Raw genomic sequence first — 196,243 nt, forward strand, 5'->3', positions numbered from 1 at the left:
CGTTTTGCACATCGGCTTGGGCACGCAGGTACTGGTCGGCCAAATCGGCGTTTTGCGCTTTCAAGTTGACCAATTCGGCTTGGGCATCGGCCAAAGGATCGGTGGCTTGGGAGGACGCGGCCATGGCGGCTACGGCGGCCAATTCTTCGTCGCTCAAGGCTTGGGTTTGGGAGTTTTGTGTGGCTTCTGACATGAACAATGTCCGCAAAAAATGAATACCCCTCTTATGTAGGGGCGTATTGGAGGGCTTCAAGGGGGGAATTTGACTGAAAAGTGGGCAGGGGTGCCGCGCAAGAAAAAACCCGCCAACTGGCGGGTTTTGCCCCAATGCAGCCGATGTGCGCTCAGTTCAGGGCCAGCAATTCCACATCAAACTTCAGCGTGGCATTGGGTGGAATCACGCCACCTGCGCCGCGTGCACCATAGCCCAGCTCAGAAGGGATGATCAGTGTGCGCTGACCGCCCACCTTCATGCCAGCCACACCCTCGTCCCAGCCTTTGATGACCATGCCGGCACCCAGACCAAACACAAAGGGGTCACGGCGGTCGCGGCTCGAATCAAACTTGGCACCTTGCTGGCCATCTTTGTAAAGCCAGCCGGTGTAGTGCACGGTCACATCCTGGCCAGGTGTGGCCACTGCGCCATCGCCGACAACGGTGTCTTCGTACTGCAAGCCAGAGGGAGTGGTGTTCATGGAAAGCTTTCTGTCAAAAAGAAACACGGCCAGTGATCCACAGCGCCGTGTGTGTAAAACCCAAAATTATGCCAGCCTGCGCCAGGCTCAGCGTTCTGCCCCAGTGCATTCCCAATGAATCACTTTTGGAAAGCAGGTCATCGCAAAACCAACAGTCAGCGCTTGTCGGATCGATGAGCCAGGGGTCTGGAGGCCAAATCACGCATCAGGGCCTGCACGCCGTAGGTCCACGGTGGGGCCAGGTCAGAGGTGGTGACCGTGTTGACCAAGGTGCCCAACTTGGGTGTGGACACACTCACCACATCGCCCACCACATGGGTGAAGCCTTGGCCTGGGCCGTGACGGTCTTGGGTGGGTGCGAACATGGTGCCCAGAAACAGCACCATGCCATCGGGGTATTGGTGGTAGGGGCCCATGGCCTGATGCACCAAATCGAGTGGATCCCGGCTGATTTGGCTCAATGAACTGCTGCCTTGCATGACAAAGCCCTCGGGCCCTTGGACTTCAAGGCGCAACTCACACTGCCGCACATCTTCAATGCCGAATTGCGCATCAAAAAGCCGAATGAACGGACCGATGGCGCAGCTCGCATTGTTGTCTTTGGCCTTGCCCAAAAGCAGGGCGCTGCGGCCCTCAAAATCTCGCAAATTCACATCGTTGCCCAAGGTGGCCCCCACGACCTGCCCGCGTGAGTTGGCCGCCAACACAATTTCGGGCTCGGGGTTGTTCCATTGGCTTGCCGGGTGAATGCCCACCCAGGCACCGCTGCCGACGGCGCTCATGGGTTGAGATTTGGTGAAAATTTCGGCATCGGGGCCAATGCCGACCTCTAAATACTGCGACCACATGCCTTGTGACAGCAGCACCTGCTTGAGTTGCGCGGCCTGTTCAGAGCCGGGCACCACGCTGCGCAAATTGTCGCCAATGACCGCCACCACCGCTTGCCGGACGGCTTCGGCGCGACTGGCATCGCCACGGGCTTGCTCTTCAATCACCCGCTCCAACATGCTCGCCACAAAGGTCACACCCGCCGCTTTGACCGCCTGTAAATCGCAAGGGGCCATGAACCATGGCGCATCAGGCTTGTGCTGCGCCTGCAGGCTGTTGTCAAGGGCTTGATCGGTACTGCACAAAACAGGTGCGAGACCTGAATTGACAAAATCTTGTACCCGTGTGGCCACATCGGGCAACTCCAGCAAAGCACTGCTGGTGGAGGCCAACTCTGACAAATCGAACACATCTTGCGGCGTCACAGCCACCACATGAGCTCCGGCCTCAGGAACCCACAAACGCCCGATCAACATAGCTGTATGGGCGTCTTGTGGCAAATGCGAGTTCAACATGTTCAAGCCTCGTTCCATCAAAAAGCGCGATGTTGTCAGACGCTTGATCGAAACCCTGTCACCTTGGCACAACAACAGGCTTGGGATGCGTGGGGTGTTGCCATTTTGAGGCGTGATGGCGCGCCATCAGACCCGCAAAAGGGTCTGATTGAGCCAGCAAGGCACCCTCTTAATGGATATAAAAGTTCAGGCCGATGGCGGCGTTGTTGTTGGTGCGTTTGACGCCGTCTTTGTTGATGACGTCATAAGTGAGGATGCCGCTCAGTGTCATGTCGCGGGTCAGGCGTTGTTCCAATCCCAGGCCCACTTGGGGGCGGTAGCTGGGCATGTCGCCTTTGACGCCAGCGCGTGCATAGACCAAGGTGTGGTTGATGATTTTGCCGGCTTTGAAGGTCACACCGGCCACGATACCGGTCGATGATTTCTTGTGGTAATCGGCAAAACCTTCAACGCCCACCAGCATGTTGTTGTGCATGATGTTGTAGCCCAGCACGATGGAGGGGTAGATGGACTTGGTGGTGGTGTCCAAGGACGGACCCGACACGGTGGCACTGTTACTGCCCAATTGCACGCCTTCGTAATAGCCCAAAAAGTCCTTGGGGTTGCTTTGTGCAAATGCGGTGCCTGTGGACAAGGCCACCAAGGCCAGAAGTGCAGTGATTTTCATGGGGGCGCCTGGGTTGGTTGTGCGATTGAAACGGTATAAAAATCATGATCAATCTGATCTTGATTCATAATTTCCCAAATTTATCATAAAAAAATTGAAATCAACGATTTTGAAGATTTGCTTTCGAGCCTTCGGTGTCGTGCGCTTTCCCTACCGTTCTTTGTCCAGGAGATGCCCATGAACAAGCTCAAAGAATCCCAGTCCCGGCGTCGTCGCCGCAGTGGCGCTGGGCGCAAGGGCGGGAAAATGGACGCGGCTTCACTGGTCTATTTTTTTCGCAAACACAGCACCCTGACCTTGTTGGTGGGCATCGCTTTTGTGAGTTTGGTCACCGCCTACGTGGCCATTGAGTTGGGCGCTTAGGTCTGTTGCAAGGGGTGGTTTCAGGGTTTGTGGGGCGGGCTGACACGATTGCTTGCAATTTTTGTGTGCCAAGTCACAGGTCATCCATTTGTGGCGGGTTAAATTCAGCTGCGTTCAATGACTGAAAGGACTTTTTTATGTTCACCCCAAAATCTGCTTTGACCCACATGGGCGTTTTGGCCAGCGCCGTGGCTGTTTTGTTGACCGGTTGCGCGACGGCAACACAAGAGCAAAAGGGGGCGGGTACCGGTGCCGTGATCGGTGCGGTGGCGGGTCAAATTTTGGGGCGTGACAGCAAGTCCACCGCCATTGGCGCGGGTTTGGGGGCTTTGGGCGGTTACATCTGGTCCAAAAACATGGAAGACAAAAAACGCGCCATGGAGCAAGCCACGGCTGGCACGGGAACGGTGGTCACACAAACGGCAGACAACCAGCTCAAGCTGAGCATTCCCAACGACATTTCATTTGACACAGGCCGTGCCGACATCAAGGCCAATTTGCGCCCGATTCTGGACCAGTTTGCCCAAGGTCTGAGCCAGCAGCCGAGCATGGAAGTGCGCATTGTGGGTCACACCGACAACACCGGCAGCGATGCCATCAACAACCCTTTGTCAGTCAACCGTGCGCAAAGTGCTCGCGACTACTTGGTGGCCCGTGGTGTGAGCAGTGCACGCATCGCCATTGATGGCCGGGGTTCGCGTGAACCGATTGCCGACAACGGCAGCGCCGATGGCCGGGCCCGCAACCGCCGCATCGACATCTTTTTGGCCGAGCGCGGTCAGAAGTAAATTTTTTGCAGCAGCGCCACGAGCGTCTTGCGCTCGGCGGGCGTGAGCTTGGCGGTTTTTTCGGTTTCGAGCTCGGTGGCCGTTTGTTCGGCTTGCACCATCAAGGCCTGGCCCTTGGGTGTGGCGTGCAGGCCGACGGCGCGACCGTCGTGCGGGTGGGGCTTGCGCTCGATCAGGCCCCGAGCTTCGAGTGACTGGATCAGCCCCACCAAGTTGGGGGGCAACAAATTCAAGGCCGCGCACAGCTGGCGCGAGGTCACACCGGGGTTGTGGCCAATGGTGGACATGACCGAAAAGTCCACGGGCTTGAGGCCATAGGGCGCGAGCCGCTCCAAAAACAACTCAATGATGCTCAGGGCTGCACGCCGTGCGTTGTAGCCCATCAGGCTTTGCAGGTAGCGGGTGTCCACTTGCTCTGCGCTGGTCGCCGCAGACTTGGCCACCTTGGCACTGGGGCGCAGCGCTTTGGCCGAGGGGGTGCGCGGGGTTTTGGGGGCCAATACCATGGTGGCCGGATGGGCCCCTTTTTCTGCCACTTTGCCAGCTTGCGGGGTGATGGGCACGTCGTAGCTCATGCGGCGGCCATGCATTGCTGCACGATGATGAAGGTGCGCATTTGAAATTCGGGCAGAACCCAGCTGCGCAGGGCCTTGGCCGGTGTCAGCCAACGGGTTTGGGCATGGGGTGTGTCGGCGTCCACACCCGACTCGATGCGCAGCCAGGCCCAGTCCATGAGCACCAGCGCCACAGCACGCAAATAATCGTCGGCCACGCGGTAGGGCAGGGCGGTGTCTTGCGCTGCGGCCTTGACGATTTGCGCGGTCACGGCACGCAGGGTCTGGAGACGGGCTGCTGCTGGCGTGCTGGCTTTGTGGTGGGGTGGCAAGTCGGCAGCCAGGGTGTCCAGCAAGGCGTTCATGCCGGTGCCGCCATCGGCCAGCACTTTGCGCACCAGCAGGTCAATCGCCTGGATTTCGTTGGTGCCTTCGTAAATCATGGCCACACGGGCGTCTCGCACGATCTGCTCGATGCCCCATTCGCGCACGTAGCCATGCCCGCCAAACACCTGCAGGCAGTCGCTGCCGCCATGAAAGGCTTGGTGGGTGAAGACCGATTTCATGACCGGCGTGACCAGAGCGCACCAGCGCTGGGCGGCGGCTTGGGCCGCAGCGTCGGGGCTGTGCTTGATCAGGTCGAGTTCGAGCGCGGTGCGGTAGGCCAGCACCCGACCGGCGTCAACCCAGGCGCGTTGTGTGTCCAAAATGCGGCGCATGGCGGGGTGCTCGCCAATCAAATCCGCTTCGCCCGCCGACCTGCCTTTGCCCGGCGCTCGCATTTGGCGGCGCTCTTGTGCATAGGCGTCGGCCTTTTGCCAGGCGGCATCCAGCAGGCCAATGCCTTGCAGGGCCACATGCAATCGGGCGGCGTTCATCATCACAAACATGGCGCCCAAGCCTTTGCCGGGCTCGCCCACGATGGAAGAGACCGCTTCGTCAAAGCGCATCACGCAGGTGGGGCTGCCGTGCAGGCCCATTTTTTCTTCGATGCGGTCGCAGTGCACGCGGCTGCGCGAGCCGTCGGGGTAGCACTTGGGCACGAGGAACAGCGACAGGCCTTTGGGCCCGGGCGGTGCATCGGGCAGGCGGGCCAGCACCAGGTGCACGATGTTGTCGGTCAGGTCGTGTTCGCCGCCCGAGATGAAAATTTTGGTGCCGCTGACGGCGTACTGGCCATCAGGCAGGGGCACGGCTTTGGTTCGGGCCAGTCCCAGGTCTGAGCCCGCATGGGGCTCGGTCAAGCACATGGTGGCCAGCCATTCGCCGGTCGCCACTTTCTCCAGGTACAGCGCTTTGAGTTCGTCACTCGCGTGGTGCTTGATGCATTCATAAGCGCCGTGCAACAGTCCAGGGGCCATGGTCCAGCCGTGGTTGGCGGCGCTCAGCATTTCGTAGAGCATGGCTTCGAGCACGGTGGGCAAGCCTTGCCCGCCGTCTTCGGCGCTGGCAGCCAGGGCAGGCCAGCCCGCTTGCCAAAACGCCTGGTAAGCGTCTTTGAAGCCCGGCGGCATGGTGACGGTGCCGTCTTTCCATTGCGCACCGATTTCATCCCCGTCGCGGTTGAGCGGGGCAATCACCTCGCCCACGAACTTGCCTGCTTCTTCGAGCACTTGCTGCATGAGGGGAGGGTCGACCTCGGCAAAGGCGGGCAGGGCTTGCAGCTGGGCGGGCGCATTCAAAACACGGGACAGCACAAACTGCATGTCGTCGGTGCGGGGTTGGTAGGCGTTCATGGGTTTTGGGGGCTCAATGGAAAAAATCCGGCGCTGCCATCAAGCAGCGCCGGACTACACGATATCAGTCTTCTGAATCAGGAATCGATGCTGAAGCCGATGCGCTTGATCAGGGGACCCCAGCGCTCGAGTTCCACTTGCGAGCTCTTGAGTTGGTCTGCCACCGTGCCGCCAAACGGAATCAGGCCGACCACGGTCAAGGCGTCCAACACGCCTTTGTCTTTGAGGGCGGCATTGATGGCTGCATTGGCCGCTTGCACCACGTTGGCCGGGGTTTTGGCGGGAGCGTAAAAGCCAAACCACTCTTCCACGGTCAATTCAGGAAAGCCTTGCTCGGCAAAGGTGGCGACATCGGGCACAAAGGGTGAACGGGTTTTGCCCGAGGTGGCCAAAATGCGCATCTTGCCGGCTTTGTGGTTGGCAATGAAGTCGCCGTGTGGGGTGAACATGCAAGCGATCTGGCCGCCGACCACATCGGTCACGCCGGGCACCGAGCCACGGTAAGGCACATGCTTGAACTCGAAGTTCTGGTTCAGGCCGAGCAAGGCGCCAATGAAGTGCGGTGTGGAGCCTGCAGCGGGCGAGCCGTAGCTGGCTTGTGCGGGGTTGGCTTTGGCCCAGACGATGAAGTCTTTCACGTTTTTGACGCTGGCCGGCACCATGGGGCCCACGGCAAAACCGTGGTGAATCATCGACGCGGTGCCCACGGGCGTGAAGTCTTCAAAGGGCTTGTACTGCAGGTTTTTGAAGATGTGTGGGTAAAGCGAGATGGCCGAGAACGGGGTCATGGCCAGCACCGAGCCGTCGGCTGGGGCGCTTTTGAGCAGGTTCAGGGCAATCTGGCCGCCTGCACCTGGCTTGCTGTCGATGATGCCGGCGTTTTTGCTGTAAGGCGTGCCGCCAAATTTTTCGGCCACGCGGCGGGCGCAGATGTCACCCGAGCTGCCGGGCGGGAAGCCGTAGAGCACTTTGACTTGCTCAATGGGCAGGCCACTTTGCGCCCAGGCTTGCTGGAATGCGGTGCTGCCCAAAATGGCGGCACCAAGGGTGGATTGGATGAATTCGCGACGGTTGCTCATGCTTGTCTCCTGGAGGCGTGGTTGTATAAGGTTGAACGAACGGGGGTGAAAAAAGAGGGCGTTGGAGTGTTCAGATCAGGACTTGGCCGCTTTGTCCGCCGAGCCCTCCAGCCCCGCCAGCAGGGCTTGGCTGTTGCCGGGGATGACCATTTGAAATTGCTGGTCGACAAAGGTGTAGTCGTAGTAGCCCATGCGAGCGAGTGGCTGGATTTTGAGCACGTCGATCAGGCCTTGGCCATTGATGATCTCGTCGTCGATGTGGATGGCCACCACACGGCCAAACACCACGTCGGCGCTGCCCATGGGCGGCTTGCCGGGAAAGCGCAGGCTGTTGAGGTACACGCATTCAAACTGAATGGGCGAGCCTTGGACCCGCATGGGCTTGACCCGGTGGCTGGGCAGTTTGGTGAGGCCTGCACGCTCGAATTCGTCCACGCCGTGGGGCACTTCTTCGGCCGAGATGTTGACCGCATCGCGCAGGGCGTAGGTGGCCATGTTCCAGACAAACTCACCGGTTTGTTCGGCGTTGCGCACCGAGTCTTTGCGCTCACCTTGGGTGGTTTGGTTGGCGCTGAACATGACGATGGGCGGGTCAAACGTCACGTTTTGAAATTGGCTGTACGGGGCCAAGTTGTGGCGGCCTTGGGCATCCACCGTGGAGATCCAGCCGATGGGGCGCGGGATCACACACGACTTGAAGGGGTCGTGCGGCAGGCCGTGCGGGGTGACGCCGGGTTCGTAGTACATGGCTCAAGTCGGTGTATCAAGTGCACAAAGCGCGGATGTCTTCGGGCACCGGGATGGCTTTGATGCGGTCAGGGTCTTCGGGGTGCTTGATGCAAAAGGCTCGCACTTCGGTGCCTTCGCACAGCACGGTTTCGCCGCGCATGACCACGTGTTTGTGCACAAACACTTTGTCGCGCCACTCTTGAACACTGGTGTGCACCTGCAGGGTTTCGCCGTAGGTGGCGGGGCGGATGAATTTGGTGTTGATTTCCAAGAGCGGCGTGCCAATGATGCCGCGCGTCTTGACCAATTCACGCCAAGGCAGCACGCCGCACTTCACAAAGAAGTTCAGCGACGAGGCGTCCATCCATTTGGAAAAATTGGGGAAAAAAACGATGCCTGCGGGGTCGCAGTCACCGAACATCACTTGCACTTCGTAGACAACAGTTTTCATGGCTTGTTTCTTCGTTGGACGATGAGCCCCACCTCAGCGAGGCGCCATGCGCAAGGCACCGTCCAAACGGATGACTTCGCCGTTCAGGTGGTCGTTGCTGACGATGTGGCAGGCCAGTTCGGCAAATTCGCTGGGCTTGCCCAGGCGTGCCGGGAAGGGGATGCTGGCGGCCAGGGACTGCTGCACCGGCTCGGGCAAGCTGGCCAGCAGCGGTGTTTTGAACAGGCCAGGGGCGATGGTGCACACGCGGATGCCGTGTTGTGCCAAGTCACGCGCCATGGGCAGTGTCATGCCCACCACGCCCGCCTTGGAGGCGCTGTAGGCTTGCTGGCCCACTTGGCCGTCAAAAGCCGCCACCGATGCGGTGAAGACCATCACACCACGAGCGCCATCTTCCATGGGGTCCAGCTTGGTGCAGGCTTCGGCAAACAAACGCGCCGCGTTGTAAGTGCCAATCAAGTTGACGTTGATCACCTTGGCAAACTCTTCCAAAGGCGCGGCTTTGCCGTCTTTGCCGACCACGCGCTTGGCGGTGCCAATGCCCGCGATTTGCATCAGGATGCGGGCCGGGCCGTGCGCAGCGGCAGCGGTCTCGATGGCTTTGGCCATGCTGTCTGGGTCACTCACATTGCAGTGCACTGCCACGGCGCAGCCGTTGCCATATTGCGCGCCAATGTCGGCTGCCACGCGCTCGGCGTTGGCCATGTTCAGATCGAGCACGGCGACTTTTGCGCCCAGACGGGCCAATTCGCGGGCCGTGGCTTCGCCCAAACCGGAGCCACCGCCGGTGACCAGTGCTGCTTGTCCTTGGATGTTCATGTCGAGACCTTTCTGTTGTAGGTCGGACCTTCTGGTCCGACGTTTCGGATACATGTCGGGGCTAAAGCCGCCGACCTACGGGTTCTTGCACTTTGTATTTTTGTAGGTCGGTGGCTTTAGCCCCGACAAATGCTTGCAGACCACAAACATGTCGGACCTGAAGGTGCCGACCTACGGGTTTTTGCACTTTGTATTTTTGTAGGTCGGTGGCTTCAGCCCCGACAAATGCCCGCAGACAGCGAACATGTCGGGGCTTAAGCCGCCGACCTACGCGTTCATTTCATGCGCCTTCAGGGTTTTCGATCAACAGCGCAATGCCTTGCCCGCCGCCCACGCATGCGCTGGAGATGCCGTAGCGCAAACCAGAGCGCTGGAGTTCACGCGCCAGCGTGATGGTCAAGCGCACGCCGGTGGCGGCCAGGGGGTGGCCCAGTGCAATGGCGCCGCCGTTCACATTGAGCTTGGACACATCCAGGCCCAGCTCTTTCGCCACGGCCAGGGTTTGTGCACCCTGCGCTTCGTTGATTTCAAAGCGGCCGATGTCGGACAGCTTCAGGCCAGTGCGTTCCAGCAGCAGGCGAATGGCTGGCGCTGGGCCAATGCCCATGATTTCGGGTGGCACGCCCACAGCGGCTGCCGCCACCACGCGGGCCAGCGGTTTTTTGCCGTTCGCCTTGGCATACGCGCCAGAAGTCACCACACAAGCGGCGGCGGCATCGACCAAAGCCGCGCTGTTGCCGCCGGTTTGCACGCCGCCTTCATAGACGGACTTGAGCTTGGCCAGCACTTCGGGCGGCGAGATGCGGGGGTGCGTGTCGGTGGCCACTTCGGTGACCTTGCCTTGCAGCTTGATGCCACGGGCTTTGTAGCCTTCGAGTTCAAACTTTTCAGTGACCACAGGCACGATCTCGCCCGCATGAAAACCGGCTGCTTGGGCGGCCACGGCCTTGGCAAACGAGTCGGACGCGAACTGATCCACCTCTTCGCGGGTGATGTTGTATTTTTTGGCCAGGTTCTCGGCCGTCTGGATCATGTTGATGCCTGCGGCCGGGTCTTTCAGCGCTTCCCACATATAGTCTTTGAAGCCCACGGGAGCACCCAGTTTGAAACCGGTGCGGTGGTCAAAGGCGGCAATCGGGTTGCGCGTCATGCTCTCAGTGCCGACCACCAAGGCGGCCTCGCACACGCCCGCTTCGATCTGTTCGCCCGCTTGGCGAAACAGCTCAAAGCCGGTGCCGCAAATGCGCTGGGTCATGATGGCGGGCACTTCTTGCGGCACGCCGGTATACAAACCAATGTGGCGCGGCAAGAAGAATTGGTCAAAGTCGCCAGGGGCCATGTTGCCGGTGATGACCGAGCCGATCTCGGTCGGCGCAATGCCTGCGCGCTTCAATGCTTCGCGGGCGGCTTTGATGCCCAAGTCTGTGGGCGAGATGTGGCCCAGTGTGCCGCAGTAATCGACCATGGGGGTGCGCACACCTTCGTGCATCCACACATCGGCAAACGCGTTGAAAAATCCTTTGGAAGCCATGTTTTTTCCTTGTGATTCGAATCTTTAAATCCGATTTGGGGGCTGTTCCGTAGGTCGGCACCTTCAGGTCCGACATGGCTGGTTTTGGACAGCTTCATGTCGGGGCTGAAGCCGCCGACCTACAGGTCAAATTTGGGGTTTGACGATGTAATGCAGCGTGTCAGCGTGCAGCGCCGCCACGGTGTCGGCGCGGTGGGTGAGCACCGAGCGCTGGTTGATCGAGCCCTTGTCGGTGATCTCGCCCTTGTCGATGGTGGGCGGCTCGCTCAGCAGGCACAGGCGGGCAATGCGGTTGGCGCTGCCAGTTGCCGATTGGGCCAGCGTGTTGACGATGTCCTGGAACTTGGCCAGCACCGGGGCCGAGGCCAAAACTTCAGACAAAGGCACGTCGGCAGGCAAACCGCTCAAAGCGCGCACCGCCGGTGTCGGGAAAATCATGGCACCGACTTCTTTCAGGTTGATGCCAGTCAGCACCGCGTCCTGAATGTAGGGGGCTCCCGCTGCGATGATTTTGGCCCGCAGCGGCCCCACGCTCACAAAGGTGCCGGTGGCCAGCTTGAAGTCTTCGGCAATGCGACCGTCAAATTTCAGGCCCAGGTGCACATCGGTCTCGTCGATCCACTTGACCGCGTCGCCGGTCTTGAAAAAGCCTTCTTCGTCAAACGCACCGGCGGTTTCTTCGGGGTTGCGCCAGTAGCCGGGTGTGATGTTGGGGCCTCGGTAGCGCACCTCGGTTTTGCCATCGGTGTCGACCAGCTTCAGCTCCAGCCCGGGTGTGGGCACACCCAAGTCGCCCGCTTGCACAAAGGGGTTGGTCACAAAGATGCCAAAGGGGCCGGACTCGGTCATGCCCAGACCTGTGCCCATGACGATGCGCTCGCCCACTTCACGCTCTTGGCTGGCATACAGGCTGTCCCAAATGGGCTGGGCCAAAGCAGCGCCGGCGTAAAAGAACATCTGCACGCGTGACAGCAGCGTTTTGCGCAGCTGGTCGTCGGTTTGCATGGCGTGGGCAATGGCTTCAAAGCCGGTGGGCACGTTGAAGTACACGGTGGGCGCGATGTCGCGCAGGTTGCGCAAGGTCTCGTGCATCAAGGCCGGGGTGGGCTTGCCGTCGTCGATGTAGAGCGTGCCGCCGTGGAACACGGTCATGCCAAAGTTGTGGTTGCCACCAAAGGTGTGGTTCCAGGGCAGCCAATCGACCAGCACCAGTTCGCTTTCGGCAAGCACCGGCATCGACTGGGCCATTTGTTGCTGGTTGGCGCACCACAGGCGGTTGGTGTTGATGACGGCCTTGGGCAGCTTGGTGGAGCCGCTGGTGAACAAAAATTTGGCAATGGTGTCGGGGCCGGTGGCGGCCATGGCGGCGTCCACGGCCGGTGTGGGAGCGGTGGCGCACAGGCTGTCAAAAGCCGTGACCGTGCGGCCAGGCACCTCGCCTTTGACCATCACGACCTCCATGTCTTCACCCACGGTGGCGGCAATGGCTTTGGCATAGCGGGCGTCCGAGGCAAACACCAGGCCGGGTGTGACGGTGCGCAGCACATGCTTGAGCTTGTCGTAGTCCACACTGACCAGCGAGTAGGGCGGTGAGGTGGGGACATAAGGCACGCCCGCCACCAGGCAACCCAAGGCCAGCAAAGCGTGCTCGAGGCTGTTTTCGCTCAGGATGACGACGGGGCGTTCGGCGTTCAGGCCACGTTCGATCAGGCCCTGCGCAATGCAGCGTGCCGAGTGCCAGGCCTGCGCGTAGCTGATGTGCTTCCAGTCGCCCAAAGTGCCATCGGCTTGCGGGATGCGGCGGGCCATGAAGCTGTGCTCGGGCTTGACCTGCGCCCAGTGCTGCAGGCGGTCGGTCAGGCGATCCGGAAAAGCCTGCAGGTCTTGGTCAGCCTTGAGGTAATGCGTGCCGGGCACGCCATCGCGCAAACTGACACGCGTCACGCCGAATTTGAGTGGACGAAATTGGGGGGCGTTCATGGGGTCTCCGGTGATGGCCTTGGGCGATGGGCGTTGTGCCTTGGGCGTGTTGGGTTTTGCGTTCGGGGTTTGGCGTTGAGCGTGGGTTCAAGGTGTTTGAGCAACGCTCAACACAAAACGCCCAACGGTCAACGCCCAACGGTCAACCCGCCTTCTGTACTTTGGCAGCCTTGCCTTCCAGGAAGGCACGCACGCGGGCTTTGGCTTCAGGGGCGGATTGGGCAATCGAGGCCATCAGCGCTTCGGTGAACAAGCCGTGGTCGGCCGGCTGCTCGGCAATGCGGGGCAGGGCGTGTGTCAAAGCAAAGTTGGTCAGGGGGGCGTTGGTGGCGATGCGGGTGGCCAGCTCGATGGCCTTGGTCAAGGCCGTGCCGGTGGGCACCAGGTACTGCGCCAGGCCCACGCGCTCGCCGTCTTGTGCGTTGTACACGCGGCCCGTGAGCATCATGTCGGTCATGCGGGCTGCGCCAATCAGCTTGGGCACACGCACCGAGCCACCGCCGCCCACAAAAATGCCGCGTGTGCCTTCGGGCAGCGCGTAAAAAGTGCTTTCATCGGCCACGCGAATGTGGCTGGCGCTGGCCAGCTCCAGGCCTCCGCCCACCACCGCGCCATGCAAAGCGGCCACCACGGGCACACGGCCTTGCTCGACCGCGTTCAAGGCCACATGCCAGCTGCGCGAGTGGTGAATGCCTTCACCGGCATCGCGCTCTTTCAATTCAGACAAATCGAGTCCTGCACAAAAGTGGTCGCCCTCGCCATGGATCACGGCGGCACCCGCTTCAGGCGGCAGGTTCTGAAACACATCGCGCAGCGCTTCAATCAGGGCGTCATTCAGTGCATTGCGCTTGGCCGGACGGCAAAGGCGCACCACCGCGACGGCCCCTTGCATGTCCAAAGCCACGCCGTTGGCGGCTGCGCGTTCGAGGATGGGGTGATGGATGTCGGTCATGGCAAGGCCTTTCTTCAGACTTGGCCAAGACGCCAAGAAAGTTATTATTGATAACCATATTGTGACCAGTGACCAGCATTTTTGTGCTTGGTGTTTTCCCTAGGTTTACAGGGCCTGTTCCAGGGGGAACCTTTCTTTTTTGTGGGAGCCCCGCCCTCGGGGGATGGTGTTTTTGTAGGAGCCCCGCCCTCGGGGCGATGGGGGGTGGTCTGCGAGGGTTATCGCGACGAGGGCGTCGCTCCTACAAGGACATTGCCGCGCATCACAGGGATATTGCCTTGCACTTTGTAGGAGCCCCGCCCTCGGGGCGATGGAGGGGGTGGTCTTGCTTGTGACCTTGGCCTTGCGCGTGATCGGCTATTGTTCACCCCTATTTGCTGCGAAGGAGCCCCATGAACCACCAAGACCTGATTGCCATCGACATCCACACCCATGCCGAGGTGAGCTGCTGGAATCCGTTTGACAACTACGGCGAAGAGTACGACCGCGCGGCCGACAAGTTCTTTGGCAGCAACCGCCGCCCGACCATCGAAGAGACCGTGGCTTATTACCGCGAGCGCAAGATCGGCTTGGTCATGTTCACCGTGGACAGCGAATCGCAGCTGGGCCGCCGCCGCATTCCCAATGAAGAGATCGCCAAGGCAGCACGCGACAACAGCGACATGATGATTGCCTTTGCCAGCATCGACCCACACAAGGGCAAGATGGGCGCACGCGAGGCCGAGCGCTTGATCAAGGAAGAGGGCATCAAGGGTTTCAAATTTCACCCCACGGTGCAGGGCTACCACCCCTACGACAAGATGGCTTGGCCCATTTACGATGTGATCAACGAATACAAATTGCCCGCGATTTTCCATACCGGACACAGTGGCATTGGCTCGGGCATGCGTTGCGGTGGCGGTCTGCGCCTGGCCTACAGCAACCCCATGCACCTGGACGATGTGGCCATTGACTGGCCCGACATGCAGATCGTCATGGCGCACCCGAGTTTTCCTTGGCAAGACGAGGCCCTGAGCGTGGCCACCCACAAGCCCAATGTGTGGATTGACCTGTCGGGCTGGAGCCCCAAGTACTTTCCCAAGCAATTGGTGCAATACGCCAACACCTTGCTCAAAGACCGCATTTTGTTTGGCAGCGACTACCCTCTGATCACGCCCGAACGCTGGATGAAAGACTTTGAGGTGGCAGGTTTCAAACCCGAGGTGATGCCCGGCATTTTGAAGGGCAATGCGATCCGTTTGTTGGGCCTGGACAAAGCGGTGTGACCGCCGTCAACGGGGTGAATGGCATGGCCGTTGTAGGAGCCCCGCCCTCGGGGCGATGGGGGTTGGTCTGCAAGGCCCATCGCAAAGAGGATGTCCACTTTACAGCAGAAAAGGCGCTTTATTTTGTAAGCGGCCTGACCCGATGTGGACCGGCTTTCTTCAGCGTCCAGCCCACGGGGTGACTTTGACGGCCACCGCAGTGACCACGCCATAAAGCACCATGGTCACGGCCACCAAGGCATAAAAGCTGTTCGCGGTGCCTTGGTGTTGCGTCAACCCATAACCGGCCCCGGCCACCAGCACCAAGCGCACGGTTCCGGCCAGCACGGGCCCGATCACTTGGCCTGCGCCTTGGGATGCAAAGTACAAAGTCAGTCCCAGGCCAAAGAAGGGAAAGGCCGGTCCTGCCGTCACCAGGTATTGGCGGGCGAAATGCAGCACGGTTTCATCTTGCGTGAACAAACGCGCCCACAGATCGGGTGCCAGGGTGACCACCGCGCCGATCAGGGCCAGGTTGAAGGCCGATACGCCACCGGCGACCCAGGCCACGCGCCGCGCTCTGGCCACTTGGCCTGCCCCCATTGCCAAGCCGACCATGGGCACCGAAGCCACGCCGATGCCAAAGGCGATCGGGATCAACAAAAACTCAAGCCTTTGACCAATGCCATACCCAGCCAGCGCGGGTGTGCCCAGTTGGGCCAACATGCCCGTGAAAATCAAGATGGCCAGCACCGATTGCACGGGTGACAAGCAGGCCACGGCCCCCACTTTCAAGATGTCGGCAAACAGGCTTTTGTGCAGGGTGAAGCTTTGCAAAGGCAATCGCAATCGGCCTTGTCCGCTGAGCAAATACCACAGAAACACCACCACCCCCGCCAGGGTGGCCACGATGTGTCCCAGAGCGACGCCCACCATGCCCATGGCAGGTATGGGGCCGGCCCCCAGTGACAGTACTCCGCCCAGCGCGATTTGCAAAACCGCCGTGGCCACCAGCGTCATGGACGGTGCCCGCATATTGCCCGTGCCCCGCAAAATCGAGGCCAGGGTGTTGAGCAGCCAGACCCACACGGCCCCTGAAAACAGCACTTGGCCGTAGAGCACCGCTTCCTCCAGCACAGCGCCTTGTCCGCCCAGCAGGGCGTAAAAATCGGGGCCCCAGAGCAAAAAAATACCGCTGTAAATCAGGCCTGCTGCCAAGCCAATCACCAAGGCATGTTGCAGCAGGGTTTGGGCTCGGTCCACATCAGAGGCACCCAGGGCGCGGCTGATGGCGGCAGATACCCCGCCGCCCATGGCTCCAGCCGACATCATTTGCGTGAGCATGGCAAACGGAAACACCAGCGCCATGGCCGCCAAAGGCGCAGTGCCCAAGCGCCCCACATAGTAGGTTTCGGCAATGCCCACCAGCACGGTCATGACCATCGCCAGCACATTGGGCGCGGCCAGCTTGAGCAAGGTGGGCAAGATTGGAGCGCTGAGCAGGCGCTGCAAGTCGTTGTGGGGAGCGTTCATGGACGCATCTTCCCAGTTTGCCCGTCAGATGCGGTGACTCAGGTGACAGGTGCGTTGGGCAAGGGGGCTTGCAACAGTTGGTGCATCGGCCAATTGAGCAGCTCGGCCAAGCGGCACACCACCCAACGGGCTTCGGCGGGCGAGACCACGGCAGGCTCGGCCAGCAGGCCCAGCTCGCATTGCGTCAGCACCAGTTCTTCGGTAATGCCCAGCGTGAACTGCATGTTGGCCGCCTTTTCGGTCAGCAAGTTGGCGAGGTCTTCGCACAGCTCGTAGCGCTCGGCCATCTCACGGTGGCCGATGCTGGGTTTGATTTTGCCGGGTGGCACATACAGCGCCGTGAAGCTCTCGGGCAGGTAAAGCTGGTTGTCGTTGCTCATGCCGGCTCAGGCTTTTTTGACGAATTCGGTTTTCAGCTGCATGGGGCCAAAACCTTCGATTTTGCAGTCAATGTCGTGGTCGCCTTCGATGAGGCGGATGTTCTTGACCTTGGTGCCGACTTTGACCACCGAAGACGAGCCTTTGATCTTGAGGTCCTTGACCAGGGTGACGCTGTCGCCGTCTTGCAGCACGTTGCCGTGGGCGTCTTTCCAGACTTTGGCCACCTCAGTGGCAGCCGCTTCGGCGGGGCTCCATTCGTGCCCGCAGCTGGGGCAGATCAACAAATTGCCATCTTCGTAGGTGTATTCATCGTGGCATTGGGGGCAGGCGGGCAGGGTGGTCATGTTCAAGAAATCAGCAAATCAAGCATTGTCGTCTGCAAATGTGGGCCATCGCGACGGGGGCGTCGCTCCTGGGGGGGAGATGCCCCGGATTTTGTGGGATCCCCGCCCTCGGGGTGATGCTTGGTGGTCTGCGAGGCTTGATCGCGATGGGGGCGTCGCTCCTACAAGGGGAGGCCCTGCATTTTGTGGGAGCCCCGCCCTCGGGGCGATTCTTGGGGTCTGCGAGGCTTGATCGCGATGGGGGCGTCGCTCCTACAAGGGGAGGCCCTGGATTTTGTGGGATCCCCGCCCTCGGGGCGATGGGTGGTGGTTTGCGAGGCTTTTCGCGACGGGGGCGTCGCTCCTACAAGGGGAGGCCCTGCATTTTGTAGGAGCCCCGCCCTCGGGGCGATGGGTGGTGGTTTGCGAGGCTTTTCGCGACGGGGGCGTCGCTCCTACAAAAAAAATCATGGGGCTGGGTCCATGAGTTCATGGCTGTGTCTCTTTGTCCAATGATTCGCGGTTTTGCGCTTCTTGTTGTGCTTTTTCCTGTGCCCTTTGCTGCCGGGTCTTTTCCTGTGCCTTGCGCACGTCGTGCATTTGCCAAAAGGCAAACACGAACACCAGTCCAAAAATGCCCAGCTCCAACCAAATGCCCATGACCCTGCTCCCCATGTGTGACTGACATCCTAGCCGGGAATGACCGTGTCATCGGCCGCACCCGCACTGGACTGCAGCACGAAGGCTGGATGGGCTTGTTTTTCACTCGCCCAAGCGCTCGTTGGGTGTCAACACGGGTTGACATACTCAAAAATCAAGATATATTGACACTCAAGTCTGTCAGCTTGAGTTGACAGGTCTTCCCTCCGGAGGTCCCATGAGTCTGTTGACACGCGCCGAGCAAGCCCTGAGCACACATTTTGAGCAAGCCGCCGGTGTGGGCGCACCGCCTCGTTTGGTCGCCGCCATGCGGCATGCCGTGTTTTCGGGCGGGGCCCGCATACGCCCGCAGTTGTGCATGGCCGTGGCCACCGCCTGTGGTGATGACACGCCCGAGTTGACCAATGCCGCTGCTGTGGCCTTGGAGTTGATGCATTGCGCTTCGCTGGTGCACGACGACATGCCCGCTTTTGACAATGCCGACACCCGACGCGGCCTGCCCACGGTGCACAAGGCTTTCAGCGAACCGCTGGCGCTGTTGGCCGGTGACGGCCTGATCGTCATGGCTTACCGCGTGTTGTTGCAAGCCGGTGCACAGCGCCCCGAGCGTTTGATCGCGCTCATGGACAACATGACATCTGGCGTGGGCCTGCCCCACGGTATCGTGGCCGGGCAAGCCTGGGAGTGCGAGAGCAGCGCTGACCTGGGCCAATACCAGCGTGCCAAGACCGGGGCTTTGTTTGTGTCGGCCACCTGCGCTGGGGCCCTCAGCTGTGGTGTGGCCCCTGAGCCTTGGGCTCACTTGGGCCACTATTTGGGCGAGGCCTACCAAGTGGCCGACGACATCCGCGACGTGATCGCCGACGCCGCCACCTTGGGCAAACCTGCTGGGCAAGACGCATTGCATGCCCGTCCCAGCTCAGCCCAAGCGCTGGGCTTGACTGGGGCGATTGCCCATTTTGACCACCTGATCGACCAAGCTGCGGGGTCGATTCCGGCGTGTTCTTGCCGCGACATGTTGCGCCAGTTGGTGCAGGTGGAGGCCGAGCGCTTGGTGCCCAAAGCCCTGTGCGACGGCTATTTCAAGACCCACCCCGAAGTGGCCGCTGCCCGCATCAGCGCTCCCCATTGAGCGCCCGGACGGCCTCACACCAAGGAAAAATCATGTCCCAACCTCTGGATTTGGCGGCCGTGCAGGCCCACACCGCTGGCACCTCGATCAAAGATGCCTGGCAAGCCCGTCTGGAGCGCTGGTACGCCCACCCCGGTTTGTACCGCTGGTCGCTCAGCAATCCGCTCACACGCTGGTTGACCCGCAGGCGCACCCGCAAGCTGTTCGATTTGATGGCCGGGTTTGTGCACAGCCAGGTCTTGCTCGCTTGCGTGCGGCTGGACTTGTTTCGGGCCTTGCATCAGGCCCCCGCTCATTTGAACGATTTGGCCCATCGAACCGGTCTGGCCCCCGCTGTGCTGCAGCGCTTGGTGCTGTCGGCGGTGGCGCTGGGACTGCTGGAGCACCGCAGCCAGGGCCGTTTTGGTCTGGGTCCTTTGGGTGTGCCGCTGGCGCAGCACGAGGGCATTGCCCAAATGATCGAGCACAACCACTTGCTCTACCAAGACATGCAGGACCCGGTGCAGTTTTTGAACAATGCGTGGAGCGGTGGCATGGCCGAGTACTGGCCCTATGCCCATCAGCAAGCCGCACCCGTGGCATCGCCCCAAGCCGAGGTGGACAAGTTCACCCGCTACTCGCAGCTCATGGCGGCTTCGCAGGGCTTTGTGGTGCAAGAGATTTTGTCGTCCTACTTTTTTGATGAACACCGTTGTGTGCTGGACGTGGGGGCGGGCAAGGGCCGGTTTGTCAGCGAGTTGGCCGCACACGCACCGCACCTCAAATTCAAAATGTTCGACCTGCCGCCCGTGCTGGCGCTGGCCCGTGAAGGCTTGCAAGCCAAAGGTTTGACGGAGCGTGTGGCCCTGCACCCGGGCAGTTTTCTGGACGATCCCTTGCCCGAGGGGGCTGACCTGATCACTTTGGTGCGTGTGGCGCACGACCACCCCGATGTGGTGGTGCGGCAGATCTTGCACAAAGCCTTTGCGGCCTTGCCGGTGGGTGGGGTGTTGTTGTTGGCCGAGCCCATGGCGCAGCCCGAAGACGAAGCTGGACAGCCCAGTGCTTCGGCCGATGCCTACTTTCACTTTTATTTGTTGGCCATGGGAGCAGGGCGCTTGCGCACCCCACAAGAGCTGCAAACCATGATGCAAGAGGCCGGATTCACACATGTCGAGCAAGTGCCCAACGCCATGCCCATCCATGCCCGCATTCTTTTGGGACGTAAATCTCAGTGTTTACCCTCTGTTTCTCAAAAAAGTGTCAATTAACTTTGACATATCTTGATGTAAAGCAAAGAATACAACCATGAGATCCCAAGCCGTCGTCTTCAACAGCCCCAGACACCTGTCCCTGCAGGCCCTGGACTTGCCCGAATTGCAAACCGGCCAGATTGAAGTGGCGGTCGAGTTCAGTGGCATCAGCACCGGCACCGAGCGCATGCTCTGGGACGGCAGCATGCCCCCCTTCCCGGGCATGGGTTACCCCTTGGTGCCAGGTTATGAGACGGTGGGCCGCGTGGTCCGCAGCGCCTCAGACTCGGGACTTCAAGCCGGACAGCGCGTGTTTGTGCCAGGTGCCAATTGCTTCACGGGTGTCAAGAGCCTGTTTGGCGGCGCGGCTTCGCGCTTGGTGGTGACCGAGCAAAAAGTGGTGCCTGTGGCCGATCACCTGGGGGCGCAATCGGTGCTGCTGGCCTTGGCTGCCACGGCGTACCACTCAGTGTCGGGCGGTGGTCAGCAAGACCCGTTTGAAGCCCCCGAACTCATCGTCGGCCACGGTGTCATGGGTCGCCTGTTGGCCCGACTGACTGTTGCTGCCGGCCTGCCTGCCCCCACCGTGTGGGAAACCCAAGCCCAGCGTTCTTCAGGGGCCGAGGGCTACACGGTGGTTCAGCCGCAAGACGACCCACGCCGCGACTACCGCACCATTTACGACGTGAGCGGCGATGGCAGCCTGCTCAACAGCCTGATTCAGCGCCTGCGCCCCGGTGGCGAGCTGGTCTTGGCTGGCTTTTACAAACAAGACCTCACCTTTGCCTACGCCCCGGCCTTCATGCGTGAAGCCCGCATGCGCATCGCCGCCGAGTGGAAGCGCCCCGATTTGCTGGCCGTCAACGAACTGGTCAACACCGGTCGCTTGTCACTGGACGGCCTGATTACCCATACCCAGCCATCGACGCAAGCTGGTTCTGCCTACGAGACCGCCTTCGGAGATGCGAGCTGTCTCAAGATGATCCTTGATTGGAGTGCCACTGCATGAACACCCCCACCACCACAGACGCCACCACCCAGCCCATCAAATTTGTTGAAGTGCTGCGCCGCGAGGCCGACGTCGAACCCGACGCCGTCAGCACCACCGAAGTGACCAAAGAGACACAAATCATTGCCATTTATGGCAAAGGCGGCATCGGCAAAAGCTTCACGCTCGCCAACCTGTCTTACATGATGGCGCAGCAGGGCAAAAAGGTGCTGCTGATCGGCTGCGACCCCAAGAGCGATACCACCAGTTTGTTGTTCGGCGGCAAAGCCTGCCCCACCATTATCGAAACGTCATCGCGCCTCAAACTCTCCGGCCAGGCCGTGAGCATTGGCGACGTGTGCTTCAAGCGCGATGGCGTGTTTGCCATGGAATTGGGTGGCCCCGAAGTCGGTCGCGGCTGCGGCGGTCGCGGCATCATCCACGGTTTTGAAACACTCGAAAAACTCGGTTTCCACGACTGGGGTTTTGACTACGTCTTGCTCGACTTTTTGGGCGATGTGGTCTGCGGTGGCTTTGGTCTGCCCATTGCCCGCGACATGTGCCAAAAAGTGATCGTGGTGGCCAGCAACGACTTGCAGTCGCTGTATGTGGCCAACAACGTGTGCTCGGCGGTGGAGTATTTCCGCAAGCTCGGCGGCAACGTGGGCGTGGCCGGCATGGTCATCAACAAAGACGACGGCACGGGCGAAGCCCAGAGCTTTGCAGCCAATGCGGGCATCCCGGTGCTGGCGGCCATTCCGGCCAACGAAGACATTCGCCGCAAGAGCGCCAGCTACGAAATCATCGGCCGCCCCGACGGCGAGTGGGGCCCACTGTTTGCCGAGTTGGCCAAGAACGTGGCCGAAGCCCCGCCCATGCGTCCGAAGCCCCAAACACAAGACCAATTGCTGGGTTTGTTCAGTGCTGACGTGGTGGGCCGCAATGTGGTGCTCGAGCCCGCCACCGTGTTCGACATGGTCGGCAAGCACGAAGACATCAAGCCTTCGCTGGAAGTCGTCTACGACGCGGCCTGAGTTGCCAAGTCACACCCACAGGACACGGCCATGACACGCACCATTCCGATTCACCCCAGCACCGACGCTCCCAACCCCGCAGGGTTGCAAGGCGACGGCATGGGTTGCCACGCCGGCACCGAAGCCATGGTGGCCGCCGCCAAAGAGGCGGGCAAGTCCGAGGTGCTGGACCAGTACGCCCGCGACTATCCGCGCCAACCCGATGCCGGCCCACACGATCAACCGCAAAGCATGTGCCCGGCCTTTGGTTCGCTGCGTGTGGGTTTGCGCATGAAGCGCACCGCCACCATCTTGTCAGGCTCGGCCTGCTGCGTGTACGGCCTGACGTTCACCTCACATTTTTACGGCGCACGCCGCAGCGTGGGCTACGTGCCCTTCAACTCCGAGTCGCTGGTCACCGGCAAGCTGTTTGAAGACATCCGCGAAGCGGTGCACGCCGAAGCCGACCCGAACCAGGTCGACACCATCATCATCATCAACCTGTGTGTGCCCACCGCCAGCGGTGTGCCGCTGCAGCTGCTGCCCAAAGAGATCAATGGTGTGCGCATCATCGGCATCGACGTGCCCGGTTTTGGTGTGCCCACCCATGCCGAGGCCAAAGACGTGCTGGCCGGGGCGATGCTGAAATACGCTCGCGAAGAAATCATCAGTGGCCCCGTGGCCGCGCCCCGTGCCGGTCGTGGCGATCTGCCCACAGTGGCTTTGCTGGGCGAGATGTTCCCGGCCGACCCGGTCATCATTGGCCAGATGCTGGCGCCCATGGGCCTGGCCGCTGGCCCGGTGGTGCCCACACGCGAGTGGCGCGAGTTGTACGCCGCACTCGACTGCTCGGTGGCTGCCGCCATCCACCCGTTCTACACCGCCAGCGTGCGCGAATTCAAAGCCGCCGGTCGCCCTGTCGTGGGCTCGGCCCCGGTGGGCCTCGAAGGCACACAAGACTGGCTGCAAAACATCGGTCAGGCTGCAGGGATCGCTCAGGCGCAGATCGACGTGGCTCGCAACCAGTCTCTGGCGCAAATGCGTGGCCTCTTGATGCAAAAACCGATTTCGGGCCGCATCACCTTGAGTGGCTACGAAGGCTCCGAGTTGTTGGTGGGTCGTTTGCTGGTGGAGTGCGGAGCCGATCTGCGCTACGTGGGCTCGGCTTGCCCGGCCACGGAGTGGAATGCACAAGACATCGCCTGGCTGCAAGCCAAGGGCGTGCAGGTGCAAATGCGCGCCTCACTCGAGCAAGACCTCAACGCCATGTACGAATACCGGCCACAGCTGGCCATTGGCACCACCCCGGTGGTGCAGATCGCCAAGCAAAACAGCGTGCCTTCCTTGTATTTCACCAACCTGATTTCGGCCCGTCCCTTGATGGGTGTGGCCGGTGCGGGTTCGCTGGTGCAGGTGGTGCAGGCCGCCATGGGCAATCAGGCCCGCTTTGACGCCATGAAGTCCTTCTTTGGTGATGTGGGCGCAGGCCACGCCGCAGGCGTGTGGGAGTCGGTGCCCAAAGACCGGCCAGAGTTCAAAGCCGAAACCCGCCGACAGATTGAAAAGCTCTTGAAAAAGCGCAAAGCCGAGGAGATGGGTTCATGAACCAAGTCACACCCCCTCCCAGCACTGTGGCCAAACCCAAGTCGCCACTCATCCTCGACCACGACCGCGCAGGCGGTTACTGGGGTGCGGTGTATGTGTTCACCGCCATCAAAGGCTTGCAAGTGGTCATCGACGGCCCGGTGGGCTGCGAAAACCTGCCCGTGACTTCGGTACTGCATTACACCGATGCATTGCCTCCGCACGAATTGCCGATTGTGGTGACGGGCCTGGCTGAAGAGCAGCTGGGCCGCGAAGGCACCGAAGGCGCCATGAAACGCGCCCACGCCACGCTCGACCCCGAGCTGCCCGCTGTGGTGGTGACCGGCTCGATCGCCGAGATGATCGGCGGCGGTGTCACGCCCGAAGGCACCAACATCGCGCGCTTTTTGCCACGCACCATCGACGAAGACCAATGGCAATGCGCGAACCGCGCCATGTACTGGTTGTGGAGTGAGTACGGTCTGCGCAAAGTGCCTGCCCGCAAACCTTTTGAAGACCGCCCTGTGGGCGAAAAGCCCCGCGTCAACATCATTGGCCCCTGCTACGGCACCTTCAACAGTGCGAGTGACCTGGCCGAAATTCGCCGCTTGGTGCAGGGCATTGGTGCCGACGTCAACATGGTCTTCCCGCTGGGCAGTCACCTGGCCGATGTGTCGCGTCTGGTCGAAGCCGATGTGAACATCTGCATGTACCGCGAGTTCGGGCGCATGCTGTGCGAGGCGCTGGAGCGCCCCTATTTGCAAGCGCCCATCGGGCTGCACAGCACCACCAATTTCCTGCGCAAGCTGGGTCAGTTGCTGCACCTGGACCCCGAGCCTTTCATTGAGCGAGAAAAGCACACCACCTTGAAGCCCATGTGGGACCTGTGGCGCTCGGTGACCCAAGACTTTTTTGCCACGGCCAGTTTTGCGGTGGTGGCCGGTGAAACGTATTCACGGGGTTTGAAAAACTTCCTCGAAAACGAGATGGGTTTGCCTTGCCGCTTCAGCATCTCGCGCACAGCAGGCACCAAGACCGACAACGTGGCTGTGCGCGAATTGGTCAAAACGCAAACGCCTTTGATCATGTTCGGCAGCTACAACGAGCGCATGTACCTGAGCGAAATCTCAGGCGGCAGCCCCATGCGTGCGGCCTTCATTCCCGCCTCTTTTCCTGGGGCCATCATTCGCCGCCACACCGGCACGCCTTTCATGGGCTACAGCGGTGCAAGCTATGTGATCCAGGAAGTGTGCAACGCGCTGTTTGATGCACTGTTCCACATCTTGCCCCTGGGCACCGACATGGACAAGGCCCCCGCCACCCATGCGCGTGGGGTGGTTGCCCCGAACGCCAGCTGGCAAGACCAGGCCCAGCAGCGCCTGCGCGATGTGGTGCAAAGCCAGCCGGTGCTGGTGCAAATTTCAGCGGCCAAGCGATTGCGTGACCAAGCCGAACAACTCTCGCAGGCCCAGGGTCACAGCGAGGTGACAGAAGCCCATGTGGTCGCGGCCAGCCGCGAACTGGGTCTGGGGGTGGCGGCATGAAGCACACCCCTCTCAACACAACAGCAGGTGCCGCCACATGCGGCACGGCTTATCCGATGTCGTGGCCTTTGGCTGCGGATGCCCATCTGCGCGGGCTGTGCGCAACCCGGGTCGCAAGGCCTCTTTAAAAGGAGCAAAACATGTCCACCAAGACATCAATTTCCGGACTCACCGATGAGGAAGCCCAGGAGTTCCACCATTACTGGATGCAAGGCACCGTAGGCTTTACAGCAGTTGCTGTTCTGGCCCACATCCTGGTCTGGGCGTGGCGTCCCTGGTTCTGATTCAGAGCCTGTTTTTTCAACCATAGATTGACGGAGTCACTGTCATGCAAAACACAAGCCCATTCAAAGAGGAGCATTCGCGTGCGGATGAATCCCCTGCGTATTGGTCCATCTTCCTCATCGGATTCGGATGTCTGTTTGTGGTCGTCGTACTGGCCAAACTGGTCGGCGTTCACTGGAGAGATCTGCTGCCCGGCGCAGAAGATGCCAAGAGCATGAGCCAAGGTGTGAAAGCTGCGGTGTACACCTTCATGTCCCACATCATTTAGGAGATTCACCATGTGGAGAATTTGGCGACTTTACGACCCTTTGCGTGCCATGGTACTGCAGGGCATTTTCTTGTTTGGCCTGGCCGCGATGATTCACCTCATCTTGCTCAGCACCAACAAATTCAACTGGCTCGACGGCGCGAAAAAACCCGTAGCAGCATCGGCGCAAAACTCGCCGCTGCCCACGGCTGTGGCTTCGCTGGCCGCGCCCAAGTCCTGATCCAGGACTTGCCGTTCAGGTGCCGCCATTGAACCCGTGTCAATGCGGCATCTGTTTATCCACTGAAGGCAGGAGGACCCAACCATGGCCATGCTGAGTTTTGAGAAAAAGTACCGCGTTCGCGGTGGTACCCTGCTGGGTGGTGACTTGTTTGACTTTTGGGTCGGACCCTTTTACGTCGGCTTCTTCGGCGTCACAACCCTGTTCTTTTCGTTCCTGGGCACGGCGCTCATTTTGTGGGGAGCCTCACAAGGCCCGACCTGGAACATTTGGCAAATCAGCATCGCACCGCCTGATTTGTCTTACGGCCTGCGCTTTGCACCCTTGATGGAAGGCGGCCTGTGGCAGCTCATCACGGTGTGTGCATTGGGCGCTTTTGGCTCGTGGATGATGCGCGAGGTCGAAATCTGCCGCAAGCTGGGCATGGGCTTTCATGTGCCCGTGGCCTTTGGGGTGGCCATCTCGGCGTATTTCACCTTGGTGGTGATTCGCCCTGTGCTCATGGGCGCTTGGGGCCACGGCTTTCCTTATGGCATCTACAGCCACCTCGACTGGGTGTCCAACGTGGGCTACCAGTACCTGCACTTTCACTACAACCCGGCGCACATGATCGCTGTGAGTTTCTTCTTTGCCAGTGTGTTTGCCTTGTCGCTGCACGGCGGTCTGATCTTGTCTTCCACCAACCCCACACCGGGCACCGTGGTCAAGACCCCCGAGCACGAAGACACGTTCTTCCGCGACATCATCGGCTACTCGATCGGCACATTGGGCATCCACCGCCTGGGTTTGTTCATGGCCCTGGCGGCTGTGTTGTTCAGCGCTCTGTGCATCGTGCTCAGCGGCCCCTTCTGGAGCCGTGGCTGGCCCGAGTGGTGGAGCTGGTGGCTGAACATGCCCATCTGGTCCCAGTGGCCCGTCTGATTCGGACTGCACGCAGCACGAACCCCAAGAATTGAGGAGTACCGCAAATGGCCGACTATCAAAACCTGTTCACCACGGTGCAAGCCGTGGGTCCAGTCCACCACGGGGTGGAACTTGGACACGGCAACAGCCCACGCACCGGGCAACCCCTGATCAACTACTGGATCGGCAAACTGGGCAATGCCCAGCTCGGTCCCATCTACCTCGGTGGCCTGGGCCTGGCCTCACTCGTGTTCGGCATGATCGCCTTCACCCTGATCGGCATGAACATGCTGGCCTCGGTCAACTACGACCCGATCCAGTTCGTGCGGCAGTTGTTTTGGCTGTCGCTGGAGCCGCCACCACCGAGCTACGGCCTGAGTTTGCCCCCGCTCAACCAAGGCGGCTGGTTCCTCATTGTGGGTTTGTTCCTCACCGCATCGGTCATGTTCTGGTGGGCTCGCACTTACCGCCGCGCAGTGGAGCTGGGCATGGGCACACACATCGCTTGGGCTTTTGCAGCCGCCATTTGGTTGTTCCTGGTGCTGGGTCTGTTCCGCCCCATCCTGATGGGATCTTGGGGTGAGGCTGTGCCTTACGGCATCTTCTCTCACCTGGACTGGACGGCGGCCTTCTCGCTGCGCTATGGCAACCTGTTCTACAACCCCTTCCACGCGCTGTCCATCGTGTTCCTCTATGGCTCGGCCCTGTTGTTTGCCATGCACGGTGCGACCATTTTGGCGGTCACCCGCTTCGGTGGCGAACGCGAAATCGAGCAGATCACCGACCGGGGCACGGCCTCTGAGCGTGCCGCCTTGTTCTGGCGCTGGACCATGGGTTTCAACGCCACCATGGAATCGATTCACCGTTGGGCCTGGTGGTTCGCCGTCCTGTGCCCCATCACTGGCGGTATCGGCATCTTGCTGACCGGCACCGTGGTCGACAACTGGTACCTCTGGGCCATCAAGCATGGCGTGGCGCCACCGTACCCCGAAATTTTTCCAGCGATGGCTGACCCCGCGCTGAGCACAGGAGTCAAGCCATGAACCCGAACACCACACACTCTCCCCGTTGGATGAGCCGCATGGCCAAAGGTCTGGGCCTGGCACTGGTCGGCCTCGTGCTGGCCGGCTGCGAACGCCCGATTCCTGAGACGGTGCAAAGCGGTTACCGTGGCACCGGCATGGTCCAGGTTTACAACGCCCGTTTGCTCGAAGTCAAAACCGAAAAGAACCAGCCTCCTGTGGCGATCCCTTCGGCCGGATCTGACGGGCCCAAAGCTTCACAGGTGTACAAAAACGTCAAAGTTTTGGGTGACCTCAGTGTGGGTGACTTCAACCGCCTGATGGTCTCGATGACCAGCTGGGTCGCTCCCAATGAAGGTTGTGCCTATTGCCACGCCTTGCCCAACTTTCAAGACGACACCAAGTACACCAAGGTGGTGGCGCGGCGCATGGTCGAGATGACCCAACACATCAACGCCGACTGGCAGCCGCATGTGGCCAAAACCGGGGTGACTTGCTACACATGCCATCGCGGTGAACCCGTGCCCAACGCCATTTGGTTCAAAGCCGATCCACAGCCTTATGGTTCGAATTTCATCGGCGACAAGACCGGACAAAACAGCCCCTCACCAGTGGTCAATTTGTCTTCCTTGCCCAACGACCCCTTCACCCCGTTCTTGTTGGGCGACCAGAAGATCCGTGTCAACGGCTCCACGGCTTTGCCATCGGGCAACCGCCAGTCGATCAAACAAGCCGAATGGACTTATGGGCTGATGACACACATGTCGACCTCGTTGGGTGTGAACTGCACTTATTGCCACAACACGCAGTCTTTCCAGAATTGGGAAAACAGCCCACCTCAGCGTGTGACGGCCTGGCACGGCATCCGCATGGCGCGTGATCTGAACCTGACCTACATGGAGCCCTTGACCGAAGTCTTCCCGGCGCACCGCAAGGGCCCCATGGGTGACGTGGCCAAGCTCAATTGCGCCACTTGCCACCAAGGTGCTTACAAGCCTTTGAACGGTGCGCCCATGGCCAAAGACTTCCCCGAGTTGCTCAAACCTGCTTTGGCCGCGTCCAAAGTGGCGGCCAAGTAGTCGAACGCATCACCGTCTCCACACTGGACAGCTGTCATGGACCCCACCACCTCTCTTCATGACCCGCTGTCAGGCGTGGTGGTGGTGTTGCTGGCCGACTTTTGTCGCAAGCACCAGGGCTGGGGCTGGTTGCGTCTGGTGGCTGGGGCCACGCCTTACAAAGATGTGCCCGGCCTGACCATGATCAAAGTCATGGGCAGCGGCCATGGCGGCGGTTTCAGCTTGCGGCCCAGTGCCACACACCAAGGCCTGATTTGCACTTTCAGCCATCTGGATTTGGCCTTGCGTTTTCTGGACAGCCCCTTTGTCCAGGCCTACCAAAGCCGTGCCCGTGAGTGCTGGTCGGGTGTGTTGACGGTGCAGTCGGCACGCGGGCAATGGGACAAGCAAGCTTGGCAAGCCAGCAGCGCAGAAGCTTTGGGTGAGCAGTGGGATCAACAAGCCCAGGCCAAAGGCCCCTTTGCGGTGCTCACGCGTGCCAGCATTGTGCCCACCAAGGCCATGGCCTTTTGGCGTTACGCCCCAGCGGCGCAGGCCGACCTGAGTCATGCACCAGGATGTTTGTTGGCCATGGGTTTGGGCGAGGCCCCTTTGGTCAGGCAGTGCACATTCAGCTTGTGGCGGGACACGGCCGCCATGCTGGACTACGCGCACCAAGGGGCGCATCAGGTGGCCAGTGCTGCGGCCTACAAGCACCAGTTTTTTTCAGAGTCGCTGTTTGTTCGCATGCAGGTCTTGCAAATGGCCGGGGTTTGGCAGGGCCAAGCGTACGACTTAAAAACCCCTGTGTTCAGCACGAACCCTGTTGTTCCAGTGGCCCAGCCGGCCTTGGATGTCCACACCTTGGAGCCCAGCCATGTCTGAGCACAAAGTGGTCATCATTGGCGCGGGCATGGGCGGTTTGTGCAGTGCCATTGCACTGGCCCACCGCGGGCTGGACGTCACCGTGGTCGAGTCAGCCCACGCACCCGGTGGCAAGGTCCACAGCCGCGAGGTCAACGGCGCACATATCGACAGCGGCCCCACGGTGTTCACCATGCGCTGGGTGTTTGATGCCTTGCTGCGCAGCGTGGGCACCAGTGTTGAGGCCGAGATGCGCATCACACCGCTGCAGGTGCTGGCCAGACATTTTTGGCCCGATGGCAGCCAGCTCGATTTGTCGGCCAACCCCCAAGAAAGCGAAGCAGCCATTGCCGCTTGGTCAGGCGGTGACGAAGCCCGGCGTTTTGCTGATTTTTGCAAAACCACCCGTCAGCTGTATGCCACGCTCGAAGGCCCCATGATCCGGGCCCAGCGTCCGAGCATGGGCGGTTTCATGGGGGACTTGGGTTTAAAAGGTTTGGGCGTGTTGGCCCAACTCGGTCCCATGCGCAGCCTGTGGCAGCAACTGGGACACCAATTCACGGACCCGCGTTTGCGTCAACTCTTTGCCCGCTATGCCACCTATTGCGGCTCATCGCCATGGCAGTCACCGGCCACTCTGATGCTGATCGCACAAGTCGAGATGGACGGGGTCTGGTCGGTCGAAGGCGGCATGGTGGGCATGGCCCAATCGCTGGCCCGGGTGGCCCGTCGACAAGGGGCGGTGTTCCGCTACCAAAGCACCTGCCAGCGCATCGAAAAGCGCCAGGGCCGCGTGTGTGGTGTGCACCTGCAGTCGGGCGAGTTTTTACCGGCCGACCGCATCATCTTCAATGGCGACGCGTCCGCTTTGCGCCAGGGTTTGCTGGGCGATGAGGTGCGCAGTGCCGTGCCCAAGGCGGCACCTCCGCGATCTTTGTCGGCCTTGACCTGGTCGATGCATGCCCCCGCCGATGGTGTGGCTCTGGACCGGCACAACGTGTTTTTCCAAAGCACCTACGCCAGCGAGTTTGAAGACATCTTTGAACGCCAGCGCCTGCCGCAGCAACCGACGGTTTATGTCTGTGCACAAGACCGACCTGAGGACCTTTTGCCTGGCCAGTCAGAACGCATTTTTTGTTTGGTCAACGCACCCGCCAGCGGTGATGGCAACGCAATCACCGAGGAGGCTTTAGAACAATGCCAAACGAAAACCTTTCAGCACCTGTCTCGCTTGGGTCTGCAGCTGCACCCCACAGCGGCCAACAGCTTGCGCACGACACCGCAGGACTTTCATCGGCGTTTTCCGGCCAGCGCGGGAGCCCTGTACGGGCAGGCCACACACGGCTGGACCAGCATCTTCAGCAGACCTGGCTCCACCACACCCCTGCAGGGCCTGTATCTGGCGGGGGGCAGCGTGCATCCTGGGCCGGGGGTTCCGATGGCGGCGCTGTCCGGGCAGCGGGCGGCCGAAGCCGTGATGGCGAGCCTCGCTTCGACCAGCACGTCCCCGATGGAGGCTACCTTTGGTGGTATGTCGACGCCATGAGTGATTGCGGCCAACACGGTATCACCCTCATTGCCTTTGTAGGCAGTGTGTTCTCGCCTTATTACGCTTGGGCGCGGCGCAGTGGCCGCGCCAGTCCAGAAAATCATTGCGCTCTGAACGTGGCCATTTACAGCAAAGGCCAAGGCCGCTGGGCCATGACCGAGCGGGGCCAGCGCCACTGCCACCGCAGCGAACGCCAATTCACCATTGGACCGAGTCAACTGAGCTGGGACGGTGACTGCCTGAGCATCGACATCAACGAAGTGTGTGTGCCTTTTCCGCACCGCATTCGGGGTCGCATCAAACTGTGGCCACAGCAACTGTTTGGCTACTCCACACCCTTGGATGTGGCAGGCCAACACCGCTGGGGACCTTTGGCTCCGGCCTCGCGCATCGAGGTGGACCTGAGCGCCCCTGAGCTGAAATGGCAAGGCCACGCTTACCTCGATTCCAACGAAGGTGACGAGCCGGTAGACCAGGGTTTTCACACCTGGGACTGGTCACGCGCCCGCACCCGCGATGGCTCTACCGTGGTGTTTTACGACATGCAAGCACCCGGCACCGAAGACCGTGTGCTGTCGCTGCGCTTCACACCCAAGGGTGCGGTCGAGCCCATCGCCACGCCCCCGGCGCAGCGCCTGTCCAAAACGGCTTGGCGCATTGCCCGGCGCATGCGCAGCGCACACCCTGTGCGGGTGCACGAACAACTCGAAGACACGCCGTTTTACCAGCGTGCCTTGCTTCAATTTGATTACGCAGGCGAGCCCTTGCTCGCCTTCCACGAAACCCTGTCGGTGCCACGCTTGGTGTCACCGGTGGTTCAAGCCATGCTGCCCTGGCGCATGCCAAGGCGGGCTTGAGATGAACAACCTTGAACTTGTCCAGCCCGGCCCAGTGTGCCGACGTGCGAGCGCGTTCAAGGCAACCCCATTTGTGGCCATGGTGGCCATGAATAGCCCTCGTGCGGGCCTTGCACGTTTTCTTCAAGGAGAAAAACTATGTCGAACTCAGACAAAGTCTGGCCAACGGGACTGACCGAGGCCGAATCGGAAGAGATTCACCGCAATCTCATCCAGGGTACGCAAATCTTCGGCATGATTGCCGCATTTGCCCACCTGTTGGCCTTCATCTATTCACCTTGGCTCAAATAAGAGAGGTACTGCCATGATCTATTCGAAAATGTGGTGTGTGGTGAAACCTTCGGTCGGTATTCCAGTGTTCATCGCTGCTGTGGCCGTTGCGTCCTTCAGCGTGCACCTGGCCCTGACCCTGAACACTTCTTGGGTGAAAAACTTCCTCAACGGTGGCACCAAAGTGGTGGCTGTAGCACCTGCGGCCGATGCTGCGGTGAAGAAGTAACGGGTGAACCCCGCCGAACGGCCAAGCGCGAAAGCGCTTGGTCTTTCCTCCATGACCAAAACCAAAAAACCATCTTCTTTGGCGTACACGCTGGCCAGCTTGGGCCCCCGTTTTTTGCCATTCGCCGACGCTGCCAGCGAGGATCTGCCGCTGTCCCGTCTGCTGCGCTTGTCGCTGTTTCAAATTTCTGTCGGCATGGCCATGGTCATGCTGGTGGGCACCCTGAATCGCGTGATGATTGTGGAGCTGCAAGTTCCCGCCACGCTGGTGTCTTTGATGGTGGCCCTGCCTTTGCTGGTGGCCCCTTTTCGTGCCCTGATCGGTTTTCGCTCGGACAACCACCGCTCGCAACTGGGCTGGCGGCGCGTGCCCTACATCTGGATGGGCAGCTTGCTGCAATTTGGCGGTTTTTCCATCATGCCTTTTGCGCTCTTGGTGCTGGCCGGAGCAGGGCAGTCGAGCCAAGCCCCGGCGTGGGTGGGTTTGGTGGGTGCGGCAGGCGCCTTTGTGTTGGTGGGCATTGGCATGCACACCGTGCAAACGGCAGGTTTGGCCCTGGCCACCGACCTGGCCCCGCCCGAGAGCCAACCCAAAGTGGTGGGCCTCATGTACGTGATGCAACTGCTGGGCATGATCGGCAGCGCCTTGATGCTCGGCCATTTGCTGCGCGACTACAGCCCGGGTCAGCTCATTCGTGTGGTGCAAGCCGTGGCCGTGATGACCCTGGTGCTCAACGTGGTGGCCCTGTGGAAACAAGAGCCGCGCAGCCGTCTGCGCAAACCTGGCACCCCGGTTGACCACACATTCGCACAAGCTTGGCAGCTGTTTTGCCAAGGGCCCAACACCTTGCGTCGTTTGCTCGCGGTGGGGCTGGGCACCATGGCCTTCACCATGGAAGATGTCTTGTTGGAACCTTTTGGTGGCGAGATTTTGAATCTGAGTGTCTCTACCACCACCATGCTCACCGCCACATTGGCATTGGGCGGTTTGATTGGCTTTGCCTGGGCCTCCAAGGTGTTGGGGCGGGGCGGGGACGCCTACCGAATGGCCAGTTGGGGCGCATGGGTCGGTCTGCCCGCTTTTGCAGCAGTGATCGCCTCCGCCCCCTTGATGTCACCGGTTTTGTTTGCGGTGGGTATTTTCTTCATTGGCTTGGGTGCAGGTTTGTTTGCCCACGGCACCCTGACTGCCACCATGCAAATGGCCCCCCCCGAGCAAATTGGTTTGGCCATGGGCGCTTGGGGAGCGGTGCAAGCCACGGCGGCCGGCGTGGGCATGGCCGTTGGGGGTTTGGTACGCGACGGCGTAGCGCTGGGCAGCAGTTCGGTGCTGGGTTACTCGTCCGTCTACGGGCTCGAAATGGTGCTGCTCCTGCTGACCCTTTGGGCTATGGGACCTTTGATCCGCCCTGTGCGGCATTCAGCCAAGTTTGCATAATCTGTTTGTTTTAATCAACTTCACGCATTCACAAGGAATCACCATGCAAACCCATCACGTCCTCATCATCATGTTTGTTGTCTTTGGCTTGTTCATGCTGGCCAACTGGTTCAACCGTCCAAAAGGCCCACGCAAGTGATGTTCAAGGGGTCATGTCCAACCTGGATCTGACCCCCTTTTTCCAGAGACCATGCCTTGCATTTTTGGGGGCCACCATTTTGGGGGCCTTTGCATTTTGTAGGAGCCCCGCCCCCGGGGCGATGGGTTGTGGTCTGCGAGGCTTTTCGCGTCGAGGGCGTCGCTCCTACAGAGACCATGTCTTGTATTTTTGGCGGCCACCTTTTTGGGAAGCTTTGCATTTTGTAGGAGCCCCGCCCCCGGGGCGATGGGTGGTGGTCTGCATGGCAGATCGCGACGAGGGCGTCGCTCCTACAGAGACCATGCCTTGCATTTTTGGGGGCCACCATTTTGGGGGGCTTTGCAGTTTGTAGGAGCCTCGCCCTCGGGGCGATGGGTGGTGGTCTGCGAGGCTTTTTCGCGACGAGGGCGTCGCTCCTACAGGGGAAACAGCATCTAAGCCCCCCCAATGTGAAATGTCTGCATTGTGTGGGACGAGGGGCATCCGCAGGGCCGCCGCCCTTATCGGGTCAACCAACACCACGCCGCTGCTGCAGCAGGGTTTACAGGCCAGCCCAGACATGACGCACCAGCAAGGCTGACAGCACCCACATGGTCACACCGATCAGCGCATCCAGCACCTGCCAGGCGCGGGGCTTGGCAAACCAGGGCGCTAACCAGCGTGCCCCAAAGCCCAAGGCGCTGAACCACAGCAAACTGGCTGTGCTGGCCCCAGCCGCAAACCAGCCCTGCAAGGAGGTCGGCTGCTGTGCGCCAATGCTGCCCACCAAGAGCACCGTGTCCAGATACACATGCGGGTTGAGCAAGGTGAATGCCGCCGCTTGGGCCAGCGCCGCCCCCAGACTCAGGCCCTGGCCCGTGCTGGTCACGTCCAGCGTGCTGGCCTGACGCGCTCGCTGCAGTGCTCGCCAGCCATACACGGCCAAAAACGCCGCCCCGCCCAAAGCCAGTGCTCTTGCAAACGCTGGCCGCTCACCCAGCGCTTGCGCCATGCCCAGCACGCCTGCTGTGATCAGCAGCGCATCGGCCACCGCACAAAACGCCACCACGCTGCCCACATGTTCGCGGCGCAGACCTTGGCGCAACACAAAAGCGTTTTGCGCCCCAATGGCCACGATCAGGCCCAGCCCCAAAACCATGCCCTGCACAAAAACAGGCCATCCCCAATTCAGTGTGTGATTCCAATTCATAGGGCATGAGCTTGTCAGGATTGATTGATTAAGACAAACTGTCTTTCATTAACTGGCTTTAGAAAAACTCATTTCATGCTCGACTATTTTTCTCTGGCTGCACTGGTCTCTGTGGTTCGTGAAGGCAGTTTTGAGCGTGCGGCTCGCGCATTGCACGTCACGCCGTCGGCCGTGTCGCAACGCATTCGGCTGCTGGAAGAGCGGGTGGGTTGTGCCTTGGTGGTGCGCAGTCAGCCCTGCCAGGCCACCGAGACCGGCCGACGCTTGTGCCAGCACATGGACCGTGTGCGTCTGCTGGAGCAGGAATTGCAAGGCGCATTGCCCGGTCTGGCCCCCGAGGGCGTGGCGCGTGTCACGCTGCCCATTGCGGTGAATGCCGACAGCTTGGCCACCTGGTTTGCCCCGGCCCTGACCGCCTTTGCGGCCGATGCACCGGTGTTGATGGCCGTGTCGGTGGACAACGAGGATCACACCACCGAGTGGTTGCGCAGTGGCGCTGTGCTGGCTGCCGTCACAGCCACAGCCCGCCCGGCCACCGGTTGTAACAGCCGCGCCCTGGGCGCCATGCGTTATGTGGCAGCGGCCAGTCCCGATTTTGTGCAGCGCCATTTGGCGCAGGGCGTGACGGCCGGAAGCCTGGCCCATGCACCCAGTTTGGTCTTTAATACCCAAGACGAATTGCAGGCCCGCTGGGTGCGGCGTTTGTGCCACCGGCATGTGGAATTGCCCAGGCACACCTTGCCCTCCACGCAGGCTTTTGTGCAGGCCTCACTGGCCAGCATGGGCTGGGGCCTGCATCCTTTGACCTTGATTGCGCCGCACCTGCAAAGCGGCGCGTTGCTGGAGCTGGTGCCGGGCACACCCCTGGATGTGACCTTGTACTGGCAGGAAACCCGCGCCGCATCTGCCTTGCTCGATGGCTTGAGCCGTGCGGTGCTCAAGGCCGCTCAGGGCAGTTTGATGCCTTGAAGGACGGGCCGTGTTCAGCCGCGTGTGGGGACGCCCATGAAATCTGGCGGCAAGCCCACCCAGGGCGCATAAAAACCATCGTGCTTGGACGGTGCAGCAGGCGCCTGTTGTTGCAGCAAGACTTCCCAGCCGGCCTGGGCACTGTCGATCAGGGGCAGGTCGCAGTGGGCTTGCAGCAACCGGGCGTAACCGGCCAGGCCGGCACCGCCCAAAATGATGCTGGCCACGCCGCTTTGGGCGGCGTTTTGGCAAGCTTGACTCAGGCATTCAATCGCCATCTTGGGGTCGGCCTGCAGCGCCGCACCCGTGGGGGCCACGGTCTCGATGTGGCGCAGTTGTGCGCCGTAACCCAAGCTGGTGGCCAGGCGCTGCAGCATGGGTTTCCAGCGCTCGCCACCCGTGACGATGGCAAATGGCCCGTGTGCTGCGGCCTTAATGAACGAGGCTTCGGCCAGTCCCGTCACAGGGCAGCCGCTGGCTTCGCGCAAGGCCAACAAACCCGGGTCGCCAAAGCAGCCAATCAACACCCCGTGCAGGGCTTGTTCCGGCGTGCCTCGGTGCGAGGTCCACACGTCCAGGCAGGCGTGAGCGGCCACGGCATGGCTGGCTTCGCAGGCGATGTAAGGCGCTCCAAATCGGGCGGTCTGCACATCGAGTTGCACGCCCGGCGGCAACTGGGGCAGCAACACGTCACGCAAGCGTTGTGTGGTCAAGGCGTTGGTGTTGGGGTTGATCAACAAATAACGGCGCATTGCGGGGGTGTTCATGCGATGGGTTCCTTTTTTTCAGTGGGGCAAGGGCCGACTTTCTTCCCCGGTTGCAGGCATGCATCGTGCCGGAATGTCGGTGTCAATGTCCGAGGTGACAAGTTGTTTATTGCATACAAAAAAATCGCCAAATTGGGGCGTGATGCGCCATGTGATGACCAGAATGGTGCCAGAAAACATCATTTTTGTGCCTGATTCTGCAGAGTAAATGGACCTTTTTCAAGATTCGCTTCGGCGTGCTGACGACGCAGGCCCTGTCTCCAAGCGGGCACGGTGATTGCATACAAAAAAACTTGCCAGACTCATTTGACGTATGTTAATTTACAGACCTGATCTGTCAGTACTCAAGGTCTGTTGCTCATTTTTCAATCCACTTTTAATGGAGTTTTGATGAAGCGGTCTATCCTTTCCCCACGTTCTTTGCCCGCATCTTGGGCGTTCACCATGGCTGTCGGGATGGGGCTCAGCGCCATCTCCATGGCGGTACAGGCGCAAGAAAAAGTCTTGCGCATTGCCATGACGGCGGCTGACATTCCCCGCACCTTGGGTCAGCCTGACCAAGGCTTTGAGGGCAACCGGTTCACCGGCATCCCGATGTACGACGCCTTGACCCACTGGGACTTGTCCAAAGCCGATGCACCCAGTGTGGTGGGACCCGGCTTGGCCACTTCATGGACGGTGGGGGCGAGCGACAAAACCAAATGGACTTTCAAGCTGCGCCCCGGCATCAAGTTCCATGACGGATCGGCTGTCAACGCTGATGCCATTGTCTGGAACGTGCGCAAGGTGCTCGACAAAGACGCAGTGCACTTCGATGCCAGCCAGGTGGGCGTGACCGCTTCGCGCATGCCCACACTGCGCAGCGCCCGCAAAATTGACGACCTGACCGTGGAGCTGACCACCAGCGAGCCCGATGCGTTTTTGCCCATCAACCTGACCAATTTGTTCATTGCCTCGCCCGTGCATTGGCAAAAGAAATTTGATGCCGCTGCAGGCGCCACACCCGCAGACAAATCCAAAGCGGCATGGACCGCCTTTGCTGCAGACGCCTCCGGCTCTGGCCCCTTCAAAATGGCCCGTTTTGTCCCGCGTGAGCGCCTGGAAATGGTGGCCAACAAAACCTATTGGGACCCCAAGCGAATGCCCAAGGTCGACCGCGTGGTGCTGGTCCCCATGCCTGAGGCCAATGCCCGCACTGCTGCTTTGCTCGGTGGCCAGGTCGACTGGATCGAGGCCCCCGCCCCCGACGCCATGCCGCAAATTCGCCAGCGCGGCTTCAAGATCGAAAGCAATGCCCAGCCCCATGTCTGGCCTTGGCAGTTGTCGTTTGCCGAAGGCTCGCCCTGGCTGGACAAGCGGGTGCGCCATGCGGCCAACTTGTGCGTCGACCGTGAGGGCCTGAAAACCCTTTTGGGCGGCATGATGGCCGCCCCCAAAGGCACGGTGCCTCCAGGTCACCCCTGGTGGGGCAACCCCAAATTCGACATCAAGTACGATGTGAATGCGGCCAAGGCCTTGATGACCCAAGCGGGCCACAGCGCCGCCAAACCCCTCAAGGTCAAGGTGCAGATTTCGGCATCGGGCTCAGGCCAGATGCAGCCCTTGCCCATGAACGAGTTTGTTCAGCAGTCGCTCAAGCAGTGCTTCTTTGATGTGCAGTTTGACGTGATCGAGTGGAACACCTTGTTCACCAACTGGCGTCGTGGGGCCAAAGACCCCTCGGCCAACGGTGCGCACGCCATCAACGTGAGCTACTCCGCCATGGATCCCTTCTTTGGCATGGTGCGCTTCACCAGCATGGGCACCTTCCCACCGGTGTCCAACAACTGGGGTTTATTTGGCAACCCCGAGTTTGAAAAGCTCAATGCCGAAGCCCGCACGCAGTTTGATGACAAAAAACGCGACGAAGCGCTGGCCAAGTTGCACGCCCGCATTGTCGAAGAAGCACCTTTCGTCTGGATTGCCCACGACGTGGGACCGCGTGCCATGAGCGCGAAGGTCAAGGGCTTTGTGCAGCCGCGCAGCTGGTTTGTCGATTTGGCTCCGGTGTCGATGGACTGATGGTTCAGGTGTGGGCCTTGGGGCCCACACCCCTGGGTGTGCAGTCAAGTTGTTCATGACCTGACAGCACACTTTTTAAATTGCAGTTTTGGAGTGATGGCATGCTCGGCTTTTTGTTGCGGCGTCTGATTTATTCCCTGCCCATCATGCTGGGGGTGGCGCTGGTTTGTTTTGGCTTGGTGCACCTGGCACCGGGCGATCCTCTCGTGTCGATTTTGCCGCCCGATGCCTCGGCCGACTTGCAAGCGCAGTTGATCGAGTTGTACGGCTTTAACCGCTCGTATCCCGAGCAATTTGTGACCTGGGTCTGGCGTGCCTTGCAGGGTGATTTGGGCACCTCCATTGCCAGCAACCGTCCCGTGGCGGCCGAGGTCATGACTGCCGTGGGCAACACCTTGCGATTGGCCATGCTGGCCACCCTGATCGGCTTTGTGCTGGGCAGTTTGTTTGGTTTTGTAGCCGGGTATTTCCAAAACTCCTGGTTGGACAAGTTCGCTTCTTTGCTGTCTGTGCTGGGCGTCAGCGTCCCGCACTATTGGCTGGGCATGGTCTTGGTGATTGTGTTTTCGTCCATCCTCATGTGGCTGCCACCCGGTGGCGCAGGGCCTGGGGGGTCCAGCCAGTGGGTTTGGGATTGGGAACACGTCAAACACATGCTCTTGCCGGCCATCACCATGAGTGTGATTCCGATGGGCATCATCTCGCGCACGGTGCGGGCCTTGGTGGCCGACATCCTGGCGCAAGAGTTCATCGTCGGTTTGCGTGCCAAGGGACTCACCAATTTGGGTATTTTTTGGCATGTCGTCAAAAATGCCGCCCCCACGGCCTTGGCGGTGATGGGCTTGCAACTGGGTTATCTGCTCGGCGGATCGATCCTGATCGAGACGGTTTTTTCATGGCCTGGCACCGGCTTCTTGCTCAACTCGGCCATCTTCCAGCGCGACTTGCCTTTGCTGCAAGGCACGATCTTGGTGCTGGCCATGTTTTTTGTGGTGCTCAACCTCATCGTGGATGTGATCCAGACCTTGCTGGACCCTCGCATTGCACGCGCTTGATCTCGACCTCAAGGAATTGACATGACTTCATTGAATGCGGCCGCCAGCCCGGTGCTACCGCTGGTGTATGAGCGCTCTGCCGGTTATTGGGAAACCGTGGGGCGTCGTTTTTTGCGCGACAAAGTGGCCGTGGGTGCTGCTTTGGTGGTGCTGTTTTTGATGGTGCTGGCTGTCTTAGGGCCTTGGCTGGCCCCCATGGACCCCTACCAGTCGTCCATGCTCAAACGCCTCAAGCCCATTGGCTTTGAAGGGCACCCCTTGGGCACCGACGAGTTGGGCCGCGACATGCTCACCCGATTGATGGTGGGGGCCAAGCTGTCCTTGTTCATGGGCATCACCCCGGTGATTTGCGCCTTTGTCATCGGCTCGCTGATCGGCATCACCGCCGGTTACACCGGGGGCTGGGTCAACAGCGTGATGATGCGCACCATCGACGTTTTTTACGCCTTTCCCTCGGTGTTGCTGGCCATCGCTTTGTCGGGCGCTTTGGGGGCGGGCATCACCAACTCCCTGATTTCCTTGACGATTGTGTTCATCCCGCCGCTGGCGCGGGTGGCCGAGAGCGTGACCACACAAATTCGGGGGCGTGATTTTGTCGAGGCAGCCCGGGCTTCGGGTGCGTCGGCTTTCACCATCGTGCGGGTGCATGTGCTGGGCAATGTGCTGGGGCCGATTTTTGTGTACGCCACGAGTCTGATCGCGGTGTCCATGATCCTGGCCTCGGGTCTGAGCTTTTTGGGTCTGGGCGTCAAACCCCCCGAGCCGGAATGGGGCCTGATGCTCAACACCTTGCGCACCGCCATTTACACGCAACCCTGGATTGCCGCTTTGCCCGGGGCGATGATTTTCATGACATCGATTGCTTTTAACCTTCTGGCCGACGGCTTGCGTTCGGCCATGGAAATCAAACAGTGAGGTCCGAATGACATTGGCCAATGATGAGGCGGGCGCAAACGGCCAGCCGATGCTCTCGGTGCGTGGCTTGGTCAAGCACTTCCCACTCAAGAAAGACCTGTTGGGGCGTGGCGCAGGTGTGGTTCGCGCCGTCGATGGGGTGAGCTTTGACGTGTTCAAGGGCGAGACCTTGGGCGTGGTGGGCGAGTCCGGTTGCGGCAAATCCACCACCGCACGTTTGCTCATGCAGCTGATCACGCCCGACCAAGGCGAGCTGGTGTTTGACGGCCAGACGGTGGGCAGCAAGTCGCTGCCCCTGAAAGACTATCGCCGTCAGGCCCAAATGGTGTTTCAAGACAGCTACGCGTCTTTGAACCCACGCTTGACCATGGAAGACTCGATCGCGTTTGCCCCCATGGTGCACGGACTGCCCGAGCGCGAGGCCATCGACCGGGCGCGTGACTTGCTCGACCGGGTGGGGCTGGCGCCGCAGCGCTTTGCCGAGCGTTACCCGCATGAGTTGTCGGGCGGGCAAAGGCAGCGTGTCAACATTGCCCGGGCTTTGGCCTTGCAGTCGCGTTTGATCATTTTGGACGAGGCGGTCTCTGCCCTGGACAAGTCGGTGGAAGCGCAGGTGCTCAACCTCTTGCTGGACTTGAAAGAGTCGTTTGGCCTGACCTACATCTTCATCAGCCACGACCTGAATGTGGTGCGCTACATGAGCGACCGGGTCATGGTGATGTACCTGGGCCAAGTGGTGGAAGTGGGCGACAGTGAAACGCTGTTCAAGCATGCCGCCCACCCCTACACCCAAGCCTTGCTCTCGTCCATTCCGACCCTGGACCCGGATCGGCGCACCGAAACTCCCCCCTTGGCGGGCGACCCGCCCAACCCCATCAACCCGCCCAGCGGCTGCCGTTTTCACACCCGTTGTGTGCACGCCCAAGCCATTTGCAGCGAAAAGATGCCGGTGCTGGCCCAAGCCCAGCACGGGCAGCAAGTGGCCTGCTGGATGCACGTCGCTGGCGCAGCGCACACCGGGGCACCCGCAGTGCAAAGCACGGTCAAACCTTCGGAGGTTGCGGCATGAAACCGGATACTTCAACACCCGCCTATGTGGACATCCGCCAGCTGCATGTCACCTTCACCGGTGGCAAAAAACCCGTTCAGGCCGTCTCGGGCGTGGACTTGCGCGTGCAGCGCGGCGAAGTGGTCGCCCTGATTGGCGAGTCAGGCTCTGGCAAGAGCGTCACCTTGCGCACCATCCTGCGTCTGCATGCTGAAAAGAAAACCCAAATCACGGGGCAAATCCGGGTAGGTGATCAGGATGTGCTCACGCTGTCGCAAGACCAGCTCAGCCGCTTCCGTGGGCGCGTGGCGTCCATGATTTTTCAAGAGCCCTTGCTGGCGCTGGACCCGGTTTACAGCGTGGGTCAGCAAATCATCGAAACCATCCGCCGTCACGAAAACGTGAGCGAGGACCAAGCCAGGCAACGGGCCTTGGCTTTGTTTGAGCGGGTGCGCATTCCCAGCCCCGAGCGTCGTTTGCAGGCCTATCCCCATGAAATGTCGGGCGGCATGCGCCAACGCGCCATGATTGCCTTGTCTCTGGCTTGCCGCCCGCAGCTGTTGTTGGCCGATGAGCCCACCACCGCGCTCGATGCGACGGTGCAAATCCAGATCTTGCTGCTCTTGCGCGAGCTGCAAAAAGAGATGGGTTTGTCGGTGATTTTTGTCACCCACGACATCGGTGCTGCGGTCGAGGTGGCCGACCGGATTGCCGTGATGTATGCCGGCCGCATTGTGGAGGAGGGGCCTGCCCGCACCCTGATGCGCGAGCCCCGTCACCCCTATACCCGCGCTTTGCTGCAAAGCCGCGCCGACGGCGCTTTGGCCAAAGGCCAGCGCCTGGAAACCATTGCCGGCTCACCACCAGACTTGACCGACTTGCCCAAGGGCTGCGCTTTTGCCAGCCGGTGCAAGATGGCCGTGCCCGAATGCTCGGTCACACGCCCAGATGTCACCTGGCTGGCCGACGGCCACAGTGTGCGTTGCCTGCTGGTCCAGTCGCAGCCCCAGCCCAATTCTCAAAAAGTGGCCTGAACACAGGGTCTGAACATTTATTCATTGTGAGGTGAACATGAGTCAACACACCGATGCCCTGTGGGACAAAGCCCACGCCTTCATGCCTTACCCCGCCAGCCCCGTGGCCCACGCGGCCACAGGCCCTTTGTCGGGCCTGAGCTTTGCGGCCAAAGACATTTATCACGTCAAGGGCTACCCCACCAGCGGCGGCCAACCCATGCTCATGGCCTTGTGGGGCGTGCAGGACCGATCAGCCCCGGTGGTGCAAAGCTTGCTCGACGCGGGTGCCCGCTTTGTGGGCAAAACCGTCACCGACGAATTGGCGTTCTCCATGAACGGTCAAAACGCCCATTACGGTGCGCCCATCAACGGTGCGGTGGCCGAGCGCATCAGCGGCGGGTCGTCGTCGGGCTCGGCGTCTGCCGTGTCCAACCGCCTGTGCGATTTTGCTTTGGGCTCAGACACGGGTGGCTCGGTGCGGGCCCCCGCCAACCATTGCGGTTTGGTCGGCATGCGGCCCAGCCAGGGGCGCATCAGCTTGCAAGACACCATGGCCTTGTCGCCCAGCCTCGATACCTGCGGCTGGTTTGCCCGCGATGTGCCCACCTTTGCCCGCGTGGCGAATGTCTTGTTGGGCCAGGATGCGCAGCCCTTGCCCGATCACATCCGCTTGCTGGCCCCGTCTGACATGTGGGCACTGGCCACACCCGGGGCCCTCAAAGCCCTCAAGCCGGTGCGTCAAAAAATAGAGCAGTGTTTGGGCAAGGCCAAAACGGTTCGTGTCATGAACACAGACCTGGACACCATGTACTGGCATTTCCGCGCCATTCAGGGGCGCGAAGCCTGGGATGTGCATGGGGGTTTTCTTCAGCGGTTTCAGCCAGTGCTGGGGGCTGCGGTGGCCCAGCGTTTTGACTGGTCGTCCAAAGTCACCGACGAGCAAGTGGCCAAGGCGCGGGCTTTTCGCGACGTCTGGCGCACGCACATGCAGCAGATCCTGGGCACCGACGGCGTGCTCTTGATGCCCACCATGCCCGATGTGGCCCCTTTGATTCGCCAGACCGATGCCGAGCTGGAAACCTACCGCAACCGGGCCACCAGCTTGCTGTGTGTGGCGGGCATGGCGGGTTTGCCGCAGGTGAGCTTGCCTCTGGCCAGCCACCAGGGCGCACCCTTGGGCATCTCTTTGGTCGGGCCAGAAGGCTCAGACCGCAGTCTGGTCCAACTGGCCGAACAGATCCACCGCGCCTGGTCCTGAAACCCGCACGGTCATCCCGTGCGAGCGGCTTCAAAGGGGACTCAGGCGCACGCTCAAAGGCAGTGAATGAATCTCGCAATCTTCGGTCGGGCCTTGGCGCTCCAGCACCAAAAAGGCTCCCTTGTCCAAGGCCATCAGGGGGTGGTGCCAAGTGCCTTTGTGCAGCGTGAAGCCCTGTTGACCCGAGACCTCAAAGCACTTGAGTGTGTTCAGGTCGGGCAGGTTGTGGCCCAAGGCCACCAGCAAGCGACAGCGTGCCCCCGTCAAAGGCACAAAAGTCTGGCTGCCCCGTTGGTGCCGCTCCAGCATGTGGCAAGGCCCCTCGGGGTTTTGCGCCTGCGCATGAAAGACCGCCAACACCGCTTGGCCTTGATCGCCCGCCAAGTCCAGCCCGCCGGGCAAATTGAGCCGCCCGCTGGTGCCTTGGTTGATGGTGTGCTGGGCCGGTGCAAACAAATTCAACACCTCGCCATAGGGCGAGAAAGCGTCTGCGCTCAAGGGCTGACAAGCCAGAATGCCCGAAGGCTGATCGGTGTGCATGGAATGACGGAGTTGCATGGGGGTCCATCATGATAGATGAAGGTTGGCACGGTCCCCAAGACGCCGCAGGCGTGCAAATCACAGGCGCAGACCGCGTCTACGAAGCCATTTATCAGGCTGTTCTGGAGCGCCGACTGTCCCCGGGTGAACGCCTGCGCGAGCAAGAGCTGGCCGAGCAGTTCAATGTCTCCCGCACCTTGGTGCGCCAAGCGCTGCAACGCCTGGCCCAAGAGCAGGTCATCGAGTTGCTGCACAACCGGGGCGCACGCGTGCCCATTCCCAGTCTGGAAGATGCGGGCAGTGTTTTTGATGCCCGCAGGGTGGTGGAGTGCGAAGTGGCCCGGCAACTGGCCGGGCGGCTGAGCGAGGAACAACTGCAGACCTTGCAGGAGTTGGCCAGCTCTGAAGCCGAGGCCGATCGCCAGGGCGAGCATGCGCTGGCGATTCGACTCTCGGGTGAGTTTCACCAAGCCATGGCCCGCATGCATGGCAACCCGGTCTTGGCCCGCTGGCTCAATGGCCTGCTGCCCACTACCTCCTTGCTCATGTCGCACTTCAAACGCCAAGGCGGGCAAGTGTGTGTGGCGCACCGCCATGTGGACCTGATTGCAGCCTTGCAAAAAAGTCCCGCATCGGCAGGCGCAGAAATGCGCAAACACCTCAACGAACTCGAACAGTCCCTCACGGCCACCGCAGCACCTCGCCGACAATTGCGCGATGTCTTTCAAGCCTACCGAGACAGCCCTGAATGAACACCCCTGGAGATCCCCCCATGAAGCTGAGTCCCGACACCTTGCCCGCCCTGCGCATCGACGCCAACCGTTTGTGGCAATCGCTCATGACGCTGGCCCAAATCGGTGGCACCGACAAAGGCGGCGTCTGCCGCCTGGCCTTGACCGAGCTGGACCGCCAAGGCCGTGACCTGGTCACGTCCTGGGCACGCGAAGCGGGCATGACGGTCACGGTCGATCAAATCGGCAACGTGTTCATGCGCAGGGCAGGGCGACAGCCCGATTTGCCGCCCATCATGACTGGCAGCCACATCGACACCCAGCCCACCGGGGGCAAGTTCGACGGCAACTACGGCGTGCTGGCCGGACTGGAAGTGGTGCGCTGCCTGAACGAGCACGGCATCGAAACCGAGGCCCCCATCGAGGTGGCTTTTTGGACCAATGAAGAAGGCTCGCGTTTTGTGCCGGTGATGATGGGCTCGGGCGTTTTTGCGGGTGCGTTTTCTCTGGAGCACGCCTACAAAGCCCAAGACCAAGAGGGCAAAACTGTGCTGGAAGAACTGCAAAAAATCGGCTATGTCGGCACCGAGGTGCCGGGGCAGCACCCCATCGGGGCGTACTTTGAAACCCACATCGAACAAGGCCCGGTGCTCGAAGACGCCGACGTGACCATCGGTGTGGTCAGCGGTTCTTTGGGTATTCGATGGTTTGACTGCATCGTGACAGGCATGGAAGCCCACGCCGGTCCCACCCCCATGCCCCTGCGCCAAGATGCCCTGCAAGTGGCCACGCACCTGATGCAAGCCGTGGTGCGCATCGCCCACCAGCACGCCCCACATGCCCGTGGCACGGTGGGCATGGTGCATGTGCACCCCAACAGCCGCAACGTGATTCCGGGGCGGGTCAAGTTCAGCATCGACCTGCGCAACAACACCGACGCCGGGGTAGAGGCCATGGCCGATGAAATCAAAGCCCTGGCGCAAAGTTTGCAGAGCAGCACAGGCCTGCGCATTGAGTTGACCCTCGTGTCGAGTTTCCCGGCGCAACCTTTCCATCCGGCGTGTGTGGAGGCGGTGTCTGCCGCTGCGGCGCAGCTGGGTTACAGCCAAATGCCGGTGGTCTCGGGTGCCGGGCACGACGCCATCTACACCGCGCGACTGGCCCCGAGCGGCATGATTTTTATTCCCTGCAAAGACGGCATCAGCCACAACGAAATCGAAGACGCCAAGCCCGAGCACATCGAAGCGGGCTGCAATGTGTTGCTGCACGCCATGCTGGGCCAAGCCAAGGTCGTGTTCTCTTAACAGCCCCCTGCTTGCACCATGGGCGTGCATGGGGCATCCCGTCCAAAAAGGTGCGCCCTGCGCACCAAAACCAGCTTGCCCCCCTGTAGGAGCGACGCCCTCGTCGCGAAATCCCCCGCAAACCACCACCACCACCACCTCCAACGGAGAAACACCTGCCTGACCCGGCAGGGTTAAAAAACGGGCACATCTCCTGCTAGTGAGACTCGGAACAAAAAAGGCACCCCGTGCCCTTTGTTTGTTTTTGAACCCCTCCACTCAAGGAATTCCCATGAAACGTCGTGAATTATTGGCAGCGGGTGCCGCCACATTGGCTGCCCCGTGGGTCCACGCCCAATCTTCTGCCTGGCCCAGCAAAGGCCCCATCCGCTTGATCTGCCAATACCCGCCCGGTGGCCTGGTGGACACCGTGGCCCGCATGATGGCGCCGCACCTCTCGAGTGCCTTGTCGCAAACCGTGGTGGTCGACAACCGCGCAGGGGCCGGTGGTTTGATCGGCACCGAATTCGCGTCGCGCCAAGCTGCCGACGGCTATACCTTGTTGGTCAGCCACGCCTCGGTGCACATCTACGCCACCGCCACACGCCGCACCATGCCCTTTGACCCCGTCAACGACTTCACCCACATGGGCATGCTGGTCGAAGCGCCCATGCTGCTGCTGGTGCGGGCCCAGTCGCCTTACCAAACCCTGGCGCAGTATGTGAACGCCGCCAAAACCAAACCCACACGCTTTGGCACCTCGGGCATCGGTTCGGCCAACCACCTGTATGGCGAGCTGCTCAAAATCGAAGGCCAGGCCAACGAGCACGACCATGTGCCCTACCAAGGCAGCGCCCCGGCCATGCAAGACCTGCTGGGTGGCCAGATCGACAGCGTGTTTGACCCCGTCACCACCAACGTCAACCAGCTCAAAGCCGGCTCGCTGCGTGCCCTGGCCGTGTCCACACCCACACGCATGGCGGCCTTTCCGAACATCCCGACCTTTGCCGAGTTGGGCTATGGCTCGCTCACCGGCTCTCAGTGGCTGGGCCTGTCTGCGCCCAAGAACTTGCCCTCCCCGATTGCGCAGCGCCTGACCGCGCTCATCCCAGAAATTTTGGCCAAACCCGATGTTGTGGCGCGGCTCGAAGAGGTGCAAACCTTGGCCCGCAAGACCCCCGTGGTGGGCGACGATTTCGTCAAGCTCATCCAGTCACAAATCACCACCTGGAGCGCGGTGGCCAAACGTGCCAAGGTCGAAGTGATCGCCTGAGCGCCAGCCAAGGCTTTCCTGTCACCACTCGGCGGCAGCATCCAGCGAGGGCTAGACTGGGTGCTGCCGTTTTTTTCTTGCCCCATCCTCAACCCGCACCTAGTGAAATCCGCCATGACCGAAGTCGACTTTGACCAGATCAGCAGCTACCAGCGCTACAAACTCATGGCCAGCCTGATCGTGCCCCGGCCCATTGCCCTGGTGACCACCCTCGGGGCCAACGGGGTGATCAATGCCGCGCCGTTTTCGATGTTCAACATGATTGGCGAAGACCCGCCCATACTGATGATCAGCATCAACCGCCTGCAAGACGGCCGTCTCAAAGACACGGCCGCCAACATCCTGCACAACGGCCAGTTTGTGGTGCACATGTCCGACGAGCCCATGGCGCAAAAAATGCACAACTGTGGCGAGTCCATGCCTTCGGACGTGAGCGAGCTGACCGCCGTGGGCCTGACGCCCGTGCCCTCGCACACCGTGGCCCCCCCGCGCATCCAGGAAGCGCCCATTGCGTTTGAGTGCGTGCTGCACGAAAAACTCGAAACCCCCAGCCGCTACGTCTTCATCGGCCGCATCCAGTGGCTGGCTGCGCGTGAGGGCCTGATCGACACCGAAGCCTGGCGCGTCAACCTGCGCGACTACAAACCCGTGGCCCGCTTTGGCGCAAGTTTTTACACCCGCACCGAAGACCGGTTTTCGTTGTCGGACAAACCGGGCGAAGCACCAGTGGTCAACACGGCGATTGACCAAATGTGAGGACCTCGGCCAGCTATTGCTCTGCACGGCGTTCTGGAGAGTGCTGGCCCAGACGGATTGATCGCGTCGAGGGCACCGCTCCTACGGGGAGAGGCTCCGGCATTGTGTGGAAGGCCCCGAATTGCTTGGGAGTACAGCATTTTGTAGGAGCCCCGCCCTCGGGGCGATGGGTTGTGGTCTGCAAGGCTTGATCGCGGCGAGGGCACCGCTCCTACGGGGAGACGCCCCGGCATTGCGAGGGAGGCCCCGATTTGCTTGGGAGTGCAGCATTTTGTAGGAGCCCCGCCCTCGGGGCGATGGGCTGTGGTCTGCAAGGCTTGATCGCGGCGAGGGCACCGCTCCTACGGGGAGACGCCCCGGCATTGCGAGGGAGGCCCCGAATTGCTTGGGACTACAGCATTTTGTAGGAGCCCCGCCCTCGGGGCGATGGGTTGTGGTCTGCAAGGCTTGATCGCGGCGAGGGCACCGCTCCTACGGGGAGACGCCCCGGCATTGCGAGGGAGGCCCCGAATTGCTAGGGAGTGCAGCATTTTGTAGGAGCCCCGCCCTCGGGGCGATGGGCTGTGGTCTGCAAGGCTTGATCGCGGGGGTGCCGCTCCTACGGGGAGACGCCCCGACATTGCGAGGGAGGCCCCGAATTGCTAGGGAGTGCAGCATTTTGTAGGAGCCCCGCCCTCGGGGCGATGGGTTGTGGTCTTCAAGGCTTGATCGCGGCGAGGGCGCCGCTCCTACGGGGAGATGCTCCGGCATTGCGAGGGAGGCCCCGAATTGCTTGGGAGTACATCATTTTGTAGGAGCCCCGCCCTCGGGGCGATGGGTTGTGGTCTGCAAGGCTTGATCGCGGCGAGGGCGCCGCTTCTACGGGGAGACGCCCCGGCATTGCGAGGGAGGCTCCGAATTGCTTGGGAGTACAGCATTTTGTAGGAGCCCCGCCCTCGGGGCGATGGGCTGTGGTCTGCAAGGCTTGATCGCGGCGAGGGCGCCGCTCCTGCGGGGAGAAGCCCCGGCATTGTGTGGAAGGCCCCGAATTGCTTGGGACTACAGCATGCCGATCATTCGGACAGCACTTTCCCATGTATTTTTGTAAACAAAAATCACAAATAAAGAGCATCTTAGGACTCTAATAAGTCCTTAAAACATTACGATATGAACCTTTTGTTTCATATCCACGGCCAGTGGCCACACCGTCTTGCTGCTCACCCCCCACCAAGCCAAATGCATCGCACGCGACCTGACCCTGCAGCACGCAGGCGGCGGGCTTGAGCGTTTGAGCCTGGCGCTTTTTAACGCCAGCGTGGACCTGAACCCGCACCCGATCGAAGCGGCGGTGTTTGCGCTGCGCTTCCCGCTGAGCAAGAGCGTTTTGCTGGCCGACGAGGTGGGTCTAGGCAAAACCATCGAGCCCGGCATCGTGCTGTGCAAGTACTGGGCCGAGCGCAAGCGGCAGTTGCTGGTGGTGTGCCCCGCGTCGCTGCGCAAGCAATGGGCGCTGGAGCTGCAAGACAAATGCAACCTGCCCGCTGTGGTGCTTGACGCCAAATCCTGGCGAAAAACCCAGCCCCTGCTGCCCCCGTATAATCTCACGCAACAACACCCCCCACGCCTCTCCACGATGCGCACCAGGGGGGTTACTTTTTGTGGGGTGGCAAAAGCATGAAGGCTTTTGACAAACCCGCTCTGAGCACGGCCGAGCAAGTGGATTTGCTACTGAGCCGAGGCATGCAAGTTGTGCAGCCGCAACGTGCTGCAAAAGTGCTTCAGCACATCAACTACTACCGACTTCGCGCTTACTGGCTGTCGTTCGAAGTCCATTCTCAAACAGAGCGCAATCACCTTTTTGCAAATGGCACCGATTTCGACCTTGTCGTCGCCATCTACAACTTCGATCGTGAGCTGCGTTTGCTGGTCCTTGATGCGGTGGAGCGCTTTGAAATTTCGCTGCGCACACGACTTGCCAATGAACTGACCCTGCGTTATGGCCCCTTTGCTCACGAAGATGGCAGCTGCTTTACGCGGCAGGCGGTCTGGCAAACAGGTTTGGATGAACTGCGCCGCGAATACAACCGAAGCCGCGAAACCTTTGCAGAGCATTACCGCACCGAATACCCCCACCACATGGGCTTTCCTGAACATTGGCAAACGCTTTCGGTCTGGCAAGAAAACGAAGCAACATGACCACCCCCCACCTCAGCAAATCCCTGCTCAACAACTACCGCCAATGCCCCCGCAGGCTGTGGCTGGAGATGCAAGACCGGGCTGCCCGCAAAAAGGGTCTTGAGCCCGTGGCGCAAGCGGTTTACAGCGCTGACACGACCAAGCGATTTCTGGACGGGCATGTGATTGGGCGCATTGCCCAAGCCTGCTGGTCTGAAGGCGTGGACATCGAAAAAGCCAGCTGGATCACCGACGAAGACACCGGCCAACGCCATCGCGACCTGAACTACGCCACGCACCTCACATACCAATGGATGCAAGACCAGCGCCGCACCCTGTTTGAAGCCACCTTCCAGCACCAAAACCTGCTGGTCATGGCCGACGTCATGGTGCCCCGGCGGCACGGCCACCGCGTCTACTGGCAAATGATCGAAGTCAAGTCGAGCACCACCCCCAAGGACTACCACATCACCGACCTGGCCACCCAAGCCTGGGTGGCCGAACAAAGCGGCGTGGACCTGGACAGCGTGGCGCTGCTGCTGGTGAACAAAGGCTTTGAACTGCACACCGCTGGCGACTACACCGGCCTGCTGGGCCTACACGACGACCCCGACCTGCAAGCCCAAGTGCGCCAGGCACAGCAAGAAATGCCCGCCACCCTGCGCGGCGCAGCCCAAACCCTGGCGCTGCGCCAAGAACCCCGCAAACACCAACCCGGCGACCAATGCACCAGCCCCTTTGAATGCCCCTACATCGGCCACTGCACCGAAAAAACCACCGGACAAACCATCGGACAAACTGCGAAACAAACCACCCCGCAGCCCGTGCCCATCCGCTTTTACAACGACCGGGGCGGTGCCAAAGCACAAACACTCATCGACGCCGGCCACACCGACCTGCGCCAAGTGCCGCCCGCCACCATCGCCCGCTTGTGGAACGGCAGCACCGACACCCACGGCGTGAACCAACGCCTGGCCCAAGCCGTGCGCACAGGAAGCGTCGTGATGGACCGGGCCGGTGCCCAAGCCGAACTGCAAACCCTGACTTGGCCGGTGCAGCACCTCGACTTTGAAACCATCAGCTTTGTGGCGCCCGTGTGGCCCGGCACGCAAAGCGGGCAACACATTCCGTTTCAATACAGCCTGCACCGGCAAGCCCAAAGCGGCCAAGTGCTCGGGCACGCCGAATTTTTGGACACCACCGGCCAAGACCCACGCCGCGCACTGGCGGAGCAACTCGTCAAAGACATCGACCCCCGCTGCACCGTGCTGGCGTGGAACGACTCATTTGAACGCACCGTCATCCGTGACTTGGCCGAGCAATTTGCCGACCTGCGCCAAGCGCTTATGCGCATCCACGACCAAGTGCAAGACCTGCTGCCCATCGTGCGGCGGCACTACTTTCACCCCGACATGGCCCAAGCCGAAGGCAGCACCTTCAGCATCAAAACCGTGCTGCCGTGCATGGTGCCGCACCTGCAATACAGCCAGCTTGGCACCGTGCAAAACGGCGGCGAAGCCCAACTGGCCTACCTGCTGGCCGCCGCGCCCCTCGGCGCAGAAAAAGAACCCGGCCAAACCATCACCCCAGCCGAACGCCAACAAGCCCGAAAGGATTTGCTGGCGTATTGCGGGTTGGATACGGAGGCGATGGTGGAAATTGTCAAGTCTTTGAAATGAATTCTGATCAACAACAGGCTTTACTGGCCCCAAATGGCTACCCCGACTTCCTGAAGGAAGTCAAAACCCAGATACGCCAGCGGCAGTTCCAGGCCCTGCGAGCTGTCAACAACGAACTGTTGGCGCTTTACTGGTGGCTGGGCGAAAACATCAGCCAAAGACAAGAGGCACTCGGCTGGGGCAAGGCCGTGGTCGAAAACCTGGCGAGAGACCTGCAAACAGAGTTTCCGGGGCGCAACGGGTTTTCAGCCCAAAACCTCTGGGGTATGCGCCAGTTTTACAACGAATACCGCGACAAGCCAAATCTCCAATCGCTGATAGGAGAAATCAGCTGGGCAAAAAACCTGCTCATCATGGCCCGTTGAAAAGACGACCTGCCCAGCCCTGGATAAATTGCAGTACGCCTGCAAGACTGGCTTTATTTGTAGGAGCCCACCCCTGTGGGCGATGGGCGTGGAACACGCCCTGCAAACCATCGCCCACAGGGGGGGCTCCTACGAAAGGTGGCTCTGGTCTTTTTTAAAGGGCAATGCGGTTGCGGTCGCTTTCAAACCTTCTGCCTGACGAAAAGCTGACGGCTCACGCATAACAAAAAAATACATTTTTGAAAACTAAAATGTAAATAAAGACATTACTATCAGTCGTTTTTTGAATCCCTTTAGGCGCACAGCCGATTCATGCTTCTGACGCCCCACCAAGCCAAATACATCGCACACGACCTGACCCTGCAGCACGCAGGCGGCGGGCTTGAGCGTTTGAGCCAGGCGCTGTTCAACGCCAGCGTGGACCTGAACCCGCACCAGATCGAGGCGGCGGTGTTTGCGCTGCGCTCGCCGCTCTCCAAAGGCGTGCTGCTGGCCGACGAGGTGGGCTTGGGCAAAACCATCGAGGCGGGCATCGTGCTGTGCCAATACTGGGCCGAGCGCAAGCGGCAGCTGCTGGTGGTGTGCCCCGCGTCACTGCGCAAGCAATGGGCGCTGGAGCTGCAAGACAAGTTCAACCTGCCCGCAGTGGTGCTGGACTCCAAAACCTGGCGCGAAGCGCAGCGCCAAGGCTTGGCCCCCCTGCGCCAAAAAGCCGTGGTGGTCATGTCGTATGCCTACGCCACCCGCATCAAGGAAGAAGTGCGGTCCATGGCCTGGGACTTGGTCGTCATCGACGAAGCCCACAAACTGCGCAACGCCTACCGCGAGAGCAACAAAATTGGCCAGGCCATCCGCTGGGCTACGGGCGACAGCCGCAAGCTGCTGCTCACGGCCACGCCGCTGCAAAACTCGATTCTTGAGCTGTACGGCCTGTCCACCCTGATTGACGACAGCATCTTTGGCGACCTGAACGCCTTCAAAAGCCAGTTCACCGGCTCGGGCGGCGACTTGGGCGGCCTGCGCCAACGGCTGGACAGCTTTTGCAAACGCACCCTGCGCAAAGACGTGACGGAATACATCAAGTACACCGAGCGCAAAGCCATCACGCAAAAGTTCCGGTCTACCGACGACGAACACCGTTTTTATGAAGCCGTCAGCGACTACCTGACCCGCGAAGACAGCTACGCCATTCCCCGCCGCCAACGCCACCTGACCGAGCTGGTGCTGCGCAAGCTGCTGGCGTCCAGCTCGCTGGCCATTGCGGGCACTTTGGGCGTGATGAAAGAGCGCCTGCAAAAACTGCGCGACCAAAAAATCCAGAACACTGCCGACTGGGAGCAAAACGACTGGATCGAAACCCTGGTCAGCCAGGAAGAAATGGAAGAAGACCTGCTGGACGAAATCCTCAACGCCAGCGATGAAACACCAGAAACAGGGACGACCGCTGCTCCCACAGACCCCGCCCAGCTCGACCGCCAACGCCTGAACGCCGAAATTGCCGAGCTGGACCGCCTGCACGCCTGGGCGCAAGGCATCGGCACCGATACCAAAACCACCGCCTTGCTGCAAGCGCTGGATGTGGGCTTCAACGCGTTTGCCCAAATGCAAACGGGCGGTACCGCCCAACGCAAAGCGCTCATCTTCACCGAGTCGCGCCGCACGCAGGAATACCTCAAACGCTTTCTGGAACAAAACGGCCACGAGGGCAAAGTGGTGCTGTTCAGCGGCACCAACTCAGGCCCCGAGGCCAGCAACATCTATGAACGCTGGCTCACGGCCAACCAAGGCACGGGCCGCATCAGCGGCTCGCGCGACATCGACATCCGCACCGCGCTGATCGAGCACTTTCGGGACGAAGCCGACATCCTCATTGCCACCGAAGCCGCCGCCGAGGGCGTGAACATGCAGTTTTGTTCACTCGTCATCAACTACGACCTGCCCTGGAACCCCCAGCGCGTGGAGCAGCGCATTGGCCGCTGCCACCGCTACGGCCAAAAGCACGACGTGGTGGTCATCAACTTCTTCAACGAACGCAACCACGCCGACGCCCGCGTGCTGGAGCTGCTGGCCGTCAAGTTCAAACTGTTTGACGGCGTGTTTGGCGCGTCTGACGAAGTGCTGGGCAGCATCGAATCCGGGGTGGACATCGAGCGGCGCATTCTGGACATCTACCGCACCTGCCGCACGCCCGCGCAAATTGACGCCGCCTTTGCTGCGCTGAGCCAGGCCATGAAACCCGCCATTGACGAACGCATGGCGCACACCCGCAGCCAGCTGCTGGAAGTGTTTGACGCCGAAGTGCACGAACGCCTGCGCCTGCAGCGGCAGGACACCCTGAGCCACCTCAATCAATTCAGCCGCCGATTTTGGGACCTGACCCGCCATGTGCTGGCCGATCAAGCCTGATTTGACGAAGAACACCTCAGCTTTGATCTGGCCGCACCCACCGCTGCGGGCATGGACGCGGGCATCTCGGCAGGCCGCTACCACCTCATCTCGCGTGAAAAACCCAGCGACGTGAATTCACTCGCCGTGAACGAGCCAGTGCAAGACGCCCACACCTACCGCCTGTCTCACCCTCTGGGCGAATGGGTGGTGCACGCCGCCTGCCAAGCCAGCACCCCGATGCAGCGCCTAGTGTTTGACCCGGCGCAAAACCCCGCCCGCGTTTCGGTGGTCGAAGCGCTGCGCGGCCAGTCGGGCGTGCTCAGCTTGCAAAAGCTCACGGTGGACAGCTTTGAAAAACAGGAATACCTGCTGTTCTCGGCCCTGACCGATGCCGGGCAATCGCTGGACCAAGAGACCTGCGAAAAACTCATGGCCACACCCGCCACGCTGCAAGGCAGTGGCGACCTGACTCAAGCCACCCGCCTGCAACAAGAAGCCCAGCGCCACGCCGACGCCACAGTGGCCCACGCGCTGGAAACCAACAACGCGCACTTCACCGAAGCGCGCGACAAGCTCGACCGCTGGGCGGCCGACATGGAACTGGCCGTTGAGCAAGCCCTTAAAAACACCAAAGAACAAATCAAAGTGGCCCAGCGCGAAGCCCGCCAAGCCCCCTCGCTGGCCGAGCAGCAAGCCATTCAAGAGCGCATCGCCAAGCTCGAACGCCTGCAGCGCAAGCAGCGGCAAGAAATTTTCGATGTCACCGACGACATCCAAGCCAAGCGCGAGCAGCTCATTGACCAGCTCACCCAGCGCATGACGCAGCAAGTGCAAACCGAACACCTGTTCACCCTGCAATGGACGGTGACATGAGCGCCCGCGAACTGGAAAGCCTGATCCTCAAGCGCAACAGCGCCGCCCTGCGCTGGGACAACGAGCCCTGCACCACGCCACTGGCCGAGTTGAGCGAAGACAAAATCCGCCGCTTTGTGGAACGGGCCGGCCTGCCATGGGACAACCCGACCAACGCCCTCACCAAGCTCGACCTGCTGCCCGGTGGGCAACTGCTCAACGCCGCCCGCCTGTTCTTTGCGCACCAGCCCATCCAGCTGCGCTGCGCCGTGTTTGCCAGCACCACCAGCGCCACCATCCTCGACCGTCACGACTTCGATGGCGACGTGCTCGAACTGATTGAAGAGGCCGAAAAATACATCCTCAAAAACATCCACATTGGCATGCGTCTGGAAGGCATGCGCCGGGTGGATGTGCCCGAAATCTCGCGTGCGGCCCTGCGCGAAGCCATCATCAACGCCTTTTGCCACCGCGACTGGCGCGACCCGGATTACATCCAGATCGCCGTTTACAAAAACCGGGTCGAAATCCGCAACCCCGGTGGCCTCTTTGATGGCCTGACCTTTGAACAAATGCGTCGGGGCAACGTCTCGCACCGCCGCAACCCGCTGATAGCAGACCTGTTCAGGCGCATTGACATGGTCGAAGCCTGGGGGCGCGGCATGCCCCTGATTCGGGAAAACGCCCCCGATGTGGAGTTCCGCGAGATCGCCCGGCTGTTTGTGGCCAGCTTTGAACGGCCCAGTGCGGCCGCAGTGACTGGCCCAGAAACTGGTCTAGAAACTAGCCCAAAAACTAGCCTAGAAACTGGTCTAGAAAACACCAAGAAAACGCCCAAGAAACACCAAGAAACCATCCTCCAGCATTTGCGGCAGTACCCGCAAGCCAATGTGCCCGAGTTGATGGACGCCACAGGACTGAGCACCAACGGCGTCAAGTACCACCTCAATCAGCTGAAGCAGGCGGGCAAGCTCCGCCGCCTTGGCCCAACCAAGGGCGGGCGCTGGGAAGTGACAGAACCAGACTCCAAAGGGAAGACATGAAAAACAAAACAACCGACACCACAGCGGCCAACGCAGCCGCCAAAGAAACCACCCTGGACGACCTGGGCCACAGCCCCGACGCCCTGGCCCAACGCAAAGCCGAGTTGCTGGCGCTGCTGGCGCAAACCGCGCCTGAACTCATCAGTGACAACCAGCTCAATGTGGCCAAGCTGCAAGAGCTGCTGGGCGAAGACCGCGTGGGATCGGAGGAGCATTACGAACTGTCATGGGCGGGCAAAACCGCCGCCCGCCGCGAGATTCAGAAAACCAGCAGCCACACCCTGCGGCCCGACGCCAACAACCCGGCGCAGGCTCATCACATGCTGATCGAGGGTGAAAACCTGGAAGTGCTGCGCGTGCTGCAAAAAAGCTATTACGGCAAGGTCAAGATGATCTACATCGACCCGCCGTACAACACGGGCAACGACAGCTTTGTGTACCCCGACAACTACTCAGAAACGCTGGACGAATACCAGCGCCGCACGGGCGAGAAAAACGAAGCCGGTTTTCTGAACAAACAAAACCTCTGGAAAAAGAACAGCAAGGAAAGCGGGCAGTACCACAGCGCTTGGCTGTCCATGATGTACCCGCGTTTGTATTTGGCGAGGAACTTGTTGCGCGATGACGGGGTGATATTCATCAGCATCGATGACAACGAGGCGACGAATTTGAAGTTGCTTTGCGATGAGGTTTTTGGTGCAGAGAATTTCGTCAGTCAAGTTGTTTGGCAGCGCTCAAAAAAAGGGGATTCAAAACTAATCGCCAATGTTCACGAGTACATCCTGTGCATTGTAAAAAACAGGCACTTTGCGTTGAATAACGGAAATTGGCGGTTACCTAAACAAGGAGCTGATCAGGTCTTGGAGAAGTACGCTGAACTGCGCTCACGTTTTGGAGCAGAGCACGACACCATTCGTGTTGAGATGCAAGCTTGGTTCAAACAGCTTGCGCAGGATGATCCGCGCAAGGCACACAAACATTACAACTGGTCGGATGAGCGAGGTCTATATTTCGCAGCCGATTTTGCAGGCCCTGACGATGGGCGGGCCTCCAGGCCAAGGCATGAAATTTTTCATCCAGTCACCAGTAAGCCATGCAAAAAACCATCGACAGGATGGCGCTGGGATGAAGAAAAAACCAAGTGGGCCATGGCGCAAAATCCACCGCGCATTCACTTTGGTCCTGATGAAACAACGATTCCGACGCGGAAGAGTTATTTGTTTGAAATCGACAGCGAGCCCTATTCGTCCGTTTTTTACCAGGATGGCAGATCGGCAACCTTAGAGGTCGAGGAGTTGGTAGGGAAAGGCTGCTTCCCCTTTCCGAAAAACACCAGCGTGATCGGTGATTTAGTCAAGTTGGTGACGCAGCCTGGCGACATCACTCTGGATTTTTTTGCGGGGTCAGGAAGCACTGCGCAAACGATCATGGATTTGAATATCGAACAAGGCGGTAATCGCCAATCCATTTCTGTCCAAATGCCCGAAGTCCTCGACGAAGACAGCGAGGCCTACAAAGCCGGTTACCGCACCATCGCAGACATCACCCGCGCCCGCATCGACAAGGTGATCGCCAAGCTCAAAGCCGAGCACCCTGACAAAACTGCCAAGCTGGCCTGCGCCCACTTCACCCTGGCCCCGTCCAACTTCAAGGTCTGGCGCGGCGATGCCAACAGCGCCGAGGCGCTGCGCGAACAACTGCAACTGTTCCAAAGCGCCGAAAAGCAGGCCACAGGCACAGAGGACCAGCCCGCCCAAACCGCCATGCTGGCCGAGCTGTTGCTCAAACACGGCCTGGGCGCATTGGGCGTGCACGCCATCAGCAAGCCCACGGACATGGCCGGTGCCACGGTGTACCGCGTCCTCATGCCCGACAACACGCTCATGTTGTTGTGCTTTGACCCTTACACCGAGGCGCTGAAAGACGAACTCGTTCAAGCCAAGCCCGCTCAGGTGGTCATGCTCAATTCATGCTTTGTGGGACCCAAAGCCGACGAACTGCTGTCCAACCTGCAGCTGGAACTGGCCGGGCTGGAAATTGGCTTGACGGTGATTTGAGAGGCAAGCCATGGCCAAACTTCACCCATCTTCCCAAGCGAAGCAGGATGTCACGGCACAAGTGATGGCCATTGCGCAAAGCACCGAGGCTTTGCTGGTGGAATTGCGTCAGCTTATTGACCAAGCCCGTTCCCATGTGGCAGCCGTTGCCGACAGCGCCGCCACGATGTTGTATTGGCATGTCGGCAACAAAGTGCGCCGGGAGACTTTGCATCAAGTGCGAGCAAGCTATGGCGGCAAGATTGTCGCCACAGTGTCGCGACAATTGGTTGTGACCCATGGTGCTGGCTATGCGGAAAAAAACCTGCGCCGCATGATCCAGTTCGCCGAGCTTTTTCCGGATGCTGAAATTGTCGCCACACTGTCGCGAGAATTGAACTGGAGCAAGTTTCGCGAACTTCTACCCCTCAAGCAGCCCCTTGAACGCGAGTTTTATACAGAGATGTGCCGCATAGAGCGCTGGAGTGTCCGCACCTTGCGCGAACGCATCGCCAGCCAGTTGTACCTGCGCTCGGCCATTGCCAAACAGCCCGAATCGGTGATTGCCAGTGAGCTGAGCCAGCTGCGTGAGGGCGGCCAAGTCACGCCCGACCTGGTGTTTCGCGACCCTTACATGCTGGACTTTTTGGGCCTGCCCGACGGCTACAGCGAGCGCGATCTGGAAAGCGCCATCTTGCGCGACATGGAGCGCTTTTTGTTGGAGCTGGGTGCGGGCTTCACCTTTGTGGCCCGGCAAAAGCGCATCAGCGTGGGCGCAGACGACTTTTACCTGGACCTCCTTTTCTACCACCGCCACTTGCGCCGCTTGGTGGCCGTGGAGCTGAAGCTGGAAAAGTTTTCGCCGTCGCACAAGGGGCAGATGGAGCTGTACCTGCGCTGGCTCGATCAAAACGACCGTGCCGAGGGCGAGGCTTCGCCCATTGGCCTGATTTTGTGCGCCAGCGCCGATGCCGAGCAGGTGGAGCTGATGGACTTGGACAGCGCCAACATCCGCGTGGCGCAGTACCTGCATGCCTTGCCCGAGCTGCAAGTGCTGCAGACGCAATTGCACCGCGTGGTGCAGCTGGCCCGTGAACGGCAGGCCACTTTGGACCAGCCAGACAACAAGGACGAGACATGACGATGCAACTGCAATTCAGCCACCAGGACTACCAAAAGAAGGCGGTCGATGCGGTGGTGAAGGTGTTTGACGGCCAGCCACTGGCCAAAAGTGAGTTTTCGCTGGCCGGGCAAAACGCCAGCGTGCGCTATGCGGCCGACGGCACCATTGGCAACGCGCTCAAGCTGTCCGATGCGCAGTTGTTGGTCAATGTGCAGGCGGTACAAAAGGCCAACTTTCCTGGCCCGGACGGTGACATCAAGCCCGGTTTTTTGTCAACCGAGTTGCAGGGCGATACCTTGGAAACGCTGGTGGACGGCGTGGCCGAGACGCGCATTTGCCCTCATTTGTCCATTGAAATGGAAACCGGCACGGGCAAGACTTACACCTTCATCAAAACGATGTACGAGCTGAACGAAAAGTACGGTTTCAAAAAGTTTGTGGTGGTGGTGCCCAGCGTGGCGATCCGCGAGGGCACCATGAAAAATCTGGAGGTCACGCGCCCCCACTTTGCCAACGACTACGCGCATGTGCCCTGCGTGCCTATTCTTTACGACAGCAGCAAGTTGTCGGCCTTGCGCGATTTCGCGCTGAGCGACGCTTTGAGCGTGCTGGTCATCAACATCGACAGCTTTGCCAAAGACGGCACCCGCATCAAGCAAAAGGGTGAACGGGCGTTTGCGCCCATCGAGTACATCCAGGCGGTCAACCCGGTGGTGATCGTGGACGAGCCGCAAAACTTTGAAACCGATCTGCGCCGCACCGCCTTGCTGGACTTGAACCCGCTGTGCACCCTGCGCTATTCGGCCACGCACCGCAACCCTTACAACCTGTTGTATTCACTCAACCCGGTGCAGGCGTATGACTTGGGTTTGGTCAAGCAGATCGAGGTGGACGGCGTGCTGGCCGATGCCGACCACAACCAAGCGTTCATCGAGTTGCTGAGCATCGAGGCCAAGGCCAAGAGCATCAGTGCCAGGGTGACCATTGATGTGAATGGCAAGACGGGTGTGAAGCGCTCGGAAGTTTCACTGAAGCTGGAAGACGATTTGTATGCCAAGTCCAAACAGCGCGAGGCTTACCAAGACGGCTACATCCTGAACGAGATCCGTGCCGATGTGGGTGAGATTGAGTTTTCGGGCGGGCGGGTGCTGAAGCTGCACGAAAAGCAAGGCGGCCTGACGGACGACGTGATGCGATACCAGATCGAGCGCACGGTGGCCGCGCACTTTGCCAAGCTCAAAAATTTGCAGCCCATGGGCATCAAGGTGCTCAGCCTGTTTTTCATCGACAAGGTGGCCAATTACCGCGCCTTCGATGCGGAGGGCCAGCCCACCACGGGCAAGTTTGGGCTGTGGTTTGAAGAGGCGTTCAACAAATACGCCCGCTTACCGCAATACAGGGGGTTGATTCCGCACGAAGCCAGCCAGGTGCACGACGGCTATTTTTCGGGTGAGAAAAAGGGCAAGGGCGTGAAGGCCAAAACCGTGTGGGTGGACACCACCGGGCTGGTGGCCAAAGACGACAGCACGTATCACTTGATCATGCAGCACAAGGAAAGGCTGCTGTCCACCACCGAACCGCTGCAGTTTTTGTTCAGCCACAGCGCACTGCGCGAGGGCTGGGACAACCCCAACGTGTTCCAGATTTGTACGCTCAACGAGAGCATTAACGCCATGAAAAAGCGCCAAGAGATTGGTCGCGGGCTGCGCCTCTGTGTGAATCAGTCAGGCGAACGGGTCATGGACAAGCGGGTAAATGTGCTGACCGTGATCCCCAACGAAAGCTATGAAGCCTTTGCCAGGTCATTACAGCAAGAGATTGAGGACGAAACCGGTGTGAAGTTCACCGGGCGCGTGAAGAACGCCCGCGCCAAGGTAAAGGTCAAGCCGAAGAGTCTGGACGCCGAAGAGGCCGCGCTGTTCGAGGCGATCTGGAAAAAGATCAATTATCAGACGCGCTACAGCGTGAAGCTGGACACGCCCGAGTTGATTGAGACATGCAAAGCGGCGCTGGCCGACAAGAACCAATACCCCAAGGTGCAGGCCCCCAAAATCCGCTCGGCCAAGGCCAAAATTGTGATGACACATGAAGGTGTGCATGGCGTGCAATCTGGGGCGGCCAACACCGATGTGCGCAACTTCAATGTGACGGTGCCCGACGTCTATGCCTACATCCAGAACCGTGTGCACCTGTCACGGGCCACGCTGTTCGCCATCCTGGACGGCTCCGGCCGCTTGGAAGAGTTGCTCATCAACCCGCAGGCGTTTCTGGACACCGCCATCGCAGCGATCAAGAACAGCTTGCAGGTATTGCTGGTGAAAGGCATCGAATACCACGAGATCAATGGGCAGCGCTATGAGATGACGCTCAGCGAAGAATTGGCAGAGCTGTGGGGCGAAGTGGAAACTTACCAAAGCAGTGTGTACCCGCCCGTTGCTGACGACATGACACCACCCGTCAGCAAAACCCTTTTGCAGGCGTGTCCACTGGATGACCAAAAAGCCGAAATGGGTGAGCCGTTTTCATGCGTTCTGACCGACAGCACGCCCGAAAACAAGTTTGCGCAGAACTGCAGCGACGACGAGCGCGTGCGGTTTTTCTTCAAGCTGCCCAGCCGCTTCAAGATACCGACCCCACTGGGCAACTACAACCCCGATTGGGCCGTGGTGTTCGAGGGCGACGCCCGCGTTTACTTCGTGGCTGAGACCAAATCCAGCACCGTCGAACAAGACCGCCGCCAAGCCGAAAACCTGAAGATCGCCTGCGGCCGCAAACACTTTGAACTGTCTAAGGACGTGGTGTTCAAGGATGTGGTGGAGCTGGATGGGTTGGTGGCTTGAGAGGGAGAAAATTTAATGCGCGAAGTAATCGTAAATGGCCTAGATGAATATGTCCGACGTTCTATTGAGTTGGGCTGCGGGCATTGGGTTTTCAGGGGAGTGACCGACGCCACAGAGCATAAGCTAATCCCTTCAGTGGGGCGATTGGATTCATTGGTCTATGAAGGTGCTGAGCAAGACTTGATAGCTGAATTTCGAGTGCGCACACTGCCATTGCTTCCTCATAGGCCAGCCACGGACTGGGAGTTGCTTGCAATTGCTCAACACCATGGGTTACCAACACGCCTGCTTGATTGGTCAACGAGCCCTTTGGTCGCGCTTTTTTTCGCTACTTACCCAATGGTTGATGCAAGGGGTAACATATAGTCGGCAACAAGCGATTGCGCTGTTTATGCATTTCACGAATGTGGATTCATCAATACAGATTTAAACCCAGATCCGTTTTCCGTTGAACGTGTGGCTTTGTATTCACCTCCACACTTATCGCCTCGTATTCCTAGTCAAGGCGGTGTTTTCACCATACAACCAAATCCGAAAGTTCCACTTGATGACCAGTTGCCTAAGGTGGCAGTTGATGACACAACTATGGAGCTCAAGAAATTTGTTATTCCACAGTCATTGATTGCAGAGATTCAATCGGGTTTGTATTTGTTAGGCCTGCGCCATGGGCGTTTGTTTCCAGATTTAGATGGAAACGCTTACGAGTTGAAATATCGGAACAACCTTTCAGGCTGCCATACGCATGATTTCTGATTCCCTGAGAGGTAAGGAGCACTTTTGATGCGTAATAAAACTATGAGCGAGGGCGGCTCAATTCGTTTTTGATCTGAAAGAGAAATTCGGATTGACAGATGCGAAAAAAAAGTAGGTCCTGAGCTCGAGGCTCCCACCCGTTCGGGTTGTTGCCTTGTTTGGCAACCTCTACAAATCTCACGCTGACCTACAAATGCAAATTTTAAGTCAATCATTTCCGCCTTTTTCAATGAGGCGGCCACATCTCTAAAGGACAGCTTTATGCAAACAACGCCCAATTCCCTGGCCACTCTGCTCCAAGCCGTGGCCTTTGCCGCCGACAAGCACCGCAACCAAAGGCGCAAAGACGCCGAGGCTTCGCCCTACATCAACCACCCGATTGCGCTGGCGAATGTGCTGGCCAACGAGGGCGGCGTGCAGGATGTGACGGTGTTGTGCGCCGCCGTGCTGCACGACACCATCGAAGACACCGAGACCACGGCCGAGGAGCTGCGGGCCTTGTTTGGCGATCAGGTGGCGTCTGTGGTGCTGGAGGTGACCGACGACAAGTCGCTTGGCAAAGCTGAACGCAAGCAGCTGCAGATCGAGCACGCGTCGCACATCTCGCCACAGGCTAAGTTGGTCAAGCTGGCCGACAAGATCAGCAATCTGCGCGACATCCTGGCCTCGCCATCCGCCGATTGGTCGCCCGAGCGCAAACAGGCCTACTTTGACTGGGCCGCCGCCGTGGTCGCAGGTTTGCGCGGCGTGCACCCGGAGCTGGAGGCGGTGTTTGATGACTTGTATGCGCGGAGGTTGGGTTTGGGGTGATGCGGTGAATTCGTCACGAGGTTCGTGATGAATTGGGCTTTTTGGCCTGGATGGCGGATCAATGGCCTGCAGCATTCAGGTGGTGGTGTGGCTGGCCGTGCGCACCGAGTGGTATGTGCTGCTGGCCTTGCAGGCCACCGATGTGGTGGCGTCGCTGGTGGTGTCTTTGCAGGCCAATGGCCAAGATGTGTATGTGAATCGGTGAGGCGATTGTCGCGACACTGTGGCAACAATTGAAGAAGCAATCAAGGGGATGGAGATTGCGAACAGCGGCTTAACTGTTGTTTAGATTAAGACTTGACGACAGGTGTGAAGTCTGACCATTGTTCAATTCTGAAGGCACGAATATCACGCACAGACTTCGGGAACCAAGGACGGGCACGCAAAGATTGAATTGCAAGAAACAGATTAGCCATGTCTTCGGTGTCGTTGACATACAAACTGCCTTGCACCCTTCGGAACCCGTGCTCTGCGAGAATGGCGCCGATTTCTGTGTAAGCCTGAGTAACCCCCTTGGGGTGATGAGTTTCGGTGTCAGCAACCACCAGATCGAAAACTACTGCGTACATCAGTGCGCCTCGGGATCATCGGACAGGTGTGTCAGACGGTATTCGGCCTTTTCGCCTGTTTCCACCATGGTGACTTCAATCATCCAGTCGCCATCATCCAAAGGATGTAGCGCTTGGCCAACCTCATACTTGGGCCCGAAAGGCCCGAAGCTCTTGATCTTGCCAACCGGAATGGATGGTGGCGCGGCAGCTACTTGCATAACAGTTCTCCCTCAAATAAACCCAATTGAATGATAGTCTAACCATGATCAACACCCCCACCCCCTGGCCACTCTGATCCAAGCCGTGGCCTTTGCCGCCGACAAGCACCGCAACCAAAGGCGCAAAGACGCCGAGGCTTCGCCCTACATCAACCACCCGATTGCGCTGGCCAATGTGTTGGCCAACGAGGGCGGCGTGCAGGATGTGACAGTGCTGTGCGCCGCCGTGCTGCACGACACCATCGAGGACACCGAGACCACGGCTGACGAGCTGCGGGCTTTGTTTGGAGATCAGGTGGCGTCTGTGGTGCTGGAGGTGACCGACGACAAGTTGCTCGACAAGGCGTTACGCAAGCAGCTGCAGATCGAGCACGCGCCACACATCTCGCTCCAGGCCAAGTTGGTCAAGCTGGCCGACAAGATCAGCAATCTGCGCGACATCCTGGCCTCGCCACCCGCCGACTGGTCGCCCGAGCGCAAACAGGCCTACTTTGACTGGGCCGCCGCAGTTGTCGCAGGTTTGCGCGGCGTGCACCCGGGGCTGGAGGCGGTGTTTGATGGCTTGTATGCGCGGAGGTTGGGCTTGGGGTGAAGCGACGGATTCGTCACGAGGTTCGTGACGAATACATATCGGTCCCTACCCCATCAACCTTGATCACTGCACAGGAAAAATCTCAAAAATACCCATTAAGTATCCATAAAATCACGGGCAAACACCAAGGAAAGCCAATGTTAGACCCCGACGACATGAACGAACTGAAAGCCCTGGTCGCGCAACTGGCCGACATCCAAGCCCAAGTCAAGGCCCAAGGCGGCTTTGTGGCAGACCGCGATCTGCACCAATGCCCCGCCTGTGGCCTGATGGAGGATGTGCTCTATGGCGGCAAGTTGGTGACTTATTGGCGTCAATCGGCCCAGCCCGTGGACACGGGTTTGCGTTTCAAAGAAGTCGGGGCCGATCAACTGGCTTGCCCGTGTTGTGGGTGTGTGTCGTATGCCGAGGGTGTTTGATGCACAAGCCCGGTGCTCTCTACAGTTTGTGTCGATGGCGTCGACACCATTTGATTGAAAGCCGCTGCATGACCAACAAACCCCTCACACCTGCCTTGCCTGTCTCGGTGGTGATTCGCGCCGATGAGGATGTGGTCATCCCGATTGATGTGGCCGAGCATGCCTTTGAGGGCGTTTGGCGGCCAGAGGCTGGGCAGTACGTGACGGGCTCGCTTGGGTTGCAGGCGTATGCCTTGGGCTTGGAGAAGTCGCCCACATGAGCCGTGCTGTCCCTGGTGTCTTTGATGCCCCCCATGACCGCCATTTTTTGATAACTCTTCCATTGGAAACCCCATGAAATCCATCCCTCTTTTGATCATCCCTTTTGCGATCTACAACTTTTTCGTGTTTGCGGGCATTGACTTTATTGACGTGAAGTTTTTTGACTTGTCCAGCACCGCTGCTTTGACGGGCGGCGGTGTGCTGCTGTTGGTGGGCGTGTTGCTGCTGTGCATCGACATCATCAAAACCGCTTTGTTCGCACGCGGCTCGGTGACCGAACAATTGCTGTCCATCGTGTTGCTGCTGGCGTGCAGCATTCAGGTGGTCATTTGGCCCGAGGTGCGGACCCAGTGGTATGTGCTGCTGCTGGCCTTGCAAGCCGCCGATGTGGTGGCCTCGCTGGTGGTGTCTTTGCAGGCCAATGGCAAAGATGTGTATGTGAGTCGGTGAGGCGGTTCGGTTCAATGCGATGGGTGGTGGTCTGCGGGGCTGATCGCAACGAGGGCGTCGCTCCTGCAAATACCCCGTAACGGATGGTTTTTTGCCTTTGTAGGAGCCCCGCCCTCGGGGCGATGGGTGGTGGTCTGCGAGGCTCATCGCGACGAGGGCGTTGCTCCACAACGACCCACCTTTGATGATGGCTTGGTGGCTCAGTTCAAAGCGTACGACCGGCGTGTGGTGCTGGAGGCTTTGCACAACTGCATTGCGCACCAAGACTACAGCCGCTGTGGCCGCATTGTGGTGACTGAAACCCCTGCCACCTTGGTGTTTGAGAACGAGGGGCAGTTTTTTGAAGGCCATCCCGATGATTACATTGCGGGCAACAAAACACCCCGCCGTTACCGCAACCCGTTTTTAGCCCAGGCCATGGCCGAGCTGAACATGATCGACACCATGGGCTACGGCATTCACTGGATGCACCGGGAGCAAGCCCGCCGCTATTTCCCCATGCCCGACTACGACCTGAGCGAAGCAGGGGTGGTGCGCATGACGGTGTATGGCAGCGTGGTGGATTTGTCGTACAGCCGTCTTTTGATCCAAAAGACGGATTTGCCTTTGGCCGATGTGTTGGCCTTGGATCGGGTGCAGAAAAAGCTGCCCATTCCCACGGAAGCGGCCGACCGCCTGCGCAAATCCGGCTTGATTGAGGGGCGCAAGCCCAATTTTCATGTGGCCGCGCACATTGCCAAGGCCACGGGCAGCGTGGCAGCCTACCTGCGCACTCGTGGGCAAGACGACGCTTTCTACCTCAAACAGATCACCGACTACTTGGCGGTGAACGGCGAAGCCAGTCGTGCCGACATCAACCAATTGCTGCTGAACAAACTCAGCGACGCTCTTAGCGATGGGCAGAAGTACACCAAGGTGAGCAATTTGCTGGGCAAGTTGCGCCGCCGGGGGGCAATTGTGAATGTGGGGTCGGACGCTGCACCACGCTGGCAATTGATCCAGATGAATTAGAGATTTGCAGAGAAAAATGAGAGATTTGCCGAGAGATTTTCAATTATTCCCAATGAAATCAATAACTTATTTCGTTCGGCATACATCTCAAAACCATGTAACTGAAGAGAGGTTGCAGAGAAAAAAAGTAACACTTGTGGAGCCTGAAACCGTTTTGAGGCTCCACAAAACAGTTTGTGGCGTTTACAGACTCCACAAACGCTGGCAAAAAGTAATCGCTCAATGAAGATCAAGTTCAAAACCCAGGCCTCCCAATAGGCCCCCGTGAAGGCGGTTGTGGATTGCTTTGCGGCTCCGGCTTCATCTGTGCGCGAAGATCAGAAAATTTCTGAGCCATGGGTCTTGCCTTCCTTTCGAAGTTGCTCCAAGTGTTCGTCATCAAGACGTTTTAGATTCTGAGGAAAAGGCCTGGTTCATGCGGCTTTGAGAACCATGTCGATGTGCATGGACGAGTAAGGACAGACCACCCCGCCAGACTCAGTGCGCTCCAGCAGCCCCAAATCAGCCAGCGCCACCACGTCTCCTGCACGCGCTTGACGTCGCGGTCCACCAAGCAGGCCAATTTCGACTGGGCCGCCGCCGTGGTTGCTGGTCAGCGCGGCGTGCATCCGGGGTTGGAGGCGGTGTTTGATGGCTTGTATGCGCGGAGGTTGACTGTGTAAGCGAAGAGTCAAATCGGGTCCTTTAACCCTGCTGCGCAAGGCCATAGGTTTTGACGTAATTTGTTGGCTTGGGGCTTGCTTTCTCAACAATAGTATTCTTCGGGCTTGCCAAAACCTACCCGCCCAAAATGAGCCAAGACATTCACGCCAAGTTGCAAACCAGTCGCAAAGAGTTGCTTGACATTGGTTTGCGCAACAACCTGATCAGTTTCAAGAAGAACGCCAAAAATTTAGCCATTGTTCAGCGGTTGGGCACCGAGGTTTTTGAGGCGTTGTATGTGGCCGAAAAAGCCTTGGGTTTTGTGGGCATGGCCAAGACGGCGCAAGCCAAAATCGCCGATGCGGGCGACTCCCTCGAAGAGGGTCAGGCGCAAGACCAAGAGTTGCTGGAAGAGCTGAGTCTGGCCGAGGACCCGGTAGCTGCACCCGATGTGGCCACTGAGGGTGCGGGCAGCACGCGTCGTGCGCCCGCGCAGATGTTGCAAACCGCGCTGGAGTCTGAGCGCCTGTTTTTGCAGCTGCTCAAGATGCAGGCTGAGGCCAAGACTTTTGTGGAGGAGCAAGGCGTCAACATCTTGTTTCTGGCGGTAGGTTTTTTGCATTGGTACGAAAGCGAAAGCGCCTCCGAGGCACGGCGTGCGCCCTTGGTGCTGGTGCCGGTCAGGCTGGAGCGGGCGTCTGCACAAGACCGTTACAGGGCCGCTTACACCGGGGACGACTTGGTGTTCAATTTGTCGCTGGCCGCCAAGATGCGCAGCGATTTCGGGATTCAACTGCCCGAGGTAGACCCCGAGGCCGAGATGGATGTGGCGGCATTGCAGCGCTACATGGCGGATGTGCAAAGTGCCTTGGGCCCCCAGCCGCGCTGGTCTGTGCAGCCCGACGACATGGTGTTGGGGTTTTTCTCATTCGGCAAGTTCTTGATGTTCAAGGATTTGGACCCGCAAAGCTGGCCCGCTGACAGTGCGCCCGCCAGTCACCCGCTGATCGGGCGCTTGATGGGGCAGGGCTTTGGCGATGCACAAGCGGCGTTTGACGAGGATGTACGCATTGACACGGTGATTGCGCCGGGCGAGGTGCATTTCGTCAAGGATGCAGACAGCAGCCAGACGCAGGCGATTTTGGAGGTGCGGGCGGGCTCCAACCTAGTGATTCAGGGGCCGCCGGGCACGGGCAAGTCGCAGACCATCACCAACTTGATCGCCGAGCTGACCAGCCAGGGCAAGTCGGTTTTGTTTGTGTCAGAAAAAATGGCGGCGTTGGAGGTGGTCAAGCGTCGCTTGGACGAGTGCCATTTGGGCGATGCGGTTTTGGAGCTGCACAGCCAACGCGCCACCAAGACGTCGGTGCTGGCTGAGCTGCGGCGCTCGTTGGAGCAGGGCAAGCCCTTGAACGACAGTGGCCAGCGTGACATCGAGAGCCTGCGCGTGGTGCAGGAGCAGCTCAACCGGTATTGCGATGCGGTCAGCGCCAATGTGGGCGCGAGTGGCTTGCCTTTTTTGGTGGTGCTGGGGCATTACCTGCGCTGCAAGCGTGAGTGGCCGATGTTGTCACCTTTGGCGTTTGCACCCATGGCGGCGTGGACGCAAGACCATTTCCATACACAGCGTGAAAAGTTGCAGGCGCTGGCGCTGCAGGTCAAGGCCATGGGCCGGCCGGATGGCAATCCTTTTTGGGGATCGGAGCGCACTTACCTCACGCCCATTGAAGAAAATGAAGCCGCCGTGGCCTTGGCGCAGGCGCTTTCGCATGTTCAAGCGCTGCAGGCCCATGCGACGGCTTTGTCGCAGCGCCTGATGCTGGGCCAACCGGCCACGCTCCAGGACATGGCCGTGGTGTGCCGTGCAGCTCGCCGGGCGCAAGAGGCGCCGAAGCTGACAGGGGTGCATTTGTCGACGCAAGACTGGCAGTTGCGCCGCGATGCTTTGCGCGCCCTGTTGGCGGCTGGGCAGGCGATGAGCCAATTGCATTCGGCGTTTGCGCCGCGCTTGATCGATCTGGCCTGGGAAAAGGATTTGTTGTCTGTGCGGCAGGCCTTGCTCAGCCACGGCAGCAAATGGTGGCGCTTTTTGTCGAGCGAGTTCAGGGCGGCCAAAGGGCAGCTTCAAGCGTTGGCCAAAACAGAGTTGCCCAAGGCCGTGCCCGAGATGTTGGCCATGGTGGATGCGGTGCTGGCGTACCAGCAGCATCAAAAGGTGTTCGACCAGCACCAGGGTTTGGGCCAGGCTTTGCTGGGTGCGCAGTGGCAGGGGGTGCAGTCCGATTGGCCGGTGCTGCAGCGCATCACCGAATGGGTGATGGTGTTGCACGACGATTTGGGGCGAGGCACTTTGCCAGCGGGCATTGTGGACTTTTTGGCGGGTCATGCCGATGCGGCGGGTTTGGGGGCGATGGCCGAGGAGGTGCAAGCGGGCACAGCGCAGTTGCAGGGGGTGTTGGGCCAGGTGCGCGTCACCTTGGGGCTGGCGTCTGAAGGGGTGGCCGCAGGGGTGGGTGCAGATTTGCAGACCACGCCTTTGCCGGACTTGGCGGCGCAATTGCAGAAGTGGCAAGCCTCGCTGGCCGATCTGTACCAGGTGGCCCGATTCAATGCTTTGGCAGGGCAGGTGCGCGAGGCCACGCTGGGCGCATTTGCAGATTGGGCGGTCCGCTGCGAGCAGGCGGAGCAGATCACGGCCTTGTTGGATCTGACTTGGTATTCGGGCTTGATTCAGGGGGTGTATGCGAGCGAGCCTTTACTGCAGCGCTTTGACCGCATTCAGCACGAACACCAAATTGAGCGTTTCAGGGCCTTGGACTTGGCGTCCATGCAGCATGCGCAAACGCAGTTGGCTGCACAGGTTTGGGCCCGAAAGCCAAGCTTGGGGCAGCCCGGAGAGATGGCCGTTTTGCGCACCGAGCTCAACAAAAAGCGCAAACATTTGCCCATTCGGCAGTTGATGGCGCAAGCGGGCCGGGCCATTCAGCAGATCAAACCCGTGTTCATGATGAGCCCGATGTCGATTGCCAATTTTTTGCCGCCGGGCAAGATGTCATTTGATGTGGTGATCTTTGACGAAGCCTCGCAGGTCAAGGCGGTGGACGCGTTCGGGGCCATCATGCGGGGCAAGCAGTTGGTGGTGGTGGGGGACGACCGTCAAATGCCGCCGACTGATTTTTTTGGGCGCGAGATGGATCTGGACGACGAAGAGAGCAGCACCGCCGACATTGAGAGCATTTTGAGTCTGTGCAAGGTGGCCGGTTGCCCAGAGCGTTACTTGCGCTGGCATTACCGCAGCCGACACGAGTCTTTGATCGCGGTGTCCAATGCCGAGTTTTACGAGAGCAAGCTGGTGATTTTCCCGAGTGCGGGCACCAACGCATTGGCCAGTGGCATTCACCTGACGCATTTGCCTGAAACGGTGTACGACCGGGGCCGCACCCGCACCAACAAGGAAGAGGCCAAGGCCGTGGCGCAAGCCGTGATGGCGCATGCACTGAGCCAGCCACACATGACGCTGGGCGTGGCCGCTTTCAGCGTGGCGCAGCGCGACTTGATCAGTGTCGAGGTGGAGTTGCTGCGTCGCAAAACACCCGAGGCCGAGGCCTTTTTCTCTCGCCATCCGAACGAGCCGTTCTTTGTCAAAAACCTGGAGAACATCCAAGGCGATGAGCGCGATTCGATTTTTATCAGCGTGGGCTACGGGCGCAACGAGTCGGGCCGGGTGGCCAAAGAGTTTGGGCCGCTGAACAAGGACGGCGGGCACCGCCGTCTGAATGTGTTGATCACCCGGGCCAAGATGGTGATGCGGGTCTTCAGCAACTTCAAGGCCGATGAACTGGAGCTGGATGCAACGGCCAAGCACGGTGTGCGTGCCCTGAAAAACTTTTTGAAATTTGCGGAAACGCGTGAGCTGGAAGTGGCTCAGGAAACAGGGCGGGGTGTGGATTCGCCCTTCGAGTCCGAGGTGCTGTCCGCCCTGCGTTCCTTGGGCTACAACGTCGAGCCGCAGGTCGGGACAGCGGGTTATTTCATTGACATGGCGGTCCGTCATCCGGATTTGCCGGGCCGTTATCTGTTGGCCATTGAGTGCGATGGTGCGGCCTATCACAGCTCCCATTCCGCCCGCGACCGTGACCGTTTGCGCCAGGCTGTGCTCGAAGGTTTGGGTTGGACGTTCCACCGTATCTGGAGCACAGACTGGTTCCGCAACCGTCAGCAAGAAATTGAGCGGGTTGTGGCCGCGATTGAGGCGGCCCAATTGGCGGCCGACCAAGAACAGCCCCTGCAAACCAGCATGCCCGCCGCGGTGCCGCATGTGATTGCACGGGACAGCACGGAAGCGCCCGCCGCTTCGAGTTTTGCCGTGCCGTATCTGAAGGCTCAGCTGCCATCTGTGCTGGATGTGCAGATGCACCAGGTGGGCGCTGCAGCGCTGGGCCAAATGATGGCCAAGGTGGTGAGCGTTGAGGGGCCTGTGCACTTGGCCGAGGTCACGCGCCGCTTGATGGAGGCGTTTGGCATTGTGCGGGCCGGGGCTCGAATCGCTTCGTCGGTGCAGGATGCCGTCAACGAAGGTCAGCGCCGTCAGTGGGTGGAATTGCGGGGCGAATTTTTGTATGAGCCGGGCAAGTTTGATTTTGTGGTGCGCGACCGCTCTGCTTGGCCCAGCGCCGAGCGCAAAATCGAATGGGTGGCCCCTGAGGAGATAGACGCCGCTTTGCTCGAGTCTTTGCGCTTGGGTTTTTCACTCAGCAGGCAAGACGCTGCAGGTGCCGCCATCGAGATGCTGGGTTTTGGACGCTCCACGCAAAGAATAGCCGCCGCAGTGGACGAACGTTTGGACCACTTGATCACGACGCAACGGGCCACCTTGAAAGCGGGCATGGTGTTTTTGGTGTAGCACGCGCCATGGGCACCCCTTTGCAGCCTCGAAAGCAGGTCAAATCTGCGACCTGATTGCAGCCTCCAAATTCACGTTTGATGGTGGGTTCGGTGGCTTTTTTCTGTCGCACATTTGGGAATACTGCCTCGTCAATTTGGGAATTTGGGTGCCCCTTAAAGGTGATGGTCTTTGCAAAGTGCAGATAAGCGTTTTTACAAACGGAGGCCTTTGCTGACCACTGAATCAACAATTTGCGTGACATCTTGACCGTGTCAGACACCGACGGATCCCCCGAGCACAAGTAGGCCGACTTTGACTGGGCAGCCACCGTGGTGGCTGACCTGTGCGGCGTGCACTTGGGGCTGGGGGCGGTGTTTGATGGGCTGTCAGTGCGGAAGTTGGGTTGGGTTGATGCGGCGAATTCGCCAAGAGGGGGGTGGCGAATGGGCTTGGATCGGCGTTCAAACCTTGCCCAAGCACTGTGTTCAAATTTGTCTCGCAGGCTGCGGGGAAAATTCAATGGACACCAGAAGGTGACCCTAAGAATTTTTGGATTGATCCGGCCCATTGAAGTCTTGAACGGTATTCGAGGCATTGATTTTTTTGTGGGGTCTGCCCCTTTGGTTGATGGGCTTGGAACACGCCCTTGGCGTTGACCGAGAAATGCACGGCTGAAAAATTTTGAAAAATCGGACAGACATGAACCCATCGCCTCGGGGGCGTGGCCCCACAAAATCCGGGTTCTGGTATTGGGCGGGGTCTTACAAAATGCGGGGTCTACCCAAGTAGGAGCGACGCCCTCGTCGCGATAACCTTCGCAGACCACCATCCATCGCCCCGAGGGCGGGGCTCCTACAACATGCAGGGCATTTCCCTTGTAGGAGCGACGCCCTCGTCGCGATAACCTTCGCAGACCACCACCCATCGCCCCGGGGGCGGGGCTCCTACAAAATGCGTGTTCTTCCCTTGTAGGAGCGACGCCCTGGTCGCGAAAAGCCTCGCAGACCACCATCCATCGCCCCGGGGGCGGGGCTCCTACAACATGCAGGGCATTTACCCTTGTAGGAGCGACGCCCTCGTCGCGAAAAGCCTCGCAGACCACTACCCATCGCCCGGAGGGCGGGGCACTTACATCAAGCTTTGCTGGCAGGCAAGCGGATGGGGTGTCCGGTTTCGAGCAAGTCGAGCATTTGTTGCATCACCTGTGGGCCTGGGGCCGAGTAGGGGTCGAAGTCTGGGTGTTGCAGTCTGACCATGGGGTCGTCGACCGACAGGTGCACAAGTGCCATGGACCATTCGCCAAAGCGCCGTTCGTTGATCTCTTCGTAGTGGCGCAGTTCCACGTCTTGGTGTCGTGTGTCGGCACAGATGCGGCGGTACAGGGCGTTGACACGGCCGCGTTCGCCTTCGAGCACTTGAAAGAAAAAACCTTGTCCTTGGCACAGCACACCCGTGATGCCCATGTCCGGGTTGTTTTGGTGGGCTTGTTGCAAGATGGTGGTGGTCATCGTGGTGGTTTGAGGCCCCGCTGCCCGGCTGACGTACAGAAGTCGCACATTGATGCGGTGGCTGCGAACTCTCATGGGTTCTTTCTCATCAGTTTTGTTTCATGGCGTTGCGGTCCAGGCGCTCGTTTTCGCGTCGCTCAAACAAGTCCAGCATCCAGGCCACGCGCTGGGGCATGGCGCGGTTTGGAAAATACGCTTTGTTGCCGGTTTGTTGGGTCGCATCGCGGCAACCCTGCACCAGGCCCACAATGGCGGCCAGTGGCTCGGGGCTGTGCTCGCTCACACGGATCCAGTGCACCTGAGTCCAGGCGCTGGCCAACAGCATGAGTTTGCGTGTGGTGCTGACCACGGTGCGCTTGTTCACCGAGTCCAGGCCTTCGCGGCGCAGCTGGTGGCCAATTTCGGCATAGATCATGCTGGCCGCACAAATGGCGGCGCGGCAGTCGGGCGGCAGGGCGGCGATGCCCGAGTGGGCCTGCTTGTAGAGGCGGTCCGCCTCGTCCAGCAAACGCGCCACCACAACGGCGATGGCGGGTGTGAACGTAGGCTGGGCCATCCAGGCCTCGGGCTGAACACCGGCCTCGATCAGCCAGCGACGCGGCAGGTACAGGCGGCCAATGCTGGCGTCGTGCCCCACGTCGCGGGCAATGTTGGTGAGCTGCATGGCCACCCCCAACTCGCAGGCGCGGGCCAGGGTGTCCATGCTTTGCGGGCCCATGATCCAGCTCATCATCGCGCCCACGCTGCCCGCTACACGGGCGCCATAGGCGTGCAGGTCTTCAATGCTGTCATAGGTGCGGCCACCGGCATCCCAGGCAAAGCCTTCAATGAGGGCGTCCAGCAAATGGCGTGGCAGTTTGTATTGCTGCACCACCAAGCTCAGGGCGTGGTCTTCGACGTGGTCGCTGGGGGTGCCGGCATAAATCGCGTCCAGCCGTGTCTGCAACACATCGAGCGGGGTATCGCCTGCTGCCGCTTCGTCCACCAAATCGTCGGCCACACGGCAAAACGCATACAAGGCGATGGCCGCGATGCGGACGCGAGGCGGCAACAAACGGCTGGCGGCAAAAAAGGTTTTGGAGCCGCCTTGCATCATGGCCACGCAGGCTTGCAGGTCGTTCGAGTCGAAGTTCAGCTCCGAGTTGGCCACGGGGGCATCGCGTTCATACCTTGACATGGGGGACCACCGTTTCTAAAGCTTTGGCTGACATGAGCACACCGGGAACGCCCGCGCCCGGGTGCGTGCTGGCACCCACCACAAACAGGCCGGGCACATCCTCGCTGCGGTTGTGGGGGCGGAACCAGGCGCTTTGCAGCAACAGCGGCTCCAGGCCAAAGCCTGCGCCTTTGTAGGACCACAAGTTGTCCTGAAAATCCTGCGGTGTGCTGACCTTGCTGGTCACGATGCAGTCGCGCAGACCGGGCAACACGCTGGCTTCCAGGCTCTCGGCAATGGCGGCGCGGTAGGTTTCGGCAAAGGCGGGCCAGTCGGTGCCGCTGTCCAGATGCGGCACGGGCGAGAGCACATAAAAGGTGTCGCAGCCTTCCGGTGCCAACGAAGGGTCGGTGGCGGTGGGGCGGTGCAGATACAGGCTAAAGTCCTCGGCCAATTTGTGCTTGTTGAAGATGTCTTGCAGCAGGCCTTTGTAGCGCGGGCCCAGCACCATCATGTGGTGCGGCACGTCTTTGTATTGGCGCGAGGTGCCGAAGTACCAGACAAACAAACCCATGGAGTATTTGCCGTTGGCGATCTTGCGGTCGGTCCACACGCGGCGGTGCTCAGGCGCGACCAGGTTTTTGTAGGTCCAGGCGGTGTCGCCGTTGCTCACCACGATATCGGCGGGCACGAACTCACCGTTTTGCAATTCGACGCCGCAGGCGCGGCCGTTTTCAATACGGATTTGTGTGACGGGTGCGTTGCAACGCAGCGGCACGCCGCGTTCTTGCAGCAGGCCGACCAGACCTTTCACAATCGCCCCGGTGCCGCCCATGGCCGAGTGCACGCCCCAAGTGCGTTCCAACGAGTTGATGAGGGCGTAGGCGCAGGTCACGGCAAAGGGGTTGCCACCGATCAACAGCGGGTGAAAGCTCATCACGATGCGCAGCTTGTCATTGCGCATGTGTTTGGCCACCAGGCTGTACAGGCTGCGCCAAGCGCCCATGCGCAAGAAGTCGGGGATGGCGGCCATCAGGTCGCTGACCTTGTCAAAGGCCATGTCGCCCATGCCTTCAAAACCCAGGGTTTTGCAGCGCTCGGCTTCTTCCAAAAAGCGCTCGTACCCCGCCAAGTCTGAGGGCTCAAAGCGCGCCACTTCGGCCCGCATGTGCTCGGGGTCGCCGTTGTAGTCGAACCAAGTTCCGTCTGAAAAACGCACGCGGTAAAACGGGTCCATGGCGACCAGCTTCACGTCGTCCGCAAAGCTTTTGCCGCACAGCGCCCACAGCTCTTCGAGCAAAAAGGGCGCGGTGATGATGGTGGGGCCCGCATCAAAGGTGAAGCCGTCCTGGTGGTGCACATAAGCGCGGCCACCGGGGGCGTCGAGTTTTTCAAAGACTTTGACCTCATAGCCTTTGACGCTCAGGCGGATCGCTGCGGCCAGCCCGCCAAAGCCGCTGCCAATGACCACCGCCACCGGACGCTGGCGCAGCTTGGACGGGTTGCCCAGCTCTGGGCCTTGCGGCGAGACGGGGATGCCGAAACCTTCGGTGCGGTAAGCATGGGTGGTGGTGTTCATGGTGGCCTTCAAGGGGGTGTGGTCAAAGCCGGTTTGCGGGTCTGGCCCATGGCCCAACCCCACAGCCGCTCCAGTGGCCAAGGAAAAATCATGATGACGTGTTCAACGATCGCGAGGCCCAGCAAAGTGGCCAGCATGACCCAGCCGGTGGTGATGGCCACGGCGCCCTGCTGGGCGAGCCAGACCAGCCAGAACCAGGTGCCCATGGCCACGCCCATCGACAGCACAAACCACAGCGACATGCCGCTGGTGGTTCGGAAATAACTGGCGAGGTACTTGAGGTGATCAGGCAGGTATTGCGCGCCGTTTTGTGGCACGCCAAAAAACAAATTCATTTTGGCCGACAGGCGCATGCACCACAGCAGCGCAAAGGTGCAAATGGCCACATGGCTGGGCTGACGCTCTTGCATCCACCAGAGCACGGCAAAGTTGGCCAGCAAGCCCAGCTCGTGGTAGAGCATGACCTGCACCGATTGCACAAAACGAGGCCAACCCGTGGTGCCGGGATCTAATGGGATTTTGCGTGGGCCGGTGATCCAGCCGGTCAAAAAAGCCAGCTCGTGCCAGCCCCACATCACAATCACGCTGCCAAAGGCGAGGTAAGCGTTGAACACGCTGACCTCTTTCATGCTGTGGGCCACGCCCCAAAAACTCAAAGCCAACAGCACCGTCCAGCCCGCCAGGCTGAAACGGAAGCTGCGTGCAGGCAAGCGGTCAAGCCACAAGATCACGCCCGTGCCGAGCCACCAGCTCAGGGCCGTGAACACGCAGGCCCAAACGACTTCAGTCACCATGCCGGTTCCATGCGGACCTGAGGCGACAGGTCTTGTTGAATCACGGGCATGAAGTACAGGCGGGCAAAGGTGGCGGCGGCTTTGACGGCGCACACGCCTTGCTGCAGTTTGCCGACGACTCCGCCCCGGGCCTTGGCTTTGGCCATGGCTTGTGACAGGGCAAACAGGCGCTCCAGGCCCCGGCGGAAGTCAGGGTTGTCGGTGTCCAAGGCCAGAGGGAAGACCTGCTTGGTGATCTCGGTGGTGATGCGGAACACCTGGTAGTCGTATTCACTCGAATCCAGGCCCATGGCTTCGTGCAGCATGGGGCGGGTGTGGTCGCGCACGTACATGGTGGCGTACACGGCCAGCAAGAAAAAGCGAATCCAGAGCTTGTTGCCGCCGCTAAGCAACTTGGGGTTGGCCCGCATGATCAGCGCAAACGATTCGCCATGGCGGAACTCGTCGTTGCACCACAGCTCGAACCAGCGAAAGATGGGGTGAAAGCGTTTTTCGGGGTGCTTTTCGAGCTGGCGGAAGATGGTGATGTAGCGTGCGTAGCCGATTTTTTCGGACAGGTAGGTGGCGTAGTAAATGTATTTGGGCTTGAAGAAGGTGTACTTCTTGGTGCGCTTCAAGTTGCCCAGGTCGATGCCCAGATTGAAGTCGCGCAGCGACAGGTTGATGAAGCCTGCATGGCGCGATTCGTCACGGGCCAAGTAGGTCATCAGCTGCTTGATGTCGGGGTTGGTGACGTTCTTGCGGATCTCGTTGTAGAGCACACATCCGGAAAACTCCGATGTGAGGGAGCTGACCAAAAAGTCCATGAACTCCTGGCGCATCTCGGGCGAGAGGCTGGCCATGCCCGCGGCCACTTCGCCTGCAAACGCCTCGTCGCGTTGAAAGTGGTCGTGGTTGTTGTCGCCCTCGTATTCGGCCATCATCTTGTCCCACTCGGCACGCACCGGCTCGATGTTGATGCGGTCCATCACAGCAAAGTCGGTGGTGTAAAAACGCGGGCTGATCATGTCGTCGTGCACGGCCTTTTTGTTGGCGTCTGCTGCGGTTTCGATGGTGTGGACAGCGGTGGCGGTCATGGTGTTCTCCGGTGTGGGTTCAATCAGGTTCAGCGGGGCGTGTTGGCCGACGAGGTTTTGATGGGCGTGGGGTTTTGCCCTGCCAGTCTGAGACTGGCGAACACCGCAGCGTTGCTGGGGCCAAAGGACTCCAAGTCAATGCGCTGGCCGGTGCTGGGGTCTTGCAGGGTCATGCGGCCATCGGTGCGGCCGATCAACAAAAAGGGGGCGTCGCCACTGAGGCTTTCGCGGTGGCGTTCACGGGCCAGTGCCCGCAAGGTGCTGCGCAAAAAGCCTTGCTCACCACTGAAACGTGCCACTTGCTGGCCGGTTCGGTGGTCCAGCACGGCGATGTCGCCACCGGCCACGTCGCGAAACTGCAGGTCGCGCTGCCACTGCACCGCAGCGTCAGGGGTGCGTGGGTCCAAGCCTGACCAGCGGGCCAGGCCCACGGCCACCAGCATGGCCAGCAGCATCACGCCGATCCAGGCCATGGGCCGGTTCAGGCCCTGGGTCTGTGGGGCTTGGTGGTTGCGCTGCCAGTCGTGTTGGGGCAGGGTGCTCATGCCAGCATGCCGTGGTTGGGTGTGTGGGGCTGATTGACCGAGGCCGTTGCAGGCGAATCGCCCAAGTGCAGGCTTTGACCCGCACGTTCGGCACGCCACAGGTTCAGCAGTTGCTCGCCGACTTGTTGGCTGTCAGGCACGCAGCGCAACGTGGGTTGGGGCTGTGTCACATGCCAAGCGCGTTGGTGCGGCCACAGGTGAACCCAGCCGATGCGGTCTTCGGGGTGCAAAGCCAGCGCGATGTCGCCCGTGCCCGCGCCTTGGGTCTTGAGTGATGCCCCCGCGATGCGTTTGAAGGGCAGGTTGAAGGTCAGCGTGAGCACGATGCCAATGCGCATGACCACACGCTTGTTGGTGAGGGTGTAGAGCGTGCTGCGTGCCGACATCCAGGCCGTGCCCAAGAGCAGGGCCAAGGCCAGGGCGTAGAGGCTCGCGGCCACGACCAGAGGTTTCCAATCCACCCGTCCCTCGGGTGCCGTCAGGTTGATGGCCTGCACCGCGAGCATGAGCGCGAAGTACAGCGCGATCTTGCGCACATGGAAGGCATGGATGGCCAAGCGTTTCCAATCGGGTGCGCCCTGCCAGACCACGCGCTCGCCCGGGGGCAGGGCGCTGGGCAGGCCGGGGGCGGCTTCCCACTCGTGTTCGTGGGTGGCTTTCATATGATGGGTTCCTGACGCTCAGGGGTGGCGTACAAGGTGCCCGCGCCGTAATAGGCGGTGATTTTTTCTTCTTCGAGCAAGGTGATCTGCTCGTTCGATTTGGTTTGCGGCACGTTCACAAACTGGTGGCCCAAAATCGCCTGCACATGGGTGCCGTCTTTCTTGATGCGTGCAAAGGTCATGGGCAGCAGCACGCGTTTGTCGGAGCCTGCCAGCTGCACTTCGGCGTAACGGAACATCATCTCCATGCGGTCGACCCACAGGTCCACCACGGTGCCGGCCACAACCTTGTCCGCGCCCCAGACGGGCAAACCACGCGGGTCCACGTCTTTTTTGGCCACAGAGTGGTCAGCCGCCACGCGCAGGGGCACGATTTTGGGGTGACCGTGCGGGTCTGCGTCGGGGATGTCGGCACGCATGGCCCAAGCACCGGGGCCAACGCCCGCCAACAGCGGGTCGCCCACGGGCTCCAGCGGCGCGCCATTCCAGCCGTGTATGGGCTGAGCGCTGTACTCACCATCTGGGCGTGCCAAATCGGGCGACAAATAGGTGTGACCGTCTTGTGTCTTGAAGGTCTTGGGCTCGGGCACGGGTGGCCAGCCTTCGATCTTGGGGCCGTTGTCGCGGCCCGAATCCATGGGGTAACCCTCGCGGTGGTTCTCACGCAAGAGGTAATAAATCAGCCCCGCAAAGAATGCCCAGAACATGTACAAAACGATTTGGGCCACATCGATGTACTGTGTGATTGCGCCTGTTTCCATGGCTGTCTCCTTCAAAAAATCGGTGCATCAGCCCGGCAGTTGCGCCAGGCCAAAGGGTTGGGGGGTGCCGGTTTGGTGGGGCTCTGCCCGTGCGGCCAAGCGGCTCGCACGCAGCATGGGCCCCAGGGCCACTAGCACAACAAACAACAAATACATTTCCAGGTGATAGACGAAGCTGTAAGCGGTGATGGGCGTGACCAACACCTCGCCCAAAGCCCCTGACATGGCCAGCACCGACACGCCGTCGCGCAAAGCCCCGCCCAGCGCCATGGCCGCGCCCGCGCTGGTGGCTTGCACCGCGCCCCAGGTGCCGATGACCAGACCGCCCAAGTGGCCAAGGGGGCTGCCGTCTGCCGCCATGCCCATGGCCGTGACCAGCATGCCCACCGAAAACAAACCGCCGCTGAAACCGATCAGGCCCACGCCGATGCGGAACATCCAAGCCGCTTCGAGAGGCCCTGAAAAAATCACCATCGCAAACGCGGGCAAGCCCAGCAGCACACCCAGGCTGGCCAGGCGGCAGGCGTGCATGCCGCCGGACAACCAGCGGGCTGACACGAGGAAGGCCAGCAAAGCACCACCGGCACTCAAAGCCGTGAGGGCGCTGGTGGCGCCCACGTCGAGCTTCAAAATCTCGGCCGCATACGGCTCCAGCACGATGTCTTGCATGTTGAAGGCGAAGGTGCCCAAGCCCAAGGTCCACAAGAAGCGGCGCATCTGCGGCTGGGCCATGAGGTCACGCCAGCTGCTCGCAAAGCCACCGGCTTCGCGGCGGCCACGCTTGGCACTTCGGGCCTCTTGTTTCCACAGTGAGGCGAGATTCATCACCGCCACCATGACAGCGCAGCCTTGCACCAGCTGAATGAGTTTTTGCGGGCTGAAGTCGCTGAGCACCAGGCCGAACACCGCGCTGCTGGCGATCATGCCCACCAGCAGCATGCTGTAGAGCAAGGCCACCACGCGGGGGCGCTTGTCGTCGCTGGCCAAATCGTGCGCCAGCGCCATGCCAGCGGTTTGTGTGACCTGGATGCCCGCGCCCACCAAAACAAAAGCCAGGCATGCGCCCAACTGGCCGACCCACAGATTGGCGGCTTCGGGTTCGGACAGCAGCAACAAGGCAAACGGCATGATGGACAGGCCGCCAAACAGCAGCAAGGTGCCGGTCCACAAATACGGAATGCGGCGCAGACCCAACGCTGAGGGGTGCGTGTCGCTGCGGTAACCGATCAGGGTGCGCAGCGGCGCAAACACCATGGGAATAGCGACTGCCAGTGCCACCCACCAAGCGGGCACTTGCAGTTCCACAATCATGACCCGGTTGAGTGTGCCCACCAGCAGTGCCGTCACCATGCCGATCACCACCTGGAACAGCGACAGGCGCAGCAAGCGCGCCATCGGCAGCTCAGGCGAAGCCGCATCGGCAAACGGCATGAAGCGCGTGCCGTAAGCCGTGAACCAGCGGGGCATGGGGACGCGCAGTTTCATGAGCGGGTCCACTCCCAGGCTTGAGAGGTGTAAAAGCCGCTGGCCACGCGCTGCATGCGTGCGCCTTGCCAGCCCTGCAAATCCATGTGGTTTTGCATGCGTTGCAGCAAGTCGGCATGCGCCACGGGCGACAACGACGGCGAGCGGTCGCTGCGCGGAAACAGGCGGCCCGCGCTGTGCATCAGGGCCAAGAGCGGTGTGCGCGGCGCAAACGTGAAGGCCATGGAGCCACGCGTGCGCTGGGCCAAACCGGCCAGCGCTTCGGCGATTTGGTCGCTGTCGTAGTGGATCAGCGAGTCCATGCAGACCACATGGTCAAAGTGACCCAAGTCGGGGCTGAGCATGTCGCCTGACATGAATTCCACCGAGCCGGGCAGGGTGGGGTGTTCTGCGGCCATGCGCTCGGCGGCGAGCTTGACCAGGGTGGGTGACAAATCAATCGCCACCACTTCGGCCCCGCGCAGTGCCGCTTGCAGGGCCAGTGCACCGGTGCCACAACCGGCGTCCAGCACGCGCAGGCCGCGCAGGTCTTGTGGCAACCAAGACAGCAGGGTTTCGCGCATGGTGTCGCGCCCGGCGCGCACGGTGGCGCGGATGCGGCCCACCGGCTCGTTCGAGGTCAGTCGGGCCCAGGCATCGGCCGCGGTGCGGTCAAAGTAGTGCTCGATCTGGCTGCGGCGTTGTTCGTAGGCGGTGGTGCTGTTCATGACGTTCTTTCGGTGCGTGTTTTGGTGTGCGGTTCAGTCAAAACCCAGCAGGTCAAAAATGTCGCGGTCTTTCATGGGGATGGACGGCAGCGGGTCGGCCCCCAGCCACAGCGCGGCGGCCAGGCGCATGTACTCGTCTTGCACGGCTTTGACGGCGGGTGTGGGCTCCAGCTCAAACAAGGTGCACTTTTGCAAACGGCTCTTGCGGATCTCGTCGAGCATGGGGAAGTGCGCCATGGTTTTGAGACCGGTGACCGCGTTGTACTTGTCGATTTGGTCGGTCGCATCGCTGCGGTTGGCGATCACACCGCCCAAACGGACGTTGTAGTTCTTGGCTTTGGCCCCGATGGCTTGGACGATGCGGTTCATCGCGAAGATGGAGTCAAAGTCGTTGGCGGTCACGATCAAGGCGCGGTCGGCGTGTTGCAGCGGTGCGGCAAAACCGCCACACACCACATCGCCCAGCACGTCAAAAATCACCACGTCGGTGTCTTCGAGCAGGTGATGTTCTTTCAGCAGTTTCACGGTCTGGCCGACCACATAACCGCCGCAGCCGGTGCCCGCAGGCGGGCCACCGGCTTCCACGCACATCACGCCGTTGTAGCCTTTGAAGACGAAGTCATCGAGGCGCAGCTCTTCGGCGTGGAAGTCCACCGTTTCGAGCGCGTCGATCACGGTGGGCATGAGTTTTTTGGTCAGGGTGAAGGTGGAATCGTGCTTGGGGTCGCAGCCGATTTGCAGCACGCGCTTGCCCAGCTTGCTGAAGGCCACCGACAGGTTGGAAGACGTGGTGCTCTTGCCAATGCCGCCCTTGCCGTAGACCGCAAACACCTTGGCGGTGCCGATCTTGACGGTGGGGTCCATCTGGAACTGCACGCTGCCTTCGCCGTCTGCGCCGCGTACCCTCTGGATGCTGTTCACGGGGATGCTGGTGGTTTCGATCATGCTGGGAGTCCTTCTTGTATGCCTTCAAGGCGGTCTTCAAGTTCTTCACCGGCACGCAGCAGGGCTGTCATGGTCTCGGCGTCGGGTTGCCAGTACTGGCGGCGGGTGGCCTCCAGCAGGCGGTTGGCCACTTTGGCCGATGCGGTGGGGTTGAGCTGGGCCATGCGCTCGCGCATGGCGGGGTCCAGCACAAAGGTCTGGGCCAGCTGTTGGTAGACCCAAGGCTGCACTTGCCCTGTGGTGGCCGACCAGCCCATGGTGTTGGTCAGGTGCGCTTCGATCTGGCGCACACCTTCGTAGCCGTGCTGCAACATGCTTTCGTGCCACTTGGGGTTGAGCATGCGGCTGCGGGTTTCCAGGGCCACTTGCTCGGTCAGGCTGCGCACCACGCCTTCGCCTTGGGTTTGGTCGCCGATGAACACAGGCGGGGCTTCGGCGGCGTTGCCGTCGCGCTGGTGCTTGGCCTGCAGCACGGCGCGGCTGATGCCACCCAGAGTGTCGAAGTAGGTGTCGATGCTGGTCACGCCCAGCTCGACCGAATCCAGGTTTTGGTAGGTCAGCGAGACACTGGCCAGCGCGCTTTGCAGCACCGAGGTGTTGCGCACCGGGCGGCCTTCGCGTCCGTAGGCAAAACCTTTGCGCTGGGTGAAGGCGTCGCCCAGCTCGTTTTCGTTTTCCCAGCAGCTGCTGTCGATCAGTTGGTTCACGTTGGCGCCGTAAGCGCCTTCGGTGTTGCCAAACACGCGCAGCGCGGCGCATTCCATGTTGCTGCCTTCGTGCTCGGCCAGGTAGGCCAGGGCATGCTGGCGCACAAAGTTTTGATCAAGTGGTTCATCGGCGCTGGCGGCCAAAAACGCGGCTTCGGCCAGCAAGCGGATTTGCATGGGCAGCAGGTCGCGGAAGATGCCGGACAAGGTGATGACCACGTCGATGCGCGGGCGACCCAACTCGGCCAAAGGAATCAGCTGCGCGCCAGCCAAGCGGCCGTAGCTGTCAAAGCGGGGGGCGGCGCCCATCAAGGCCAGGGCTTGCGCCATGGGGCTGCCTTCGGTCTTGAGGTTGTCCGTGCCCCACAGCACCATGGCCACGGTCTCGGGCAGGGCTTGGTGGTCTTGCTGGTAACGGGCCAGCAGTTTGTCGGCTTGGCGCATGCCATCGCGCACCGCAAAGGCCGAGGGCATGCGGAAGGGGTCGAGGCCGTGCAGGTTGCGCCCGGTGGGCAAGACGTTGGCGTTGCGGATCAGGTCGCCGCCGGGGGCGGGTTGCAAGTAGCGGCCGTCGAGTGCGCGCATCAGGCCTTGCATTTCGTGGTCTTCGCCCAGCAGGCGGTTGCTGCGCACCAGCTGGCGCAGGGTCTCGGCTTGGGCTTTGTCGCCAGCGGGCAGCTCGGTGCTGAACTGCTTGTTCAATTGCACTTCGCTCGCACCGTCGACCAAGGCTTCCATCAAGCTGGCATTTTGAGCGCCGGTCAGGCCCATGGCGTCGGCCATGACTTTGAGGGTGCCCAAGCGCTGCTCGCGGGTGGGGGCCTGGCCCATGACGTGCAGCCCTTCGGGGATCAGGGCGTATTCGAGTTCCAGCAGCTGGTTTTGCAGTTGCTCGATCCAGGCGGTGGGGTCTGCCGCCTGATTTGCTGGAACGGCCAAGTCGATGCTCTGCGCTTGTTCGCGGATCAGTGTGGTCAGGCTGTCGCGGTCTTGCGCTTGGTCAGGGCCCATTTGTTGCCAACGCTCGATGGACTGCTGCAGGCTCACCAGTTCTTTGTACAGGCCCGAGTGCGTGAGCGAGGGGGTAAGGTAGCTCACCAGCGTGGCCGCGCCTCGGCGCTTGGCCAATGCGCCTTCCGACGGGTTGTTGGCCGCATACAGGTAGACGTTGGGCAGTGCGCCGATCAGGCGGTCGGGCCAGCACTGGGCCGACAGACCGGTTTGTTTGCCGGGCATGAATTCGAGCGCGCCGTGCGTGCCAAAGTGCAGCACCGCGTCGGCGGCGTAGTCGTCGCGCATGTAGCGGTAAAAGGCGCTGAAGGCGTGGGTGGGGGCGCAGCCGGTTTCAAACAGCAGGCGCATCGGGTCGCCTTCGTAGCCAAAGCCCGGTTGCACCGTGACCACCACCTGGCCAAAGTCTGCACCCAGCACAAAGATGGACTGGCCGTTGGTCAGGTGTTTGCCGGGGGCAGGGCCCCACTGCGCTTCGATCTCGTTCAACCAGCGCTCGTGTTTGACGTGGTGGCCGGTGTCGATGGTGTGCAGCACATTGGCCTGCGTGCCGTACTGGCTGGCGTTGCCGTGCAGCAGGCGGTTGCGCAAATCGTCCACGCTGTCTGGCAAGGTGACTTGGTAGCCTTCGAGTGACAAGCGCTGCAAGGTGTTGAACAGCGACTGGAAGACGGAGAGGTAAGCGGCCGTGCCCACGCTGCCCGCGTTGGGTGGGAAGTTGAACAGCACGATGGCCAGCTTGCGGTCGGCACGCGGCTTGTCGCGCAGCCGCACCAAGCGTTCGACGCGGGCCGTCAGCATCTCGGTGCGCTCGCTGCAGGTGAACATGTCTTGGCTGCGCGGGCCGCTGGGGAAGGTGCAGCGCTTGTCGCAGCCGTGGCAGGTTTCACCAGCAGGGCCGGGGCGGCCGCCGTAGACCATGGGCAAGATCGAGCCGTCGAGTTCGGGGATGGCCACCATGATGGTGTTTTCCACGGGCAGCAGGCCACGGGTCGAGTCGCCCCATTGTTCGATGGATTGAAATTCGAGCGGGTGCGCGGCGATGTAGGGTACATCGAGTTCGCTCAGGGCCACTTCGGCGGCGCTGGCGTCGTTGTAGGCCGGGCCACCGACCAGCGAGAAACCGGTGAGGGACACCAAGGATTGGATCTTCGCGCCTGTGCCTTGTTTGAAGAAACGGTCCATGGCCGGGCGAGCGTCCAGCCCGCTGGCAAAGGCGGGGATGACGCGCAGGCCGCGTGCTTGCAGTGAATGAATGACCGCGTCGTAATGCGCCGTATTGCCGGCCAGCAAATACGAGCGCAACAACAACAGGCCCACGGCGGGCTGGTCTTTGCGGCCGTGGCCGGGCAGGTCGCTCAGCTGTTCGCTGATGCGGCTTTTCATCTGCGGGTGGTACAGGCCCACCTCGGGGTATTCGATCGGGTCTTCGGGCTGGGCCAAGGCGCGCAGCGGCTCGCGCGGGCCTTGGGCATAGCGGTGCACCAGGGTTTTGACCAAGTGCTCGATGTTGTGCTCAGAGCCCGCCAGCCAGTAGCGCATGGTCAAGAAAAACAGGCGCAGGTCTTGAGCGGTGCCGGGGATGAAGCGCAGCAGCTTGGGCAGGCGGCGCAGCATGGCCATTTGTTTGGCTCCGGCGCTGGACGGTGCGCCCGTGTCAGAACCGGTGTCTTTGTTCTTGGCGCTGGGGCGCAGCTTTTTGAGCAAGGCCATCAGGCCACTCGATTCACGGCCCATGACCAGCTTGCCCATGCGGGTGAGCTGCGTGACTTGCGGGGCCGACATGATGCAGACCATGGCGTCGCAGTGATCGCGGCGTGCCTGCAGGGCGTCGAGCACCGGCAGGAAATGGTCTTCCATGAAGAGCATGGTGACGATGACCAGATCGGCCTGCGACACGGCGGCCAGGCACGCGGCCAAGGCCTTGTCGCTGTCGCGCCAGGCCGAGGCGCTGTGGGTTTGCAGGTGCAGGCCGGGCAGGTCGCGCGCCAGGCGCTCGGCCGCGCTCTCGGCGGCGCTGGCCAAGTGGCTGTCCATGGTCAACAGCACCACGCTCATGCGGGGTGTGTTGGATGAGGCCTGTTTACCGGCTGAAGTGGGCTTTGGCATCGTAGAGCGTCTCCACGGTGATGGTCGCCACGCCCTGGTCTTGGGCAAATCGCTCGGTGTTGCGGCGCGCTTTGCCCCGCACAAAGAACGGGATCTTGCCCAGCTCCTTTTCGGCTTCGGGGCTCCAGGTGGCCTGGTTCGAAGCGGCTTGGGCGGGGGCGGCGACCTTTTGAACGCTGTCGGTGGTCAGGGTGTTGGTGGGTGCGGGTGCCGTTGGTGAAGCAACGGCTGTAACAGGTGTTGCGACGGGTGCACTGATCGGCGCAGCGACAACCGGAGCCACGTTCTCTGCCGCAGGCCGTGTGCTGCCCAAGTGCGAGGGCGCAGCACCGGCATGGAACTCGAAGTCTTCGCGGAACATGCCGATCAGGTGTTCTTCCAGGCCCATCATCAACGGGTGCACCCAGGTGTCGAACAGCACGTTCGCGCCTTCAAAACCCATTTGCGGCGCGTAGCGGGCGGGGAAGTCCTGCACATGCACCGGGGCCGAAATCACCGCGCAAGGAATGCCTTGGCGCTTGGCGATGTGGCGTTCCATTTGGGTGCCCAAAATCAGCTCGGGTTGCAGCGCGTTGATCTGGGTTTCGACTTCGAGGTAGTCGTCGGTGATCAGGGCTTCGACGCCGTAGCGTTTGGCGCAGTCGCGCACTTCGCGGGCAAATTCGCGGCTGTATGTGCCCAGACCCACCACCTCAAAACCCATCTCTTGGCTGGCGATGCGGGCTGCGGCCACCACATGCGTGGCGTCGCCAAAAATGTAGACGCGCTTGCCGGTCAGGTAGGTCGAGTCGACCGACTTGGCGTACCAGTGGGCGTGCGCGTTGCTGGGGTCTTGTGCGGGCTGGGGCAGGCCGGTCAGTGTGCAGACTTCGACGATGAAGTCGCGTGTGGCGTGGCTACCGAGTGGCACGGTCTTGGTGTAAGGCTGGTCAAACTGCCGCTGCAACCACTGCGCGGCAGCCAGGCCAATTTCGGGGTAAAGCACCACGTTGAAGTCGGCCTCGGCCAGCTTTTGCACGTCGGCGACGCTCGCGCTCAAAGGCGCGACCACGGCGACATCGACGCCGAGTTGGTTCAGCAGTTGGGTGATTTCTTTGACGTCGTCGCGGTGGCGAAAACCCAGGGCGCTGGGGCCGAGGATGTTGCAAGTGGGGCGTGCCTTGGCGGGTTTGTCAGCGGCAGGCTTGTGCACCAAGTGGCGGCACAGTTGGTAAAAGGTTTCGCTCGCGCCCCAGTTTTCCTTGCGCTGGTAAGAGGGCAACTCCAAGGCCACCACGGGAATGGTCAGCTTCAGGGCTTGGGCCAGGCCACCCGGGTCGTCCTGGATCAGCTCGGCGGTGCACGACGAGCCCACCAGCATGGCCGCAGGATTGAAGCGTGCCATGGCTTGGCGTGCTGCATCCTTGAACAGTTCGGCCGTGTCGCCGCCCAGATCACGCGCCTGGAAGGTGGTGTAGGTCACCGGCGGGCGGCGCGGCAGGCGCTCGATCATGGTGAACAGCAGGTCGGCGTAGGTGTCGCCTTGTGGGGCGTGCAGCACGTAATGCACATCGGTCATGGCGGTGGCCACGCGCATCGCGCCCACATGGGGCGGTCCTTCGTAAGTCCAGAGCGTCAGTTGCATGGGGTGTTCCTGCGCTTATGCCGCCAGCTTCAGGCGGCGTTTGAGGGGGCGGCTGAACAGGCCGGCCAAATCGGCCGCTTGTTCGTAGCCCTGAATGGGGGTGAAGACCAACTCGATGGCCCACTTGGTGGTGATGCCTTGCGCTTCGAGCGGGTTGGCTAAGCCGAGGCCACAGACCACCAGATCGGGCGCGTCGGCGATGCAGCGGTCGAGCTGCAGGTCCACGTCCTGGCCTTCGCTGATGCGGGTGCCTGCGGGCATGAGGGCGAGTTCGGCGGCCATGTGCTGGCGGTGCAAATAGGGCGTGCCCACTTCCACCAGGTCCATGCCCAGTTCGCGGTGCACAAAGCGCGCCAGCGGAATTTCGAGCTGCGAGTCGGGGAAGAAAAAGATGCGCTGGCCTTGCAGCATCTGGCGTTGCACGGCCAGGGCTTTTTCGGCGCGCTGGCGGGGAGCGGCGGTGGCTTGTTCAAACACCTCGGGGGCCACACCCAACTCGGTCGCTGCCGCTTGCAGCCAGGCGGTGGTGCCCTCCACACCCAGCGGAAACGGCGCAGGCAAATGCTGCGCGCCCCGTGATTGCAGAGCGCGGGCGGTGTCGGCCAAAAAGGGCTGAGCCAACAAATAACGGGTGTTCGGGCCGACCACCGGCATGGCCTGGCTGTTGCGCGGTGGGAAGAAGTTGACTTGCAAACCCATGCGATCAAACAGGCTGCGCATCTGGTCTTCGACCACATCGGCCAAGGTGCCCACCACCATCAGGGCGGGGGCGGTGTCGGTGCTGGCGGGCAAACCAGGAACCATTGCAGCCAAGCAAGCGTCTTCGCCTTGGGTGAAGGTGGTTTCGATGCCGCTGCCCGAGTAGTTGAGCACGCGCACCTTGGGGTGGTGAATCTGGTTTTGGCGCTCGGCGGCGCGCGACAAATCGAGCTTGATGACTTCAGATGGGCAAGAACCCACCAAAAACAACAAACGGATGTCGGGGCGGCGGGCCAGCAACTGGCCGACCACGCGGTCGAGTTCTTCGTGCACATCGGCCAGGCCCGCCAGGTCGCGTTCGTCGATGATGGCGGTGCCAAAGCGGGGTTCGGCAAAGATCATCACACCGGCGGCCGACTGGATCAGGTGGGCGCAAGTGCGTGAGCCCACCACCAAAAAGAAAGCGTCTTGGATCTTGCGGTGCAACCAGATGATGCCGGTCAGGCCACAAAACACCTCGCGTTGGCCGCGTTCGACCAAGGGCACAACGTCGGTGCAGCCGGAGGTTTGCGCGGAAGTTTCTGCGCGAATCGGGATGACAGTGCTCATGTGCTGGCCTGTGCGCCCGTGTCGGGCAAAGAGGTGGATGAGGGTTGTTTTTGCAGCCGCGCCATGCGCAGCTTGCGGATGTATTGCGCGGCGTTGATGGCGTAGCTGCCATACGCGGCCAAGGCCAACCACAGCAAGTCGTTGGCGCTCCAAGCGCCTTGCCACCAAGCCCAAACATAGGCGGTGTGCAGCACCATGACCCCCATGCTGACCACGTCTTCCCAATAGAAGGCAGGCGCAAACAGGTATTGGCCGAAGACCACTTTTTCCCAGATGGCGCCCGTGACCATGATGGCGTAGAGCACCACGGTCTTGAGCACCACCGAGGCCAGGGCCCAGTCGGTGTGTTCGCCTGTCTTCAGGCTGTTGATCACCAAATACAAACTGATGCCAAAAATCAGGAACTGCACCGGGGCCAGAATGCCTTGCACCAAGGTCCAGGCGGTCGCGTCACGCCGGGCGCGTTGCGCTGGCGTGTACAAAACCTGGGGGCTGGAATGGGGCATGAGGAACCTTGTGGCGGGATGTCTTGGGTTGAATGTAAGTCTGGACATACAGTGTGTCAACATAAATTGACATATATTTCGAATCCTAGGGTTTACACTCAATACAGAGATGGCAATTGAATTCACACTTGAACCTGTGTTGGTGACATGGGCCTGATGGGCTACATTCCCTTCATTTCTTGCGTCGAGCACTCCAAAGTGTTGGAGCCTGCCGCTGATGTCTTCCTCTGCTGATCGGTGCTTGTCATGGCGCAATTCAATTTCGAAAACTCTCCGTCGCCGCCATCGCCACAGGCCAGTGCACAGCTTTTGCCTGAAGCCATCCGGCAGGGTTCGCCGGTGGGGCCGCGCTTGGTGGGCGGCACGTCCTTCACAGGCAAGTCGGCACTCGACCTGGCCCAGATCCAGATCCTGGCGCAAGCTTGTTTGCAAGGCCTGGACGCGGCGCGTCAAGTGGTTTTTGGCTGGCAACGTCAAGGGCAGTCCCTGGAGGACATCTATTTACAAGGCATCACGCCTTGTGCGCGTTTGCTGGGGGATTGGTGGTGTTCTGACCGGCTCGATTTCGCCATGACCACCATTGCTTCGACTCACTTGCAGCAGCTGCTGCATGATTTCAGTGCCGAGTTTTTGCATGAAACGCCCGCCCAAAGCAATGGACTGAGTCTGTTGCTCATGACCGAGCCTGGCGCTCAACACAGCATGGGTTTGCTCATGTTGAGTGAGTTTTTCAAACGGGCGGGTTGGCTGGTCACGCTGGGTGTCCCCCAGGATATGGCGGAGTTCAAGCGCTTGTTTCAATCCGAATGGTTTGACGCGGTGGGCATCTCGGTCAGCACCGATCGACATTTGGACGCCATGAACAGTGTGCTGCCACAACTGCTGGCAGGCGCGGACAACCTCGCTGTGCGACTGTTTGTCGGCGGCCCGATGGCCCATGTTGCACCGCATCGTTTGGTGGGTATGCCCGGACAAGTTGTGGCGCAAGATGCGCCGGGCACGGTGGCATGGCTCAAACTTCAGATGGCTTTGCCACTGGCAAAAGGGGTTTAAATTGTCAGTTAGATCATTTTTATTACCTTTAAATTTCGCTGTTATGGCCGAGGTATACCCTCAGGGGTCTATACTTGTATGACAAATTCAAGTGTCAACTTCCTGATGCTCAAACCCGTTTGGTTTACAACATGAAGCTTCCCTCTTTAGATGCCGCCACCTTCACCCAGTTGCTGGGTGTGGTGTCGGACGTCACTTTGGTCATGGACCCCATGGGGCTGATTGAGGATGTGTCCACGGGGCGCGACACCTTGGCGGCTTTGGGTTGCCAGTCTTGGGTCGGTCGCCGCTGGATCGATACCGTCACCAGCGAAAGTCGCAGCAAAATTCAGGAAATGCTGCACTCGCAGGGGGTGCCCGATGTGCTGCGCTGGCGGCATGTGAACCACCTCTCGCCCGTCGGCAACGAGGTGGCCATTCAATACGTGGTGTTGCCCTTGGGTGCAGGCAAGTTGTTGGCCATGGGCCGCGATCTCGAAAGCCTGGCCGAATTGCAACGTCGCTTGGTTGAAACCCAGCAATCGATGGAGCGCGATTATTTGCGTCTGCGCCACATTGAGGCCCGTTACCGTGTCTTGTTTGACACCTCTTCCGAGGCTGTGTTGATGGTGGACGCCGCCACGCAGCGTGTGCTCGAGGCCAATGTGGGTGCACAAGCCTTGCTCAAAGACGCGGGCAAACGCCTGGTCGGACGTGATGTTCGGGAGTGTTTTGAAGGCGACAGCCAAGGCGAAGTGCAGTCTTTGCTGCGCATGGCGCTGGCCACTGGCCGCATCGAGATGTGTTCGGCCCGCGTGGCGGGTTTGCCCTCGGCGTGGACGGTGTCGGCCACGGTGTTTCGCCAAGAGGGCGGGGCGCAGTTTTTGGTGCGCTTGGTGACCCGGGAAAGCACGGTGGTCGCGCGTCAGGACAGTGGCTCATCGGCGGCACTGAGCGAAGCCATGGAGCGTTTCCCCGACGGTTGGTTGTTGACCGACACCTCGGGTGTGATCAAAAGCGTCAACGAAGAAGGCATGGCCTTGCTGGGCTTGACCGCTTCTTCCCAAGTGGTGGGGCAAAGTCTGGAGCGCTGGTTGTTGCGCGGATCGGTCGATTGGGGCGTGCTCAACACCAGTTTGCGCCAGCAACTGCCCGTGCGCAATTTCGCCACCGAAGTGCGTACTTTGTCGGGCATGACCTTGCCGGTCGAGGTTTCGGCGGTGTGCCTTGCGCGTCCCGAGCCCATGTACGCCTTTTTTGTGCGCGACATGGACCGTCGCCTGCAAGGCGGGGCCTCGGTGGCACAAAGCCAAATCAACCCCTTTGCCGAATTGTCACAGTTGGTGGGCCGCAGGCCCATCAAAGACATTGTGGGTGAGACGGTGGACACCATTGAGCGCATGTGCATCGAAGCCGCATTGGAATTGACCCACAACAACCGCGCTTCGGCTGCGGAAATGTTGGGTTTGTCACGCCAAAGTCTGTACGTCAAACTGCGTCGCTTTGGCATGGTGGCCGAGGCTGAGGCAGACAATCCTTGAAGAATGTCAATTTAAATTGACGGTAAGTGTCAATCCTAGTTGACATTTTAAAAGCGATCTTCACAATGGGGGCATGGACACCCCGCCTCTGGCCCCTTCGCCCCCACTTCAGGCTTCGCACCTTGCATCGGCCGTGCTCACCCGGCCCGCTTTGCGCACGGTGGCCGAATTCCTCAAACCCATCACCTGGTTCCCGCCCATGTGGGCCTTTGCCTGCGGGGTGGTGGCCTCGGGTCAGGCCCTGAGCGCGCATTGGGGTTTGCTGCTCTTGGGCCTCGTGCTGACTGGCCCGCTGGTGTGTGCCAGCAGCCAAGCCGTCAATGATTGGTTTGATCGGCATGTGGACGCCATCAACGAACCCAACCGCCCCATCCCCTCGGGCCGAATGCCCGGGCGCTGGGGGCTGGGCATTGCCATTGCCTGGACCGCGCTGTCGCTGATCTGGGCCACGCTCATGGGGCCTTGGGGCTTTGCCGCCTGCGCCTTGGCCATTGCGCTGTCGTGGGCCTACAGCGCACCACCAGTGCGCCTGAAAAACAACGGCTGGTGGGGCAACGCGGCTTGCGCCTTGAGTTATGAGGGGCTGGCTTGGCTCACGGGCACGGCCGTCATGCTGGGCGGAGCCTGGCCCGGCCCGCATTCGGTGGCGCTGGCGCTGCTCTACAGCGTGGGGGCGCACGGCATCATGACGCTCAACGATTTCAAGGCCATTGAAGGTGACCGCCGCATGGGCGTGGCGTCGCTGCCGGTGCAGCTGGGTGCGCACGGCGCAGCCCGCACCGCCTGTGTGTTCATGCTGGTGCCGCAGGTGGTGGTGTCGGCATTGCTTTTGAGCTGGCAACTGCCATGGCACGCCGCGGCTGTCTTGGTTTTGGCGGTTTTGCAAGGGCCCTCGATGGCCAAATTTTTGCGCCACCCGGTGGAGCGGGCTTTGCATGTGTCGGCCTTTGGCGTGCCGCTGTTTGTCAGCGGCATGATGGTCAGCGCCTGGGGCCTGCGCCAGTTGAATCAGTTGCAACACACCGTGGGGGCTTTATGAGCACAGCGTTGAACATGCCAGTGTTTGGTTGGTTTCAGATCATCCGCTTGGGCCTGATTCAGGCCTGTTTGGGGGCGGTGGTGGTGGTGACCACCTCCACGCTCAACCGCATCATGGTCGTAGAGCTCGCGCTGCCGGCCTTGCTGCCCGGCTTTTTGGTGGCTTGGCATTACGCGGTGCAGATGGTGCGCCCGCGCATGGGTTTTGGGGCTGACAAAGGCCGCCGCAGCACCCCCTGGATGATGGGCGGCATGCTCGTGCTGGGTGCGGGCGGCTTCACGGCCGCGTGGGCCACGGTGTGGATGGCCACCGAGCCGTTTTATGGCGCGTTGTTGGCTTGGTTGTCGTTCAGCCTGATTGGCTTGGGTGTGAGCGCTTGCGGCACATCGCTGCTGGCGCTGATGGCCAAACGTGTGCCTGACGAGCGCCGCGCCCCTGCGGCCACCACGGTGTGGTTGATGATGATTGTGGGCTTTGCCGTCACTGCCGGTGTGGTGGGCAAGCTGATTGACCCCTACAGCCCGCAGGTGCTGCTCCAGGTCTCGGCGGGTTTGAGTGTGCTGACCGCCTTGATCACGGCCCTGTGTTTGTGGGGCCTGGAAAAAGACGCTGATCCGCAGACGGTGCCTGTGCGAAGCGAGGCCGCCGAGCGCCAACAAAAGCAAGATTTCAAAGAAGCCTTCAAAGAGGTGTGGGCCGATCCGGCAGCGCGCACCTTCACCGTGTTTGTTTTCATGTCCATGTTGGCCTACAGCGCGCAGGATTTGATTTTGGAGCCCTTTGCGGGCGCGGTGCACGGCTTCACACCGGGGCAAACCACGCAGCTGTCGGGCTGGCACCACATGGGCGTGCTGATCGGCATGCTGGCGGTGGCCGGTGCCGGTTCGCGTTGGGTGGCGGGACGGCTGGGGTCTGTACAGGCCTGGATGGTGGGCGGCTGCCTGTTTTCGGCGCTGGCCACGGTGGGTTTGGTCAGCTCGGCCCTGTCCGCGGCTTGGCCGCTGCAGGCCAATGTGGTGTTTTTGGGGGTGGCCAACGGCGCGTTTTCGATCGCGGCGATTGCCACCATGATGCGTTTGGCTGGTGAAGGCGGTGCAGGCCGCGAAGGCACGCGCATGGGTTTGTGGGGCGCGGCGCAAGCGGCGGCCTTTGGTTTGGGCGGTTTGCTGGGCACGGCCGCCAGCGACCTGGCCCACGCCCTTTTGGGTGAACAGCGCACAGCCTATGCGGCCGTGTTTGCCTTGCAAGGGCTCATGTTTGCGGTGTCGGCGGCGGTGGCTTTGCGCCTGCGCACGGGCCCGGCAGTACAGCGCACGCCTTTGCGTTTTGATGGTCCCGTATTGTTGAAAGGTGGGTCAAGCTCATGAACCAGACCGATTTTGATTTCGTGGTGGTGGGGGGTGGGCCTTCGGGAGCCACGGCCGCTCATGACCTGGTGCGCCAAGGCTGGCGTGTATTGCTGTTGGACCGCCAGGGCCGCACCAAGCCTTGTGGTGGCGCGATCCCGCCGCGCCTGATCCAGGACTTTGACATCCCCGACCACCTGCTGGTGGCCAAGGTCCGTTGTGCCCGCATGATCTCACCCACCGACAACAAGGTCGACATCCCCATCGACAACGGCTTTGTCGGCATGGTGGACCGTGACGAGTTCGACGAGTATTTGCGCGATCGCGCTGCCCAGTCGGGTGCGGTGCGTCGTCAGGCCATTTTTGACAAACTCGAGCACGACGACAGCGGCCAGTTGTGGGTGCACTTCACCCCGGTCACGCCCAAAGAGCATGCCGCGCTGGAACACGCCCAGCCGATCAAGGTGTCCACCCGCATGGTGGTGGGGGCGGACGGTGCACGCTCGGAAGTGGCACGACAAGCCATTCCCAACGCGCACAAAACCAAATACGTGTTTGCTTATCACGAGATCATCGAGTCGCCTGTGGGCCAGCCCGGCTACGACGCGGCGCGCTGCGACGTGTACTACCAAGGCGAGGTCTCGCCCGACTTTTATGGCTGGGTGTTTCCGCACGGCAAGACCATGAGTGTGGGCATGGGCAGCGCCGACAAGGGGTATTCGCTGCGCAGCGCCACAGCGCGCTTGCGCGCCATCGCAGGCCTGACAGATGCGCCCACTTTGCGCCGCGAAGGCGCACCCATTCCGCTCAAGCCCTTGCCCCAGTGGGACAACGGCCGCGACGTGGTGGTCATTGGCGACGCCGCAGGTGTGGTGGCCCCGTCCTCGGGCGAAGGCATTTATTACGCCATGGACTGCGCCCGGCGCGTGGCCAAGGCCGCCCATGAGGCCCTGAAAACCGGCAACAGCGCCTGCCTGAAACAAGGCCGCAAGAGCTTCATGAAGCAGCACGGCCGGGTGTTCTGGATCTTGGGTGTGATGCAGTACTTCTGGTACCAAAACGACAAACGCCGCGAAAAGTTCGTCAAGATCTGCGAAGACCGCGATGTGCAGCGCCTGACCTTTGAGTCGTACATGAACAAGGAATTGGCCCGCAAGGACCCCATGGCCCATGTGCGCATCTTCGTCAAGGACATGGCCCACCTGCTGGGCCTGGCGCGAACCTGATGCCCTGCAGCGTGCGCTGAGCGTTCATTGTTGAGAGCTCAGCATGAAAAATCAAAGCGCCGCCCAACGCTCAACACCTAAGCTATGGATCCAGCCCGATGAAGATGGCATGTACGCTTTTATGTTGCAGCGGCGTCATTGTCGTGATGGAGCCTTGTAGAACACTGCCCATCGCTCCAAGGGCGGGGCTCCCACACCGATTGTTGTGCCCAACAAAACCGTTCACCTTAAATTTGACAGCGCTGTATCAATAAAACGCCCAACACCGAACGCTGAACTAAAACGCTCAACCTCAAACACCCAACGCCTATGCCCCTGACTTTGATGGCCACGATTTTTGTGTTGATGACCGCGATGTGTGGCGCGGCTTACTGGTGGCTGGACCGCAAGATGCAGCGCCTGTCGGACACTTTGCGCGATACCTACAAACTGGGCCTGATGATCATTTACGGCTTTCAGATGGTCTTGCTGCTGATGTTCTCTTTGTAGCCATGGCCTGTTTCGCACACGCGAGCTGCGCCGCATGATCAGGCCTTGGCACATGCTGGCCCTGACTTTCCTGACTTGGCTGTCGCTTTGGCTGTGGACACCTGATCTGCCGCGAGCCACTTTGGAAGCGCGTTACTTGGCGGCCCCGTCTGACCTGCGCCGTGTGGGGCCGTGGCAGCTGCATGTCCGAGACAGTGGTCAACCGCCTGCCGTTCACGATGGCGCGCCTGCCCGGCCAGCCGTGGTCTTGTTGCACGGCTTTGGTTCGAGTTTGCAAACTTGGGACGCCTGGGCCCAAGGCCTGGCCGCCACGCACCGCGTGGTGCGCATTGACCTGCCCGGCAGCGGCCTGAGCCCGCCCGACCCGGCGCACGACTACCGCGACGAGCGCAGCTTGCAGCTGCTGATCGCCTTGCTGGACGACTTGGGCTTGCCCCGTGCCAGTCTGGTGGGCCACTCCATGGGTGGGCGCATCGCCTGGACTTTTGCGGCCAAGTTTCCCGAGCGCACCGACAAACTGGTGCTGGTGGCCCCGGATGGTTTTGCCAGTTTTGGCTTTGAATACGGCAAGGCCATGGAGGTGCCCGCCACGCTGGGCCTGATGCGCCATGTGCTGCCCAAGCCTTTGCTGCGCATGAACCTGCAAGCGGCCTATGCCCAGCCCGAGTCGCTCAGTGATGCCGTGACCACGCGCTACCACGATTTGATTTTGGCCCCCGGGGCGCGCCAGGCCATGCTCGACCGTTTGGCGCAAACCGTGCTGCAAGAGCCCGGGCCACTGCTGCGCCAAATCCGAGCCCCCACCTTGCTGGTCTGGGGCGAGGCCGATGCCATGATCCCGGTGAGCAATGCCAGCGATTACCTGCAAGCCATCACCGGCAGCCGTTTGGTGTCTTGGCCCAACGTCGGTCATTTGCCGCAAGAAGAAGCGGTGCAGCTGTCGTTGAAGGCTGTGGCGGATTTTCTGCGCTGAACGGGCAGATCAGGTCTTTTTGAAACCGCCTCAGTTGATGCGGATGCCCACCTGCGTGATGCGGTTGCCTTGGGTGGCGCGCACGCTGATCTCGGCTTGGCCCAGGTGCGCCGTGTCGCCGTGCACGGGCGGTCGATGCAAACTGTCGGCCAGCCATTGGCCCACGGTTTTGTCGGCATCGCAGGGCAGTTCCAAACCGTAAAACGCGCACAACTCGCCCATGGAGGTGGTGGCCGCCAAGACAAAGTCGCCAAACACCAAACGGGCATGTTCGGTGTCGTCCAGATCGGGCACCACCACGTTCAGGCGGCGCGCGCTCCAGGCGATGGTGGATCCCTGCAGCACCAGCGAGGTCAGCACCACGGTGAAGGCCACATTGAAGTAAATGCTGCCCCCTTCCACCCCGGCCATCACCGGAAACACCGCCAGCACAATCGGCACCGCGCCGCGCAGGCCCACCCAGGAGATGAAGGTGATTTCGCGCCCCGAAAAGTGCAGGGGCTTGAGGCACAGCCAGACCGAGATCGGGCGGGCCACCACCATCAGCACCAACGAGACCCCCAGCGCTGGCCACAGCGTGCGCAGCAACTCGGAGGGCGTGACCAGCAAACCCAGCAACAAGAACATGCCCGCCTGCGACAGCCACGCATAGCCGTCCATGGCCGACAAAGACGCGCGCACTTGGCGACGCGCCCGGTTGCCGACCACCACGCCCATCAGGTAAACCGCCAAAAAGCCCGAGCCGCCCAACCAAGTGGTGAAGGCAAACACCGTGAGGCCGCCCGACACAATCAGCAGGGCTCGGATGCCGCCGCCGCCGTCTTCGCCCCGGCCCAGGCGTTTGAGCAATTCGGCCAGCGCCCAGCCGCAACCCAAGCCCAGCACGCTGCCCCAGCCCAGTTGCTGCAGCAGCGACAGCAGCACCTCGGACACGCCGAGCGATGCGCTGCCGGGTCCACCCATGGCCAGCGCCATGGCAATGAAGGTGATGGTGAGGTAGACCGCCATCGGGTCGTTCATGCCCGACTCGATCTCCAGCGTGGCGGCCACACGTTCGTTGAGTTGCACGCCGGAGGACTTGAGCAGCGAAAACACCGCCGCCGCATCGGTCGAGCCGACAATGGCCCCCACCAGCAAGGCCAGCGGCCAGGGCAAATCGAGCAGCCAATACGCAGCCGCGCCCGTGATGGCGGTGCACAGCACCACACCCAGCGTGGCCAGCAAAAGCGCGGGCCGCAAGCCCGTTCGGAAAGTGTCCATCTGGGTGCGCAAGCCGCCGTCCAGCAAAATCACGGCCAGCGCCACGTTGCCGACCCAAAAGCTCAAGCGAAAATCGTCAAAGGCCAGACCTCCCGGGCCATCGACCCCGGCCAAAATGCCCACCACCAAAAAAATCAGCAGGAAAGAAAAGCCGATGCGGGCCGAAAACACCCCGGCCAGCACGCTGATGAACACCAGCGCCGCAGCCGCCAACAAAGGCAAAGACAAAAAATCGAGCGACAACACCATGCATTGAAACTACCACAGGCTCAGCGCCGCAAAGCGCGTGTGGATTTGCGTCAAATGCCGCAGCTGCGCAGGATGAATGACGCCGTGCCCGCCGGGTCTTGTTCGTGGGCCAGATGGCCGAGGCCCGCTTGAACGTGCAGGTGCGCTTGCGGCAAGCGCTGGCTGGCCTCCTTGGCCAAAGCCGGGGGCACGGTTTGGTCTTGTGCCCCGATGTGCATGAACACCGGGTTGCGGATCTCGTGCAGGCGAGCGGCCAGGGGCTTGAGCCGCCAGGCCGCCATCATCGACAACACGCCGTGCACATGGCCCGAGTCGCACAGCACGCGGGTGTACAGATCCAGCCCTTGCGCGTCGAGCGTGGAGCCGGTGCGTGCGATCCACTCGGCCACCGCACCGGGTTTGGCCGCCAGCTTGGCGGTGGCCCAGGCGGACAGCGGGTTGAGTGCCGCTAATTTTGCGGCAGGGCCGAACAGCCACGACGCCACGCCGGGCAGCGGCAACCAGGCGGGGTTCAAGCCGATCAGGGTGCTGCGCGAGGCACTGTCAAAGTTCAGCGCCATGTGCGCGGCTATGGCCGCGCCCGCCGAGTGGCCGACGATGACCTGCGGCGTGAGCTTGAGCTGCAGCATCAAGGCCCGCAGGCCTTCTGCCATGCCGGGCAGCGACAGCGCGCCCTCGGGGCCCCGGCTGGTGAAGGCGTGGCCGGGCAGGTCGGGGGCGACCACGGTGAAGTGCTCAGCCAGTGCGGGCATGAGGCCACGCCAGCTGAAGTTGCCCGAGCCGGTGCCGTGCAGCAGCAGCATGCACGGGCCTTGGCCCATTTGCTGCACATGCCACTGGATGCCACCCGCTTGCACAAAGCGGCTGTGCTGTGCATGTGGCCAGTGCGTCCGGTGATCGGACCAAGACATGCCGGGATAAAAGCTTTCAAACATGGCGAGTGTGGCGAATGTAGCGGTGTGTCGGGTCGTTGCAGGCCGATCAGGCGTTTCACGCGCCGGGGTTGCGCACCCGCTCGATGGCGAGGGCCATGCGCTGCGACTGCACCTGCGGCATGGGCAGGTAGCTTGCGCCCATGGTGGCCGCCAGTTGCTGCGCTTGCGCGTCGGGGTGCATCGAGGTGTCGATCCACAAGGCGCGGTGGCCGCTGGCGCGCCACTGCTGGCCCCAGTTTTGTGCATCGGTTTGCGCTTGGGCGCGGCCGCCCAAGCCTTGCAGCGTCACGTTGGCGCGGCCGTCGCTCAGCACCACCAAAATCGGCGTGACGCCTTGGCGCTGCAACTGTGCCGCTTGTTCGTGCGCCATTTTCAGGGCCAGCGCCAAGGGCGTGCCGCCGCCGCCGGGCAGGCCGGTCATGGCGCGTTTGGCACGCACCAGCGAGCGTGTCATGGGCAGCAGCAGCTGGGCCTGCGCGCCACGAAAGGACACGATGCACACGCTGTCGCGGCGGGCATAGGATTGCTGCAGCAGCAGCTCGACCGCACCCTTGGCCTCGGCCAAGCGCTGCAAAGCGGCTGAGCCGGATGCGTCGAGTGCCAGGATCAGGCAGCTGGAGGCGCGTTGCTGGTAGCGCTGGATGTGGAAGTCTTCGGCTCGGATGGCGACTCGACCGGTGCTGTGTGCTTGTCGCAGCCGCTGCTTGGGCGCGGCGGCGCGCAAGGTGGCCAGCACATGCAGGCGGGCCTGACCGCCGGGGCGGCCTGGGCGTGGGGGCAGGGGGCGGCCGCGCTGCGAACCCGCGCGGGTTTGGCCGCTGCGGCCCGAGGTGTTGTGGCTGGCCGCACCTTGGCGCGTCATCAGTGCGTCGAGCATGTGCGGCGGCAAGCTGGCCAAGGCGGCGGCGACCATCATCTCTTGCAGGTCTTCGGCACTCGGTTCAGTGTTCTGTTCGGCGTTCTGTTCAGGTGGTGGGGCTGTGTCCGGGTCCTTGTCTTTTTCAGTGTCGTTTTCCGGCGCTTGATCGGCGTTGTCTGGGGGCTCAGGCGGCTCTGGTGGCGGTGTGGCGTCCTCCGGTGGCGCTGGTTCTGATTCTTGCGCAGACGGCTCGGCTGGCCATTGCGTGGCGCGAGGCGCGAGCACGCAGCGCGCGGCAAAACCCAGATCGTCGGCGTCCAGCGTGCTGCGCCCGTTCAGCGCCGCATGGCCGCAAGCCACGCGCAGCGCCAGGCTGGGCACACGCAATGAGCCAATGCCCAAACCCAAAGCCGCCGCACAAAGCGCTTGCATGTGCTCGTCACTTGCTTGCACTTGCGGCAGTTGCTCGCGAGCGCGGGCCAAAGCACCGGGGCTGAGGCGAATCTGCAGGCCATCCGATTCGTTGTCTTCTTGCAACGCCGCGTGGATGTCGCTGGGCGAGAGTTCGTTCAGGTCCAGCCACACGCCCAGGCGCTCGGCCAGGGCCGCGCCCACGCCGGGCTCGTCGGACAAGGATTCGTCGAGCGCCACCACGCCAAAGCGGGTGGGTGTGGGGGCTGCGCTGTGGCGGGTGGGTGGGACTCGGCCTTGCTCCAGCGCTTGCACCAAAGGCGCGAGCAGGGCGGGCGACAGGCGTTCGGCCATGGGCAGGCAGACCAGGCCTTGGTCGGCTTGTTGCAACAAACCTGCTTGCATGTGCAGCTGACCAGTTTGCAGGGTGTGGGCCAGGTCGATGCCGCCCAGCAGCCGCTCGCTGTCCACCGAGCCGGGTACTTTGACCAAGCCGATGCCCAGCCCCGCCAGCGCTTGCAGCCAGCGCTCGCGCACCGGGCCGTGTGGCGCGCTGAGGCACACGCCGCCGAAACCATGGGGGCTCAGTTGAAGCAACTGAAGCGTGGTGAGCGCGTCGTTCCAACGCTCCATGGGATCAGTGGGCGCAGACAGGGAGGGTGCTTGACGGGGCATGTCAGGGTTGAAGAGCGGATTTGCAGGAGCTTCGTCTTCGAAGCGATGGGTGCGGGTGGCAAGGACTTATCGCGGCGAGGGCGCCGCTCCTACAAGGGAATATCTTTGTGGGAGCCCCGCCCTCGGGGCGATGGTGGGAGGTTTGCCAGGGGCCAATCGCGGCGAGGGCGTCGCGCCTGCAGGAGAGGGTCGGTGCAAACATGGTGGGTCTGATCAAGGACTCAGGCGGCCAGCACTTCTTGCAAGCTGCGCTGCACGCGCGCGCCCGAGTCGGTGTCGTCCAACGGGTTGCGGCGCAAGCGGTGGCGAAGTGCCAGCGGGGCCATGCTTTGCAGGTGCTCAGGCTTGACCGCTTTGTGGCCTTGCAGCGCGGCATAAGCGCGGGTGGCCCGCAGCAGCGTGAGCTCGGCGCGCAGGCCGTCGGTGCCCAGCTGCTGGCACAGACGGGCGCAAAGCATCAGCATGTCGTCGCTGACCTCGACCTCGTCCAGCAGGTCACGCGCTTTGAGGATGCGTTTTTGCAGCTTTTGGTTGTCCTTGTGCCACAGCGCTTTGAAGGCGGTGGGGTCTTTGTCGAAAGCGTCACGGCGTTTGATGATGCTCACGCGCAGCGCCAGGTCTTGGGGGGTGCGCACCTGCACCGACAGGCCAAAGCGGTCCAGCAGTTGTGGGCGCAGCTCGCCTTCTTCGGGGTTGCCGCTGCCCACCAGCACAAAGCGAGCCGGGTGGCGCACGCTCAGGCCTTCGCGTTCGACCAGGTTTTCGCCCGAGGCGGCCACGTCGATCAGCAGGTCCACCAGGTGGTCATCGAGCAGGTTGACCTCGTCGATGTACAAAAAGCCCCGGTGCGCCTGGGCCAGCAGGCCGGGGGCGAAGGACTTGACGCCTTGTGACAGGGCTTTTTCAAGATCGAGTGCGCCGACCACACGGTCTTCGGTCGCGCCCAGAGGCAGGTCGACCACAGCCACGCTCTGGCGCTCGGTGGCGACTTTGGCTTTGGGGTCGCGCGCCTGACAAACCGGGCAGGCACCCGCCGGTTTGGTCGGGTCACAGCGGTAAGGGCAGCCTTTCACGACCGAAATCGGGGGCAACAGGTCGGCCAAAGCGCGCACGGCGGTGGATTTGCCGGTGCCCCGGTCGCCCAAGACCAGCACGCCGCCAATCGACGGGTCCACCGCCACCACTTGGATGGCGAGGGTCATTTCATCTTGACCAACAATGGCCGCAAAAGGGAAGGTCAAAGCCATAGGGGGCATTCCGCAAAACTGTTCTCTCCCCATCATCCAAAAGACACAGCGAAGTGTCAAGTTAAATTTACACTTTTAATTGGCTCTTGCATTCAGGTTTTGTGGGGGGTGTTGTCCACTTTGTCGGATTCAGGTCGGGTTTGCGGCTTCAAACCATAAGGTGCCGCCAAATCCCAAACATGTTGCGGCAGCATGTTTTTGATGCGTGCAGGCGCCTCGCGGCGCAGGTGCAAGATGGACTCGATGGCCTTCATCTCGACCCGAGCGCGCGCAAACTCCAGGCCGCGTGGCCCCACCCGAGGCATGAGCCAGTTGACCAGCGGCTTGATCCAGGCGGGCATGCGCCGAAGAGGCAGGCCCCCGGCGGCGCGTTCGGTGTTGGCCATGAAGCCGCGCACCGGGCCATCCCGTTTGCCCCGGCTGATGGGGGCGCTGGTGACCAATTGCGCCTGAATGCCGTCCAGCACCGCTTGGCCGCGTGCGTTGCGCACCAGCAACCACTGCTGGCCGTGCCCGCCCATGTAGCCCACGGTGATGTCGGCCAGCACATTGGTGTAGTCCACGCAGGTGCGGCAGGTCAGCGGAAAAAAGTCCGGCGGCAAGGTGGACAGCGGCAGATTCAAAAACGGGATCAGGCGCTTGTCACCCTGGTCGGTGCGCACCTCCACCTTGTAATCGGCGCGGAACTCCACGTAGCTGATGTCTTGTGGTCGGTCCGAAATCAGGCCCAGAAACTGGTGGAAATTCTCAGTGGTGGTGTTGTCCGAGCAAGGTGTGCCGATGACGTAGAGCTGCTCCAGGCCTTGCTCGCGTTCGAGCTGCGGCTGGATGGCGCGCAGGGCGTAAATCTGGCAGGGGATGCCGATCACGGCCAGGCGTTTGTGGCCTTGCGCGAGCGCAGGCTCCACCAGGCTCAGCAACGGCGCGTAACCCATGCGCATGCCCCGGCACTGCGCCATGTCCTCGGCGCGGGTGACCAGCACTGGGCGCGGCCGCCAGCGGTCGTTCGGATCAGCAGCCATGGCGATCACGGCGTCCACCAGGCCTTTTTCAAGCAGCACCTCGGCCAAGCGGGTGGTGATGCCGGTCCACTGCGCGCCTTGGGTGGGCGGGTCCAGGCGGGCGCTCAGGATCTGCTGGTAGGGACCGAAAAACAGTTCGTCGGGTTGGGCGCTTTGGACGGGGGTGTTGGTTTGGCGCACACGGCCATGCACACGCTGCTCCAAACCCGGGTAATCGGGCTGGATGAACTGGCAGGCCTGGCCGCAGCGTTTGGGCTCATCGGTGCGCGAGAGGCCGCAGTCGGTGCACAACTTGCGAGCGGGGACCCCAGCTGGCGCAGCAACGTTCGGAGCAGAAGGCGAACCAGTGGCTTGCACGTCAGTCGGCCATCAAACAGCGCGGGTGAAAGGCATCACGCCCACCAGCCAGAGGTGCAAGCCGCCCATCAAAAATGCGGCCCATACGCCAGTGCCCACCACCACGGCCAGCAAAGTGCTCAGCAGCTTGCCTTCGGGCGCAGAGTGAAGGCTTTGGCGATCGCGCTTTCGGGCCGCACGAAACACCAGCACTGACCAGACAAGGAAACCTCCAAACAAGAGCACATCGGCCAAGTTGCCATTCGACAGCAAATGCCCCAGCGCCCAGACCTTGACCGACAAGGTCATGGGGTGGCGCATTTTGGCTTTGATCTGGTTGCCGGGCACATAACTGGCCACGAGCAAGACCATGGCCACCCACATCAGCAAGATGGTCGCGTGCTGCATGCCACGCGGGGGTGTCCACAGCACCACCGGGCCCAGCCGTGCCTGGCCGTAACCTTGCACCAGCAGATAAAGCCCAAGGACAGCCACTGCGGCATAAACGGCCTTAAAACCCAGAGGCCCCCAGCGGGCGATGCTGTTTTGGCGCACCTGCGGGGCCAGACTTTGCAGTGAGTGAATTCCCAAAAAGAGCGCCAATCCGATGAGCAGTTGCAGCATGTCAAAACCCTTGTGTCTGGTGCGTATGAAAACAAAGCTGCATTCTGACACGCCACTGTCCATGGCGGTTGACATTTAAAAGCAGGGTCTTTCCTGTGTGTTTTGCTCAAGTATCTTGGGCTGAATGACAAAGTGACTGATGTGGCGCACAATGAACTGTTCAGTATTTTCTGACTGTTTCTTCCAAGGAATCTTCTATGTCCCGTTTTTCTTCCCTCTCATCGACCCGCCGCGTGTTCATGATGCAAGTGGCCACTGCTGCCACCGCCGTTTTGGCTGTGAGCGAGGCTTCTGCCCAAGCCATGGTGGACGAGAAAGACCCCCAAGCGGCAGGTCTGGCCTACAAAGCTGATGCCACCAAAGTGGACAAAGCCAAGAACCCCAAGTTCGCAGCCGGCTCCAACTGCGCCAACTGCGCACTGTTCCAAGGCAAGGCCGGTGCTGCCGCCGGCGGTTGCCCCTTGTTTGCAGGCAAGCAAGTGGCTGCCAAGGGCTGGTGCTCGGCTTGGGCCAAAAAGGCTTGATGCCTCCTGGTTAAAGCGGTCTACTTCCCGTAGATACCTCCAAAACCGCCTTCGGGCGGTTTTTTTGTATCCATTTCCAACCCCCAACTCAGGGCATACCCTGATTTACCAGCCTGAAACAAGGCTTTGGGCACACAAAGTGTCAATCCATCGTTACACTTTGCTTCGTCTACAACCGACCGGAAAGTCCTTTAATGGCGTCTTGGGTGCTCACAGCGATGGACCTGGCCTGCCAAAAGGCCCAGCGGACCTTGTTCGAGGGCGTGAGCTTTTCCGTGCCCGCAGGCAGCTGGTTGCACATCGAAGGAGGCAACGGCTGCGGCAAGACCAGTTTGCTGCGCATCCTGTGCGGCCTGTCCCCGGCGGCATGCGGCCAGGTGCAGTGGCCTTCTTCCTCCTCCCCGCAGTCTCCGTTTTCGCGCCCCGACCGTTCGGTGCTGCATTACATCGGCCACGCGCTGGGCCTCAAGCCCGATCTGACCGCTTGTGAAAATCTGTGCGCCGATGCCCAGGTCAGCGGCTTGGCGCTCAGCCGCCAGCAGGCGCTGCAAGCGCTGGCCGCGCAGGGCCTGCAAAGTCGTGCGCATTTGCCTGTGCGGGTCTTGTCGCAAGGCCAGCGGCAGGGTGTGGCCTTGGCGCGTTTGCGCACCAGCCCGGCGCGGCTGTGGATTTTGGACGAGCCCTTGGTGGGCCTGGACGTGCAGGCCACCGCCACGGCCCGCGCCTTGCTGCAGTCGCACGTGGACGCGGGCGGCGCTGTGGTCATGACCAGCCACCACGACGTGGGCCTGCAAGGCCCGGGTGCGCGCTTGCACTTGGGACGCGAGGTGGGCCGCGCATGAACACCCCCGCCATGACCGTCCCTGTGTCAGCGCTTGCGGCTCAGCCCATGCTGCCCAGCCCTTGGCAAGCCATGGGCGGCGTGCTGCGGCGCGACCTGCGCCTGGCCCTGCGGCGCAAGGCCGAGTGGTTGGGCGCGGTGTTTTTCTTTGTGTTGGTGGCGGCTTTGTTTCCGCTGGCCATCGGCCCCGAGCCGGACACGCTGCGCCTGATCGGGCCGGGGGTGTTGTGGGTGGCGGCTTTGCTGGCGAGCATGCTGAGCCTGGGCCGTTTGTTCGATGCCGACCACCAGGACGGCAGCCTGGAGCAGCTGGCGCTGTCGGCCGCGCCCCTGCCTTGGCTGGTCAGCGCCAAGCTGCTGGCGCATTGGCTGATCTCGGGCCTGCCCTTGGTGCTGCTGTCACCGCTCTTGGGGCTGCAGTTGGGTTTGGGGCCAGAGGCCTTGGTCATGCTGGCGCTCACGCTCTTGATCGGCACGCCCGTGCTGTCACTGCTGGGCGCGATCGGTGCGGCCCTCACTTTGGGCGTGCGCGGCGGCGGGGTGCTGCAGTCGCTTTTGCTCTTGCCTTTGTATGTGCCGGTGCTGGTGTTCGGTACGGGCGCGGTCGACGCGCAAATGCGTGGCCTCGGGGCCGAGGCGCATGTGTCCATTTTGTTGGCGCTCTTGTTGGCTTCGGCGGCGCTCAGCCCCTGGGCCTGTGCGGCGGCTTTGCGCTTGGCGCTGGAATAAACAGGAACGGACCATGAAGCTCTTTCACTACGCCGCGCCGCAACACTTTTACCCCTTGGCCGGGCGCATCTGGCCCTGGCTGGCGCTGCTGGCCACGGTGCTTGGCTTGGCGGGTTTGTGGGTGGGCTTCATGGTCGCGCCGTCTGATGCGCAGCAGGGCCAAGCCTACCGCATCATTTACATCCATGTGCCCGTGTCGTGGATGGCCATGATCATCTACCTGGCCATGGCGTTTTGGAGTGTGTTGGGTCTGGTGTTCAATACGCGCTTGTCGGGCTTGATGACCCGGGCACTGGCCCCCACCGGGGCCTTGCTGGCCTTTTTGTCGCTGTGGACCGGGGCCTTGTGGGGCAAGCCGATGTGGGGCACCTATTGGGTGTGGGACGCGCGGCTGACTTCAATGCTGATCCTGTTGTTTTTGTATTTGGGCTACATCGCCCTGACCTCGGCCATCGAAGACCCACGCCGCTCGGACCGGGCCGGTGCCTTGGTGGCGGTAGTGGGCGCGGTGAACGTGCCCATCATTTATTTCTCGGTCAAGTGGTGGAACACCTTGCACCAGGGCGCCTCGGTGTCGCTGACGCAGTCACCGCGCATGGCCAGCATCATGCTGACCGGCATGCTGCTGATGAGCTTGGCGATTTGGTTGTATGCGGCGGCCATCGCTTTGTGGCGCGTGCGCAGTTTGATTTTGGAGCGCGACAGCCACGCCGCTTGGGTGCATCAATTGCCCGAAGTGTTGGCGCACCGCGCGTACCGGGCTTTGCGAGGTGCCGCATGATTTGGCAAAGCGCAGCCGAGTTTTGGGCCATGGGCGGCTATGGCGTGTACGTGTGGGGCAGCATGGGCGTGAGTGCGGCCTTGCTGGCGCTGGAGGTCTGGCTGGCGCGCATGGGTCGCAGACAAGCGCTGGACGCGGTGTGCGAGGCCATGGAGGCTGCGGCGGAAGATGAAACAGATCACAGGTCTGTGCATGCTGTTGTGCCCCAGTCCCTCAATCTCCACAGGGGCCAAAACGGTACAGGCCCCAGTCCTTCGCACCCCGCAGCGCAGCAGACTTCTTTCACCCCCGGAGCCGCATCATGAAAAGCCGCCACCAGCGACTGTTTGGCATCGCACTGGGCTTGCTGCTCGTGTGCGGAGCGCTGTTTTTTGTGCTCAACGCCTTCCAGAGCAACCTGGTGTTTTTCTTCACGCCCACACAAGTGGTGGCGGGCGAAGCGCCCAAAGAGGGGCACTTTCGCGTCGGTGGTTTGGTCAAAGAAGGCAGCATCCAGCGCGACGGCATGGCGGTGGCTTTTGTGGTGACCGACACGCAGCGCGAGGTGCCGGTGCGCTATGTGGGCCTGCTGCCCGATTTGTTCAAAGAAGGCAAGGGCGTGGTGGCGCAAGGCCGCCTGGACGCGGGCCGCCTGTTTGTGGCCAGCGAGGTGCTGGCCAAGCACGACGAAAACTACATGCCGCCCGAAGCCCAGCACGCGCTGGACGAGGCGGCCAAAGCCCGCATGGGCGCGGCGGTGGTGCGATGACTCGCCCTGATCTGATCGGAGCTGTCTATGTGGCCTGAAGCCGGCCATTTGGCCTTGATCATGGCGGCCTGGGTCGCCTTGGCGCAGGCGGTGCTGCCGTTGTGGGGCAGCTTGTCTGCGCGGCGCGCGGGCTGGCAAGCGCTGGCAAGGCCTTTGGCGGTTTTGCAACTGGCTTTGATCGTGTTGGCTTTTGGCGCTTTGTGGCATGCGTTTTATGTGCACGATTTCAGCGTCAAGTACGTGGCCCACCACTCCAACACCTTGCTGCCCACGCCTTACCGTTTGTCCGCTATCTGGGCCGGGCATGAAGGCTCGCTGCTCTTGTGGGTCTTGATGCTGGCGCTGTGGTCGGTGGCGGTGGCGACGTTTTCAAAACGTTTGCCGCAGTCCCTGGTGGCCCAAGTGTTGGGCGTCATGGGTGCGGTGTCGGTGGGTTTTTTGGTCTTCATCCTCACCTTGTCCAACCCCTTTGCACGGCAGTTCCCGGCGCCGTCCGAGGGGCGCGACCTGACACCTTTGCTGCAAGACCCGGGTTTGGTGATCCACCCGCCCATGCTGTACATGGGCTATGTGGGTCTGTCGGTGGCCTTTGCTTTTGCCATGGCGGCACTGCTGTCAGGGCGGCTGGATGCCGCGTGGGCGCGTTGGGCGCGGCCCTGGACGGTGGCGGCCTGGGGCTTTTTGACGCTGGGCATCGCGTTAGGCTCATGGTGGGCCTATTACGAATTGGGCTGGGGCGGCTGGTGGTTTTGGGACCCGGTGGAAAACGCCTCGCTCATGCCCTGGCTGGTGGCGACGGCGCTGATCCATTCGCTGATGGTGACCGACAAGCGCGGACAGTTCAAGGCCTGGACCGTGCTCTTGGCCATTGGCGCTTTTTCGCTCAGCCTGTTGGGCACCTTCCTCGTGCGCTCGGGCGTGTTGACCTCGGTGCACGCCTTTGCCACCGACCCGGGGCGGGGCGTGTTCATCTTGCTGTTTTTGCTCGTGGTGGTGGGCGTGTCGCTGGCCTTGTTTGCCTGGCGTGCGCCGCAGTGGGCCAACGCTTCGCAGCCGGTGGCCGGTTCGCGCGAATCGTTTTTGCTGCTCAACAGCGTGCTCTTGGTGGTGGCCATGGCCGCAGTGTTGCTGGGCACTTTGTACCCGCTGATCATTGATGCGCTGAACCTGGGCAAGTTGTCGGTCGGGCCGCCGTACTTCGACCGCGTGTTTGTGCCCCTGATGGTGCCGCTGCTCCTGGCCATGGTGCCGGGCACGATGGTGCCTTGGCATGTGGCGCGCTGGGCAGCGGTGCGCTCGGTGCTGGTGCCAGGAGCCTTGGCGCTTTTGCTGGCTAGTGCTTGGGCCACTTGGGGCGGGGCACCGATGGGGGAGGGCAGCACGACCACTGCTGGCGGCTGGCTCACTGTGATGGGCGGTACGCTGGGCGGCTGGATCGTGCTGTCGGGCGCTTGGCAAATCGTGCAGCGCTTGCGCTTGTCCGGCTCGCCGGGCCTGGCCTGGTGGGGCATGCAGGTGGCGCACTTGGGCGTGGCGGTGCTGGTGCTGGGCATCACGGGCGTGAAGTCCTTTCAGGTCGAGCGCGATGTGCGCCTGGGCTTGGGCGACTCGGTCACGGTGGCCGGTGTGCGTTACCAATTGCTCAGCGTGGACCAGCACTTGGGGCCCAACTACCTCGCCTTGCGCGCCCAGATGAAGATGTTTGAAGGCGAGCCTGGCCGTGAGCGTGAAGTGGGCACCCTGCAGCCTGAAAAGCGCCGCTATGTGTCGAGCGCCATGCCCATGACCGAGGCGGCGATTGACCGCAACCTGTGGCGCGACCGCTATGTGTCTTTGGGCGAGCCCTTGGCGGGCGAGCCGCCGCAGTGGAGTTTCCGGGTCTACCACAAGCCTTTTGTGTCGTGGATCTGGTTGGGGGCGGTGTTCATGGTGCTGGGCGGTGGCTTGGCGGCGTTTGATCGGCGCTACCGGCAGGTGCCATCGGCAGCGCGTGCGCCTGGTGCTCAGGCTGTGGGTGCGTCTGGTGTGCGAGTTGCAGCGCCTGTGCCTGTGGCCAAAGGTGCTGTTTCATGAGCGCGCTGTCTGCCAAGGCCCCAAGTCGGCGCATGCCACGCTGGGTGTTTGTGCCGCTGGCGCTGTTTTTGGGCATGGTGGTGTTTTTGGCGGTGGGCCTCACGCGCAACCCGCAAGAGATTCCCTCGCCACTCATTGGCCGCCCCGCACCGGCTTTTGAATTGCCGGTGGTGGGCGGGCCGGGCGTGTTCAACGCGGCGCAGTTCAAGGGGCAGCTCACCCTGGTCAACCTGTGGGCCACCTGGTGCGCGGGCTGCAAGGAAGAGCACCCGATTTTGATGGCGCTGGCCCGCCAGCCCGGCCTGAAGATGGTAGGCATCAACTACAAAGAGCTGCAGGCCTCGGAGCTGTCGGGGCAGGACCCGCAAAGCGCCGAATCGGTGCAAAAAGCCACGGCCCGCAGCCAGGCCTGGCTGCAAAAACACGGCCAGGCTTTTGGTGTGAACCTGCTGGACATGGACGGCCGGGTGGGCATGGATTTTGGTGTGTACGGTTTGCCCGAAACCTATTTGATCGACCGCGAGGGCGTGGTGCGTTTCAAGCACGCCGGGGCTTTGACGCCCGATGTGGTGCAGCAAAAACTCTTGCCCTTGCTGCGAGGGGTGAACTGATGCGCGCGGTGCTGCAGTGCGTGCTGGCCTGCGTTGGGCTGTGGTGCGCCTGTGCGGCGGCCCAAGCGCCGGTTGGTTCGGCAATGGGTGTGGCCAATGTTGCGACAGATGCTGCGAACAGCGGTGCTTCAGTCACATCGATTGTGCAGGCGACTTTGCCAGGTGTGGGCGCGCCTGTGGCAGCGCACACCGATGCCCCCATGTCGCCCGCTGTGCAGGCGCGCTGGGATCACATCGCGGCCGAGTTGCGTTGCCTGGTGTGCCAAAACGAATCCCTGGCTTCGTCGAATGCCGAGCTGGCGCTGGACTTGCGCCGCGAGCTGCGCGTCCTGATCGAGCGGGGCCAAAGCGATGCCGACATCCGCAGCTTTCTGGTCAGCCGCTATGGTGACTTTGTGCTCTACAAGCCCGAGGTCAAGCCCGTGACCTGGCTCTTGTGGTTTGGCCCCTTTGTGTTGTTGTTGGGCGCGTTGGCCCTGGCGCTGCGCTTGATGCGCCGCACACCTGCCGCGCCCGTGCCTTTGACCGAACGCGAGCGCGAACGTGCCCGCCAACTGCTGGAGTCCTGATGTCCTTTTTGCCGCCTTGGCTGGGTTTGTTGTGGGTGCTGCTGGCCTTGGGGGCGCTGGCGGCGGGGGTCTTGCTGCGTGGTTTGAGGTCACAGGGACAAGCCGTGGCCATCGCAGAGCAGTCGCGTACCAACCGCGACATCCATCAGCAGCACCTGGCCGATCTGGACCGTTCTTTGGCCGAAGGTCGTTTGACGGCCCTTCAGCATCAGGCAGCTCGAGATGAGTTGCTGCGCCATCTGTTGGACGATGCATCGCGGGCCGATGAGCATCCTGTGGCTGCCGTTCCTGCACGGTGGCTTTGGTTGGTCGGGGCTTTGGTCTTGCTCAGTGGCCTGAGCTATTGGCAGCTGGGTGCACCGCAAAGCTGGTGGCCTGTGCCCTTGAGCCAGCAGGTCAAGATCAGCGCCACCACACCCGAGCAATTGGCCGAGCAAACCCGCGTGTGGCAACAAGCCACGCAAGAGCGGCCCAAAGATGCCCAAGCTTGGTTGACGCTGGCGCGGCTGCACGCTGCCCAAAACGCGCATGCCCCAGCCGAACAGGCCCTGGCGCGTGTGTTGGCCTTGTCGCCCGAGCCCGATCTGTGGATCGAGCGGGCGCAAATGAAAGCCTTAAGTGCAGGTGGCGTCTACACCGGAGAGCCTTGGCAGTGGATTGAAGACGTGCTGCGCACACAGCCGCAGCACCTGAACGCGCTGGTGCTTGCGGGCAGCGCGGCGCTGTCTGAAAAACGGCACGCCGCAGCGCAAGACTACTGGCAGCGTGCCTTGGCTTTGGTGCCTGCTGACAGCGAGGCGGGCCAAGGCTTGCAGCAGGCGCTGGCGAAAGCGGCCGAGATGATGGCGGAGATGGCGGCAGCACCTGGAGCAACCGCAGCAGCGGGGGCAGGGATGGTGTCCGCAGTGACTCCGGCAGGTGACACCAAGCCCCTCATTCAGGGCGAGGTCCGTGTCTCGCCCGAGGTGCAAAGCCAAATCGCTGCAGGTTCCACCTTGTTTGTTTACGCCATGGCCGAAGAGGGCTCGCGCCGCCCCGTGGCCATTTGGCGCGGCACGCCTGACGCTTGGCCTGTTCCTTTTGCTTTGAACGACAGCATGGGCATGGGGGCACCACCCTTGTTGTCATCGCTGACACAAGTGCGTTTGGTCGCTCGCATTTCCAAAACCGGATCAGCGCAAAAGCAAGCTGGCGATTTTCAGGTGGAGATGCCGGGCGTCAAGACCGGCGTGCGTGGCCTTGTGTTGAACATGGTCGTTGCCTCCCCGTAGATCGGGTTTTGAGGGCGTGAGCGTCATTTTGTCGTGGAGCGACTTTTCAGTGCCAGTGTTCAAGCACTGACCTTGCCGATCGCGCAGCTCACCATCGACTTGGCCTGCGCCAAACCCGACTGAAAGCCGGCCACCGTGCCTTGTTCGGGGTAGCCCATGCTGCGCAGTTTCTCGGCGATGGCGCTGCGTTCGGATTCATCGGCCAAGAGCGTGATGCGCTGCTGTTCACGGTCGATGTGTACCTCGCTCACGCCCGCGATGCTGCACAAGCCTTTGCGGATGGAGTTTTCGCAGCCGCCGCATTTGATGTTTTCGACGTCAAAGGTCAGTGGGGTGTTCATGGGAAGGTCCTTTCAAAGACAGCCGTTGTGTTGTTTCCAAATGGTTTCGTGGCCCATGGCCTTGGCAAAATCGGGCACCTTGCAGCGCTCTACTTCGCTGGCCTTGGGGTGGGTGGAGGGCACTTGCACCGCAGGGTGGTGCATGCCGCGCAGCTCGGGGCCCTGTGACACCCAACCCGCCACAACCACCATCACCGCTGCAAACCCCAAGAGCAGCAAGCCCTGACCCCAATGCCCTCCCGCACCGACCGGTGCTGTGTAGCGACAGGTGCCGCCGGGGCACAGTTGGGCTTGAGCTGGGCGCAACCAGTCGTGCAATTTGCAGCCGATGCAAATGCCGAATGCGGTTTCAAAAAACATCAACAACAAACAGGTGCCGCACACCAACATGTTCAGAGGCCCGATGCTGCGCTCAATCACCAGCAAATACAGCATCCACAGGCCCAGAGCCCATCCGATACCCCAGGCAAACCGCTTTTGGGGCGCGCCCACGTATTCGGGCTCTTGGCCGCGCACGACCCATTGGCCCATGATCATGGCCGGTGCCCAGCGCGGGTTGACGAACAGGCGAATACTGAACTCGATCACAAAGGCCACCACAAAAACCTGTGTGGCTTTGAATTGCCCCAAAAGCAAGGCTTGCGCAAAGGCGGCGAAGGCCAACAAAAACAAAATGCCGGCACTTGCACGCACCGCGCGTTCGTTGAACACAGGCACCTTGTAGTCCGGCAGGGTTTGGCCAAATGCAAAGAAGGGCGTTGTCATACTACCAGTATGGGGTGCGGCGGTGATTTCTCATATGATTTGAATCACATGAACAACTCAGCCACCGATATGCCTGCCGACCCGCGTCTGCTGGCCCTTTTGCCGCCTGCCATCGTGGACGATTGCGAGCTGCGACGGATGCGCAAAGGCGAGCGTTTGTTTGCCAAAGGCCAGCGTCCGCGCCATTTGTTTTGGGTGCACACGGGCCAAGTGGTGCTCGAGCGCGCTGCGGCCAACGGCACCAGCGTGGTTTTGCAGCGCACCCACCAAGGCTTTGTCAGCGAGGCCAGCTTGCAGTCCCCTCATTACCATTGCGACGCGGTGGTGGTGGTGAATGCGCGCATCACCTGTGTCCCCATGCCCGCGCTCTTGCAAGCACTGACCGACGACGCAGCCTTTGCTTTGCGCTGGATCGCCATGCTCAACCAAGAGGTGCGCCGCTTGCGCCTGCAGTGCGAACGCCTGAACCTCAAGGGCGTCCAAGCGCGTCTCTTGCACTGGCTGGAGACCGAAGGCACGGGTGGTTGCTGCTCCGTTACGGCGGGCTACAAATCGTTGGCTGCTGAATTGGGTGTGAGCCACGAAGCGCTCTACCGCGCCTTGGCCGACATGGCGGCAGCGGGCCTGGTGCTGCGCGAGCCAGATCGATTGTGTTTGAAGACCAAGAGTCCGTTTCCTTGAACGGCATGCTCTGTGCTTGCGCGTTGAGCAGGCGTTTTGACAAGGAGAAATGGGCCGACCTCAGCGTGGGTTTTGAGGGCTCGGCGATTTTCATCATCGCACAGGCACTTTGGCCGCCCCCCTGAAAAGCCGTAACTCAGCCTTGCCGCAATTTCCGCGAATGGCTGTGCACCGCCTCCACCAGCGCCGTCACATGCTCGGGCGGGGTGTACTGGCTGATGCCGTGGCCCAGGTTGAAGATGTGGGTGGGGCCGGTTTGGGTGGTGTCGGTGTGTGGCGTGCCAAAGCTGTCCAGCACGCGGTGCACCTCGGAGGCGATCTGCGCGGGGGGTGCAAACAAGATGTTGGGGTCGATGTTGCCTTGCAGCGCTTTGCCGGGGCCACCGACTTCGCCGCCCACGAGAGCCCGTGCACGGCCCAGGTTCATGGTCCAGTCCAGACCCAGCACGTCGCAGTTCAGGCCCGCCATCTCGGGCAACCACAAGCCGCCGCCTTTGGTGAAGACGATGCTGGGGATGCGCTGGCCGTTGTGCTCGGTCTTCAATTGGCTCAGCACGCGGGCCGTGTAGGCCAGGCTGAATTGCTGGAAAGCGCCATCGGCCAACACGCCGCCCCAGCTGTCAAAAATCATGGCCGCTTGCGCACCCGCTTCGATCTGGGTGTTCAGGTACAAGGCCACCGCATCGGCGTTGATTTCCAGAATGCGGTGCATCAAATCCGGGCGGCTGTACATCAGGGTCTTCACATGCCGGTAGTCGTCAGAGCCTGCGCCCTCGACCATGTAGCAAGCCAGCGTCCAGGGGCTGCCGGAAAAGCCGATCAGCGGTACGCGGCCGTTCAGCGCCTTGCGGATGCTGGTGACCGCGTCGAACACATAGCGCAGCTTGTTCATGTCGGGCACGGCCAACTCGGCCACGGCCGCTTCGTCGCGCACGTTCTTGGCAAAACGCGGGCCTTCGCCTTGGGCAAAGGACAGGCCCAAGCCCATGGCGTCGGGCACGGTGAGGATGTCGCTGAACAAGATGGAGGCATCGAGCGGGTAACGATCGAGTGGCTGGAGCGTGACTTCGGTGGCGTAGTCGACGTTGGTGGCCAGGCCCATGAAGCTGCCGGCCTTGGCGCGGGTGGCGCAGTACTCGGGCAAATAGCGGCCGGCTTGGCGCATGAGCCAGACGGGGGTGTGGTCGGTGGCCTGGCGCAGGCAAGCGCGAAGGAAGGTGTCGTTTTGCAGGGGGGCAAATGACGAAGATGTGGATGTGGTGTTGGATGCCATGAAATAACCCGAAGTCAAGGTGCACATTGTCTCAGGCTGTCAAGCCAGGGTCCAGCACTTCAAGCGCCATGCGTGACTTGTTGTGCCGCATCACAACAGGGCGTGCCGCAGCAAGCCCAGCACCACACAGAGGCTGAGCACGCGCACCACGCCTGTTCCCTTCCAGACCAAGGCCCAGATGGCGATGACCGTCAGCGCCATGGCACTCAGGTCGGGCCAGGTTTGCCATCCGCCGGGCCACCACGTGTGATGCGCGAACACCCCCGCCAGGTGCAAGATGACGCCGATCACGGCGGCCGTGATGGCTTGCAAAGGGCCAGTCAGTGAGGGCATGTGCCGCGTCGATTCAACCAGTGGGCCACCTGCCAAAATGAACACAAAGGAGGGCAGAAAAGTGAACCAGGTCACCACGCAGGCCGCCACAACGCCACCCAGCACGGGATGGCCGAGCAAGGCCTGGCTGTGCCCACCCAAAAAACCAACAAAGGCCACCACCATGATCAGTGGCCCGGGTGTGGTCTCACCCAGCGCCAGACCATCCATCATTTGCGCGGCTGTGAGCCAGCCGTACTGCACCACCGCCGCTTGTGTGACAAAGGGCAAGACCGCATAAGCCCCACCAAAAGTCAGCAGAGCCGATTGTGTGAAAAAGCCACCCATTTGCGTCAAGGTGTGGCCCATGCCGAACAACCAGGCGATCAGCCCCCAACTGAGTGCCCACAAGCCCAGACCCATGCCCAGAGCACGCCACAAGCGTTTCGGGCTGTGGTGCGTGTGTTGGCCTTGTTCTGAATGGTCATCAAGCCAAGCCGCTGAGTGGGTGGACGCCGTGTCGGCGCTTGGGGGTGGGGTGAGGGGTGGCTGGTCATGCCGATGGCGAGCCCTGTAAAACCCCATGGCCGCCGCGCCAACAATGATCACCGGAAAGGGCGCGCCCCAGAGGGTGCCCAACAAAGACAAAGCGGCCAGCAGCCACAGCCAGCGGTCTTTCAGCGTGCGCTTGGCCATGCGGTGGGCGGCCTGCAGCACCAGTGCTGTCACTGCAGGCTTGAGGCCCCACAGCAGCGCCTGCCCCCAGGGGTGTTGACCCCAGACGGTGTAGGCCCAACTGAGCACGATCAACAGCACCAGACTGGGCAGCACAAACAAAGCCCCCGCGGCGATGCCGCCGCGCGTACCGTGCATCAGCCAGCCGGTGTAGGTGGCCAGTTGTTGGGCTTCTGGGCCGGGCAGCAGCATGCAGTAGTGCAGGGCGTGCAGGTAGCGCTTTTCAGATATCCAGCGGCGGCGCACCACCAGTTCTTCGTGCATCAGCGCGATTTGCCCTGCAGGACCACCAAAGCTGACACAGCCCAGCCACAGCCAGAATTTGAGGGCCTGCACAAAGCTGACCGGCGCAGGACGTGAGGCGGTGTCAGGGGCCTTGGTCATGGGGCGTTCCAGCCCTCGCGAAAGGCTTGGGCAAATGCCGGGGTGCCGCTGATGCTCAGGCTCAGGGTGATGACGTCATCGGTCGACGGTGTGGGTGACAGGTCCAGCTTTTCTTGTGTGCTGTCCCAATGGGCGGACACGGGCGCGTGGGCCCTGCGGATGTGCAGATCAAAGTCCCAATCCGCCCCGTCTTCCAGTGGACCGGGGGCTTGTGGGCCAAAGCGATGTGCCCAAGCCAGCAGCCGCGTCACTTCGTGCAGCAGGGCCGGGGTGTGACGGGCCGCGGGTTGGGCCAGGGCATCCCAGCAGACCACGCCTTCGGTGTCTTCGCAGCAGTCAAATTCCAGAAATTCCAAGTTCATGACGTGTTTTTCTTTCAATGCGGAGATTGTCGCAGCGGGGTTGGGTTTGTCTCATTGGATACAGGACATCCAGAAATTGCCTAAAACTTGAGCAAATATCGGTGTTTTCAGGGTTTTCTGTATACAAGACAAGGGGTGTCAGTGGTTTAATTCGTTTTTTAATGCATCTGCCCATGTCGCCATCTTCTGTTCGCCTGCTGGATTCTGACGCCGAAGGCGGCTCCCAAGCCGTCAAGGCGCAGCAGCGCCTGCGTGAATGGATTTTGGCGGGCGATTTGCCTTCGGGTGCCCGCATTGCCGAGTTGGCTTTGGTGGACCGCCTGGGCATGTCGCGCACGCCCATTCGCGCCGCGCTGATGCACCTCAAGCAAGAGGGTTTGCTGGAGCCGCTGCCCGGTGGTGGCTATGCCGTGCGCACTTTTTCTGAACGCGAAGTGGCCGATGCCATTGAGCTGCGCGGTACGTTGGAAGGCTTGGCTGCCCGCCTGGCCGCCGAGCGGGGTGTGCGCCCTGCCTTGATCCAGCAAGCGCGGGTTTGCTTGGACCAGATTGACGCGGTGCTGCGTGCATCGGCCTTGGACGACGAGACGTTTTCAACTTACGTCGAGCTCAACGGCCAGTTCCACAAGCAGTTGTCCGAGATGGCCGACAGTGCGGTGCTGGCCCGAGAAATTGAACGGGCCTCGAGCTTGCCTTTTGCCTCGGCCTCTGGTTTTGTGGGTGTGCATGTGCATGACGCCCATGCACGCGACACCTTGGTGGTGGCGCAGCACCAGCACCGCCAGGTGCTCGACGCCATCGAGCGGCGTGAAGCCGGTCGGGCCGAGGCCCTCATGCGCGAGCACTCGCGCATTGCGCGGCAAAACATGCAGCTGGCTGTGCGCGACCCTGCGGCATCGGGCACACCCGGTGTGCAACTGATCCGACCTTCCTGAACAACGGTTTTTTAACGAGGAGACTGAACATGCAAAAACGTCAATTCCTGAACGCCATCGCTGGCGCCACGCTGGCTCTGACGGCCACCGTCACCGCCTCCACGGCGATGGCGCAAGACAAATTCAAGATCGGCCTGATCTTGCCCATGACCGGTCCGTTTGCCTCCACCGGCAAGCAGATCGAAGCCGCAGCGCGCCTGTACATCGCGCAAAACGGCGACACCGTGGCGGGCAAAAAAGTCGAGCTGATTGTCAAAGACGACACCAGCGCCGCCGACGTGACCAAGCGCTTGGCCCAGGAGATGGTGGTCAATGAAAAAGTCAGCGTGCTGGCGGGCTTTGGTTTGACGCCTTTGGCCTTTGCCACCGCCCCGATTGCCACCCAGTCCAAAACCCCCATGGTGGTGATGGCCGCGGCCACATCCAGCATCACACAAGCCTCGCCCTTCATCGTGCGCACCAGCTTCACGCTGCCGCAAGCGGCCGTGGCCATTGCCGATTGGGCGCCCAACAACGGCATCAAAAAAGTCGTGACTTTGGTGTCTGACTACGGCCCGGGCATCGATGCCGAGAAGTTCTTCAAAGACCGTTTGCTGTTCAACGGTGGCCAGGTGCTCGACAGCCTGCGCGTGCCCATGCGCAATCCGGACTTCGCGCCTTTCCTGCAAAAAGTACGTGACCTGAAGCCTGACGCGGTTTATGTGTTTGTGCCCTCGGGCGCAGGTGCGGCCTTGATGAAGCAGTTTGCCGAGCGCGGCATGGACAAGGCAGGCATCAAGCTGATCGGCACTGGCGACATCACCGACGACGACATCTTGAACAGCATGGGTGATGTGGCCAACGGCGTGGTGACTTCGCACCACTACTCGGCCTCGCACAACTCGGCACTCAACAAGAAGTTCGTCACAGCCTTTGAAAAAGCCAACAATGGCCTGCGCCCCAACTTCATGGCCGTGGGCGGTTATGACGGCATGCGCGTGATTTACGAAGCGGCCAAGGCGACCAAGGGCGCAGGCGGTCAGGCTTTGCTCGACGCGATGAAAGGCCAAGTGTTTGAGAGCCCCCGTGGCCCCATGTTCATCGACGCACAAACCCGCGACGTGGTGCACAACATCTACATTCGCAAGGTGGAGAAGGTGAACGGCCAGCTTTACAACCAGGAATTCGCGACCCTCAAGGACGTGAAAGATCCGGGCAAGACCAAGTAAGGCCTTGCCCTTGCAGGAGCGCACGCTGTGCGCTTTTGCAAAACCCATCTGTAACCACCACATGCTGACCATCCTTTTCGACGGCATCGCCTACGGCATGCTGCTCTTCATCTTGGCCGTGGGCCTGTCCGTGACCATGGGCTTGATGAACTTCATCAACCTAGCGCATGGCGCTTTTGCCATGGCGGGCGGCTACCTCACGGTGGTGCTGATGCAGCGCTTTGAGCTGCCTTTTTTGTGGTGCCTGCCGCTGGCCTTTGTGGCCACGGCTTTGCTGGGGGCGGTGCTGGAGCGCACGCTGTACCGGCACATGTACAAGAAGCCCCATCTCGATCAGGTGTTGTTTTCGATCGGTCTGGCTTTCATGTCGGTGGCCAGTGTGGACTATTTGATGGGCTCGCAGCAGCAGATCATGCAGTTGCCCGATTGGCTGCGCGGTCGCACCGAGTTGTGGGACGGCGCCTTGGGCATGGGCCACTACCGCCTGTTCATCATCGCGGTGTGCGCAGCGCTCACCGTGGGATTGCAATTCATTTTGGCCAAAACCCGCTTTGGCAGCCGCTTGCGCGCCAGTGTGGACGATGCCCGCGTGGCCGCAGGGCTGGGCATCCGCGTGAATTTGATCTTTGCCGCCACCTTTGCCGTGGGATCAGGCCTGGCCGGCCTGGGCGGGGCGCTGGGCGCCGAAGTGCTGGGCTTGGACCCGACCTTTCCGCTCAAGTTCATGGTGTACTTTTTGATCGTGGTGGCCGTGGGCGGCACCTCTTCCATCACCGGGCCGCTGTGGGCGGCGCTGCTTTTGGGCATTGCCGATGTGGCGGGCAAGTACTACATGCCCAAGCTCGGTTCCTTCATCGTGTATTCGCTGATGATCGCGATTTTGATCTGGCGTCCGCAAGGGCTGTTTGTGCGCAAGGGAGGTCGCTGACATGAACAAACCCATGGATGCGCGTCAACAACTTTTATCCGCCGCCCGCATGCGCGGCTGGGAGCCTTTGGTCTGGCTGGTGGCGTTTGCCTTGCCCCTGCTGGTGCCGGGCCATGCGCTGATCGTCAACGAGGTCGCCATCGTCGCCTTGTTTGCCGTGTCGCTCGATCTGGTGCTGGGCTACACCGGCATCGTGTCGCTGGGTCATGCGGCGTTTTTGGGCTTGGGCGCTTACGCCTCGGCCTTGTTTGCCAAACATGTGATGCCCGACCCCGTGGTCGGCCTGCTGTTTGGCACCTTTTGCGCCACGCTGCTGGGCGCGGCGTGTTCGCTCACCATCTTGCGCGGGACCGACCTGACGCGGCTCATGGTCACGCTGGGCATGGCGTTGATTTTGATGGAGCTTGCCAACAAGCTGGACTGGCTGACGGGTGGCTCGGACGGTTTGCAGGGCGTGATGATGGGCCCGGTGCTGGGGCGTTTTGAATTCGATTTGTACGGTCAGACGGCGGCCTGGTATTCGCTGACGGTGCTGCTGATTTTGTTTGTGCTGGCGCGGCGCTGGGTCCATTCGCCCTGGGGCGCCACGCTCATGGCTGTGCGGGACAACCCGCTGCGTGCCATGGCCATTGGCATACCGGTTCACAACCGTCTGGCCGTGGTCTACACCGTGGCGGCTGCTTTGGCTGGCGCTGCGGGCGCTTTGATGGCCCAAACCACCGGCTTTGCCTCGCTCGATGTGTTTGCGCTGGAGCGTTCGGCCGACGTGATGCTGATGTTGGTCATCGGTGGCGTGGGATGGCTCTATGGCGGCATGGTCGGTGCGGTGGTGTTCAAGCTCATGCACGACGTGATCGCGGGCATCACGCCACAGTACTGGACGTTTTGGATCGGTCTGTTTTTGGTGGTGCTGGTCATGGTCGGGCGTGAGCGTTTGATTCGCCCTTGGCTGTGGTTTGGCCGCGCTGCTGATCGGAAAGGTGGTGCGCAATGAATCAGCCCATCGTCTTGAAGGCCCAGGGTTTGGTCAAGCAATTCGGCGGCATCACCGCCACTGACAACGTCAACCTTGAATTGCGCTTGGGCGCACGCCATGCGCTGATCGGCCCCAACGGCGCAGGCAAGACCACGCTCATCAATTTGTTCACCGGCGTCTTGCCGCCCACTTCGGGCAGCATTGAACTTCTGGGCGAAGACATCAGCCAACTCGCACCGCATCAGCGTGTGCGCCGGGGCATGGTGCGCACTTTTCAGATCAACCAGCTGTTTGCCAGCATGACGCCTTTGCAAACGCTGGCCATGGTGGTTTCGCAGCAGCGAGGCTTGGGCGGGCGTTGGTGGCAAAAGCTGGGGCAAGACACCGCTGTGGTGGAGCGCTGCGAAGCTTTGCTTGAATTGTTTCGCCTGACTGAAGTCATGCACCAGCGCACCGAACATTTGGCCTACGGCAAACGCCGCTTGCTGGAGATGGCGATTGCGCTGGCTTGCGAACCCAAGGTGCTGCTGCTCGACGAGCCGGTGGCCGGTGTGCCTGCGGGCGAACGCGAAGAGCTCTTGCAAACTGTGGCGGCGCTGCCCGCCGAAGTGTCGATCTTGCTGATCGAGCACGACATGGACCTGGTGTTTGAATTTGCCGACCGCATCACCGTGCTGGTCAACGGTGCGGTGCTGACCGAAGGCACGCCCGAAGCGATCGCGGTCGACCCGCAGGTCAAGGCGGTGTATTTGGGGCATGGCGAGGAGGTGGCCCATGGCTGATTTATTGCGTGTTGAAAATCTGCGCGCAGGTTACGGCGAAGCCGTGGTGCTGAATGGCATCAGCTTCTCGCTGGGCGAGGGCGAAACCTTGGCGCTGCTGGGCCGCAATGGCACTGGCAAAACCACGCTGATGGACACGCTGGCTGGGGCCACACGGCAACATGGCGGGCAGATCTTTCTGGGTGGTCAGCCGCTGCACACTTTGCCTTCGCACGAGCGTGCAGCCGCAGGCATTGGCTGGGTGCCGCAAGAGCGCAATATTTTCAAATCGCTCACGGTGCAGGAAAACCTGACCGCAGTGGCGCGGCCCGCACGACAAAGTCGCGCCTGGACGCCCGAGCGCGTGTACGCGTTGTTCCCGCGTTTGGCCGAGCGCAAAACCAATTTGGGCACGCAGCTGTCGGGCGGTGAGCAGCAGATGTTGGCCGTGGGCCGAGCGCTGGTGCTCAACCCGCGCTTGCTCTTGCTGGACGAGCCGCTCGAAGGCTTGGCCCCCATCATCGTGGAAGAGCTGCTGCGTGCGATTGCCCGCATCACCCGCGAAGAGGGCCTGTCGGCCATCATCGTGGAGCAGCACCCTCAAGCGATTTTGAAGATCAGTCACCACGCGGTCGTGTTGGACCAGGGCAAGGTGGTGCACGCCAGCGATGCAAACACCTTGCGCGAAAACCCTGAATTGCTGGACAGCCTGCTGGGCGTGGCCCGCAAGCTTTGAACACCCGCTTTGATCAAAAGCTCTGAATTGGAGAGGAAGGACAACATGTTCATCAAAAACACCTGGTATGTGGCTTGCACCTTGAGCGAACTCGAAGCTCTGGGCGACAAGCCGCTGGGCCGCACCATTTGCAACGAAAAAATGGCCTTCTTCAAAGGCCCGGATGGCCGTGTGGCGGCGGTGGAAGATTTTTGCCCGCACCGGGGCGCGCCCTTGTCGCTGGGCAAGGTGTGCAAAGGCCATTTGCAGTGTGGCTACCACGGCCTGGAAATGGGCACCGACGGCAAAACGGTGCAGATGCCTGGCCAGCGCGTGCGCGGCTTTCCGGCCATCAAAGCGTTTGCCGTGGTCGAGCGTTATGGTTTTGTTTGGGTTTGGCCGGGTGACCCCGCCCAAGCCGACGAGGCCAAGATGCCGGTCTTTGAGTTTTTTGAAAACCCCGCCTGGGCCTATGGCGGCGGGCTCTACCACGTTAAGGCCGACTACCGATTGATGATCGACAACCTGATGGACTTGACGCACGAGACCTATGTGCACGCCAACAGCATCGGCCAGCCCGAGATCGACGAGACGCCTTGCACCACCACGGTGGCGGGTGATCAGGTCATTTTGCAGCGCCACATGACGGGTATTCAGGCACCACCGTTTTGGCAAATGGCCATGAGCGCCAATGGTCTGGATCCCCAGGCCAAGGTGGACCGCTGGCAAATCTGCCGCTTCACGCCGCCCAGCCACATCATGATCGACGTGGGCGTGGCGCTGACAGGACACGGCGGTTTTGATGCGCCACCCGAAGTCAAAGCCTACAGCGTGGTGGTGGACTTCATCACCCCCGAGACCGAGACCTCGCACTGGTACCACTGGGGCATGGCACGCCAGTTCAAGCCGCACGATGCTGAGCTGACCGACAAAATTCGAGCGGGCCAAGGCGGCATCTTCAATGAAGACATGGAGATGCTGCAACTGCAACAAGCCAACATCAGCCAATGGCCAGACCGCAAGCTCTTGATGCTCAACATCGACTCCGGTGGGGTGCAATCGCGCCGTATCATCGAGCGTTTACTGGCCCAAGAAAACACCTCCGAGATCACCGCATGAGCACTTCAGAACCCACCCAAACCCCCATCGACGCCGACGGCAGCTTCGAGGTCCATCTGCAAAAAAGCGGCCAGACCCTGAAAGTCTCCAAGGATCAGTCGATTCTGTCTGTGTTGCAGGACGCGGGCCATGATGTGCCGTTTTCTTGCTCACAAGGTGTTTGCGGCACCTGCCTGACCTCGGTGATCGCGGGCACGCCTGACCACTGGGACATGTTCCTCACCCCTGAAGAGCAGCAGGCCAATGACCAGATGCTGATCTGCTGCTCACGCAGCCAGACAGCGCGCTTGGTGCTGGATCTGTAAAGCCCTCACTGCCTCGCCTGCCGCTCAGCAGGTCGGCGCTTTGAATCCCGACACCAAGCCTGCGCAGGGGCCTGCCCGGCCTTTGTGCAAGCTGCGATCCGTCAAGAGGGTGTGCATCTCATTCGGGGTGACAATACCCGCTCTTGTTGTCACCTTGCCATGTCTGCCCCTGCTTACCCTCCCATTGCCCATGTATTGCTGGTCATCACCAAAGGTGAAGCCGGTGGGGCGCAGACCCATGTGCTGGAGTTGTGCCGCGCCCTGCAGGGCCGGGTGCGCTTCACGGTGGTGATGGGTGGCAACGACGCACACAGCGTGCTCGCGCAAAGCCTGAAGGACTTGGGCATCGCGGTGCTGGCGCTGCCGAGTTTGCAAAACTCACTCAACCCCCTCAAGGTGCTGGCCTCGGTGCGGGCCTTGCTGGCGCATCTGCGCGTGCTGCAGCCCGATGTCATCCATGCCCACAGCGCCGTGGCCGGGGTGATCGCACGCCTGGCGGGCAAGCTGCGGCAAATTCCAGTGGTCTACACGGTGCACGGCTTTGGCTTCAAGCCACAAGCGCCTTGGCTGATCCGCACCAACGCCTGGCTGGCCGAGGCGGTGCTGGCCGCCTGGACCACGCGCATGGTTTGCGTGTCGGCCTATGAAAAACAGTTGGCCGCGCGTTTGCCCATGCCGCCCGAGCGGGTGAGTGTGGTGCACAACGCGCTGGCCGATGTGCCCTGGCGCAGCGACATGGCCTCCCAGCTGCCAAGCCTGGTCATGGTGGCCCGCATGGCCGCGCCCAAGCGGCCCGATGTTTTGATCGAGGCCCTGGCCCTGCTGGCACCACTTGGCCTGCAGCCCCCAACCCGGATTTTGGGGGGCGGACCGGACCTGGTCCGCCACCAACAGGCCGCTGCCCCGATGCCGCACATCCAGCTGGAGGGCGACGTGAGCGACGTGGCCGAGCGCCTGGCGCAGCACCAGATTTTTGTGCTCTTGTCCGACCACGAGGGCCTGCCGATTTCCATTCTGGAAGCCATGCGTGCGGGCATGGCGATCGTGGCCACGCGTTTGCCGGGCATCGAAGAAATGCTCACGCACAAGGAAAGCGCCTGGCTGGTGCCCAACAGCCCACAGGCCGTGGCCGATGCGCTGCAAACCTTGCTGGCCGATGCGCCCTTGCGACAGCGTTTGGGCCAAGCGGCACGCGCGCGCTACGAGGCTCAGTTTCAGCCCGAGGCCATGGCCGAGCCGGTGCTGGCCATTTACCAGCAAGCGCCCTTGATAGCCACCGCCCGCTGGCCCATGACGCGACCGCGCCGCCACACCCAGCAACTGGCCTCGCAGCAAGCGCACTGTCAAAGCGCCCACCTGGTCTGGAGCCTGCTGGGCTTGGTGATGATTGGACTGGCCTACGCCATCAGCCAGGCCCTGATGGCCAGTGGCCTGGCCACGGTGGACTTTGGCCGCACCGTGCTGGCCAGCCTGGTGCCTTATGCGCTGGCGGCGCACCTGTTGTACCGGGGCGCGCACATGCCTGCGGCCGAGCGCGGCCCCTTGTTGCTGGTCACCACCGGCTTGCCGTTTTGGCTCACGCCCCTGGCTTTTGCCTTGCTGCAGCAACCCTATTCACGCGGCGCTTTGCTCTTGACCTATGTGCTGTGCACCTTCTGGTTTTGGCTGGCCGACCAGTGGTTTTTGCGCCACCGACCCTGGCGTCTGGTGTACCAGGACCCGCGAGTGCCCGGCCTGTTGGCCCCTTGCTTGCCCGACCCCAACGGCCAGGGCCTGCCGCGCATCCGCTTGCTGCCCTGGCCCGAGCAGGGCATGCCGCCTGGCGCAGCGCTGGCGTGTGACGGCGCGGTCGTGCCTTCAGCCCCACCGAGTCCCGAACGCCACCGCTTTTTGACCGCGCTCAAGCTGCAGCACATCCGCCTGTACAGCCCCGAATCGTTGCAGCAAAGCCTGACCGGGCGCATGGCGGCCGAGACCCTGCAAAACGAGCTGTGGCAAACCGATGGCAACCCGGCTTACGACTTGGCCAAGCGGCTGATCGATGTGAGCGTGGTGCTGGCCTTGTTGCCCCTATGGCTGCCGCTGGCGCTGTGGGTGGCGTTGGGTGTCAAGATCGACTCGCCCGGCCCGGCCTTGTTCAGCCAGCGGCGCACCGGCATGCACGGCCAAAGTTTCCGAATCTGGAAGTTCCGCAGCATGCGCCACGAAACGCAACTCGCCCCGCAGTTCGCCCAGGCCAACGACCCGCGCATCACGCGCTTTGGGCATTGGATTCGCCGCACCCGGCTCGATGAAATTCCGCAGCTGTTCAACGTGCTGATGGGGCACATGAGCCTGATCGGCCCGCGCCCCGAGCAAGACGGTTTTGTGCAGCAGTTTGCCGAGCAAATGCCCAGCTATCCCTACCGCCACCTGGTGCGCCCTGGCCTGACCGGCTGGGCGCAGGTGCAACAAGGCTATGCGGCCAGCGCCGACGAAACCGCCATCAAGCTCAGCTACGACCTGTACTACATCACGCACTACAGTCTGGCCATGGACTTGCTGATCGTGTTCAAAACCATCCAGACCGTGCTGACCGGGCGCGGTGCGCGCTGAGCCTGCCCATGCCCATGTCAAGCCCTCGCCAAGTTTTGTTGTTGACCGAAGAGTCCGGTGTGGGCGGCGTGCAGACCACGCTGCATTGGCTTGAATCGGGCTTGACCGCGCGCGGCTGGCAAGTCACGCGGCTGCCGGTGCGGCGCGGCCGTCCCTCGCTGTGGGCCTGCTGGCAGGCGGCGCGGCGGGCGCAGGTGCTGGTGGCTTCCAATAATTTTCGACCGGCGTATGCGGCGGTGGCCCTGGCTTGGCTGGCCCGCAGGCCCAGCGTGGTCTGGGTGCACGGCCCTTTGCATGAGGTGCTGCAGCAAGCCGAGGCTTCGCGCCTCAAAACCGCCTGGCTGCGCACGGTGTACCGAAGGGCCAGCCAGCTGGTGTGCGCCTCACAAACCTCGTGCGACAGCCTGCTGCGCGTGATGGCGGATGCCCGGTGTGCAACCCTTCAACACCTGCGCGTGATCCGCAACCCGGCGGTCTTGCCCGGTGCGGGCCAAGATGACGCCGCCATGCCCACCACCACGTCCGCCAGCGAGGTGATCGCTTTGGGTTTTGTCGGCCGTTTGTCCCCCGAAAAACAGCCTTTGCAGTTGCTGCCCATGCTGCTCCTTTTGCCTGCCGCATGCCAGTTGCATGTGGTGGGCGATGGCGAGTTGATGGGCGCCATGCGCAGCGCCGGGCAAGACCTGCTGACCCATGGCCGCCTGCACCTGCACGGCCAGCAAACCGTGAGCGCGCAGACCTACCAGGCCTGGCGGGCCACGGTGCTGTGCTCGCGCTACGAGGGTTACCCCATGACGGCGCTGGAGTCGCTGGCCTGCGGCGTGCCCTGCGTGAGCACGCCCATCCCCGCGATGCAGGAAATGCTGGGCACGCAGGCCCCGCTCTGGCTGGCGCACGATGACAGCCCCGCCGCGCTGGCTCAAGCGGTGCAGCGCTGCCTGGCGCAAGCGCCCGCCGATCGGCAAGTGGCCATCGACCTGTTGCAACAACAGCACCGCCTGGAGACCTTTGTGCAGGCCTGGGACCAAGTGCTCACGGGCTTGCTGCAGCGGCGAGGGCAAGGGCAAGGACCAAAGCAAGGGCCAAGGCAGGGCCATGGTGCGGTGCCCACGGACGCATCGCGCGAAGACACCCCCTCAGGAGGGCGGCCGTGATCACCGTCCACTTTGTGCACGGCGCACGTTCGTATTTGCCCGAGCTGGCCGCCTACCAGGCGCACATCGAGCACCTGGGCCATGTCGTGCAAATGCACACCCAAGCCCGCACCGTGCCGGGTGACGCCCGGGCCGTGTGGTGGATTTGCGGGCGCGTGCCCACAGACCAAGCCCGACGCTTGAAGGGCGCGGTGCAGGTGCACGAATACGCCTCGGCCAGTGTGGCCCCCTTGGCCTGGCTCAAGGACCGCATCAAACAGTGGCAGCACCCGGTGCCCCACTTTCGGGTGTTCCAAAGCGAATGGGTGCGCCAGCGCATGGGCTTTGGCGACAATGCGCCTAGCGCTGTGCCCTACGCCCTGCGCGACATGGGCGTGCCCGACGCTTTTTTGACGGCGCAAGCCCAGCAGCCGCCCGAGTTTGACCTGGTCTATCTGGGTGAGATGCGCCGCTTGCTGTACTTTGTGCCTCTGCTCCACACCTTGGGGCAAGCGGGATTGAGTTTGCTGTTGGTGGGTGATGTGCCCCCGTCTTTGCAAGAGCGCCTGGTCACGCTGGATCACATCCAAAGCACTGGGCGTGTGCCCCAAGACCAGGTGCCTGCGCAACTGCTGCGGGCCCGCGCGGGCCTGAACCTGATGCCCGACGTGCTGCCGCTGTCTGAGCAAACCTCCACCAAGATGCTGGAGTACCTGGCGCTGGGCTTGCCCGTCATCAGCAACCCCTATGCCTGGGCGCAACGCACCGCATTGGCCCATGCCGGGCGGGTGCAACTGCTGGACGTGCACGCCACCGCCGCGCAATGGTGGGCAGCGGTGCAGGGCCTGCCCTCGCGCCAGACCGATCGCCAACACCTGCAGTCCTTGTGCTGGTCGCAGCAGCTGCAAGGGCTGTCGGTCTGGGCCACCTTGTTCGGGGCTGGCAGATGAAGCGCTGGACCTTGTTGCAGTCCTTGCCCCGTGCCACTGCCCCTGCAGCTCTGGGCAGCCTGGTGTCGCTGGCGGCCCAGGGTTTTTTGGCGTTGGTGTTGTTTCGGTTGTTCAGCCCCGAAGAGGTGGGGGTGTTTTCTGCCACCAGCCAACTGGCCTTTTTCTGGGCCAGCTTGGCACTGGCGCAAAGCCCTTTGAGCCTGCTGGCCGAGCGCCACCAAGAGCCCCGCGCCGCCGCCCGCCGCGCCTGGCGGCAAAGCGCGTGGCGTCTGCTGTGGCTGGCCCCGTTGGCGGCACTCGGGGCGGTCTGGTCGGGTTTGGGCGACGCGGCGCAGGTCTGGGCCTGGGCCGCTGCCTTGGGCCTTGCGCAATTGAGCTGGTTGCTGGCGCAAAGCCTGACGTTGCGGGTGGGCAGCCGCTGGTCGATAGGCTTGGTGCGCATGGTGCCACCCGTGCTGGCCGCTGCTGCGGCGGTGCTGGGGGCCGTGCTTTTTCCCGAACGTGGTGAGGGCCTCGAGTTGCCCGTGCTTTTGATGTCGGCCTGCTTGGGTTATCTGGCCGGGGCGGTGTGGATGCGGCTGGCTTTTCAACCGGCATCACCTGCGGACCTGGCTTTGGTGGCCCGCGCAGGCGGCGACTTGCAGCCCGACAAGCCCGCTGCGCCGACTTCTTCCGACCCGCGCAGCGCCCGGCTCAAAATGCTGCACACCCTCAGCGATGCCTTGGCCGCCACGGCCTTGGCGCTGAGCTGGCCAGCGCACTACGGCGCACAAGAGGCTGGTTGGCTGCTGGCGCTGCTGCGCATCCTGAGCTTCATCCCGGCGTTGGTGCACACGGCTTGGGCGCAGGTGGTGCTCAGCAGCTCCACCAAGGTGCAGCTGCGCCCGGTGCAGGTGGCCTGGGCCGCATCGGCGTTGGTGCTGGGCGTAGGGGCCTTGGCCCAGCTGGCGCTGACCTGGGGATGGCTCGACGCGCGTTGGCAAGGCCTGTCGGCCTATGTGTGGCCCCTGGTGCTGTGGCAAACGGCCGCCTGCTTTGTGGCCGCACACGCGCACCTGCCCTTCCAAAAAGGCCTGGCTGTCCAACACGCGTGGCTGTGTGTGGCCATGAACGCGGGCTTCATCGCCCTGTGCGTGGTCCTGCCCTGGGCCAGCCCCTTGAGCGCCAGCACCCACATGGCTTGGCTGTCGACCTACATGGTGCTGAGCCTTGCCGGTTTGACGCTGTGGGTGGCCAAGCGCTGAGGGCAACTTTCAAACATTTTTTACAAGACCGACCCATGAACACCATGCTCGATATTCTGGGCATCACCGTCCCCATTTACCTGACCATTGCCTTGGGCTATGTGTGCACCCGCATGGGCTTGTTTGCCAAGTCCGACATGCAGGTCTTCGGTCGTTTTACCCTCCAACTGGCTTTGCCTGCGTTGCTGTTCAACGCACTGTCGCAGCGCAGCGTGGCGGAGATCCTGAACCTGAACTATTTGCTGGCCTATGCCATGGGGTCGCTGATGGTCATTGGCTTGGGGCTGTTTTGGGCGCGAAAGGTACAAGGCCAGAGCCTGAGCTACAGCAGCATGATGGCCATGGGCATGTCTTGCCCGAACAGCGGCTTTGTGGGTTACCCCATCATTTTGTTGTCGTTTGGGCCGGTGGCCGGGGTGGCGTTGGCGCTGAACATGGTGGTCGAAAATTTCTTGTTGTTGCCTTTGCTGTTGGCGGTGGCCGACGCGCAAGGCAGGCCTGGGCAGTGGAAAAGCGTGCTGCTGCAGACCGTGAAAAACGTGCTCAAAAACCCCATGATCTGGGGCGTGGTGGCGGGTTTCTTGTTTTCTCTGTCAGGCCTGCAGATGCCTGCCCCCCTGGGGCGCACCATCAATTTGTTTGCGCAGTCCAGTGCCGTGTTGGCTTTGTTTGTGATTGGTGGTTCCTTGGTGGGCCTGCAGGCGCGTGGGCTGCAGGGCACGGTGCTGCCCATTGCGCTGGGCAAACTGGTGCTGCACCCGCTGGCCATGTGGGCGGTGCTGGTGTGGCTGGTGCCGATTGCAGACCCGGCTTTGCGGGCGGCCGCTTTGCTCACCGGGGCCATGCCCATGCTGGGCATTTACACCATCTTGAACCAGCGCCACGGCCACGGCACCGTGAGCGCTGCGGCCTTGTTGGTGACCACGGTGCTGTCGTTCTTCACGCTCAGTGCCTTGTTGTGGCTGTTGAAGCTGCAGCCTGTGTGATCGCGACTGGCCTCAAGGCGGGCTGAGCCACTGCACGGCCATCTCGGTCAGCAGGGCCAGGGTGGCTTGCTGGGTGAGGGTGCTGGGGCGTTGTGCGCTGATGGCGGTGGTCAGCTGGATGTGCAGGGCCGGTTGCTGAAGGGGCCGCACCGAAAACGCCGAAGGCCGCACCGAGCGCATGACGGCGTTGCGCGGCAAGATGGCGTAGCCCGCGCCGTCGGCCACCAGGTCGAGGATGGCGCTCACGCCGTCGATCTCCAGCGCAATGAGGGGGCGGCAGCCAATGGCGGCCATTTCAGACTCCACATGCATGCGGATCGCGTTCGGGCGGGTGGGAATCACCAAGGGCAGGGCGGCGAGTTCTTGCAGGCGGATGGCGGGCGGGGGCGGGTCTTCTTGCAAGCCGGGCGGGCGCGGCTGCACCAGCAGCAATTCCTCTTGCACCAGCGGGGTGTGCTCGATGCCTGGCATGGGGCTGGGGTTGTAGAGAACGGCAATGTCCAGGCGGCCGTTTTGCAGGTTTTCCTGCATGGCGCTGGACAGGCCTTCGCTGATGGACAGCTGGGCCTCGGGCATCTTGGCGCGAAAGGCCCGGGTGAGCGGCACCGTCAGCACCCGCGCCACGCTGGGCGGCAGACCCAAAGCCACGCGGCCCGCAAGGCCCGAGCGCACCCGGCCCAGTTCTTCCCGTGCCCGCTCGACCTGGTGCAAGATGCCCCGGCCGTGCTCCAGCAGCAGCAGCCCGGCTTGGGTGGGGGTGGCGCCGCGACCGTTGCGCACCAGCAGGTTTTGCCGCAGCTCGACTTCGAGCAGGCGCACCTGTCGGCTGAGCGCCGGTTGAGCGATGTTCAGGGCCTGAGCCGCCCGGGTGAAGCTGCCCAGTTCGGCCACGCGCACAAAGTATTCGAGCTGTTTGAGGTCCATGGTAGGGTGTTGGGTTAGGCAGATTTTGTCATACCCAAGGCTTGGTTATATGAATTTGTTCTAGCTGGTAGATGGTGACGGGCCTTTGTCGGCGCAGGGTGTGCCTGCACAATCTAGGCTTCAAAACTGAAGCATCTCTTTTGTAGGTCGGTGGCTTTAGCCCCGACACAGTGCACCGGTGAAGCCTGTCGGGGCTAAAGCCACCGACCTGCAAATTGCACCATGGCATGCCAAGTGCACTGGTGATTCATGTCGGGGCTAAAGCCACCGACCTACCAAAGACATGTTGGGTGTGCGCGGTGTACCCGTTTAATCCAGCGATCCATGCCATCCGCGAGGAGAAAAAATGAGCCAAACGAACCCCTTGATCATCGACGTGCACGGCCACTACACCACCGCCCCCAAGGCGTTGGAAGAGTGGCGCAACAAGCAAATTGCCGGCATCAAAGACCCTGCCGCCATGCCCAAAGTGTCCGAGCTGAAAATCAGCGACGACGAGTTGCGCGAGAGCATCGAGACCAACCAGCTGGCCAAGATGAAAGAGCGCGGCTCGGACATCACCATTTTCAGCCCCCGCGCCAGCTTCATGGCGCACCACATTGGCGACTTCAATGTGTCGTCCACCTGGGCGGCGATTTGCAACGAGTTGTGCTACCGCGTGAGCCAACTCTTCCCCGACCACTTTGTGCCTGCGGCCATGCTGCCCCAGTCGCCCGGCGTGGACCCGGCCACTTGTATCCCCGAGCTGGTCAAGTGCGTGGAGCAATACGGCAACGTGGGCATCAACCTGAACCCCGATCCCTCGGGCGGTCATTGGACATCGCCTCCGCTGTCCGACAAGGCCTGGTACCCGATTTACGAAAAGATGGTCGAGTACGACATCCCCGCGATGATCCATGTGAGCACCAGCTGCAACAGCTGCTTTCACACCACGGGCGCGCATTACCTGAACGCCGACACCACCGCCTTCATGCAGTGCCTGACCTCAGACCTGTTCAAGGATTTCCCGACGCTGAAGTTTTTGATTCCGCACGGCGGCGGCGCGGTGCCTTACCACTGGGGCCGTTTCCGGGGCTTGGCGCAAGAACTCAAAAAGCCGTTGTTGACCGAGCACTTGCTGAACAACATCTTCTTTGACACCTGCGTCTACCACCAGCCGGGCATCGATCTGCTGACCAAGGTCATTCCGGTCAAGAACATCTTGTTTGCGTCCGAGATGATCGGCGCGGTGCGCGGCATCGACCCCGAAACCGGCCACTACTTTGACGACACCAAGCGCTACGTGCAAGCCACGGCCAACCTGAACGACGAAGAGCGTTACATGGTCTACGAAGGCAACGCCCGTCGTGTGTTCAAGCGGCTGGGCGACCAGCTGACGGCCAAAGGCCTGTGATTTTTTTCTAGGAGCGACGCCCCCGTCGCGATGGACTGCCATTGCATGACCCATCGCCGCGATTGCGCGGCTCCTACAGTGCACCCCTAACTGGAGAAAACCATGTACGAACTCGGCGTTGTTTACCGCAACATCACCCGCGCAGACCGCGCAGCCACCGATGCTTTGGCCGCATTGGGCTCAGCCACCGTGCACGAAGCCATGGGCCGCGTCGGCCTCATGAAACCCTACATGCGTCCCATCTACGCAGGCGCGCAGGTATCAGGCACGGCCGTCACGGTGCTGCTGCACCCGGGCGACAACTGGATGATGCATGTGGTGGCCGAGCAGATTCAGCCTGGCGACATCGTGGTGGCGGCCATCACGGCCGAATGCACCGACGGTTATTTTGGTGACCTGTTGGCCACGTCTTTCATGGCCCGTGGGGCGCGGGCCTTGATCATTGACGCCGGTGTGCGTGACGTGAAAGAGTTGACCCGGATGGGCTTTCCCGCTTGGAGCAAAGCCATCAGCAGCAAAGGCACCATCAAGGCCACCGTGGGCTCTGTGAACATTCCCGTGGTGTGCGCCGGCATGATCGTTCACCCCGGCGACGCCATCGTGGCCGATGACGACGGCGTGGTGTGTGTGCCCCAAGCCTTGGTGGCCAAGACACTGGAAGCGGCGCAAGCCCGTGAAGCCAACGAAGGTGCCAAGCGAGAAAAACTGGCGCAAGGTGTGTTGGGCCTGGACATGTACAAGATGCGTGAGCCGCTGGCGGCCGCGGGCCTCAAATACATCGATTGATTTTCAATGTAGGTCGGCGGCTTCAGCCCTGACAAGGACCTTGGGTACGCAGTGTCGGACCTGAAGGTACCGACCTACAAAAGACCGATATCTGTAGGTCGGCGGCTTCAGCCCCGACAAGGACCTTGGGTAAGCAGCGTCGGACCTGAAGATGCCGACCTGCAAAAGACCGATATCTGTAGGTCGGCGGCTTCAGTCCCGACAAGGACCTTGGGTATGCAGCGTTGGACCTGAAGATGCCGACCTGCAAAAGACCGATATCTGTAGGTCGGCGGCTTCAGTCCCGACAAGGACCGTGGGTACGCTGTGTCGGACCTGAAGGTACCGACCTACAAAAGACCGATTCCTGTAGGTCGGCGGCTTCAGTCCCGACAAGGACCTTGGGTGCGCAGTGTCGGACCTGAAGGCACCGACCTACAAAAGACCGATTCTTGTAGGTCGGCGGCTTCAGCCCGACAAGGACCTTGGGTACGCAGTGTCGGACCTGAAGGCACCGACCTACAAAGACCGATTCCTGTAGGTCGGCGGCTTCAGCCCCGACAAGGACCTTGGGTACGCAGTGTCGGACCTGAAGGTACCGACCTACAAAAGACATTTGAAAGGCGTTCGAGATGAGCAAAACCATGGATAAACCCACGTCGGGTGATTTCACCAAAACCGCAGGCTGGATGGACTGGTACACCGGACCGTCCAAACCCCGATTCCAACTGCCCGCAGGTGCGGTGGATGCGCACTGCCATGTGTTTGGCCCGGGTGCAGAGTTTCCGTATGCACCCGAGCGCAAATACACGCCTTGTGACGCGTCCAAGCACCAGCTGTATGCGTTGCGTGACCACCTGGGCTTTGCCCGCAACGTGGTGGTGCAGGCCACCTGCCACGGCGCAGACAACCGGGCCATGGTCGATGCGCTGGTCAACTCAGGCGGCATGGCGCGTGGTGTGGCCACGGTCAAACGCAGCGTGACCGACGAAGAAATTCAGGCCATGCACGACGCGGGTGTGCGCGGCGTGCGTTTTAACTTCGTCAAGCGGCTGGTGGATTTCACGCCCAAAGACGAACTGATGGAAATCGCCAGCCGCATCCAGAAATGGGGCTGGCATGTGGTGATCTACTTTGAAGCGGTCGACCTGCCTGAGCTGTGGGACTTTTTCACCGCGCTGCCGACCACCGTGGTGGTGGACCACATGGGCCGCCCCGATGTGTCGCTGCCCGTGGACGGCCCGCAGTTTGCGCTGTTCCAGAAGTTCATGCGCGAGCACAGCAATGTGTGGAGCAAGGTGTCGTGCCCCGAGCGTTTGTCGGTCACCGGCCCCAAGGCTTTGAACGGCGAGCAAAACGCGTATCAAGACGTGATCCCCTTTGCCCAACGCATCGTGGAGGAGTTTCCGGACCGCGTGCTCTGGGGCACCGACTGGCCGCACCCCAACCTGAAAGACCACATGCCCGACGACGGCTTGTTGGTGGATTTCATCCCCCACATCGCGCCTACCGCCGAGCTGCAGCGCAAGCTGCTGGTCGACAACCCGATGCGCCTTTACTGGCCTGAAGAGCAGGCATAAACGTCCTTGTAGGAGCTCACCCCGTGGGCGATAGGGCCCTGGAGGGTCCACAAGCCATCGCTCACAGGGGTGGGCTCCTGCAGCAATCACCATTAAACCCAAAGGTTCAATATGGCTCTAGACAAACCCTACAAAGACGTGCCCGGCACGATTATTTTTGATGCCGAGCAATCGCGCAAAGGCTATTGGCTCAACCAGTTTTGCATGTCGCTCATGAAGGCCGAAAACCGTGAGCGCTTCAAGGCCGACGAGCGTGCTTATCTGGACGAGTGGCAGATGACCGAAGAGCAAAAGCAGGCTGTGCTGGCGCGAGACCTGAACTGGTGCATGCGCACGGGCGGCAACATTTATTTCCTCGCCAAAATCGGTGCGACCGACGGCAAGAGCTTCCAGCAAATGGCGGGCTCGATGACCGGCATGACCGAAGAGGAATACCGCAACATGATGATCGCAGGCGGGCGCAGCATCGAGGGCAACCGCTACATCGGCGAAAACGGCAGCGCCCAAGCCCAAAACCAGCCCCAAGGCGCAGCCGGGCAACAGTCCAGCGCAGCGGGCCAAAAGCCTTAATGGGGTCTGACCCCAATTAATCAAATTGGGGTCAGATCCCAATTCTTTTGAGAGAACAAGACATGGCCAAAATCACCGCATCCGTCTACACCTCGCATGTGCCCGCCATTGGCGCGGCCATGGACTTGGGCAAGACGCAAGAAGACTACTGGAAGCCCGTGTTCGCGGGCTACGACTTCTCCAAGCAATGGATGAAGGACAACAAACCGGACGTGATTTTTCTGGTGTTCAACGACCACGCCACGGCCTTCAGCTCCGACCTGATTCCGACATTCGCCATTGGCACCGCCGCCGAGTACCAACCTGCCGACGAAGGCTGGGGACCGCGCCCCGTGCCTGTGGTGAAGGGCCATCCTGAATTGGCCTCGCACATCGCGCAGTCGGTCATTCAGCAAGACTTTGACCTGACCATCGTCAACAAGATGGACGTGGACCACGGCCTGACGGTGCCGCTGTCGTTGATGTGTGGCCCGTTGGACCCGGTCAAAGACGCCTGGCCTTGCCCGGTGATCCCGTTCGCTGTGAACGTGGTGCAGTACCCCGTGCCCAGTGGCCAGCGCTGCTTCAATTTGGGGCAAGCGATTCGCAAAGCGGTAGAGAGCTTCGACGAAGACATCAACGTGCACATCTGGGGCACGGGCGGCATGAGCCACCAGCTCCAAGGCGCGCGTGCGGGCCTGATCAACCGCGAGTGGGACAACGCCTGGCTGGACCAACTCATCAACGACCCGGCGGCTGCCGCGGCCACACCGCACATCAACTACGTGCGCGAAGCGGGCAGCGAAGGCATCGAGCTGGTCATGTGGCTGATCGCCCGTGGTGCGATGAGCGACATCGAGGGCGGCAAAGCCACAGGTCCCGCGCCCAAGTTGCGTCACCGCTTCTACCATGTGCCTGCCAGCAACACGGCGGTGGGGCATGTGATTTTGGAAAACAGCTGATGCGCTGGGTGGTCATCGCACCGCAGTGCCTGAGCCAATGGCCGGGCGTGCAGGGCATCGCCCACAGGGGTGGGCTCCTGCAAAGCCGGAGCCGCTCCCTGTAGGAGCCCACCCTGTGGGCGATGGCTTATGAACTGCTGACGCTTGCCCAACGCCCAACGCCCAACGCCCAACGCCCAACGCACAACTTCCAAATTCGACATCACAACCCATTCAATCTTTTGGAGAAACACACATGAGCAAAACCATCAAAGTTGCCTTGGCGGGCGCAGGTGCCTTTGGCATCAAACACCTGGACGGCATCAAGAATATCGACGGCGTGGAAGTCGTGTCCTTGATCGGCCGCGAGTTCGCCAAAACCAAAGAGGTGGCGGACAAATACGGCATTGGCCATGTCACCACCGACCTGAATGAATCGCTGGCCCTGAAAGAGGTCGACGCCGTCATCCTGTGCACCCCCACCCAAATGCACGCCAGCCAGACCCTGGCTTGCCTGAAGGCCGGCAAGCATGTGCAGGTGGAAATTCCGCTGTGTGATGTGTACGCCGAAGGCCAAGAAGTGCTGCGCGTGCAAAAGGAAACCGGCCTGGTGGCCATGGTGGGCCACACCCGCCGTTTCAACCCCAGCCATCAGTGGGTGAACCACAAGATCAAGGCGGGTGAGTTCAACATCCAGCAGATGGACGTGCAGACCTATTTCTTTCGCCGCACCAACATGAACGCGCTCGGCCAAGCCCGCAGCTGGACGGACCACCTGCTGTGGCACCACGCAGCCCACACGGTGGACTTGTTCGCCTACCAATGCGGCAGCCCCATCGTCAAAGCCAACGCGGTGCAAGGTCCGATCCACCCCACTTTGGGCATCGCCATGGACATGAGCATCCAGTTGAAAGCCGCCAATGGCGCGATCTGCACTTTGTCACTCAGCTTCAACAACGACGGCCCGCTGGGCACTTACTTTCGCTACATCGGCGACACGGGCACTTATTTGGCGCGTTACGACGACCTTTTCACCGGCAAGGAAGAAAAGATCGATGTGTCGCAAGTGGCGGTGTCGATGAACGGCATCGAACTGCAAGACCGTGAATTCTTTTCCGCGATCCGCGAAGGCCGCGAGCCCAACAGTTCCATTGCCCAAGTGCTGCCTTGCTACCAGGTCCTGCACGACCTGGAGCAGCAACTGGCCTGAACATGACCACATTCACGCCCGCAGACGAACGCCAGCACCTGACGCTCTTGGGCCTGGCCGGTTTTGCCAGCATGGCCTCAATGCGCATTTGCGACCCGATGCTGGTGGTGCTGGGCCAGGAGTTTCAGGTCAGCACGGGCGATGCTTCGGCGGTGGTGTCGGTGTTTGCCGTGGTCTACGGCGTTTTGCAGTTGTTTTACGGGCCGCTGGGTGAGCGCTTTGGCAAACTGCGGGTGGTGTCGCTCGCTGTGTCGGCTTGTGCTGTGTTCAGTGCCATCACGGCGCTGTCTGTCAACCTGCCCATGCTGATCATCATGCGCGGCTTCATGGGCGCGGCGGCGGCGGGCATCATCCCACTTTCGATGGCTTGGGTGGGCGACCAAGTGCCTTATGAGCGCCGACAGGAAATTCTGGCCAAGCTCATGAGCGCCACTGTGCTGGGCATGATGAGTGGGTTGTGGTTTGGTGGCTTTGCGGCCGATACAGTGGGTTGGCGCAGCGCTTTTGTGTTGCTGGCGGTCATGTTTGGTGTGGCCGCTGTGCTGCTGCTGCGCCGTTTGCGCCAGCAAGCGAAGCGACAGGCGCAATCGGGGCCGGGGGGGCCGGTGACGGCCCCGGGCTTGTGGGCCGCGTTTCGCCTGACGGGCCAGCTCTTGGGCACACCGCGCGTGCGCTGGATCTTGACCGTCACGGCGGCCGAGGGCGCATTGGTGTTTGGTGCCATGGCCTTCATGCCCACACATCTGCACCAGCAGTTTGGTTTGAGCGTGGTGGCCGCAGGCTCGGTGATGATGCTGTATGGCGTGGGTGGTTTGCTCTACAGCCAGATGGCTCGGCGCTGGCTGGCCTGGCTGGGCGAGCGCGGTCTGGTGCGCACGGGGGCCGCTTTGGTGGCATTGGGTTTGCTGGTGCTGGCCTGGGGCAGCGGGGTGTGGCTGGGCATGCTGGCTTGCCTGATGACCGGGCTGGGCTTTTACATGTTGCACAACACGCTGCAGGTGCAGGCCACCCAAATGGCCCCGGCCGCTCGCGGTTCGGCCGTGACCTTGTTCGCCTGCTCGCTGTTTTTTGGCCAGTCCACCGGCGTGCTGCTCATGGCGCAAAGTGTGGACTTGGGTTGGCTGGCTTATGCCTTCACGGCAGCGGCCGTGGGCGTGTCGTGTCTGGGGGTGTTGGTGTACCGCTTGGTGGGGCGGCACTGAGAAAACCTTGCGCGTTGACCAGCATTCATGTCGGACCTGAAGGTACCGACCTACGGGGAGGTATTTGTAGGTCGGTGGCTTCAGCTCCGACATGGAGCCTGAGGACCTGCTGCAGTGTTGTTCTTGAAGGTGCTGACCGGATCAAAGCGCCATGCGTCCATCACCCTCTGTTCAGGCGATTTGAGCCAGGCTGCGCAGCGAAAACTCGGCGTGCATGGCCACGCCCCGGTGCAGGGCGCTTTCGTCGATGTTGAACTGCGGGTGGTGGTGCGCATGGCACGCGCCCAGGGCTTCGTTGCGCACGCCGACCAGGGCCATCAGGCCGGGGTACTTTTCCAGAAAATCGCCAAAGTTTTCCGACACCATGAGTGACGGGAAATCGATCACCGCCTCGGCCCCAAACAGCTCGCTGGCGCATTGTGCGGCCAAGGCGCTGCTGCGTACTTCGTTGATCAGCATCGAGCCGCCCTTGCGGATGTTGAGTTGGGCCTGCGCCCTGAAGCTGGCGGCGGTGCTCTCCACCACGCGCCGGATGGCTTGGTGCAGGTGTTGCTGGTCGGCCAAATGGGTGGTGCGCAATGTACCGGCGAGCAAGGCCTGGTTTGGAATCACGTTGCCCGCAAAACCACTTTGGAATTTGCCAAAGGTCAGGCTGGCCGCGTGCGCCGGGTTGATTTCGCGGGTCATCATCATGGCCAGGTTGTTCACCAAAGCCGCGCCTGCCGCAATCGGGTCCACACCTTTGTGGGGTGAAGCGCCGTGGCAGCCCACGCCGCTCAGCTCAATCTCCACCAAATCACAGGCGGCCATGCGTGGCCCGGCCTGCACGCTGATTTGTCCGGCTTCGATTTCGGACCACAAATGAATGGCAAAGGCCCGCTGCACCGGAAACGCGGCCAGGTGGGCCAGCAATTCGGCCGTGCCGCCGCCTTGCTCTTCGGCTTGCTGAAAGCACAGTTTCACGCTGCCTTGCAGCGAGCCCGAGAACTGCTGCAACACCCGCGCCGCGCCCAGCAGCATGGCCACATGTCCGTCGTGGCCACAGGCGTGCATCACGCCTGGCACTTGCGAGCGGTAGGGCAAATGCTCGTTTTGTTCCTGAATGGGCAGGGCGTCCATGTCGGCCCGCAGCGCCACCATGGCGCGGCTGTGCTGGCCTGTGACCGTGGCCACCACCCCGTGTTCGCCGACCGCTTCCCAGGGCACGCCCATGGCGCTCAGTTCGGTCTTGACGCGCTCGGCCGTGGCCTGCTCGCGGTAAGACAGCTCGGGCAATTGATGCAGCTGCTGGCGCAGGCCCACCAGCCAGTCCTGGCAAGAAAGAGCGGCTGCGACAACGGGGTGGCTGGGGGTCATGGCGTGCGCTCCAAATCAGGCGACAACAAAGGCCGCAAGGCCCACAGGCCCAGCACCGGGCCGGGGGCCAACAGCCACAGGGCCATGCTGCCCCACTGCTGCACGGCCCAGCCCAGCAGCAAGATGCTGAGCACGGTGATCAAAAAACCGATGCCGTTTTGCAGCACCAGGGCGCTGCCCAGCCACTGCGGTGGTGCGTGCTGCGACGACATGGCCGAAAACTGCGGCGAATCGGCCACCACACAAACGCCCCAAAACAGCAAAGCCCCCAGCTGCACCAGGGGCCAGGTGTCGAGAATCAAGGGGTAGCCCAGGCACATCAGGCCCGATGCGGTCAAGGCCGTGGCCGCCACCCGCGCACTGCCCACACGGCGGCTCCACATGCCGCCCAGCACGCAGCCAAAAAACCCCATGCCGATGGCCGCAAAACTCATCAGCGCCACCGACGGTGCCCAGCCGTAGCCACCGGCCACCAGCGAGCGGTGGATGGGCAGGCTGAGCCAGGGCAGCACGCTCCAAAAAGCATACAGCTCCCACATGTGACCAAAGTAGCCCAGTGCCGAAGCGCGAAAGCCGCGCACGGCAATGACCTCGCGCAAGGCCTGGGTGTTCAGGCGAAGGGGGGCGGGGGCTGTGGGTTGACTCGCAGATGCGGCCTGCTTGGGCGGCTGGCCCATCCAGGCCACCAGCACCGCGCCCACCACAGCCAGCACCGACGAGCCCAACAAAACCTCGGGCCAGGGCCAGCTTTGGCCCAAGGCGCGCAAGCCGTGCGGCATGGCCGTGCCCAAGGTCAGCATGCCCACCAGCCAACCCAGAGCGGCGGCCGGTTTGCTGCCCACACGCTGCACCAGCATCTTCATGCCCAGCGGGTAGATGCCCGCTAGGCACATGCCCACCACAAAGCGCAGGCTCCAGAAGACACCGTAATCGGTCACGCCCCAGGTGACGGCGGCGTTCGCCAGCGCCCCGATCGCGCTGCACACCACAAAAATGCGCGTGGGCTGAAACCGGTCGGCCGCGCCGCTGAAGGCAAAGGCCAGCGTGCCCGCAATGAAACCCAGTTGGGTGGCGGCCAGCAGCCAGCCAAAAGCGGCGGCGCTCAGTTGCCACGCCTGCATCAGGCTGTCGGCCACCCCGCTGGGGCTGAACCACAGCGAGGTGCTCAGGCACTGGGCCAGAACAATGACGGCCACCGCCAGCGAGGGGCGAGGTCCGACATGGGGGCGCTCAGGCGCTGGCGCGTTCAAGGGCTTGCGCCAGGTCGTCGATCAGGTCATCGGCATGCTCCAGGCCCACCGAGACACGCAGCAAGCCCTGCGGGGTCTTGCTCTCTGGCCCTTCAATCGAGGCGCGGTGCTCGATCAGGCTTTCCACCCCGCCCAGGCTGGTGGCACGGGTGAAGATTTCCACATGAGCGGCCAGGGCCATGGCCGCGTCTTTGCCGCCTTTGACCTCGAAAGACAGCATGCCGCCAAAGCCCGACATCTGCTTTTTGGCGATGGCGTGGAAGGCGTTGTTCTCCAGGCCCGGGTAGTGCACGGCGCTGACTTGCGGGTGCTCGCTCAGGAAGCGGGCCACCTTGCCTGCATTGGCGCAGTGCGCCTGCATGCGGTAGGGCAGGGTGGGCAAGCTGCGCATGACCAGCCAGCAGTCAAACGGCGAGGGCACCGCGCCGCCAAACAGCTGCGCGGTGCGCAAGGCGGCAAAGTGCGCATCGTCCTGGCGCGTGATGACCGCGCCGCCCAGCACATCGCTGCGGCCGCCCAGGTACTTGGTCGTGGCGTGCATGACCATGTCGCAACCCAAATCGAGCGGGCGCTGCAACACGGGCGAGGCAAAGGTGTTGTCGGCAATGGCGCGTGCGCCGCCCGCGTGGGCGATCTCGACCACGGCGGCAATGTCCACGCACTGCATCAGGGGGTTGGAGGGGGTTTCGATCCAGACGATGCGGGTGTTGGGCTGCATGGCTGCACGCACCACATCCAGACGGGTCATGTCCACAAAGCTGGCGCTGATCTGCCACTTGGCAAACAGGTGTTTGAGCACATTGGCCGTGCCGTGGTAAATGTCGGCGGGAGCCAGCACATGGTCGCCCGGCTGCAGGCCCTGAAAAATGGCCGTGACACTGGCCAGGCCCGAGCCAAAAGCGGCAGCGCCCGCGCCGCCTTCGAGCGCCGAGAGTGCGGCTTCGAGGCCATTGCGGTTGGGGTTGTGGTTGCGCGAATACAAATAGCCGTGCGGGTAGCTGCCGTCGGGGTCCCGTTCAAAGGTGGTGGACAGGTGGATCGGATCGACCACCGCCCCGGTGGAAGGGTCAATGCCGTGTCCTGCATGCACAGCCAAAGTTTCAAAACGCAGGGGTTTGTTTGTTTTCATCTTCAAAAGTATAGCCATCGGACTTTGGGGGCGGGTCCGCGAGGCGACAGCAACGGTGACAGCAGGTATGGCACCAATTCAGGCCAAGGCGCGCAAGATTTCAGGCCATTGCTGCGCGACTTTGATCAAGGTTTGCGCTGCGCCCGAGGGTTGGCTGCGGCCTTGCTCCCAGTTTTGCAAAGTGCGCACCGACACGCCCATCAACTGCGCAAAGGCTGTTTGCGTGAGGCCCACTTTGGCCCGAGCCTCGGCAGCGGCCGACAGCGGGACCTGATGCACCCGGCCTTCGCCGCGCTGTGCTTGCTGGATCGAGGTCAGCACATCCTGAGCAAAGTATGGCATTTCTGCGTCTATTTTCTTTTCAGGCACCGAATAGCTCCTTCCATGTTTTCAGAGTTGACAGCGGCATGTTATCGAACTTGGCCTTGAAGCCAGCTCACAAGCGCTTGCTTTTGCAGCGCGGCAGTGACGGCGCTGCTGAGCTTGGTTGTGAACCGGTTGGTGTGGCGTCACGGAGGGCGCTGTGGGTTTCAGCGCGGCAATCTGGGAGCGGACTGCAGCAATGCGCCCACTTCTGTTTTCCAGAATCGCGAATTGCCGGTGGTGCCGTGTCCGAAGGTGTCGGGGCTGCCCGGAATGATCAAGGCTTTGGCATTTTTGATGCGGGGCAATGCTTTTTCCAGAATGCCCAGCTCGGGTGGGTTGCGTTCGTCATCGGCCGAATTGATGACCAGCACAGTGGCTTTGATGCGCTCCAGACCCGCAGAGACGTCGTAGTCTTTGGAGGACTCCCACTGGTACAGGTGGTCGTTGGCGTCACCCGCCAACGGAGGTGTCAGGCGGCGCTTGAGCAAGGCGTCACCCATATCGCTGGTGGCTGCAATTTTTTGCAAGCCCTGGTTGCCGCCGTTGGTGGCCGTTGCAAAAAAAACGGAAGCGAACTGCCAGCTCGGCGGCTGCTCTTTGTAGTTGCCGCCCATCCACAAGGGGTCTTTGCGGATGGATTCGGTCAGCATGCGCCGCAGCATCCAGTTGCGACCCGACATGGCCGAGGGCAGTGAAGCCATGGGCACAGCGATGTCCATCATGTCCGGGTATTTGACGGCCCACATCCAGGTTTGCATGCCCCCCATGGAGTTGCCCAAGACCAAACGCAAATGTCGGATGCCCAGGTGCTCGGTGACCAAACGGTGCTGGGCCGAGACCATGTCGTCGTAGTTGTAGGCCGGAAACTTGGCCCGCAGCCCGTCAGAAGGCTTGCTGGATTTGCCAGTGCCAATGGCGTCGGGCAGGATCACAAAGTAGCGCTTGGCGTCCAGGATTTGCCCTGGCCCAAAAAGCTCTCCACCAAAATTCGCCCCCAACATGCCCACACCCGAACCGGTGGTGCCATGCAAAATCAGCACGGCTTCATTTTTGGGGTCTCCCAAGGTGGTGTAGTTCAGCCGCAGTTCGGGCAGGACTTCGCCGGTGTGGAACTTGAAGTCTTTGACGATCCAGCTGCCGTTTTGCGGGGTTTCTTGGGCCTGCAAGGCGCCGCACAAACCGAGCCAGAACAAGCAGAGACTGGCCCAGAGGGGTAGACGGTTTTTCATGGTTTGTCTCCTGAGTGAAGAAGGCAATTTAGGCCATCTCATGCACCCAAGCTGACACCAGCGTGTCAGTGATCCGGTGAATCGGGCCTTTAGAACGACCCCAGACTGCCCAAGATGGCCAGCAGTTGGGTGGCATTGATCAGGATGGCAGATTGGTGCATTTTTCTGAAAGCGGGAATCGCCACCAGCTCATCGGCCCGAATTTGCGCCCCGAAATGGTCCATGCGGGTGATCAAATGTTGGCGCATCAGCCAAGTCAGCAAGGCAATGCCGCCCGCGCCCACGGACAAAGCGGGTTTGCCAGCAAAGGCGAAACTGATGGCCGCGGCCAAAGCAGCAATCAGGGCGAGGCGAAAGTAAGTGATGTAGAAGGAGCGGATGAAGCGGGAATCCATCGGGTTGTCGTGCTTGAGAATCAACAGAGGAATGGAGCCCAACAAAAAGTAGGTGGTGACCGCCAACAAGATCACGGTGAAGAGCAAGGCGAACATTTGGGGTTGCAGTGTCATGTCGTGTCTCCGTCTTGGGTCCATTTGAGCGGGTGACATGATAGAGCGGATTGAACTCAGCTTCAGAACCGACGGGTCAGAGGGATGGGGCCTTCAGCGATAAGATCAAAGGATTGTTGTTCGAGATGACCCCATGACAGACCGTTACGCCGTGATTGGCAACCCCATTGCACAAAGTAAATCGCCCTTGATCCACAGCGCTTTTGCGCAGGTGACTGGGCAAGACATCGACTACGGCAAGTTGCTCGGCCCCTTGGGCGAGTTTGCGGCCACGGTGGACGCATTTCGGGCCAGTGGCGGGCGCGGCATGAACGTGACCGCGCCTTTCAAGCTCGACGCTTTTGCCTATGCCACCGACCTGGCCCCCAGTGCGCAGATGGCGGGGGCGGTGAACGCGATGAAGTTCGAGGGCGACAAGGTCTATGCCGAAAACTTTGACGGCGTGGGCTTGGTGCGCGACTTGGTGCACAACCTGGCTTGTCCGATCAAGGGACGGCGCGTATTGATTTTGGGTGCGGGTGGTGCCACCCGAGGCGCTTTGCTGCCCTTGCTGGCCGAGCAGCCTGACGAGCTGGTGATCGTCAACCGCACGGTGGCCAAGGCGCACGAGTTGGCGGCGCTCGCTCAGCAGCACCAGACCGGCCAAGTGCCCGTGCAGGGGCTGGGCTATGCCGACTTGCAGGGACAGGCGTTTGATGTGGTGCTCAACGCCAGCTCGTCCAGCCTGAGCGCCGAGCTGCCGCCCTTGCCCGCCAGTGTGTTTGCACCCGGGTGCCTGGCCTATGACCTGACCTACGGCAAAGGCCTCACGCCGTTTTTGCAGCTGGCCCAACAAGCGGGCGTCACGCAACTGGCCGATGGCGTGGGCATGCTGGCCGAGCAAGCGGCCGAGGCCTTTGCCTGGTGGCGCGGGGTCAGGCCGGATACGGCGGCGGTGATTGCGCAGTTGACGGTGCCGCTGGTTTAAGGGCTTGGCGCGCAAAATCATAGACACGATGCCAAATACCACCACGGAGGCGACATGAAAAACCGAACCATCACCGTCAAGACATCATCCATCACTGTCGTCTCACGCCACGAACAAGACTACATATCGCTCACGGACATGGTGAGAAGCTTTGAAGGTGGAAGCGCACTCATTGAGCAATGGCTTAAAAACAAGGACACCGTGTTGTTCTTAGGCGTTTGGGAGCAATTGAACAACGCCAGTTTTAATTCCCCCGAATTCGATGGAATTAAAAACGAGGCCGGCCGTAACAGCTTTTATCTGTCGGCCAAAAAGTGGATCGAGGCGACAGGCGCTATTGGCTTGCTGGCCAAAGCGGGACGATACGGGGGCACCTTTGCCCACAAAGACATTGCGTTTGAGTTCGGCTCTTGGCTGAGTCCGGAGTTCAAGCTTTATCTGATCAAAGAATTCCAGCGCCTGAAAGAGGAAGAGGCTAAGAGCACTTCTCTGGCTTGGAGTTTTCAGCGCACTTTGACCAAGGTGAACTACAAAATTCACACAGATGCGATCAAGGCTCACCTCATTCCTGCCCGGTTGACCAGGGCGCAGACTGCAACCGTTTACGCCAATGAGGCCGATCTTCTGAACGTAGCTCTGTTTGGTCAGACTGCAGGGCAGTGGAGGCTAAGCAATCCAACTATTAAAGGCAATATGCGTGATGCGGCCACGTTGGAGCAACTGGTGGTGTTGTCCAACTTGGAAAGCATCAACTCGGTGTTGATTCATCAAGGGCTGGATGCTTCGATGCGTTTGTTGCAGCTCAATGGGATTGCCATCACGCAGATGCGTTCTTTGGTAGGTATGGTTGGGCTCCACAAAATGAGGGGCATTTCAAGGGCGTCTATCGAAGAACAAAAATAATGATGGAGACCGTTATTCAGCTTGGAAGTATTGGCAGGTGCCGCATGACTGAGTTCGTGAAGACAATCGATCGATGGATTATTTTCCGTCCCAGTAAGCTTGATACGGGCAGTCCTTATTTTGTCGTTTGAATCACATGAAGCTTCCCCACATCCACACCCCCCGTTGCACCGGTTGCGGCTGGTGTGTGGCGGCTTGTCCGCCGGGGGTGCTGAGTTTGCAGGTGGTGGCCTGGCGCAAGCATGCGGTGTTGCACGATCAACAGGGTTGCACCGGGTGTAGCCTGTGCGAGCGGCGCTGCCCGTTTGGGGTGATCACGATGGTGAAAACACCCCAGCCCGTCAAACCACAGGCTTGAGCATTCAGGTCGTTTGGCGTTTGGCCAGCAGCGCCACCAACTCGGGCACCAGCGCGTTCGGGTCGCCTTCTTGGCAGGCGGCTTCCAGCGTGTTTTTGACGGCTTCTGCCACCGTGTGGTCGGCATGCGTGTCGATCGCCATCTGGTTGTAGTAGCTCAGGTCCTTGAGTGCGTTGCTCATGGAAAAGCGCAGGCCCGAGGTGTCGCCCGAGAGGAGTGTGGGCTTGAGGCGGTCGAGCGCCGCGCCCCAGCCCCCGCCTTTGGACAGGACTTCCACAAAGGTGCTCGCGTCCACACCCGCACGTTGGGCGCATGCGGCTGCTTCGGCCAGCAAGGTCACGGTGCCCAGCGACACGTAGTTGTGCAAGAGCTTCATGCGGTGGCCGGAGCCAATCGGTCCGGTGTGCACGATGTTTTCTGCAAAGCAGGCCAGGATGGGTTTGCAGGTTTCAAACAAGGCCGCGTCGCCACCCACCAGCAAGTTCAGCCGACCTTCGGCGGCTTCTTTGGGGGTGCGTGTCATGGGCGAGTCGAGAAACTGCCCGCCTTGGGCGATCACCATGGCCGCGACTTTTTCAGTCGAGGCGGGCACGGCAGTCGAGCAGTCGATGACGATGGTGCCGGGGCGCATGCCCTTTAAAACTCCGTTTTCACCCAGCAGCACGGCCTCAACCTGAGGCGTGCCCGTCACGCACAAAATGATCACATCCGACTGCGAAGCCAGGGCCTGGGGCGTGGTGCAGGTGCGTGCGCCTGCGGCCAGCAGGCCGTCCAGCGGCTGGTTGCCAGGGTGTTCGAGCACCGTGAGGCTATGCCCGTGTTTGAGCAAATTGCTCGCAATGCCGTGGCCCATCATGCCGATGCCGATCATGCCGATTGTTTTCATGCGTGTACCTTTGAGTGAACAGTTTGGCGGCAACTGTAGCCGGGACTTGTGCAGCAGGGCGTCACTTGTTTGCCAATCTGGCGAGCACGGCGGCTTTGAAGCCAGTGCAGGCCCCTCTATACTGCCCGCATGAACCAACCGGTACATTCCTCAGAGACACCAGCGCCCACGACCACGGGCACCAGCCGGACCAACGACCCGGCCCGCACCATGGCCGAGATCCTTCAGGTGGCCACGCACGAATTTGCTGACAAAGGCCTCACCGGGGCCCGCATCGACGCCATTGCAGCGGCTACGCGCACCAGCAAGCGCATGATCTATTACTACTTCGGCAGCAAGGATGGGCTGTATTTGGCGGTGCTGGAAGAAGCTTACCGGCGCATGCGGGCCATTGAATCTGATCTGCACCTGGACGATTTGCCACCTGTGCAGGCCTTGCAGCGGCTGGTGGAATTCACTTATGACCACCACCGTAACAACGAGGACTTCATCCGCTTGGTGATGAACGAGAACATTCAGCGCGGCGACTATTTGCGCCAGAGCCAGAGCATCCAGCAGCTCAACACCAAGGCCATTGAGTCGGTGCGCGAGGTGTATGACCGGGGCGTGGCCGAGGGCCTGTTCAGGTCAGGACTGGACCCGGTGGACATCCACTCGGCGATTTCAGCCTTCACGTTTTTCAATGTGTCCAACCGTCACACCTTTGGCTTGATTTTTCAGGACCGCGCCAGCCAGGACAAGGCCAACACCCTCAAGCGGGTGCATGTGGTCGAGTTGATCCTGCGCTTTGTCAGTCATTCCATTTCGGCATAACTGCTAGGGTACTTTCACAATGCACGTCAGGGTTATCCCTGTTTTTAAAAAACTAACCAGTTCGTACATTAGTGCTTGTCCTTGTCAGGAGACTTGTTTTGCTTGAAAAATTCATGGATGGCTTTTGCAAGGCCTTGAGCATGGTCATGGCCGCTTGTCTGGCCGTGATGGTGGTGCTGGTGTTTGGCAATGTGGTCATGCGTTATGCCTTCAACTCGGGCATCACCTTGTCCGAGGAATTGTCACGGTGGTTGTTTGTGTGGATGACCTTCATGGGCGCGATCGTGGCCTTGAAGGAGCGTGGCCACTTGGGCACGGACATGCTGGTGGGCAAATTGGGGCCTGGCGGGAAAAAGTTTTGCTTGGCGCTGTCTTATGGCTTGATGCTGTACATCTGCTGGTTGTTGTTCCGCGGCGCTTACCAGCAGACCGTGATCAACCTGGGCAGCACCAGCGCGGTGATGGAAGTGTCCATGGCCTGGATCTATGCACCTGGTGTGGTGTTTGCGGTGCTGGGTGGCTTGATATTGATCACCGAGTTGTGGCGTTTGCTCACGGGACAAACGCGTGATGAAGACTTGGTCATGGTCCAAGAATCCGAAGAGTCGCCGCACGGCGCGGACAAAAACTGAGCGCACAAGAGACACCGACATGACGATCGCTATTTTTGTTTTTTCTCTGCTGGGCGCGATGGCCATTGGCATCCCGATCGCGTTTTCATTGCTGCTTTGTGGTGTCGCCTTGATGTGGCACCTGGACATGTTCGATGCCCAGATCCTCGCGCAAAACCTGCTCGAAGGCTCCAACAGTTTTCCTTTGTTGGCGGTGCCGTTTTTCATGTTGGCCGGTGAGGTCATGAACGCGGGGGGCTTGTCGCGCCGCATCGTGAACTTTGCCATGGCTTGTGTGGGCCACATCAAAGGCGGCCTGGGTTACGTGACCATCATGGCCGCCGTGATCATGGCGGCGCTGTCGGGCTCTGCGGTGGCCGATGCGGCGGCCTTGTCGGCTTTGCTCTTGCCCATGATGGTGGCGGCAGGCCACGATCGGGCCCGCTCGGCGGGCTTGATCGCCTCGGCCGGCATCATCGCCCCGGTCATTCCACCCAGCATTGGCTTTGTGATCTTTGGTGTGGCGGGCAACGTGTCCATTTCCAAACTCTTCATGGCCGGCATCGTGCCGGGCATCATGCTGGGCGCTTCGCTCTGGGTCACCTGGTGGTGGCTGGCGCGGCGTGAGGTGGTGCAGGTGCCGCCACGCAAAACCCTGCGAGAAATTGGCGTGGCCATGCGTGAAGCCACCTGGGCTTTGGTGATGCCGCTCATTGTGGTGTTTGGTCTGAAGTTTGGGGTCTTCACTCCGACCGAAGCGGCTGTGGTGGCGGCGGTTTACGCCTTGCTCATCTCCACCTTGGTGTACCGCGAGCTGGGTCTGAAAGACCTGTACCCCTTGTTTGTGAGCTCCGCCAAAACCAGTGCGGTCGTGATGTTTTTGGTGGCCGCCGCCATGGTCTCGGCTTGGCTCATCACGGTGGCCAATCTGCCTGCCCAGCTGATCGAGATTTTGCAGCCCATGCTCGACAGCCCCCGTTTGCTCATGTTCACCATCATGGTGATCATCATTGTGATTGGCACAGCGCTCGACATGACGCCCACCATTTTGCTGTTGACCCCGGTGCTCATGCCCGTGGTGAAGGCGGCAGGCATCGACCCAATTTACTTCGGTGTGTTGTTCATCATCAATTGCGCCATTGGCTTGATCACACCGCCTGTGGGCACGGTGCTCAACGCGGTGGCAGGTGTCGGAAAAATCAGCATGGACGAGGTGACCCGGGGCGTGATGCCTTTCATGATCGCCCAGTTCACCATCATGTTTGCCATGGTGGCTTTCCCGGCTTTGGTGATGGTGCCCGCGCGTTGGTTTTATTGATTCCCGGGTGTGGATGTCTGATCGGGTACGCCTGACAACCCGCCCTTTGATGCACAGCGTACGTCCTTCTTTTTTCTGGAGACCCTTCATGAAACGTGTATTCATCAAGTCCTTGATCGCCACCGTGGCGCTGGCCGCCATGGGCGTGGCTTCGGCGCAAGACAGGACCATCAAGTTCGCCAACCAGAACGCGGCGGGCCACCCCATCGTCCAGGGCATGGAGAAGTTCAAAGAGATCGTCGAGAAGCAGTCCGGCGGCAAACTCAAGGTCAACCTGTTCCCCGGTGGCGCATTGGGCAGCGACCAGGCCAACGTTTCGGCCATTCAGGGCGGCACCTTGGAGATGGCCTCGATGAACTCGGGCATCTTTGCATCGCAGGTCAAAGACTTTGCTGTGTTTGACTTCCCCTTCTTGTTCGCCAGCGGCCAGGAAGCCGATGTGGTGGTCGACGGTGCCTTTGGCAAAAAGATGCACGCCAAGCTGGAAGAAAAAGGCATGGTCGGTCTGGGCTACTACGAGCTGGGCTTTCGCAACCTGACCAATGGCCGCCGCGCCATCAACAAGGTCTCGGACATCGAAGGCCTGAAACTGCGCGTGATTCCCAACCCGATCAACGTGGACTGGGTCAAGGCGCTGGGTGCCAACCCCACACCTCTGCCATTCCCTGAGTTGTACGCAGCCCTGGAGCAAAAGGCGGTGGACGGCCAGGAAAACCCAGTGGCCACCATCAACGGCGCCAAGTTGTACGAAGTGCAAAAGCACCTGACCTTGACCGGTCACCAGTACAACCCCCAGTCGATCGTGATCAGCAAAAAGTTCTGGGACACCCTCTCGGCCGCTGACAAGAAAATCCTGAGCGATGCCGCTGCCGAGTCGTCCAAGTTCCAGCGTGCCCAGGCCCGTGCCCAGGAAGCGAGCTTGCTCGAGAACCTGAAAAAAGGCGGCATGCAAGTGACCACCTTGCCCGCAGCCGAAGTGGCCATCTTGCGCGAGAAGATGAAGCCCGTGATTGCCAAGCACGGCGAGCCGATTGCGGCCACCGTGGCCGAGCTGCAAGCCGAGCTGGCCAAGCTGCGCAAGTAAGCCCCAAGGCCACGGCACGCGCCTTGGCCTGGCTTTTGATATGACCGCTGCAGCCTTGCGCTGCAGCGGCACCAGCCCCTGCATTGAAGGGGGCATTTCCTGATTTCTTCAGTTCGCATGCCACCGCGCTGCGGACTTCTTTCCCACAGTCCATGATCAACGGCCACACCGAACTCATCGCGCACATCGGCTACCCCACACACACCTTCAAGTCACCGATGATCTACAACCCGTACTTCAATGAGGCGGGCATCAACGCGGTGGTGGTGCCCATGGGTTGCAAAGCCGAGAACTACCCGGCCTTCCTCCAGTCGGTGTTCACGCTGGAAAACATCCGGGGCGCACTGATCACCATGCCGCACAAGGTCAGCACTGTGGGCCTGCTTGATGACGTCACCGCCACCGTGCGTGTGGCCGGGGCTTGCAACGCGGTCAAGCGCCTGGCCGATGGCCGTTTGGTGGGCGACATGTTTGACGGTGCCGGTTTTGTGCGCGGCGTGCAGCGCAAGGGTCTGGACCTGACAGGCCTGCGTGTGCTGGTGGTGGGCACAGGCGGCGTGGGCAGCGCCATTGCCGCTTCGCTGGCGGGCGCGGGCATCGCCGCCATCAGCCTGTTTGATGTCCATGCCGACTGCTGCGAGGCGCTGGCCCAGCGGCTCCAAGCCCATTACCCGCACATCGAGGTGCACACCGGGTCGAATGACCCGGTGGGTCATGACCTGGTCGTCAACGCCACGCCCTTGGGCATGAACGAGGGCGACCCGTTGCCCCTCGATGTATCGCGCCTGTCGCCCAACACATTTGTGGGCGAGGTCGTGATGCGTGCCGAGACCACCGCATTTTTGGCCGCAGCCCAGGCACGCGGCTGCCGCACGCAGGTGGGCACCGACATGCTGTACGAACAGATTCCGGCCTACCTGGAATTTTTTGGCCTCCCCACCACCACGGCCGATGTGCTGCGCCGTGTGGCGCGGCTGAGTTATTGAAGCTGTTTGACCCATCACCACGGCCAATGAACTGAACCTCTTTTTGTTGGAGCTCACCCCGTGGGTGGCGGGTGTGCGACACACCCAAAACACCATCGCCCACGGGGGTGGGCACCTGCAAATTGCAACTGGAGCGAAGAGATGACCTTGAACAAAGTTGACCGCGAATCCGTGCCCGACATGCCCAACCGTTTGGGCATTGCGGGCATTGAATTCATCGAATACGCCACCAGCCGACCACAGGCACTGGGTCAGGTGCTCGAAAACATGGGCTTTCGCCCAGTGGCCAGGCACCGCTCGCGTGAGGTGACGCTCTACCGCCAGGGCACGATGAACCTGGTGGTGAATGCCAGCCCCGACGATGCCCGTGTGAGCAGCACGGTGGACGGTCAGCCCGTGATTTCGGCCGTCGCCTTTCGGGTCCAGGACGCCTTGAAAGCGCACACTCGGTGTCTGGATTTGGGGGCTTGGAGCGTGGGCAGCCATGCGCAGGCCATGGAGTTGCACATTCCGGCCATCCATGGCCCGGGTGGCAGCCGCTTTTACTTTGTGGACCGTTGGCAAGAGTTCTCGATTTACGACATCGACTTCAAGCCCATTCCCACAGTGGACCCGAACCCGCCTGCTTTGTCGGGCATGCGTTACTTTGGGGTGGTGCAGTACATCGGGGCGGCCCGCAGCGCCGACTGGCAGACTTATTACGAACACATGTTTGACTTCAGCGGCATTCCCGATGAAGAGCGCTTTGGCATCCTGCCCAAGGGCAAGCTCATGAAAAGCCCCTGCGGCACTTTCTTGTGGCAACTCATTGAGCCTGAGCCCTGGATGGATGCCGACGACAGCCCTGAGCGTTTGCAGCGCATTGGTTTGGGTGTCCCCGATGTGGGTCAAGCCGTGGCTGCGCTCAAGGCCCGTGGTGTGGAGTTTGTCGAGTCCAACCGATTGCACCCGGAAGACCGGGGCGCTCTGACCCGTGTCACCCTGGGCTCGTTGGCGTTTGAACTTGTTGGCCAGTGAGGCATCACATGAACTTGCTCGACGGCTACGGCATGGACACCATCACCATGGCAGGCACACTGGAGGCCAAGCTGGCGGCCATGAAAGGTGCAGGCTTTTCTCAGGTGATGCTCATGGCCCGCGATCTGGTCACGCACCCTGGCGGTGTGCAGGCTGCCGTGGCAGCCGTGCGCGACAGCGGCATGCGGCCCACCGGTTTTCAGGTGCTGCGCGACTTTGAAGGGTTGTCAGGCCACCTGCACAGCTACAAACTCGACATTGCCAAGGCCATGCTCGAGATGTGCGCCGCCACCGGCAGCAAGGTTTTGCTGGCCTGCTCATCGACCTCGCGCCACGCCACACAAGACCTGGATCAGATTGCCGCCGACCTGAAAAAGCTGGCCATGCTGGCTGTGCCTTTGGGCATCAAGATTGCCTACGAGGCACTGTCGTGGGGCCGCACCGTCAACGAATTTTCGACCAGCTGGGACGTGGTCTGTCGCGCTGATTGTCCCAACCTCGGTATTGGCTTGGACTCCTTCCACATCTTTGCCGCCAAAACATCGCTCGACGCGATTGAAGAGCTGGACCCGTCCAAAATCTTTTTGGTGCAGTTGTCGGACTTCATGTGGCAAGAAACTCCTACCTTTGAAGAGCGCATGACCACAGCCCGCACATTCCGTGTGTTCCCGGGCGAGGGCGTGCACAGTGAACAATTGGCCGATTTGGTGCTGCGCTTGGACCGCATTGCTTACCGGGGCGATTACAGCTTTGAAGTGTTCAATGACGATTACCAGCAACTGCCGCTGCAAATGGTGGCCGAACGTGCACGCAGGAGTGCACTTTGGCTGCACCAAGACGTGTTGCACAAGTCAGCACCGTTGCCGACATGGGTTCGCAGCTGAATCTGAATCAATCGTTGACAGGCGCTGCGTTGGCCTGAGCCTTGTTTTCGGTGTGCCGATGCAAAAGTGCCACCAATTGGTCGAGCATGAAGGGCTTGCCAATGTGGTCTTTCATGCCCGCATCCAGGCAGGCTTGGCGGTCAGAGGCCATGGCATTGGCGGTCATGGCGATGATGGGCGGCTGCTTGTGGCCCATGTGCAGGCCGATGGCTTTGGCCGCTTCGTAGCCGTCCATCACCGGCATTTGCACATCCATCAGCACCGCGTCAAAGCCAGGCTCGGCGGTGATGGCGGCCCGCATGCCCAGCTCGCCGTTGTCGGCCAAAGTGACCTCCGCGCCCTCTTGCGAGAGCAGTTTTTGAGCCACCATCTGGTTGATCAAATTGTCTTCGACCACCAACAAGCGCATGCCCTGAAGTCGTTGGGTTTTGACGGCCCCGGTGGGCGGCGCCTTGGTGTTGACCGGGGCGCTTGGCACAGCCGTCAGTGGGATGGTGAAGGAAAACTCGCTGCCTTGCCCCAATGTGCTGTTCACGCACAATTCACCGCCCATCATCTTCACCAATTGCTTGCAGATGGACAGCCCCAGTCCTGTGCCACCAAAACGCCGTGTGGTGCTGGCCTCGGCTTGCGAAAAACCTTCAAAAATGCGCGACAGGTGCTCTGGCGCAATGCCAATGCCGGTGTCCGTCACAGAAAACCTGAGGGTCACATCGTTTTGCTGGCGCTGGATCTGGGCCACACGAATGATCACCTGGCCTTGCGCGGTGAATTTGATCGCGTTACTGCCCAAGTTGATCAAAATTTGCCTGAGTCGCATGTCATCACCCAGCAGGGTGTCTGGCAAATTCGGGTCCACTTCGACTTTGAGTTGAACTGGCTTTGGACCCAGGTTGTGCGTCAGGATCACGCTCAATTCACGCACCCAATCTTGCAGGCCAAAGGCTTGCAGATCCAGTTGCATTTGACCGGCTTCTACTTTTGAAAAATCCAGAATGTCATTGAGCAGGCCCAGCAGTGCGCGTGCCGAGTTTTCTGTTTGTGTCACGTAGGCTTTTTGCACCCCATCCATCTCGGTGCGCTGCAGCAGTTGCAGCAGACCCAAGATCGCATTCATGGGTGTGCGAATCTCGTGGCTCATGTTTGCCAAAAACTGGCTTTTGGCTCCAGTAGCCTGTTCGGCCGTTTCTTTGGCGATTTGCAACGATCTTTCGGCCTGCTTTCGATCGGTGATGTCGGTGCTGATGGAGATGTATTGCTGCACCCGTCCATCCACATCCAGAAAGGGCACGATCGTGGCATTGACCCAAAACACCTCGCCATTTTTCTTGCGGCAGCACATCTCGTTGTGCCAGACCCTGCTTTGTGCAATCGTGCTCCACAGGGTCTCGAAAAACTCTTCCGGGTGCACGCCCGCATTGATGAGGCGATGCGACTGCCCCAGCAACTCTTGCTGCGTGTAGCCGCTGATGTGGCAAAAGCGGTCGTTGGCATAAGTGATGTGCCCCTGCAGGTCGGACACGCTGACGATGGCATGCTGGTCGAGTGCGTATTTTTGGTTGTTCAGGTCTTTGATCCAGTTCTCGCGCTCAGAGGCCCATTGCCTTGATCGGGCCACATACACCCCGCTGCCGATCAAGGCAATGGCCATCAGCGTGCCCACCAAGATCAAACTCATCCAGGCTTCGCTGCGCCACACGCTGAGCAGTTTGTCCCGGTCCAGGTGAACCACCACCGTGGCGGGAAAACTGCGAGAAGCCCGGTAAGCGGTCAACCAAGGCGTGCCCGCGTAGCTGTCATCGGGCAGTTGGCCCGATTCAGACACTTGCAGCTGCTGTGTCACGCGCAGGTTGTGTTGGCTGTTGGGCTCAAACGATGGGGCCGTGCTCAGCAACAAACCGCCATCGGGACGCAGCAACTCGATGGTGCTGTCATCCGGTCCCATTTGTCGGTCGTAATAATTGAGAAAGTAGTCGGGGTTGATGACCGCCAGCACTTTTTTCATGTGCCCATCGGCCCCTGGCAATTGCCTTTGAACCAAGATGAACGTTTGGGCAGGCGCGGCTTGTCCCGCCTTGATGGCTTGGGCGTTAAAAAGGTCCCGCCCGCCCGCCCGTGAGTGGGCCGATGCGCAAAATGGACAAAGGCTCAGGGCCCTGTGGCAACAATGCCGAATCCTCGACCCTGAGCCCGAGGTTACGGGCTTCCGAGCTGTGCACAACCACGCCTTGTGCGTCGGTGAAAGAAATTGACCGAATGTAGCGTGCATGCCGCATCAAAGCCGCCATGGCGCTGTCGGGCTTGTCGAGTTCGGCCAGATTCACCAAATTGACATCCACCAGACTGAGTGTCTGGCTCAGATGCTCTTCGAAGGCGTTGGCAAATTGGGCCGCAGTGACCAAGCCGTTGTCCAGCGCCACCGTGCGCAAACGCCACAGGTTGAACGCCGTCAAACCCAACACCAAGGTCAGCAACAAAGCTGCCGCCGCCCAAAACGAGGCGGCCCCCCATTTGAGCCCCCAAGGGTTTCGTGGTTGAGGCGTCATCGCTCGCTGGACACAATCGATTCAAGGCGATGCCGCTTGGCCGCCGCCATCAAGCGACCATCTTGTTGGGTGTCCCGCACAAACTGGTTCATCCGCGCCAACCAGCGCTCGTCACCGGGGGCCACTGCATAGGCATAAGGCGTCAGGTGGTAGGTGCTTGGCGGGCTGACGAGCCTGGCCCAATCGGTTTGCTCCAACATGCGGCGGCTGAACGGGTAATCGGTCATGAACACATCGGCCCGCCCGGACTCGACATCTTGCTCGCGCCCCTGCGCCGTGGGGTTGACCTTGAGGGTGGCGGCTTTGAGTTTGTCGCGCATCACGGCCTCGTGCACCGTGCCCTTGGCGACCGAGACCTCGACACCCGCTTGGTCAATGTCGGCCCACGATTTGATGCGGCGGTTGCTTTTGGTGGTGATGGCAAACATGTCGCTGACCAGGTGTGGCTGGGTAAAGCGGAGTTTTTCTGAACGCGCAGGCGTGATGCCAATGGCGAACATGGCCACATCGCAACGGTCTTGGGTCAGGTCATCGATCAGGGTGGCGAATGAGCTGTTGACAAATTTCAGGGCCACCTTCAAGTCTTTGGCCAAGTGCTGCGCCATGTCCACATCAATGCCCTGCAGCTGCTGGGTTCGGGGGTCGCGGTAAGAAATGCCGTAGTAGTCGGGCCAAATGCACACCCGCAGGCTTTGGCTGGCTGAGATGCGCTCAAGGTGCCCTGCTTGGGCCTGCGCCAGGGCACAGCCCAGACTCATCACGACCACGCCAATGGCTTTGCAGGTGTTCATCATCGGACTCTTTCTGAAGGAAGGGTGAAGTTGGGGGGCCAGCTTCATTGTATTTTTTGAAATTACAAAATACTGAAATTGACCTAACAAGTATTCATTTTAGGGTTTTGATGCGCTCAGATGTGAGGTGCCGCAGACTTTGAAGCGCGAGCTTGGACGGCAGATGGGGTGCTGGACTTGGGGGGGGCTGCCGATGGCGGTGTTTGTTCATCCGTGTCGAACGGCAAACACATGGATCAAGTGGGGGTTCTCAGTGAGCTCCAAAGCTCGGAGTTGGCTGGCTGAGGCAACAACAGCCCATACCTTCAAGGCCTGAGCCAAGGTGCGTGACTTTTGCCCATCAACGGTATTTTGGGCAGCCCTGCTGGCAATAGACTAAGCGATCCCAAAAAACGAATACTGATCAGGAAAAATCCACTTCACAGGACAGTACTTTTCGAATGCCGTGGAGTTGGCCCATAGGACCAGGGTAATTGGGGGATCAGGCACCAGCCGTTTTAGAAAACTGATGCGACAGCGTGACCACCACGGGTCCGAGCAAGACGGTCAATAAGGATGGGAAAACGCAGAAGATGAGTGGGATGAGCAATTTGACAGGCAGTTTGGCTGCGGCTTCTTCGGCCCGCAGTCGTCGCTGTGATCGCAAGGCATCTGAGTGGACCAGCAGGGCGTCTGAGACGCTGGAGCCAAAACGGTCTGCCTGAATCAAGACCGAGACCAAAGCGTCAATGTCTTTCAAGCCCACACGCAAAGACAGTCCGCGCAATGCCTCTGCCCGTGAGGAGCCTGCTCTCAGGGCCAGTCCTGTCAGTGCAAATTCTTCAGACAATTCGGGTCTGGCGTAACGCATTTCACGGCCTACGCGCTCCATGGCCGCATCCAGACCCAAACCGGCCTGAACACAAACGCGCAGCAAATCCAGGGCATCCGCAAAGGCGTGCAGCAAAGCCAATTGCCGACGCTGTACACACCATTTGACAAACATGTTGGGCAAGTAATAACCAGCCGTTGCACACACAATCAGCACACTGGTTTGAACCATGGGGTGCAAGGTCCATGAATTGCCCGTGATCACGAGCCAGGCCACTGCGGGCAGCAGCAAGGTCAGCATGGTTTTGCTGGTGAAATACATTTGCAGCGCTGCAAAAGAGCGCCAACCGGCATGTGCAAATTGCTGTTTTAAAGCCGAGGGGGCTTCGCCTGGTGCATCGGATGAGCCGCCAGAAAAACTCGCAGCCCAAGGGCTGAACCACAACAAGGCTGACTGCAATCGATTTTTGGATCGCCTCCAAGCATGAGGGGGGGTGGGCTGGTTGGCGCTCATCAGCCGCGTCAGCCGCTCGTGTCCGGGTTTGGGCATCCAAAGGCTCAACAGGACCAAACTCACACTCAGTGTCAGCGCAAAAACGAGGGCCACAAACACAAAGGAAAAAGAGCTCATTGCATGCCTTCCAAACCAGAAATCAGACGCGTATCTTGATCAGTCGCCACATCCACAAGATGCCCAAGAGCATCAGGCACAAGGAGGTGTAGACCATTTTCAGGCCGATGGGGTCGGTCCACAGTTTGGAGATGAATCCCGGGCTGAGCAGGCTCATCAATGCGGCCAAGGCAAAAGGCATGACCGACAAAATGACGGCAGAGATGCGACCTTCGGCGGACAAGACTCGAACAAGTCCCGCGATGTTTTGACGTTTGCGAATCAGCATGGCGGTGTTTTTGAGCACTTCGGCCAGATTGCCGCCCGTCTCGCTTTGGATGATGACAGCGACCACAAAATAACGAATGTCTTCACTGGCCACCCGGTTGGACAAAGACTGCAAGGCTTGCGAGCTGCTGACCCCAAAATTGATTTCATCAAACACGGCACGCAGCTCTGTGGACAGGGGGGCTGGACTGTCTTTGGCCGCGATTTGCAGGGCGCTGATGAAGGCATGTCCTGCTTGCATGGAGCGTGCAATCAAATCCAGGGCATTGGGCAAGGCGTTGCCGATGTGGTCCATGCGCTGTGTCCGGTGGTGGTTCAAAAAAGTCCACAGCAGCGCCACCCCGGCGGGCGAACAAAACCACACGAGCCAAGCAGGCCAGTTCAGCATCAGCCCCACCAACAGACTGCCCAACACCAGCGCCATGACCCCGGCCGTGATTTGACCCACACTCAGCTTCAGGCCCGTTTGGAGCAAAAAAATGTCCAGCTGCGATATGCCCGGCAGGGTTTGCAAGATGTTTTCTGCCCAAGCCCACTGACTGAGTTGTCGCCGGGGCCGCAAACTGAGTGAAAGTGATTGCAGCCTTGCCGGGTCAGAAGTGGCCAAGCGCCGTGCCAGGGCCTTGTAGCGGGGGTCAAACATTTGCTGCCAAATGCCTCGCAGGCCCCAGGCCAGCAAGGCCATGCTCATCGCGGTCAGCGATAAAAAAGTGAGGTAGGCGGTGCTCATGCTCAAGACCAACGCTGGGTTGGCTCAAACAGCGTGTCCTTCAGGACGATGCCGCGTGTGGACAGGCGCTGGGCAAATTGGGGCCGAATGCCAGTGGCCATGAATTGGCCCTGTACAGCCCCGGTTGGGTTGAGACCGGTTTGCTCAAATTTGAAAATTTCTTGCATGGTGATCACATCGCCTTCGATGCCGGTGATCTCCTGGATGCTGGTGATCTTGCGCTGGCCATCCGACAGCCTGGACACTTGAATCACCACCGAAAAAGCGGCACTGATTTGCTGACGCATGGCCCTGGATTCGGCCTTCAGGCCTGCGATGCCCAGCATGTGTTCCAGGCGGGTCAATGCATCTCTTGCCGAGTTGGCATGAATGGTCGTCATGGAGCCGTCGTGCCCGGTGTTCATGGCCTGCAGCATGTCCAGCACCTCGGCGCCCCGCACCTCGCCCATGATGATTCGGTCAGGTCGCATGCGCAAACTGTTGCGCAGCAAGTCGCGTTGTGTGATCTCGCCTTTGCCTTCGATGTTGGGTGGGCGCGATTCCATGCGAATGACGTGGGGTTGCTGCAGCTGCAGTTCGGCCGCGTCTTCGATGGTGATGATCCGCTCGTCGGCAGGAATGCTCGACGACATGACGTTGAGCAGTGTGGTTTTTCCGCTGCCAGTGCCGCCTGAGACCAGCATGTTCAATTTGGCTTTGACCAGTCCTTGTAAAAATTCGGCCATCCCCTCGGTCAGCGTGCCCCTTCGGATCAGGTCTTGCATGGTGAAGGGGATCACGGAAAACCTGCGAATGGACAACAAGGGGCCGTCCAGCGCCAAGGGCGCAATGACGGCGTTGACCCTTGAGCCGTCAGGCAAACGTGCATCCACCATGGGGCTCATTTCGTCCACACGGCGGCCTATGCGGGAAACGATGCGGTCAATGACCCTGAGCAGATGGGCATCGTCGTCAAATTGGATGTTGGTGGCCACGATCTTGCCGTGTCGCTCGGCATACACCTGGTGGGGGCCATTGACCAAAATGTCAGAGACGCTGGGGTCTGACAAAAGCGACTCGATCGGCCCCAGGCCCAGCATCTCGTCTTGTATGGCTTGGACAACCACCCGGCGTTCAGTCTCATTCAGGGCCATTTTGTGTTTGACCATGAGCTCTTCGGTCAGGGTTTGGAGCTCGGTTCTCAAACGCTCTGGGGGCATGCTTTCAAGGCGTTGCCAATCCATGCGCGACAAAATTTCTTGGTGGATGCGGGTTTTGCATTCATCCAGTTGCATATCCGAGGCCTGGGGGCTGGGAGCCAGCAAGGCCGGGGGGCTTGGCGCTGTGCTGACTGACGACAGATTTTCAAACTGGGATCGAAGATTGGGTTTCACAAATCAGCCTTGTCAGATCAATGCCATGGAGTCGTGTTCGGGATGGGCTCAAGCCCGTCGGCCAATCCAGCGTTGCAACCAATGGCGGTTTTTGGAAGGAGTGGTGTCCAGCAGTGCGCCAGCCATCTCACGCAAGGCGTGCATCACGCCGTTGTGGTCATGCACCGAGGCCAGTGGCTTTCCGGTGTGCAGTGCTTCATTGACCCACTGTGGGAGGCTGGGAAGGGTGTGTGTGACGTTCAGCCCCACCGCTTTTTCCAGCTCAGGCAGGCTGACCCAAGCCCCCGAGGTGTGCTGGTTGACCAAAAGACGCAATTTGTTGTCTTTGTAGCCCAATGCACGCAGCGTGCTGACCAAACGCTGGGCATCGCGGACATCGGGTGTGTTGCATTGGGTCACGATGAAGATCACATCGGCCATGTCCAGCGCCTTCAAGGACAGGACGTTCAGTGTGCGGGGAAGATCCACCAAGACCACCTCGTGTTGGTTTTGAACCATGTTCAGCACCTTTCCGATGTCGTGCGCCGAAATCGTCAGAGCACTTTCCATGTCATGGGGTGCGGCCAGCAAGCCCAAGCGAGGCGTGACCGCATGCATGCAACTGGCCAGCAGCTGCACATCCAGGCGATCAATTTGGCGGGTTAAGTCGAACAATGAATTGGTCTGGGTGCCACTGCTCAGGTAAAAAGAGGCATCACCGCACTGAAGATCCATGTCCACGAATGCACAGGAGCGATCAAACTCATCGGCCAAGACATGGGCGATGTTGGCCGCAATGAAACTGCTGCCATTGCCCCCTTTGCTGCTCATGAACGTCAGCAATTTTCCGCGAGGTGGTGATGCCAAAGAGGTGTCTGGGCTTGCGGTGTTGGGGGCCAAGCGAATGGTTTGAGCGGATGCCCGTGTCGCTGCGCGTTGAAGGCCTTCAAGGAGTTCTTGGGGATTCAGGGGCAGGGCCAGGATCTCTCGAACGCCTGATCGCATGGCTTGCATCAAAAAGGATGGGCCGCTGTTCTCACACAGCGCCATGACGTGCAAATCCGGCCGAGTGCTCAGCCAGGTTTCGAGTGCAGTCAAGTCGTCGGTGCGTGTGGCCAATGGCATGTCGATCAGCAAGACATCGCCCATTCCAGCTTCGTGCAGGGTGTGTTCCAGCAAAGGCAACAAGCGGTGATCGGCACCCCTGACCGTGCATTGGCTCAAGCTGAAATGGTGTTGAAGCAGGGTCTCTTGCAAGGCTTTTTGCAGCGCTTCACCCGAGGCGATGGCATGAATGAACATGGGTGGCTTTCAGGGGGCTAGGGTTGAGCCGAGGCCGCTGCCGATGTGGGTGGCTGATGGGCGACTGGCAGGTTTTTGAAAACTTTGCTGGTATTGCTCAATGGCGGATTGGGCTGCGATGCCATCGCTGTCGCTGCCTTCGCTTGGATGGCAAGCCATTTTGGGCGCGATGTCGCCATGACGGGCGCTGTGCTGCGACAGGGTGTGATGAGGGCAGGTTTGGGGTGTGGCTTGACGTGTTGGCTGGTTTTGTGCAGCTTTCACGGCGTGACCGAAATGTTGGTCCAACAGCGTTGGAGGCGCTTGGCAAGCCATGAGCACAAAGCACAGGCAAGCCATGGCGATCCATGTGGGCAATGGGGCGGGTGAGTGTGAGTTCATGGTGCGCAAGCTCATGGCGTGACGGTCTGGACGTTGCGGGGTTCGATGGACGGCGTGGGCGTCGGCACGGGGTCGGCAATGGGGGTGGCAATGGGTGCAGGGCCCTCCATTTGTCCATGTAAAAAATACTCATGCCGCGTGGGTTGGATGTAGGCATCTGTGGGCAAGGCGTAGTTGGGCGGCAATATTTTGGCCAAACGGGGGGTGATGACAAACAGCAGTTCGGACTTTTCTGTCTGAAAAGCGGTGCTTCGAAACAGCGCCCCCAAAATGGGCAGTTCCCCCAATATGGGAAATGCCTTGATGGTTTGTGTGACATTGCTTTTGACCAAGCCACCAATGGCAAAACTTTCACCGTCGCGCAATTGCACCGTGGTGGAAGCGCGGCGTGTGGTGATGGACGGCAACAAGCTGCTTTGGTTGCCTATGCCTTTGACCAGTGTCCCGACTTGTGAAAGTTCAGAGACTTCAGGGGTCACGCGAAGATGGATCAGGCCGTCTTCGAGCACGGTGGGCAAAAAGCGCAAACCCACACCAAATTCTTTTTCTTCCAGTGTGATGGTGGTGCTGCCGTTGGTATTGGCTTGCGGTACAGGAATGTAGATTTTTCCACCGGCCAAAAACGAACCTTCTTGCCCACTGATGGCGGTGATCGTGGGTTCGGCCAGCACTTTGACCAAACCTTTTTTCATCTCTGCGGTCAATGTCACGGTGCTCATGCCGTTGGCGCGGCTGGTGGTCAAAGCGGTGGATCCCGCACTGAGCAGTTGTGACAAAAGGTTGACCGATGTCGAGCCGAAAGTGCGGGTGAGGTTGACATCGACCCCCAATTCATCAAGAAGGGTCTTGGACACCTCGGCCACTTTGACTTCGAGCATGACTTGCTGTGTGCCATGCACCCGCAGCAAATTGATGACCTTTTTGTTGCCATTGAAGGCTTCGGTCAAAGCCATCAAACGCTGCACCTTCATGCCATCGCTCACACGCCCGCTCAGGACGAGGCTATCGGCCACGCTGTCCACACGCAAGTTTTCGACACCGGGCACGTATTCCGATAACTTGGCAAACAGGGCGTCGGTGTCGGTGCCCACGCTGATGTCGCGCAAAGTGGTGTTGCCTTTGGCAGTCCAAACCAACAAATTGGTATGGCCTGGTTTTTTGCCGAGCAGGTAAATTTCACGTTGGTTGATCAACACCACATCGGCCACATCGGGGTTGCCCACCGACAAGCGTGCAGCGTTCTCAGACAGTTGCAGTAACAGAGACTTGCCTGCGGTCAGTCGCAAGGCTGGGGCCATTTGGACAGAGCCCACGGTTTGAATGTCTGGTTGACTCGATGCTTTGCTGCTGGGGGGCGGGTTAGGCAAAGTCTTTCGCAGTGCGTCTGTGCTCAGTGTGGTTGCGGTTCGCAGATCGGGGGGTGGGTGGGGCAAGGTGGCAGAGCTGACCCATTTCGGTGTCATCCAAAGCAACAGGCCAAGAGATGCGGTGAGTAGGGTGGCCTTCAAGCCATTCAATGGGCAGGGCGTGGGTCTTGTCATGGTGTTTTCTTTTTCAAAGCAATCAATCAACAATGCACGGTCAAGGGTTGAATTCACGCACTGACTCCCTGGTCAATTGCAGACCGCGTATGACTTCCAGACGCGGTGGCTCAGCCTCATTGGGGGATGGGGCAGCTTGGGGTGGGTGGGTGGTTTTGCTGATCTTTGTGTTGCTGGCCACCCGAGGCGCAGCAACGGCTTTGACAGGCACTTGGGCCAGCGCTGTGCCTTGCAACAGGTCTATTTTTCGGGCACCTTGTGTGGACACGGACGACTGATCGCTTTGACTGCGCAGCACCAGTGACAGCGTGCCAATGCTGCGGGCCAAGTCAATTTGCTCGGCCTGTATGGGGGTGACTTGCAAAGTGACCGCATTGACCACCCGGGGTTTGTTTTCGGTGCTGGCCACATCTTGCGCAACGGCCAGCACCTGAATGCGTTCCAGCACGATTTTGGACACCGGTTGATTCATTTGGTCCGGGGTGTTGACCATGACATCGACATAGTTGCCTGGCAAGGCAAAACCAGCCACACCCACGATTTCATTGACCTTGACGGTCACTGCACGTTGACCTTCGCTCAGCACAGAGGACAGTCCGCCTTTGTCGCCAATGGGGGCGAGTTTGTTCATCAAAAAGGGTTCGCCACGCAGCACAGGAATGCGAATCACGCGTCCAACGGCTTGGTCCATGCGGATCAAGGGCTCTTTGAGCGAGGCGGCTTTGGGCCATGCCAAAGTGGTCATCATGTCGGGCATCAAGCGTGTGCCCATTTGCAAGTCCCGTGCCGCCACCAGCACCTGCAGGGTGGAGCCCTCATTTTGCTGTTGCAGCCATTTGGCCGCATAACCTGCGGCGGCCAGGCCAAGGATCAGCGCGATCATCAATACACCAAAGGGGCGAAGGTTTCTCATGTGTCATCTTTGTTGGGTGATCGTCACAGGGGCCAAGCCATCCAGCTGCTCAAAACATGCACAGCGGTGCCCGCACCAATGGCCAAGGCGTATGGCAAACGCGCAGAACCGATGCGCAAAATGAATCGTGGCTTGGCTGGTGCTTGGGGTCTTGGCGATGTGAATGACACAGCGCTGTGCAGGTTTTGCAATGACTGGTGGAGTGTTCCAGTGCACCAGGCCCAAGTGACCGACAAGATGCCGCCTGCCAAAAAAATGAACAAGACGACCTGAAACATGTCGGGATACCCCAGGAAAAAACCTGTTGCTCCGACCAGTTTCACGTCGCCTGCTCCGACCATGCCAAATCGGTAAAGCACCCCAAAAACCAAGAAGCCGACCATGCCACCGGCCAATGCCGAATTCAGCCCAATGCCCAGTGTTGACAGGGACAGACCGATCGCGGTCAGGCTGCCCCACAACACCAGCATGTTCGGAATTCGGCGGTGGCCTGCGTCATGCCACATGGCCGCCACAAGCATGGCAGCCAAGGCCAGCAGATGCACATGGTCGAATGCAGAGTGGGTCATGGCGGCTTCGGTTTTTGAGGGGCTTGCCTTTATGTCAGCGAGGTGGTGAGGGTTTCAAACACATCTTTCAAGGCACCCCCCACAGCTGTCACGGGCACGATGATGGCGACGGCAATCAGCGATGCAAGCAAGCCATATTCGATGGCGGTCGCACCGCTTTCATCGGCGCAAAAAGACTGAAATGCTGCGAAGATTTTTTTCATGATGGGTAACTCCAGAGTTGATGGATCGAGCTGAACTTGGTGCCAATGTCTTGCTGGTTTGGGGCCTTGTGGGGGCCTTGGCTTTGCAGGTTTTTGGCATTGCACCGGTGTTGAATGAACCCCGCCGATCACCCACTTTAAAAATAAATTCAATGTCGGACTGTGTTTCAAAGCACACAAGTTGAGGGATGTGTGCGAGTTCACATGCCGTGTCTTGCAGCGCACAGAACTCTTTATTTCGTGTGTTTAGGCTGTGCAAAGTGCAGTGTGTCTTGCATGCACGATCACAAGGAGTTTCGACATGTGCAGGGTATTGGGCTTGAGGGTGGGGCGAGCCACTGGGGACCCGCAGCAGATGCAAGTCGATGCTGCAGCGGGCCGCGTTCACGCGCATCGCACGCAGCGCGGCATGGCGGTGGTCGAATTCGCTTTGATCTTGCCCCTGCTTTTGCTGGTGTTGTTGGGCACGATTGACATCAGTTTGGCCTTGCTCGACAAATCGCTCCTCACCAATGCCAGTCGTGAAGGTGCCCGGGCTGGTGTCGTGGCTCGCAACACCAAGTTGAGCGATGCTGATATTGAGAAAGTGGTCTTGTCCTACACCCGAGGATCGCTCATGCAGTGGGGTGCCAATGCCCAGAACCCCAAGGTTCAAATTGTTCGTGCCAATTGGAAGGATGATCAGCAAAGCTTGGAGGTGACTGTGTCCTTCACCTTTCAAGGGGTGGGTTTGGGTCAGTTGTTCAGCGTGTTGGGGCAACCCTGGAAGCTCACGGCCAGCACGGTCATGCTTCAGGAGTGATCACAGATGAACGCCCAACAGTCTCCCACTTTGATGCCACAGCGTGGTGCAGTCACCTTGTTGGTTGCCTTGACCTTGCCGCTGTTGGTGGGCTTGGCGGCTTTGGCCATTGATTTGGCCCACTTGCATGTGGTTCGAAATGAATTGCAAAACGACGCCGATGCGGCAGCTTTGGCGGGTGCCATGGTGTTGTACAAAAACAAGGGCAAAACGCTCGACTGGGATGCGGCTGCCGCACAAGCTCAAGACGCGATTGCATTGAACCATGCCGATGGGCAGCCTTTGCTCAGTGCTCGGGTGGACACGGGTTATTGGGACATGGGTCAGGATGTGCTGGGCTTGCAAGTGTTGCCGACAGAACCCACCTCACAGGATGCCCCCGCACTGCAGGTGCGGGTGTCCAAAATCAAAGGTGAAAACGATGGGCCTGTTCGAACATTTTTGACGGGTATTTGGAACATGGTCTCCAAGTCCGTCAGTGCCACGGCTGTGGCCGGGGTGGCTTCACCGGGTCGGATCTATTCGGGCGGTGTTTTTCCCTTTGCCATTTCGGAATGCATGTACCAAAACTTCTGGAATTCTTCGAGTTCACCTGCAGGCCCGCGCAAAGATGCTGGGGGTCAAGCCCTGGTGTTCAGGGTCGGTTCACTTTATGCCTATGACAGCTGTGACTCAGGCGAGTGGAGTTCCTTGGCCGAGAAAGCCTCGGGGGTCCATGTGATTGCGCAATTGATCGAAGACGGAAGCCCTTCGACTTTGTCCTTGGACGATGACATCTGGGTTCAAACCGGCGTCAAAAATAGCCTGTTTCAAGCGGTTCAGGATTGCAGTGCGGCGGGCACCCAAAAGTGTGAGTTTGTCGTGATGCCGGTGCTCACCCGAGTGACACCTGGCAGTTTTTCAAAGATTCGTGGGTTTGCTTGTATGCACATTTTGAACGCCGAGGGTGGCAACGGCAAATACATCGAGCTGCAGATGAGCACCCTGTGTCAAGCGCCCAATTCCAGCGGTGTGGGCCCCAATTACGGGGTCATGACGCCGCCACGTTTGTTTCGATGATGTTGAGCCCATGGTGCACGATTTTTGTGGCTTGCTCAGTACGTGTGAATTGAGCATGGTGCTCATGCGGTATAGACCCTAAGGTCTATTCAAATTGACCCTGTGATCAATCGACGCGCTGGCGGCCATGGTCGAACATGGGTCCATGGCCTTGTTGCAATGTATGCAGCACCATCTTGAAATGGAGATCAGCATGTGGACACAGTTGCACAGTAAACATCACGCTCCTACAGACCAAGCAATCGATGAGGGTTCAGATATTTTGATGGACGGTGGTGCGCGACAGACCCCGGTCAAGCTGGGTCAGGATTTGGCCGTGTTGCGTGACATTTTGGGCTCAAACCCACGGCGCAATCTGATTTTGGGGGCGCTGAGCGAGCACAACTTGGCCATGATTTTGCCCAGCCTAGAGGTGGTGAGTTTGGCCTCGGGACAAGTCATTTACCAAGGCGGTGAGGCCTTGCACCATGTTTACTTTCCAACCACATGCACCGCATCGCTGTTGTCCACCACAGTGGAAGGTGAGACCGCCGAATTGGCCTTGACTGGACGCCACGGCATCATTGGTGTGCCCTTGGTTTTGGGGGCTGTGTCCATGTCGCACAGTGTGCAAATTCAGTCCAGCGGACAGGCTCTGCGCATGAGTGCCGAGCACTTTTTGCATGGCTTGCAACTGTGTGAGCAACTCAATCAATTGGCCTTGTCTTACGTGCAGTCATTGATGACACAAATGGCCCAGAGCATTGTGTGCAGCCGTCACCATTCGGTGAGTGAACGACTCAGTCAGTGGATGCTTTTGAACGCAGATGGTCTGGAGGCCAGTGAGCTGTCGGTCACCCATGAAACCATTGGCCACATGTTGGGGGTGCGCAGAGAATCGGTGACACAAGCGGCTGGCAAGTTGCAAGCGGCCGGCGCGATTCGCAACAGCAGAGGCAAAATCTTGATTGAAAACCGCGAGCGATTGCTGCAATCGGTCTGTGAGTGTTACGCCAGAGTCAAGCTCGATGCGGCTCAGTACACCAAACGCCTGGCACAACTGTCTGATTCAGCGTCCCGCAGCAAAACACAGTATGTGGTGGCCGTGCAGACCTCTGAGCCTGAAACTGTGCAAGGCGCAGATTTGCAAAAATATGTCGATGCTTATGATTTTGCGCCGGTGGGATTTGCCACCTTGGACATGCGTGGGCATGTGATGCAAACCAATTTGTCCGGTGCCATCATGTTGGACATTCAGCGCTCACAGTGTCAGCACACCCCCTTTGTTGATTTTTTGGATGAAAAATCCAAAATGCCATTTTTGATTTTTCATGAAGAAGTGTTGCGTGGGCAATGTCGGCGATTTTGTGTGGTGGACTTGACACCGACAGCGCACCGTGCGGCCATGACCCTTCGCATTGATGCCACTTCGGATGAATCGGGTGAAGAAAATCGCATGGTGATGATCGATTGGGGGACAGTCGCTGGCCGTTCTCTTGAAGCGCCTGCTGCTGTGCCTGTGCCTGTGCCAGAGAAAGCCATGGCCTCTGCGTGGCGATTTCAAACCGTGGCGTCTGCGCACTCGGGGGTCTACGGGCGGTGACCCTGTTGGCCTGGGTGAGGGGCTGCAACTGGGTGATTTAGAGGCTAAGATAAGACGATGAAACCTCGTCAAATTGCCTCTTTTTCGGTCAGCCCTTTGGGGCTGGGTTGCATGAATCTCAGCCATGCCTATGGTGCGCCGGTCTCGGCCGAGCAGGGTGAGCGTGTTTTGCTCACGGCCCTGGACCGGGGGGTGACTTTTTTTGACACGGCTGCACTGTATGGTTTTGGCAACAACGAAACCTTGGTGGGCAAAGTCTTGAAGCCCCACCGCCAAAAATTCACCTTGGCCAGCAAATGCGGCATGCAAGGGGTAGAGCAAAGTGATGGCAGCAAAGTGCGTGTGATCGATGGTCGACCCGAGACGATCAAAAAAACCTGCGAAGACTCGCTGCGCCGTCTGCAAACCGATGTGATCGATTTGTATTACCTGCACCGCTGGGACAAGAAGGTGCCCATCGAAGACAGTGTGGGCGCTTTGAGCGATTTGGTGCGTCAAGGGAAAATTCAAGCGATTGGCTTGTCAGAGGTGTCGGCCAACACCTTGCGCAAAGCCCATGCGGTGCACCCGATTGCAGCGGTTCAAACCGAATACTCACTGTGGACCCGCAACCCCGAAATCGCGGTCTTGCAAGCCTGTCGCGAACTGGGTACCCGCTTTGTGGCGTTCAGCCCTGTCGCTCGTGGTTTTTTATGTGGCGCAGCGTTGGACATTGCCGCATTCGATGCCAAAGACATCCGCCGCAGCATGCCGCGTTTCAGTCCTGAAAACCACGCAGCCAACCTGAAGCTCTTGCCTGCATACCATGCGCTGGCGCAAGAGGCTGGGTGCAGCCCGGCTCAGCTGGCCTTGGCTTGGTTGCTTCACCAGGGGGACGACATCATTCCCATTCCGGGTACAACCTCGGTGAATCACTTGCTCGATGATCTGGGGGCTGTGGACGTGAGGCTCGATCCGGATTTGATGAGCCGCTTGGAAGCGTTGATCAACCACAGCACTGTGGCAGGCGACCGCTACAACGCGCAGGCCAACAGCGAAGTCGATACCGAGGTGTTTGGCGTTGAGCGTTGAGCGTTGGGTAGTGGTCTGCGAGGCTTATCGCGACGGGGGCGTCGCTCCTACAGGAAGGCTGCCTGCATTTTGTAGGAGCCCCGCCCTCGGGGCGATGGGTGGTGGTCTGCGAGGCTTATCGCGACGGGGGCGTCGCTCCTACAGGAGGGCTGCCTGCATTTTGTAGGAGCCCCGCCCTCGGGGCGATGGGTGGTGGTCTGCGAGGCTTATCGCGACGGGGGCGTCGCTCCTGCAGGAAGGCTGCCTGCATTTTGTAGGAGCCCCGCCCTCGGGGCTATGGGGGTGGTCTGCGAGGCTTTTCGCGACGGGGGCGTCGCTCCTGCAGGGAGGCTGCCTGCATTTTGTAGGAGCCCCGCCCTCGGGGCGATGGGTGGTCTGCGAGGCTCTATCGCGACGGGGGTGTCGCTCCTACAGGAGGGCTGCCTGCATTTTGTAGGAGCCCCGCCCTCGGGGCTATGGGGGTGGTCTGCGAGGCTTTTCGCGACGGGGGCGTCGCTCCTTCAGGAAGGCTGCTTGCATTTTGTAGGAGCCCCGCCCTCGGGGCGATGGGGGTGCTCTGCGAGGCTTTTTGCGACGGGGGCGTCGCTCCTACAAAAAACATCATCAGGCCGGGTGCAGCCCAAGCACCAAGCGCTGTTCTCTCAACGCTTAAGCATTCAAGCGTCTGGCTGGGCCATCGGTGCGGCTTGTTTGAAGGCCTCGAGTTCGCTGCAGGCCCGGTCGATGGCGCTGATCAACGGCCAACGGCTCATGTCCACGTTGAAACGGCGGGCGCTTTCTACTTGTGGGATCAAATACACATCGGCCAGCGTGGGTGTGTCGCCATAGCTGAAACGTCCGCGTGACTTGTCCGCCCCAATCAAAGCTTCGTAGGCGTCAAACCCCTCGCTGATCCAGGTGCCGCACCAAGCGTTGATGGCGGCTTCGTTGGCACCAAACTGCTTGCGCAGGGTTTGCAAAATGCGGCGGTTGTTGATCGGGTGGATGTCGCATCCCACCATCGCCGCCAGTGCGCGCACATGCGCCCGGGCCTCAGCGCCCTCAGGCAACAGCGCTGGTGAGGGGTACTTTTCTTCCAGCCATTCGATGATGGCGGGTGACTGAATCAAGACTTGTTCGCCCGTGTCCAGTGCGGGCACCAGGCCTTGGGGGTTGATGGCTTTGAACGCTTCGTTTTGCTGTTCGTCCACCCGCAGGTCTATCGCCACATAGTCGGTGGCAATGCCTTTGAGGTTGAGTGCAATGCGCAGTCGGTGCGAGGTGCCGCTTCTGAAAAAACTGTAGAGCTTCATGGTGATCTCCTGATGGGTGATGGATATTTGAACTTACAGATCGGGGGCGTTGTTTCCACAGGGTCAAGGTCCCATATTTTGTGGGAGCCCCGCCCTCGGGGCGATGGACAGTGGGTCTGCGAGGGTTTTCTCGACAGGGGCGTCGCCCCAACCAGGGTGGGTCAATGCCAACATCTTATTGCCGCGTGCGTATCCTGTGTCGGACTGCTTTAGCCGGCTGCGCCAATGGTCAGCGCCACTTCGGCCACGCCCTCGATACGGCCGGTGATTTCGTCGCCTGTGACCACTGCGCCCACGCCTTCGGGTGTGCCGGTGTAGATCAGGTCGCCGGGCTGCAGGTGGTAGTAGGTGGACAGGTCGGCGATGATTTCGCGGATGTTCCAGATCAGCTTGTCCACGTTGGACGACTGTTTGGTCGCACCGTTGACTTCCAGCGCAATCGCACCGTTCTCGATCACCACACCGGGCATGGGCACGATCTCGCTGCAAACCGAGCCTTGCTCGATGTCCTTGCCCGTGTCCCAAGGGCGGCCTTTGTCGCGCGCCACCAGCTGCAGGTCGCGGCGTGTCATGTCCAGACCGGCGGCGTAGCCATAAACCAGCTCGTGCGCATTGGCTTCGCTCACGCGGAAACCTTCTTTGCCAATCGCCAGCACGAGCTCCATCTCGAAGTGGTAGTTGTTGGTGCGCGGGGGGTAATCTACCGTGGCACCACTTTCGACCAAGGTCTGTGGTGACTTGGTGAAGTAAAAGGCTTGCTCGACGCTCTTGTCGACGGGGCGGCCCATCTCGACGGCGTGCGCATGGTAGTTGCGGCCCACGCAGAAGATGCGGTTGATCGGGAAGCGTTCCTGCTGGCCACGGATGGGCAGAGACTGAATGGCAGGGGGGGTGAAAAGGTATGTGGTCATGGTTTTTTCAATGGTGTTGTTGTAGGCGCGACGCCCCCGTCGCGATGGTTTTTGTCGAAGGTGCATCGCGACGGGGGCGTCGCTCCTACATGGGGAAAAAGATCAGCCGCGGTTTTCGTAAACGCCCAGTTTGCGGTGCAGTGGCGATTCGTCGGCGATGAAGATGAAGGCGGGTTGGTCGGCTTGCAAGTTGGTCAGCGTCACGGCTTCATAGCCGGGTGCGCAGCAGGTGTCGGCCTCAAGCAGGGTGAAGGTGCTGGCCACGATCTGCGCTTGCACAGCACCTTCGATGACGTGAAACACCTGCGCAGGCGAGCGGGCGCTCAAGCGCAAGGTCTGGCCGGGGCGCAGCATCAGGGCGTAAAAGCCCAAGATGTTTTCGGCGTCACCACCGGTTTCGGGGTTGGTGTAAGTCACTTGCACCTGTTCCAAACCGGCATCGTCAGAGGCCAGTGATTCGAGCGCGGCCTTGGCGTCTTTCCAAGCGTAGCGCAGCATGGGGTAGGCTTTTTTGCTGCGCTCAAACACATGCGAGGGCACCACGCCGCTACGGGCGTATTGCTTGTCGCCCTGGCCGGGCACCACGGTCTGGCGGTCGCCGTTGATGTGGTAGCTGGCCTCCATGTAATAGACCAGGGGCAGGTCCAGCACATCGAGCCAGATGACGGGGTCTGTGCCGTCGTGGCCATGTTCGTGCCACAGGCCTGTGGGTGTGAGGATCAAGTCGCCCCGGCTCATGGGGCATTTTTCGCCGTCCACCGTGGTCCAGGCGCCTTCGCCTTCCACCACCATGCGCACCGCGTTGGGTGTGTGGCGGTGGCTGGGGGCCCATTCGCCGGGCATGAGCAATTGCATGCCCAAGTACATGGCGGCCGAGGCCTGCATTTTGTCAAGACCATGGCCGGGGTTGGCCAGCACCAGCACGCGGCGCTCGGCTTTTTCAATCGGGGTCAGCTCGCCTGCTTTGAGCAAGAGCGGCTTGATGTCTTTGTAAGCCCAGCAGGTGGGCTGTGTCTGGCGCGTGGGCACTTTGGGGGGCAGCACGCCGCGCAGGCTGGGCCACAGGGGCACCAGGTTCACGTTGCGCAAGTCCTGCACATAGTCTGCGGGCAAGTCTTCGATGCGTCCAAGGTCGTTCATGAATGTGTCTCCGTTCTGTTCAGTTGTGTTGCGCCGCGTGTGGGCAGTTGTAGGTCGGTGGCTTTAGCCCCGACATGCAGCCTGCGCCGAAGCCCGCAATGTCGGGGCTATAGCCACCGACCTGCGAGATACCTGTGTACAAAATTCAAACATCAGCGTGCAGGATCCATGGCGGCGTCAAGGCAGTTGCCCACGTTCCAGCCATACAGCCACTCCATCGCATCATAAAAGCGCTCGGGGCTGCGGCCGCGCCACAGGTCGTTGCGCACCAGGCGCTCCACACCTTTGGCGTGGTAGATGCGGCCCATCTCGCGGCTGGACAGCACGATGCGGGCAGTGCGGGCCACGCGGGCGCGTTGGTACATGTCCAAAGCTTTTGGCCAATCGTTGTGGTGAGTGCGCAAGGCTTCGCCCAAAGTGACGGCGTCTTCCATGGCCATGCAGGCGCCTTGTGCCATGTACTGGGTGGTGGGGTGGGCGGCGTCGCCCAGCAGGGTCACGCGGCCATAAGTCCATTGGCCAATGGGCTCGCGGTCGGCCGTGGCCCAGCGTTTCCAGGTCTTGGGCAGGTCGATCAACTGGCGGGCTTTGGGGCAAATGCCCTGGAAGTAGCTTTGCACTTCTTCCTTGCTGCCGTCTTTGACGCCCCATTCTTCTTGCTCGCGGCTGTGGAAGGTCACGACCACGTTGTACTGCTCGCCACCACGCAGGGGGTAGTGCACCAGATGGCAGTTGGGGCCCACCCAGATGGCGGCGGCGTTCCATTGCAAGTCTTCGGGAAAGTCTTTTTTGTCGACCACGGCGCGGTAGACCACATGGCCCGTGACACGGGCCGGGTCGCCCACAAATTGCTCACGTACCACCGACTTGACGCCATCGGCCCCAATCAGGGCACAGCCCTGGAAGGCTTTGCCGTTTTGGTCCCACACGGTCACACTGCTCTCGTTCTGCTCGATGCGCTCCACGCGGGTGCTGGTGTGAAATTGCACTTGCCCGGTTTCTTGCGCTGCTTCGAGCAAGGACAAGTGCACATCGGCACGGTGGATCACGGCATAGGGGTTGCCAAAACGTTCGCGGAATTTTTCGTCGGTGGGGATCTTGCCCACTTGGTACTCGTCGAGCGCGTCGTGCATCACCATGAAGTCGGTGTAAACGGCGCGGCCACGGGCCTTGTCGCCGACGCCCAAAGCGTCAAACGCATGAAACCCATTCGGTCCAATTTGGATGCCCGCGCCGATTTCGCCGATTTCGGGGGCTTGTTCGAGCACGGTGACGGCAAAGCCTTGGCGCACCAAAGCCAAGGCGGCTGCCAGGCCGCCAATGCCACCACCAGCAACAAGGACGGGAAGATGTGTGGAAACACTGCTCATGACGCTCCAATAGAAAGAATGTGGACGGCAAATTATAAGCATGCTTATTAATTTTTTGGTGCTTTGTTTTGACCAGTGGCCCTGAGCTCAGAGCGGTTATTGAAAACCCGTTTCATTCACCACTGCTAGACTGCGTGCCTTGAAAAAAACCAACGCCCCCATGCCCCAAGCCGCCATCGACATTGTTTATTTGTGGGTGGACGGCAACGATTCGGCTTGGCGAGCCAAGCGCCAAGCAGCTTTGCAGCAGCTGCCTTCTGACAGCAGCGCGGCCATGGCCCGTTACAGCAATGTGGAGGGCCGCTTTCGCGACAACCACGAGCTGCGCTACAGCCTGCGGGCTTTGGAGAAGTTTTTTCCCGATCACGGCCATGTTTACATCGTGACCGACGCACAGGCCCCCGATTGGCTGCAAGCTTCAGACCGGTTGACGCTGGTCGATCACCGCGATTTGATGCCCGAATCGTCCTTGCCCACCTTTGACTCGGGCCACATCGAGTCATGGATTCACCACATTCCCGGGCTGTCCGAGCGGTACTTTTACTTCAACGACGATGTATTTTTTGGTGCGCCCGTGCAGGTGAGTGATTGGTTCACCGATGTAGGTTTTCACGTCACCTGGTCAGATGAGCCGCTGGTGACCGATGAGGCCATGCGCATGGACGCCACTTCGCTTGAAAACGCGTGCCGTTTGTCGATTCAGTGGCTCAGCGACAAGGCCCGCTCGGGGGCAGCGGCCTTGCGCGAGCAGGACCCGCTGTACCAAAGCACGTTTCGCACATTTGCGCACTCGCCCCGGCCCATGCTCAAGTCGATTTTGATGGAGCTGGAGCAGACGGCCCCCGAGTTGTTTGCTGCGGTGCGTTCGACCGTGTTTCGCAGCTGGGACAAGCCCACCATCGTGTCGGATTTTGTGTTGCGCTGGGCCTTGGCGCATGGCCTGGCCAGTATCCGGCCCTACCGCCACCGCTACGTGTCAACGGGCGAAGCCGATCAAAACGCGCAGTTGCAGGCTTTGCAGGCCGAGTTTGGTGAGCTGGCGTTTTTTTGCATCAACGACACCACCGATGATGCGCAAGCCCACGATCCGCGCTTGCAAAACGTGTTGACCGTATTGCAGTCCATGCTGCCTGAGCCTTCAGGTTTTGAGGCTTCGGTCGCCTTGGGGCACGGCGAGCGCCTGGCCTTTGAGCCGCACGACTTTTTGCCGCACGACAACCCCGCCGATGCGCAGCAGCCGACCAACGCCTCTGGGCTTCAAAAAAGGGCTTGAGCCGCTTCAGCGCAAAGACTGGCGCGTGATGTTGGCGTGGGGCAGGGGATAGTCTTCGCTGTCATCCGGGTGCAAAAGCGCCAGCGCAGCCAAGCTGTTGGGGCCGCACACCAGCGGGAGACTGCTGTGGTGTTTGGCTTGGTGCAAGGCCGAATGCTTGGCCGTGCGGCCACGCACCCGCATGCGCCAGACTTTGAACGATCGGGGTTTGAGGTGCTCGCGCATCAATGCAATCACCTGGGTTTCGCTCAGCTCAAATTGCAAGGCAATGGCTTCAAAGGGCGTGTTGTCTTGCCAAGCCATGGCCACGATGGCGGACACGCGGGCGGGGTCGATTGCAGGGGCGACCTCAGGTTCCATGGCAAAGGGTGTGCTGGACATCAAGGGTGCAGTGCTCAAGGCGCGGTGTGTTTTTTGACCCACTTTTGAAGCGTGGGGCGAAGCGGCAAAAAGCCACGGTAAAGCACTTCCAACACCGGTGTCACACCGGGTAAACGGCCCAGCCGACCCAGCCAGCGCCAGCCGGGCATGTTCAGCCACAGGGCCACAAAGGCTGCAGCGCCGCTGAGCAGTTGGCCGTCGCTTTGTTGAACGTGAAAGCGGGCCATGAGTTGCTGGCGTGTCGCGGGTGTCAAATTCGCCGCGCTCACGTCCAGCCATGCCACGGGCTGCAAAGGGGTGAGCGATTGGTAAAGACCGATTTCGCGTTGGCACAAAGGGCAAGAGCCGTCGTACATCACCGTCAGCGTGCCACACGCGGTGGGCATGTCGGGGCCTGTTGGCGCATGGGGCGGCGATGGGTGGGGCAATTCGGTGGTTGCGGAGCCAAGGGGGGCGTTGTTCACAAAAGCGCTTTCATGGGAGCTAAGCCAAGCTTTTAACGCAGACCCGCTCGCAGTGCAGCGCCAAGGTGTGAATGGTCTTTGCCCCTCAAGGGCAAGCCCAGCGGGGGCTCAGTCCGGGCGCGTGCGGAAAGAAGCGGCCAAGGCGACCGCCTCTTTGACGTCGATGCAAATGCCGTCGGCACCCAGGCTTCGGGCATCGTGCTCTTGCACGGTAAAAATGGGGCCACCCAACAAGACGCCGGGCTCAGGGTTGCCCGAAGCGCCTTTGAGTGCATGGATCAGGCCGGGCAGGGCCTTGAGCTGTGCTTCGGTGGCGCAAGAAATGCCGATCACGTCAAACCACTCGTTGCTGACGGCGTGGACCAGTTCTTTTTCGCTGAGCGAAATTTCGATGACCACATCCCAGCCTGCTTTGCGAAAGAAATCAGAAACGATGGTCATGCCCAAAAAGTGCTGCGATCCGGGGGCTGAGGCCAACATGATGCGTTGCACATCGCCGCCGAGTTGGGGGCCGTTTTGGTATTCAAAACCCAGGCGGTGGGTGATTTCGTGCATGCGCACCAAGCCGCAGGTCACTTCTGTGAAATCGCACAGGTCTTGTTCCCACATTTGGCCGAGTTGACGGGCGGCAGGCGCGATCAGCTCCAGAAAAATGCAGTCGGTGGTCACACCGTCGTGCAGCAGTTGGTCGATGAACTGCGTGGTTTCAGAGGTTTGGCTGGATTTGCTCAGCGCCACAAAGGTGGCCACTTGTTTCATGGAAATGGTTGGGCCGCCAGGCAGCTCACGGGTCTGCGCACGGGTTTCCACCCTGTGGGCTTGCACCAGGCGCGGGATGATCTGGCTTTCGATCACCTGGGTCAGCGATTTTTTGCACTCGTCCTGACCGTTCGAAAAATCGGTGTTGCGTGACTGCTGCATGGCTGATGGGTTGTGACCCTGACCCCATGAGGACATCCAGGTCAACAAGGTGTTGGCGTAGACCCTGAGCGGGTTGAAGTGAAGGCCCGCTGAATTGAGGTACATCAAGTGATCCGTAAATAAGAGTTGACAATAACCTTTTGAAACAAGGGTTGCAAGGCTTGAAAGCCTTCAGTGCCTAGGTGTTATCGCTTGTAAATCAAAGATGACATCTTTTTTTGTTGCGATGAGTTGACGCCATGTCATGTCTTGAACCAATGACCAGGCTCCGGGTGCAATGAACCCGAAAAAAAACCCCTCAAGAGGGGTTGGTGCAGAGGGCGAAGGGATTTATTTCTTCACGCAAGCAGGGTTGGTTTCGTTTTCTTTTTTGGAGCAGTCGACTTTTTTGTCGTCCATTTTGCCGCCACCGTGGCTGCCAGCGAAGGCAGGCATGGACACCAACATGAAAGCGGAAACAAAAGCGGTCATCACGAATTTCATAAAAATACCTTCGAGCAAAGAGAATGGAAAAAAGGCCAGAATTGCGCATCAGGGTAAGCCAACACACACTAACATCGTAGCGATCATCAAAGGCACACGTTGAACATGGACAAAAGTCGTCGGCCCACTTCAGTGCGTGCCATTCCCCTGCCAACCCGTGCAACTGTGGCCTTGTGCGTGCTGTGTTGGGGGGTGTCGCTGGCCTCGGCGCAAGAGCGTTTCAATCCGACACAGACGCATGTGGTGTTGCCCACGTCGGTGCATGCTGGCAGTGACCGCCAGGCCGCTTGGCGCACTTTGGACAAGGCCTGGCGTGCCCAACCTCAAGATTTGAGCGCATCGCTGGCCTATGCCCGGGCCGTTTTTACATTGGGCCTGACCGAGGGTGATTTGCGTTGGTATGGCTCGGCCAAGGCGGCTTTGAGCCCTTGGTGGCATGCGCAAAATTTGCCTGCCGAGGCTTATTTTTTAAGGGGTTTGGTCAAGCAGGGCTTTCATGATTTCCATGAGGGGTTGCAGGACATTGAGCGGGCCATTGCCCTGGAGCCCGGTCGCCCTGAATTGTGGTCTTGGCGCTTTGCCTTGCATCTGTTGTTGGCCGACATGCGAGCCGCCGAGCAAGATGCCGACGAGATCGCCCGGCGTTTTGGCGACGAGGAAGCCTTGGCCTACCGCGCGGTTTTGCGCTACCGCAGTGGTCAGCCCTTGGACGCTGTGGACATGCTGAGCCGCGCGATTCGATGGGCCCGCTTTCAAGACGACTCGTCGCAAGACTGGTTGAGTTTTCACAGGGGTGAGGCGCACCGCGTGGCCGGGCAGCCTGCCCGTGCCCTGGAGGTGTGGGGGCAGCGCCTGAAAGTCAGTCCACAGTCGCATCTGATTCGCCTGTCTTTGGCCGAACTGCTCAATCAGCAAGGCCAGTTCAAACAAGCCAAAACCATCGCCATGGCAACCCCCGGCCAAGCGCAAAGTGGCACGGCCATCATGACCGACGCCCTGCTGATGCAAGCCCTGCTGGCCAGCCGGGGGCTGAAAGATGCCGATGAACCCCGTTTGGCCCAACAGTTCGAGGCGCGGCAGCAATCACAAGGGCAGCGGCAAGAGTCACTGATCGAGCGGCCTGCTTTGATTTACCAAATCAGTTACGGCCGCGACGTGAAAGCGGGGCTGGCCTTGTCGATTCGAAATTGGCAGCTGCAAAAAGAACCCCCCGATGCGCTGCTGTTTGTTCAGGCTGCGCTGGCTCAGGGCCAAGTCCGCGCGGCGGAACCGGTGCTCAATTGGGCCCAAAAAACCGGCTACACCGACCCCCAATTGAAGCCCCTCTTGGCTCAGCTCCAGTCACATCCCAGCTGGACAGGGGGCCGCCCATGATGTTCTGGTCTCAACGGGGTGGGCTTCGCCATGGGCTTGTGGCGTTTGCCATGGTTTGGGTGGGACTGTTGTGTGCGCAAGGGGTGCAGGCGCACTCCAGCAGCAACAGTTTTTTGACGCTCAGCGCATCGGGTTCTGAGCTGAGCTTGCGAGCCGATGTTCATTGGCGCGACGTGGACCTGATTTTTGATCTGGACGCAGACCGTGACGGCCAGGTCACTTGGGCTGAAACCCAGGCCCGAAGCGCTGAGCTGCAGCTTTGGTTGGCCCAAGGCCTTGGTCTGACGGCCAGTGGCCAAGCCTGCACCTTGGGCACCGCCGACTTGCAAGCGAGTGAGCGAGCCGACGGCACATACCTCAGTGCCCTGTGGGCGGTGCAATGCCCGGGCCTGTCTTCGACGGCCGACGCGGCCAACGCCAGTTTGGGGCTGCGCTATGGCTTGATGTTTGACCGTGACAGCTTGCACCGAGGCTTGCTCAAGGTGGATCTGGCGGGTGTGCAAAGCAGCGTTTTGCTCAGCCCGGACAGGCCAGAGGCGCAGGTCAGCCTGGCAGACAGCCGCCCTTGGAAAGTCTTTGGCCGTTACATCTTGGAGGGCGTGTGGCACATCTGGATCGGCATCGATCACATTGTTTTTTTGCTCAGCCTCTTGCTGCTGGCCCCTTTGCATGCCAAACGCCAAAGGGTGACGCATTGGCCTGCCGCCCCGCAAGCGCGGCCCGTGGTCATGGATGTGTTGGCGGTGGTCACGGCCTTCACGGTGGCGCACTCCATCACGCTGGGGCTGACCATCACGGACGTGCTCACGCCGCCCGCTGATTGGGTGGAGCCTGCCATTGCCTTGTCGGTGGTGCTGGCGGCACTGAACAACCTGTTGGGTTTCAGCGCCCTCAAGCGCTGGCGTCTGGCGTTTGTGTTTGGCCTGGTGCACGGCTTTGGCTTTGCCAGTGTGTTGCTGGACTTGGGCTTGCCCGCCAGCGCCTTGCTGGCCGCGTTGGGGGGCTTTAACTTGGGGGTCGAGTTGGGGCAACTGGCCATTGTGGGGGCGTTTTTGCCCTTGGCCTGGGGTTTGCGGCGCACCTGGTTTTACCGCTGGGTGCTGGTGTTTGGAGGCTCCTCGACCATCGTGGTGTTGGGTTTGTTCTGGACGTTTGAGCGCTTGGGCTGGCTCAATTGAGCCAGCCGGGTGATGTTGGCTCTAAGCCTTTTTGTAGGAGCGGTGCCCTCGCCGCGATAAAGCCTAGCAGACCTCCTCCCATCGCCCGGGTGGCGGGGCACCCCCACGCAGCGCCTGATTGATCGCTAATCCTCATGCCAGTTGAGCCATTGCAGGCCAGGCACCCGTGAAAATTCACGCACATTTCGCGTGATCAAGGTGGCTTGGTGGCGCAAGGCGGTGGCCGCAATCAGGGTGTCGTGCGGACCGATGGGGGTGCCTGCGGCTTCCAGTGCGACGCGAAGTTTGGCCGCATGTGCAGCACACTCGTGATCGAAAGGCAGCATTTGCAAGGGGCGAAGAAATTGCGTCAAAGCGGCCAACCTGGGTGTGGCCGCCTCTTGAGGCAAGCGCAACAAACCATAGCGCAACTCGTATTCCACAACGGCCGGAACGCCCAGAGTGCCCGGCCTGAGCGCATGCATGCGAGGGACGACTTGCGGGTCGCCCCTGAAGTAATAGCTGATGGTGTTGCTGTCCAGGATCAACATGGCCGCTGATTAAAAAGAATGGCGCGGGACATCGGTGGGCTGTTCTTTGGCGCTATCACCCTGCAAAGGAAAGTCCGAAAAACGACCCGCCAGCGCCAAACAGTCTTGTGGCCAATCGTGTGCAGCATAGGTGCGAATGATGTCCGCCACCCAGCGACTTTTGGAGACACCGTTGGCTTTGGCGGCTTCATCCACCAAGGCCTGTGTGGCATCGTCCAGATACAGCGTGATTTGTGACATGGTCAAGCTCCAAAATCCAAACATATGTGCAAGTATAAGTGTTTGATTCGAGCTTCTGTCATCACCCCCAGACTTGTTTTTTGCCGCGATGGCTGTCCCCAAACACCGGGCTCAAAGCTGTGGATAAGTGATGGAACAAGCCTGCGAGGGCGCATGCCTGTTGGCTTGTCGGGGTGTGCCTTAAAAATAGGCAGTTGAGGGCTTGCTTCTCGCACTGCGTGCGGCCATGGGCCATTGTTTTGCGGCTATTCTTGTAGCCTTCCGTTCGCCAAGGCGGGGCCGATGGATGGCCCGCCTGGACTCGGTGTTTGTCTCTCAATTGACGCACATGACCACTTCTTCGATCGTCCCCGGCTTTTTGGCCCTGCACAGCCACCGCTCTGAGGTGTTGGCCGAAACCTTGTCGGCTTGGTTGATGCGACAGCCTTTGGCTCCGCTCGAGCAGGAGGTGGTGCTGGTGCAAAGCAATGGCATGGCCGAGTGGATCAAGATGGCGCTGGCCGGGCAGGGCGGACCTGGCGGGGGGGTCTGCGCGGCCACCCGGGTGGAGCTGCCTTCGCGGTTTTTGTGGCGCACCTACCGCCAGGTGCTGGGTGCGAGCAACGTGCCGCCCGACTCACCGCTGGACAAATTGCCCATGACGTGGCGGTTGATGGCTTTGTTGCCGGCCTGTGTGGGTGATCCGGTGTTTCAACCTGTGGCCGGTTATTTGCGTGGCAAGCGACCCGAGCCTGAGCCTGAACGCCTCTTGCAATTGGCCAGTCGTTTGGCCGACTTGTTTGACCAGTACCAAATTTACCGCCCCGATTGGTTGCAAGACTGGGCCGAGGGGCGCGATGTGTTGCGTCGCCAGTCGGGCCAGCCCGTGCGCCCCGATGACAAGGCGGGCCTCTTGCCCGAGGACCAGCGGTGGCAGGCCGAGCTGTGGCGGCGTGTGCTGGCCACTTTGACCGATGCAGAAAAACAGGCCACTCGGCCAGCGTTGCATCTGCGCGCGCTGGCACTTTTGCAGTCGGGCCAGGCGCTGGCCAGTCCGGTGGCGCGGCGCGTGTCGGTCTTTGGCATGAGCAACATGCCCAGCCAGTTGCTGGACATGCTGGGCGCTTTGTCGGCGCACAGCCAAGTCCTGCTGGCCGTGCCCAACCCTTGCCAGCACCACTGGGGCGACATCATGGACGGGCGCGATGCGCTGCGGGCCGAGCGCAGACGTCATGCCTACAAGAAAGAAAACCTGTCGACCGTGGATTTTGAGCAGATGCATTTGCACGCGCCGACCTTGCTGGCCGCTTGGGGGCGACAGGGGCGCGACTTCATTCGGCAGCTGGACGCCTTTGACGACCTGCAAGCGGCGCAAGAGCGCCATCCGGGTGTTCGGCTGGACCTGTTTGACGATGCGCCGGGGGCCGACGGCCGCCGTTTGCTCACGCAACTGCAAAACCGCATCCGCGATTTGAAGTCGAGCCAGGAGCCGGTCGAGGCCGCGCTGGACGCGCACGATGACTCGCTGGTTTTCAAAGTGGCGCACAGCCCGGTGCGTGAACTCGAGGTGCTGCATGACCAACTTTTGCTGTGGTTTCACGCTCAACCCGAGGTTTCGCCGCGCGACGTGGTGGTGATGGTGCCCGACATCGAAGTCATGGCCCCGGCCATTCGCGCCGTGTTTGGCCAGTACAAGCGGGGTGATGCGCGTTTTATTCCCTATGACATTGCCGACTTGGGGGCGCAGGCCACCAGCCCCTTGATCCATGCGGTGGAGTGGTTGTTGGCCTTGCCCCAGCAACGCAGCCGCATGAGCGAGTGGGTGGCGCTGCTCGAAGTGCCCGCTTTGGCCGCCCGCTTTGGCCTCAAGCCCGAGCAGTTGCCCACGCTCACGCGCTGGATGGTGGGCTCGGGCATTCGATGGGGCTTGTCGGCACCGCACCGGGCGGGTTTGGGCCTGGACACTTGCGCTGATGACAACTCGGCCTTGTTTGGTGTGCAACGCATGCTGATGGGTTACGCCTGCGGGGCCGACCCGGTGCCCGATGCGCCGGGCCTTTCACCGCAAAGTGCCCCGCACCTTGCAGGCATTGACCCTTATGCCGAGGTCGGGGGGCTGGACGCCGAATTGGCCGGGGCTTTGGCGCACCTGTTGCAAGCCTTGATGGACTGGTGGCAGCAATGCGCCAGTGAGGCCACGCCCCTGCAATGGGCCCAGCGCGGTCGCGCCCTGTTGGCCGCCTTGTTCAAGGCGCAAGACGACACCGACCGCAACGCACTGTCGGCTCTGGATCAGGCCCTGAACGACTGGACCCGCTCCGCCGATCAGGCTGACTTTGCGCAGGCTGTGCCACTGACGGTGGCCCGCGCAGCCTGGATGGAGGCGCTCAAGGTGCCCAAGCTGGAGCAGCGTTTTCGGGCGGGAGGTGTGACCTTTTGCACGCTCATGCCCATGCGGGCCATTCCTTTTGCGCGGGTGTGTTTGCTGGGCATGAACGACGCCGACTACCCGCGCCGCAGCCCGCGTGCCGACTTTGACTTGCTGGGCCTGCCCGGCCTGAGCCGCCCGGGTGACCGTTCGCGCCGGGACGACGACCGCCAGCTGATGCTCGAAGCCCTGTTGTCTGCACGGCGCACCCTGTACGTGAGCTGGAGCGGCCGCAGTGTGCGCAACAACAGCGAACAACCGCCGTCGGTGCTGGTGTCGCAGCTGCGTGATGAGATCGATGCGCTGTGGGGCGAGGGCACGGTCAAACGCCTGACCACGGTGCACCCGCTGCAGCCCTTTAGCCGCCAGTATTTTGAACAAGACAGCACGTTGCAGACCTTTGCCCTGGAGTGGCGAGCGGCGCAAACCGACGCCCGCCCTGGTGATGACGCTGCCGCCTTGCACGGTAACTCGAACGGTAACTTGCACGACCCCTTGAACGCTCAGCCGAGCAAGCCCCAGAATGACCCCATCCAGCTCGAGCCCTTGCAGTCGGCCACGGGCACACCGGTCATCACCCTGGGCCAATTGGGGCGGTTTTTGCAAAAACCGGTCGGGGCATTTTTTCGTGAACGCTTGCAGGTGAACCTGGACGTTGAGCGCAGTGAACTGCCCGGCGAAGAGCTGTTTGGACTGGGGGGGCTGGACCTGTACCAGCTGCTGGACCATGAACTGCAGCATGTGCCCACCGATGTGACCCCGCACAACATGCCCAGTTACACCCAGCGCGTGGTGCAGCGTTTGCGCCAGGCTGGGGCGATGCCCTTGGCAGGCGTGGGCGAACTCGAAGCCAGCAAACTCAGCCTCAAGCTCGAGGCGATGCTGGGCGCCGCCTTGCAAGAGCGCCAGGATTACCCCCAGCCAGCGCCTCGGGTGTTGATCGATCTGGCGCACCCTCAAGTGCATCTGCAAGACGCCCTGAGCGGCGTTTTGAGCCGTCACGGCCATGCTTGGATGCTGCTCAGCCTGCGGGCCAATGCTTTGGCTGACTTGAAGGGCAAACCGCCCAAGGCCTTGCCTGCAAAATTGATCGACGTCTGGCTGATCTCGCTGGCCAGTGCCGCCATGGGGCAGCCCTTGGTGTGTGTGGTGGTGGGGGCCAATGCGGTGCTGCGTGTGCCGCCTCCAGAGCCCCAAGCGGCCCGCGCCCAGTTGCAGGTCTTGCTGGACACTTGGACCGAGGGCATGCGCTGGCCCCTGCCTGTGCCCCCGGTGCTGGCTTTGCAGTGGCTCAAAGACCCGGACAACCTGAACGCTTTGCACGACCTGTACGAAGGCAGCAGCCATGTGCGTGCCGAGCGCAACAAAGACCCGGCGCTGGCCCGCACCTACCCCACGCTCAGCGATGTGCTGGACAGCGGCCATTTTGAGCGAATCGCCCAAGCCGTTTATGCCCCTTTGCGCGACTGGGCCGCGCACATCGTGGTCGAGGCATTGCCCGAAGACTCTGCACAAGATGAACAAGAGGAACTGTCATGAGTGCCCATGCCCTGGACGCCCCCGGCTTCCCGCTGCGCGGCAGCCACCTGATCGAGGCCAGCGCCGGGACCGGCAAAACCTGGACGATTGCTGCGCTTTATGTGCGCCTGGTGCTGGGCCATGGCACGGCGGACACCGCGCCGGTGCGCCCCATGCTGCCGCAAGACGTGCTGGTCATGACCTTCACACGCGCCGCAACGCGGGAGTTGTCAGACCGCATTCGCGCCCGCCTGACCGAAGCTGCGCAGGTTTTTCGGGGCCTGGCCCGCAGTGAAGATGCATTTTTGATGCGCCTGATGGCCGACTACCCCGAAGGGCGTGTGCGCGAGCAAGCGGCCTACCGTTTGGCGCTGGCGGCCCAAGCCATGGACGATGCGTCCGTCTACACCATCGACGCTTGGTGCCAGCGCATGTTGCGCGAGCACGCCTTTGACAGCGGCAACCTGTTTGAAGAAAACCTGGTCGGCGACGAGGCCGCCTTGCGCCTGGAGGCGGTGCAGGACTATTGGCGGCAACAGCTCTACCCCATGCTCCCCGAGCAAGTGGCGCAGGTGCAAACCATTTGGCGCGACGTGCCCGCGCTGGAAGCCGATATGCGTGCCCTGATGGCCGTGCCCCTGCCCGAAACCTCGCCAGGCACACTGGCGCAGGTCTACGCGGCTGCCTTGGCCGATCGCGAGGCGCAGCTGCAAGCCCTCAAAACCGCTTGGGATGTCCAAGCCGACAACTTGCTGGGCTGGATCGAGGCGCAACTGGCCCCCAAAAAACACGGTTGGAATGGCCGCACGCTGACGGTCAAAAAATCCGCCGATTGGCTGGGAATGCTCAAAGCATGGTCGCAAGGCCCGGGCGATGGCCAGGCCCTGGAAGCGGCCATGAAAGCGGGTTGGCACCGCTTCACCCCCGAAGGCCTGATGGCGTGCCGCAAGCCTGGTGAAGACCCGGTGACCTTGCCGCCCGAAAGCCAGGCCTATGCCCAGCTGCAAACCGCTTTGAAAGCCTTGCCCGACCCGCAGCAACAGGCCCGGCTGCATGCCCGCAGCCATGTGCTGCAACGCATGAATGAACTCAAGCGGCGCAGCGGCTTGTTTGGTTTTGCCGACATGCTGGAGCGCCTGGATGTGGCGCTGGCCGACCCGGAGTCGGGCGAGCGTCTGGCGCAGCGCCTGCGTGAGCAGTTTCCGGTGGCCTTGATCGACGAGTTTCAAGACACCTCACCGCTGCAGTTCCGCATTTTTGACCGCATTTACCGCACAGCCGACAACCGCCAGGACACGGCCTTGTTGTTGATCGGTGACCCCAAACAATCGATTTATGGTTTCAGGGGGGCCGACATTCACAGCTACCTGGCCGCGCGTCGAGCCACCGAGGGCCGCCACCATGTGCTGGGCACCAATTTCCGGTCCACCCAGGCCATGGTCGATGCGGTCAACCGTTGGTTTGAAATTCCAGCAGACGCCTTTGGCTACCGCACCGCTTTGGAGGACCCGCTGCCTTTTCAGAGCGTGAAAGCGCACGGCCGTGCCGAAGTGCTGCATGTCAGTGGTGGTGCCGTCCCGGCCATGACCCTGGTGCACGACGCCACGCTGCGCAGCCAGCGCGATGCGCGTGTGCACCTGTCGGCCTTGTGCGCCGAGCAGATCGTGGCCTGGCTGGGTGACCCGAATGCCCGTTTTGTGCACCCTCGCCAAGGCGATGCCCCGCTCAAGCCCAAAGACATTGCCGTGCTGGTGCGCACCGGGGTCGAGGCCGCCGCAGTGCGCGATGCGCTGCGCTGGCGGGGCGTGGCTTCGGTGTATTTGTCCGACCGCGATTCGGTGTTTGCCAGCGACGAGGCGCAAGACCTGTGTTTGTGGCTGCGCGGTGTGGCTGAGCCCCAGGACATGCGCCGCGTGCGAGCAGCCTTGGGCACACGCACCGTGGGCTTGTCGCTGGCCGAGTTGCACGCGCTGGCCACGCAAGATGACTTGCTGGACCAGCGTGCCGAGCAAATGCGCGAGCTGCACCAGATCTGGCAAACCCAGGGCGTGCTGGCCATGCTGCGCCAGTCGCTGCACAGGCTGCAGCTGGCAGGCCGCTGGCGTGGTCAGTCCGATGGCGAGCGGCGTTTGACCAATGTGCTGCATTTGGCCGAGCTGCTGCAAACGGCCAGCAGCCAGCTCGATGGCGAGCAGTCCCTGATCCGCTGGTTGCTTCAGCAAATCGACGAAGCCTTGGACGGCAGCGCGGGCGAGAGCGAAGAAAAAACCGTGCGCCTGGAAAGTGACGAAGACCTGGTCAAGGTCATCACCATCCACGCCAGCAAGGGCCTGGAGTACCCGGTGGTGTGCCTGCCCTTTGCACACAGCCACCGCGAAGTGACGGCTGGCAAAGCGTCTGTCATGCAGGTCGGCCAGGCGGGCGGCGACCGCCACTGGACGCTGGACTTTGACCGGACCGATGCACAAGCGGCCGACCGTGACCGCCTGCGCGAAGACCTGCGTCTGTGGTACGTGGCGCTGACCCGGGCGCGGCATGCGCTGTGGGTGGGCTGGAGCCCGGTCAAGCGCGGAAACGGCAAAAAGTGTGTCAACCACGACAGCGCCTCGGGCCATTTGCTGGCGGGGGGCGATGAACCCGACGAAACCGGCTGGTGGCCCAAGCTGCAGGCCTTGCAAACCCATGCCCAAGGCCAGCCCTTGTCGGTGCACTTCACGCGGGCGACTGGCGAGGCGGGTCTGACCCGCTGGCAGCGTAGCGAGCAGCCCGTGGCACTGCGCGAGGCCTTGGTTTGCAATGCCCGCATTGACAAAACCTGGGGCATCGCGAGTTTTTCTCGGCTGACACGGGGCTTGTCTTCTCAGGCGCTGTCTTCGGCTGCCTGGGTGTCGGCCCCGCCCATGGCGTCTGGGGCGGTCAGTCTGGACATGGCCACACCACGCCGCGCCGATGACGAATCTGACAAGGAGGAGGTCGCCACGGCTTGGCCCGAATCTCTGCCGATTGAGCTGCAAACAGCCTTGAGCCTTGACGACTTGGCGCAATCAGCGTTGTCAGCACAGACAGCGCCTTGGCACAGCTTTGCCCGTGGACCGAGTGCAGGCAACTTTTTGCACGACCAAATGGAGTGGCTGGCCGCCGAGGGTTTTGTGCTGGAGCCGGGCACCCCCACCGCCGAACGCCTGGCCAAGCGCTGCGAGCGTTCGGGCTACACAGCGCAGGCCGATGGCGTGGTGCAGTGGTTGTCGCGTTTGGTGGCCCAGCCCCTGGGGAGCCCCGGGCGTGGACCCCATGTGTCCTTGAATGCGCTGCAAACCGTGCTGCCCGAGATGGAGTTTTGGCTGCCGGCCGAGCGCTTGCATGCCCGAGAAATCGACACCCTGTGTCAGCAGCATTTGCTGCCCGGTGTGGCGCGGCCCCAGCTGCCCGACGCCCAGTTGCACGGCATGCTCATGGGCTTTGCCGATCTGGTGTTCGAGCACGCGGGGCGCTACTGGGTGCTGGACTACAAGTCCAACCACTTGGGTGCTCAAGATGCAAACTACAGCGCCGAGGCCCTGGACCAAGCCATGGCCGAGCACCGCTACGAGGTGCAGGCCGCCCTTTACATGTTGGCCCTGCACCGCTTGCTGCGCTCACGTCTGGGCTCAGCGTATGACCCGGCCCAGCATCTGGGGGGCGCGGTGTACCTGTTCATGCGGGGCTTGGACGGGCCTGTGGGCGGTTGCTGCTGTTTGCCTGCACCGACGGCCTTGATGGATGGCCTGGATGCGATGTTGGGGGGTGTTGTGCATGCACCAGAGCCGTCAGGAGTGTCTTTGTGAACCAGCGTAAAACCCCGCCAACCCCCGTTTTGGCACAGGCCGCCCAAATGGATTGGGTCAACGATGTGCCTGTGCACGGTTTGAACGCCGAACACTGCTTGCTGTGGCTGCACGCTTGGGCCGAGCTGGGCTGGTTGCGCCGCTTGGACAGCGCTTTGGCCACCCAACTGCATCGCCTGGACGCGACCACATCACCTGCCGTGTTGGTGGCCGCTGCCGTGCTGGCGCAAATGGAGGGGCGCGGTCATACCTGTTTGGCCGTGCACGCCCTGGCTGCGCCGCCTGTGGATTGGCTCGGTGCGGCGGCTCCCGAGGTGCAGGCCTTTGCACTGGGCTTGCCCGCCTTGTGGGCCCACATGCCCCCCAGCGCACAAGCTTGGAGCGTCGCCTTGCGAGCAGCACCGCCTGCTTGCCTGCGCCTGGCCAGTGCGCCTGACCTTGGGCAACCCTTGGTGTTGGGGGGCACCGAGGACGCCCCATTGCTTTACTTGCGCCGCTACCGTGTTTACGAAGAGCGGGTGGGCCAAAACCTGCTGCAACGTGCCCAAAATGCGGTGCCTGTGGACGAAGCTTTGGCGCGGGTGTGGCTGGACCGCTTTTTTGGCCAAGCGCTGGAGGGTGGGGGGGCGAAGGCCCTGCCCAACTCAAACAAGGCCGCCGAGGCGCAGACCGACTGGCAAAAGCTGGCCTGCGCCGTGGCTTTGCGTTCGCATTTATCGGTCATCACCGGGGGACCGGGCACGGGCAAAACCTACACCGCTGCACGTTTGCTGGCTTTGCTGCTTGCTTTGCACGAGGGTCCCCATCCTTTGCGTGTGGCATTGGCGGCGCCCACGGGCAAGGCCGCAGCCCGACTCAAGCAGTCGATTGACGGCTCGCTCAAAGCACTCAAAGGGCAATCACTGAACGTGTCCGGAACCGCCGATGCAACAGGCGCAGCCCAGAGCGATGCAGCGCTGGACTTGGACACCCTCATCCAGCGCATTGGCCCCGCGCGTACTTTGCATGCGCTTTTGGGGGCTCGGCCCGACACCCGCATGTTCCGCCACCACGCGGCCAATCCGCTCGATGTCGATGTGTTGATCGTGGACGAAGCCTCGATGGTGCATCTGGAAATGATGGACGCCCTGCTGCAAGCGCTGCCCCCCACGGCCCGATTGGTGTTGCTGGGCGACAAAGACCAATTGGCCTCGGTGGAGG

188 protein-coding genes and 1 pseudogene (1 of these 189 cut by a window edge) are annotated in these 196,243 nt (G+C 60.9%); 112 read left to right on the top strand and 77 right to left on the bottom strand.

Annotated features, from left to right (window positions below; translation table 11 throughout):
- From grpE to AMM41_RS09060, 4 genes are all read right to left on the bottom strand, one after another.
- Nucleotides 1-193, bottom strand: partial view of a nucleotide exchange factor GrpE gene (gene grpE, locus AMM41_RS09045; RefSeq protein WP_089956563.1) — the 5' end (the start) only. The gene continues 368 nt to the left of window position 1, outside the view; the window shows 193 of its 561 coding nt (coding positions 1-193); the start codon lies at nt 191-193; its stop codon lies off the left edge, out of view.
- Between the two features lie 151 nt (nt 194-344).
- Complete coding sequence (locus AMM41_RS09050) at nt 345-695, bottom strand: FKBP-type peptidyl-prolyl cis-trans isomerase (RefSeq protein WP_089956566.1); 351 nt, start codon at nt 693-695, stop codon at nt 345-347.
- A gap of 155 nt (nt 696-850) precedes the next feature.
- Entirely contained in the window at nt 851-2,038 is a 1,188-nt protein-coding gene (locus tag AMM41_RS09055) for a fumarylacetoacetate hydrolase family protein (RefSeq protein ID WP_089956570.1), read from the bottom strand.
- A 169-nt stretch (nt 2,039-2,207) separates the two neighbouring features.
- A complete protein-coding gene (locus AMM41_RS09060; RefSeq protein ID WP_089956572.1) occupies nt 2,208-2,705 on the bottom strand; it encodes an outer membrane beta-barrel protein in 498 nt (165 codons plus the stop codon).
- Nucleotides 2,706-2,882: 177 nt separating this feature from the next.
- Here AMM41_RS09060 and AMM41_RS09065 point away from each other — a divergent pair, with 177 nt between their 5' ends.
- The gene (locus AMM41_RS09065; RefSeq protein ID WP_089956575.1) at nt 2,883-3,068 is read left to right on the top strand and encodes a hypothetical protein; all 186 of its coding nucleotides are present in this window, start codon (nt 2,883-2,885) and stop codon (nt 3,066-3,068) included.
- Nucleotides 3,069-3,205: 137 nt separating this feature from the next.
- Nucleotides 3,206-3,856: a YiaD family glycine zipper/OmpA-like lipoprotein gene (locus AMM41_RS09070; RefSeq protein WP_199233531.1), complete on the top strand. Its 651-nt coding sequence runs from the start codon at nt 3,206-3,208 to the stop codon at nt 3,854-3,856.
- Here the strand turns inward: AMM41_RS09070 and AMM41_RS09075 are convergent.
- From AMM41_RS09075 to AMM41_RS09115, 9 genes are all read right to left on the bottom strand, one after another.
- A complete protein-coding gene (locus AMM41_RS09075; RefSeq protein WP_368664969.1) occupies nt 3,847-4,431 on the bottom strand; it encodes a MarR family winged helix-turn-helix transcriptional regulator in 585 nt (194 codons plus the stop codon). The two genes, AMM41_RS09070 and AMM41_RS09075, sit on opposite strands and share 10 nt — an antisense overlap.
- Nucleotides 4,428-6,146, bottom strand: a complete 1,719-nt coding sequence (locus AMM41_RS09080) for an acyl-CoA dehydrogenase family protein (protein ID WP_089956578.1) — start codon at nt 6,144-6,146, stop codon at nt 4,428-4,430. Before AMM41_RS09080 ends, AMM41_RS09075 begins: the two co-directional genes overlap by 4 nt.
- Nucleotides 6,147-6,223: 77 nt before the next feature.
- Complete coding sequence (locus tag AMM41_RS09085) at nt 6,224-7,225, bottom strand: tripartite tricarboxylate transporter substrate-binding protein (RefSeq protein ID WP_089956581.1); 1,002 nt, start codon at nt 7,223-7,225, stop codon at nt 6,224-6,226.
- A gap of 75 nt (nt 7,226-7,300) precedes the next feature.
- Nucleotides 7,301-7,972 carry a flavin reductase family protein gene (locus AMM41_RS09090; protein ID WP_089956584.1) on the bottom strand — a complete coding sequence of 224 codons (672 nt, stop codon included), beginning with the start codon at nt 7,970-7,972 and terminating at the stop codon, nt 7,301-7,303.
- Between the two features lie 16 nt (nt 7,973-7,988).
- Nucleotides 7,989-8,405, bottom strand: a complete 417-nt coding sequence (locus tag AMM41_RS09095; protein WP_089956587.1) for an acyl-CoA thioesterase — start codon at nt 8,403-8,405, stop codon at nt 7,989-7,991.
- 33 nt (nt 8,406-8,438) lie between these two features.
- Complete coding sequence (locus AMM41_RS09100; RefSeq protein ID WP_089956590.1) at nt 8,439-9,224, bottom strand: SDR family NAD(P)-dependent oxidoreductase; 786 nt, start codon at nt 9,222-9,224, stop codon at nt 8,439-8,441.
- Between the two features lie 280 nt (nt 9,225-9,504).
- Nucleotides 9,505-10,755, bottom strand: a complete 1,251-nt coding sequence (locus AMM41_RS09105) for a thiolase family protein (RefSeq protein WP_089956592.1) — start codon at nt 10,753-10,755, stop codon at nt 9,505-9,507.
- Nucleotides 10,756-10,881: 126 nt separating this feature from the next.
- A complete protein-coding gene (locus AMM41_RS09110) occupies nt 10,882-12,735 on the bottom strand; it encodes a feruloyl-CoA synthase (RefSeq protein WP_089956595.1) in 1,854 nt (617 codons plus the stop codon).
- Nucleotides 12,736-12,877: 142 nt separating this feature from the next.
- On the bottom strand, nt 12,878-13,687 hold the full coding sequence (locus AMM41_RS09115) for a crotonase/enoyl-CoA hydratase family protein (RefSeq protein ID WP_089956597.1): 810 nt from the start codon (nt 13,685-13,687) through the stop codon (nt 12,878-12,880).
- 392 nt (nt 13,688-14,079) lie between these two features.
- Between AMM41_RS09115 and AMM41_RS09120 the strand changes: the two genes are divergently transcribed.
- The gene (locus AMM41_RS09120) at nt 14,080-14,952 is read left to right on the top strand and encodes an amidohydrolase family protein (RefSeq protein WP_089956599.1); all 873 of its coding nucleotides are present in this window, start codon (nt 14,080-14,082) and stop codon (nt 14,950-14,952) included.
- Nucleotides 14,953-15,111: 159 nt separating this feature from the next.
- On the opposite strand, the gene AMM41_RS09125 is transcribed toward AMM41_RS09120, so the two are convergent.
- From AMM41_RS09125 to AMM41_RS21855, 4 genes are all read right to left on the bottom strand, one after another.
- A complete protein-coding gene (locus AMM41_RS09125; RefSeq protein ID WP_089956600.1) occupies nt 15,112-16,464 on the bottom strand; it encodes an MATE family efflux transporter in 1,353 nt (450 codons plus the stop codon).
- 38 nt (nt 16,465-16,502) lie between these two features.
- Entirely contained in the window at nt 16,503-16,844 is a 342-nt protein-coding gene (locus AMM41_RS09130; RefSeq protein WP_089956602.1) for an ATPase with chaperone activity, read from the bottom strand.
- A gap of 6 nt (nt 16,845-16,850) precedes the next feature.
- Nucleotides 16,851-17,189, bottom strand: coding sequence for a zinc ribbon domain-containing protein YjdM (locus AMM41_RS09135; protein ID WP_089956604.1), 339 nt, complete (start codon nt 17,187-17,189; stop codon nt 16,851-16,853).
- A gap of 468 nt (nt 17,190-17,657) precedes the next feature.
- Nucleotides 17,658-17,828: a hypothetical protein gene (locus AMM41_RS21855; RefSeq protein ID WP_194944687.1), complete on the bottom strand. Its 171-nt coding sequence runs from the start codon at nt 17,826-17,828 to the stop codon at nt 17,658-17,660.
- 217 nt (nt 17,829-18,045) lie between these two features.
- Between AMM41_RS21855 and AMM41_RS09140 the strand changes: the two genes are divergently transcribed.
- The 18 genes from AMM41_RS09140 to AMM41_RS09225 all read left to right on the top strand — a co-directional run bounded on the left by AMM41_RS09140 (nt 18,046) and on the right by AMM41_RS09225 (nt 34,283).
- Nucleotides 18,046-18,960: a polyprenyl synthetase family protein gene (locus AMM41_RS09140; RefSeq protein WP_089956606.1), complete on the top strand. Its 915-nt coding sequence runs from the start codon at nt 18,046-18,048 to the stop codon at nt 18,958-18,960.
- 32 nt (nt 18,961-18,992) lie between these two features.
- Nucleotides 18,993-20,210, top strand: coding sequence for a methyltransferase (locus AMM41_RS09145; RefSeq protein ID WP_089956607.1), 1,218 nt, complete (start codon nt 18,993-18,995; stop codon nt 20,208-20,210).
- Nucleotides 20,211-20,247: 37 nt separating this feature from the next.
- Complete coding sequence (bchC, locus tag AMM41_RS09150) at nt 20,248-21,201, top strand: chlorophyll synthesis pathway protein BchC (protein WP_089956609.1); 954 nt, start codon at nt 20,248-20,250, stop codon at nt 21,199-21,201.
- Nucleotides 21,198-22,214, top strand: coding sequence for a chlorophyllide a reductase iron protein subunit X (locus AMM41_RS09155; protein ID WP_089956612.1), 1,017 nt, complete (start codon nt 21,198-21,200; stop codon nt 22,212-22,214). Before bchC ends, AMM41_RS09155 begins: the two co-directional genes overlap by 4 nt.
- Nucleotides 22,215-22,244: 30 nt before the next feature.
- The gene (bchY, locus tag AMM41_RS09160) at nt 22,245-23,798 is read left to right on the top strand and encodes a chlorophyllide a reductase subunit Y (protein ID WP_089956615.1); all 1,554 of its coding nucleotides are present in this window, start codon (nt 22,245-22,247) and stop codon (nt 23,796-23,798) included.
- Complete coding sequence (bchZ, locus tag AMM41_RS09165; protein ID WP_089956619.1) at nt 23,795-25,321, top strand: chlorophyllide a reductase subunit Z; 1,527 nt, start codon at nt 23,795-23,797, stop codon at nt 25,319-25,321. The genes bchY and bchZ overlap by 4 nt, the downstream gene beginning before the upstream one ends.
- 140 nt (nt 25,322-25,461) lie before the next feature.
- Nucleotides 25,462-25,605 carry a light-harvesting antenna LH1, beta subunit gene (gene pufB, locus AMM41_RS09170; RefSeq protein WP_019425952.1) on the top strand — a complete coding sequence of 48 codons (144 nt, stop codon included), beginning with the start codon at nt 25,462-25,464 and terminating at the stop codon, nt 25,603-25,605.
- Between the two features lie 44 nt (nt 25,606-25,649).
- Complete coding sequence (locus AMM41_RS09175; protein WP_089956622.1) at nt 25,650-25,874, top strand: hypothetical protein; 225 nt, start codon at nt 25,650-25,652, stop codon at nt 25,872-25,874.
- Between the two features lie 10 nt (nt 25,875-25,884).
- Entirely contained in the window at nt 25,885-26,094 is a 210-nt protein-coding gene (gene pufA / locus AMM41_RS09180) for a light-harvesting antenna LH1, alpha subunit (protein WP_053168888.1), read from the top strand.
- Between the two features lie 84 nt (nt 26,095-26,178).
- The gene (pufL, locus tag AMM41_RS09185; RefSeq protein ID WP_089956626.1) at nt 26,179-27,015 is read left to right on the top strand and encodes a photosynthetic reaction center subunit L; all 837 of its coding nucleotides are present in this window, start codon (nt 26,179-26,181) and stop codon (nt 27,013-27,015) included.
- A 47-nt stretch (nt 27,016-27,062) separates the two neighbouring features.
- On the top strand, nt 27,063-28,040 hold the full coding sequence (gene pufM, locus AMM41_RS09190) for a photosynthetic reaction center subunit M (RefSeq protein ID WP_089956629.1): 978 nt from the start codon (nt 27,063-27,065) through the stop codon (nt 28,038-28,040).
- On the top strand, nt 28,037-29,098 hold the full coding sequence (gene pufC, locus AMM41_RS09195; protein WP_228769183.1) for a photosynthetic reaction center cytochrome PufC: 1,062 nt from the start codon (nt 28,037-28,039) through the stop codon (nt 29,096-29,098). The genes pufM and pufC overlap by 4 nt, the downstream gene beginning before the upstream one ends.
- Before the next feature lie 36 nt (nt 29,099-29,134).
- Nucleotides 29,135-29,962: a hypothetical protein gene (locus AMM41_RS09200; protein WP_228769184.1), complete on the top strand. Its 828-nt coding sequence runs from the start codon at nt 29,135-29,137 to the stop codon at nt 29,960-29,962.
- Nucleotides 29,955-31,487 carry a 1-hydroxycarotenoid 3,4-desaturase CrtD gene (crtD, locus tag AMM41_RS09205; RefSeq protein WP_089956632.1) on the top strand — a complete coding sequence of 511 codons (1,533 nt, stop codon included), beginning with the start codon at nt 29,955-29,957 and terminating at the stop codon, nt 31,485-31,487. Before AMM41_RS09200 ends, crtD begins: the two co-directional genes overlap by 8 nt.
- Nucleotides 31,484-32,347: a carotenoid 1,2-hydratase gene (locus AMM41_RS09210; protein ID WP_089956634.1), complete on the top strand. Its 864-nt coding sequence runs from the start codon at nt 31,484-31,486 to the stop codon at nt 32,345-32,347. Before crtD ends, AMM41_RS09210 begins: the two co-directional genes overlap by 4 nt.
- Nucleotides 32,348-32,485: 138 nt before the next feature.
- Entirely contained in the window at nt 32,486-32,638 is a 153-nt protein-coding gene (gene pufB, locus AMM41_RS09215; RefSeq protein WP_089956637.1) for a light-harvesting antenna LH1, beta subunit, read from the top strand.
- 13 nt (nt 32,639-32,651) lie between these two features.
- Complete coding sequence (locus tag AMM41_RS09220) at nt 32,652-32,846, top strand: light-harvesting protein (RefSeq protein WP_089956640.1); 195 nt, start codon at nt 32,652-32,654, stop codon at nt 32,844-32,846.
- Between the two features lie 51 nt (nt 32,847-32,897).
- A complete protein-coding gene (locus AMM41_RS09225; protein ID WP_089956643.1) occupies nt 32,898-34,283 on the top strand; it encodes a PucC family protein in 1,386 nt (461 codons plus the stop codon).
- Between the two features lie 680 nt (nt 34,284-34,963).
- On the opposite strand, the gene AMM41_RS09230 is transcribed toward AMM41_RS09225, so the two are convergent.
- A complete protein-coding gene (locus AMM41_RS09230; RefSeq protein WP_089956645.1) occupies nt 34,964-35,611 on the bottom strand; it encodes a LysE/ArgO family amino acid transporter in 648 nt (215 codons plus the stop codon).
- A gap of 75 nt (nt 35,612-35,686) precedes the next feature.
- Between AMM41_RS09230 and AMM41_RS09235 the strand changes: the two genes are divergently transcribed.
- A complete protein-coding gene (locus AMM41_RS09235) occupies nt 35,687-36,580 on the top strand; it encodes a LysR family transcriptional regulator ArgP (protein ID WP_089956648.1) in 894 nt (297 codons plus the stop codon).
- 14 nt (nt 36,581-36,594) lie between these two features.
- Here the strand turns inward: AMM41_RS09235 and AMM41_RS09240 are convergent, their stop codons facing one another.
- Entirely contained in the window at nt 36,595-37,347 is a 753-nt protein-coding gene (locus tag AMM41_RS09240; protein WP_089956650.1) for an aspartate/glutamate racemase family protein, read from the bottom strand.
- A 444-nt stretch (nt 37,348-37,791) separates the two neighbouring features.
- On the opposite strand from AMM41_RS09240, the gene AMM41_RS09245 reads away from it, so the two are divergent.
- The 6 genes from AMM41_RS09245 (at nt 37,792) to AMM41_RS09270 (ending at nt 44,700) form a co-directional block, all read left to right on the top strand.
- Nucleotides 37,792-39,408 carry an ABC transporter substrate-binding protein gene (locus AMM41_RS09245; RefSeq protein ID WP_089957001.1) on the top strand — a complete coding sequence of 539 codons (1,617 nt, stop codon included), beginning with the start codon at nt 37,792-37,794 and terminating at the stop codon, nt 39,406-39,408.
- Nucleotides 39,409-39,509: 101 nt separating this feature from the next.
- The gene (locus tag AMM41_RS09250) at nt 39,510-40,463 is read left to right on the top strand and encodes an ABC transporter permease (protein WP_089956653.1); all 954 of its coding nucleotides are present in this window, start codon (nt 39,510-39,512) and stop codon (nt 40,461-40,463) included.
- 21 nt (nt 40,464-40,484) lie between these two features.
- Nucleotides 40,485-41,378, top strand: a complete 894-nt coding sequence (locus AMM41_RS09255; protein ID WP_194944688.1) for an ABC transporter permease — start codon at nt 40,485-40,487, stop codon at nt 41,376-41,378.
- Nucleotides 41,379-41,385: 7 nt separating this feature from the next.
- On the top strand, nt 41,386-42,447 hold the full coding sequence (locus AMM41_RS09260) for an ABC transporter ATP-binding protein (RefSeq protein ID WP_089956658.1): 1,062 nt from the start codon (nt 41,386-41,388) through the stop codon (nt 42,445-42,447).
- The gene (locus AMM41_RS09265) at nt 42,444-43,460 is read left to right on the top strand and encodes an ABC transporter ATP-binding protein (RefSeq protein ID WP_089956660.1); all 1,017 of its coding nucleotides are present in this window, start codon (nt 42,444-42,446) and stop codon (nt 43,458-43,460) included. Before AMM41_RS09260 ends, AMM41_RS09265 begins: the two co-directional genes overlap by 4 nt.
- 37 nt (nt 43,461-43,497) lie before the next feature.
- Entirely contained in the window at nt 43,498-44,700 is a 1,203-nt protein-coding gene (locus AMM41_RS09270) for an amidase (protein WP_089956663.1), read from the top strand.
- A 30-nt stretch (nt 44,701-44,730) separates the two neighbouring features.
- On the opposite strand, the gene AMM41_RS09275 is transcribed toward AMM41_RS09270, so the two are convergent.
- The gene (locus AMM41_RS09275) at nt 44,731-45,258 is read right to left on the bottom strand and encodes an ureidoglycolate lyase (RefSeq protein WP_228769185.1); all 528 of its coding nucleotides are present in this window, start codon (nt 45,256-45,258) and stop codon (nt 44,731-44,733) included.
- 11 nt (nt 45,259-45,269) lie between these two features.
- On the opposite strand from AMM41_RS09275, the gene AMM41_RS09280 reads away from it, so the two are divergent.
- The 18 genes from AMM41_RS09280 to AMM41_RS21865 all read left to right on the top strand — a co-directional run bounded on the left by AMM41_RS09280 (nt 45,270) and on the right by AMM41_RS21865 (nt 65,531).
- Nucleotides 45,270-45,992: a GntR family transcriptional regulator gene (locus tag AMM41_RS09280; protein ID WP_228769186.1), complete on the top strand. Its 723-nt coding sequence runs from the start codon at nt 45,270-45,272 to the stop codon at nt 45,990-45,992.
- Nucleotides 45,993-46,012: 20 nt separating this feature from the next.
- Nucleotides 46,013-47,275 (top strand): Zn-dependent hydrolase, encoded by a 1,263-nt coding sequence (locus AMM41_RS09285; RefSeq protein ID WP_089957013.1) that lies wholly within the window; start codon nt 46,013-46,015, stop codon nt 47,273-47,275.
- A gap of 271 nt (nt 47,276-47,546) precedes the next feature.
- Nucleotides 47,547-48,527, top strand: a complete 981-nt coding sequence (locus tag AMM41_RS09290) for a Bug family tripartite tricarboxylate transporter substrate binding protein (RefSeq protein ID WP_089956666.1) — start codon at nt 47,547-47,549, stop codon at nt 48,525-48,527.
- A gap of 114 nt (nt 48,528-48,641) precedes the next feature.
- Entirely contained in the window at nt 48,642-49,283 is a 642-nt protein-coding gene (locus AMM41_RS09295; RefSeq protein WP_089957017.1) for a flavin reductase family protein, read from the top strand.
- Between the two features lie 1,189 nt (nt 49,284-50,472).
- Nucleotides 50,473-50,940 carry an SNF2-related protein gene (locus AMM41_RS09300; RefSeq protein WP_089956668.1) on the top strand — a complete coding sequence of 156 codons (468 nt, stop codon included), beginning with the start codon at nt 50,473-50,475 and terminating at the stop codon, nt 50,938-50,940.
- The gene (locus AMM41_RS09305) at nt 50,937-51,458 is read left to right on the top strand and encodes an Abi family protein (protein WP_089956671.1); all 522 of its coding nucleotides are present in this window, start codon (nt 50,937-50,939) and stop codon (nt 51,456-51,458) included. Before AMM41_RS09300 ends, AMM41_RS09305 begins: the two co-directional genes overlap by 4 nt.
- A complete protein-coding gene (locus AMM41_RS09310) occupies nt 51,455-53,116 on the top strand; it encodes a DUF2779 domain-containing protein (protein ID WP_089956674.1) in 1,662 nt (553 codons plus the stop codon). Before AMM41_RS09305 ends, AMM41_RS09310 begins: the two co-directional genes overlap by 4 nt.
- Nucleotides 53,113-53,481: a DUF1016 N-terminal domain-containing protein gene (locus AMM41_RS09315; RefSeq protein ID WP_228769187.1), complete on the top strand. Its 369-nt coding sequence runs from the start codon at nt 53,113-53,115 to the stop codon at nt 53,479-53,481. The genes AMM41_RS09310 and AMM41_RS09315 overlap by 4 nt, the downstream gene beginning before the upstream one ends.
- 312 nt (nt 53,482-53,793) lie before the next feature.
- On the top strand, nt 53,794-55,887 hold the full coding sequence (locus AMM41_RS09320) for an SNF2-related protein (protein WP_228769188.1): 2,094 nt from the start codon (nt 53,794-53,796) through the stop codon (nt 55,885-55,887).
- Between the two features lie 51 nt (nt 55,888-55,938).
- Nucleotides 55,939-56,742, top strand: a complete 804-nt coding sequence (locus AMM41_RS22230; protein ID WP_228769189.1) for a hypothetical protein — start codon at nt 55,939-55,941, stop codon at nt 56,740-56,742.
- A complete protein-coding gene (locus AMM41_RS09325; RefSeq protein ID WP_228769190.1) occupies nt 56,739-57,764 on the top strand; it encodes an ATP-binding protein in 1,026 nt (341 codons plus the stop codon). The genes AMM41_RS22230 and AMM41_RS09325 overlap by 4 nt, the downstream gene beginning before the upstream one ends.
- Nucleotides 57,761-59,821, top strand: coding sequence for a site-specific DNA-methyltransferase (locus AMM41_RS09330; RefSeq protein WP_089956678.1), 2,061 nt, complete (start codon nt 57,761-57,763; stop codon nt 59,819-59,821). The genes AMM41_RS09325 and AMM41_RS09330 overlap by 4 nt, the downstream gene beginning before the upstream one ends.
- Before the next feature lie 10 nt (nt 59,822-59,831).
- Complete coding sequence (locus tag AMM41_RS09335) at nt 59,832-60,941, top strand: PDDEXK nuclease domain-containing protein (protein ID WP_228769191.1); 1,110 nt, start codon at nt 59,832-59,834, stop codon at nt 60,939-60,941.
- Complete coding sequence (locus tag AMM41_RS09340; protein ID WP_228769192.1) at nt 60,938-63,763, top strand: restriction endonuclease; 2,826 nt, start codon at nt 60,938-60,940, stop codon at nt 63,761-63,763. Before AMM41_RS09335 ends, AMM41_RS09340 begins: the two co-directional genes overlap by 4 nt.
- Before the next feature lie 15 nt (nt 63,764-63,778).
- Nucleotides 63,779-64,129, top strand: a complete 351-nt coding sequence (locus tag AMM41_RS22455; protein ID WP_089956683.1) for an FRG domain-containing protein — start codon at nt 63,779-63,781, stop codon at nt 64,127-64,129.
- Between the two features lie 90 nt (nt 64,130-64,219).
- On the top strand, nt 64,220-64,516 hold the full coding sequence (locus tag AMM41_RS21860; RefSeq protein ID WP_194944689.1) for a hypothetical protein: 297 nt from the start codon (nt 64,220-64,222) through the stop codon (nt 64,514-64,516).
- Between the two features lie 282 nt (nt 64,517-64,798).
- Entirely contained in the window at nt 64,799-65,326 is a 528-nt protein-coding gene (locus tag AMM41_RS09350; protein WP_089957021.1) for an HD domain-containing protein, read from the top strand.
- Between the two features lie 61 nt (nt 65,327-65,387).
- Complete coding sequence (locus tag AMM41_RS21865) at nt 65,388-65,531, top strand: hypothetical protein (RefSeq protein WP_194944690.1); 144 nt, start codon at nt 65,388-65,390, stop codon at nt 65,529-65,531.
- An 85-nt stretch (nt 65,532-65,616) separates the two neighbouring features.
- On the opposite strand, the gene AMM41_RS09355 is transcribed toward AMM41_RS21865, so the two are convergent.
- Both AMM41_RS09355 and AMM41_RS09360 read right to left on the bottom strand, forming a co-directional pair.
- On the bottom strand, nt 65,617-65,895 hold the full coding sequence (locus tag AMM41_RS09355) for a virulence factor (protein WP_089956686.1): 279 nt from the start codon (nt 65,893-65,895) through the stop codon (nt 65,617-65,619).
- The gene (locus AMM41_RS09360) at nt 65,895-66,095 is read right to left on the bottom strand and encodes a DUF5397 domain-containing protein (protein ID WP_089956689.1); all 201 of its coding nucleotides are present in this window, start codon (nt 66,093-66,095) and stop codon (nt 65,895-65,897) included. Before AMM41_RS09360 ends, AMM41_RS09355 begins: the two co-directional genes overlap by 1 nt.
- Before the next feature lie 64 nt (nt 66,096-66,159).
- Between AMM41_RS09360 and AMM41_RS09365 the strand changes: the two genes are divergently transcribed.
- The 7 genes and pseudogenes from AMM41_RS09365 to AMM41_RS09395 all read left to right on the top strand — a co-directional run bounded on the left by AMM41_RS09365 (nt 66,160) and on the right by AMM41_RS09395 (nt 74,373).
- Nucleotides 66,160-66,687, top strand: a complete 528-nt coding sequence (locus tag AMM41_RS09365) for an HD domain-containing protein (RefSeq protein ID WP_089956692.1) — start codon at nt 66,160-66,162, stop codon at nt 66,685-66,687.
- Between the two features lie 137 nt (nt 66,688-66,824).
- Complete coding sequence (locus AMM41_RS09370; RefSeq protein WP_194944691.1) at nt 66,825-67,106, top strand: hypothetical protein; 282 nt, start codon at nt 66,825-66,827, stop codon at nt 67,104-67,106.
- A 68-nt stretch (nt 67,107-67,174) separates the two neighbouring features.
- Complete coding sequence (locus AMM41_RS09375) at nt 67,175-67,366, top strand: hypothetical protein (protein WP_089956698.1); 192 nt, start codon at nt 67,175-67,177, stop codon at nt 67,364-67,366.
- Between the two features lie 73 nt (nt 67,367-67,439).
- Nucleotides 67,440-67,817 carry a hypothetical protein gene (locus AMM41_RS09380; RefSeq protein ID WP_089956701.1) on the top strand — a complete coding sequence of 126 codons (378 nt, stop codon included), beginning with the start codon at nt 67,440-67,442 and terminating at the stop codon, nt 67,815-67,817.
- 195 nt (nt 67,818-68,012) lie between these two features.
- Complete coding sequence (locus AMM41_RS09385; protein WP_228769193.1) at nt 68,013-68,828, top strand: ATP-binding protein; 816 nt, start codon at nt 68,013-68,015, stop codon at nt 68,826-68,828.
- Between the two features lie 551 nt (nt 68,829-69,379).
- Nucleotides 69,380-69,490 (top strand): annotated as a pseudogene (locus AMM41_RS22235) (phosphohydrolase); the annotation flags it as partial.
- A gap of 128 nt (nt 69,491-69,618) precedes the next feature.
- A complete protein-coding gene (locus tag AMM41_RS09395; protein ID WP_089956708.1) occupies nt 69,619-74,373 on the top strand; it encodes a DUF3320 domain-containing protein in 4,755 nt (1,584 codons plus the stop codon).
- A 1,115-nt stretch (nt 74,374-75,488) separates the two neighbouring features.
- Here AMM41_RS09395 and AMM41_RS09400 read toward each other — a convergent pair.
- From AMM41_RS09400 to bchF, 15 genes are read right to left on the bottom strand one after another with little or no spacing between them, the layout of a single operon-like run.
- Nucleotides 75,489-75,938 (bottom strand): BLUF domain-containing protein, encoded by a 450-nt coding sequence (locus AMM41_RS09400; RefSeq protein WP_089956712.1) that lies wholly within the window; start codon nt 75,936-75,938, stop codon nt 75,489-75,491.
- Nucleotides 75,939-75,951: 13 nt separating this feature from the next.
- Complete coding sequence (locus tag AMM41_RS09405) at nt 75,952-77,040, bottom strand: phytoene/squalene synthase family protein (protein ID WP_089956714.1); 1,089 nt, start codon at nt 77,038-77,040, stop codon at nt 75,952-75,954.
- Nucleotides 77,027-78,598, bottom strand: a complete 1,572-nt coding sequence (locus AMM41_RS09410) for a phytoene desaturase (protein ID WP_194944693.1) — start codon at nt 78,596-78,598, stop codon at nt 77,027-77,029. The genes AMM41_RS09405 and AMM41_RS09410 overlap by 14 nt, the downstream gene beginning before the upstream one ends.
- A gap of 8 nt (nt 78,599-78,606) precedes the next feature.
- The gene (puhE, locus tag AMM41_RS09415; RefSeq protein WP_089956716.1) at nt 78,607-79,392 is read right to left on the bottom strand and encodes a putative photosynthetic complex assembly protein PuhE; all 786 of its coding nucleotides are present in this window, start codon (nt 79,390-79,392) and stop codon (nt 78,607-78,609) included.
- On the bottom strand, nt 79,386-80,468 hold the full coding sequence (acsF, locus tag AMM41_RS09420; protein ID WP_089956719.1) for a magnesium-protoporphyrin IX monomethyl ester (oxidative) cyclase: 1,083 nt from the start codon (nt 80,466-80,468) through the stop codon (nt 79,386-79,388). Before acsF ends, puhE begins: the two co-directional genes overlap by 7 nt.
- A gap of 29 nt (nt 80,469-80,497) precedes the next feature.
- Entirely contained in the window at nt 80,498-81,013 is a 516-nt protein-coding gene (gene puhC, locus AMM41_RS09425) for a photosynthetic complex assembly protein PuhC (RefSeq protein ID WP_089956722.1), read from the bottom strand.
- Nucleotides 81,010-81,675, bottom strand: coding sequence for a photosynthetic complex putative assembly protein PuhB (gene puhB, locus AMM41_RS09430; RefSeq protein ID WP_089956724.1), 666 nt, complete (start codon nt 81,673-81,675; stop codon nt 81,010-81,012). Before puhB ends, puhC begins: the two co-directional genes overlap by 4 nt.
- Nucleotides 81,672-82,436, bottom strand: coding sequence for a photosynthetic reaction center subunit H (puhA, locus tag AMM41_RS09435; RefSeq protein WP_089956727.1), 765 nt, complete (start codon nt 82,434-82,436; stop codon nt 81,672-81,674). Before puhA ends, puhB begins: the two co-directional genes overlap by 4 nt.
- Nucleotides 82,437-82,463: 27 nt before the next feature.
- Nucleotides 82,464-83,921, bottom strand: a complete 1,458-nt coding sequence (locus AMM41_RS09440) for a BCD family MFS transporter (protein WP_089956730.1) — start codon at nt 83,919-83,921, stop codon at nt 82,464-82,466.
- Entirely contained in the window at nt 83,918-84,628 is a 711-nt protein-coding gene (gene bchM / locus AMM41_RS09445) for a magnesium protoporphyrin IX methyltransferase (RefSeq protein WP_089956734.1), read from the bottom strand. The genes AMM41_RS09440 and bchM overlap by 4 nt, the downstream gene beginning before the upstream one ends.
- 33 nt (nt 84,629-84,661) lie before the next feature.
- A complete protein-coding gene (gene bchL / locus AMM41_RS09450; RefSeq protein ID WP_019429120.1) occupies nt 84,662-85,573 on the bottom strand; it encodes a ferredoxin:protochlorophyllide reductase (ATP-dependent) iron-sulfur ATP-binding protein in 912 nt (303 codons plus the stop codon).
- Nucleotides 85,570-89,400, bottom strand: a complete 3,831-nt coding sequence (locus AMM41_RS09455; protein ID WP_089956737.1) for a magnesium chelatase subunit H — start codon at nt 89,398-89,400, stop codon at nt 85,570-85,572. The genes bchL and AMM41_RS09455 overlap by 4 nt, the downstream gene beginning before the upstream one ends.
- On the bottom strand, nt 89,375-91,024 hold the full coding sequence (gene bchB, locus AMM41_RS09460; RefSeq protein WP_089956740.1) for a ferredoxin:protochlorophyllide reductase (ATP-dependent) subunit B: 1,650 nt from the start codon (nt 91,022-91,024) through the stop codon (nt 89,375-89,377). Before bchB ends, AMM41_RS09455 begins: the two co-directional genes overlap by 26 nt.
- 15 nt (nt 91,025-91,039) lie before the next feature.
- On the bottom strand, nt 91,040-92,332 hold the full coding sequence (locus tag AMM41_RS09465) for a ferredoxin:protochlorophyllide reductase (ATP-dependent) subunit N (protein ID WP_089956743.1): 1,293 nt from the start codon (nt 92,330-92,332) through the stop codon (nt 91,040-91,042).
- On the bottom strand, nt 92,329-92,838 hold the full coding sequence (gene bchF, locus AMM41_RS09470; protein WP_089956746.1) for a 2-vinyl bacteriochlorophyllide hydratase: 510 nt from the start codon (nt 92,836-92,838) through the stop codon (nt 92,329-92,331). Before bchF ends, AMM41_RS09465 begins: the two co-directional genes overlap by 4 nt.
- A gap of 246 nt (nt 92,839-93,084) precedes the next feature.
- Here bchF and AMM41_RS09475 point away from each other — a divergent pair, with 246 nt between their 5' ends.
- The 7 genes from AMM41_RS09475 to AMM41_RS09505 all read left to right on the top strand — a co-directional run bounded on the left by AMM41_RS09475 (nt 93,085) and on the right by AMM41_RS09505 (nt 100,484).
- A complete protein-coding gene (locus tag AMM41_RS09475; RefSeq protein ID WP_089956749.1) occupies nt 93,085-93,891 on the top strand; it encodes a cobalamin B12-binding domain-containing protein in 807 nt (268 codons plus the stop codon).
- A 131-nt stretch (nt 93,892-94,022) separates the two neighbouring features.
- On the top strand, nt 94,023-95,411 hold the full coding sequence (ppsR, locus tag AMM41_RS09480; protein ID WP_089957026.1) for a transcriptional regulator PpsR: 1,389 nt from the start codon (nt 94,023-94,025) through the stop codon (nt 95,409-95,411).
- A 73-nt stretch (nt 95,412-95,484) separates the two neighbouring features.
- Complete coding sequence (chlG, locus tag AMM41_RS09485; protein WP_089956752.1) at nt 95,485-96,450, top strand: chlorophyll synthase ChlG; 966 nt, start codon at nt 95,485-95,487, stop codon at nt 96,448-96,450.
- On the top strand, nt 96,447-97,817 hold the full coding sequence (locus AMM41_RS09490) for a BCD family MFS transporter (protein ID WP_089956754.1): 1,371 nt from the start codon (nt 96,447-96,449) through the stop codon (nt 97,815-97,817). The genes chlG and AMM41_RS09490 overlap by 4 nt, the downstream gene beginning before the upstream one ends.
- On the top strand, nt 97,814-99,022 hold the full coding sequence (locus AMM41_RS09495) for a geranylgeranyl diphosphate reductase (protein WP_089956757.1): 1,209 nt from the start codon (nt 97,814-97,816) through the stop codon (nt 99,020-99,022). The genes AMM41_RS09490 and AMM41_RS09495 overlap by 4 nt, the downstream gene beginning before the upstream one ends.
- A gap of 309 nt (nt 99,023-99,331) precedes the next feature.
- Nucleotides 99,332-99,511: a hypothetical protein gene (locus AMM41_RS09500; RefSeq protein WP_089956760.1), complete on the top strand. Its 180-nt coding sequence runs from the start codon at nt 99,332-99,334 to the stop codon at nt 99,509-99,511.
- Between the two features lie 34 nt (nt 99,512-99,545).
- Nucleotides 99,546-100,484 carry an alpha/beta fold hydrolase gene (locus AMM41_RS09505; protein WP_089956763.1) on the top strand — a complete coding sequence of 313 codons (939 nt, stop codon included), beginning with the start codon at nt 99,546-99,548 and terminating at the stop codon, nt 100,482-100,484.
- A 30-nt stretch (nt 100,485-100,514) separates the two neighbouring features.
- Here the strand turns inward: AMM41_RS09505 and AMM41_RS09510 are convergent, their stop codons facing one another.
- The 6 genes from AMM41_RS09510 to AMM41_RS09535 all read right to left on the bottom strand — a co-directional run bounded on the left by AMM41_RS09510 (nt 100,515) and on the right by AMM41_RS09535 (nt 108,102).
- Nucleotides 100,515-101,993, bottom strand: a complete 1,479-nt coding sequence (locus AMM41_RS09510; protein ID WP_089956765.1) for a potassium/proton antiporter — start codon at nt 101,991-101,993, stop codon at nt 100,515-100,517.
- Nucleotides 101,994-102,043: 50 nt separating this feature from the next.
- Nucleotides 102,044-102,904, bottom strand: a complete 861-nt coding sequence (bchO, locus tag AMM41_RS09515; RefSeq protein ID WP_228769194.1) for an alpha/beta fold hydrolase BchO — start codon at nt 102,902-102,904, stop codon at nt 102,044-102,046.
- A gap of 79 nt (nt 102,905-102,983) precedes the next feature.
- Entirely contained in the window at nt 102,984-104,873 is a 1,890-nt protein-coding gene (locus tag AMM41_RS09520) for a magnesium chelatase subunit D (protein WP_089956771.1), read from the bottom strand.
- A gap of 221 nt (nt 104,874-105,094) precedes the next feature.
- A complete protein-coding gene (gene bchI / locus AMM41_RS09525; protein ID WP_089956773.1) occupies nt 105,095-106,120 on the bottom strand; it encodes a magnesium chelatase ATPase subunit I in 1,026 nt (341 codons plus the stop codon).
- A gap of 92 nt (nt 106,121-106,212) precedes the next feature.
- The gene (locus AMM41_RS09530; RefSeq protein WP_089956776.1) at nt 106,213-107,499 is read right to left on the bottom strand and encodes a Coenzyme F420 hydrogenase/dehydrogenase, beta subunit C-terminal domain; all 1,287 of its coding nucleotides are present in this window, start codon (nt 107,497-107,499) and stop codon (nt 106,213-106,215) included.
- Nucleotides 107,500-107,511: 12 nt separating this feature from the next.
- A complete protein-coding gene (locus AMM41_RS09535; RefSeq protein WP_089957029.1) occupies nt 107,512-108,102 on the bottom strand; it encodes an NnrU family protein in 591 nt (196 codons plus the stop codon).
- Nucleotides 108,103-108,344: 242 nt separating this feature from the next.
- Between AMM41_RS09535 and AMM41_RS09540 the strand changes: the two genes are divergently transcribed.
- The 10 genes from AMM41_RS09540 to ccmI all read left to right on the top strand — a co-directional run bounded on the left by AMM41_RS09540 (nt 108,345) and on the right by ccmI (nt 116,249).
- The gene (locus tag AMM41_RS09540; protein ID WP_228769217.1) at nt 108,345-108,626 is read left to right on the top strand and encodes a high-potential iron-sulfur protein; all 282 of its coding nucleotides are present in this window, start codon (nt 108,345-108,347) and stop codon (nt 108,624-108,626) included.
- A gap of 194 nt (nt 108,627-108,820) precedes the next feature.
- Nucleotides 108,821-109,468 carry a cytochrome c biogenesis heme-transporting ATPase CcmA gene (ccmA, locus tag AMM41_RS09545; protein WP_089956782.1) on the top strand — a complete coding sequence of 216 codons (648 nt, stop codon included), beginning with the start codon at nt 108,821-108,823 and terminating at the stop codon, nt 109,466-109,468.
- Nucleotides 109,465-110,196 carry a heme exporter protein CcmB gene (gene ccmB, locus AMM41_RS09550; RefSeq protein WP_228769195.1) on the top strand — a complete coding sequence of 244 codons (732 nt, stop codon included), beginning with the start codon at nt 109,465-109,467 and terminating at the stop codon, nt 110,194-110,196. Before ccmA ends, ccmB begins: the two co-directional genes overlap by 4 nt.
- 13 nt (nt 110,197-110,209) lie before the next feature.
- Nucleotides 110,210-110,977 (top strand): heme ABC transporter permease CcmC, encoded by a 768-nt coding sequence (gene ccmC / locus AMM41_RS09555; RefSeq protein WP_089956783.1) that lies wholly within the window; start codon nt 110,210-110,212, stop codon nt 110,975-110,977.
- Nucleotides 110,974-111,282 carry a heme exporter protein CcmD gene (gene ccmD / locus AMM41_RS09560; protein ID WP_089956786.1) on the top strand — a complete coding sequence of 103 codons (309 nt, stop codon included), beginning with the start codon at nt 110,974-110,976 and terminating at the stop codon, nt 111,280-111,282. The genes ccmC and ccmD overlap by 4 nt, the downstream gene beginning before the upstream one ends.
- Nucleotides 111,279-111,725: a cytochrome c maturation protein CcmE gene (ccmE, locus tag AMM41_RS09565; protein ID WP_089956787.1), complete on the top strand. Its 447-nt coding sequence runs from the start codon at nt 111,279-111,281 to the stop codon at nt 111,723-111,725. Before ccmD ends, ccmE begins: the two co-directional genes overlap by 4 nt.
- 27 nt (nt 111,726-111,752) lie before the next feature.
- Nucleotides 111,753-113,798, top strand: coding sequence for a heme lyase CcmF/NrfE family subunit (locus AMM41_RS09570; RefSeq protein ID WP_089956790.1), 2,046 nt, complete (start codon nt 111,753-111,755; stop codon nt 113,796-113,798).
- Nucleotides 113,795-114,409, top strand: coding sequence for a redoxin family protein (locus tag AMM41_RS09575; RefSeq protein WP_228769196.1), 615 nt, complete (start codon nt 113,795-113,797; stop codon nt 114,407-114,409). The genes AMM41_RS09570 and AMM41_RS09575 overlap by 4 nt, the downstream gene beginning before the upstream one ends.
- The gene (locus AMM41_RS09580; RefSeq protein ID WP_228769197.1) at nt 114,409-114,978 is read left to right on the top strand and encodes a cytochrome c-type biogenesis protein; all 570 of its coding nucleotides are present in this window, start codon (nt 114,409-114,411) and stop codon (nt 114,976-114,978) included. Before AMM41_RS09575 ends, AMM41_RS09580 begins: the two co-directional genes overlap by 1 nt.
- Nucleotides 114,978-116,249 (top strand): c-type cytochrome biogenesis protein CcmI, encoded by a 1,272-nt coding sequence (gene ccmI, locus AMM41_RS09585; protein ID WP_089956791.1) that lies wholly within the window; start codon nt 114,978-114,980, stop codon nt 116,247-116,249. Before AMM41_RS09580 ends, ccmI begins: the two co-directional genes overlap by 1 nt.
- A gap of 59 nt (nt 116,250-116,308) precedes the next feature.
- Here the strand turns inward: ccmI and AMM41_RS09590 are convergent, their stop codons facing one another.
- The gene (locus tag AMM41_RS09590; protein ID WP_228769198.1) at nt 116,309-116,590 is read right to left on the bottom strand and encodes a heavy-metal-associated domain-containing protein; all 282 of its coding nucleotides are present in this window, start codon (nt 116,588-116,590) and stop codon (nt 116,309-116,311) included.
- 12 nt (nt 116,591-116,602) lie between these two features.
- A complete protein-coding gene (locus tag AMM41_RS09595) occupies nt 116,603-117,355 on the bottom strand; it encodes a DUF4395 domain-containing protein (protein ID WP_089956793.1) in 753 nt (250 codons plus the stop codon).
- 48 nt (nt 117,356-117,403) lie between these two features.
- On the opposite strand from AMM41_RS09595, the gene AMM41_RS09600 reads away from it, so the two are divergent.
- Nucleotides 117,404-118,036: a Crp/Fnr family transcriptional regulator gene (locus tag AMM41_RS09600; RefSeq protein ID WP_194944695.1), complete on the top strand. Its 633-nt coding sequence runs from the start codon at nt 117,404-117,406 to the stop codon at nt 118,034-118,036.
- Between the two features lie 136 nt (nt 118,037-118,172).
- On the opposite strand, the gene hemE is transcribed toward AMM41_RS09600, so the two are convergent.
- From hemE to AMM41_RS09615, 3 genes are all read right to left on the bottom strand, one after another.
- A complete protein-coding gene (gene hemE, locus AMM41_RS09605) occupies nt 118,173-119,309 on the bottom strand; it encodes a uroporphyrinogen decarboxylase (protein WP_089957043.1) in 1,137 nt (378 codons plus the stop codon).
- A 90-nt stretch (nt 119,310-119,399) separates the two neighbouring features.
- The gene (chrA, locus tag AMM41_RS09610) at nt 119,400-120,740 is read right to left on the bottom strand and encodes a chromate efflux transporter (RefSeq protein ID WP_089956797.1); all 1,341 of its coding nucleotides are present in this window, start codon (nt 120,738-120,740) and stop codon (nt 119,400-119,402) included.
- On the bottom strand, nt 120,737-121,102 hold the full coding sequence (locus AMM41_RS09615) for a hypothetical protein (protein ID WP_089956800.1): 366 nt from the start codon (nt 121,100-121,102) through the stop codon (nt 120,737-120,739). Before AMM41_RS09615 ends, chrA begins: the two co-directional genes overlap by 4 nt.
- Nucleotides 121,103-121,275: 173 nt before the next feature.
- Here AMM41_RS09615 and AMM41_RS09620 point away from each other — a divergent pair, with 173 nt between their 5' ends.
- From AMM41_RS09620 to AMM41_RS09685, 13 genes are all read left to right on the top strand, one after another.
- The gene (locus AMM41_RS09620) at nt 121,276-122,037 is read left to right on the top strand and encodes a GntR family transcriptional regulator (RefSeq protein ID WP_089957046.1); all 762 of its coding nucleotides are present in this window, start codon (nt 121,276-121,278) and stop codon (nt 122,035-122,037) included.
- A gap of 29 nt (nt 122,038-122,066) precedes the next feature.
- The gene (locus AMM41_RS09625) at nt 122,067-123,245 is read left to right on the top strand and encodes an ABC transporter substrate-binding protein (RefSeq protein ID WP_089956802.1); all 1,179 of its coding nucleotides are present in this window, start codon (nt 122,067-122,069) and stop codon (nt 123,243-123,245) included.
- Nucleotides 123,246-123,306: 61 nt separating this feature from the next.
- The gene (locus AMM41_RS09630) at nt 123,307-124,173 is read left to right on the top strand and encodes a branched-chain amino acid ABC transporter permease (protein ID WP_053170177.1); all 867 of its coding nucleotides are present in this window, start codon (nt 123,307-123,309) and stop codon (nt 124,171-124,173) included.
- 13 nt (nt 124,174-124,186) lie between these two features.
- Nucleotides 124,187-125,167 (top strand): branched-chain amino acid ABC transporter permease, encoded by a 981-nt coding sequence (locus AMM41_RS09635; RefSeq protein WP_089957048.1) that lies wholly within the window; start codon nt 124,187-124,189, stop codon nt 125,165-125,167.
- A complete protein-coding gene (locus AMM41_RS09640) occupies nt 125,164-125,931 on the top strand; it encodes an ABC transporter ATP-binding protein (RefSeq protein WP_089956806.1) in 768 nt (255 codons plus the stop codon). The genes AMM41_RS09635 and AMM41_RS09640 overlap by 4 nt, the downstream gene beginning before the upstream one ends.
- A complete protein-coding gene (locus AMM41_RS09645) occupies nt 125,924-126,646 on the top strand; it encodes an ABC transporter ATP-binding protein (RefSeq protein WP_089956810.1) in 723 nt (240 codons plus the stop codon). The genes AMM41_RS09640 and AMM41_RS09645 overlap by 8 nt, the downstream gene beginning before the upstream one ends.
- 45 nt (nt 126,647-126,691) lie before the next feature.
- The gene (locus AMM41_RS09650; protein ID WP_089956813.1) at nt 126,692-127,744 is read left to right on the top strand and encodes an aromatic ring-hydroxylating oxygenase subunit alpha; all 1,053 of its coding nucleotides are present in this window, start codon (nt 126,692-126,694) and stop codon (nt 127,742-127,744) included.
- Entirely contained in the window at nt 127,741-128,049 is a 309-nt protein-coding gene (locus AMM41_RS09655) for a 2Fe-2S iron-sulfur cluster-binding protein (RefSeq protein WP_089956817.1), read from the top strand. The genes AMM41_RS09650 and AMM41_RS09655 overlap by 4 nt, the downstream gene beginning before the upstream one ends.
- 159 nt (nt 128,050-128,208) lie before the next feature.
- Complete coding sequence (locus AMM41_RS22240) at nt 128,209-130,644, top strand: exopolysaccharide biosynthesis polyprenyl glycosylphosphotransferase (RefSeq protein WP_228769200.1); 2,436 nt, start codon at nt 128,209-128,211, stop codon at nt 130,642-130,644.
- 8 nt (nt 130,645-130,652) lie between these two features.
- Nucleotides 130,653-131,798: a glycosyltransferase gene (locus AMM41_RS09670; RefSeq protein ID WP_089956821.1), complete on the top strand. Its 1,146-nt coding sequence runs from the start codon at nt 130,653-130,655 to the stop codon at nt 131,796-131,798.
- Nucleotides 131,795-132,727: a glycosyltransferase gene (locus AMM41_RS09675; RefSeq protein ID WP_089956824.1), complete on the top strand. Its 933-nt coding sequence runs from the start codon at nt 131,795-131,797 to the stop codon at nt 132,725-132,727. The genes AMM41_RS09670 and AMM41_RS09675 overlap by 4 nt, the downstream gene beginning before the upstream one ends.
- The gene (locus tag AMM41_RS09680; RefSeq protein ID WP_089956828.1) at nt 132,724-133,971 is read left to right on the top strand and encodes a hypothetical protein; all 1,248 of its coding nucleotides are present in this window, start codon (nt 132,724-132,726) and stop codon (nt 133,969-133,971) included. Before AMM41_RS09675 ends, AMM41_RS09680 begins: the two co-directional genes overlap by 4 nt.
- 35 nt (nt 133,972-134,006) lie before the next feature.
- Nucleotides 134,007-134,957 carry an AEC family transporter gene (locus AMM41_RS09685; protein WP_089956832.1) on the top strand — a complete coding sequence of 317 codons (951 nt, stop codon included), beginning with the start codon at nt 134,007-134,009 and terminating at the stop codon, nt 134,955-134,957.
- 12 nt (nt 134,958-134,969) lie between these two features.
- On the opposite strand, the gene AMM41_RS09690 is transcribed toward AMM41_RS09685, so the two are convergent.
- On the bottom strand, nt 134,970-135,881 hold the full coding sequence (locus tag AMM41_RS09690) for a LysR substrate-binding domain-containing protein (protein WP_089956836.1): 912 nt from the start codon (nt 135,879-135,881) through the stop codon (nt 134,970-134,972).
- A gap of 364 nt (nt 135,882-136,245) precedes the next feature.
- On the opposite strand from AMM41_RS09690, the gene AMM41_RS09695 reads away from it, so the two are divergent.
- The 7 genes from AMM41_RS09695 (at nt 136,246) to AMM41_RS09725 (ending at nt 143,521) form a co-directional block, all read left to right on the top strand.
- Nucleotides 136,246-137,274, top strand: a complete 1,029-nt coding sequence (locus tag AMM41_RS09695) for an amidohydrolase family protein (protein WP_089957053.1) — start codon at nt 136,246-136,248, stop codon at nt 137,272-137,274.
- A 102-nt stretch (nt 137,275-137,376) separates the two neighbouring features.
- Nucleotides 137,377-138,060, top strand: coding sequence for a 4-carboxy-4-hydroxy-2-oxoadipate aldolase/oxaloacetate decarboxylase (ligK, locus tag AMM41_RS09700; RefSeq protein WP_089956840.1), 684 nt, complete (start codon nt 137,377-137,379; stop codon nt 138,058-138,060).
- A gap of 623 nt (nt 138,061-138,683) precedes the next feature.
- Nucleotides 138,684-139,619 (top strand): amidohydrolase family protein, encoded by a 936-nt coding sequence (locus AMM41_RS09705; RefSeq protein ID WP_089957055.1) that lies wholly within the window; start codon nt 138,684-138,686, stop codon nt 139,617-139,619.
- A 111-nt stretch (nt 139,620-139,730) separates the two neighbouring features.
- Entirely contained in the window at nt 139,731-140,189 is a 459-nt protein-coding gene (ligA, locus tag AMM41_RS09710) for a protocatechuate 4,5-dioxygenase subunit alpha (RefSeq protein ID WP_089956845.1), read from the top strand.
- Between the two features lie 62 nt (nt 140,190-140,251).
- Complete coding sequence (locus AMM41_RS09715) at nt 140,252-141,130, top strand: class III extradiol dioxygenase subunit beta (protein ID WP_089956848.1); 879 nt, start codon at nt 140,252-140,254, stop codon at nt 141,128-141,130.
- A gap of 235 nt (nt 141,131-141,365) precedes the next feature.
- A complete protein-coding gene (locus AMM41_RS09720) occupies nt 141,366-142,319 on the top strand; it encodes a Gfo/Idh/MocA family oxidoreductase (protein ID WP_089956851.1) in 954 nt (317 codons plus the stop codon).
- A 2-nt stretch (nt 142,320-142,321) separates the two neighbouring features.
- Entirely contained in the window at nt 142,322-143,521 is a 1,200-nt protein-coding gene (locus AMM41_RS09725; RefSeq protein ID WP_089956854.1) for an MFS transporter, read from the top strand.
- A gap of 171 nt (nt 143,522-143,692) precedes the next feature.
- Here AMM41_RS09725 and AMM41_RS09730 read toward each other — a convergent pair whose 3' ends face one another.
- The 6 genes from AMM41_RS09730 to AMM41_RS09755 form a co-directional block, all read right to left on the bottom strand.
- On the bottom strand, nt 143,693-144,877 hold the full coding sequence (locus AMM41_RS09730; RefSeq protein ID WP_089956856.1) for a M20 metallopeptidase family protein: 1,185 nt from the start codon (nt 144,875-144,877) through the stop codon (nt 143,693-143,695).
- The gene (locus AMM41_RS09735; protein WP_089956859.1) at nt 144,874-146,127 is read right to left on the bottom strand and encodes an MFS transporter; all 1,254 of its coding nucleotides are present in this window, start codon (nt 146,125-146,127) and stop codon (nt 144,874-144,876) included. The genes AMM41_RS09730 and AMM41_RS09735 overlap by 4 nt, the downstream gene beginning before the upstream one ends.
- Nucleotides 146,108-147,256 carry a trans-sulfuration enzyme family protein gene (locus AMM41_RS09740; protein ID WP_228769201.1) on the bottom strand — a complete coding sequence of 383 codons (1,149 nt, stop codon included), beginning with the start codon at nt 147,254-147,256 and terminating at the stop codon, nt 146,108-146,110. The genes AMM41_RS09735 and AMM41_RS09740 overlap by 20 nt, the downstream gene beginning before the upstream one ends.
- A gap of 78 nt (nt 147,257-147,334) precedes the next feature.
- The gene (locus tag AMM41_RS09745; RefSeq protein WP_228769202.1) at nt 147,335-147,625 is read right to left on the bottom strand and encodes a helix-turn-helix domain-containing protein; all 291 of its coding nucleotides are present in this window, start codon (nt 147,623-147,625) and stop codon (nt 147,335-147,337) included.
- Nucleotides 147,626-147,786: 161 nt separating this feature from the next.
- Nucleotides 147,787-148,851, bottom strand: a complete 1,065-nt coding sequence (locus AMM41_RS09750) for an alpha/beta fold hydrolase (RefSeq protein WP_228769203.1) — start codon at nt 148,849-148,851, stop codon at nt 147,787-147,789.
- 89 nt (nt 148,852-148,940) lie between these two features.
- Nucleotides 148,941-149,360, bottom strand: a complete 420-nt coding sequence (locus tag AMM41_RS09755) for a hypothetical protein (RefSeq protein WP_228769204.1) — start codon at nt 149,358-149,360, stop codon at nt 148,941-148,943.
- Nucleotides 149,361-149,493: 133 nt separating this feature from the next.
- On the opposite strand from AMM41_RS09755, the gene aroE reads away from it, so the two are divergent.
- The 3 genes from aroE (at nt 149,494) to AMM41_RS09770 (ending at nt 151,588) form a co-directional block, all read left to right on the top strand.
- Nucleotides 149,494-150,327, top strand: a complete 834-nt coding sequence (aroE, locus tag AMM41_RS09760) for a shikimate dehydrogenase (RefSeq protein WP_089956862.1) — start codon at nt 149,494-149,496, stop codon at nt 150,325-150,327.
- A gap of 54 nt (nt 150,328-150,381) precedes the next feature.
- On the top strand, nt 150,382-151,230 hold the full coding sequence (locus AMM41_RS09765) for a KilA-N domain-containing protein (RefSeq protein WP_089956865.1): 849 nt from the start codon (nt 150,382-150,384) through the stop codon (nt 151,228-151,230).
- A 136-nt stretch (nt 151,231-151,366) separates the two neighbouring features.
- Nucleotides 151,367-151,588: an ATP-binding protein gene (locus AMM41_RS09770; protein WP_089956868.1), complete on the top strand. Its 222-nt coding sequence runs from the start codon at nt 151,367-151,369 to the stop codon at nt 151,586-151,588.
- Nucleotides 151,589-151,592: 4 nt separating this feature from the next.
- Here the strand turns inward: AMM41_RS09770 and AMM41_RS09775 are convergent, their stop codons facing one another.
- Nucleotides 151,593-152,621 (bottom strand): NAD(P)-dependent oxidoreductase, encoded by a 1,029-nt coding sequence (locus AMM41_RS09775; RefSeq protein WP_255350436.1) that lies wholly within the window; start codon nt 152,619-152,621, stop codon nt 151,593-151,595.
- Here AMM41_RS09775 and AMM41_RS09780 point away from each other — a divergent pair.
- The 7 genes from AMM41_RS09780 (at nt 152,604) to AMM41_RS09810 (ending at nt 159,187) form a co-directional block, all read left to right on the top strand.
- A complete protein-coding gene (locus tag AMM41_RS09780; protein ID WP_089956874.1) occupies nt 152,604-153,287 on the top strand; it encodes a TetR/AcrR family transcriptional regulator in 684 nt (227 codons plus the stop codon). The two genes, AMM41_RS09775 and AMM41_RS09780, sit on opposite strands and share 18 nt — an antisense overlap.
- A gap of 98 nt (nt 153,288-153,385) precedes the next feature.
- Nucleotides 153,386-153,919: a TRAP transporter small permease gene (locus tag AMM41_RS09785; protein ID WP_089956877.1), complete on the top strand. Its 534-nt coding sequence runs from the start codon at nt 153,386-153,388 to the stop codon at nt 153,917-153,919.
- A 19-nt stretch (nt 153,920-153,938) separates the two neighbouring features.
- On the top strand, nt 153,939-155,216 hold the full coding sequence (locus tag AMM41_RS09790; RefSeq protein ID WP_089956880.1) for a TRAP transporter large permease subunit: 1,278 nt from the start codon (nt 153,939-153,941) through the stop codon (nt 155,214-155,216).
- Nucleotides 155,217-155,304: 88 nt separating this feature from the next.
- The gene (locus AMM41_RS09795) at nt 155,305-156,300 is read left to right on the top strand and encodes a TRAP transporter substrate-binding protein (RefSeq protein WP_089956884.1); all 996 of its coding nucleotides are present in this window, start codon (nt 155,305-155,307) and stop codon (nt 156,298-156,300) included.
- A gap of 152 nt (nt 156,301-156,452) precedes the next feature.
- The gene (locus AMM41_RS09800; RefSeq protein ID WP_089956886.1) at nt 156,453-157,286 is read left to right on the top strand and encodes a shikimate dehydrogenase family protein; all 834 of its coding nucleotides are present in this window, start codon (nt 156,453-156,455) and stop codon (nt 157,284-157,286) included.
- Nucleotides 157,287-157,427: 141 nt separating this feature from the next.
- Nucleotides 157,428-158,303, top strand: coding sequence for a 4-hydroxyphenylpyruvate dioxygenase (locus tag AMM41_RS09805; protein WP_089956889.1), 876 nt, complete (start codon nt 157,428-157,430; stop codon nt 158,301-158,303).
- Between the two features lie 8 nt (nt 158,304-158,311).
- Nucleotides 158,312-159,187: a sugar phosphate isomerase/epimerase family protein gene (locus AMM41_RS09810; RefSeq protein ID WP_089956892.1), complete on the top strand. Its 876-nt coding sequence runs from the start codon at nt 158,312-158,314 to the stop codon at nt 159,185-159,187.
- A 7-nt stretch (nt 159,188-159,194) separates the two neighbouring features.
- On the opposite strand, the gene AMM41_RS09815 is transcribed toward AMM41_RS09810, so the two are convergent.
- The 12 genes from AMM41_RS09815 to AMM41_RS09870 all read right to left on the bottom strand — a co-directional run bounded on the left by AMM41_RS09815 (nt 159,195) and on the right by AMM41_RS09870 (nt 171,223).
- Nucleotides 159,195-161,192: an ATP-binding protein gene (locus AMM41_RS09815; RefSeq protein WP_194944696.1), complete on the bottom strand. Its 1,998-nt coding sequence runs from the start codon at nt 161,190-161,192 to the stop codon at nt 159,195-159,197.
- Between the two features lie 85 nt (nt 161,193-161,277).
- Entirely contained in the window at nt 161,278-161,733 is a 456-nt protein-coding gene (locus AMM41_RS21875) for a hypothetical protein (RefSeq protein WP_194944697.1), read from the bottom strand.
- A complete protein-coding gene (locus AMM41_RS09825; protein ID WP_199233514.1) occupies nt 161,730-162,524 on the bottom strand; it encodes an ABC transporter substrate-binding protein in 795 nt (264 codons plus the stop codon). The genes AMM41_RS21875 and AMM41_RS09825 overlap by 4 nt, the downstream gene beginning before the upstream one ends.
- Before the next feature lie 481 nt (nt 162,525-163,005).
- Nucleotides 163,006-163,965 (bottom strand): type II secretion system F family protein, encoded by a 960-nt coding sequence (locus tag AMM41_RS09830; RefSeq protein ID WP_089956904.1) that lies wholly within the window; start codon nt 163,963-163,965, stop codon nt 163,006-163,008.
- A 22-nt stretch (nt 163,966-163,987) separates the two neighbouring features.
- The gene (locus AMM41_RS09835; protein ID WP_089956907.1) at nt 163,988-164,962 is read right to left on the bottom strand and encodes a type II secretion system F family protein; all 975 of its coding nucleotides are present in this window, start codon (nt 164,960-164,962) and stop codon (nt 163,988-163,990) included.
- A 2-nt stretch (nt 164,963-164,964) separates the two neighbouring features.
- Entirely contained in the window at nt 164,965-166,266 is a 1,302-nt protein-coding gene (locus tag AMM41_RS09840; protein ID WP_228769205.1) for a CpaF family protein, read from the bottom strand.
- Between the two features lie 117 nt (nt 166,267-166,383).
- A complete protein-coding gene (locus tag AMM41_RS09845) occupies nt 166,384-167,616 on the bottom strand; it encodes an AAA family ATPase (protein ID WP_089956913.1) in 1,233 nt (410 codons plus the stop codon).
- A 9-nt stretch (nt 167,617-167,625) separates the two neighbouring features.
- The gene (locus AMM41_RS09850; RefSeq protein WP_146186278.1) at nt 167,626-167,997 is read right to left on the bottom strand and encodes a hypothetical protein; all 372 of its coding nucleotides are present in this window, start codon (nt 167,995-167,997) and stop codon (nt 167,626-167,628) included.
- An 11-nt stretch (nt 167,998-168,008) separates the two neighbouring features.
- Nucleotides 168,009-169,310, bottom strand: a complete 1,302-nt coding sequence (locus tag AMM41_RS09855; protein ID WP_228769206.1) for a type II and III secretion system protein family protein — start codon at nt 169,308-169,310, stop codon at nt 168,009-168,011.
- A 268-nt stretch (nt 169,311-169,578) separates the two neighbouring features.
- Nucleotides 169,579-170,451 (bottom strand): Flp pilus assembly protein CpaB, encoded by an 873-nt coding sequence (gene cpaB, locus AMM41_RS09860; RefSeq protein WP_089956919.1) that lies wholly within the window; start codon nt 170,449-170,451, stop codon nt 169,579-169,581.
- A 23-nt stretch (nt 170,452-170,474) separates the two neighbouring features.
- Nucleotides 170,475-171,020, bottom strand: coding sequence for an A24 family peptidase (locus AMM41_RS09865; RefSeq protein ID WP_089956921.1), 546 nt, complete (start codon nt 171,018-171,020; stop codon nt 170,475-170,477).
- A 29-nt stretch (nt 171,021-171,049) separates the two neighbouring features.
- Nucleotides 171,050-171,223, bottom strand: a complete 174-nt coding sequence (locus AMM41_RS09870) for a Flp family type IVb pilin (RefSeq protein WP_089956924.1) — start codon at nt 171,221-171,223, stop codon at nt 171,050-171,052.
- A 301-nt stretch (nt 171,224-171,524) separates the two neighbouring features.
- On the opposite strand from AMM41_RS09870, the gene AMM41_RS09875 reads away from it, so the two are divergent.
- From AMM41_RS09875 to AMM41_RS09890, 4 genes are all read left to right on the top strand, one after another.
- Complete coding sequence (locus AMM41_RS09875) at nt 171,525-172,025, top strand: TadE/TadG family type IV pilus assembly protein (RefSeq protein ID WP_089956927.1); 501 nt, start codon at nt 171,525-171,527, stop codon at nt 172,023-172,025.
- A 6-nt stretch (nt 172,026-172,031) separates the two neighbouring features.
- Nucleotides 172,032-173,084 carry a pilus assembly protein TadG-related protein gene (locus tag AMM41_RS09880; RefSeq protein WP_089956930.1) on the top strand — a complete coding sequence of 351 codons (1,053 nt, stop codon included), beginning with the start codon at nt 172,032-172,034 and terminating at the stop codon, nt 173,082-173,084.
- A gap of 193 nt (nt 173,085-173,277) precedes the next feature.
- On the top strand, nt 173,278-174,666 hold the full coding sequence (locus tag AMM41_RS09885) for a Crp/Fnr family transcriptional regulator (RefSeq protein ID WP_194944698.1): 1,389 nt from the start codon (nt 173,278-173,280) through the stop codon (nt 174,664-174,666).
- A 57-nt stretch (nt 174,667-174,723) separates the two neighbouring features.
- The gene (locus AMM41_RS09890) at nt 174,724-175,737 is read left to right on the top strand and encodes an aldo/keto reductase (RefSeq protein ID WP_089956935.1); all 1,014 of its coding nucleotides are present in this window, start codon (nt 174,724-174,726) and stop codon (nt 175,735-175,737) included.
- Nucleotides 175,738-176,393: 656 nt separating this feature from the next.
- On the opposite strand, the gene maiA is transcribed toward AMM41_RS09890, so the two are convergent.
- From maiA to AMM41_RS09910, 4 genes are all read right to left on the bottom strand, one after another.
- The gene (gene maiA / locus AMM41_RS09895) at nt 176,394-177,029 is read right to left on the bottom strand and encodes a maleylacetoacetate isomerase (RefSeq protein WP_089956938.1); all 636 of its coding nucleotides are present in this window, start codon (nt 177,027-177,029) and stop codon (nt 176,394-176,396) included.
- A gap of 209 nt (nt 177,030-177,238) precedes the next feature.
- Nucleotides 177,239-177,940, bottom strand: a complete 702-nt coding sequence (locus tag AMM41_RS09900; RefSeq protein WP_089957072.1) for a fumarylacetoacetate hydrolase family protein — start codon at nt 177,938-177,940, stop codon at nt 177,239-177,241.
- Between the two features lie 102 nt (nt 177,941-178,042).
- Nucleotides 178,043-179,080, bottom strand: coding sequence for a cupin domain-containing protein (locus AMM41_RS09905; RefSeq protein WP_089956941.1), 1,038 nt, complete (start codon nt 179,078-179,080; stop codon nt 178,043-178,045).
- A 152-nt stretch (nt 179,081-179,232) separates the two neighbouring features.
- Nucleotides 179,233-180,450: a 3-hydroxybenzoate 6-monooxygenase gene (locus AMM41_RS09910; protein WP_089956944.1), complete on the bottom strand. Its 1,218-nt coding sequence runs from the start codon at nt 180,448-180,450 to the stop codon at nt 179,233-179,235.
- A gap of 139 nt (nt 180,451-180,589) precedes the next feature.
- Here AMM41_RS09910 and AMM41_RS09915 point away from each other — a divergent pair, with 139 nt between their 5' ends.
- Nucleotides 180,590-181,723, top strand: a complete 1,134-nt coding sequence (locus tag AMM41_RS09915; RefSeq protein ID WP_228769207.1) for a stealth family protein — start codon at nt 180,590-180,592, stop codon at nt 181,721-181,723.
- A 6-nt stretch (nt 181,724-181,729) separates the two neighbouring features.
- On the opposite strand, the gene AMM41_RS09920 is transcribed toward AMM41_RS09915, so the two are convergent.
- The 3 genes from AMM41_RS09920 to AMM41_RS09930 form a co-directional block, all read right to left on the bottom strand.
- Nucleotides 181,730-182,122 (bottom strand): TIGR03643 family protein, encoded by a 393-nt coding sequence (locus AMM41_RS09920; protein ID WP_228769208.1) that lies wholly within the window; start codon nt 182,120-182,122, stop codon nt 181,730-181,732.
- The gene (locus AMM41_RS09925; protein WP_228769209.1) at nt 182,119-182,568 is read right to left on the bottom strand and encodes a thiol-disulfide oxidoreductase DCC family protein; all 450 of its coding nucleotides are present in this window, start codon (nt 182,566-182,568) and stop codon (nt 182,119-182,121) included. Before AMM41_RS09925 ends, AMM41_RS09920 begins: the two co-directional genes overlap by 4 nt.
- 108 nt (nt 182,569-182,676) lie before the next feature.
- Nucleotides 182,677-183,594 carry a cobalamin B12-binding domain-containing protein gene (locus AMM41_RS09930; RefSeq protein WP_228769210.1) on the bottom strand — a complete coding sequence of 306 codons (918 nt, stop codon included), beginning with the start codon at nt 183,592-183,594 and terminating at the stop codon, nt 182,677-182,679.
- 172 nt (nt 183,595-183,766) lie between these two features.
- Between AMM41_RS09930 and AMM41_RS21880 the strand changes: the two genes are divergently transcribed.
- The 3 genes from AMM41_RS21880 to AMM41_RS09940 are packed head-to-tail and all read left to right on the top strand — an operon-like array spanning nt 183,767 to nt 186,524.
- The gene (locus AMM41_RS21880; protein WP_146186335.1) at nt 183,767-184,075 is read left to right on the top strand and encodes a hypothetical protein; all 309 of its coding nucleotides are present in this window, start codon (nt 183,767-183,769) and stop codon (nt 184,073-184,075) included.
- A 2-nt stretch (nt 184,076-184,077) separates the two neighbouring features.
- Complete coding sequence (locus AMM41_RS09935) at nt 184,078-185,346, top strand: tetratricopeptide repeat protein (protein ID WP_089956948.1); 1,269 nt, start codon at nt 184,078-184,080, stop codon at nt 185,344-185,346.
- A complete protein-coding gene (locus AMM41_RS09940) occupies nt 185,343-186,524 on the top strand; it encodes a HupE/UreJ family protein (RefSeq protein ID WP_089956951.1) in 1,182 nt (393 codons plus the stop codon). The genes AMM41_RS09935 and AMM41_RS09940 overlap by 4 nt, the downstream gene beginning before the upstream one ends.
- 125 nt (nt 186,525-186,649) lie before the next feature.
- Here the strand turns inward: AMM41_RS09940 and AMM41_RS09945 are convergent, their stop codons facing one another.
- Together AMM41_RS09945 and AMM41_RS09950 are read right to left on the bottom strand one after the other, a co-directional pair.
- Nucleotides 186,650-187,054 (bottom strand): type II toxin-antitoxin system VapC family toxin, encoded by a 405-nt coding sequence (locus AMM41_RS09945; protein ID WP_089956954.1) that lies wholly within the window; start codon nt 187,052-187,054, stop codon nt 186,650-186,652.
- Nucleotides 187,055-187,063: 9 nt separating this feature from the next.
- On the bottom strand, nt 187,064-187,294 hold the full coding sequence (locus AMM41_RS09950; protein ID WP_089957085.1) for a ribbon-helix-helix domain-containing protein: 231 nt from the start codon (nt 187,292-187,294) through the stop codon (nt 187,064-187,066).
- A 328-nt stretch (nt 187,295-187,622) separates the two neighbouring features.
- Here AMM41_RS09950 and recC point away from each other — a divergent pair, with 328 nt between their 5' ends.
- The 3 genes from recC to AMM41_RS09965 form a co-directional block, all read left to right on the top strand.
- On the top strand, nt 187,623-191,240 hold the full coding sequence (gene recC, locus AMM41_RS09955) for an exodeoxyribonuclease V subunit gamma (protein ID WP_089957088.1): 3,618 nt from the start codon (nt 187,623-187,625) through the stop codon (nt 191,238-191,240).
- Nucleotides 191,237-195,043: an exodeoxyribonuclease V subunit beta gene (gene recB, locus AMM41_RS09960; protein WP_089956956.1), complete on the top strand. Its 3,807-nt coding sequence runs from the start codon at nt 191,237-191,239 to the stop codon at nt 195,041-195,043. Before recC ends, recB begins: the two co-directional genes overlap by 4 nt.
- Nucleotides 195,044-195,090: 47 nt before the next feature.
- On the top strand, nt 195,091-196,243 hold a 1,153-nt coding region (locus AMM41_RS09965), incomplete at its 3' end, for an AAA family ATPase (RefSeq protein ID WP_194944705.1).

The sequence above is a fragment of the Limnohabitans sp. 2KL-3 genome, assembly GCF_001269405.1.
In the GTDB taxonomy this organism is placed as follows: domain Bacteria; phylum Pseudomonadota; class Gammaproteobacteria; order Burkholderiales; family Burkholderiaceae_C; genus Limnohabitans_A.

What these genes read in the sequence shown, in the direction of transcription:
- ccmB (WP_228769195.1), top strand. Translation starts at nt 109,465, where the DNA reads ATGAACACCCCCGCCATGACCGTCCCTGTGTCAGCGCTTGCGGCTCAG.
- AMM41_RS09670 (WP_089956821.1), top strand. Translation starts at nt 130,653, where the DNA reads ATGCCCATGTCAAGCCCTCGCCAAGTTTTGTTGTTGACCGAAGAGTCC.
- AMM41_RS09490 (WP_089956754.1), top strand. Translation starts at nt 96,447, where the DNA reads ATGAGCACAGCGTTGAACATGCCAGTGTTTGGTTGGTTTCAGATCATC.
- AMM41_RS09845 (WP_089956913.1), bottom strand. Translation starts at nt 167,616, where the DNA reads ATGTTCATTCATGCCATCGCCTCGGGTGAAGCGCTGCAAAAAGCCTTG.
- AMM41_RS09875 (WP_089956927.1), top strand. Translation starts at nt 171,525, where the DNA reads ATGTGCAGGGTATTGGGCTTGAGGGTGGGGCGAGCCACTGGGGACCCG.
- puhA (WP_089956727.1), bottom strand. Translation starts at nt 82,436, where the DNA reads ATGGAAACAGGCGCAATCACACAGTACATCGATGTGGCCCAAATCGTT.
- ccmA (WP_089956782.1), top strand. Translation starts at nt 108,821, where the DNA reads ATGGCGTCTTGGGTGCTCACAGCGATGGACCTGGCCTGCCAAAAGGCC.
- AMM41_RS09790 (WP_089956880.1), top strand. Translation starts at nt 153,939, where the DNA reads ATGACGATCGCTATTTTTGTTTTTTCTCTGCTGGGCGCGATGGCCATT.
- pufB (WP_019425952.1), top strand. Translation starts at nt 25,462, where the DNA reads ATGTCCACCAAGACATCAATTTCCGGACTCACCGATGAGGAAGCCCAG.
- AMM41_RS09120 (WP_089956599.1), top strand. Translation starts at nt 14,080, where the DNA reads ATGAACCACCAAGACCTGATTGCCATCGACATCCACACCCATGCCGAG.
- AMM41_RS09935 (WP_089956948.1), top strand. Translation starts at nt 184,078, where the DNA reads ATGGACAAAAGTCGTCGGCCCACTTCAGTGCGTGCCATTCCCCTGCCA.
- puhB (WP_089956724.1), bottom strand. Translation starts at nt 81,675, where the DNA reads ATGAAAGCCACCCACGAACACGAGTGGGAAGCCGCCCCCGGCCTGCCC.
- AMM41_RS09245 (WP_089957001.1), top strand. Translation starts at nt 37,792, where the DNA reads ATGGCTGTCGGGATGGGGCTCAGCGCCATCTCCATGGCGGTACAGGCG.
- AMM41_RS09810 (WP_089956892.1), top strand. Translation starts at nt 158,312, where the DNA reads ATGAACTTGCTCGACGGCTACGGCATGGACACCATCACCATGGCAGGC.
- AMM41_RS09815 (WP_194944696.1), bottom strand. Translation starts at nt 161,192, where the DNA reads ATGAAAAAAGTGCTGGCGGTCATCAACCCCGACTACTTTCTCAATTAT.
- bchF (WP_089956746.1), bottom strand. Translation starts at nt 92,838, where the DNA reads ATGCCCCATTCCAGCCCCCAGGTTTTGTACACGCCAGCGCAACGCGCC.
- AMM41_RS09865 (WP_089956921.1), bottom strand. Translation starts at nt 171,020, where the DNA reads ATGACCCACTCTGCATTCGACCATGTGCATCTGCTGGCCTTGGCTGCC.
- AMM41_RS09940 (WP_089956951.1), top strand. Translation starts at nt 185,343, where the DNA reads ATGATGTTCTGGTCTCAACGGGGTGGGCTTCGCCATGGGCTTGTGGCG.
- AMM41_RS09910 (WP_089956944.1), bottom strand. Translation starts at nt 180,450, where the DNA reads ATGAGCAGTGTTTCCACACATCTTCCCGTCCTTGTTGCTGGTGGTGGC.
- AMM41_RS09725 (WP_089956854.1), top strand. Translation starts at nt 142,322, where the DNA reads ATGACCACATTCACGCCCGCAGACGAACGCCAGCACCTGACGCTCTTG.
- AMM41_RS09750 (WP_228769203.1), bottom strand. Translation starts at nt 148,851, where the DNA reads ATGAAAAACCGTCTACCCCTCTGGGCCAGTCTCTGCTTGTTCTGGCTC.
- AMM41_RS09705 (WP_089957055.1), top strand. Translation starts at nt 138,684, where the DNA reads ATGGATAAACCCACGTCGGGTGATTTCACCAAAACCGCAGGCTGGATG.
- hemE (WP_089957043.1), bottom strand. Translation starts at nt 119,309, where the DNA reads ATGGCATCCAACACCACATCCACATCTTCGTCATTTGCCCCCCTGCAA.
- AMM41_RS09400 (WP_089956712.1), bottom strand. Translation starts at nt 75,938, where the DNA reads ATGAGAGTTCGCAGCCACCGCATCAATGTGCGACTTCTGTACGTCAGC.
- AMM41_RS22230 (WP_228769189.1), top strand. Translation starts at nt 55,939, where the DNA reads ATGGACGCGGGCATCTCGGCAGGCCGCTACCACCTCATCTCGCGTGAA.
- AMM41_RS09440 (WP_089956730.1), bottom strand. Translation starts at nt 83,921, where the DNA reads ATGAAACTGCGCGTCCCCATGCCCCGCTGGTTCACGGCTTACGGCACG.
- AMM41_RS22240 (WP_228769200.1), top strand. Translation starts at nt 128,209, where the DNA reads ATGTCTGCCCCTGCTTACCCTCCCATTGCCCATGTATTGCTGGTCATC.
- AMM41_RS09050 (WP_089956566.1), bottom strand. Translation starts at nt 695, where the DNA reads ATGAACACCACTCCCTCTGGCTTGCAGTACGAAGACACCGTTGTCGGC.
- ccmI (WP_089956791.1), top strand. Translation starts at nt 114,978, where the DNA reads ATGTCCTTTTTGCCGCCTTGGCTGGGTTTGTTGTGGGTGCTGCTGGCC.
- AMM41_RS09830 (WP_089956904.1), bottom strand. Translation starts at nt 163,965, where the DNA reads ATGAGCTCTTTTTCCTTTGTGTTTGTGGCCCTCGTTTTTGCGCTGACA.
- AMM41_RS09880 (WP_089956930.1), top strand. Translation starts at nt 172,032, where the DNA reads ATGAACGCCCAACAGTCTCCCACTTTGATGCCACAGCGTGGTGCAGTC.
- AMM41_RS09505 (WP_089956763.1), top strand. Translation starts at nt 99,546, where the DNA reads ATGATCAGGCCTTGGCACATGCTGGCCCTGACTTTCCTGACTTGGCTG.
- AMM41_RS09715 (WP_089956848.1), top strand. Translation starts at nt 140,252, where the DNA reads ATGGCCAAAATCACCGCATCCGTCTACACCTCGCATGTGCCCGCCATT.
- AMM41_RS09315 (WP_228769187.1), top strand. Translation starts at nt 53,113, where the DNA reads ATGAATTCTGATCAACAACAGGCTTTACTGGCCCCAAATGGCTACCCC.
- pufA (WP_053168888.1), top strand. Translation starts at nt 25,885, where the DNA reads ATGTGGAGAATTTGGCGACTTTACGACCCTTTGCGTGCCATGGTACTG.
- AMM41_RS09175 (WP_089956622.1), top strand. Translation starts at nt 25,650, where the DNA reads ATGCAAAACACAAGCCCATTCAAAGAGGAGCATTCGCGTGCGGATGAA.
- AMM41_RS09690 (WP_089956836.1), bottom strand. Translation starts at nt 135,881, where the DNA reads ATGGACCTCAAACAGCTCGAATACTTTGTGCGCGTGGCCGAACTGGGC.
- AMM41_RS09780 (WP_089956874.1), top strand. Translation starts at nt 152,604, where the DNA reads ATGAACCAACCGGTACATTCCTCAGAGACACCAGCGCCCACGACCACG.
- AMM41_RS09370 (WP_194944691.1), top strand. Translation starts at nt 66,825, where the DNA reads ATGTTAGACCCCGACGACATGAACGAACTGAAAGCCCTGGTCGCGCAA.
- AMM41_RS09360 (WP_089956689.1), bottom strand. Translation starts at nt 66,095, where the DNA reads ATGCAAGTAGCTGCCGCGCCACCATCCATTCCGGTTGGCAAGATCAAG.
- AMM41_RS09060 (WP_089956572.1), bottom strand. Translation starts at nt 2,705, where the DNA reads ATGAAAATCACTGCACTTCTGGCCTTGGTGGCCTTGTCCACAGGCACC.
- AMM41_RS09835 (WP_089956907.1), bottom strand. Translation starts at nt 164,962, where the DNA reads ATGAGCACCGCCTACCTCACTTTTTTATCGCTGACCGCGATGAGCATG.
- cpaB (WP_089956919.1), bottom strand. Translation starts at nt 170,451, where the DNA reads ATGAGAAACCTTCGCCCCTTTGGTGTATTGATGATCGCGCTGATCCTT.
- AMM41_RS09230 (WP_089956645.1), bottom strand. Translation starts at nt 35,611, where the DNA reads ATGAATTGGAATCACACACTGAATTGGGGATGGCCTGTTTTTGTGCAG.
- AMM41_RS09070 (WP_199233531.1), top strand. Translation starts at nt 3,206, where the DNA reads ATGTTCACCCCAAAATCTGCTTTGACCCACATGGGCGTTTTGGCCAGC.
- AMM41_RS09395 (WP_089956708.1), top strand. Translation starts at nt 69,619, where the DNA reads ATGAGCCAAGACATTCACGCCAAGTTGCAAACCAGTCGCAAAGAGTTG.
- AMM41_RS09905 (WP_089956941.1), bottom strand. Translation starts at nt 179,080, where the DNA reads ATGAACGACCTTGGACGCATCGAAGACTTGCCCGCAGACTATGTGCAG.
- AMM41_RS09325 (WP_228769190.1), top strand. Translation starts at nt 56,739, where the DNA reads ATGAGCGCCCGCGAACTGGAAAGCCTGATCCTCAAGCGCAACAGCGCC.
- AMM41_RS09330 (WP_089956678.1), top strand. Translation starts at nt 57,761, where the DNA reads ATGAAAAACAAAACAACCGACACCACAGCGGCCAACGCAGCCGCCAAA.
- AMM41_RS09455 (WP_089956737.1), bottom strand. Translation starts at nt 89,400, where the DNA reads ATGCCAAAGCCCACTTCAGCCGGTAAACAGGCCTCATCCAACACACCC.
- AMM41_RS09900 (WP_089957072.1), bottom strand. Translation starts at nt 177,940, where the DNA reads ATGACCACATACCTTTTCACCCCCCCTGCCATTCAGTCTCTGCCCATC.
- AMM41_RS09685 (WP_089956832.1), top strand. Translation starts at nt 134,007, where the DNA reads ATGAACACCATGCTCGATATTCTGGGCATCACCGTCCCCATTTACCTG.
- AMM41_RS09295 (WP_089957017.1), top strand. Translation starts at nt 48,642, where the DNA reads ATGACCGAAGTCGACTTTGACCAGATCAGCAGCTACCAGCGCTACAAA.
- recB (WP_089956956.1), top strand. Translation starts at nt 191,237, where the DNA reads ATGAGTGCCCATGCCCTGGACGCCCCCGGCTTCCCGCTGCGCGGCAGC.
- bchY (WP_089956615.1), top strand. Translation starts at nt 22,245, where the DNA reads ATGACACGCACCATTCCGATTCACCCCAGCACCGACGCTCCCAACCCC.
- AMM41_RS09570 (WP_089956790.1), top strand. Translation starts at nt 111,753, where the DNA reads ATGTGGCCTGAAGCCGGCCATTTGGCCTTGATCATGGCGGCCTGGGTC.
- AMM41_RS09520 (WP_089956771.1), bottom strand. Translation starts at nt 104,873, where the DNA reads ATGCCCCGTCAAGCACCCTCCCTGTCTGCGCCCACTGATCCCATGGAG.
- AMM41_RS09145 (WP_089956607.1), top strand. Translation starts at nt 18,993, where the DNA reads ATGTCCCAACCTCTGGATTTGGCGGCCGTGCAGGCCCACACCGCTGGC.
- AMM41_RS09795 (WP_089956884.1), top strand. Translation starts at nt 155,305, where the DNA reads ATGAAACGTGTATTCATCAAGTCCTTGATCGCCACCGTGGCGCTGGCC.
- bchO (WP_228769194.1), bottom strand. Translation starts at nt 102,904, where the DNA reads ATGTCTTGGTCCGATCACCGGACGCACTGGCCACATGCACAGCACAGC.
- AMM41_RS09235 (WP_089956648.1), top strand. Translation starts at nt 35,687, where the DNA reads ATGCTCGACTATTTTTCTCTGGCTGCACTGGTCTCTGTGGTTCGTGAA.
- AMM41_RS09680 (WP_089956828.1), top strand. Translation starts at nt 132,724, where the DNA reads ATGAAGCGCTGGACCTTGTTGCAGTCCTTGCCCCGTGCCACTGCCCCT.
- AMM41_RS09080 (WP_089956578.1), bottom strand. Translation starts at nt 6,146, where the DNA reads ATGAACGCCTACCAACCCCGCACCGACGACATGCAGTTTGTGCTGTCC.
- AMM41_RS21855 (WP_194944687.1), bottom strand. Translation starts at nt 17,828, where the DNA reads ATGGGCATTTGGTTGGAGCTGGGCATTTTTGGACTGGTGTTCGTGTTT.
- AMM41_RS09290 (WP_089956666.1), top strand. Translation starts at nt 47,547, where the DNA reads ATGAAACGTCGTGAATTATTGGCAGCGGGTGCCGCCACATTGGCTGCC.
- bchB (WP_089956740.1), bottom strand. Translation starts at nt 91,024, where the DNA reads ATGCAACTGACGCTCTGGACTTACGAAGGACCGCCCCATGTGGGCGCG.
- AMM41_RS09135 (WP_089956604.1), bottom strand. Translation starts at nt 17,189, where the DNA reads ATGACCACCCTGCCCGCCTGCCCCCAATGCCACGATGAATACACCTAC.
- AMM41_RS09105 (WP_089956592.1), bottom strand. Translation starts at nt 10,755, where the DNA reads ATGGCTTCCAAAGGATTTTTCAACGCGTTTGCCGATGTGTGGATGCAC.
- AMM41_RS09775 (WP_255350436.1), bottom strand. Translation starts at nt 152,621, where the DNA reads ATGTACCGGTTGGTTCATGCGGGCAGTATAGAGGGGCCTGCACTGGCT.
- AMM41_RS09305 (WP_089956671.1), top strand. Translation starts at nt 50,937, where the DNA reads ATGAAGGCTTTTGACAAACCCGCTCTGAGCACGGCCGAGCAAGTGGAT.
- AMM41_RS09055 (WP_089956570.1), bottom strand. Translation starts at nt 2,038, where the DNA reads ATGTTGAACTCGCATTTGCCACAAGACGCCCATACAGCTATGTTGATC.
- recC (WP_089957088.1), top strand. Translation starts at nt 187,623, where the DNA reads ATGACCACTTCTTCGATCGTCCCCGGCTTTTTGGCCCTGCACAGCCAC.
- AMM41_RS09260 (WP_089956658.1), top strand. Translation starts at nt 41,386, where the DNA reads ATGACATTGGCCAATGATGAGGCGGGCGCAAACGGCCAGCCGATGCTC.
- AMM41_RS09100 (WP_089956590.1), bottom strand. Translation starts at nt 9,224, where the DNA reads ATGAACATCCAAGGACAAGCAGCACTGGTCACCGGCGGTGGCTCCGGT.
- AMM41_RS09240 (WP_089956650.1), bottom strand. Translation starts at nt 37,347, where the DNA reads ATGAACACCCCCGCAATGCGCCGTTATTTGTTGATCAACCCCAACACC.
- AMM41_RS22455 (WP_089956683.1), top strand. Translation starts at nt 63,779, where the DNA reads ATGCGCGAAGTAATCGTAAATGGCCTAGATGAATATGTCCGACGTTCT.
- chrA (WP_089956797.1), bottom strand. Translation starts at nt 120,740, where the DNA reads ATGACCAAGGCCCCTGACACCGCCTCACGTCCTGCGCCGGTCAGCTTT.
- pufC (WP_228769183.1), top strand. Translation starts at nt 28,037, where the DNA reads ATGAACCCGAACACCACACACTCTCCCCGTTGGATGAGCCGCATGGCC.
- AMM41_RS09640 (WP_089956806.1), top strand. Translation starts at nt 125,164, where the DNA reads ATGAATCAGCCCATCGTCTTGAAGGCCCAGGGTTTGGTCAAGCAATTC.
- AMM41_RS09825 (WP_199233514.1), bottom strand. Translation starts at nt 162,524, where the DNA reads ATGAACACCTGCAAAGCCATTGGCGTGGTCGTGATGAGTCTGGGCTGT.
- AMM41_RS09535 (WP_089957029.1), bottom strand. Translation starts at nt 108,102, where the DNA reads ATGCTGCAACTGCTCATCGGATTGGCGCTCTTTTTGGGAATTCACTCA.
- puhE (WP_089956716.1), bottom strand. Translation starts at nt 79,392, where the DNA reads ATGGTGACTGAAGTCGTTTGGGCCTGCGTGTTCACGGCCCTGAGCTGG.
- AMM41_RS09375 (WP_089956698.1), top strand. Translation starts at nt 67,175, where the DNA reads ATGACCAACAAACCCCTCACACCTGCCTTGCCTGTCTCGGTGGTGATT.
- pufM (WP_089956629.1), top strand. Translation starts at nt 27,063, where the DNA reads ATGGCCGACTATCAAAACCTGTTCACCACGGTGCAAGCCGTGGGTCCA.
- AMM41_RS09270 (WP_089956663.1), top strand. Translation starts at nt 43,498, where the DNA reads ATGAGTCAACACACCGATGCCCTGTGGGACAAAGCCCACGCCTTCATG.
- bchM (WP_089956734.1), bottom strand. Translation starts at nt 84,628, where the DNA reads ATGAACAGCACCACCGCCTACGAACAACGCCGCAGCCAGATCGAGCAC.
- AMM41_RS09065 (WP_089956575.1), top strand. Translation starts at nt 2,883, where the DNA reads ATGAACAAGCTCAAAGAATCCCAGTCCCGGCGTCGTCGCCGCAGTGGC.
- AMM41_RS09500 (WP_089956760.1), top strand. Translation starts at nt 99,332, where the DNA reads ATGCCCCTGACTTTGATGGCCACGATTTTTGTGTTGATGACCGCGATG.
- pufL (WP_089956626.1), top strand. Translation starts at nt 26,179, where the DNA reads ATGGCCATGCTGAGTTTTGAGAAAAAGTACCGCGTTCGCGGTGGTACC.
- aroE (WP_089956862.1), top strand. Translation starts at nt 149,494, where the DNA reads ATGACAGACCGTTACGCCGTGATTGGCAACCCCATTGCACAAAGTAAA.
- AMM41_RS09620 (WP_089957046.1), top strand. Translation starts at nt 121,276, where the DNA reads ATGTCGCCATCTTCTGTTCGCCTGCTGGATTCTGACGCCGAAGGCGGC.
- AMM41_RS21865 (WP_194944690.1), top strand. Translation starts at nt 65,388, where the DNA reads ATGGCCTGCAGCATTCAGGTGGTGGTGTGGCTGGCCGTGCGCACCGAG.
- pufB (WP_089956637.1), top strand. Translation starts at nt 32,486, where the DNA reads ATGTCGAACTCAGACAAAGTCTGGCCAACGGGACTGACCGAGGCCGAA.
- AMM41_RS09575 (WP_228769196.1), top strand. Translation starts at nt 113,795, where the DNA reads ATGAGCGCGCTGTCTGCCAAGGCCCCAAGTCGGCGCATGCCACGCTGG.
- AMM41_RS09125 (WP_089956600.1), bottom strand. Translation starts at nt 16,464, where the DNA reads ATGAACGCTCCCCACAACGACTTGCAGCGCCTGCTCAGCGCTCCAATC.
- bchI (WP_089956773.1), bottom strand. Translation starts at nt 106,120, where the DNA reads ATGGCTTTGACCTTCCCTTTTGCGGCCATTGTTGGTCAAGATGAAATG.
- ccmD (WP_089956786.1), top strand. Translation starts at nt 110,974, where the DNA reads ATGATTTGGCAAAGCGCAGCCGAGTTTTGGGCCATGGGCGGCTATGGC.
- AMM41_RS09075 (WP_368664969.1), bottom strand. Translation starts at nt 4,431, where the DNA reads ATGAGCTACGACGTGCCCATCACCCCGCAAGCTGGCAAAGTGGCAGAA.
- AMM41_RS09595 (WP_089956793.1), bottom strand. Translation starts at nt 117,355, where the DNA reads ATGACAACGCCCTTCTTTGCATTTGGCCAAACCCTGCCGGACTACAAG.
- AMM41_RS09410 (WP_194944693.1), bottom strand. Translation starts at nt 78,598, where the DNA reads ATGAACACCACCACCCATGCTTACCGCACCGAAGGTTTCGGCATCCCC.
- AMM41_RS09510 (WP_089956765.1), bottom strand. Translation starts at nt 101,993, where the DNA reads ATGGTGTTGTCGCTCGATTTTTTGTCTTTGCCTTTGTTGGCGGCTGCG.
- AMM41_RS09650 (WP_089956813.1), top strand. Translation starts at nt 126,692, where the DNA reads ATGTTCATCAAAAACACCTGGTATGTGGCTTGCACCTTGAGCGAACTC.
- AMM41_RS09320 (WP_228769188.1), top strand. Translation starts at nt 53,794, where the DNA reads ATGCTTCTGACGCCCCACCAAGCCAAATACATCGCACACGACCTGACC.
- AMM41_RS09930 (WP_228769210.1), bottom strand. Translation starts at nt 183,594, where the DNA reads ATGTACCTCAATTCAGCGGGCCTTCACTTCAACCCGCTCAGGGTCTAC.
- AMM41_RS09770 (WP_089956868.1), top strand. Translation starts at nt 151,367, where the DNA reads ATGAAGCTTCCCCACATCCACACCCCCCGTTGCACCGGTTGCGGCTGG.
- bchZ (WP_089956619.1), top strand. Translation starts at nt 23,795, where the DNA reads ATGAACCAAGTCACACCCCCTCCCAGCACTGTGGCCAAACCCAAGTCG.
- ccmE (WP_089956787.1), top strand. Translation starts at nt 111,279, where the DNA reads ATGAAAAGCCGCCACCAGCGACTGTTTGGCATCGCACTGGGCTTGCTG.
- AMM41_RS09765 (WP_089956865.1), top strand. Translation starts at nt 150,382, where the DNA reads ATGAAAAACCGAACCATCACCGTCAAGACATCATCCATCACTGTCGTC.
- AMM41_RS09225 (WP_089956643.1), top strand. Translation starts at nt 32,898, where the DNA reads ATGACCAAAACCAAAAAACCATCTTCTTTGGCGTACACGCTGGCCAGC.
- AMM41_RS09885 (WP_194944698.1), top strand. Translation starts at nt 173,278, where the DNA reads ATGTGGACACAGTTGCACAGTAAACATCACGCTCCTACAGACCAAGCA.
- ppsR (WP_089957026.1), top strand. Translation starts at nt 94,023, where the DNA reads ATGAAGCTTCCCTCTTTAGATGCCGCCACCTTCACCCAGTTGCTGGGT.
- AMM41_RS09220 (WP_089956640.1), top strand. Translation starts at nt 32,652, where the DNA reads ATGATCTATTCGAAAATGTGGTGTGTGGTGAAACCTTCGGTCGGTATT.
- AMM41_RS09805 (WP_089956889.1), top strand. Translation starts at nt 157,428, where the DNA reads ATGACCTTGAACAAAGTTGACCGCGAATCCGTGCCCGACATGCCCAAC.
- AMM41_RS09130 (WP_089956602.1), bottom strand. Translation starts at nt 16,844, where the DNA reads ATGAGCAACGACAACCAGCTTTACCTGCCCGAGAGCTTCACGGCGCTG.
- AMM41_RS09645 (WP_089956810.1), top strand. Translation starts at nt 125,924, where the DNA reads ATGGCTGATTTATTGCGTGTTGAAAATCTGCGCGCAGGTTACGGCGAA.
- AMM41_RS09280 (WP_228769186.1), top strand. Translation starts at nt 45,270, where the DNA reads ATGATAGATGAAGGTTGGCACGGTCCCCAAGACGCCGCAGGCGTGCAA.
- acsF (WP_089956719.1), bottom strand. Translation starts at nt 80,468, where the DNA reads ATGACCGCCACCGCTGTCCACACCATCGAAACCGCAGCAGACGCCAAC.
- AMM41_RS09255 (WP_194944688.1), top strand. Translation starts at nt 40,485, where the DNA reads ATGACTTCATTGAATGCGGCCGCCAGCCCGGTGCTACCGCTGGTGTAT.
- AMM41_RS09615 (WP_089956800.1), bottom strand. Translation starts at nt 121,102, where the DNA reads ATGAACTTGGAATTTCTGGAATTTGACTGCTGCGAAGACACCGAAGGC.
- AMM41_RS09580 (WP_228769197.1), top strand. Translation starts at nt 114,409, where the DNA reads ATGCGCGCGGTGCTGCAGTGCGTGCTGGCCTGCGTTGGGCTGTGGTGC.
- AMM41_RS09950 (WP_089957085.1), bottom strand. Translation starts at nt 187,294, where the DNA reads ATGTCACAAATCACGCTGTATCTGGACGATGCCACACAGGCCTTGGTG.
- AMM41_RS09155 (WP_089956612.1), top strand. Translation starts at nt 21,198, where the DNA reads ATGAACACCCCCACCACCACAGACGCCACCACCCAGCCCATCAAATTT.
- AMM41_RS21880 (WP_146186335.1), top strand. Translation starts at nt 183,767, where the DNA reads ATGAACCCGAAAAAAAACCCCTCAAGAGGGGTTGGTGCAGAGGGCGAA.
- AMM41_RS09625 (WP_089956802.1), top strand. Translation starts at nt 122,067, where the DNA reads ATGCAAAAACGTCAATTCCTGAACGCCATCGCTGGCGCCACGCTGGCT.
- AMM41_RS09275 (WP_228769185.1), bottom strand. Translation starts at nt 45,258, where the DNA reads ATGCAACTCCGTCATTCCATGCACACCGATCAGCCTTCGGGCATTCTG.
- puhC (WP_089956722.1), bottom strand. Translation starts at nt 81,013, where the DNA reads ATGAGCACCCTGCCCCAACACGACTGGCAGCGCAACCACCAAGCCCCA.
- AMM41_RS09870 (WP_089956924.1), bottom strand. Translation starts at nt 171,223, where the DNA reads ATGAAAAAAATCTTCGCAGCATTTCAGTCTTTTTGCGCCGATGAAAGC.
- AMM41_RS09095 (WP_089956587.1), bottom strand. Translation starts at nt 8,405, where the DNA reads ATGAAAACTGTTGTCTACGAAGTGCAAGTGATGTTCGGTGACTGCGAC.
- bchC (WP_089956609.1), top strand. Translation starts at nt 20,248, where the DNA reads ATGAGATCCCAAGCCGTCGTCTTCAACAGCCCCAGACACCTGTCCCTG.
- AMM41_RS09210 (WP_089956634.1), top strand. Translation starts at nt 31,484, where the DNA reads ATGAGTGATTGCGGCCAACACGGTATCACCCTCATTGCCTTTGTAGGC.
- AMM41_RS21875 (WP_194944697.1), bottom strand. Translation starts at nt 161,733, where the DNA reads ATGACGCCTCAACCACGAAACCCTTGGGGGCTCAAATGGGGGGCCGCC.
- AMM41_RS09800 (WP_089956886.1), top strand. Translation starts at nt 156,453, where the DNA reads ATGATCAACGGCCACACCGAACTCATCGCGCACATCGGCTACCCCACA.
- AMM41_RS09630 (WP_053170177.1), top strand. Translation starts at nt 123,307, where the DNA reads ATGCTGACCATCCTTTTCGACGGCATCGCCTACGGCATGCTGCTCTTC.
- AMM41_RS09265 (WP_089956660.1), top strand. Translation starts at nt 42,444, where the DNA reads ATGAAACCGGATACTTCAACACCCGCCTATGTGGACATCCGCCAGCTG.
- crtD (WP_089956632.1), top strand. Translation starts at nt 29,955, where the DNA reads ATGTCTGAGCACAAAGTGGTCATCATTGGCGCGGGCATGGGCGGTTTG.
- AMM41_RS09590 (WP_228769198.1), bottom strand. Translation starts at nt 116,590, where the DNA reads ATGAACACCCCACTGACCTTTGACGTCGAAAACATCAAATGCGGCGGC.
- AMM41_RS09465 (WP_089956743.1), bottom strand. Translation starts at nt 92,332, where the DNA reads ATGAGCACTGTCATCCCGATTCGCGCAGAAACTTCCGCGCAAACCTCC.
- maiA (WP_089956938.1), bottom strand. Translation starts at nt 177,029, where the DNA reads ATGAAGCTCTACAGTTTTTTCAGAAGCGGCACCTCGCACCGACTGCGC.
- AMM41_RS09085 (WP_089956581.1), bottom strand. Translation starts at nt 7,225, where the DNA reads ATGAGCAACCGTCGCGAATTCATCCAATCCACCCTTGGTGCCGCCATT.
- ccmC (WP_089956783.1), top strand. Translation starts at nt 110,210, where the DNA reads ATGAAGCTCTTTCACTACGCCGCGCCGCAACACTTTTACCCCTTGGCC.
- AMM41_RS09655 (WP_089956817.1), top strand. Translation starts at nt 127,741, where the DNA reads ATGAGCACTTCAGAACCCACCCAAACCCCCATCGACGCCGACGGCAGC.
- AMM41_RS09890 (WP_089956935.1), top strand. Translation starts at nt 174,724, where the DNA reads ATGAAACCTCGTCAAATTGCCTCTTTTTCGGTCAGCCCTTTGGGGCTG.
- AMM41_RS09340 (WP_228769192.1), top strand. Translation starts at nt 60,938, where the DNA reads ATGACGATGCAACTGCAATTCAGCCACCAGGACTACCAAAAGAAGGCG.
- AMM41_RS09115 (WP_089956597.1), bottom strand. Translation starts at nt 13,687, where the DNA reads ATGACCGACATCCATCACCCCATCCTCGAACGCGCAGCCGCCAACGGC.
- AMM41_RS09405 (WP_089956714.1), bottom strand. Translation starts at nt 77,040, where the DNA reads ATGTCAAGGTATGAACGCGATGCCCCCGTGGCCAACTCGGAGCTGAAC.
- AMM41_RS09730 (WP_089956856.1), bottom strand. Translation starts at nt 144,877, where the DNA reads ATGACCCCCAGCCACCCCGTTGTCGCAGCCGCTCTTTCTTGCCAGGAC.
- AMM41_RS09635 (WP_089957048.1), top strand. Translation starts at nt 124,187, where the DNA reads ATGGATGCGCGTCAACAACTTTTATCCGCCGCCCGCATGCGCGGCTGG.
- AMM41_RS09720 (WP_089956851.1), top strand. Translation starts at nt 141,366, where the DNA reads ATGAGCAAAACCATCAAAGTTGCCTTGGCGGGCGCAGGTGCCTTTGGC.
- AMM41_RS09380 (WP_089956701.1), top strand. Translation starts at nt 67,440, where the DNA reads ATGAAATCCATCCCTCTTTTGATCATCCCTTTTGCGATCTACAACTTT.
- chlG (WP_089956752.1), top strand. Translation starts at nt 95,485, where the DNA reads ATGGACACCCCGCCTCTGGCCCCTTCGCCCCCACTTCAGGCTTCGCAC.
- ligA (WP_089956845.1), top strand. Translation starts at nt 139,731, where the DNA reads ATGGCTCTAGACAAACCCTACAAAGACGTGCCCGGCACGATTATTTTT.
- AMM41_RS09335 (WP_228769191.1), top strand. Translation starts at nt 59,832, where the DNA reads ATGGCCAAACTTCACCCATCTTCCCAAGCGAAGCAGGATGTCACGGCA.
- AMM41_RS09110 (WP_089956595.1), bottom strand. Translation starts at nt 12,735, where the DNA reads ATGAACGCCCCCCAATTTCGTCCACTCAAATTCGGCGTGACGCGTGTC.
- AMM41_RS09475 (WP_089956749.1), top strand. Translation starts at nt 93,085, where the DNA reads ATGGCGCAATTCAATTTCGAAAACTCTCCGTCGCCGCCATCGCCACAG.
- AMM41_RS09090 (WP_089956584.1), bottom strand. Translation starts at nt 7,972, where the DNA reads ATGTACTACGAACCCGGCGTCACCCCGCACGGCCTGCCGCACGACCCC.
- bchL (WP_019429120.1), bottom strand. Translation starts at nt 85,573, where the DNA reads ATGATCGAAACCACCAGCATCCCCGTGAACAGCATCCAGAGGGTACGC.
- AMM41_RS09740 (WP_228769201.1), bottom strand. Translation starts at nt 147,256, where the DNA reads ATGAAAACAAACAAACCCCTGCGTTTTGAAACTTTGGCTGTGCATGCA.
- AMM41_RS09755 (WP_228769204.1), bottom strand. Translation starts at nt 149,360, where the DNA reads ATGACACTGCAACCCCAAATGTTCGCCTTGCTCTTCACCGTGATCTTG.
- ligK (WP_089956840.1), top strand. Translation starts at nt 137,377, where the DNA reads ATGTACGAACTCGGCGTTGTTTACCGCAACATCACCCGCGCAGACCGC.
- AMM41_RS09285 (WP_089957013.1), top strand. Translation starts at nt 46,013, where the DNA reads ATGAAGCTGAGTCCCGACACCTTGCCCGCCCTGCGCATCGACGCCAAC.
- AMM41_RS09310 (WP_089956674.1), top strand. Translation starts at nt 51,455, where the DNA reads ATGACCACCCCCCACCTCAGCAAATCCCTGCTCAACAACTACCGCCAA.
- AMM41_RS09355 (WP_089956686.1), bottom strand. Translation starts at nt 65,895, where the DNA reads ATGTACGCAGTAGTTTTCGATCTGGTGGTTGCTGACACCGAAACTCAT.
- AMM41_RS09495 (WP_089956757.1), top strand. Translation starts at nt 97,814, where the DNA reads ATGAACCAGACCGATTTTGATTTCGTGGTGGTGGGGGGTGGGCCTTCG.
- AMM41_RS09540 (WP_228769217.1), top strand. Translation starts at nt 108,345, where the DNA reads ATGCAAGTGGCCACTGCTGCCACCGCCGTTTTGGCTGTGAGCGAGGCT.
- AMM41_RS09250 (WP_089956653.1), top strand. Translation starts at nt 39,510, where the DNA reads ATGCTCGGCTTTTTGTTGCGGCGTCTGATTTATTCCCTGCCCATCATG.
- AMM41_RS09850 (WP_146186278.1), bottom strand. Translation starts at nt 167,997, where the DNA reads ATGAACTCACACTCACCCGCCCCATTGCCCACATGGATCGCCATGGCT.
- AMM41_RS09945 (WP_089956954.1), bottom strand. Translation starts at nt 187,054, where the DNA reads ATGTTGATCCTGGACAGCAACACCATCAGCTATTACTTCAGGGGCGAC.
- AMM41_RS09200 (WP_228769184.1), top strand. Translation starts at nt 29,135, where the DNA reads ATGGACCCCACCACCTCTCTTCATGACCCGCTGTCAGGCGTGGTGGTG.
- AMM41_RS09600 (WP_194944695.1), top strand. Translation starts at nt 117,404, where the DNA reads ATGAACAACTCAGCCACCGATATGCCTGCCGACCCGCGTCTGCTGGCC.
- AMM41_RS09140 (WP_089956606.1), top strand. Translation starts at nt 18,046, where the DNA reads ATGAGTCTGTTGACACGCGCCGAGCAAGCCCTGAGCACACATTTTGAG.